Here is a 200,226-nt window from a genome sequence, read left to right as displayed (position 1 = left end):
TAAATAAGTTTATATTTTGTTCTGTCATCACTGAACTTTTCAACTAAATGTACTTCTTTCAAAACATAATCAATTTTACGAGCTTTTAAAATGTTATGAATTTTGCTGATTGCAAATTCATCTTTTTTGTTTCTATTTTTGGAATTATTTTTGTTAGCCATCTCATCTAAATTATAGCCAAAATATTTTGAATTAAATAAGAGATTTTGCACAAAACAAAATCTCTTATTTTTTATCTTTAAGAATACTTAAAATTTGTTTTAAAGTATCTTCTATACCATCAATTCTTTTATTAGTTTTCTCGTTGTTTTCATTGATTACTTTAAGAAGTCGAATTTCTGTTTTAGATAATTCTTGGCTAAATTCTTGTCTTAATTCGTTTAATCCTGTATCTAATTCTTTGTGAAATTCTTCTCTTAGTTCATCTCTAACTTTATTCATATATATTTTTCATTCAGGATCATTTGTTGGAATTGGTTTGATTTCTCCACCATCTCCTTTGTTTCCATCTCCACCTGATGGAGTATCGATGTTTTCTTCTCCTCCATCGATAATAATAACTGTTTCTTCTCTCTCTTTTAACTCACCGATTACCTCATAAATAAGTTTATATTTTGTTCTGTCATCACTGAACTTTTCAACTAAATGTACTTCTTTTAAAATGTAATCGATTTTGCGAGCTTTTAAAATATTATGAATTTTACTGATTGCAAATTCATCTTTTTTGCTTTTGCTTTTAGAATTATTTTTGCTAGCCATAATATTTAAATTATAAACAAAATATTTTGAATTTTTATCTAGAATTTCATAAATAGTAAAAAATATGTACCTTCTTTTTCTTGTAATCAGAAAAAGTGGTACATATTTGTAATTTTAAAATAACTATTTTTTAAGAATTTAACTAGTTAATTCTAGGCAGCATAATAAATAATTACACCGATAATAATACCTAAAATTGCTAATAAAATATTAATTACAAAAGTTGTGATTGAAGCATCTGAAGCAATTGCATTTTGCTCACTTTGATGAATTGGTCTAAGTCATCAGTTGTTAGCTTGCTTTTGTTTTTTTTGCTCAAGTTGTTCTTTTGTGTATTTATTTTTTAAGTTAAATGGTCTTATTAAATTTTGGTATAAGCCAGTTTTTATTGAAATAATCATTAATAAATTAACTGCTAAGGAAACACCAAAAAGTGCCATAGTTATATTTGCTGGGTTATTGTTTTGCCCTTGAACTAAAGAGGTAATTAAAATAATTAGAATCACTATTAAGTTTCAAATTATGATTGAAATTACTTTTCTATAAGTCCAGCTGGCGATAAATTTTCTTCAAAGTAAAGAAAATTTATTTAGCTGCTTTTGATTTTGCTTGTTCATTTTTTAAACTGCTCATCGTTAGCATAAAGGTTATGATCCTGATTAATAAAATGCATTTTTGGCTTATTAGGATAAGCCTGTTCCATTAGATATTGCAGTGAAAAATTACTTGCTTGGAAAGGAATATTTGCATTTGATAATTTAGGAATTGAATCAAATAAGTTGATTGTGTAAGGATGTAGTGGGTTATTGTAGATTTCTCTAGTTTCACCTTCTTCAACAATTTTACCTAGGTGCATAATATGAATCTTATCAGCGATATATTCAACCATTGATAAATCATGAGCGATAAAGATTAGAGCAATATTATTATTGCGACATAAATCTTTTAATAGGTTTACTACTTGTGCCTGAATTGAAATATCTAAAGAAGCAATTGGCTCATCAGCGATAATAACTTTGGGATTTGAAATTAAAGCTCTAGCAATTACTATTCTTTGACGCTGTCCTCCTGAGAATTCATGAGGATAGCGGTAAGCAAACTGGCGCAATAACCCTACTTTTTCTAATGCATTAAAAATTATTAATCTTAGTTCAATCTTTTTAACTAATCATTTTGATCAAGGTCTTTTGATCACGCCAAAAGTATGTTTTAGGTTTTGAAAATCTTTAGCTAATAATTTTTGTTCAATCACAAATGATTTAACATTGTCTTGGCGACTTTCAACTTTTGAACGATATGATTTAACTAAAGTTTTATAGTCAAAATCTTTTGTTTTTAATGGATTAGTTTTTAATCAAATAAAAAATTCTTTTAATTTTGCTTTAGCTTTATCTCTTAGAATTTTATCATCTAAGTTAGCCTTTTTAAGATCTTCTAAAATAACTGCTTGATTGTTTAAAACAATCGCTAGTTCTTTATCAAATTTTTCTTTAAAATTAGCAGTAATTTTGTCATAAATTTCTTGTGCTTTAGCTAAATTATTTTCTGCTTCACTTAATGGATAACGTTCTGCAGAATTACCACTCATTTGTTTAATTTTTTCACTTAGTTGATCCATTTTTGACTTATTTTCAGCAATTTTTTTGTTTGCATTTTCTAAACGCTTGTCGCTTAATTTAGTGTATTTACTTAGATCAATTTGGAACTTAGTTTTAATTTGATTTTCAATGTCTTTGCGATCAAAAATCTTATCATTTGAAGTAATAGTTTTTAATAAACCTGCGTTATATGAATTAACTAATTCAATTAAATTTTCAATTTCTTGAGCAGGTAAAAAACTAATTTTACCATAAACTGATTTTAACTTTTTAATAGCAAGTTGATTGATCAACTGCTTTTTATAATTGTAATTATAAATAGCAGGATCGATTGCTTTTAAGCGCCCAAATTTATAATATTTATAATCTTTTTGATATTCAATAATATAGTTTTTGAAAACGTTTTTTGCTCTTTGTTCATTTGATCTTTTAGTATGCAATAACTTTTTATGCTCAATTTTTAAGTCTTTTAATTCCCGAGTTGCATTATATTTTTCTAAAGTAATTTTTTGTAAGATCTTAGCAACTTTTAAAGATCTTCTGGCATCTTTAAGTTGCTTTTCATCATCTTCTAAATCACTTGTACGATATTCATGCTGGTGTCTTCTATATAAAGAATCTAGTTTTTCACTAACATCATAATAACGGTTAATTACTTGATTACCTAAAGCTTGTACATCTTCATAAAAAACTAATAAAGCATTAAAAGCATCTTCATAAGTTTGAAACTTACTAAAATCTAACTTCTCAAAATTAGCATATTTTTCTAATAAAGTGTTAGTTGTTTTTAAACGCATTTTCAAAATTGAATTTTCTGCTAAAGTAATTTCTTTTAAAAATGTATATTTAAAAGTTGACTTAACAAGATCTCAATCTTTAAAAAAGTCTGCATATTTTTCTTTTAAGATACCATTAACTACTAATGGTTCTTTTAAAATAGAAAAAACATTGTGTTGAGGATTTAATGAAGTATGAGGATCTTGGAAAATCATCTGCATATTCTTACGCATAAACTTATTAGTATTACGGTTAATTTTTTTACCTGAAATAACTTTACCATTTAACGTTACTAGTCCACTATAATCATCATAAAGTCTGATTAAACTGCGTCCTACTGTAGTTTTTCCTGACCCCGATTCACCTATTAGTCCTAAAATTTCTCCTTCTTTTAAAGAGAAAGAAACTTCATCAACTGCTCTAACAACGCCTGCTCCTGAAGTGAAATATTTTTTAAGATTAGTAACTTTTAAAACTTCGTTTGGATTGTTTTTCAAATTCATTATTGAAATACCTTTTTTAGAACTTCTAACCTTTCTTTTAATTTTTCAGGAATATCAACTTGAGGTGCATCTGGATGTAATAATCAAGTTGCTGCATAATGTTTGGAAGCAACTTTAAATAATGGTGCTTCTTTTTTAAAATCAATTGCCATTGCATAATCATTACGTGGAGCAAAAGGATCTCCTACATGTAAATTAGCCATGTCAGGTGGTGTACCTTTAATGTTATATAAAGATTTTTCTTTATCTTCAGGAATAGATTGTAATAGAGCTCATGTATAAGGGTGTCTTGGGTTTGTAAAAAGCACATTTTTAGGTGCTTTTTCCACAATACGCCCTGCATACATCACATAAATATAGTCACAGAACTTAGCAACAACTGAAATATTATGACTAATAAAAATAATTGAGATATTATAATCTTTTCTAATTTGTTCAAATAAAGCTAAAACTGAAGCTTGCACAGTTGGATCGAGTGCAGTAGTAGGCTCATCTGCAATAATTAATTTGGGTTTCATTGCCACAACCATTGCAATTACAATTCTTTGTTTTTGACCACCACTTAAGGCATGTGGATAAGAATAAAATCTTTTTTCAGCATCTCTAATACCAAAAGATTTTAAAAGATTAATTAAATAATCTATTTTTTCTTTTTTAGTTTTAAAACTTTTATCATGCTTAATCGCATCTAATAATTGTTTACCTATTTTACGAGTAGGATTTAAACTAGTTAAAGGATCTTGAGGTATGTAACCAATTTGATGTCCTCTGATTTTACTTCATTGGCTATCTCTTTTAGTTTTTAATAAAGGTAGCATATCTAGTTTTGCTAAAGACATTTTTTTAGCTGAAACAATCGCCCCTTCATTAATATTTAATAAAGATTTAGAACTAACTGATTTACCCGATCCTGATTCACCTACTAGTCCAACAATTTGTGCTTTATCAACTGAAATATCAACACCACGAATAATATTGATTAAACGGTTTCTTCCTTTTTTAAAACTAATTCATAAATCTTGTACATCTAGTAAAAGATTAGATTTAGTTGTTGCATCTTTTCAATTTAAGTTATCTTGTGGTTCACTAGTAACTACTTGCGGTGCTTCTGATTTTAGGTTTACTTGTGTAATTTTATTTAACTTTTGTTTTAATCCTGCTAATTTAGTTGTTTCTTTTTTTACTTTTGTTTGAGAAACTTGATCTTTATTTTGTTCTTGATTAAACATTATTTACTTCTTTCAAGACGTGGATCTAAAGCATCATGTAGACCGATAGCAACAAACTGAAGTGAAATAGTTACTGATAATAAGATTAACCCAGGAAAAACTAACACTCAAATATTATTACTATAATCGTTAATTGCTCGACTCAAAACATTTCCTAAATTTGGATCTGTAGGGTCATTTAAAAATCCTAAAAATGCTAGTGAAGAAATCAAGAAAATTGCTGATGGAATTCTAAGAACATATGAGTTAAATAATTTTCCTAAAATAGAAGGTAAGATATGGAAAATAATTAATCTCATTTTTGATGCACCTGCTGCTTGAGCAGCAACAACAAATTCTCTGTCTTTCATGATAATTGTTCAAAAACGAGCACCTGAAATAGGGTCAGCCCAGTTGATTAGTATTAATGATAAAGTTAACGACCAAATATTAGTACCCAACAATGAAACTAAAATAATGAAAAATACAATTTGAGGTAAAAGTTGAAAAATCTCAACAGTTCTTAAAAAGATTGTATCAATTCATTTACCTACGTGGAACCCTAAATAAATACCTACAAATACTCCTATCATTGTTGTAACTGTTGAAACTAAAAAAGCAACTCCTAAAGATTGACCTGCCGCAACTCATGTACGAGTTCATACGTCTAAACCATCTTTATTTGTGCCTAAAATTGAATTTAAATTATAAGCATTAACTGTTTGAAGTATGTTATTAAATTGTTCTGCATTAGGTGCAGTATTTGAATTTGCTAAAGTAAATGTTTCAACTGCATTAGATAAAAGTTGTAATCTTAAAACATCGTATGCATTATATGTTGCAAGTGTTTCACCTATAACATCTCCTGATCGAGATTCAGGCAAAGGGAAATTATAGTATTGATTATATAATTCATAAAGCCTATTTATACTTGCTAAATTTGTTGTAGATATTTGTCTGTCAACAATCATAGGATTTGATGCAGGGGGTAAACCGTTTGTGAAAAACTCAGAACTATTTGCAATAATTTTTTCTGTTGCTGAAAATGTCGAAACTAAAGGTGCAATAATAACAAACGCTAAAATTATTAATAAAAGAAAAAACATTGCAGAATAAAATGGGTTTTTAAAAAAACGTTTTAAAATTTCAATTGAATTTTTTTTAGGCTTACCTATTAATTCAGAAATTTTATTTTGTTCAATATCTATCTTCTGAAAATCAACAGCTGTTAGATTTCCTAACTTATATCTTCTATTAAATTCTTTATTGTCCATTAACAATTCCTTTCTCTTTTTTTGCATTATCTGATTCAAGTTTTATTCGTTTAAATCATCAGTAAATAACTTTGAAAATATCGATGTTTGCTTTATTTGCAATTTTGATTCGTGGATCTAAGAATGTTAAGGAAATGTCGATTAAAATTGACATCCCTAAAGTGATTGCTCCATAGAAGGAAATTGTCCACATAATTAGATCTAATTCTCCTGATGGAAATGCCTGTATAAATGTTGTAGATGTTCCTGGAATATTGAAGAATCTTTCGATGATGAAAGAACCACCTAATAATCCTGTAAATGATGGAACAACAATTGCAAAGATTGGAATTGAAATATTTCTAAAAACATATTTGAAGAAAATTGCACTTTTCTTCATACCTTTTGCTTTAGCGATTAAGATGTAATTTGACCCTAAAACATCTACTGTAATATTTCTGGAAGCACCTGCATAACCTGCCATTGAAATAATAGAAATTAAAAGAATTGGCATTAAAAGTGCAGAAACTGCCCTTGAATCGAAGGTTGCTCACCTTGGATCTAACCTTATTTGAAGACCTAATTTAAATGCTAGCAATAGGAAAAACGGCGCTAGTACAAAACTAGGCAATGATATAAAAATTTTGACAAATAAATTTATTAAAAAGTCAATAAATTTTCCTCTATGGTATGCAGCAATAATACCTAGAGAAGTCCCAAAAAATGCTGAGAAAATAAATGAAGGTAAAACAAACCTGATTGAATAAGGAAGTGGTTCAAAGAATAATTCCCTTACAGTTGTTGTTGATGAAGGGTTATACATTGACCCTAAATCTCCACTAAAAATATCTCCAAGTCAAATGAAGTACCTTTGAATTACAGGTTTATTAAAACCTGCTGCTTCGCGAAGATTTTTGATTTGCTCTTCAACACCTGCAGTTGATCCACGGTCTAACAAAGAAATAAAAGGGTCTCTACCATAGGTAGCAAGCAATAAATAAGATATAAATGTCAAAAGAAATAAAGAAAGCAGAGCTAACCCTGCTCTTTTTAAAAAGTAATTAATCATGGTTATTAAAAATTATAATTATTTTGTTTAATTTTTTTAAAAAAACACTTAATTAATTATCTAGGTTGACAACCATATCTCTGAAAGCCTGATGTCCATCAATTTGAATTGGTCTTCTTAAATATGCTTGTCTTAATCCGATTGTTGGTGTTGTTCCTTTTGATGCATATAAATGTCTTGTAACAACAGGACCAATTTGAGCTTGAAGGATAGTTAACTCACCTGCCAGTTTTATCAATTCATCAGTTGTTGCATCGTTTGCGTATCCTGCAACAAATTCAGCTAACTGTGCATGAAAATCTAATTTAGTTGAAATATCTTGAGTTTTATACCCTGATAAAACATCTTGTAATCTACCTCCATCATCACTAGGCATTGATGCTAATTGCTCAAAAGTTGTGTATTTTGCAGCAGTAAATGTTTGTCCTTCATCTGATGAAACGAAAGAAGGCAAAATGAATTTCTTATCAGTAATAGCTTTTTGTAATGCTTTACCAAATTTTGTAACTTCAGGAAACGGGTTTGGTTTTGTAGAATCAAGCAATGCATAATATGCAAGTGCAGGAACAAGTTCACTTTTATCAGAATGCATAAGACCAATTATACCACTTCCTATACCATCATAATCATAACCTCATCCTGTTAGTTCACTTTGTGATTTACCTTGAGTAACTGCAGGATAGAATTCTGCTGTATCTTTTGGTTCTAAATTTCAAGGTTCAAGTCTTGAATCTAGTGATTTTACCAATTCAATATATGCTTTGTTTGATGCAGTATCTTTAGCATCTGGATTTGTTCAAGGATATATAATTGCTCATTTAATTTTATCTGTACTTTGTAAGTTATTTGCTTGATAAAAATCATCCAACAATATTTTCATTTGTGCTTTAACAACATCATATGCATATGTTTTATATTGCTCATTCAATAGAGAACCTTGACTCGCTTTTGCTGTGTTTAATGTTGGTGTAATTGTATCAGATTGTTCACCACCTGAAGTAGATGTATTAAATTTGACAGAATTTAATTCCTTGTCAAATACTTTAGCAATATTTACTTGATCAGAGTGTTGTCTAATAGTATCTGTTGATTTTGCATTGATTAACCCATCAGGTGCAAATCTTGAAGTTCATGATGTATATTCATCACCTAACAATTCACCTACATTTTTCGCAAAGTTTCATGCTGCTTGAAATAGAGTTCTAAATCTTAATCCTGTGCCATGGTAAAAAGTTTCAGTAGTTGACTTTGTACCTTTTACAAGTAGTTCTTCAGCAGTTGCTCCTCACATTAATTTTGCAAAGTTATCATTATAATATTTATATTCACCATTTGAAACTAGTTTATCAAAAGCTGCTTTAGCTTTTGCTTCATCTGTATCCAATTTTGAAGGTTGAACAACAGGCAAGGTTCGCATCAATAATGAAGTTCTTTGTTGAGGAACATTGTATTGACGTCACTCGACTTTAGCTTCTGCTTTTTCAGATTCTTTTAATGTTGTATAATCTGTTGCAGCAACGTCGCCTGCTTTAAACAATAGAAAATTATCAGAAGCAAATGAATCTTTTTTCTCCACATATTTTTCTACATATTCATTAACAACATTTTTTGCATCAGCAAATGATTTAATTACAAAGTGTTTGTTTTTCTTGAAAATATTGATTTGTGTAATGCTATTTCTACTATTCATGTAATATGGTCCTGCGTATAAATATTGTTTATAAATATCTAATTGCGACTTTCCAGGAATAAGTCCATATGAATAAATAGCCATTTCAGATGCAAGACCTGTCGGGCTAATACCTAAATCAGCATTTCACTTACTATAATTTTCTTTTATATATTCTGAAGGAGCTGCAGCCATAACTGAATTATTAACAAATGTTTTTAGAAACATATTAGCAAAATCTGCAGTTTCTTTTAAGGGGTTAAAAGTTAAATATTCAATATTTTCAACTTTTTCTATAAATGTATCTCTTTTAACTAAATTCGAAGAATCTACACCAAATAGAGAAAATAAATATTCATTAGGATAAGAATCTTGATCTTTAAAGCGTGTTGTAACACCATAATTATCAACTAGGTTTTTATCGATTTCTTTAGAACCACCATTTGTTCTTCTAAAATCAGGGCTTAGTAATTTGGTTCTAACGAATGAATATCAAAAATCATCAATTTTAACTTCGTATTTTGTTGCATTACCTTGTCAGTCAACTCATTTAATTCCTGATTTAACTGAAATTTGTAATTTTCTTGCAGTGCTTAAATCTCTCAAAAAGTTTGGATGATTAATTGATTTTGTATCAGCACTTGAAGCCATTACAGATGAAAAGTTGCCATTTTTAGCACCATCGATTTCATGTTTGTCGTTATCATAAATTACTACAGATCCATCTGATTTAGTAACACGGATATCCTTAGCAATTGTAAGTTCTAAATGATTTTGTGTTACATTTGTAATTTCAAATTTACCTTCTGATAGATTTTTATAAGTTGCCTCACCTACACCTACTTGACTTATTAAATTAGCATTTAATAAGTTTTGTGTAGTTAGGTTTGAACCACCGTATGAAGCAGTATGCTCAGCAGTATATGGTATTGTTTCATATTTAGCCTGGCTATTAATTTCATACCTTGTTCTTGCATCGATTGTATCATCTTCATTTGAACAAGCAATTGCTGTTGAAACTAGAGCAGTAGTTACTGTTAATCCTGAAAATAAAAGTAAATTTCTTTTTAATTTTTTCATATTTTTCCTTTGTTTTGTATTTATTTGAAATTTATAAAATAAAACTAAAGTATTTGTTTAATACTTTAGTTAATTATAGTTTTATTATAAATCTAATCTATTTGGAAAATAGTTTAGATATTAGAGAATTATCTTAAAAAAATAACTGGATAAATCTTCTTAAATTATAACTAATTAAAGTAATTAACTTTGAAACATCTTGGCAGCTTCATAGTTGCTACTACGTTTAAATTTTGTTTCTAGGTTAAGTGCAAAATATTTATTGTTGTAGTCAACAATAAATTTGGTTTCAGTAATTTTTGATTCAAATCTTGAAATCATTTTGCTACTTCCTTTTAGTTAGATTTTTTATAAATTTCTGCAATAATTATATAGAAAAATTTTTAAATCATTCAAAAATTTTACGATTTTTAAATTTTTAAAAACTCGCTTTTTTATAACTATACATAAGCAAATTTAGTCCATAAAAAAATTAACCCTCTAAAAGAAGGTTAATTAAATCTTTACTTAAATTAGTAGTTTAATTTAAGCAAGCAATTTAGATTTTACTTGCAAAGTAAATTCTAAATTGATAAAACAATTGTTAATGAGAATTATTAATAATTGCTTTTAATAATAGCATTGTTGCTGATGCTACACCATTAATAAATGGTGATTTACCTTTATCACTTGTAAAGCGCACAGTTGCTGCACTATCAGGTGCAAAACCACGGGTATAACCTTCTGAACCATTTCTTCAATCATTTACTAAAGTAATAAATCATTGACTATCTTTATATCCAATAAAAGTACCTGATTTAGTTCCGTCAACCATGTTAAAGTGTCATGGTCTACCATTACCTACATTAGTATTTCCTGTATGGTTTTGTAATCCACCAATTACTAGTGTTTCACTATTAGCACCAATTCATGCAGTTGGTGCTTTTCCATTAGACAAAATAGTCATTAATTCAACTGGGTTTTCTGTTGAACCCTTAACGTCACTTAATTTAAATGGATAAATTAGGTTATAGAAGTTAATAGGTGTTGGTGAAGTTGACTTAATTTTTTCTCCCATAGCATTAGCAAAATTTAATAACTTGCGTTCATTATTAGCATTTGTTCTAGCAAAAGGTCTAATAAAGTTTGCTCAACTAGTAAATGTATTACCTGTTGATAATTCATTAAATACTAGTGAGACAAAGTGGTTATTAACATCTTTAGTATAAGCACCTTTAACTGTTAAAAATAGTGGTAAGAACCCTTCAAAATCAGTTTTAAAAGTAACTTCTTTAGTTTGATTATGATCTTCAGTTCTTCTTAAAGTTGCTTTAAATACTAAACTAGCAGATGTAGTGTTAATATCTCATGTTAGCATTTTGCTAGTATCTACAAATTCAACGCCAGTAGTTGCTGTTTTAATTTTAGTATCATCTGAAGCACTGTTATTTAATAAATTAAAAATATAAGTTGAATCAGATAATTGACCACTAGCTAGTTTTTGAAATTCTTTAGCTTCATCTAAAGTAACGTTTTCTTTTACTTTTCAAGCGTTAATTTCTTTAGCAAGATCTTCTAAACTATGTACTTGTTTAAAACCGCTTAAAGTTACATTTTTACCATCAACTTGATCAAGTACTTCAGTTGTAGTTCCATCTACTTTAAAGTACTGTGTTTTTTCATTATGTAAACGTGATAAGTAGAAGTTAACTACTAAAGTACCTGTTTCATCATTAACAGCAGTAGCTTCTTTAGCAACTCTTAGTTGTAAATCAAGTGCTTTAATTTTAGATACTTTAGTTTGTAAAACACTAAAGAAAGTTCTGACAGCTTCATCTAAATTAGTTGAAGCTTCTTTTGCACTTCTAGTTGAACTTACTTCAATGGTTGTTCCTTGAGAAGCATAAATTTCTTTAACAGCATCAGCAGTTGTTTGTAAACTAGTTACAGTTACTTCTTTAGATGCTTCTGTATCTTGTAAAACTCCTTCTAATGAGTATCATTTTTCAGCTTTTTTAAGACCTACTTTAACTTTTAAAGTACCTGCATCATTATCAACAGATTCTAAAGTTAAGACTACGGTTGCACCTTCAACATTTGTGGGTGCAACTCATAAACTACCTACTGTAGCTTCTAAGTTTTCTTGAGTAACACTAGCAGGTAAAATAGTTGTTTCATTTTCTAATGCTTTAGTTTCAGTGACAGTTTCAAATCATGCTTTAACTAAAGCAATTGTCGGATCAACTTGCACCTCTCCACCTTGCCCTGAACCAGCACCAGAACCTGGATTTGTTTCATCTGTTTTTACTTTAAAGCCACTTAAAATAATATCTTTACCAGCTGATTCTTTTTTATCAACTTCGCCACCTTCAACATTGAAGAATTTAGCGTCAGTTTCAGCTAAAACAACCTTAACAGTTAAAGTTCCTTCAATATCTTTAGCACCTTCAGCCACTAATAATAGTGAAACAGTTAACCCTTCAGGAGCAGCTGGTGCTTTATCAACAAAGCCATTAAGCACTTCTTGAGTTACTGAACTAGGTAAGGTTTGTGCAACTACAGAATCAGTTAATGCTAATGTTGCAGGTAGTGATTTATAGTAAGCAACTGCTTTTTCAGCATTAGTTTGAGCAGTATTTTTAAAGCCGCTAACTGTGACAACTTTAGCAACTACTGCTTGCTCATTAGCAGCAGTTGCTCCATCAGTGTTATATCAAGTTGTGCCTTTTGATAAGCTTACATTAATTTTTAAACTTCCATTAACATCTTCTGAAGATGAATCTACTAGTTTAAGATGACTAGTAAATCCAGTAGGTACTGCTGGCAAGGCAGTTTGTAAGTTTTCTGCTTTAAATCAGTTATAGCACTAGGAAGTTGATCTTTAACAGCATCTGCTGCAGTATTAGTAGCAGGCACTGAATCGTATCATTCTTTTGCTAATTCAGCCTCAGTTTTAGGTGTTTCTGTAGCTCCTGGAGCAACATAGTTAATTGTCACATTAACTTCGGCATTAGCTTCAGGTTGCATAAAAGAAATTTTTAGTTTTAAAACTGTTTTGTTATTTGCAGCATCAGGAGTTGCACCATTATTTAATTCAAATGTTGCCTGCCCGACAGCATTCTTAAATGCTTTTGCTGAAGCAGTATCTAAGATTTTTTCTAAATCAGCAAAACTTTTAACTCCTGCAACAGCAGTATTCATTTCAGTTAGTGTTGCATAAGTATTTTTAGCACTTAGACTTGCTTTTTGAATAGCTTCTGCTATTGAACCTACGGCAGCTTTTCTAGAGTTAAGTCGGTCATCTTGACCTGGTGTTTGTGAACACGCTATCGCTGTTGAAACAGCGATAGAACCAACAACTAGAGTTGTCATAAATAAAATAGACTTTTTATTTAATTTTTTCATTAAATCCCCTTAATTGAAATTACGTAAAAATAGATGACTTTTTAATACCTTTATTAATGAATTAATAAGGTCAACATTTATTTTTACGTGCAAAATATAGCACTTTGTCAAAAAATTCGGGAATAAAAACACTTTTTGCAAATTTTTTTAATTTCTGAATTATTTTTAATTATTATGTTGATTGATGAAATTAAAACTACTTTTTCAGAGCAAGTTTTAGCAAATAAGCAAATAAAATCCTACTACTAGGCATTTTTGAAATAATAATGAAACTGAACTATTTCACATTTAAATTATTAAAATTGTTTTCAAGTAATAAAAAAAATGAACTTTTTAAAAAAGTTCATTCAAAATAGATATCTTAAAAATAAAAGTCTCATTAACTACAGATAGTTATAACTTTTACTTTTTATCCTTCTTAATAAGTTCTAAAAGCATATCAAGTTTTTCATTTGTTTTCTTGTTTTGCTTTTCAACTTTTTCAAATCTTTGTTCAATTCTTTTTTCCATCTGCCGGTTTTCAGATCTTGCTTCATCAAATTTTTGATTCATTTCAGAACGAATTTCTTCTTTATCTTTTTTACTTTCGGAACTTGCTTCAGCAAATTTTTGATTCATTTCAGACCTAGACTCATCAAATTTTTGATTCATTTCAGATCTTGACTCATCAAATTTTTGATTCATTTCAGACCTTAATTCGCCCACATACAATTTTATTTGCTTCAATACTCATTCTTTGTTGAAATTTTCATTACCACCACCTGGTCCAGGTGGTGGTGGCACTATAGGTGGTAAGGGATCACCTTCTGCTTCATATTTAAATTTAACTCTGCCAGTATCAGGATTAATTTTGACTGAATGAACCGTCTCTTCCATATCATGTGTCTCAGTTAAATCTTTAACTGTTTTAGATGGCTTACCAATTACTATTTTTGAATCTTTCTTGCGCATAATAAATTAATTATAACTAAAGAAAATTAGTCTTGATAATTTTTTTATCATTTTCACATCATTATGAAAAATTTTGTTCATGAAATAGTAAAAACCTTTTCGACACAACATCAAAAGGTGGTCGAACTTTTGACAATTTTTTTAAAATATTAATTAACTCAAGATATTTTGTTTGTTTGTTTTTTTTTTTTTTTTGATAATCAAAACCCTATTTCAAATAATAAAAAAAGAAACTCTTTAAAAAAGTTTATTCAAAAAATCTAATTCTTAAGATTTTCAAAACTAAAGATTTATTAACTACAGATAGTTATAACTTTAACTTTTATCCTTTTCATATGTTCTAAAAGTATGTGAAGCTTTTCATTTGTATTTTTATTTTGCTTTTCAACTTTTTCAAATCTTTCATTCATTTCAGCACGAAGTTTATCATTAGTTTCCTTGTTTTGTTTTTCAGATTTTTCGAGGTCTTTTTTCATTCCAACCCGAATTTGTGCATTGTCAGTTTTAAATTCAGCACGTCATATTCCTATAGCATCTTTAATTTTGCTCTATTGTTTGCTTTTGTCATCATTGCATTTCTTCTTTGACCACCATTAGGTCTTGGAGGTGGATCAATTACAGGCGAAAACTGTTTTTTGGTACCTTACCTTCGGCACTATATTCAAAAAGTATTTTTCCATCTTGATCAACTTGAGTACTTGGTGTTTAACTTCCTGTAAGTCATAACCTTTATCTAGATGATCTATAGTCTTATTTGTTTTATACATAACTATTTTATTATTGCATAGAAAAAAGCAAGCAATGATGCTTGCTCTTGTATTTGTAACTCTTATTTTTTATCTTTTTTGAGTAATTCTAAAATTGCTTCAAGCTTTTCATTTGTGTCTTTGTTTTGCTTTTCAACTTTTTCAAATCTTTCATTCATTTCAGCACGAAGTTGTTCATTTGCTTCTTTATTTTGCTTTTCAATTTTTTCAAATCTTTCATTCATTTCAGCACGAATTTGAGCATTACCCTCCTTCATTTCAGCACTAATTTCAGCATTTTCAGTTTTAAATTCAGCACGTAATATTCCTATTGCATCTTTAATTTGCTCTATTGTTCATTTTTGCCATCATTGCAATTTTTGCCCTCCACCACCAGAACCTGGTGGTGGGTCAATTATAGGTAAAAAATGCTTTGGTGTGCCTTCAGCACTATATTCAAAAAGTATTTTGCCATCTTGATCAACTTCAGTTACTTGGTGTTTAGCTCCCTGTAAGTCATAGCCTTTATCTAGTTGATCTATAATCTTATTTTTCTTATCCATAACTATTTTATTATTGCATAGAAAAGAGCAGACAATAAAGTTTGCTCTTAAATTTGTAACTATTATTTTTTGTCTTTTTTAAGCAATTCTAAAATTGCTTCAAGTTTTTTATTTGTATCTTTATTTTGCTTTTCAACTTTTTCAAATCTTTCATTCATTTCTGCACGAAGTTTTTCATTTGCTTCTTTATTTTGTTTTTCAGCTTTTTCAAATCTTTCATTCATTTCAACACGAAGTTGTTCATTATCTGCTTTATTTTCAGAACGAATTTTCTCAAATCCTTCCTTCATTTCAGCACGAATTTCAGCATTTTCAGTTTTGAATTCAGCACGTAATATTCCTATAGCATTTTTAATTTGCTCTATTGTTCACTTTTGTCATCATTGCAATTCTTGTCCTCCTCCACCAGGTCCTGGTGGAGGGTCAATTATAGGTAAAAACTGCTTTGGTGTGCCTTCAGCACTATATTCAAAAAGTATTTTGCCATCTTGATCAACTTCAGTTACTTGGTGTTTAACTTCCTGTAAGTCATAACCTTTATCTAGTTGATCTATAGTCTTGCCACAATTACTTTTTATAAACTTTTTAGATTTTTCTTTTTTCATATTAATTTAATTATAACTAAAGAAAGCCAGTCTTAATAATTTTTTATCTTTTTTAGGTCGCTATAAAAAAAATTGGTTCGTAAAAATTGAACCAATTTATAGTTTTTATATATAAAACTGTTGCTTTGATGTTGTTATCTTTTTCATTTCACTCAAAATTTTTTCAATTTGAAACTTTGCAATTAGCATCAATGCAAGTTTTTTTCAAAAAACTTGCTTTTAATTTATTTTTTGGAAAATAAATATTTATATTAATTATTGATTATTAATAATTGCTTTTAGTAAAAGCATAGTTCCAGCAGCGATTCCATTTGTAAATGGTGATTTAACTGAATCATTTGGAAAGTATAATGTAGCAGCATTATCAAGTGCAAATCCCTTTTTATAATTTGCGCCTTTACCATCTCTTCAATCACCTATTTGAGTAATGCTAAAGCGTTTTGCTGAATTAATTCCAAATAATGAACTATTATATTCAATATAAGTACTTGAATTAGTTCCATCGGTTAAACTGACTTTTCAAGGCTTACCATTTCCAACTTTGACCTTAATATTTGAAGGTGTTGGAGTTGCGTTTTGCAATCCACCAATTACATAGGTTTGGCTATTTGCTCCCATTCATGTTAATCAATAATCACCACCTGATAAAGCAGTGTTTAAAACACCGTGAGAATGCAAGGCTGTTTTCATATCTGCAGGGCTAAAAGGATAAATTAAGTTGTATTCATTGATTGGTCTGCGAATGTTTGCTTTAATTTTTTCTGCTAAAGAATTAGCAAAATTCATTAGTTTTCTGTCGTCATTACGAGCATCTAAAGCAAACCTTCTAACAAAACTAGATCATTTGTTAAAAGTGTTACCTTCTGATAATTCGTTAAATGTCAATGTAATGAATTTATTGGTTTGATTTTCATTTACGCTACCTTTGATATTTAAAAATGCGGGTAAAAATCCTCTAAAATCTGATTGGAAAGTGACTGTTTTGGTGATGTCAGGATCTGCTTTTCTTCTAAGTGTTAGTTTAAAAACTAACATTGCTGAATAATCATTAATTGATCAAGTAAGTAGTTTTTTAGGATTAACTATTTCCATTCCTTCGGTTGAAGTTTTAATAGATGATTCTAAAGAAGCGAATTTTTTTAATAACTCAAAAACTTTGTCTGAAGTTTGTTCAGTGTCTGAAGTTAGTTCTACAAACTCTTTAACTTCTGAATAAATAATGTCATCTTTAACTTTTCAATGCATCAATTCATCTGATAATTGATCTAATTGATGAACTTGTTTAAAGCCTGTTAAAGTTACATCTTTGCCATCTACTTGAGTTAAAACTTCAGTAGTTGATCCATCTTGTTTAAAGTATTGTGTCTTGCCTTTTTGGTCTCTAGATAGGTAAAAATTAACCATTAACTTACCAGTTTCATCATCAATAGCATTTGATGATGTTGCGACTCTAAGTGTTAAATTAAGTAATTTAATCTTAGATACGCTTGTTTGTAAAACTGAGAAGAAACTTTTCACATTTTCTTCTAGATTTTTAGCAGTTTCACTAGCTGTTTTAGTTGAATCAACTGTGATTGTTGCACTTTGATTTTTATAGATTTCTTTAACTGCTTCTGCAGTAGTTTGTAAATCAGTTAGTACAACTTGTTTAGTTATTTCAGAATTTTCTAATGCACCATTTAATGGTGAATATCATTGATTTCCTGACTTTAAAGCAACCTTAATAGTTGCAATTCCTGCATCATTATCTGTTGAAACTAAAGTTAAAACTATCTTAGCATCTTTGACATTGGTAGGTGCTGTATATAAGGTACCTAAAGTTGTTTCTAAATTAGCTTGAGTTAAACTTGAAGGTAGTGTTGATTTATGATTTTCAACTTTTTTAGTTTCAGTAATAGTTTCAAATCATGCCTTAACTAAGTCAGCAGGTTTAGTAGGTTCAACAACAACTGGAGGTGTTTTACTATCTTGAATTTTAAAGCCACTAAATTCAATTACTTTTCCAGCATTTGCTAGTGTATTAACTATCCCACCTTCAGTATTAAAGAACTTATCAGCAGCTTCTGATAAAGTTACTTTTACTGATAATTTACCATCTTTATCATTTGCTCCTTTATCAACTAGTGATAAAGAAACAGTTAAACCTTCAGGTGCATCTGGCGCTAATCCTACTAGTGAATTTAAGATCTCTTGTGTCACTGCACTAGGTAAAGTTTGAGTAACTATTTGCTCAGTTAATGCTTTAGTTGTAGGCAAGGCTGAATAGTAAACAACTGCTTTTTGAGCATTAGTTTGAGCAGTATTTTTAAAGCCACTAACTGTCACAATTTTAGCAACTACTGCTGCTTCATTAGCAGCAGTAGTACCGTCACTACTGAATCAAGTATTACCTTTTGATAAAGAAACACTAACTTTTAAACTACCAGTTGCATCATCTGCTGAACTCGCAACTAATTTAACATGACTACTAAAGCCTGTAGGTGCAGTCGCTAAAGCAGTCTGTAGGTTTTGAGCATTAAAAGTAGTTACTGCACTAGGTAGTTTGTCTTTGATATTATCTGCCGCATTGTTAGTAAGTGCAACTGAATCATATCATTCTTTAGCTAATTGATTATCAGTTTTAACTTCTGGTGCAGTGCCTGGAGCAACATAGTTAATTTTTAGTTCAACAGTTTGAAAAACTGCAGGCTGTTCATAAGAAATTTTTATTTTTAAATTTACTCTTTTCTTATTTGCATCAACTAGTGAGCCGCTATTAGAAGCAAAGGTGGCCTTACCTAGTGCACTTTTAAATGTTTTAACTGAAGCAGCATCTAAAATTTTTTCTAAATCAGCAACACTTTTAACATTTGCAGTTGCTTTGTTTAATGCTTCAATGTTTGCATAAGTATTTTTGGCATTATATGTACCGTTTTTTACACTGTCTGCGATCCTATCAACAACTTTTTGGTCAGCGATTTGCTTGTCAGGTAGTGGCGTTGCTGGTGAACATGCTATTGCTGCTGAAACTGCGATGGTTCCTGCAACTAGTGATGTCATTAGTAAAATAGATTTTTTGTTTAATTTTTTCATTAAATCTCCTTAATTGAAATTGTGAAAAATAATTTGATTTTTTTATTTTGTTCATAAAAAAGTCAAGGTTTACTTTTACGGGAAAAATATAGCACTTTGTCAAAAAAAGCCGAATATAAAACAACTTTTTTGAAATTTCATTAAATTTATTAAAAACTTCTATTTTATGCTTATAAATGGAAATTCCAAATCAATTTTTGGAGCAAATTTTAGTAATTTTGGTTATTAACAAAAAATCCAAAACAATGTATAACTACCATTAAATTCTGATTTTATGAGTAAAATTGCCATTTTAAAGCAATAAAAAATGAACTTCTTACAAAAAGTTCATTGTATTTTTTTATTAAATTATTGTTTTTAAAACTTAATTCCAGACCTACTTACCAAATCTAAAATGGCAAATATCGCCATCTTGCATTAAATAATTTTTACCTTCAAGTCTTAATTTACCTTTTTCCTTAGCTTGTGCTTCGCCACCTGCTTCTACAAAATCATCATAAGAAATAACTTCTGCTTTGATAAATTTATTTTCAAAATCGCTATGAATAATTCCTGCACATTGAGGTGCTAACATACCATTTTTAAAAATTCAGGCTCTAACTTCAATTTTACCAACTGTAAAAAAAGTTGCTAAATTAAGAAGTTTAAAAGTTCTTGCAACTAGTAAATCTAAACCACTAAATTCTAGGTTAAACATCTGCATCATTTCTTGTTTTTCAGATTCATTTTCCATTAAAACAAGTTCTTTTTCTAAGTTAACACTTAAAGCAAGTAGTTGTGAATTTTCTTCAGCAGCCAGTTTTTCTAAATTTTGATAATGAAGATTTTGACTAGGATCATTAATTTCTTCAGAGTTTAAATTAGCAACATAAATTTGAGGTTTAATAGTAAGAAGTTGGAAACTTTTTACTAAAAAAAGTTCATTTTCATCTCATTCAATTAGGCGCAATGGCTTTTCATCCATCAGTGCTTTTTGCATTTTTAAAGCTAAAGCATATTCTGCTTTTGCTTTTTTATCACTTGAATTTAAGGCTTTTGATTTAACTCGATTTATAATATTTTCTATAGTTGTTAAATCAGCTAAAATTAATTCTAAATTAATAATTTTAGCATCACGCACACTATCGATTGAACCTTTTACATGTAAGATATCGTTATTTTCAAAACAGCGAATCACATGCACAATCGCATCCGTTTCACGGATGTTTGCTAAAAATTTATTGCCTAAACCTTCACCTTTAGAAGCACCTTCAACTAATCCTGCAATATCAACAAAATCAAAAGTTGCATAAACTGTTTTATTAGGTTGTGCCATTTGTGTTAACTTGATCATCCTTGGATCAATTAATTCAACACTTGCGACATTAGGTTCAATTGTTGTGAAAGCATAATTAGCTGATTCAGCTTCTTTTTTAGTTAATGCTGAAAATAAAGAACTTTTACCAACATTAGGTAAACCGACAATTCCTGCTTTTAAAGCCATAATTCTCCTTAATTAAATTACTTATTTAATCTTTAGATTATATAATAATAATTATCAATTAAAAAATAAGAGGTTATGAAATGAAAACAATTTTTGTCGCAGGTGGATGCTTTTGAGGTGTTCAAGAATGATTTAGAAGAGTTAAAGGAATTAATTCTTCTAAATCATATTATTTAAATGGTGGTTTTGAAAATGTTACTTATCAGCAAGTGTGCCGTGCTAGCGGTCATGTTGAAGCAGTTAAATTAGAATATGATGAAAGTTTAATTAGTTTAAAAGATATTTTTCTTTTAATGCTAGAAATAGTTAATCCTTTTTCACTAAATAAACAAGGTAATGATGTGGGTGTGCAATATCGCATTGGTTTTTATTTTTATGAAAAAGATCAAACTAGTAAACAAGTTATTAAAGATTTAATTAGTGAATTTGAAGTTAAACATGATAAAACAACTTTTGAAGTTGAAGATGTTAAAGATGAAACTTTAGCTGAAGAATATCACCAAGATTATCTAGTTAAAAATCCTTCAGGATATTGCCATATTAATTTAAATTTATTGCCAGATAAATATAAAAAGTAAATTTATATTTGCTCAACTTGTAGTCAAATAGTTTCAGTTTTTAGAAACTATTTTTTGATTATTTTCAATTTTATTAATCATCTTTTTTGTAAATAGTTCAAAATATAATAGTTATGAATTTACCGTGTGTAATTAAGGGGCGCAATTTTTAATGCTTTCAAGTTCAGAATGAATTTATTATATTCAAACATATCTACTTTGAATAGGTACTTTTGGATTTGTTTTCTATACTCAACCAATGATTTCAAAAAATCAAAAATATAGGATTATAGATTTAATGAAACAAAATCGTATTCCAGTTTTAACAACATTTGTAAAAACGAATGAAACTGTATTGAACAGTAAAGTGAAATTGTTGATAATGTCATTAAGTTTAATTTTATCAATGTTTGCACCTGCATTAACTTTTACATTTTTTCTCGTGATGGATATTTTGATATCTGATCCAATACCAGAAAAATTAGATAATTTAGAATTAATTGTTTTAATTGTTTCATGAGTTTCTCCACCACTGCCGATCATAATAAATATTTGGTGACTTAAAAGAATTTTAAAAGATCTGCAAAGTTTTCAAACTAGAGCTCTTGAAGAATTAAAAAAATATGACTTCAAAACATTTTATTTATATATCAAAGGAATATCATTTGACATCTTAAAATGAAAACCACTGACTTCTCATTATAGAGCCAATATGTGACTGCTAAAAAGAAAATTAGAAAAATACCCTTCTCTATCACTCTATGAAAAATATAATGTCTATTTAAAATATGCTTATTCATCAGTTTATTCAAGTAGAAACTGAACAAAAAAATTTGTAGGTGTATCTAAAGATATGTATGTAGTTGCTTGAGCAAAAAAAGTTTTTGAAACTATTTTTGAAAAAGAAATTAAAACTTGAGAAAGATAATTTAAATTATCTAAAATTTGATTAAAAAATCTCTTCCTTAATTTTGGAAAAGATTTTTGATAATTAAGTTATTTATTACTTATTTGAATCTATTCAGTTATTTCATCTGATCTAAAACCACTTACTTTAATCTTATATTTTTCAAAACTAAAATCTTTGATTTTGTTTTTTTCAACTGCTATAAAATATGACTTACTTCGTGGTGTTGCTGCAACATATATGTCCTCAGGTTTATATGGTTTAAAACCAAATTTAAATATTAAGGTATCATCTTCTAAAGCAAAACTTTTTAAATAGAAGTTATCATTTTTGTCATAAATATAAGATTCAATATTTTGTGTATCAATATTTTTTATGAATAAGTAATCATAATTTTTAAAATCTAAAAGTTGTTCAATTTTTGATGGATTAAAATTCTCAGTTCATTTAGCTCTCTCGTTTTTATTACTACTTCACTCATCTTTTTCATTTTTAGTTTCGCCTAAAACTTTTTCTAAATCAGTAACATCTTTTAAAAAAGATATTGCCTTTTGTTTTTCACTGCGAATAGTTTGGTTTTGGATTCAATCACCATAGGAATCATCGGAAAGTCCACGAATTCCGTATGCATATTCTCCCCTAAAAGATCAATTACTATCGCCTATTAAAATAATTTCATAACCTAAATCTGTCTTTTGTATTTCAGCTAAGTTTGTGATTCTGTTAAAAGAACAAGCAACAAAAGCAGTTGCTGATAAAGTTGATGCTAAAAATAAAGAAGATAGCAAGATTTTAGTTTTTAATTTCATGTTACTCTAATTATACATGAGTAAAATATTCAACTTGTAACTTAAAAATTTATATGTTATTTATACAGTAATTTAAAATCTTGTTTATATTTATTAAAAATTAAATCAAGAACTGTTTTTTCAAAATTCATTAATTCAAAGCAAAATATTTTAGATATAATTAAATAATGAAAACTAATATAGATCAAAAAATTAAAAAATTTACTCCCAAAAAATATAACGAAACTATTAGGACACGTAAAGTAGACTACAACCTTTGAGAAGGTGATGTTAAAGAAGAGTTTAGTTCTGATCGAAAAAAAATCCGTATTGTTTCTGAAGTCTTTGGTGAATTTAGAGAACCTGAAGAAAAACTGCCCATTGATGTTGATGGTGGAGGAAAAACTGGTGGAGGTGGAAATAAGCCGGGTAATGGTGATGAACCTGAATGAAAAAAATATGCCGATTTAATTGCCTCACAATTAAGAGATGAAATGGCTAGTCGTGATCAAAAATTTGATCAATACGGGAAAAGACTTGATGCCTTAGAAAATAAAGTTGATCAAATTCTGGAAATTCTAGAAATTCTTAAAAATAAAAAATAACCTTTCTTCTATTAACATAAAGATAATCTCTAATTTTGTTAGATATTTTTATTTTGCAAAAATAGCATATTATTTGCAAAATAGTTCAAAAAAGTGGCTTTTTCGCTAAAACAAAAAAAAAAAAAAAACGGGCGTAGAATTTAAATAGAAGAGAAAATCTCTATTTAAGGATTCATTTATGAAGCGAAGAAAATTAATAACTATTATGTCACTACCTATTGCAACTTTTGCTACTTTTGCAGCAATTGCTTGCAGTCAACAACCTACTCCAACTAATATCAATGCACAGACGATTATTGATAGTTTACCTAGTGAAGTTAAGACTAATATAGATAATCAAGAGTTAGATAAACTAAAAGAAAAACTGCAAAATTTAGGTACTGATTTACAAGCAACTTTTTTAAATTTATTAGATGAAACTAATAAACAAACTTTTACAAATGCTTTAAAAGATGGTTATAAAATTTCTAAAATTACTCTAGCAACTGCTGATAAATCTAATTCTGTTTTGCAAATTTATCTTAGTGTTAAAAAAGATGAAGATGTTAAAAATAAGACAATTAAAATTGTCGATTTAAAACAAACTAAGAGTCAAACTCCACCTAGTGCTAATCCAGGATTACCTAAAAATGGAAATCCTCCAGAGACTGATAAGCCTCCAGTTAATGGAAAACCTCCAAAAACTGATAAGCCACCTACTCAAGGCACACCACCTAAAACTGATAAACCTCCAGAAACTGGAAATCCTCCTGATAATCAAAAACCTCCTGAAAACACTAAGCCACCAGAAACTGGAAATCCGCCTGCAAGCACTAAGCCTCCAGCAGAAACTCCTGAGCCACCAACTACTGTTACTCCTCCTCCTCTTAACATAACACAACCACCTAGTGGTAATCCTGTTCAGTCTCCAAAACCTCCTGAACATTATGTTCAAAAATTTGAAACTGATCTTAAAAAGTTTCAAGGTTATGAGATTAAAACTGAAATTAGTTCAAGTTATCCCGAGGAAAATGATTATCTATTTGATTTAAGTGCAAAAAGTGATAGCAAAACCAGAAGCAGTGAGTGAAAAGCACAAAATGGTGGTATGGTTGGAAAACTTAAAGGTGAAGACTTTTTAAAACCAATTGCTAATTTAGATGCACCTGAATGAAATCCTAATAAAAACACTTTTAATAGTGCTAAAGAACAACGTGATGAACTACTTCAAAATAAATTTGAAATGAATCCTAGACAAGTGTTCAGCTCATCTTATAATTTTTGGTATAACCAAAAAATTATTGCAAATCGTAATTTTGCCGAAATAACTAGTGGTTCAACTAATTTAGATAATGTTGCTTCAGCGCCACAACCTTTGAAACCAAGTGAAGAAATTAAAAATAAAGCAGTTAATATGAATAGTAGTGATCTAAAACTAAATTTAGAATCACTAAAATATCTTGTTAATAATAATGAGATGGGACAAAATCCTAAAATGCTAGGATGAAAATTGATTACTTTAAGTGACGACATTAGACTTAATAAAAAGTCAGTTTTATCAGATCACATTTTTGAAAATGAGTTGACTGAGCAAGAAAAAAACTTGAAATTATTTCAAGGTAATGCAACTGATGTAAGCAATGTTAAATTCTATGCAGATGAAATTTCAAATAAAACTGGAACTATGACTTTATATGTTACTTATAAAAAAGGTACAGCAGATAAAGCATTTAAAATTGACCTAGATAAGACTAATGTCGATCTAAAAAATGATTATGATTATATAAAATTCTTAAACGATCGCTCAGTTTCTTTAAGTTGATCTTATGGCGGTTGATTTAGTGAAAGCGATGAATGAAATGATGAAGTTAACGACACTTGAAAAGGAGTGAAGTCTAGATTAGATAAAAATATAAAAACTTTTCATGAACTACCTCAAACTGTACAAAGTCAAAAAGTCGGTTCATACTTTGGGAGAAATCCTGGTGCACTAGGTTATTCTAATGAATTTTCTTCAGGAGGAACTGCCTGAGTGGTTGATAAAATCATTGATGAAACTCTTCCAAAAGGACAACATGCTTTTGTTGTAGCAACTAATAAGCACGTTCTAGACATTGGTCAAATTGCAGGAACTGAAAAAGCTTATGGCTTTTTAGGTTTTCAATTTACAGGAAACGTTTTTAAACAAGACCCTATTGAAAAGTGAGCAAAAAATCATCCTTATTATAAAGATTACGAAGGAATCAATGAGAAAAATTATGAAACAATGCTTGCTAACGACCCACAAAAAGATGTAAAAATCCAAACTTTTAAAGGTCGTTTGGAATTCATAAAAAGAACTGATGAAAATTCTAGAAAAGCAATGAATAAAACTAATAGTTGATTAAGAAATTCAGGATTTTATTCATTCACATGAACTAGATATGAAACTGATGATTATTCAAAAACTAACCACATTGCTTCATCAGATTTAGTTCCTAAAAACGGATATGACTCTGAGCCTTATTCTGAAGAAGCTGGTTATCCTTATAGAGATCAAATTGTTACTAATCACTGAAAATTCCCTGCACGCAATGTAGTTGGATTTTCAAACCCAATGTTTAAAGATGGTGACAAAAGAAAACAATTAAACGCTACTGATAATGATCCAACTTGAATAACTGATACTCGTAGAAAGTTTATCGATAGTATTATTTACCTGCCTCAATATACTTTGGGACATGTTTACCGAACTAGTGGTGAACAAGCAAATAGTGGTTTTGGTGGTGGTCTAAAACGAGAAGAAACTTATGGTGAATATACTCATTCACTGCTAGGTCCTGATTTAGTTCTTGTAAAAATGGTCTTTAATGACGAAGACTTGAGACAGGGTTGACCAGCACTTTATCAGACCTTACAAAAATCTGAAGAAGAGCAGAAAAAATGATTTAAAGCACTTGATCTTAACCCTAGAACAGATGATCGAACTAACTCATATATGGCAGGTTATCCAGCTACAAATATTGCTAATGGAATCAGAAGAATCTTCTCATATCGTGCTGCTGATAAATCAGCAACAAGTTCAATGCGTAGCACATTTGTAGTTAGTGGTACAGGTAACAATGCTCAAAAATTCTTTAGAGATTGAGATGCAGATATTTATAATAAATACTATGCACCTTTTGATGTAGGTGGTAAATATAATGAAAAAAACTTTGAAGACTATCCTACTAGCAAGCAAATTTCTAATGAAAAAAATGGTCTTTATACAATTACAGCACTTAGTGCAACTGAAACTTTATATTCAGGAGATCATGCAAACCCTGGTAATTCAGGGTCTATGGTAGTTGATGCTAACTTTAGAAACTATGGAATTTTATATGCCTTTATCCCTGGTATGGGTGGTGGACCTAGAACAGCTGTACACAATTTAGTACAACTAGATCCTTATGCACGTTCTAATGTTTTAGATAACCAACGACCTAATGTTAGGCTAGAATTGATTGAAATTCTGAAGAAAAAAGGTATAAAAACACTAAATTTAAACTCTAGTGATCCTAAATAACTATTAACAACACTTTTTATAAGTGTTGTTTTTTATGTCTTTTGGAAATTTAGATAAGCTAGATAAATTCTAGATGGTTGTTATTAATAGAACAACTTCTCAATTTACTAATTTAATTTAAAAAATTCATTTTTGCAAAAATAGCATATTTATGACAAAAATGTGCAAAATTCAGGCTTTTTCGCTAAAACAAAAAAAAAAAAAACGGGCATACAATTGAATTAGAAGAGAAAAATCTCACTAAGGACGCAATTTATGAAAAGAAGAAAATTATTAACAATTATGTCACTACCTGTTGCTTCATTTGCTGTTGTTGCAGCAATTGCTTGTACACAACAACCAACAAAACCAACTACAAATGCAGAAACAATTATCGAGAATTTACCTGCAGAAGTTAAGGCGAATGCAGAAAATAATGATCTAAATAAATTAAAAGAAAAACTACAAAGTTTAGAAAAAGATGTGCAAACATCTTTCTTAAATTTACTAGATCAACCTAACAAAAAAGCCTTTGAAGATGCTTTAAAAGATGGCTATAAAATTTCTAAAATTACTCTTTCAATTGCTGATAAAACTAATTCTACTTTAACAATTTTTTTAAGTGTAAGTAAGGCTGAAGATGTTAAAGATAAAACTATTAAAATTGTTGATTTAAAGCAAGTTTCAAGCCAAACTCCACCCGAAACGAAAGCCCCTGATCAGCCTGAAAAAGGTAAACCTACACCACCTGAAACTGGTGATCCCGGAAAATCCAATCCTCCTAAAACTGGAGGCTCAGGGGAAGTAAACCCTAACCCACCAGCTGATGGAACTCCACCCGAAACTAATAAACCTCCAAGTACTGTAAAACCACCTGATACTCAAAATCCTCCCTCAACTGTTGAACCACCTGCTAATGAAAATCCTCCAGATGATCAAAACCCTAGTGAACCAACACCACCTGATAATCCACCTACAGTAAATCCTAATCCACCAGATCAGACTACACCTCCACCTACAGTAAATCCTAATCCACCAGTCACTGTTGTTCCCCCAAAAACTGAGCCAGAAAAACCTGTAACTCCACCTGATAATACTCCTGTTCAACCTCCTAAAACTTCAGAACCTTATGTTCAAAAATTTGAAACTGATCTTAAAAAGTTTCAAGGTTATGAGATTAAAACTGAATTAAATTCAGGTTTGCCAACAGCAAACGATTATCTTTTTGATAGTTCTACTACTGTAGCTAGTGAAAGAAAAAGTAATGTCTGAACTACACAAAATGGAAGTATTAAAGGTAAAAATAATTGAAGAGATTTTCAAAGAACAATTCCTGAACTAGATAGTCCTGAATGGAATCCTAATAAAAATACTTTTAATAGTGCAAAAGAACAAAGAGATGAAATTCTTGCCAACAATTTTAAACTAAATCCTAATCAGTCATTTAATCAATCATACAACTTTTGATATAACCAAAAAATTATTGCTAATCGTAATTATCTAAGCATCGCAGGAAGTGGTACTAATTTAGATAATGTTGCAGAAGCACCTCAACCTCTTAAACCCGAACAAGCAGTTAAAGATCGAGCAGTTGAGATGAATCAAAATGATTTGAAATTTAATTTAGATTCACTAAAGCATTTAGTTAATAATAACGAAATGGGTCAAAATCCAAAGATGTTTGGGTGAAAGTTAATAACTTTAAGTGATGAAATTAGACTTAATAAAAAGTCGATTTTATCAGATCATATTTTTGAAAACGATCTAAAAGAACAAGATAAAAACTTGAAATTATTTCAAGAAATTGCTAGTGATATTAGTAATATAAAATTCTATTCAGATGCTATTTCTAATAAAACAGGAACAATGACTTTGTATGTAACTTATAAAAAAGGTACAGAAGATAAAGCATTTAAAATTGATCTAGATAAAACAAATGTTGATCTAAAAAATGACTATGATTATATTAAGTTTTTAAATGATCGTTCAGTTTCACTAACTTGAAGTTATGCAGGGTGATTCAGTGAAAATGATGATTATAAGGATGAAAAAAATGAAACTTGAAAAGGTGTTAAATCAAGATTAGATGGAAATATACAAAATTTCAAAAATCTTCCTGCTAAAGAAAAACCAAGTTATTTAAACAAATATTTTGGCCCTGATCCACAAGGATTGAATTTTTCTTCATCTAATCGTAGAAGCAATCCTACTGGAGTTTTTGCTTCAGGCGGTACAGCCTGAGTTGTAGACAAAATTGTTGATGATAGTCTTCCAGAAGGTCAACACGCTTTTGTAATGGCCACTAATAAGCATGTTCTAGATATTGGAAAATTAGCAGGAACTGAAGTTTGATATGGATATCATGGTTATCAATTTAGTTCTAACGCATCTAACCCAAAAGTAATTAACAAGCAAAGTAGTTGATTAAAAAATTCTGGTTTTTATTCATTCACCTGAACTAGATATGAAACAAACGATTATTCAAAAACTAGTCATATCCCTTCCACCGACTTAATACCTAAGAATGGTGGACAGCCAGAATCTGAAAAATGAAACTACGCTCATAAAGATCAACTTGTTTCAGGTAATTCTAAAAATAGTAACGACGTAGTTAATTTTACAAGTCCTATGTTTAAAGATGGTGATAAAAGAACCATATTAAACGCAACTGATGATGAGCCGACATGACTAACTGAAACACGCAAAAATTTCATTAATAGCATTATCTATATGCCTCAATATACAATCGGACATATAGCGAAAAATAGTGGAGCTCAAGTAGATAAAAATATTGGTGGTGGTATTAAAAGAGAAGAACAAAACGGCGATTACACTTATCAAATAATGGGACCAGATTTAGTTTTAGTTAAAATGGTATTCAAAGATAGTGACTTACAGAAAAACTGACCTGCACTTTATGAGATACTACAAAAACCTGAAGATGAGCAAAAATCATGATTTAAAGCACTTGATTTAAACCCTAGAACAGATGATCGAACAAATTCATATATGGCTGGTTACCCTGCAGCTAATATCAAAGATGGTACCAAAAGAATTTTCTCATGACGTGCTGCTGATAAGTCAGCAACAAGTTCAATGCGTGATTCCTTTGTAACTTTAGGCACAAGTAGCAGTGTTCAAAAATTCTTTAGAGATTGAGATGCAGATACATATGAAAAATATTATGCACCTTTTGATGTCAACGGTAGATATAACCCAGACAAGTCAGTTGACTTTCCAAACAGCACTTATATTTCTAATGAGAAAAATGGTTTATATACATCAACAGTTTTATCAGCGACTGAAAGTTTATATTCAGGAGATCATGCTAATCCCGGAAATTCAGGTTCAATGGTAGTTGATGCTAACTTTAATAACTATGGAATTTTATATGCCTTCATTCCTAATCTACCAGGTGGTTCAAGAACTTCTGTGCATCATTTAATTCAACATGATCCATATGCACGTTCAAATGTTTTAGAAAATCAGCGACCTAATGTTAGGTTAGAACTAATTGAAATTCTAAAGAAAAAAGGTATTAAAACTCTTAATTTAAATCCTAACCAAACCAAATAATTTACAAACAACACTTTATCAAAAAAGTGTTGTTTTTTACAACCTGTATATGGTTTCAGAATATTTTACTAGCTAAATTCGAAGTAAAAAAATCATCTAGTTTGAACTAGATGATTCACTTTTTATTTATAGAAATCTTCTCTTGTAAGATCTTTTGAATAACCGTATTTTAATCAGTTAATAATTACATCACGCATAGTTGCATAATTACGGTGGCGGTCAACTGAAAGATTTTTTGCTTCATGATTACGGATAGGGTCAACTACGTTAGTTAAACCTCAATTACTTTTATCAAGTTCATAATATAGATAAGCAATTAAACTTACACGATCATAATTTCAATATCTAACTCAATGACCTGTGTCACCAACGATAGTTGAAATTTGATTTCAATCTTGTGTATAAAGATTCATTCCTGTTGCTGTTAAGGCTGTTCTTTTTTCGTTAAAGGCTTTCATGAAACCACGATTACTTGATTCAGTGATGTAACGTGAAACTTCAATAGTTCCATTCAGCCCTGTTCAAAATAGTCCTTCAGGAATGATTTGTTTTGCTCATCATAAGATTAAAGCAACGAAACGATAGTTAGCATTAAAGTAAGGATTTAGTGTGTAATCGACAGTAGGATTAGCAATTTGTCAACTAGCTTGTGCTTGCGCAACACGATAAGTTATTGTTTCCATAAATGAATAAACAAAGTCAATTGCTTTTTGCACATTAGCAACTAAATCACCTACATCTAAACCTGGAATTGCAAGACCTGCACCTGAAGTATTATCAGGGGCACCAGGAGTGCTTGCACCGCCACCTTGAGAAGGATTAGCAGGTTGTTGATTAGTTGCGCTACCAATTTTTGCTCCTGGATGAACAAATCCTAATAAGATGTCATAGATTCCATTATTAGTTTTTGTTAAGTCACTTCTAGTAAATAATAAGTTGAAAAAGTCTGCAAAATATTTACCATGTTCTTCACTATTAAAGTAACCTAAAATATTATTTGCTAGGTTAATTAAACTAGAAATTTGTAGTCCTGATGAAGTTGAAATATGTTTTAATAAAGTATCAAAAATCTTGTTAGTAATATTTACTAATTGGAAATTACTTACTTTTGAATCAGTAATTTCATCAACTGTTTCTTCAATAATTTCAATGATTAATGGATTATCAATTAGCTGTTGTAACAAGGTTTTGAAAAACGGAATATATTGTTTTTCATCTCCTGGTAATAAATTAATACCTGCGTTTTTAAACATTGGATTAATAAAGACAGCCATTACATTTTCTAAGTTAGAATCAAAATTATTTTTGATTACATTTTGCATTAAAGCAACTAAATTTTTCTTAACGAAGGCACGTTCTCTATCAAAGATGAAAGCGTATAAACTATCTCAGTTAGTGAATTTTTCTGTTCAATTGTTTTTAGCAATATCTTCAAGTACTTCAAAAGCTTTTGTGTATAGTGCTTTGAATGAATCTTGAGCAAAAAGATTTGTCGCAAAACCACCTAGACTTTTAGCAAATAAACTATTATCATCTGGATCAAATGAAGTTGTGAATTTTTCTAAGAATTGAGTATTTTTAAATAATCTAGTTAATAGAACATATAGATTTTGCCCTAATTGACTTGCTCTTCCATTTGCAAAATGTTTTGAACTAAGTGCCAATTTAAAGGTATTTCAAAACATATTGTCTGCATCTAAAACAGTTAAAATAACTGAGTTAATTAAACTGTTATTTGCAAAAAATGATTCACCGTTATTTGTATTTTTCTCAGCTGCTTGAATAAATCTATCAAAGATAGAATTAATAAATTGTCCATCACTAAATAAAACAATAGCATCATCTAAAACAAGATAAATAGCATCCATTTCTTCATCAGAAAAAGGAGTTTCCATTTGCTCTCCAACCATTTTAACTAATGATTTAACAGCCTTTTCAAAAGTTACATTTCCCGAAACTTTTTCTAAAGTATTTTTAATGAAGTTAACAACTGTATTTTTATTAATTCTTAAAAATTGGATTACAAATTGATCTAGATTTTTAGCATCTTGATAACGATCTTTATTTGTAAAAATGCTTCTTAACATTTCTTTAATAAAAGTCGTTGTATCATCACTATTAATAATTAATTTAATTAAATCATTAACATTTTCTTGATCAGATTCTAATTTAAATAATGATGCTGAAAAGCCTTTTAAGATGTTGAAAACAAATTCACTTTTTAATAATGAATCAATTGTTAAATCAACTAATTCGGCATTTCTAGCAGCAGTTAGATCATCTTTTAATAATTCACTATTTGTGATTGCTTTGACTACTTGGAAGATAGTATCAGGACTTGATAATAGTTCAGAAATTAAACCTTCAAAAGATATAACTGATTCACCTGATGTTTTAATTTTTTGAATTAAAATTTTAGGAACTTCAGAATTCATAGTTGCTTTAACTACATTAATAATTAATTGAGCAATATTATTTTTCTGAGTTGTTGTTAATTCAGAACTTAATTGAGGTAAGAATAAGTCAGTTGAAAAATTAAATATTTTTAATAATGAATCTAAATTATTGGTTGAAATTTTTTCGAAAATATTTGCAATTAAAGGAAGCATTTTTTCTGATTTATTTTTTAAGAAATAAATGATTAATTGTTCGAAGTTTTGGGCTTTTTCGAATCATGAAAAGTCAACAAAAACAGCATCTAATAATTGGTCAACAATTTCTTTAAAACTGTCTTCATTGATTGCTGTATTAACAATATCTTTGAAGGCATTTTTTAAATCATTATTTTCAATATTTAGGTTTTTGAAAATTAATTCAAAAACAGATTCATTTTTCAGAGCAACAAAAATAATTGATTTTAAATTATTTTTGAAACTTGCATTTAAAGCATTATCTTTAAAGGCGTTTGAAGATAAAATTACTTTTAATAAATTTAATAAACTTTTATCATCTGCAAAATATGAATTAATTAAGTTGTTGAAAACATCTGAAACAGATAAAGTTTTATCTTTTAAAGATGTTTCTAATTGAGCAATTAAAGTTGTAATTAATCCTGATTCAGAAACTATTCTTGAAAAATCACCAATCAATTGGTAAATTATTTTTTCCTCATCATTACTAAAAGTAATGTTTAAAGATTTGGCAATTGAAAATAGTGGTTTTGAAAAAGTAATTTGGAAATTAATATCTTTAACTAGGTAATTTGTAATTACATGATTTATATAATTAATAAATGTATTTTTATTTTTACCTAAATATGTAAGCACGATTTCATTTAATGATGATAGTGATTTATATGAATCTATATCTAAAATTAGTGAATCAATAAATGCTGAAATAAATGATTCGGTTTCTTTATCATCAATTAATTTTGTAAAAGCCTTTTGAATAATTTCAACTGTTTTTTCATCAGTACTTGCTGAGAATAATTGTAAGAAAATTTTAGCTAAAGATTTTTTAAATGTAGGATTTGTTTTTAAAACAGTGAAAACACTTTTTAGTGTTTTTGCTACATCTTCACGATTAGCTTTTTCTTGTAAATATGATCCATTTGCAAAAGTTGTGATTAGATCATAAAGACCTTTTTCACTAAAAATGTAATTGCTCATTAACTGATCAAAAGTTTCAAAACTTGAATTTTGTTTAATTCTATCGATGTAATCATTTAAGAATTTATTGTCAAAAATAATTAATAAGAATTTTGAAATTGCATTATTAACTGCTGCTAGGTCATCTTTAGAAAATACAAGGTCATAAGAAGATCCTAAAGTATTTAAAACCATTCCTAAAGATGAATTTAATAATTCTGAATAGTCAGTAACTACTTTATTTAATAATTTTGAAAGTGAATTTGTAATTGATGAAACATCTTGCAATTTAACGATGTTAAAAATTAAATCACTTCAACTATTTGAAATTAAGAAATAGCGATTTGAATTTAATGCTATTTCTAAAATTTGATCCATAAATGCTTGGAATTCATCACTACCTAGTAATCTTCCTGCATCTTTTGAAATTGCATTATAAATATCTGAATTTGCAGGGATAAATCCTAGACTAGTTAATAAATCAGCAGAAGCTTTTGAATTAGAAACTAGAGCAGCAAAAATTTGCTTGATACCATATTTAATATCATTTTTAGTTTCTTGATTTTTTCATTCACTTGAATTAGCAATTGTTTTAACTAAGTTAAAGAAACCATTATCTAAATCCACAACGTTGAAAATTAATTCTTCAATTGTTTTAAATGAAAGTCATTTATTTTGTAGTGTTGCTTTTAATTTTTCTAAGACTGTTTTATAAATATCTGACGAAGCAATTACTTTACCAAATGATTGTAATAACTTTTTAAATTGAGTTAATGCTGCATCATCAATTGAGAAGTTATTTAGTTTTGCATATTTAATTAACTGTGCAAAAATAACTTGATTTAAAGCCCCATCTATTGAAGTTAGTTCCGCAGTGATTTCGCTTAAATATGAATTAACTACGGTATCGTTTTTACTTAAGAATAAAACGATAACATCTTCTAATCTTTCTTGATCTTTATATAGATCAAAATCAGTAAATAGACCGTTAATTATGTTTTTAATAAATGAAGCAGTTTTATCGTTTTCAACAATTGCTGAAACTAATATGTCGATGTTTTCAACATCGATAAAATCAATTTTTAATTGGCTTTTTAAGATGGTATCAATTTGAGCTGTAACAAACTTTTTAACACCTGTATTTCTTAATAATAAGTAAGTGATGAAATTTAGATTTTCTTGATATGTCGATTTATTTTCGGGGTTATTTCAAAACTCTGCTTTTAATAAAGTTTTGACTAATTTTCAAATTGATTCTGATGTAAAGAATAAATCATCAAATAACTGTGTCAATGATTTGAAACTTGTTTTTGAAGTCAGTAGACCTTTTTCAATAATGTCAAATGCCGCATCAGCAATTTCACTTTGTGCAACAATTGTCATACTTTGTTTAAAGAAAGCTGATAAACGAGAACGATTTTCTTCTGATAATTTTAATTCAAAAAGATGGTCAATTTGTTTTGTAAATAAATCAAAAACTAAACCTGATGCACTTGAATTAACAAGCATATTAATTAATGATTTTATTTTTTCGGCAAAAATTGTTCTATCTTTGATAACTGCTTTAAAGATAAATTGGTTTAGATTTTCAACTTCATCTAATCAAGCATTATCTTGAGAATTAGTTGCAGTATTTATTAATGATGTAATTAAAGTTTTAATATCTTCTAGTGAAAAAATAGTTGTTCAAGTTGTTCTTAAAATTAAATGTTCAGGAATTGATAAATGATTAACTATATCACCAACAATGAAATTCATGATATCTTCACTTTTAACTGTTTCTAAAATAAATGAGGTTAAAGCAGTTGTAAAGTCTTCTCTAGTTTTATTATCTAATCATGTTGTACTTCTTAAAACAGTTTTAATTAATGAATAAAAACCATTTTCTGTATCAAGCACATTTTCTAAAATTTCATTTAAATTAAATGCTTTATTTGATTCAATATTTCTTATGAATTTTGAGTAAACATCATTGATTAATGTGCTATGACTTACTGCTTGTAAAAGTGTTGAAAGTACTGTACTAAAATTTTTAGATTGTGCATCATTAAAACTTAGTTTTACTCCAGGTAATAACTCTTGTACTTTTGATAAAGCAACAACTGATAAACTTGAATTTAAGGTTGCTAATTTAGATACTAAATAATTTAAATAATCAACAACATTATTACGTTGTGATGTAAATAAGAAATTTAAAAATTTATTAAAAGTATCGAATGAATTATATCTTTGTAAATTTGAAAAAATTGAATTAACAAAATTATCTAAAAACAAAATAGTTTTTGGATCATCTAAAATTTCAGAAATTAAGATATTTGTATGGTAAGCAAGTTTTTCTTTTTCACTAGCATTTTCTGAAATTAATAAGCTAGAAATCATTGTTCTAACTGTTGTAGATTTTAGTAATGATTTAATAACTGCTTTAAAAGTTTCAGCAACTTTTAAATTGTTATTATTTACTTTTAAGTATTCACTTCTTAATAATGATTGAACAATTTTAAATAGTCCATCACCACTTGTTAAACTACCAATAACATGGTTGATTAATACGGTAAAATCAAGAGAATCGCTCGCTTTTAGTGATGTAATTACTTGTTCAAAAAGTAAATCAAAAAGATCTGAATTAACTGCAGTTAAAACTAAATCATTAACTAAAACTAGAATTTGTTTTAATTCGCTTGAATCTAATTTAATTCCACTTGATTGTAAAAAGCTTTGACCTATGTAACCAAATAATGCTGAAAATTCAACAGGTGCATCTTTACTTAAAGTTGTAAAAATTCCTTTAATTAAATTAATAAATGTTGCTTTATTTTTATTTAAATAAATAACGAATAATTCTTTAAAGTTTTTTGTTTTTGCATATTCATCTTGATTATCAAAAACATCACTAACTAATCCATTTAAAAATTCAACTAATAAATTACTATTAACAATTGCTTTTACAAGTGGAATTCCATTTTCTGTTAAAACAGATTTTGGTAAAAGACCTGCAATAAAATCAACACCTTTATTTAATAAATCTTTTTGATTAAATAAGGTTGTAATAATCTTTTTAATAATTGTTTGTAATTCAGTATTTAATTCTTTTTTTGCAAAGATATTTGAATTAAATAATGACACTAATAAACCATGGAAATTATCTAAATCAGAGATGGCATGAACAGCTGAATTAATAACATCTGTTGAGTCTAATTTATCTTTATTTTTTAAAATTTCATTTGATGTATTTTGAAAGTTATTTCATAAATTTGAAATGAAATTTGAATCATATAATTTTAAAATTACGTTATCTAAATCTTCACTATTTTTTGTAAAGAATTTAAATAATTCTTGTTCAGGATCAACTAATTTAATTGCATCTGAAGATAAAAGCATTAATGTAACTGACTTTAAAGTATTTTGAAAACCACTTCTTGTAATAATACGAGAAGGAAATTGTGAAGTATCAAATAGTGATTCATATTTGGTAATTAACTCATCATTTTTTCTAGTTAATTCATCATTATTAGCACCTAAAATAGTTTTAATAATTTCAAAATCTGTTTTAGAAAATTTAATTGTAAAACCATTTTGATCTTCATCTGTTTTAACATATTCTTCATCTCAACTAGGGTTAATTGAAGTTTGATTTGTATAAAGAGAACGATTAATACTTAATTTTAAAAGTATATCTTGAGCAATTTTTTTATACCCAATTTCAGTTGGGTGAATATATAAAATTTGACTAGTATATAATTTTGCATTATTGTCTCAATCATTTTCATCATAGACATTAATGTAATTAACTGAATCATCTAAGGTTGAACGGTCTTTAATTAAACCATTTAAAATACCTAGTAAATATTTACTTAAAGGTTTTCCTGGTTCAATTTCAACACCTTTTGTTAACTGATTAACTGTTTCTAATAATCTTAAAAAAGGCATTGGATAAGATATTAAATTAATTTTAATATCTTTGTTATAGGTTTTAATATGGTTAATTAATTCGGTATATGAATTTCTGATTTGAGTTCTTACTTCAGTTAAAATTGGCACCACAATTTCAATCAAGTTTTTCATATCAAAAGAACCACCTGCAAGTAGTTTTTGAAAATCAATTGTTCCAATTTGATTGAATAAGATATCCATGAAATCGTTTGCACCAAGTGAAACGGTTAATAAATTAGCTGAAGTTAAACGTGCTATAAAATCACTTCTAAATTCACTAAATCCCTCACCCATTCCCTGAGCAATTCTACCGTTTGTATCATTACTAAATAATTGATTTCAATCTTTTAAAGTTGAACCTGTAACACCAAAGTTTTTGTAAGCAGTTAACTTACCTGGTTCAATTTGATTAATAAATTTAGCAATAAAAGAAGGAAATGAAAGACCGTCAATTTGGCTTTCGCCATTGACAACTTTTAATTCCCCTGGATAATCAGTTGCTAGTTTTGCATTAAAACCAGCAGTAATTGAATCACCAAAAGCAACGTATTTAACTTCTGAAGAAAGTAACTTATTTTCATCAACTGTTGCTTCAACGCTAGCATTAATTGTAGCTGTTGCATTATTACGGCGCACTACTAGATTTGTATTAATTTCTTTAGCTAGTTTTGAACTTGATTCTGCTGGTGAAACAGGATTATCTTTAGCAGGTAAATCAGGATTTTTAAGTCCTGGATTTGCACTTTGGTTGTTGTTGCGTACACCAACAACAATTCCTGCAGCTGAAGCAGCAATTACTGCTGTTGTTGCTGCACCAATTAAAATAAGTTTACTTTTTCTATTTAAACTCATATTTATACCTCCAAATTCTTTTTCTAGAGTTTGCTTCTCTAGTTAATTAAAAAGAATTTATATTAACCTTAAATTTGTGCTTATATTTTAGCAAAAAAAGAAAATTTAGATTTTTTTATAAAAAAGCAGGCGATTTTTGTCAATTTTGCCCTTAAAGTGCTTATAAAAGAGTTATTAGATCTAATTTACTTTCCTTAGTAGCACATCATTCTAGCAGAATTTTAGCCTATTTTAATAACTATTTAGTTTGAAAAAAATCATTTTTTTAATTTAAAAAATAAAAATGCAATTAATATAAAATATACGGGATTAAAAATTAATGTAAAGGAAATATTAAAATTTATGAAAAAACTAACTATTGTAAAGAGCCTAGTAGTTGCAGGGGGAGTTGTTGCAGTTGGTGCAGCAATAGCCGTGATTGCTATTAAGGTAAGTGAAAGAAGTTTTGATTATGAAGCTTTCTTTAAAGAAATCGAAGCTGGTATTCGTAAAAAAACAGATACACAAAAAACTGGTAAAGGTAGTGATTTTTATACAAGCAGCGACACTAGCGATGGATTAAAAACTAAACTAGGGATTGTTGATTTAAAAGCTCCAAATCCTGATTATACTTTCACTATAAGTGTGGCAACTTCAAGTGATAACAGTGTATTTTTTATAGTTAATATAATAAATGATAATGTAGCAAAATTCACAAGAGATGTTATTATCTTATTTGATGGTGGAACAACAGCAACTACAACAAATACACCATAATTTGTAATCTTAATAAAAAACTGATTTACTTTAAAATATGAAGATTTCAAATGAAGAGGCATTAAGCATCTGATTTGATAATTACAAAAATCAGCCATATGCTTATGATCTAGACAATAACTTAATCTTAAGAAATAGTTTTAACAATGATTCAATTTACAGTTGAAGCATTGATTTTTTTAATTCTGAAGATTTAGAGCAAACTTATCTAGCTAGTTCAAAATTTATTAATGAAAGAAATCAACGAGATCAATTTCTTTCAAGTAGTGGCATTAACTACAAAGTTTCTAAAACTAAAGATGGCATTTACTCATGAATTTCCAAAGATAAAATTCTTGACCCTGATTCAATTGAAAATGTCGATTTTTATTTAAAAAATTTGGCTTTAAAAGATGAAATTTATACCAATCTTTTAACAGCAATTCAGTTCAAAGCATTTACTAAAGAAGTGCAGTCTAAATTTTTATTTTTTATTAAGAATTATTTAAGTTCTGATAACTTAATTTTTACAGATATTGAATATGCAAATGGCAATAACTTAATAAAGTTATTGTTCAATGTAAAAAATGAAAAAGAAAGTGAAACAATCGTTAATAAATTAATTAATTTGCAAACTTTGATTCCTTTATTTGTCAAGATTATGAAAAAATCAAACACTGAAATTTGAGAAGATAATGTCTTTTTAAAAGCAGGTTATTACTTCAACCTTTATGCAGTTGAATTTCCTAATAACGAAAATCTAGAAGTTATTAAAAAAATTAATATTTCCACCTATAGCACTGTTTCAAAAAATAGTTTATACCTAAATAACAAGCTTTTTGAGACCTTATTAACCTATGGTTATAAGAAAGAATTTTTCCTAAACGCTAACGAATTAACTATCGAACGCTTCTATATGTTGAACATGGCAAAACGTTCTTTTAGAGAGTACATGGAAAAATACGTAAGCAACGAATATGAAAAAAAACTGAAAAAGTAGAGCAATTTTCAGATTTTTTTGATATATTTAAACATAATGAAAAAAATAGTATATAAAGACATTGCCGATAAAGCAGGAGTTAGTATAAGTACTGTTTCTCGATACTTTACTAATGGGTATATTTCTGATAAAAATAAGAAACAAATCTCAAATACGCTAGATCAAACAGGTTATATTAAAAATTTATGAACTAAAAAAGATGTAGATGTTAAAAATATCTATTTCATTTCTAAATCTTTAAACGATAACGATTTAATTAAAATTATTAATTCTATTGATGATACAACTAGAATTAATCAAAATGAATTAATTATTACAGCAGCAACTAATGAAGCTGCTGAATATGTTAAAGAAATTAAAAAGATTTTATCTCGCTCACCAAAAGCAATTATTCTAATTAACCCACCCCGTGGTGAAGTGTTAACTAGATATTTGCAAAATATTAAAAATATTGTGCAAATTGTTGTTTTTGGTTTGCAAATTCCTAACATCAATTCTATTTACATAGACTATAAAAAACTAATCAGTGAATCTGCTAATAAGTTTATTGAAGAAACAGGAGATCGTAATTTAGCTTTAGTTACTGACTATCGCCAAACTCCTGCAACTATTAAGGAACAACTAATTGGTTTTACAAGTTTTTGTAAAAATTTAGAAGCAGCAACTTGTTCAATTAAATACTTTGATAACCGTGTTAACCAGTCTGTTAAAACTGTTGTTAATGATCTAAAATCTAAAAAAATCAGAAATGTTATTTGCACTACTCACGATGTTTTTCAAAATATGCTAGTTCATAATGTTGATGGTTATTTCCATTTAAGTGATATTGGTTATAACACTATTCACGATTACAATAATAGTTACTTTTTAAAACAATTTATTGATTATCGCTACATTTGGTTACAAATCGAAGACATTATTATTAAAAATATTACTAATACAAATGTCATTATTAAAGGTGAACTAATTAAACCTTCAACTAAAGAAGTTGTATGATAAAACTAGGCTCACACGTAGCTTTTTCAGCTCCTGGTTATTTAAGTAAAGCAATTGAAGTTAGCATTAATAATGGTGCTAATTGTGCCATGATTTATTTAGGTGCACCACAAAACACTAAACGTGTTGACGTAGTTAAATATAACTACGAAGAATATTTAGAAAAATATTCAAATATCATCAAAAATGAAGATATTGTCGTGCACGCTCCTTATATTGTTAATCCTGCTAACCCTGAAAAACAAGACTTTGCAGTTGAATTTTTAACTGCTGAAGTTTTAAGAATGCATGAAGTAAACCTAAAATATTTAGTTCTACACCCAGGTGCTTTTACTAGTTTTACTGCAGAAATCGCTTTAGAAACATTGTCAAGTTCATTAACTAAAATTCTTGAAAACACCTCTCATACTAAAGTTGAAATAATTTTAGAAACTATGGCAGGCAAAGGTAGTGAAATTGGTCGAACTTTTGAACAACTTTTAGAAGTTATTAAAAACCTAAATAACGAACGTTTAGGAATTTGCCTTGATACTTGTCACATGTGAGATGCAGGTTATAATTTAAAAAATTATGATCAATTCATGTCTGAATTAGAAAATAAAGATGTATTAAAACATGTTAAAGTAATTCACTTAAATGATTCAAAAAATCCACTTGGAGCTCAAAAAGATCGCCATGAAAATATCGATAAAGGTCATATTGGTTTAGAAACTTTAGCTAAATTTGTTCATGATAAGCGTTTTGATAATATTCCAATTATTTTAGAAACACCAATTCCTGAATCAGGTCCTATTTATGACCAAGAAATCAAAATGTTACTTGAGAAAAAGTAATTTTATCAAGTAAAAAGTTAAAATAAAAAAGCAAGTTTGATTACTTGCTTTCTTTTTTGTCCTTATCTTTATCTTTGTCATCAGGATTTTGAATCTTAACTAGGCTTCCACCTTCTCTTTTACCATCACCGATATCAGAAACTAAGAATGAACCTGAACCATTAATTGGTGATACTGAACCAGGATTATCAACTACAATTTCAACTGGTCCTTGAGTGTCAGGTGGTGTAACTTGCACACCATCTAGGTAACCTTTAGTGATTTCGTATACACGTTTTGCAACTGTGTCATTTGATGTGTATGAATATAAAACAGAAACTGCAGTAGCAGAAATCGCTGCTACCGTTACCACTGCTGAAAGTGAAACTATTCACTTTTTACTTAGTTTGCTTTTTAATTTCATTTATATCCTTATAAATATATTTTAATACTTTTTGGATTTTATTTAATAAAAATTCCAAAACTTCTTTAAACACCTTTTAGGAGTATAATGCCTTTACATATTTTTTCTTATTTCAAAAACCAAATAGAAAAAGTTATAAAAGTAATAAAAAAAGAAGCGAATGCCTCTTTTTTGAAAATTTAAGCTTATTACTTAGCGATTAGTTCCACAACTTTTTCGTTATGTGCAACTAAATATTTGTCACCTGGTTTAACTCCGTAAGGAATTAAGGCAGTGTTTGCTAGTGAATAATCATTCTTAACAATTGAATATAATTTTGGAGAATGTAATGAAATAAAGATTGAGCTTGTTACTCCATATGAACCAAGTAGTTCAACATCTTTAACTAGACCAATAATTGGTGCGTTAGGTCTTAACATTGCAACACGCTCTAGTAATTTACCTGTATCAGATAAAACAACTACGAATTTATATTCACCACTCATTGTTTTATTAACGATTTCTGCTGCGATTTTTGTACGGTGATCTTTAGGAGCAATTTCTAAAATTTCCTCAAGTTGGTGTTTGTAGTAAAGTTTGTCGTAGAAATCTCTTTCAGCTCTCATGTTGATTGTTGACATAACTTTAACTGCTTCAACTGGGTATTTTCCATTTGCTGATTCACCACTTAACATAGTTGAATCTGCTCCTAATTCTGTTGCAAAATAAACATCAGTTACTTCAGCTCTAGTTGGGTGTGGATTATTTTCCATTGAGTCCAACATTTGAGTTGCAACGATAACTGGTTTACCTTTTTCACGTGAAGCTCTAATCATTTTCTTTTCTCAATATGGTACTTCATAGTAAGGAATTTCAAGTCCTAAATCACCACGTGCAACCATAATTCCATCACTAGCTTCAACAATTTCAGTTAAATTGTTGCATCCTAATTGTGATTCGATTTTTGAGATAATTTTGATTTTTTCTCCACCTAGTGAATCTAATAAATCTCTTAATTCTTTAACATTTTCTTTTGAATTAACAAATGAAGCAGCGATGTAGTTTACTTTTTGCTCTACTCCGAATTTAATATCTGCTTTGTCTTTTTCACTTAAAAATGGTAATGAAAAAGCAACACCTGGCAAGTTAATTCTCTTATTTGATTTTACTTTATGTTGGTTAGCTGCTCTAACATAAACAACTCCTGGTTCAACTTTTTCAACAGTTGTAGTTAATTTACCATCATCGACTAAAACTTGGTCTCCAACTTTTAAGTCTTTGTCCATACGGTATTCAACTGTGAAAAATTCTGAAGTACCTTCTAAATTTTTATAATCTTCAGGCATTGTTAAAATTCTAACTAGTGAATCTCTTTCAATTGTTTGAATTCCATCTTTCATTTTTCCTACACGAATTTCAGGACCTTTTGTGTCAAGCATTAATGAAATAGGTACATTTAAATCTTTTGAAACTTCATTAGCAATTTTGAACTTGTTACCTTGTTCAGCATAATCTCCGTGGCTAAAGTTTGCTCTAATTGTTGTTGCTCCAGCGAGAACTAATTTTTTCAAAACATCATAGTTATCTGATGAAGGACCAATAGTTACAACTAACTTTGATCGTTTTTCTGTTAAGTACATTTTTTACTCCGATTCTTAAAATTTTTAATTATTTAAAATTTATTTAAATTATAACAAAAAAATATTTTTCTTAATTAGAATTATCAGAGAATATTCAAATTTTTTGTTTAAGAATGTAACCAAAAAATATTTGGCTAATTGTGAAAAATATCTTCAAAAAACATATACATGTTTAATATTTTTATGAAAAACATGTTTTGAAAAATAATTTACTCTTGCTTTTTATCAGTCAAACTAAATAAAGCAGGTGTTGTTAAATTATCTAAACTTCGGGAAACTATTAGATCAAAATTTCCTAATATTTCAGAATTATCCGGATGCTTCAGTGATATGCTCAATATCAAACTTTGCACATTTTCTGGATTAATTTTGATTTCTGTTATTTGAATAGTGGCTCTCACTTTTGAAGCATATGTACCTGAAATTGGAAAAACTGAAAAATTCTTAGTTGATTCCATTGCTTTTTCAATAAAAACTTCTTCAGAATTTACTTCTTTATCATCTTCAGTGTAATAAAAAAATGCACCATATTGCTTTACGCTATTTGCTTCATTATTTTGTGCCGAAATTTCTAATCTAGTTGCTTCTAGAATTGTTTCTTTAATTTCTTCACTTGAATTTTTCATAATTATTGCTAAAGGAATTGCTAATGAAATTACAAAAGTAATCGCTATTGAAGGATAAATTCAAAGCGAATGTTTACTTAAAAAGTACTTGATTTTTTTCAGCATTATTGTCTCTATTATCTTATAAAAAAACATTTCTAGCAAAAACTAGAAATGCATTTTATTGACTAAATTAAATTATTTCAATTTAATTCTGAAAGCTTTTTCACCTAAGAATTCTGATTCAGCATCTAGGTCATTTTCAATTGTTAATAAACGATTGTATTTTGCAATACGGTCTGTTCTTGATAATGAACCTGTTTTAATTTGTCCTGTGTTTAGAGCAACAGCTAGATCAGCAATTGTAGTATCTTCAGTTTCTCCTGAACGGTGTGAAACAACAGCAGTATAACCTGCTTTATGAGCCATTTCTATTGTGTCTAATGTTTCAGTTAATGAACCAATTTGGTTTAGTTTAATTAAAATTGAATTCATTGCTTTTTCTTCAATTGCTTTTGCAAGGATTTTTGAGTTTGTAACAGTTAAATCATCACCAACAATTTGTAATGTATCACCGTATAATTTAGTGAATTTTTTAAATCCTTCTCAATCGCTTTCAGCAAAACCATCTTCGATTGAAACAATTGGGTATTTTTTAACTAATGAACCTAAATAGTCACTTAATTCATCGCTAGAAAATTCTAATTTTGCTTTAATGTCTTGGAAATTAGGGTCTTTTGACTCAATTTTTGCTTTTAGTTTTTTGAAGGTATATGTTTTAGTTTCTTCATTATATAACTCACTTGAAGCACAGTCTAGAGCAATTGCAACTGCATCTTTACCACTTTTAGCTGGATTTAGACCCGAAACTTTAATAGCTTCAACAATTAAATCAAGCACTTCTTCATGGCTTTTTAAGTTAGGAGCAAATCCACCTTCATCACCAACTTGTGTCCCATGTCCTGCTTTTTTAAGTAATTTAGCTAGGTTATGGAAAACATGGTTTGCCATTTGAATTGCTTCTCTAAATGATTTTGCACCTACAGGCATAATCATAAATTCTTGGAAATCAATAGTGTTTGAAGCATGTTCTCCACCATTAATAACGTTTAGCATTGGTAAAGGTAAAACGTGTGCATTTGTACCACCAATATAATTATATAAAGGAATGTTTAATTCATCTGCTGCTGCTTTAGCAACTGCTAGTGAAACACCTAAAATAGCATTAGCACCTAATTTAGATTTATATTCTGTTCCATCTAAATTTAGCATTGCACGGTCAATTGCACGTTGTTCAAAAACGTCCATTCCGATAATTTCTTCATAAATGCATTCGTTAACATTTTCAACTGCTTTAGCAACACCTTTACCACCAAATCATGCTTTGCTGTCACCATCACGCAACTCTAATGCTTCACGAGAACCAGTAGATGCTCCTGAGGGAACCATTGCTTTTCCATAGCCCCCTTCTTCAGTATAAACCTCAACTTGAATAGTTGGGTTACCACGTGAATCTAAAATTTCGATTGCACGAATATCAATAATACTTGACATATTTTCTCCGATCAAAAAGATTGTTTTTAATTTGCTTTTATTGTACAAAAAAACTTAATGTTTTGTATCTTAAAATAACTATTTTTTTACTAGTCATTTGATAATTTGAAAATTGTGGATTAGTGCACAATTTTCAACTCAAAAACTTTTAAAAAACTATAGTCAAAGCCTGATTACTAACCAAAACACTAGACATAGGCTCTTTTTAATTATTTTGCAGTTTTTGTTTTATAAAATTATTCACTTCATAAAAGAAAATTTAACTATATAATTAATAACATGAGCCAAGAACTTTTAGATCCATGTTTAGATCTTGATACATTCAAAACAGATGCCTTAAAAACTGTTAAACCATTGTATAAATCTTTACTTACACAAAATCAGCAAAATAAGTATAAAAATATTAACCTAGCATCAGGTTGACTATTTTGAACTTTATTTTCAATGTCTTTAATTGTCTTTTTAGTTTTAGGAGCAATTATTGCTTATTTAATTTATACAGGCGAATCTTTTTCAGCAGCAGGAGTGATTGTTTTAATAATAGCAGCAGTTATTATGCTGCTGATTTCTGCATTTTTAATTTTTTATAGCACTTATAAAAAATTAAACGCCCATAAAAGAGAAACTAAAAAACGTTTTAGTAACTTACAAGTAATTAATGAAATTGTTAAATATCTTCCAGGTTTAGATGTGCAAGATATGAATGCTGAAGCAGAATTCGACTATAAAAATCGTGTCTTGAAACCACTGCATCATAGTTCAAAAATTTCTAAAAAAAGTCCTTTAGTAAGGTTATGAGTTGAAGGTAAACATCAATGATTAATGCAAACTTTTAATTTTTCATGAACAGATGTTAATGAGAAAAAAAGTCGCATTAAAAACTGAACCCAACTATTTGTCAGCGACATTAACTTAGATATTAACAACCGTTTAGCAACTTTTAACTACCAGTTTTTAAACCCTAATATTCCTATCGGAGTTGTGCCAGTTTTTTTAAATAAAAACTTGCACCAAAAAACTAATTTCTACGTCAACCGAACTGAATTTTTAAATAAATTCGCTAAAAGTTCAGAGAACTTATTATTAAGTTTAATTCCTAATGTTTTACCTCAAGATATTGAAATTGAAAAAATTAATAAGAAAATGTCATTAGTTTTACAACAACAAAAAACTTCTTGATTATTAGTTAATGGCAAAATTGGTCCTTATCAATATAATAAAATTGATGATCATTTAAACGCCCTTTTAGAAGATGCTTATCACATGTATAAAATGCTTTGTTTATTATTTTTACCACTAAGCATTTATCAAAATCGTGTTATGGCTAGCGAAAGCGAAGTTGTTGGAGAATTAACTCAAATTTTAAATGAGACTTTACAAGAGCGCACTCGCTCAAACGAAGTAAGAAGAAAAACTGCTGAATTATTTAATGATGCTAATTAATCTGCTGTAAGACTTTTTGCAAAAATTCAAATATAATTAATATAATGTTTTTATTATTTAGATAAAAACATTTTTATTTAAATGAAAAATTAAATAATTAAATTAAGGGGTTATAAATGTTACAAGTTTCAAATTTATCAAAACGTTTTAGTGATAAGAAATTATTTGAAAACGTTAATTTACAATTTTATGAAGGAAATACTTACGGTATCATTGGTGCAAATGGTGCTGGAAAAAGTACTTTTTTAAAAATTATTTCAGGTGAAATGGAAGCAAATAGTGGCAATATTATTTTGGCTAAAGATAAAAGAATTTCAATTCTTAGTCAGGATCATTTTGCTTATGATGAATATAATGTTACCGATGTAGTAATCATGGGTAATGAATTACTTTATAAAATTAATCAAGAAAAAGATGCTATTTATATGAATCCTGATGCCACTGAAAAAGATTATGAACGTGCAGGACATCTAGAAGAACAATATGGAATGATGGGCGGCTACACTGCCGAAAATGATGCTCAGCAGCTTTTATCATCTTTAAAAATTGACAAAGAAAAATGAAATATTCAGATGAAAGAATTAAAGGCTAATGAAAAAGTTAAAGTCTTATTAGCAAAAGCCTTATTTGGAAATCCTGATGTTTTAATCATGGATGAGCCGACTAACCATCTTGATTTAGCTTCAATTAGATGATTAGAAAGATTCTTAAGAGACTATCCAAATATCGTGATTGTAGTTTCTCATGATAGTGACTTTTTAGATGAAATCTGTACTCATATAGTTGATATAGATTTTGGCGAAGCCAGAATGTTTACAGGTAATTATTCTTTTTGAAAAGAATCTTCTGAATTAGCACTTGAACTGCAAAAACGTTCTAATATGAAAAAAGAAGAACAGATGGAAAAACTGAAAAGTTTTATTGCTCGTTTCTCAGCTAATGCTTCTAAATCAGCGCAAGCTACATCTAGAAAAAAAGAACTAGAAAAAATTACAATTGATGAATTGAAACCTTCAAACAGAAAATACCCTTTTATTCAATGAGATATTAACCGTGCACCTGGAAAACAAATCTTGCACGTTGAAGATTTATCTTTAAAAGCTGAAACAGGTGAATGATATTTTGAAAACGTTTCCTTCACATTAAACCCTTATGAAAAACTTGCTTTATTAGGTGATGATGACATTGCTAAAACAAGATTCTTAGAATGTTTATTAGGTCTAAGAAAACCAACTAGTGGAACTGTGCAATGAGGAAAAACTATTAAGACAACCTATTTTCCAACTGATAATAGTAATTATTTTACTGATAATAATGAAACTATTTTAGAATGGCTTTCTAAGTGACCTTTAAGTAATGAAGTTGCTGAAAATAAAGATAATTCTGATCATCGTATGCGCTCATTTTTAGGAAGAATGCTTTTTAGTGGAGATACAGTTTTTAAAAATGCTGCAGTCACTTCTGGGGGAGAAAAAGCCAGATTAATGTTTTCAAAAACAATGCTTGAAGAATCAAACTTTTTATTACTAGATCAGCCCCTAGATCACTTAGATACTGAATCAATTGATTCAGTAATTGAAGGCTTAAAAAGTTATAAATCAGGAGTTATTTTTACTACTTATAACAGTACCTTAGTTAAAAAAGTAGCTAATGTAATTTTAGAATTAAATGGCAGTGAATCATACTTATTTAGAGGTACTTTAGAAGAGTATGAACAAGTAAAAGGATTCTAATGAAAAACAGCAATTTGAATGTAAAAAGATATAAGATAATTTTTAATTCTTTATGAAGAATTAAAAACAATTTAGAAAAATTATTAATTAATATTAGAGGCGTTTATCAGAGTTTTTTAAGCAAAGAATTAACTGACAATTTAACTTCCTTAAATAAAATTATTTTTAATTTTTCAAACACTTATAAAAATAATAATCCAAGAGAAATTTTAAAAGTTGATCTTGATTATTCCTTGATTGAAGAACTGAATTTTAATGTTCTAGATTTTGATAATAACTATCTAGATTTACTAGAACAATTAATAGATGATTTTAAATTTTTTCATTCTTTATTAGAAAGAAATCAAGGTGTTTTTGAAGCCCAAAATTTAAAAAGTTTAAGATCATATTTAGCAATTTCAATTGAGCGAATTTCTGACTTAAATGAAAATATTTATACCACCAGTAATTACGATAAATTCAACCAAACAGACAACTATGTTTTAAAAGATTTAACTAATTTAAAACAGCGTCGAGTTGAACTAAAAACCCCTGAAAATTAGGAAAAAAGAGCAACTTTCGAGTTTGCTCTTTTTTAATATTTAATTTTATAAACTAAGAATATCTCTACCAAAACCTGGCACTGAATAAGGCACCACATTACCATCTTTATCATGCATAATAATATCAATTCCGATACCTGTATAAGTTAAGAATTTTGTACCTTTAGATGGGTATAAATAAATTCTTGAAACAGCTCGAGATTGAAGCACTTTGATGACTCCATCTTTTCCTAAATCTTTCATAGTTTGCTTGTCTTCAATATCTCAAACAAACTGATTAATATTACTTTGAGGCACATCAATTTCTGATGGTTTTCAACCCATAAAAATTTCGTGTCTAGTTGTAATATATAATCCAATTATACGTGAACGTAATCATCTATTTTTTGTAATTAATAAAAATTTATGGTGTACATCAACTGCTTCAAAATAACTTTTTACAGAAACATTTTTATAGTGAATTGGATTGGTGAATTTCAGAATAAAAACTGCTTCGCTTAATTTATTTGGATACTTAGGATCGTTATGAAAAATTGTAACTTTAACAGTGTCTACGCTCTTATCATCAACTGGTTGAATCTTGACATCTTTTCATTCTAGATTTCAATATTTACGACCTTCATCACTATTTTTTAAAATAGCTAAAAGTCCACGATTATTCATAATGTCAACTTTATTAATAACGTTAACTCTTCTTTCAACATCAATGAAATTATCGATTTCAACATTTGGATAATTAATAACATCAGGTTTAACATCTAAGACTTCACCATCACGATATGTGCTTCCACCCATTAATGCAAAGCTAAATTCTCCGTTTAAAAATATATCTTTAACATCAACTACGACATCAGGTTCACCTTTAAAAGTCGCTTTAAAAGAAATTGATAAAATTCTTCCTTCTTGAACAGTATTAATATCTCATGAACCACGATACACATAACTAAAATCACTAAATTCTGCTAAGTTTAATAAGTCAACGAATTCTTGATTTGTAATAACTTGTTTAACAATATCCATTTTCTGATCAACTTTTTCTTGCTCAGTTAAATGTTTTTTAGCGTCAATAAAATCTCATAAATGGCGCAAATGATTGTAACCTCAATCAGGATTAATTTTATCTAGTGAGACATTAAAAACATCGATTTTCAAGGCACTTTTGAATAGATCTGCATAGTATTGAGCAGAGATTTTAGGTCTATCTCCTGGATTTAGATTTGAAAATTCTTTAGCTGTTAAAAAGCCACCGATTTTAGCAGTTGTAATTTTTTCTAAACCATTAAAAGTAGCACTCGTAGTTACTAATAAATAGCCCTCTGAATCTTCATCTTTGGCATCAACTAGTGAAACTGTTGAATGGGGAATCACTCCAAAATAAGCAGGAATTGGATATAGTAAATTAGCAAATGCTTCTTTAGTTTCAGTACTATCACTATCTGAAATTTTAGCAATTTCATATAACTGATTTGCATAATCTAAATCTTTGATGTTATCAAAAAATGTTTTGGCAGTATGATTTGCTTTAACAGTGATTGGGTTTAATCTTAAATTTTCGTTAACTTGTCTTGAGTACATATCAAATTCTTCAACTTGATCTAAGAAGTCAACAATTCTAAAAGCAGCAACTCCTAGAGTAACTCCTTTTTTAAAAACTATTTCAACTATTAAAGTATCTGACATTTTAGAAGGCTGTGCAACTACTAAAGAAACGATCATATCTGATGTTAATTCTTTTGGAATATCTGCGTATTGTCTAAGTAAATCTAATTGTTTTTCAGTGCTATTACTAAATAAATATTCTGCATAAACAAGGTCTGTTCGAGCAGTTGTATCGTTAGAAATAAATACTTTATTATTTAAGGAAGATGTTAATTTACCAACAATTTGGCGATCGCTAAGGTTTTGTGAATCACTTAAAACAGGTTCATCTTTTACTTCTTCATGATCAGGATTTACTACGTTACTTTCATGAGTTGTTGAACCTGAATTATTAGTTACTGAACTGTTAATTGCTTCACCATTAGAAGCAATTTCATTTGAAAAATTAATTAAAGTTTTACGGCTAGCATCATTACGTTTTAAAGTTACTGTTGCACTAAGAGGTGTTGCTGCGTTTTTATAAACTTCAGTAATTTCAAATTCTACTTGTGGGTATTTATTAACAAAAGTATTAAATTCTGCTGAAATTCATTTTAAATAATTTAATTTTGCAACTGCACTAATTGACTGTGTAGAGGCAATTACTTCATCAAAATCAATTGTAGGAAATTTCTTTTTAAACTTTAAACTGATCATTGCAAAAGCAACTTCATCGACTTGCTCTTGGTCAGTTAATACCTTAGCAATTGGCTGATCTTCAGCATTTAAAACTAGTGATGCTAAACCATTTTCAAAATCTTTACTAATGGTTTTAACATTAGAATTAACTTCAATTTTATTAGTGTTTTTTGACACTAAAATACCTGCAGTTGCAGCTGCTGCAACTACTAGTGAAGTTGCGCCTATTGTTAATAATAAAACTTTTTTCTTCATCATGATATCTAGTAAAAGTCTATTTAATAATTTTATTAAATAGATACATATTACAATCTCCTTAATTTTTAAAGTGTTTTTGCTTAAAAAGTTATTTAAAAACATGTTTTTAAATCTTTAGCAAAATCACAGGTATATTTTATATAAATATCAAAAAAAGCCGAATAAAAAATTGCCTTTGTGGCAATTTTGCACAATTGCATTAACTACTTAACTTGCTTTTATTGCTTTTAACCGAAAAACTATGATTAAGTTATTTTTTTAAATGTTTTTCTGTGTTTTTAGTTTTTAAAATAATTTTAGAAACTAAAAATACTAGCCGTTTTTAGCTAGTATTTAAGGTTTAGTTAGTTAAAATTTTAATTATTTTTTAGAAAAATCAGGACCAACTGGTTTTGTACCATCGTCAAAAGGTAATGCGTTATTTGTTCTTACAGAAATAGTTTCTTCTGAACGTGCTAATTTATTTCCGTTTGCATCTACATAATTAATTCCTAAAATTACATACATGTCTGAACCACTAGTATCTTGTAGTTTAAAATCAGCAACATGTTTATCAGTGAATAAACTTCATGGGTTGTAAGTTTTTGGACTTTGGTAGTAGAAGTTTTCTGGTGTAGGGTTAAACATTTGTTTTACTGTACCAGTTGCTTTTCAGTGGAAGTAGTTTTTAAAACGATCATATGGGCCAAAAACTTTAGCTTCAGGTCAATCGATAAAAGCACTTCTTGCTCAACGTTTTAATGAATCAGTTTGGTTAATATTTTGAGCAAATTCTTTTAAGATTTGAATGTCAATAATATTTTGTAAAGGATATGCTCACGGTTTAATTTTGAAAGCCATTACAAAATTATAGTTTGTATTTAATCTTACTGTAATTAAGAAAGTATCTTTTGAATTAGCAGGATAAGTAATTGCAAAACGTGAATAACTTGTGTTTTTAATTCTAGTTAATAGTTCTGAAGGAACTACGTTTGAAAGTAAATTAACTAGTTCTTGTTTGTTGCGATCATTATCACGGCTAATTTGTCCTTTATCAGTTTTTGTGTAACGAGCAAAACTAATTAAGAAGTTATGTAGGTTGTTTGCATCTTCTTTATTTGTATCTGAAACATAGAATTTATCTGATAAGTCAAATGTCAATTTACCATTTAAATCGTTTAAATTGTTTCTTGCGTTTAATACTAAATTAAACGTTTTTGAAACTTTATCTTTGTCGCCTTGACTAAATTTGAAGCTTAGTGATAATGGATTATTTTTGTTAATGTCAAATTTAAATTTAACATCGCTAATTTGTCCATTTGCTAAAACTTTGGTTAATAATCCGTGTGAAGGGTTTCCTGTTCTTTCATTAAATGAAGATGCATATTGATCTAAAATTGTCAAGACTGCAGTACGACCATCTGCTTTGTTGAATTTTTCAAATAATTCAACTGCAGAAGTTTTATGGTCAATATTTAAACTTGATGCTGTAGATAATTTATCTAACAATGCTTTTTCTTCAGTAGTTAAATCAACTGTTTTTTGGCTATAAACTTCATTACTTAAAGGCAAGTTTACAATTGGAGTTTCATTAAATCCACTAACTACAACTGATAATTTGTAATCATTTCTTCTTTTGTTTTGTACAAAAGTAATAGTTAATTTTTTACCATCTTCTGATGGTGTTCAAACTACTGAAGTAAACTTATCAGTTTTAGGATCTAGTAAGTTTTTAACTGCTTTTTTATTAGCTTCTGACAACTTCACTAAACTTAATAAACTATCGATTTTTTCACCGTGAGTTTGCTCAACATGTCTAATAACACTGATTGAACTTAAATAATCTTTTGCTGAAGTTGTACTTCAAACACTCATTTTGGTATCTCCACCCATTAAGTGTAATAAATCTTGTTCTAGTTTAACAAAACGCTCATATGTTCTTACATCTGATCTATTTTTAGCAGGTAAAGATAGAGTTGAAACTCTTTCTTTTGTTTCTTCACTAAGAGTTACTTGTGGTGCTAAAGTTTCAACTTCGACTGAACGATCTTCTGATTTAAAAACTGATTTAGAAGTAGGGTTAGTTGAAACTGCAACTGATGAAGTTTGTACTTGAGCAGCAACTTCTGCAGATTTAGCTGTTTCAGTTTTTACTTCAGTTTCTTTAACTGTGGTTTCAGTTTTTACTTCAGTTTCTTTAGTTGGAACTTCATCTTTTACTTCAGTTTCTTTAACAGGTACATTAAATCCAGTAACTTTAAAATCTACGTTAAAACCTGTAACATCATATACATAGATTAATCTTAATACAGCTTGTGAAGGTTCATTATCTACTGGTAGTAGATTTTTCATAACTGGCTTATCAGCAATTTTTTTGCTTAATAAGTCTTTAACTTTAGTTTTTTGCTCAGTTGTTAAGGTTGTTGCTTCTAATAAACGTTCTAGTTGAACACTAAAAGCCAACTTATTAGTTTCTTCAATAAAATCTTTTGCAGTTTTTTTAAAGTTTTGTAGTGCAATAGTTTTTTCACTACCAAAAACTTCAGTTAAACCACTTAAAATTTCATTAAATTCTGTTGTTGCTTGCTTAGATTCTTCACTTCAATCATCTTCAGAATCAACATCATCACCTCATTTATGGTGGACAACTTTAGTTGTTTCTGTAGCAGCTTTATCTCCAGTTTGCTTGCTTACAGGTGTAGTTGTCTCAGTTTTATTAGTTTCTGTTGCAGGTGTTTCAACCTTAGTTTCTGTTGCCACAACATCAGTTTTAGTTACTGGTGCATCTTTTGTAACTGTTGTTTTAGCTGTAGTATTTTGATCAGCATCTTTATTTACACCAGTTTTAGAAGTAGTACCTGTTGTATTAGTTCCTGAAACAGGCAGACTAATAGGTAAAGCAGGACTATCAGTTTTAGTTGATTTTTGTGTGGTTGTTGTTGAACAAGCCACTGCAAAAGCAGTCACTGCCCCTAGTGCTGCAAGTGCAGAACTAACAGCAATAAATTTTTTTAATTTCATATTTCTCCTTAGATAAGCACTCAAATTGCGTAAAGGTGCTTTAATCGTGGATTAATTTTAATCTTTTTACAAAAAAAGCGTTGAAAATTAATTTTTATTTTATTTTTGAAAATAAAAATGTTTTTAAGGTTTTTTAGGCTCTGAAAAACACCAAAAAGTCGCTTATTAATTGAATAACTAGCTTAAAAATAAGTTTTTATTATTTTTATAAATTATCTTGTAATTATAAAAACAATGCCCAAAAAAGGCATTGTTTGAAAGTTTTTTGAGCCAGAAATTTTCTTACTTTTGGCATTTATATTCGTACATATACTAAACCTAAAATTATTTATTTTTTTATGTTTAAATGAAAATTTAGCTAAAAGTTTTGATTATCACTAACTTAAAATTATTGTAATTAAAAGTGAATTTACATCTCCAAAAATCTAAAGAATTCAGAGATTATAATCATTTAAATCGAATGTATCAATTTTACCTTTTTCAATTGGAACTAAAAATGAATTTAATCTAGGATCTTCGTTTCAAATATCAGCTGCTGGTAAACGATCGGGAACTTTTCTTGGTTTTTCATTACTTTTTTTAGGTGGTATATATAATCCAATTTTTATTTTCTTTTCCTTTGGATCAATTTTAAAATCACCCAATTCAATGCCGCCATCAAGTTCTCAAACACCACTATGCATCGTTTCAAAATAAACATTTGTATATAAAAATGATCAAAAATCTTTTAAGAAAATATAATCATATTTTTCAAAGTCTAACTTTGATTTAATTGTCTCAAGATTAAAACTATCTGAAAACGGTAAAAATTTTTTGTAATCAAAATTAGTTAATTTTTCAGAATCAGTTACTTTCTTATAATATCTCTCAAGATAGTTTTCATAAACTTTTTGATCATCTTCTTCTAGTCTCAATTCCTTTTTTAAATCACTTTCATTTTTAACTAAACTAATTGATTTTTGGTAACTTGGAAAACTTTTTTGAATCGAAAAATCTTCAATGAAAGCTTTGTCATATTTAACACCGTTTCTTGCATTATATGCTTTGTTACTTTCATATTCTCATTGATCTTTTTTAGCAACTTTGGCAACGAACTTACCAGACAATCCTGCTGAATAAAAGTATCTAATCACATCTTCTTCAGGAAAGGTTTTGCCTTCTTTTTCTCAAATATCTTTTATTTCGTAAAATTCGTTATGCTGATAAAAATTATTTCAATATGACCAATATCAATTACTAAAAGTAAAACGGTTATATCCAATTGTGGTTAACTTAATATATGGTTTATTATAAATAGTTCTTTTTTCAAAAATACCAGTTGCTTCTTTAATTCTTTTAGGTTCTGGTTCAACAGGAGTTGTTACATTTGGTGCACATGCAACTAATGCAGTAATAACTGTTACTGCTGAAATTGACATTAGTGAAAGCAATAATTTCTTCTTCATAATTTAATTATTTAGGTGTTTTTAAAAAACATCTATGTGCCCTTTCTTGAAAACGTAAACAAATATTTAATATTTTCAAAATATTAAAATTTTAAAGCATTTTAATTTTGTAATCATTTAGATCAAAATTTTTAATTTTTCCTTTTTCAACTGGTACTAAAAAAGATGTTAAACGATCACCTTTATCCATTTTTTCGTTAGAAAGATGACTGCCATGTATACCATCACCTAAACTTATTCAACTATCCACAAAATATAATCCTATTTGAATTTTTTTAGAATCAGGATTTATTTTTATATCCGCAATTTCAACTCCTGCATCAAGTATAGGTACACCTTTACCTTCAAATTGGTTATAGTTACGTTCCCATTTTAAACTTCAAAAATCTTTTAGAAAAAGATAGTCATAATTTTTGAAATCTAATTTTTTATTAATCTCTTCATAATTAAATGTATCTGATCAAGGCAAATATTTTTTATAATCAAAATCAACTGATTTGTTTTTATTATGAATTCTTTCAAAATACTCTTTGTATTTAAGTTGATCTTCATCATTTAATCTAAGGGCTTTTTTTAGATCATCTTCGTTTTTAAGTAAGCTTATTGTTTTTAAATAAGTTGGCAAAGTTTTTTGTGCATTAAAGTTTTCAAATAGTGAGTTGGCATAATCTTTTTCAAATTCACTCTTTCATTTATGTATTTTTGAATCATATTTTCACTGATCTTTTTTAGTAAAACTAGTAGTAAATGAACTTGATGCCTTAAAGTTAAAAAGATAGTCACGGGCTTTTGTTTGATCAAATACCTTGCCTTGTTCTTGTCAAAGTTTTTTTACCTTATCCATTTCCTTATAAAGACTCTTTTTATTATCATTATAAGTTCAATAACCATCACTAAAAGTGTAGTCATTGTAACCAACAGTAGTTAACTTAATGTAGGGTTTGTTGTAAAAAGTTGTTTTTTCATAAACACCTGCATCTTTTTTAACTCAATCATCATAATGCGATCAACCTGGATAAGGTGGCAGTGGGTCGCAAGAACAAATACCACCACCATCAAATGGGTATGTTTGACTGCAAGAAACTAATGCTGCAACTGCTGTCACTGACGTAATTGATGTTAATGAAAGTAACAATTTCTTTTTCATATTTTAATTATTTAAATGTTTTTAAAAAACATTTAGATTTCTCCTCTTATAGATATTTGAATTACAAATTTAAATTTATAAAATTTGAACTTGTAAACTTAAAGCATTTTGATCTTGTAATCATTTAGATCAAAATTTTGAATTTTACCTTTTTCAACTGGTACTAAAAAAGATGTTAAACGATCGCCTTTACTCATTTGTTCCGAATCAAGATAGCTACCATGTGAATCACCATCATATTGTTCCTCAAAATTATCGATGTGTAGACCTATTTCAATTCTCTTTTTATCAGGATTTATTTTTATGTCAGCTATTTCAACACCTGTTTCCATTTCGGGAACACCCTTACCTTCGCGATTTTGCTCAATACGTTCTCATCTTAAATCTAAAAAATCTTTTAAAAAAAGATAATCATATTTTTCAAAATCTAACTTTTTATTAATTTCTTCATAATTGAAAGTTGCAGATCATGGCATATACTTTTTATAATCAAAATTAGATAATTTATTTTCGTTATGAACTCTCTCAAAATACTCTTTATATTTAACTTGATCTTCATCAGTTAGTCTAAGTGCCTTTTTTAATTCATCTTGATTTTTAACTAGGCTTATTGTTTTTAAATTTGTTGGCAAGCTTTTTTGTGCATTAAAGTTTTTGAATAGAGAATCAACATAGCCTTTTTCAAATTTACTTCCTCATTTATGAATTTTCGCATCGTACTTTCACTGATTCTTTTTAGTAAAATTCGCAGTGAATAAACTTCTAGATTTATACTCTAAAAAATAGTTTTCTGCTCATTCTGAATAAAACCTGTTTCCTTGTTCACTTCAAAGTTTTTTTAACTTATCTAATTCTTTATAAACACTTTTTTTGTTATCCTTATAAGTTCAATAACCATCACTAAAAGTATAGTCATTGTAACCAACAGTAGTTAACTTAATGTAGGGTTGATTATAAAGAGTTGTTTTTTCATAAATAGCTGCACCCTTCTTAATTCAACCAGCATAACGATCATAAGGTCTTCTAGGTCTTTCACAATCACATGAATATCCACCATCATATGGTGGAGTTTGACTGCAAGAAACTAAAGCAGCAACTGCAGTAACTGCTGTGATTGATGTTAATGAAAGTAATAATTTCTTTTTCATATTTTGCAATTTAGATATTATTTAAATATCTAAATATTCCCTTCTTAATTTGTTTTAAACTAAGCAAATTCAGTTTTGAAAAAACTGATTTTCAAATAGTTTGCTACATTTTAAAATAATGTAAAAATAGTTGCTCAATTAAGCAAATGATTTGTGATAACAACTTAATTAAATATAAAAGTGGTATAATTTAATAAGTAATTTGCTCGCAATTTCTTCCAATTTTTAGAGTAAATATTTTTTAAAAATTTTCATATTTTAGCCATTTTTTTGTCTAAAAATTACATTAAAATCCTTAATCAAAAAACCTAAAATATTTTTGATACACTAAGACAAGTTGTTGTATAATGAAACAAGTTTTCTACCCTTAGTAAAAAAGGTTTAGAAAGCAATTTTAAAAAATTAAGATTTAATCTGAAAGGAAATAAATGGCAACAGTTAACCAATTGATTAAGCAAGCACGTAAGCCTAAAATTAAAAAACAAAATGCTCCTGCTCTTAGCCAAAGTTTTAACTCATTGGAGAAAAAATATAAAAAAATTGCTTCTCCATTTAAACGTGGTGTATGTACTCGTGTTTCGACTATGACACCTAAAAAACCTAACTCAGCGTTACGTAAATATGCTCGTGTTAAATTATCAAACGGGATGGAAGTAAATGCTTATATCCCTGGTGAAGGACACAACTTACAAGAACACAGTGTTGTACTGATTCGTGGTGGTCGTGTTAAAGATTTACCTGGTATGCGTTATACAATCGTTCGTGGTACACAAGATACATCAGGTGTAGCAAAACGTAAACAATCAAGATCACGCTATGGAGCTAAATCTCCTAAGTCTGATAATTAATCAACCTATTTAATTTAAGAAAGGAATAGAAGATGGCACGTAAAGCAAAAGCGCCTCAAAGAACAGTTTTAGCAGATCCAGTTTTTAACCAAGTTGTGATTACTAAATTAGTTAACACCATCATGCTTGATGGTAAAAAGTCAATTGCGCAAGCAATTCTATATAAAGCCTTTGACATTGTCAAAGAAAAAACTCAAAAAGATCCAATGGAAGTTTTTCAACTTGCATTGCATAATATTACTCCTCAAATCGAGATCAGAACTCGCCGTATTGGGGGAACTAACTATCAAGTTCCTATGGAAGTTTCAAAACGCCGTAAAGCGGCTCTTAGTTTAAGATGATTAGTTCATTATGCAAGACTAAGAAATGAAAAAACTATGGATTTACGTTTAGCAAATGAAATTATCGATGCTTCAAATAAAACAGGTGGAGCAGTTAAAAAACAAGAAGATACTCACAAAATGGCCGAAGCCAATAGAGCATTTGCTCACTTTAGATGATAATTATGGCAAGAAAATATCAACTAAAAGATTACCGCAATATCGGGATTATGGCCCATATTGATGCTGGTAAAACAACTACTACTGAACGTATTCTATTACATACAGGTAAAATCCATAAACTAGGTGAAACTCATGATGGTGGAAGCCAAATGGATTTCATGGAACAAGAAAAAGAACGTGGAATCACTATTACTTCAGCAGCTACAACTGCTTTTTGAAAAGATAAACGTATTAATATCATTGACACTCCAGGACACGTTGACTTTACAGTCGAAGTTGAACGTTCACTACGTGTTTTAGATGGTGCAGTCGCTGTTTTAGATGCACAATCAGGAGTTGAACCTCAAACTGAAACCGTTTGAAGACAAGCAACTAATTACAAAGTACCTCGTTTAGTTTTTGTTAATAAAATGGATAAAGCAGGTGCTTCATTTGCTAAAGCAGTTGAATCAGTTCACAAAATTCTAAGAGGAAATGCTGTACCAATTCAGTTAAATATTGGTAAAGAATCTGAATTTGAAGGTTTTGTTGACCTAGTGACCATGAAAGCTTATACTTTCGATGGTAACCCTGAAGAAATTTCTAAAGAAGTAGAAATTCCTGCTGAATTATTAGAAAGAGCAAAACGCTGAAGAGTTCGTTTAATCGATGCAGTTGCTTCTTATGATGATGAAATTTTTGAACTAGCACTAGAAGAAAAAGAAATTCCTGTTGATAAACTAAAAGCAGCAATTCGTAAAGCAACTTTAACTGCTTCATTTTATCCTGCTTTATGTGGAACTGCTTTTAAAAATAAGGGAATTAAAACTTTATTAGATGCAGTCGTTGATTATCTACCTTCACCAGTTGATGTACCCGCTATTAAAGGACACCTTGGTGAAAAAGAAGTGATCGTACAATCTTCTGATGATGTACCTTTTGCAGGATTAGCTTTTAAAATTGTTAACGACCCATTTGTTGGTTCTTTAACTTTCGTTAGAGCATATGGTGGTGTTTTAGAAAAAGGCTCTTATGTTGTTAATACAACAAAAGATAAAAAAGAACGTGTTGGTCGTTTACTACAAATGCATGCTAATAACCGTGAAGAAATCGATGCAATTTATGCAGGTGATATCGCTGCGTTTGTGGGTCTGAAAAACACAACAACAGGTGACACAATCGTGGCTGAAAAATCACCTGAACTAGTTTTAGAGAAAATGAATTTCCCTGAACCGGTTATTTCTCAAGCCTTAGAGCCTGAATCAAAAGCTGCAACAGAAAAACTTTCAATTGGACTACAACGCCTAGCTAATGAAGATCCTACTTTTAGAACTTACACAGACCGTGAAACAGGGCAAACAATTATTTCAGGAATGGGTGAATTACACCTAGATATTATTGTTGATCGTTTAAAACGTGAATTTGGCGTACAAGCTAAAGTTGGAGCACCTCAAGTTTCATACCGTGAAACTATTACTAAAGAAGGTGAAATCGAAGGTAAATACATCAAGCAATCTGGTGGTAAAGGTCAATATGGTCATGTTTGAATTAAATTTGAACCTAACCATGACAAAGGTTTTGAATTCGTTGATAAAATCGTTGGTGGAAAAATTCCTAAAGAATATATTAAAACAATTCAAAAAGGTCTTGAAGAAAAAATGGCAGCAGGTATTCTAGCGGGCTATCCAATGATTGATATTAAAGCTACTTTATTTGATGGATCTTACCATGAAGTCGATTCATCAGAAATGGCTTATAAAATTGCTGCATCAATGGCATTAACTAATGCTAAAGATAAAGTAGGAACTACTTTACTAGAACCTATTATGGATGTTTCTGTAGTTGTTCCTGAAGTTAATTTTGGTGATGTCATGGGTGATTTATCAAGAAGACGTGGTCAAATTCAACATAATGAAACAAGAAGCGATGGTGCAAGTATTATTAGAGCACATGCACCTTTAAGTGAAATGTTTGGTTATGCAACTGATCTTCGTTCTATGACTAGTGGTCGTGGTACTTATCAAATGAGTTTCCACCATTATGAAAAAGCACCTAAAAATATTGCTGATGAAATCATCAAAGCAAGAAATGTTAAATCTTAATTAAACACAAAATCATTAAACTATGCTTTTACGAGCATAGTTTTTTTATTTGCTTCTTTTGTTTTAAGTTATTAATTATGAAGAAGAATCTAGCTAAGATATTTTCTCTAATTGACCTCTCTTATGTAATAATTAAAGGTGCAAATTAAATTAAAATAGTTAATTTAAAAAGGTCGAAAATGAATAATAAAACTAGCAAAATAACTGATGAAAAAATACTTGAAAATAATTTCACATGAATGAAATTAGGTGATGTTGCATTAATTAAACAAGGCAAGGAGTTGACAAAAGATAAAATGAACAACTTTTTTGAATTCCCAGTTATGGGTGGTGGTGTCAAGCCCACAGGTTATTACAATGACCACAACTCAGCACCTGGAATTGTTATCGCTAAAGATGGTCAAGCTGGTCATGTATCTTGAATAAGTACCACTTTTTGATGTACAGGTCATTGTTACACAGTAGAATCAACAAATAATAAGGTATTAAATAAATATCTATTTTACATATTAAAGTTGAAGCAGCCTAGAATAATAAGTTTAAGAAATGGCACAACAACACCAGGAATAAATCAAGATAGTTTAACTGATCTCCTCATCCCCATCCCACCTTTAAATATCCAAGAAAAAATAGTTTCAGTTCTAGGAGCAATTGATTTACAAATAGAAACATCTAATAAATTAAAAAAGACTATCTTTAAGAAGATGCAACTAGATTATGAATATATTTTAAAACAAGATCATGATTCTAGAATCTTAAAACTTAAAGATGTAACTAAGAAAATTGGCTATGGAGTTGATGCTCCTGGAAATTTTGTATTGAATAAAGAAGGTGCTTCAATTCCCTATATAACAATAAAAAATATTAAAACTCATGAAATAAATTTTGATGCGTCTTTAATTGACCACGATGATTTAGAAATCATTAATAAAAAAGCCAATATCGAAGATCATGATATTTTATTTACTAGAGTTATTCCAATTGGTAGAACATACATGGTTAATAATTATCAAAATAATTTTGGCTTTAGCCAATCAGTTTATACAATTAAACCAGATAATCAGAAGTTAAATTTTGCTGCTTTATATTTATCATTGCAACAACCATACGTAAAAATACAAACAGCAAGACAAGCAATTGGATCTGTTCAAAAAATAATAACTTTAGGAAGTCTTATTGAGATCAAACTCCACATACCATCAGAAAAAGGAATTAAGTTATTTCTAGATAGAAATCAAAATCTTTTTGATTTATGATTATCAATTGAACATAAAGTTAAAAAACTTAATGAAACAAAAAACTATCTTTTACCTTTATTATTAAATCAACAAGTTATAGTTCAATAATTTACTTATTGAACTATTTTATTAAAATAAAAAATACACTGAAAGCATTTTTTAAGTTGCTCTAGTGTATTTTTAAATCTTTATCTTAATTAGTTTATAAATGGCATTTTTTTAGCCATTCAATTATTAAATGTTTTATCAACTTCTTTAAATTGTTTAATATATGAAGCATCATCAGAACCAACAACATTATTTATGGCAATAAAAATTTTTTCAAGTAAATTAATTTTACTTTCAGGATTTTGGTAAAGGTCTTTATTATTTACCAAGAGATCCCTCAGTTCATTATATGAAATTATATAATCTTGTTTCATTTTATCAAGTCATTCTTTATTAGTTGTTGCATAATTATTTTTCGGTATATTAAGTTCTTCTCTAAAGGCAACTACCAATTTAAGTAAGTTATTGCTTTTAATATAAAAACTATCTTGAAACGACTTTTCTGTAGGTGATAATTCTCTTCCTATACCATGCACTTTTTCAGGAGTGCAAGCTATTGCAATTGCAACAACACTAACTGTTAAAGGCAATAAGCTAAAAAGTAAGCTTTTTTTATTAATCTGAATCACCTTTTATAGTTAAGGGAATCGGATGACCTCAATTAAACTCATCATTAGGTGAAAGCAATTTATATTTATAAGGCTCTTCTTGAGTAGCAATAAATAAATCAGGGAAGGTAAATCAACCATCGGTTACTTTTCAAACAATACCGTGTTGAAAATTATCAGATCATTCTTTTTCAATTCACATCATGGTAGAATAATTATCTTTTATTTGTTTTTTAAAATCATTAAGCCCATGGTCATTTATATTTTCAAATGCAGTGTAGCCATTGGGTGTTGGTATGTGTAGTAATATCTGGTCTGAAACAGTTACCATCGCACGAAGAGCAAGTTCAAATGGATCCACATATTTTTGAAATGTATTAATAGAATTTGTAACATTAGTAAGAGAATCATTTTGATTTTCATTTTGTAAATAGCTATTAGTTGCATAATTGACTTGATTTACATATTGTAAAAACTCTGTCAATTTATTTCTATTAAAGCCTATTGCTTTTAGATATTGATCTTCATTCAGAACCTCATTAATTTTTGATGAAAGATCAGATAAAGAACTTTTCATCACTAGCAATTGACTTGAAACAGCAGATGAATAATTCATTCTTAACATTAATAAATTAACGTTAGATGTAAATGTTTTTATTTCGTTAAGATCAGATTGGATCTTCGCAACTTTTGCTTCATCTAGTGATTTCAAATAATCAGTTAATACTTCTTGATTAGTTAAAAATAGATATGAAACATCATCAGCGAAGGCATAATCATAAATTTCTCAATTATCTGATGATTTTCCACTTTCGTGAACTTTCTCACCATTTGAATCTTCAAAGTATAATTTTTCTTCATTTGTACTAGGGTATTCTATAAATGGATAAACTATTCCACCATAAGGCGATTCATATGCTCTAGAAATTCTAGATTCTGTACTAGTAACTTTAGTTTTAGTGTCAAGTTTTATAGATAGTTTGTAGGTTGAATAATTAGTTAGCAAATTTTGATACATAAATATTTTTTGTTCTTCAGTTATTGAATTAATTTTAAATAATTCTTCTTTTATTAAGTCGAAAGTTTTTTTATTAAAATCGACTTTTGAAATTCAGTTTAAGATATCTTTATTATCTTTAGAAATTTCACCTAAGTGTTTTATTTCTTGTTTTGAAAATTTCTTAGTTAAATCAAACGATTGTGAATCGTTTGTTTTATAACTTATTGTTGATGCTGTAATAGTTGCAATTGCAACTAGTGAAACAGTGATAGAAGTATAAGTTAATAACTTCTTTTTAAGTAATGAAAATTTTTTCATTATATTCCTTTTTATCTTTAAGCAGATTATTAAAGACTATTTACAACTTGTAATTGTAAATATTTTTTATACTTTCATTATGTGAACATAGTGGAGTAATCGACGTTTTAAGCATACTACTTATGCAATAAATACTTGTTTTATTTATTTTTATTTTAATTAATTTTTAAGCCAATAAATAGGTAAGAAAAACCTTAAAAATAAGTAATTTAACCAGAATAAAATTTAACTTTAAAACTTAAATTACAAATTTATTAAATAAGATCTTAAAGACAATTACAAAAATTAATAGTCATCATAATTTGGTTTTTAGTTAACATATTTATTTTATAAAACTTACAAGTTAGTTTAATTACCAAGAACTATTTTTTAATTTCAATGTGAAAAAGATGAAAAAATAATCAAGATGAGATTTCTTTAGTTATAATTAAATTAATATGAAAAAAGAAAAAGCTAAAAAGTTTATAAAAAGTAATTGTGGCAAGACTATAGATCAATTAGATAAAGGTTATGACTTACAGGAAATTAAACACAAAGTAACTCAAGTTGATCAAGATGGTAAAATACTTTTTGAATATAGCGCTGAAGGCACACCAAAGCAGTTTTTACCTATAATTGACCCACCACCAGGTCCTGGCGGTGGTGGTCAAGAATTGCAATGGTGACAAAAATGAACAATAGAGCAAATTAAAGATGCTATAGGAATATTACGGGCTGAATTTAAAACTGAAAATGCTCAAATTCGAGTTGAAATGAAGGAAGGATTTGAGAAAATTCGTGCTGAAAATAAGGCAGATAATGAACAACTTCGTGCTGAAAATAAGACAGATAATGAACAACTTCGTGCTGAAATGAATGAAAGATTTGAAAAAGCTGAAAAACAAAATAAAGAAGCAAATGAACAGCTCCGTGCTGAAATGAATGAAAGATTTGAAAAAGTTGAAAAGCAAAACAAAGACACAAATGAAAAGCTTGAAGCAATTTTAGAATTGCTTAAAAAAGACAAAAAATAATAGTTACAAATTTAAGAGCAAACTTTAGTGTTTGCTCTTTTTTTATGTAATGATAATGTAGTTACAACTGAAATTTATAAAAACAAATTCACAAAGAAATGTAGTCTTGAATTATATTTTGAAAAACCTAAGTAAGTATTAATACAAAAACCATAATGATCTTCTAGATTAAATTTATTTAAAAGAAAAAACGAAGTATGTTAAATTTTAAATTCAAGACAATAATTATGTAATTTGATAAAGTTAAATAACTCTAATTAATTGCAAACATTGAAATATAAATAAGCCTGAATCAATCATCTAAATAATTTATAACTAAAAATATGTTAAATTAAAAAAATACACTAAATGCAATTTTTAATTTGCACTAGTGTATTTTTTAAAATTTATTTTATGAGTTTTCAAAACTAAACAAATTCAATTGTGTCTTGAGCTCACGCATAATAAGATTCATGAAATGCTTTAAATTGTTCAAGATAAGAAGCATCATCAGGACCAATAATTTTGTTTAATGAGTTAAGAACTGTTTCTAATTTTTTAATATTATTCTCAGAATCTTTATAAAGATGCTTGTTTTTTACAAGTAATTCTTTCAACTCATTATAGGCTTTTGTTGAATCAACTTTCATTTTTTCAAGCCAATCCTTGTTTTTTGTTGAATAATCATTTTTAGGTGAGTAATACTCTGTGTTAAAATCAACTGCTAGTTGAAGTAAAGTTTCACGTTTAACACCTAATGATTTTTCAAATGCTTTTTGTTCTTCAGTTTTTGCAGGTTCTTTAGTATAAGGAGTTGTGTCAACAGAACAAGAAACTGCAACAGCAATTATTCCTATACTTAAAGGAACAGATGTGAATAATAAATACTTTTTATTAATCTCTTCAACCTTTCTTTACAAAAGGTATTCTGTGATCTCAATTAAATTCATCTCTTGGAGATGAATGTGAAGTATATGTTAATAACATAATTTTTATACCTTCTTTATTTCTCAAATATGTCGATTATAAATTTTTATAGCTCTTAATATTGCTATAAAAACCTTTACATGTATCATTTACAAGATGTTTAATAATCGACACCTAAAATAGTACTATTAATGCAAAAAATACTTGACTTTTTTTAATTTTTTTCATATTTGATATTTAACATATGAAAAAAACCTTTTTTACATATCTTTATGAATAATTAAATATTTTACCACAAAGTAGATAATATATTTATTTAGGTGGTATATGTCAAATTCTAGATTTTGTTAGTGTTTTAACATTCATTTTATAAACAACATAATTTTCCACTATTGATTTATAAATTGACACTAATTTTTTATTTGCATTGTTTTTTTACTAAGTTTTTATTTACTATAAAATTATTAGTAGAGAAACAAAAATGAACAAACATACTAGAGATATAAATTATTTTGGAAAACCAAGAAGTAATAGAGATCCTTATTCTCATATATCCGATTTATTTAATGTGGATTTACAATTAACAAAATACAGAAATTTTTCTTCCTTTAAGTCTGATTTAAATACAAAGAAGTATCTTTCTAAGGAAAGAAATTTTAATAAATTTATTTCTCTTTTAAAAGCAGATAAAAGTTTTTTATGAACAAGATATACCTTGTCATTTATTTTGCTTATTGTAGTAATTTTAACTTGGGTTATCGTTTCAACTATGAACTGGTTGAATGGTCTAGTCACTGAATTTCCAACCTTATCTGTAATTTCAGTAAGAATTTTTTATCCAATAGCAACTTTTGTCATTTTTTACGCTTTTAGTTCATCACCAATACCTTTTACAATTTTAAGACCTAATTATTTAAGACAATATTTTAACATGTCAGGTAAATATAAATTGTTTGATAGAAATTCAAAAATCTATAATCAAATGATTAGTGCCAAAAATTACACTGAATTTTTAGACATAGAAATTGATGACTTAACTTTCAGAAAAATTGAAATATTATTAACTATTTTTAGAGGTCTTCATTTTTCATATTTTTCTTGAATTAACTATCTTTTTAGAACCACTTTAATTTATTTAAAAAACAGTGCTTATACAAGATCTAAAGAAGGAGTTATTACACTTTATTTGCAAAGTTCTAACTATGATATTGAAAAATTTTTAAATAAATATTTGTCAATTGTAACAACTATTTTGAGTATTATATTATGTCTTCTAGCAGTTGTTTTAATGGTTTTACATGTTAAAACAATAATTTAAAATTTCTCTAATTAATAATATTAAAACTGAACGAAAAAGCCCTATTTCTCGGTAAAAGAAATTGGGCTTGATTTTATTTAAAATTATTTTTTTGAAACTTTTTTCAACTTATAAATTAATGAATTTAATAAAACTGAAATGGAACTTAAAGCCATTAATAAGGAACCAACAATTGGATTAACAAAACCAAAAATTGCTAGTGGTAAAAAAACTAAATTGTAAAAAAATGCTCATGAAAAATTGATCTTTACAAATAATCTAATTTGACTAATTATCTTAATAGATAATGCAACATTTTCAATATTAGGATTTACTAAAATTACATCAGCAATACTTTTTGCAGCGTCACTTCCTTCGTTCATAGCAATTTTAAAATTAGCAGTTTCAAGCGCTAATAAATCATTTATACCATCGCCTGTAAAAGCAACATTTTGATATTCACTTTGTAATTTAAAAATTATTTCTGCTTTATTATTAGGAGTAACATTTGCAAACACTCCATCAAAATTAAGCCGCTTATTTAATAGGTCTGCATTTTTTTGATTATCACCTGTAATCAAAAAAATCTTAATATTTTTTTTCTTCAAAGAAACTAAAGCTACTTCAACATCTTTTCTTAATTCATCTTCGAAAAAGTAAATTGAAATTACTTTTTTATTGATAGCAAAAACAATTTCTGAACCACTATTATTTGCTTTTATTTGCTCATATTTTTCAAGCATCTTTTGATCAAAATGATAGTTTAAATTAATAGCAGTTTTTCAAGATATAGCATCATAATTATTATTTTGATAAGTAGCAAATAAACCTTGATTTGCGACTTCTTTTATCTCATCAAAATTAATTAAATTTTGATTTTTATTTTGCTCTTTTTGACTTAAATAATTAACAACTGATTTAGCTAAAGGATGGAGTGAATTTACTTCTAAAGATAATAAAAACAATTCATCTTTTCCTTCATTGATGACTTCCTTAACTAGGTGTTTTCCAGTTGTTAAAGTTCCTGTTTTATCAAACGCAATTGCTTTGATAAGTCTCATTTTCTCGAATGATTCGATATTATTAATACTAATTCCATGGCGTGCAGCTTTAGAAGCACCAACTGCTAAAGCAAGAGGAATTGCCAGTCCTAAAGCACAAGGACAAGCAAGTACTAAAACTGAAATTAGCATCATAATTGACATTGAAATACGCATGCTTTCAGCATTAATATTATTAGGATTTCAAACTAATAAATAATTAACATTAAGCCCTTGATTATTATAAAGATTATATAAATCATCTCCTAAAAAGTAGATGATTAAAAAGGCAGCAATTGCAATTACAAAAACTAGTGGTGTAAATCATTTTGCGATCTTATCAGCCATCTTTTGAATTGGTAATTTTTCAGACTGAATAGTTTCTACTTTTTCAATAATTTTATTTAAATAAGAATCATCAGCACTTTTAGTTACTTTAATTTCAATTAAATTATTTAAATTAATTGAACCAGCAATTACAACATCATTAACTGCTTTTAAAACAGGTAAAGATTCACCTGTTAAAACAGCTTGTTCAAATAAAGATTCACCTTTAATAATGATTCCATCAAGTGGTACTTGTGCACCTTTAGGAACAACAATTGTTTCACCAACTTTAATTTCATCTAAATCAACTAAAGTTAGTTGATTATTAATAATTTTATAAGCCTGAGTAGCACGCAAAGATTCTAAAGCAGTTAAATCAGAAATAGATTTTTTTCTAATTACATTAGAAATCAAATCACCACTTAATAAGATCATAATGATCACAGCACCTGCTTCAAAAGCAACTTCCATAGTCATAATTTGAATATTATGTTCAGCATAAACAAATTTTAAAATCATTAAAATAAATGAATAAAATCAGGCAATCAAAGTGCTACTTGCTATAAGAGTATTCATTCCGAGATTTTTTCATTTAAAAATCTCATTATAAGAATTTACATAATAACTTCTACCTAGTCAAAACTGAATTCAAAATGAAGTAATTGCCATATAAACTAATAAGGCAGGATGTTCAACTTTCATCATTAAAGTCATATCATTAGTATCGTTATATTGCACTTTAGCAATGATCATTAAAATAAATAAGGCTAATAAAGAAAGAGCAATTACTCAAGCGAAAATAAATTCATATTTTTTGTTAATCACTTTGTAATATGCTCTAATAATTTTTTTAATCTTTTTCTTGAAAACAATTTTTTTACTAATTGCTTTTTGCATTTTATAACTCGTTATATTCTAGACCAGCTTGATCTAGCATATCTAAAATTTCTGCTTTAGAAATTTTAGTTTCGTCAAAATTAATTTTGACGCTTTTATTGGCAATGATTGAAGTGACTTTTAGAACTTTTTGATTCTCTAAGTCTTTAAAAAGTTGATCGATTGTTGCCACACAAGAACTGCAGTGTAGTTCTTCAATTGTTAGTTTTAATAGTTGCATATATTTCCTTTACTTTTTTTATATTAACAGATTAAAAAATAAAACTTTGTTTTTTAATTAATAATTAATGCAAAAAGTAGCTTTTTGCTTTTAGCATACTGAATTTATAAAAATAGATTAAATCTACTATATAATTGTTTTTGTAAGTTATATAAATAATATTGCAAGTTAAACCTCCACATTAGTGTTAAAATTATCGCACCAGTATTGCCCCGTTGCCGTGATAGAAGTTGCTAAATAATATAGGATCAGAGATAAGAACTATTTCAGTTGTGCTAACTGCTGTATTCTCAAGTTTGGAACGGGCTGACATGTTCGCATGCGTTCAGAAAAAAAGAGATTTTGGGCTCTTTTTAATTTACTAGAATTGCTAAATAACAAAAAAATGCGAGACTAAAATCTCGCATTTAATTTATTACTCATCAGCAGAACCAGAAGTTATTTGACTTTTGAAATAGTCACTGCGGTCTTGATCTTCTTTAGTTTTTGAAGAATCTTTGCGATCAAAAATAATTGAAAGAATTGTGTAAAGTAAGACTGTGGCAACCCCTGCAATAATAAAACTATCGGCAAAGTTAAATGTACCACGAGCTTCATAACCTGGTACAAACACCATGTCCCTTACAGCACCTCAAACAAAGCGATCAACTGCATTTCCTAAAATTCCAGCAGTTAAAACTCCTAAAAATAATAATCTAAAATAATGTCATCATTTTAGTGCTGGATAAAAATAAACTACCGTTGTAAAGATAATGATAGCGATCAAACTCAGTGCCTGAATAGCATCGACATTGATCTCAGCAGAACCTGCAATTGTAACACTATAATTAAAGACTGACCTAATCCCTATTCATGAATAGTTTATGGCTTGCGCTTCACCAGCTTCTCAACTACCTCGATAACGACCATTTGCTGAATTTGAACCAAATTCAAATAGTAATCCTTTTGTTACTAAGTCAATCATTAAAAAGATTGCGAAGAATAAAAAGACAACTGCGTATGAAATAAGAATTTGTTTTCAGTGTTCTTTAACATGATTTTTATTTCATTGCAGAAAACGTTTTCAAATGGCTTTACCACCACCTGAAAAGTTTGCTGCTCATTTTTTAAAATTAAACATTAAACTATTTTAATACATCTGCACAACGCTTGCATAAATTTTCATTATTTTTATTTAAATGATGATTTCAGCAGCGAGGACATTTATAAGACTCTTTTACTTCTAATTTAAATGAATCAGCGAAGGTAACTTGAGCAACTAAAAACAATTGATCTAAGTTGAGTTCTTGAATTCATTTTGAAGGTGTTTCAATTGTGATAAAGGCTTCGTTTGAACGTTTGATTTTTTTATCTTCAATTGCCAGTTCGATTTCTTTAAAGACTTTATCTTTTAAAGCAAAAAATTCTGCTCATTGTTCTTCATAGTTAGTTGTAATTTCAACTTCTTTGAAAAAATCTTCGAGATGAATGCTTTCTTTTTTATTTTCTTTTTTAAAGAAGCTATAAGCTTCTTCAGCAGTTGTAGGTAATATCGGAGCAATTGCAATTAAAACTGTGTCTAAGATATTAAATAAGTTGTATTGAATTTCTCTCCTAGTTTTTGAATTAGCTTTATCAGCGTACAAAATATCTTTTGCATAACTTAAATAATATGAAGATAAATCAACTAAGAAGTTATTAACTTGTTTTGAAATATTGACAAAAGAAAATTCTTCATAAGCGTGAATTACTTTATTTTTAAGCCCTTTTAAACGTTCATCAATTAATAAGTTAATCCCTGTTAGTTCAATTTTAGGATCATGTTCATAATCTTCTAAATTAGCTAGCATGAAGCGAATTGTGTTTCTGATTTTACGATATGATTCTGAAACTTGTTTTAGTAAGTTCATTGAAATACTTACATCTGAAGAGTATTCAACCGATGAAACTCATAGTCTTAAAATATCTGCTCCTAAAGTTGAAGTTACTTCTTCAGGAGTAATGACATTACCTTTTGATTTTGACATTTTCTGATTTTTACCATCAAGTACAAAACCGTGAGATAGTAAAAACTTGTAAGGCGCTGCTTTTCTTCAAATATATGAATTAATTATTGATGAATTAAATCAACCTCTGAATTGGTCAGTACCTTCTAGATATAAATCAAAAGGTTCTTGTCCTTCATGTTCAACTTTACCATCAACATCTACACCAATACTTGTTGAACCTGAATCAAATCAAACATCCATGATTGATTTTTCTCGTTTGTAACCTAAATTACGATATTTTTCAGGTAGTAATTCATCAGTTGTTTTTTCATATCAAATATCTGAACCGTGTTTTTCAACTAAGTCAATGACATAGTCAAAAATTTCTTCATTGTTAACTACGTTATCGTTTTGATCATAAAAAATAATAATTGGTACACCTCAAGAACGTTGTCTCGAAATTGTTCAAGGTCCACGTTTTGCAATCATTTCACTAAGTCTTTTAACAACTCAATAAGGATAACCTTTTACAAATTCTAAAACACCTAAAATACCTTGTTTGATTTTTTCAATATCAACAAATCATTGTGGTGTTCCACGATAAATAATTGGTTTATGTGTTCTTCAATCATGTGGGTATTGATGTTTAATAATTTCAAAATAAAGTAGTTGGTTTTTGTCTTTCAGTTTTTGCGAAATTACTTTATTTGCATCTTCATAAAATAGACCTTTAAATTCGTTTGCATATTCATTAAAAGTACCATCATCAGCAACGTGCATGATCTCAACTAATTTATTTTCTTTACCAATGATGAAGTCATCTTCTCCAAAAAATGGAGCCATGTGAACTAGTCCAGTTCCTGTTGTAGTTTCAACATGATGACCTGCAACAACCTTAGTTTTAATCTCTTCATTTAAAGGATGTTTATAAGTTAAACCTTTTAATTTAGTACCCTTAAATGGAGCAGAAATTTCGACATTTTCTCACTTAAAAATTTTTAAAATTTCGTCAACTAAAACAGATGCCACAACATAGTTTTTATTATCATAAGTTAACTTTACATAATCAACTTCACTATTAAAAGCAACACCTGCATTAGCAACTAAAGTTCAAGGAGTAGTTGTTCAAATTACTAAATAGTCTCCCTTATTTAATAATTCATTTTCACTATCTAGTTCAAAAGCAACATAAATAGAAGGTGATCTTTTTTCAGCATATTCAACTTCAGCATCTGCTAAAGCAGATAAAGATGAAGGTGATCAATAAACCGGTTTTAATCCTTTGTAAACTAGATTTTTTAAATACATCTTTTTAAAAAGTCTAAGTTGTTGTGCTTCAAATTTAGGATCTAAAGTTTTATAAACTTCTTCAAAATCACTAAGCAGTTGTAATTTTTGAAATTGCTCTTTTTGATTTAGTAATTGTCCTTCAGCATAAGCTGCTGCTTTTTTTCTTAAACTTACAACATCAATTTCAGTATGTTTAATATTCATTTCAGTTAGCATTTTATGTTCAATTGGTAAACCATGCATATCTCATCCAGGAATATAAGGAGAATAAAAACCTGACATGTTTTTATAACGGACAATAAAATCTTTTAAAATTTTATTTAAAGCATGACCTATATGTAAATCTCCATTTGCATAAGGAGGACCATCATGTAAGATGTAAGGTTTTTTAGATTTATTTTTTTCTAAGACCTTTTTATATAATTTAGTTTCTAACCATTTAGCCCTAAAATCGGCTTCTTTAGCACTTAAATTAGCACGCATTGAAAATTGCGTGTCAGGAATATTAAGCGTTTCTTTATAATCTTTTGACATATTTAATTATTTTCTTCTTTCTCTTTTTCTCTAATAATTGCTTTTAAAAATTCCATAAATAAGGAATGTCCTTTTAAAGGACGATTGGTAAATTCAGGATGATATTGAGTTCCTAAATAGAAAGGATGATTTTTTACTTCAGCAATTTCTGCTAAATTTGTTTCAGGATTTATACCACTAAAAACAAATTCATCATCTTGTAAGATTTCTTTAAATTCTTCAGTAATTTCGTAACGATGGCGATGTCTTTCAGTAATTAAATCTTTTTCATAAGCCTTATGAGCAAGTGATCCTTCAAGTAATTTAACATCGTAATTACCTAATCTTAAAGTACCACCTAGATTTTTTTCTTTGTCTTTACCTTCTAAAATATTTAAAACAAAAACTTCATCAGCACCACGAGTTGCAAATTCGGCACTAGTTGCATTCTTATAACCTTTTAATCTAGCTTGTGCAACTGACATTGCTTGCATCCCTAAACAAATTCCTAAAGTAGGCATTTTAATTTCTCTAGTATAAAGTGCAGTTGTCACTTTTCCTTCAAAACCGCGTCTACCAAAACCTGGTAAAATTACGACTCCATCATAAAAAGCTTTTAGTAATCGCTTGTTATCATCATTGATACGACTAGAGTCTTTTCATGTTAATTTTAGTTCCACATCAGTATGATATGAAGCAATTTTTAAGGCTTCAATAATTGATTTATAAGCATCATGAAATTCAACATATTTACCGATCATAACTAAATGAATTTGATGAGTTTTTTTAGCTTTAATTAAATCAATTAAATTTTCTCATTCACTAAAATCTGCTTTAATAGGTTCAATTTTAAAGTACTTTAAAATTACATCTGCAACACGAGTTCTTTCAAAATATTGGGGTGCAAAATAAATGTTTTCTAAATCAGGAATTGCAATAATTTCGTCTAGATGTAAATTAGTTTTGCTTGCAATTTTTAGCATGATATCGTGTGGCACTAATCTTTCATTTCTTAGTAAAACTAGGTTGGGACTTAAATTACGTGAACGTAAATTTAATAGTGAAACTTGGGTAGGTTTAGATTTAAATTCATTTGAAGAAGATAGGTATGGAATGTAAGTTACCATTGCTAGAAAAACATCTTCATAATGATTAAATTTCATTTTTGAAATTGCTTCAATAAAAGGATCGCTTTCAATATCACCGATTGTTCCACCTACTTCAATAATCATAAAATCAGGTTGATATTTATCGGCTGTTTCGTGAATGATTTTTGTAATTTCATCAGTTAAGTGGGGAATCACCTGCACGGTTTTACCTTTGTAATCACCGTTACGTTCTTTTTCAAATAAGCGCTTATAAATACGACCACTTGTTCAGTTACTATCTTTAGTTAGTTCAACATCTATGAAGCGTTCATAGTGACCTAAATCAAGGTCAGTTTCACCTCCATCTTTAGTAACGTAAACTTCACCATGTTCATAAGGTGACATTACTCCTGGATCGATATTTAAATAAGGGTCTAGTTTTAAAACAAAAATTGAAAAACCTCTAGCCTTTAAAATATTACCAATACTTGCAGCAGAAATTCCCTTACCTAGCCCAGAAATTACTCCACCTGTAACAAAAATATAACGTGTTTTTTTATCCATTGCTCCTCATTTTCTAATTGATCAAATTTAAAATATAAATTAATATTATATATTTAAATTTAAAAATATTGTTAGCAGTTATTAAAGAATTATTGACTTTTTTTCTAACTAATTTATTTACGAAAAAAGCCCTTTTTAGGGCATATTCATTCAAAAATAGATATTATTTATTTTTTAATTCTATCATTAAAATATTTTCATTGATTGCATTTGCTTTGCATTGTCAATGTCTTTTAAATTCTTTTGCAGAACCAGTTAATAATGGTTTCATAATTAAATGATTATTTAAATAAGTAAAATTCGCAAAAGAACTTTCAACTAAAACTGTTTGCTCATCATCTTTTAAAAACTCAGCTTTAGAAACATCTGAAGAAAAATCATAATTAATTCTTGCAAAATTTTCTTTTGTAAAAAACGCTTGATCTAGTTTTATTTCTTTAATATTTTCTTCAATTTCAATAATTGGATGAACAACTAAAAATTGCGTAAAACTACAATTCATATTAATTGATAATCTTAATTTATTCTTAATAACTTCAAATTTTAATTTAGCAATAATTAAATTATTAGTTTCTTCTTTTTTAAATTTAAAATCGACTTCACAAATATTTTTACTTCATCTAATTTGATAATCATTGATTTTTAAAATTTCACTCATGAAAAAATAATCTTGCATATATTCTAAAGTGTAATGTGCAGCAACTTTAGGATCTAAAGTAGCAAGCAGTTTTATATTAGAAAAAACTTTTTCATTATTAAAAAAGATACTTTCAATTTCACCATCTTGAAAATTGATTTTTCAATTTTCAAGACTAATTTCTTTATTTAAATCAGTTTGATTTTTTTCATAGTTTTTATTATTAATAAGTTTTTTAAATATTTCGAACAATTTTCTCACCTATCTTTTATTTTATTAACCAATCATATTTTAAATTAATATATAATTTTTAAAATATTTAATTTAATCAAAGAGGTAATTTATGACTGAACAATTAATCGTAGTTGACATTGGTGGTACAAAAACTAGAGTTGCAACAATTAAAAACAATGTTGTGGAGCAACATTGAATTTTTGCAACCGAAAAAAATGATGCTATTAAAACCTTAGATGAAGTGATTAAAATAGCAAATCTTTTAGATGCAAAATATGCTGCAGTTTGTATGCCAGGACCAAGTGATTTTGAAAAAGGTATTTCGCTTGATACACCTAATTTAAGAGGTACATGGTTAAACTTTAATGTCAAAGAACATTTATTAAAAAATACAAAACTGATTGACATCTTTTTTGAAAATGATGCAAATGTAATGGCTTTTGGAAATCATAAAGCATATGATTTAAATGAAAAAGATGTTACTCAATTTTTTACTATTTCAACTGGTTTAGGTGCTGGTTTAATTATTAATAATAAAATCTTTTTAGGGGCAAATCGTTATGCTCAAGAAGTTGCTAAAGCACCAACTGCTTTTGATAAAACCAATACTGATTTAGGTCCTGGTTCTTTAGAATATTATGTTTCAGGATCATGAATTGAAAAACAAGCTCAAAAACAAGGTTTAAATTTATCTACAAAAGAAATTTTTGAATCATATAAAAGCAATTCAGAAAGTAAAAAGTTAATTGATAAAGGAATTGAAACTTTAGCTTCTACTTTTGCAATTGCTATGGCTTTTATTAATCCTAATTATTTTATTGTTGGTGGATCAGTTGCTCATTATAATTGATGATATGTTGAAGCAGCTTTTGAAATGGCAAAATCAATGACAACAATTCAACAATATGAAAATGTAAAATTATTAATTGATAAATTTGCTGATGATTCGGCCCTTATTGGTTTAAATTATTGATTAAAAGATAAACTAGAAAAAAAATATTAAATTCAATTTTGAATTTTGAATTTAATATTTTATAAGTATTTACACCTTATTTATAAGGTGTTTTTTTTATTATTTTAGGTTTATCATTTATTCGCTATAAGGATTATAAAACACTACATTTAAATTAGTTTCAGCTAATCTAAAATCGCTAAATTCAGATTTTTTGATTGGAATAAATAAGGTTGCATCATAAGAATCATGAGGTTCAATAGGAATGTTATCTCAAATAGTTTTTCCTTTAGTAAAAATTCTTGGATTTGTTCGCACGAAGGGTAAATCAATACGACCTATTTTATAAAGAGTTATATTGAAATCATTATTTTCAATTATTGCATTGTAATCACTTGTGTATTCAGTGCCGCTTTCAAAATTAGTAATTCAGTCAATGATCGAAATTAAACTTAAAATATTTTCTTTAAAAAATTCATCATTAAATTCACTCATAACTTTATCAGAAACTTCATCTTTTAAAGAATTTGGATTTAAAATATTTTTTAATTCTCGGCTTGATTTTACTAAAATTGCAGCAAATTGATCATTAATAACTGGTCTATTTTTTCTATTTTGAGTAGAATCCAGTGAATATTTTCATTCTGATTTTCCTTCATCAGAATGCCCATGATTTGAAAAGTTAAGATATGAACCTGCGTTATATTTTCTTTCATAATTTCAAACTGCACGTGTAGTTGTTGTAGTTGTTTTTTTAACCTTATATTCAACATTATTTTCTAAATTAAATTCATCATTATTAATTTCATAAAGAACAGGATAATATTTAATTTTTCAATCATTGATGGAGTCTTTTTGATAATTGTGTTCATAAACAATTTCAATTGTGTTATTATTAACAAAAATATTTTTTAAATTATCGATGACATTTTTCTTTAGTGTTGTTGGTGAATTATCATTTATTATTTTTGCCCCAATATAACCACCAAAATCAACAATTAAAGTATTTTTACTAAACCATGTTTTGCTGTATTTGATTTCAATTCTCTTAATTAAATTATTAATTAAATTTCTCCAGTAGTCTAAATTAGAATCTGGTTTTGATGACTTGTTATTTAAAAATTTGTCTTTTCATTCTTTTAAAAAGTTAGACAATTTTTTCGAGCTATTTATTGATATCGGTTTAATTAAAATAGACTTAATATCATTTGAGTTTTTAATAGTATCAAAAGAATATTTATCAAGAGCAGTATATTTAATTGTTTTTTTGTTTATCATTATTTCATTTTGACCTAACTCGTCAGTAATGTTAGAACTACAGGCAACCGCTATTAATGAAGGAGTTACTATTAATCCTAATGATAAAATAATTAAGACTTTTTTTCTTGTTTTAATTAATAACATAAGTTACAGCACCCTTCACTTTTTCCTTATTTTTTTCTTTATTATCAGATTGAAGTCTATACACTCTAATTCTATAATACCCGTCTGATGGGACATTATATCTTACAAACTCTACATTACTTGTTGAAGAAGTGGATGAAGCAACCGTTTTTCAAACATTTGTTTCTTCAGTTGAATCATAAACATATTTTTCTAAAACAAGATCAATATCAATTGGTGTGTATCATCCAGATGAATATTTTTCTTTCAGTTTTTCGATAGATTCTCAGTCTGTTTCCGATGGAACATAAACTGATCTTGACATATCATTCATATTACTCTCAAAATTATGGTCATCAATATATTTATTACGTTCTTCTAAATAAGCTTTTTTAAGATTCTTAATAAGTTCAGCTTCATTTTTAAGATCCACAAATTTTTTAATTTGTCATGGCAAAAGAAATGGAAATGCTATTGATAATCCACTAATTATTGTCAAATCTGAATAAGTTTTTTTGCTATCAGGGTAATTAGGTTCTTTTGGTAAATGAGCTTTTTGCTCAAGAAAACCTGCGTTATATAATCAAGCAGTTGAGATATTTATTTGATTACCTTTTTTTAATTCAAATCACGGCAGAATCATACTTGAGCCGCTAGATAACTCCATAAATTTTAAATTATCTGCAGCTTTTTGCATTTTTTCGTAATTAATTAAGCCTGCGCCAACCTCAACATTTAAACCGTTATCTTTATTATTTACATACCCTTTAATTTCATTTGCACCTGCAGTTGTTATTGCTAAAAAAGCTTCAGGCTTTCTTGATAATTTTGGGTTATTTCTTATAAGGGTTGTAATCATACCTGAAACTAGTGGTGCAGAAAAACTTGTTCCAGAACCAGATCTTATTATTTGATTTGGATTTTTGTCGCTTTCAATAGATGAAAAGGGGTAATCTTCACCAGGCGCTACTACAAGTGGTTTTGTCAGAATTTTGTAATCAGCAGACTTAAATTCAGAATACTCACTTCTCTTTGTACCTTTTATGTCTGTTGAGCCAACAACGATTGAATTTTGAGATAATGAATATGAATTTATTGATTTAGCATAAGCATCATTAGCTGAGTTGCCCGAAGAAAAAACATTAATAACCCCATATTTTCTAGCAATATAATCTAAGTAATATGACAAAAAATTATATCCATACTCATCTATTTCATTCTCTGATATTTTTTTTAATTCAGTATCACTTCGGCTGTTATTGATAACCTCGACACCACTTTTCACCATTCAATCCATTTTAGACAAAAACCTTGTAAAAGCCGCATCTTTATATATACCTCTACTTCTTGTATAACTGTATTTTTCAAATGTTGTATAGACATCTTTAATATATTTATCAACACCGTTATTTCCAATGAAAACTGATGCAACATGGTCAGCATGATCAAATTTTCCACGAGACCTTAATAAAACAGTGTATGCATACGTATCACGATTTTCTTTATAATAATGAAAATTTTTATTTGAAAAATTAGGGTTGTCATCAGTAACAGTTGCTTCTGCTTCAAATATTCCTACCTTTAACTTTTTACCAGCTTCTTTTGAAGTAGTATCTCCAGAATTTCTTTCTTTTTCTATTTGTTTTAAAAGACCTACTGTTTGAAATATTTCATTATTTATTTCACTCACTGTTTTATTTGTAGATTCATATATATTTTCGAAACTCATTGGTTTACTTTCAAATTCAATTGGACTGTCAAAAGAAACAATTTTTTCAGTCTCTGAATTCATAGTAAGTTTTATCAAATTTTTTTCAAGGTTAGTTCTTGATTTAAATATAAAAGTTATAAATGGACTTATAGAACTGCTTGAATAAAATGGAGAATCATCCAGTTCATTTAAAAGTTTGTCTGCAAAAAGTTCATTTTGCTGATTATATTTCTTTTCAATTTCTTCAAAATTAAAACCATTATCATCCTTATTTACGATGACATTATCTTTTATTCTAACCAATACTTCTATTGGTTTATCAACGTTTGAATTTTCACTATCTTTATAATCCCCAACCCTTTCAATTTTTTGAAGTATTTCAGAATTATAATTTGGATTCTCTTTTTGAGATATTGGTGCAACTGTCTGAAATGGTATAGATGTAGTTGCAACATAATTAATAAGATTTAAAAGAGTTTTACTCATTTTTTTCAACTTTCAGGACAATTTAAATTTTTATAATTAATCTACACTTTTTTACCTAAAAATAACACATTTAGATTTTATTTTTAAATAAATATTACTCTTTTTTGTCCTAAAATTGCAACCTGCAAATTAATCTGCTTTAATTATATTCTTTTATTTTTTTTATTGGTTTAAACAACAAATAAATAAACTTTTTTGCAATTAAAAAATCACGCTATTTTTATAGCGTGATCTAATTTAAATTTTTAAATTATATTAAGCGAAATGTTTTCTGCTTTTGTACCAATTACTAATTCAACTTGTTCATCAATTCTGCGAAAAGCATGTTTAAGTTCTTTTTCAAAATTAGTAATATTTTTGAATTTAATTGTGACAAAGACATTGCAATTTCATAAGACTTTAGAAACCACTACATCAACTGTTTTAATTTCATAATTATCAAGTGGTAATGCAGATAATTTAATCGCTTGCTTAATAGCGTTAGGATTAATTTTAATCAGTGAGTTATTATTATTTTTATACTCTAAATATTGATTCATATCTTAGGCTTTACCAACGTATTTACCTGTGTCACTAGAAATGGTGATCTTATCACCATTTTTAATAAACATTGGTGCATCTAGTTCATAACCTGTTTCCACTTTAATACGTTTTTGTGGATTAGTTGTGGTGTTACCTTTATTAGCATCAGGTGCATCAATTACTAATAAGTCAACCTTAACAGGAATTTCAATATCAAGTAATTCATCTTGATACATTCTTAATTTAATAGTGTCACCTTCTTTGATGAAGTTTAGTTCATACTCAGCACGAGCATAAGGAATTTCACGTGCTTCAAAGGTTTCAACATCCATTAAATAAATGTAAGTACCATCATTATATGAATAAGTGTGTGGTCTTAATTCAATAAAAGCAGCGTTAACACGGTCACCACCTGTATAAGTTTTAACAGTTGTTGAACCACTTCTTAAGTTTTTAACTTTAGCTTTAACTGATGCTTGACCACGTCCTTGTTTTGAATGCTGGGCTTCAATTACTACAAAAATTTCGCCACCATCTTCAAAAGTAACACCTGGTTTAAATTTATTTACATCGACTACTTCAGCCATTATTTCTCCTGTGATAAGATTTTGTAACCTTTTTCAGTTACTAAAATATCGTTTTCAATTCTTACGCCACCAAGATCTTCAATATAAATTCCTGGTTCAACTGTAATAATATTACCTACTTCTAAAACTGCTTTAGAACTTGATGCAACATTAGGTAATTCATGCACATCAATTCCTAGTCCATGTCCTGTTGAGTGCGCAAAATATTTACCATAACCTTTTGATTCAATATAGTCACGGCAGATTTTATCAATTTCTGCAGTTGTTACACCTTTTTTAACAGCTTCAATTCCTAAACGAGCACTTTCAGCAACAATGTCATAGATTTCTAATAATTTTTTATTAGGTTTTTTATCAACTGTGTAAAAGAAAGTTCTAGTAATATCAGCTGCAAAACCTTTATATTGTGCTCCAAAATCAAACTTAACAATGTCACCATCTTTTAGTTTTTTATTAGTAGGATGATGATGTGGTTCTGCTGAATTAGGTCCAAAAGCCACGATTGGATCGAAACTTTCTTTATCAGCACCTAATAAGCGCATTTCATATAAAAATAAAGCAGCAATTTCTTTTTCACTAACTCCAACTTTTAAAGCAGCTTTTGCTTTTTCAAAAGCTTTAAAAGAAATATCAATTGCTTTTTCCACTAATTTAATTTCCTCTTTAGTTTTAACAGCACGTAGTTGTTGTCCTTCAATAAAAATTGAAGCAACATTTACACCTTCAGAATGATTTAATAAATGTCTTAATCAATCGTATTCTGAAATTTTTAAATAATCTTTTTCTAGTAAAACTTTTTTATAGTTTTTCTTAATGAAAAACTCTTTTAAAGATTTAGCATTTCATAGTTTAACGCTAACGTTTTTAGCGTTTTTTTGAGCATATTCAATGTAACGTGAATCTACAAATAAATAAGCTTTAGTTTTTTCAACAATCAATAATCCTGCAGTTGTATCAACTTCAGCAAATCAAAGTCTTGATTTGTCACTAAGTGAGATGTAAGCATCAGCACTTGTTCTTACTAATTCTTGATCTAATTTTCTTCTGTCCATATATTTCCTTTCAGAAGTGTCTATATTTAATAATCTTACTATAAACAGACACGTTTTTATATGATTATAAAACAAAAGGTAATTAAAAAACGCCAATTGGCGTTTTTTAACGATTTATTTTCGTTCTCGGTGCTTTGTACTCTTATTACATTTTGGACAATACTTGTTTAATTCAACTTTTTCGATTGTCTTTTTCTTATTCTTTTTCGAAATGTAATTATGCATTTTACATTCTGTACATTCTAAAGTAAAACCGTCACGTGGCATAAATCCTCCTTCAATCTTTCAGTGGTTATTATATTAACACAATTAATAATATAAATTTAAAAATATTTTGCTTTTCATAATTGTGAAAATTTATTTCAATCTAGTGAATAAATTCTCATTTTTTCTAAAAATATGTTTTTTAAATTTATCTCGTTTTGAAATTTTTTCAAATTCAAAACTTTTTAAATTTCAGTTTTTAGCTAAGGTAGCAATTTTTTCAGGTAAGAGAATTTGATACATTGCAGCCATTGCATAAATTCCATTAAAAATTAATAAAAGAATTTGTTCAAGCAATTCATTATCTGCTTTTAATTTTCAAAGTTCATATTTATCGATGATTAAATTTAACTCATTACCTAGTTTTAAAACTTCTTCATAAGCTAAATCAAAATTAAATTCATCGGCATGTTTTGAAAATTTAGTTTCAAGCGAATCAATTAATTCATAATATTTTTCTAGTTCATCAACCTTCTTATAAGCCAATGTACGTGTGAAATTATTTTCACTCATTTTTTCAGATCTACTGATTAAATTACCAAAAACGTTAACAAGTTCAGTATTTACCGCATTTGCTAATAACTCTTCACTAAAGATTGAATCCTTACGAATTGAGATTTTGGTAACTATAAAAAACTTAACTAATTCAGCTGAAAATTTATCAATTAAAACTACTGGGTCAACTACATTATTTTTAGATTTTGACATCTTTCCAGTAGGTGTAATAATTCATCCGTGTGTCACTATTTTAGTAGGTATTTTAACTCCTAAAGACTTTAAAAAGATTGGTCAATAAATGCAGTGAAAGCGAGTAATTTCTTTACCAACTACGTTGATTCTTTCGGTTGCATTTTCTCAATATTTTTTAAATAGTGAATCATCTTTTGAATAAAAACCTAGACTAGTTAAATAACTAAATAAAGCATCTAATCAAACGTAAATAATATGTTGTGAATCTTCCACAATTGGAATTCCTCAATCAATTTTAATACGTGTAACCGATAAGTCTTCTAATCCTTCGCTTAAGAAATTAGCCTTCATTTCCTTAATAATAGCTTCACTAGTTATATGATCTAAATTTAAAAATTCATCAATTAAAAAATCTTTTAATTTATCTAATTTAAAAAAGTAAGATTCATCAGAAATTTCTACTAATTCATGATCACTAATTGGGTGATAGAACTTACCATCTTTTTCAATTGCATTTGTTTTAGTAACAAATTCTTCATCACTAATTGAATAAAGACCTTTGTAAAAACCTTTGTAAATATAACCCTTATTAAACATATCTGTAAAGATTCTTTTAACTGCTTTAAAGTGGCGAAAGTCACTTGTTCTGACAAAAAAATCTGTATCAATTTTTGCTAGTTCTCAAAGCTTTTTAAAATTGTCTGCTTGTAGATCAACAAATTTTTGGGGAAGCATTTTATTAGCAATCGCAGTATTAAAAATCTTTTGACCATGTTCATCAGCTCCTGTTAGCATGACTGCATCAAAGCCTTTTAAACGCTTATAATTTCTAATTGCTCAAACTAAGGAAGTTGTAAATAAATGACCAATATGTAAACTACCATTTGGGTAATAAATTGGTGTTGTAATTAGAACTGTTTTTTTACTCATGTTCCACCTTTTTTGGAATATATAATTCCTTAATATTTTCTAAATAAGAATGATCATTTATATCTTCTGGATGAAGATATAAATTTTCTAAATAGTGTTGACCATAGCCACTATTATAGCGACTTTCAAGCATCACAAATTTTGCTTTCTCATGAATTCTTGGATAAATAAATTGAATTCTTTTTGGCTCAAATTTATATTTTCTTAGTAGTGTAACTAAGTCAACAAAACGTTCAACAGGAATGACAAAATTTAAATATCCTTTTTGCTCAATTATTTTTGAACTTCCTAAAATGATTTGTTCTAAATTTAATTTAACTTCATGAGTAGCAATCAATTTTGATTCAGATGAGTTAGGAATAATTGACGATTCCATCGGATAATAGGGGGGATTGACAAAAATCATTTGATATTTTTGTCTTACATTTTTTGCATGCTCTTTATAAAATAAATTAAAATCTTGATTAATTAAATTAATCTGATTTTTCATTTTATTAAATTCTAAATTTTTTTCTGCAATTAAAATTGCTCTTTTTTGAATCTCAACTGCATCTATTTTTAGCGCTTCATTTCTTGCCGCTAAAAAGATTGCAAGAGCTGCATTATTAGTTCCTATTTCTAAAGCATATTTTATTTTTTGATTTAAAAAAATAAAGTTTGCAAATAAAATTGTGTCTACTGAATAGTTAAACATTTGCTTGTCTTGATAGACTTTTAGTTTGCCATCAAAACCTAAATTATTTAAGACTAATTCATCTTCATTAATTATTTTATTATTAATGATTCCTCATTCATTTCAGATGATTTTTCAATACCTAAATAATCTAAAATAGTTGGCGCAATATTAGCTAATTTTCCAGGTTTTAATTTTAAAGATTTATCGCTTGTAATTAACATTACAGGACTATCTGTATGTTTAGTTGAAGGGTTACCATTTTTATCTTCAGTAATTTCTGCGTTACCATGATCTGCTGTAATAAAAACAGTAATATTATTTTCTAAAGCAAAATCTCACAGTCTTTTAATTTGACTATCTAAGAAAGTTACTGCCTCAATTGTTGCCTTTAAATCACCTGTATGTCCAACCATATCTGGGTTAGCATAATTTAAAATTGTTAGATCAAAATCTTTAGCATTTTTAATTACTTCATCAGTAATTCCTTTTGCTGACATATGTGGTACATCTGCAAAAAATTCAGCTTTAATTGAATCAACCATGATGCGTTTTGAGTTTTTATATGAGATGTCAATTCCACCATCCATGAAATAAGTTACGTGTGCATATTTTTGTGTTTCTGCTACACGTAATTGCTTTTTATTTGCTTGCTCCATTACATAACCAATTGGCTGTGTAATTTTCATTTCATCGAAAGCAATAATTGTATCCATGTTTTCATATTTCATCATGCTAACAAATTTTTCAATTTTAACTGGTGCACTATTTTTATAATCATAAATTTTACTTGGTCTAAAAAAGTGAGTTAATTGGCGAGCACGATCAGGTCTAAAATTGAAGAAAATAATGCTATCATGATCTTTAATCATGTTGGCACTTTTATCAAATGCAGGCTCAAAAAATTCATCAGTAATTTGCTTTTGATATTGGCTTTCAACATAGTCTAAAGCACTAGTAAAAGTGTTATTAGATTTACCTAATAAATTGTCGTATGCTTTTTGATTTCTCTCAAAAATCTGGTCACGATCCATTGCGTAAAAACGACCTGCAACTGAAGCAATTTTATAGCCATATTGATCACAAATTGCTTGTAATTTCACAATTGATTCCTTGATTGAAGCAGGTGCCACATCTCGCCCATCACCAAAAACATGGACTGAAACTTTTTTCAGTCCGTGTTCATATGCAGCCTTTAAAACACCAAATAAATGTGCTTCTAATGAATGCACACCACCAGGACTTAGTAGTCCCATTAAGTGTAAAGTTGCATCTTCTTCTTTAACAGAATTAAATGCTTCTAAAAAAGCTTCATTTTTTAAGAACAAATTATCTTGCAATGATTTATTAATTAAAGATAAACCTGTATAAACAATTTGTCCTGCTCCGATATTAAGATGACCTACTTCTGAATTACCCATTTGACCACTAGGTAATCCGACTGCTTCACCACTAGCATCGATTAAGACATTAGGATAGTCTTTAAAAAGATGATCAAAAGTAGGTGTGTTTGCTAGTTTAAAACCATTACCTTGAGATTCTGCTCTGATTCCTAAACCGTCAATTACTACTAATATAACTTTTTTGTTCATGATTACTTATTAAGTGTTAATAACTTAATGAAATCTCCTGCTACTAATGATGCTCCACCAACTAATGCGCCATCGATATCTTCTTGTGACATTAATTCAGCAACATTTTTTGGATTAACTGATCCACCGTATTGCACGATAACATCTTTGCTAGTAATGCGTTTAATAAAACTTGCCATATTTTGTGCTTCTTCAGCAGTAGCAGTTTTACCTGTTCCAATTGCTCAAACTGGTTCATAAGCAATAATAATTTTGCTTAAATCTAGATCTCTAAGTGATTGTTTAATTTGTTTTTCAACAACTTCTTTTGAAATCCCTGCTTGATATTCATCTAAGGTTTCACCAACACAAATAATTGGAGTTAACCCACTAGCAATTGCTAATTTAGCTTTTAAATTAACTTCTTCACTAGTTTCATGGTGATATTGTCTTCTTTCTGAATGACCTAAAACAACCATGTCAACATCATAACTTTTTAAGATGTTGGCTGATATTTCTCCAGTGTAAGCACCTTTTTCGTGTGCAGATGAATCTTGTGCAACAACTTTAAAATGCATGCTTCTTAATGAAGGCATGTGCAATTTTGAAAGTGAAACTGCAGGTGCTGCAATTCCAAAAGTTGTGTTTTCGCTAATATTGTGTTTATGGCTTTTGTAAAGTTCAATGAATTCAGCTGCAAAACTTTCAACTTCGCTTGCAGTTTTATTCATTTTTCAATTACCAATAATGTATAGTTTTTTCATAAATAACCTCTTTAAATAAAATATTAAAATATATTCTTATTATAGTGCTATTTACAAAGAAAATTACTCGAAACTTAAAGAGATTTTTAAAACTTGCTTATCTAAAATAACTTCAAAAAAATGAATATTTGCTCCAAAAAAAGTTTTTAGATTTTTATAACTATAAGGCTCTGGATCATAGTTTAATAAATCATTTAAAAGTTTTAAAAAGATATTTTGATTTAAATCAAAATATTTTTGCCCTCAATATTCATTAGTCATTTGTTTTGGAATATTAAAATTAAATCTGATTTGATAAGGGCTAAGATAAACTTTATTTGCTGCTCTTGGAGTTCAATTTGTAATTGAAAAAAGATGAATTAATAATCAAGTTAATTCTTTTAAAATTGCTTCGACTTCTGAATCATTTTTAATTTTTTCAAAATTCTTATTTACTAATTTAGTAGTTAAAAAAATATAAATGTTTTCATAAAGTTTTAAAAATGTTAAAAGTAGAGAACCACCAAAAGTTTCTTTTGTAGTATTTCTGCCAATACGGTTTGAAGTTGATAAACGAAAATTTACATCATTATAAGGTGATATAAGACTGGCTAATCTATTTTGATCTTCTATAGATAAATTTTCAAAATATGATTCAGATATTTTTAAATTAGGATTTAGATATTTCTGCAAAAAAGGTCTTTCATCAAAAAACCTTTTTATTTCTTCATCTATGTAATCTAGTTCATAATATTTTTTAATTTCATTTGTTGAAATATTTTGAACCTGATTTTTTCTTATTTTTTTGAAATCGTTCATGATTAATAATTTTGCTTTACACGATTTTGATTAACCAAATTCTTTTTAAAATATTCGGTTTCAATTTCTTGATCACTTATTCCAAGTAAGCTTGCTAAACCTAAATAAAGTTCATATGTTAATTTAATTATTTCTTTATCAGGTTTTTCAATCATGATTAAAATATTTTTATAAACTTCTAGAAATTGCTTATTAATATCTTTTGAAAAAATAATTGGATTAAATTCTTCTCCTGCTTCAAAATTAAAAACATAAGTATTTAAAAAATGAATTCCATCTGAATATTCTTCAAGAATTTTTTTACGATCTATGTTTTGATTTTTCTTTCAATATTTAAATGTTTGAACTTCGTTTGCAAGTTCTCCTAATTCAACTAAAAGGGCAAATCCAATTTTTTCTCTAACATCATGAAAGCTCGCAATTCCTGCGTTTTTCAGGATCATTTTGTCAAGTTTATCTTGTTCAGTAAGTAATTTTTTTACATTCATTTTAATTAGTTCTTTCTCATTTTTCAAATGTATATGTTTCAACTTTTATATTTGATAATTTTAATTTATTTAAAATTATTTCTTTTAAATTAAATATAAAGACTTCTTCAATTCTGTGCGAGACTTCAATTACATTTAATTTATTTTGATTATAAAAAATTCATTCATTTCATTTTATATCACTAGTAATTACTAAATCATCTTTTGATGCTAATTCAGATATTTCTGAGTAATCACCTGAGCCTGCAAAAATTATTAATTTTTTAAAAATAAAATTCTGATCTTTTAAATTTGAATTTAAAATTTCGAAGTTTTTAAGATGCAATTTATTTTCAATTTCAGTTATATCTTGGTTTAAATAAATTGAAGCAGAATATTTTGATTCAACTTTTATTTTAAAATTATTATCATCAAAAATTTGTTTTGCAATTTGAAAACTCGTTCCCTCTTTATCAACATCATAATTTGTATGAAGCGAATATAAAACTATTTTATTTTTAATTGCTTTCTTATAAATTTCCTCTTTATATGGATAAGATAAAAAATCTCTTTTTCGATATTTATTAAAAATAAAAGGATGGTGAGAAATAATTAAATTTAAATTATTTCTAATTGCATAATCAATTACTTCATTTGTAATATCAAGACATAACAAAATGCCTGATAAGGAATTATCAAGCATTTTTTTGTTTCTAAAAGCGAGCCCTGAAAAGTCTCATGGCTCTTGATTTTCTAAAGGATATTTAATTTCAATTTTTGAAATCAATTCTTCTATTTTCAAAATTAGTCCTTCAAATACTCTCTTAAAATTTTACGTTTTTTAGTTGATCTTAAACGACGCAAAATTTTATTTTCCATTTGTCTTACTTTTTCACGAGAAGTATTTAATTGTACAGATAATTCATTAAATGAATGAACACGATATGGTTTTCCAAATTCATCATTTCCAATTCCATAACGTTTTTGAATTACAACCTGTTCTTCTTCTGTAAGTTGTTCCTTAATTAAATCTAATAAGTGATTTTTTAAATCTTCATTATTTGCGTGATCAAATGGAGAAATAACTGAATCATCTTGAATGAAATCACTAAAAAATGAATCATCTTCTTTTCCAACTGTTTTATCTAATGAAATAGGGTCGATATTAATTTTTCTAATGTATCTGACTTTTTCAGCATTAAAGTCATTACCGTATGCTACAGCAATTTCTTCATCAGTTGGCATTTCACCTTTTTCTTGTTGCAATTCACGCTCAATTTTAATAATCTTATTGATTGTCTCAACCATGTGAACTGGAACACGGATGGTTCTAGCTTGGTCGGCAACTGCTCTAGTTATTGATTGGCGAATTCATCAAGTTGCGTATGTTGAAAATTTGAATCCACGAGATTCATCAAATTTTTCAACAGCTTTAATAATTCCTGAATTACCTTCAGAAATTAAATCGATAAATGGTAAACCACGATTTTTATATTTCTTAGCATTGTTAATTACTAAACGAAGATTTCTTTTGATCAAGGTATCACGTGCTCTTTTACCACGTAAGGTACCTTTATATTTTTTCATATTGATTGCTAATTGCTTTTCTTCTTCAGCACTTAAAAGGGTACCGTATTTACCAATTCAGCGCATGTATCATTTAACAATGTCATTGGTTTCAGTTAGCTTAGATTTAATTTTTTTCTTCTGAATTCTTTGAATTCTTTCTTCTTTAATATTTTCTTGGCTGATTGAAGAAAGATCGCCTTCACTATCTTCAAACAATGATTCTTCAAGATCTGCTAATTCATCTTCTTCAGAATCTTCATTTTCAGTTTGGTGTAATTTAGTTAAGTGAAAAGGATCATCTAATGATTCTTCAGAAATAATTTCATCTTCTTCGTGAAGATCATCAAAATCATCATCGTTTTCAACTTCTTCCTCAAGTTTTTTTATTTTCTTAATGTCAATATCATCTAAATCATCTAAATCTGGCTCAGGAATTTCATCAGTATCTGCTAATAAACTTTTACCATCTGCTGAAAAAAGTTCCTTCTCAATGTCATTTTGGTCAACATCATCTAGATCAGTAAAATCTGCTAAATCATCAATGATTTTAGCATCAATTAATTGTGTAAAAATATTATCAACGACATCATCATCCAAATCTAGTTTGTTTTTTGATAAGTATTCCATAACATCGTCTTGTGAAAGATAATCAGTCTTTTTAGAACTCTTTATTTTTTTCAGTTCCTTAATGATTTGGCTATCTGTTTCAAATTGATTTTTATCTTTTTTAGTAGGCATTCGACTCCTTAAGTTTAATTATAAATAATTAAATTGTTAAAAATTATATAATATAATCATTTATTTTTTATCTAAAAATTTATTATAATTTGCTCATTTTTTCATGCAAATATTGAACTCTTTTTCTTAGTTCTTTAAAGATATCTTGAGGGTGCTCTTCATCTTGTTTGATTTTATATTCTTCAGCTTTTAATTGAATTTTTTTCTTTGTAATTTCAATTTCAATATTTGCCTCTGATTTATAAATGTTGTCAAGATAATCAAAAAATTCTTCTTCATTTTTTCAGGAATTTTTCCTGTTTGAATCTTGATTAAAATTTAAATATCCAATTTGCTTATAAAGTTCAAAAGCATTTTTTGCGTGTTTTTCAAGCAAGTTTATAATTGCTTGTGAACCTGCAGCATGATATCCTTTTTCAATTATTTGATAAATAAATCTGACTAGTAAATTTAATTGTCTAGGAACAAATTCAAAGTAGTCAAAATTAATATCTTTTCTTTTTTTAATTTCTAAATACTCTTTAAATATTTGCAATAATTTTGTATTTGAAATTAACAATCAAATAATTCTTGAAAATAAACTGTTATCAACTCTTCTTTCTTGAATTAAAATTTTATTAGATATTATAGGTTGATTTTCAGTTGGTAAATAGGCGTTTTTAGTTTCATAATTGTTATTATTTTGAACGTTATTTCTTCGATATGAATTATTATTTATATCTATCGAAATACTGTGATTTGTCTGCAAAAAAGTTTTATAAAATTGAATTGTTTCTCTAGGTGCTAATCCGAGAAATTCTGAAAACTCTTTTTGGAAATTTAAAATATTATTTGAATTATTAAAATGATATTTTCTTCTTAAATGTTTATAAATAAAATCAATTCCAGAAATTCTTTTTTCAATCAAATTTTTGATTAAAAGTGCCCCGTTTTCCGTGTTTACAAGCGTATCTGCATCAATTTTGTCATATCTTAAATTATCATCTTCAACTGTAAAAATTGAGTCATATTTAACATTTGGATTTTGTAATTTATTTTTCCTAAAATAAAAAATAATGCTTACTTTTTTTGAATTTGATAATAAAGTTTTTATTACATTTATGGTTGCATTTACACCTGCTAAATCATTATCTAAAAATAAAATTATCTCTTCATCTTTTATTAATTTTATATGTTCAGATGTTAGGTTGGTTCCCATGATTGCAACAACATTTTTAACACCTATTTTTCATAGTGACAAAACATCCAAATAACCTTCAACAAAAATAACTGACTTTTCAGTTTTAATAAAATTTTTTGCTCTAAAAAAATTAAATAAAACTTGAGACTTTGAAAAAATTAAGTTATCACTACTATTAATATATTTTGGATTTTCATCAATAATTGTTCTTGCACCAAAACCGACTAAATTATTTATTTCATCATGAATTGGAATTACTAATCTTTCACGATATGAATCTAAATAAGTATTTTTAAAATTTTCTTTAATTAATCCAGTAATTAAAAAATATTCTAAATTCTTGGTTTTACTTAAAACATATTTATTTAAATTTCCATCTGCATAACCTAAAGAAAATTCAGTAACTAGATCCTTATCTATTTTTCTTTTTTCTAAAAACGATTTTAAAGCATCATTTTTTAAAATATTATTATGCATTTGTTTATAAAAATATGAAGCAGCAATATTGTTTGCTAATAAAGCACTTTCTTGTTCTTTGGTTAATACTTTTTTAATTTCTTCAGTATTGGAATAAGCATTACCAATATCAATATTAAATTCTTGTGCTAGCATTCTGACTGCTTCAGGAAATGAAACTTCATGCTTTAGCATCACGTAGTTAAAGATACCACCTTTTTTTCCACATGATCAACATGTGAAAATATTGTCAGATGCTTTGATACTAAATGAAGCGTTTTTGTCATCATGAAAAGGGCATAAACCAATATAGGAATTTCCTTTATGTGTTAGGTTTAGATCTTTAGAAATATAATCTGATAAAGATGTAGTTTCATAAATCTTATTTTCTAACTCTTTATAGTTCATTAAGATCTCCTCCTAAAAATATAAAATTACCAAAAAATTAGATGCTAATTTTTTTGATAATTTTTTCTAAAGTTAAACGTTCTTGCTCCATGCTGTCACGTTCTCTCAATGTATATGATAAATCATTTTCTGAATCATAATCAACAGTTAAGCAATATTTTACACCGAGAGCATCATAACGGCGATAGCGCTTACCAATTGAACCTGTTTCATCAAAAACAACTTTTATTTTTTGTTTTTGCAACTCTTTTTTAATTTTCAAAGCTAGTTCTGATTGCTTTTTAACAAGTGGTAAAACTGCTAAATGAATTGGACTTTGCTTAAAAGGGAGTTGAAAATTAATTCTTGTATCAGTTTCAGAAATTACTTCTTCATTAAATGCTTGACATCATAAAGCAAGTAATAAACGATCAAGACCGATTGAAGGTTCAATTACATGGGGGATAAATTTTTTATTGGCATGTGGATCAAGATATTCAAAACTTTCTTTTGAAGCTTCTTGATGTTTTGATAAATCAAAATCACCACGGTGGGCAACTCCCATTAATTCTCCTCAACCTCAAGGAAAATTAAATTCAATATCACTTGTTGCTTTTGAATAGTGAGCAAGCTCTTCATCTGCATGTTTTCTTATTTTTAGATTTTTTTGATCTAATCCTAATGAAATTAAAAAATCGTATGATTTTTTGATGTATTTATCAAAAACCTGCATCGAATTTTCTGGCGAAGTAAAAACTTCTAATTCCATTTGCTCAAATTCACGAGTTCTGAAAACAAAATTTCCAGGAGTTACTTCATTACGAAATGATTTTCCAATTTGACCAATTGCAAGTGGTAAATGTGAACGAGTTGAGCGTTGCACATTTTTAAAATTAATAAAAATACCTTGTGCAGTTTCAGGTCTAAGATAAATTTTATCCTTATTATTTTCAATTACTCCCTGATAAGTTTCAAACATTAAATTGAATTTTCTAATTTCACTTCATTCAACTTTTTTGTTTTCAATTGTCTGAATATTTTCCTTAATAATTTTTTCTAAATCAGTTTCAGTTAATTTAGCAATATTGATATTTGGTAAATATTCTTCAACAAGATGATCTGCACGATAACGTTTTTTACTGATTTTATCTTCGATTAAATAGTCACTAAAATTTGATAAATGACCAGATATTTTTCAAACAAGTGGGTTCATTAAAATTTTAGAATCAATTAAAAAGGCATTGTCATTTTGGTTAATAAAAAAATCTTTTCATGCGCTAGCAACATTATCTTTCATTAATGAACCATAAGGTCCATAATCTCAAGTGTTTGCTAGCCCTCCATAAATTTCACTACCTTGAAAAACAAAGCCAATTGCTTTCAAATGAGCAATTAGCTTTTTCATAAAATCTGGTGAATAAGTCTTCATCAAATACCTCTTTAATTTATTTTATTCTTAAATTTATTTTTTCTTTTTACTTTTAGTTCTTTCTTCAACAACTTCATCAGCTGCTAAAGCTTGGATTTTTGTTTTTTGAATTTCAGCCAATTTTACATCTAGATCACGATAGTCTTTGATGTAAAGGAAATCAGTTTCATTGATATCTAAATATTGTCCGTTAATAATTCTTTCAACAGTTTCTAAAGTTGCGTCTTTACTTACATAAACCCCTGGTCTTTTAGTAAAATTTTCAGCAACGTGAAAATCTTGTGTGAAAAATGCACTTAATTGTAATGCTTTTTTAACAATGATCTGATTAGATAATTCTAGTTCATTAATTCCTAAAATTAAAATCATATCTTCTAATTCACGATAACGTTGTAGCATTGATTTAACTTCAGTTAATAAATGAAAATGTCTTGTCCCAATTTTTTTCTGAGATGTATTGACTGAGTTTGAAGATAAAGCATCAATTGCTGGAAAGTAATTTTCTCCTGCAATACTTCTTGAAAGAACAAGCGTTGCATCTAGGTGAGCAATGATCGCTGCTGAAGCAGGATCGTTGATATCATCCATTGGTAAAAAGACAGTTTGAAAAGATGTAATTGAACCATTTTCATTAGCCTTAATTCTTTCTTCAACTGAAGAAATTTCACTGACTAAAGTTGCTTGATATCCAGCTTCTGAAGGCTTTCTACCTAATGAAAAAGATAACTCGCTTCCTGCTTGTACATATCGATAAATATTATCGATAAAACATAAAACATTTTTTCTTTCAACATCTCTTGCATACTCAATTGCACTTAGTGCAACTGGTACAATTCTTTGTCTAGCACCTGAAGGTTCATTCATTTGTGCAACAAACATGGTGGTCTTATCTAGCAAATTAGATTCTTCTAATTCGATGTATAATTCCTTACCTTCACGAGTTCTTTCACCAGTACCGATAAAGAAACTTTTTAGGTTTTGAGTCTTCTTAGAAATGTTAAAAATAAGTTCTTTTATTAAAACTGTTTTACCTACTCCAGCACCACCGAAAATCCCGATTTTACCGCCCTCAAAGATAGGTAAGAAGAAATCAATAATTTTAATTCCTGTTTCAATAAACTTATTTTCGATGTTAAAATTATCTTTACTTTTTGCCAAAGAATTAATTGAAATTTTTTGAAAATTATCTTCAAAAATTTCGTTTGCATAACTTGAAGCAAGCGAGTCTGCAGAAATTTTATTTTCCACATATTCTAAATCATCACCTAGTTCATCAAACATTTTCATGTGTGGATTTTCTTCTTCATCTTTTACATTAGTAAAAAATTCTTCAGTGTCCACTAATTTTTTTTCTAGGTCAAATTCTTTTGGTTCTTGGTCTAAATAAAATTCACCACTACCAAAAGTTTCATGTGGATTTAAAATATTTCAGTCAATAATTTTGTCACTTTTTTCAGGTTTTTTAGTTTCTACTTTTCTACGTTTTTTGACGTTTAAATTTTCACCAACAACGTTGAAAATATAACCATTAGTTCCAGGTCCTACTGGCACCATAAAACCTTTTTTAGTATTAATAATTACGTCACCAATAGCAACATTTTTATCAATTCAAACTAAAATAGTTCTAACTGTTGAATCATTTAAAATTTGCTCAACTATCATTGCTGTTTTTGAATAAGTTGATTTTAATAAAACACCAATTTCAGGTAAATGCTCAGGCGCAAACTTAACATCAATTACGTCAGATGAAACTGCTACTACTTGTCCGTTCATACAATGTCCTTAATTTTTTGATAATCTTCAGGAATGATAGGTAATGAATTAGCGTTAAAATTAACTTCATAATTATCATCTTTTAGTTTGTCAAATTCAATCATTAAATTGCTAATATAAGCCTTTAATAATTCTTCATCAATTTCTGTTTTGGCTGATGAAACACCTTCCATTAAAGCATTACCTGTGAAAGTATTATATAAAACATAACGGATAAAACGCACTCTTTGACTAGTGTCTGATAAATTTTCTAAAATTTGTCAGTCAATAATATAAGCTAAAATTAAAATAAAAGCTCTTGAATAAGTTACGTATTCTTCCTGTTTTAAAACACCAAATAAGGCTTTACCTTTGGAAATAATTTCTTTAATTGCATCAGAAAAATCATAGTTAGTTCCAGCAAAACGATTGTTATGTTGATAGTGAGTGTAAATTCTTAAAATCTTACTACTGATTTTTGCAAGTACTTTTGATTGCACTTTGCTTCCTGTACGAGAAACTGAACGATTAATATCAACTGCAGGCATAATTCCTGATGCTTGCATGTCACTATTTAAAACAATTTGTCCATCAACAATTGAAATTACATTTGTTGATAATAATGATGTGACATCATTATTTAAAATTTTGACAATCGGCAATGCCGTAATTGTCCCAGGAGTTTTAAATTTACCTGCCCTTTCTAATAAAGATGAGTGACTATAAAATAAGTCACCTGGAAAAGCTTCTTTTCCAACAGGTTTATTAATTAATAAAGCTGCTTCTCTTAAAAAATTAGCATGAGAAGTTAAATCATCAAAAATAATTAAAACATCTTTACCAGTTGCCCTAATATTTTCAGCATGTGTCATTGCTACATAAGGCAATAAATATTGCTCATAAGAATTATCGCTAGGTGCATATAAAATAATTACTTTGCGCATCATATTATTTTTTGCCAAAGTATTATAAATAGTTTTTAAATCGGTTAACTTAGTTCCAATTGCTACATAAATAACTCTGATGTCGTTATCTTTTTGATTCAAAATAGTTGTTAAAGCTAAAGATGTTTTGCCACTTTTAGCATCACCGATAATTACTTCACGCTGTCCTAATCCGATTGGAATTAAAACATCGATTGCAAAAATACCTGTTTCAAGAGGTTGATCAAGAGGTTCTCGTTCCATCATGTTGGAAGCAATATTAAAAATAGTTGATGAAGCAGGGTAAAAATATTTATCTCTTTCAGGATCACTGCGACGACTTGTGTAAATTGTTTTACCTCTAATATCGATAATTTTATGGTAAAAACCACGACTGGTTTTTACTTGAAATTCACTCAAGTGAAGTTCAACGCTGTCGCCTGCTTTAACTTTTTCAATACCGTTTTTATCAACTAGTAAAAAGGCTTCATCTTCATCAGCACGAATTAACATACCTTCAACTTTTTCTTCACCTAGGTGAAAAATTTGTCCATAACTGTATTTAAATTCACCACCGATTTTAACGATGTAGTCTTTAATAGATTTAATTTTTAATTTCATTTCTTACGTTCTCTTTCTATAAAATTCCTGCAATTAAAAGTGCTAGAATAACAATTCCTGCTGCAGAAAAAGTTGCAATTGCATAAGCAAAAGTACGAACTGTATTACGGTTTAATTTCATTTTTAAACCTTTTGTAATACGCCCTCTAAATGCCACAATTAAAGCCAAAGCAGAAATTGCGCCAAGCACACCAATTCCTACATAACGGCTCACTGAAACTGCATAGTCAGCGACTTTTTTAAAGTTACTTGTATTTATGTTTGCAATTGTTTCTAATAATTTTAAGGCTTGCTGTGCATCAATATCTCCGTTACTTCATAGAGCTGCAACAGGTAAAGCATTGTCAACAAATTCTTTTAATTTATTACCTTCTAAAGTTGAAGTTAAGGAGTCAATGACTTTAGCTTCTGATTCACTTAAATTTTCAAATAATGATGAAGCAGAAGAAGGATCAATTCCTGCTTCAACTAATTTTTCAACCATTTCTTTTTTAGCAAATTCAAAAGCATTTTTAGTTGATTCTTGAATTGCTGCTGCTGAATTATTTGCACTATAAAGTTGCATTAAATTTGAAATATATGTTGTTCTAAAATCTAGTAAAACTGAATTTTTATGTTCAGCTTTTATGTCATTAACTGTTGCAATATTTGACTTTGCAAAAGTTTGTGCAACACTAATTTTATAAGTTAACTCAATTTCACTTTTATGTTCACTTAATTGTTTTGCAAATAGCTCTCCATATGAAGATCTCATAGTGCTATGTGCTTCATTTTGAGTTGCTCTAAAGTAATTTAAATCTTCATCTTTTAAATTATTTATATCTAAAGTATTTTTCTCAACAACTGGATTTTCTAATTTAGGTTCACTTGGATCTTGAGGTGTATTTGAAGTTTGATGTTGGTCAAAAAAAGCTTTTTTTGAAAATGGTTCACTAGTGATTTGATAAGTTCTTTTATATGTTTCATCATCTGTTAAATTAACAGTTACAGAATGCACAAAATAAACTTTATCATCATCTTCTGTAGTACTTATTAAATCAACTTTTTCTAAAGTATAATCATATCTTTCATCAGTGTTTTTAATTTCAAAATACTTAGTTGCATTATCGCTGTTTAGCTCGGTAAAACCAGTAAATTTAGCATCTTCTTTAATGGTCGGTAATAACTCTGGAGCCTTTTTTAGTAAGACTGTTTTATAGTCTAAATTATTTAAATAAAAAGTAATTATTGAAGGATTAAAATTGTCTATATTAGTTAATTTTTCAAATTTAATTTGAACAGTATTTTTACTAATTTTATAGTCATTATTTTTTGCAAATTCTTCATCAGTATTTAATTTAATTTCTTTAATTGTAATTCCTAAATCAACTATTACTTGTTGCACATCTGGCATTAAAGTTATGTCAGATTCTTTAACCTGATCATAGGTCAAAGATGAACCTGAATTTGTTAATGTATAAAAAACATCTTCAGTTGAATTATCTTTTGTAAAAAAATTTTTAATGATATATTCAATTGTTTGCTGAGCTGTTAAAACTCTATTGCTAACATTACTTAAGGTTAATTTAAAATTTTCTTTAACATAGTTTCCTAATGTCAATTTATTGTACATTACAAGTAATAAATCTTCATTAGCACCTTCTTTTCTTAACTCAACTTTATAGTCAGTTGTTTCCAGTTTTAAATCATATTTATCATTAACTCGAACAGCTTGTTTTATAATTCCAAACATTAAATCTTTACTATAAAAATGTCAATCAAAAAAAGTTCTGACACCATCTTTAATTGTTGCATATTTAAGTTTTGGAAAATCATAACCAAAGTATTTATTTAAATTACTGTCTGAAGTTACTTCCTCAACTTTTGCTTTATCTTTTTGATATTGATCATTTAATAATTTAAGAATATTAGCGTAAATAGTTTTAAAATCTAAGAACTCAAAAGCTAAAGTATTTTCACTACTGATAGTTGTCATTTCTGTAATAACCTTGTCATAATCAGACTGAGTTAAAATTGCACTGTAACCTGTTTTATTACTTCATTGAAAATCTGATAAATCAGTTGTTGAATTTGCAAATGATTTAAAGTTTTTATATATCTCTGCATAATCAGGATTTTCAACTGATAATGGTGTAATTAATTTATCTTCTAAATTTTTAAAAACCACTAGAAATTGAGTTTCAATTTCTTCACTAGTCATTGTGTTTAAAACAGTTTCTAATTTAGTTGCTTCAGTTATTTGATAAAGTGTTTTATCAAAATTATCTGCTGCAATTAAGGTTGTTAAAGATGCCATTAATTTATCTTTAAAACTTTTATAGTGGGCTGAATCTTCTTGACTTAAATTATAAAGTAAATAAGTAAAGTTTCATTCTGCTGTTTGCTCTTTACTTGTTGGAAAACTTGATTTGATTGATTCATATCTAGTTTTTAAAGCAGCATTTAAATGAGATAAAAACTTGTTAACTTTTTGTTCTAATGATAGACCTGTATAATCTAAATCACGTTTAGAACTTTCGGTAGATGTATTTTCAGAAGAGTTGCCTTGACTTCCTTCTTGGTTTGAACCTGATGCATCACCTGTTGAATCATTTGGGTCATTTTGTTCTCCTGAACCAGTATTGCTTGAATCATTAGTATCAGTGCCATCACCTGCAGAAGTTGTACCATCATCAATTTTATCTGGACTTTCAGGTGCACCAGATTCAACTGGCTGACTAGGGGCTGTTTCTTCAGGTGGAGTTGTTTCTGAATCACCACCAGTTGTAGAACTAGAACCTGTATTTCCTTCTTCAGGCGTTGTATTTTCACCGTTTGAAGCACTAGAAGATGAATCTGAGTCTCCATTATTATTTTCACCAGTTCCTGAACCTTCGCCTTCACCACCTCCTTCTTTTGGATCGCTAGTATCGCCACCATCTTCTGAAACTTCTTGGAAATTTTTTGAAGTAGTTTGATTAAGATTTGCAGAAACAGCAACAACAGATACTGCTGAAACTAGAGTTGTTGCAGATAAAAACAATAATCCTATTTTTTTACTCTTTTTCATTTTTCTTCTCCATTGTTAGGTTGTGATTTTTCATTAGTGAATAATGAAGGCTATTACGGCGTGATTCAGCAGCTTCAATTATTTCTCTAGTCGTTAGACCTATTTCTTCTTGCGATGAATATGCAAGTTCAATTTTTTTGGTCTTTCGATAGATTTCATTTAAAACACTTTTTGAATAATAATTACCGTTTGAATTATTTGCAATCGGAAATAACCTAGTTGCTTTTCTAAAGAAATAAATTAAAAATTCATCATCATTATATTCAACAAAAACTTCATCGATAATTAAATATTTTAAGTTTTCTTCTCACGGTGTTTCACTAATTTTTAATAACATAGTTGGCGCAGTCAAAACACCCTTACCACCTGAAAAAGCTAATGACTGAACATTAAGACTTGTTTGTCATCATAAGTAATACGGTTTTGAAAAATCAATGTCTATATTTGCCTTATTTCATTGCTTAATATTTTTAAATTTGATCATCACTTTTTTGGGTAAAGTAATATGATTTTTTAAAAAAGGAAACCTACTCAATTTACGGCTAAATGAGTAACTTATTTTTGGAAAATTAATTTTCAAAAATTTCATAATTTCCTCTTTCTTAATTTAATAAAATTTTAATTATTGAGTGGTGATGATAATATCATCCGTTGCAACTTTTCGTTTTTCTTTTAAGATATCATTTGCCAGTTTTTCAATTTTCTTTTCAACCGATTCTATCAAAGATTTGATACGAGAAATTTTTTGTTTTAAGGAATAAAAACTAGCTTCTGTAATTGCTGCTGCGATTGTGTAATCTAAATAAATTAAATTTAAATTATCAATAAAACTTGAAAGGTTTGGATGGATTGAATAATTTTTAATATCAATAGTTTCGGGTGATTTTGCAACGCTTAATTTATTCTGCTCAACAGGCAAAATAATTAACCTATTATTTTCAATTTTATTAGATGGGAAAATCATTTCCACACGGTTAATTACTTTTGAAATATACAGTTCATAAATTAAAGTTTTAATTCTTGAAACATATGAAACATCAATTCTTTCATATTCATCATAAACTGGAATTTTTGCTTTTTTAGATCACTCACAAGCATAATCTCCCATTGTAATTAATAGGTCATTTTTTGTAATTGTACTTAAAATTAAATTGTCTGTATTATGAAAACCAATTGATGAATATTTTGCTTTTTCAGCAATATAAATAATTAATTTTTTTTGTTGCTCGGGTTTTTCATTTTTATTTAAGTTCTCAAAAAAAGATGACTTAATATTATATTCTCGATTAATTGATCAATAGATTTCTTTTAACCTAGCAGCTTCAGCAAGTTGGTTTTGAAGATTATCGCTAAGCACCTGATATTGCCCTAAAATCTGCAGAAAATTTAAATTAACAAGACTTCTGATGTTTTGATAATTTTTCATTCTTTTTGCTAATTGACTATATGTTTGCATGAATGAATTTTTCTCCAAATAAAGTAATTTTTTTATTGTCTGCTCTTTTTAAAATTACGAATTCATCATTAAAAAAGAATAGTGCATTTTTTTCATCTATTAATAAATTAATATAGTCACAAATAGTTTTAAAAACAAGAATTTCTTCTCTTGTTCCTTCATTAGATAAATTCAAAATGTATGTACTTGAATCGATATTTTCTAAATCAACAATTTCTGGTATATAAATTTCTTTACTCTCTTTTCAAGATAAAACTCAATCACCAAAAATAATTGGAACACGGTTTTCGATTGCTTTATCTATCTTTGCTTTTACACTATCAAAAGCAGGATCAGATAATTTAAAATGTGTCTTAAAATAAACAGGAATTTTTAAATTATTTATGGTAGTTAAAAAATTCATTTTATTAGAAATTACATCATTAAATTGTTCAATTTTTTTGCCATGTATTTGTGAAATTTCATTAACTATTTTTCTTCTTTTTCGATTTGAAAAACGACCCTTATTTTTTGAATTATAGTTGCCATCATTATCATCGCTAGCAGTAAAAAAATCAGAAATTTTTGTAAGTATTTTTTTAAACATTTTACACCTGTCCTTTAGCTAAAACTTTGTTTTTGTCTTTGCCATTAGTTTTAATTCTATTCTTCTTATTTTTGTTTTCATTTGCTAAAACATCTTGTTTTAATTTTTCAATATAATTTAAATTATTTGCGTAAACTTTGCTTTTCATTAAACCAATACTTACGAATAATTTAATCAAAATTATTAAGAAAGATATTGATGCAAAAACAGCTAATAAAATATAAATTAAGACTCAAATATTTAATGTATTAAAGATGAAATTTGCAATTACTCCAACAATTGTTGAAGCCGAAATATCTGATGTACTAATTGCCTGATCAATTGAAGCAAAAAACGGTAGAATAGCTAAAACAGAAGTAAATAAACCTAAGGTAAAATTGAACATAAAATAGAATCATCTATTTGCTCTACCTTGTCTTACAAGTTGTCTTTTGGCAAACAATGCAAATAGTAATAAAGGTAAAATAATTACTGATGACATGAAAATATTAATACCACTAAAAGCAGTTGCTCAACCATAAATACTATTAAAAATTAAGTTGATATTAGCAATCATAAAAACTATAAATGAGATAGTTATGAAAGTAAATAAAGATGAAAATCTGGTTCTACGATTTGAAAAAAAGAAGACTGTAAATAAAACTGAACAAGATAAGGAGATCCCTAAAAAGATATAGTTATTTGTATTTATATTTTCAGCAAATCCTGCTCTTTGATCAAATTTAATTGCAAAGTTAATTGTGGATGCAAAGAAATATAAAATTGTGTAAGCAAATCCTAAACTGGCACTTGCACTAGTTGTTTGGTGAATAGTTACTTTTTGAATTAAGGTATAAACTGCTGGAATTAATAAAATTACTAAGACAATTAATAAAAAGATAATTCTAATGATTGAAGTAGTAATTGCTGCTTGAGTAATTGTTCCAACAGGAATAAATCAAAGCACAAAGTTAGCAACTCTTCTGACAAATGTGGCAGTGTCACCAATAGTTGATAAAACAAAAATACCTAAATAAACTATTGCTAAAAAAGTAGAAACGATTTTACTTTTTCAATATTTTCTTTTTCCAGGATCAACTTCAAGTAGTTTCTTATAAGAATAAATTGTGTGAGCAAATTCGATTATAAATAAAAGCAATAAAGGATATTTAACTCAATGAATTGATAAGAACTTCAAAATTGTGATGGCAACATCACCTTCAATTTGCGTATTGTTATTGAACTGCACAGTTGTTGCTTGAACTTGACTAAGACCTGATTCATTTAATCAAGGAACGATTAAAGGAATAACATAAACTGCTGAACCAAAAAAGATGTAAACTAAAAACCAGAGAATATAACTTTCAAAACGGCGATGCTCTGAAAAAATTCTGCGATTTGCTGTATAAGTTGCATACATTAAAAAAGAAAAAGCTAAACTAGTGTTTAAAATTGCTGCAACGTTTGTTCAAATTGATTGCATTGCGCCTTCACTAGTTTCGCCACCAATATTTAGGTTTCCTAAGATGTTACTTACACCGTTACTGATGACAAAAAAACTGACAAATATAAAAATTGCCAAAAAGCCATAAGTTAGATAGCGAAAAATGTTCTGCCATTTATACAAATTTGCAGAATTAATTGCTTTAATGTCCACTTTTTGCAGAAAAATCGAGTTTTTGCCGTCTCGAATGTCGTCTCATCTTGCCATATATCTCTTATTTATAAACTATTAATAACGAAAATGGGTAAATTAAATAATTTATATATTAATTTTATCAAATTCATTAATGTCGTGTTAATTATCGTAGAAATGAGAATTTTTTATATAAACAAATTTTTCAGTAATATTAACGACATGATCAAGGATTCTTTCAATATTTTTAAAAGCAATAATGATGTTGTAGAAATTATCAAATTTTTTGTCATCAATGATTGAATGTAAAGTTTTCTTGATTACTAAATAATACTGCTTTTCAAAGTCTTTTTGCTTTAAAATTGCAAATTCATTTGCTTGCTTAGCGCTCTTATCTTTAAGAATTTGCAAAATTTCAATAAAATAAGATAAGGCTAATCTTTCAATTTCAAACAGCATTTTTAAATGCTGTTTATCAGGTTCAGATCTTTTAATTAAGTTAATAACGTTGATTGCATAATCGCAAATTCTTTCTAAATCAGAAGAAGAAGTAATAGTTGTAATTAAATATCTTAAATGATTAGCTTGGGGCTGGTCTTTTTGAATGATTCAAACAGTTTCTGACAAGATATCTGCTTCTAAAGTGTTTGAGCGCTTTTCCAGTTCAACAATTCTTGCATAAGAAAGATTGAACTCTTTTTGCTTATCTTGCACTAAATAATTAATGGCGTGTAAAAGCTCCTTATGAATATTTATTGCTAATTCATAATAACCATGAAATATTTTGCGTAGTTTTTTTTCTGAATCTACTAGACTTTCGTAATTCATCTTAACCTATCTTTCCGTTGATATAATCTTTTGTTTCTTTATGTTTTGGGTTTGTAAAAATATCTTTAGTGCTACCTTTTTCAATTAAGTGGCCTTGATAAAAGTAAAAAGTTTCATCGCTAATGCGTTGTGCTTGTGCCATTGAGTGAGTAACGATAATGATTGTAAAATCATTTTTTAACTTATTAATTAGTTGTTCAATTTTAGCAGTCGCAATCGGATCAAGCGCAGAAGTAGGCTCATCCATTAATAAAACCTCTGGTTTTAAAGCAATTGCCCTAGCAATTGATAAACGTTGTTGTTGTCCTCCACTTAATGAACTAGCTTTTTTATCCAAAGTCGTTTTAACCTCATCTCAAAGGGCTGCACTTTCTAGTGAAGTCTGCACAATTTTATCAAGTACTTTTTTATCTCTAATACCATGAATTTTTAGGGCAAAAGCAACATTTTCATAAATTGACAAGTTAAAAACTGTCGGCTTTTGAAAAACCATCCCCACTTTTGTCCTTAATTCAATGTTTGTTAGTGATTTACTACGAATGTTTTTACCATCAAAATAAATGTCCCCTTCAGAACGAGCATCTGGTGTAAAATCATTCATTAAGTTAAAAGCACGAATAAAAGTACTTTTTCCTGAACCTGAAGGACCAATAAAAGCAGTTACTTTATTTTTCTTGATATCGACATTTAAATCGTGAATTGCTTTTTTATTTCCATAATAAATACTGAAATCACGAACTTCAAAAACATGATTTTGTTTATCAAAATCTTGTTTTACATCGACTACTTTAACTGGTTTTTTACTTTTAATAATATTAGATAGTTGCTTGAGCATGGCTTACCTTCCTTTTTTGAAACAGTTTCTTAATTTTATCTTTATGTTGAAATGATAGGGGAATTATTAACTGAGAAATTAAGACAAAGACTAAAATTAATAAAATCGCCATAAATGATGCTTCATACATAATATCTTGAGCATTAGATGCAGGATTAAATAACTGAGCAAAAATTCTTGTTGTTAAACTTTGACCTGGCAGTAAAAAGTTAAAACGATTTGAACTAGTTAATCCTGCAGTTAAAAATAAAGGTGCTGTTTCTGACATAATACGGCTAATTGCTAAAATTATTGCCGTGATGATTCCTTGCAAGGCAAGTGGTAAGACAATTTTAAAAATTGTACTTACTTTTGAAACACCTAGAGCATAAGCGTTAATTCTAACATCATTGGGCACACTTGAAAGTGACTGCTCAATTGTTCTGATAAAGGTTGGAATGATAACAATTACAATTGTTAAAATTCCTGCAAGTAGTGAGTTAGAATTAGGTCCTCCTGCTGCTAGACCTAAAGTTTGTAAAAAGAAGGTAACTCCAAAGATTGCAAATAAAATTGATGGAGTTGAACCAAGGGCATCAACAAAAAACATGACAATGTTTCTAAATTTAGGACTTTTGGTATATTCAACTAAAAAAATTGCCGCAAATAAAGTGAATGGAAAAGCAATTAAAATTCCTATTACAACAATCACGATTGTGTTGACTATTGCCCTGCCTGTGCTATCTAAATCAAATGATGTAATCGTTTGGGTCGGCAATGAAATTGCTTGTCCACCTCTTACTAATATGAAAATCAAAATTCATCCTATGAACAAAATTACAAAAGAAAAAGCAATAAATTCAGTTGCTATTTTAGTTCACTTATTTATTAGAAAAAGTTTTTTTCGATTAAATCTTTGGTGAATAAATTTTGAAGGATTAGTGTCGTTTTCTAAAGTTAATTTTTCTGAGTTTTTAAAAAATACATACTCAAAAAACATAATTAAATGTTCAGGTATATAACTTAAAATTTTAATCACTTTAGTTTCAATTTTTCTTAGAAATTGATACTTACTTTTCATGTTTTTGTTTTGTATAAAAAATACAAATAAATTCAAGATGATGACAAATACTAATAATAAAATTCCAAATGCATTTAATAAACTTCGAGTTGCCATAGTTGCATTTTCACCAAAATAGTTAAATGAAATTACAGCTCCTAAAGTTTTTAAACTTGTAACAAAAATATTTTGACCAGAACTAAAAACAGCATTAAAATTTTGAGATACTAAAATAAAATTTAATGCCATTGTTTCACCAATTGATCTCCCCATCGCAATGATGACTGCAACAATTATTGCCTTACGAGATTCTTTTAAAACAATTTTATAGATGCTTTGATTTTTAGTCGAACCTAATGCAAAAGGATTTAAATATAATTCTTTTGGAACTGCATCTAAGGCGTTATAAACTAATAAAACGATGGTTGGTAAAACCATAAATGAAAGCATTATAATTGCATTTAAAACACTAAAAGTTAAAGATGTATTTAATAATAAAGTTAAAAATTCTCCAAGTGAAGAAGTAGCAAATAAACCAAATACAACCGAAGGAATTGCCGATAATAAATTTACTATAATTAGCAGTGGTTTTACATATCTTTTATTTAATCTAAATTTTAAAAAGATGGCTGATTTTATACCTAATGGAGTCGCTATTAATAAGGATCCAAAAGTCACTAAAATTGTAATAGATAAAGGTAATCAAATTGATGCTTGAGAAGTACTTGGTGTAGCACTTAAATTAAATGAATCTGAAAAAATAGTTGAACCATATTCTCTTCATCCATCAATTGATCTTATAAAAATAAATAGTACTAAAACTATAAAAATAAGAATGACTAAAAGAGTCAAAATCTGCGAGAAAATTGAAAATGATTTATCTTTAATTATTCTGTTTTTTGTCCTGTGATTTTGCATCTAAAACGCCCCAAAACTGCCGTTTTCAGCATCAATTTCATAATCTGCAGACTCTCAAAAAATTTGTCTGTATTGATCATATAATTGTTCAATTGTTAAACCTTCCAAATTAATATTTGATGAATTTTTAAACATCGTAATTTTTTCTTCTAAAGACAATTCAACAACTCCTAATTCATTAAAAACATTATTAACTAATTCTTTATTTTGAGAATTAAATACACCATTAAAAACTACATAATCAATAAAATTTTTAGTTCCTTCTGATGCATGTTTCAAACTTACCATTGTATTAAAAGGACGAACTCATTTATAAGTTCCTTTTTCAATATTTTCTAGCGTAGCAGAAACCGTATTATTATTAATTTCTGATTTAGAATTTTGGAAGTAATTTATTAAAGTAAATCCATCATTTTTTATTTGTTCTAAATTATTTAAAACATATCCTGCTGATAAATAAATAACACTTCCATCTGCATTTCCCTCAATTTTAAAACGGTTATATGCCTCAGCATTTGCTTCTGCAGTGATCTTAGTTTTTAATCCGTAATCACCACTAGTTAAAATAGTTTTAATTGATGAAGAAAGCGATTCCTTTGGTTTGATATTTGAATCTTTTAAAAATGCTTCAGCAGTTCCACTTGAATTTGCACCACCACTTCTAGCAAAAGGTATTAAATTAATATTGTTTAATAAGTCTAAATTTTGTTGATCATCTTTATTATAAAAGTTACTTAATTTAATATCTTCATTACCCGCAAAAGCAGTATATAAATTATTTATATTATCTTTATTAATTGAAAAATCATCAGCATTTAAATTGCTAGGTAGTTTCATTAATAAAACAATACCATCTTTCCCTAAGGTAATAGTTTTAATTCTATTTTCTTTTCAGTGACTTTCTAAAGATGTGCCTCTAACAGCTGAAGTAGGGCTTTTTGAAGCATTACCTAATGTTGTTCCATTTTCAGCAATTAATGCAATTCCTAAACCAGAACCACCTGCTTGAATATTGATTTCTGTTTCCTTATCATAATTTTGATAAGCACGTCTTAAAGCTGCCATGAATGGCAGAACAGAGGAAGAACCTTTAGCATCAATTACATTTTGAGGAATACATGAAACAGCTAAAATTGTTAATGAAAATAGTGCTACTGGAGTAAGCATAAAAAGTAATTTCAATTTGTTTTTTTTCATTTGCACCTTGAAACTTTATCAAACAAATGATATATTAAAAACAATTATTTTAATAATTTAATCTAAATATTTTAAACTCGTTTTTTATGCCAAATAAGTTCCCTTATAAATCATCAATTTTCAAAAATCGATATTGCAAGCCATCAGTTAAAAATAAAATCAGATAAATTTCAATAAAATAATTTATAATGAATAAATTATGTCAATGTTAAATTTTTTAGGTAATAGAATACAAAAAAGTATGTCAAAAATGGGTTCAAAAACAACCCTTAATGAATCAGATATCGCTGAAGTAACTAGAGATATTCGAGTTGCTTTATTAGAGGCCGATGTTAATTTAAAAGTTGTCAGAAACTTTGTCAATAATGTCAAGGAAAAAGTTTTACAAGAAGAAATTATTGGAAAATTAAACCCTTCACAAATGATGATTAAAATCGTGAAAGATGAATTAGTTAGAGTTTTAGGTTCAAAAGCAAGCGAAATTAAAATCGAAAGCAGACCTTTTAAAATCATGATGGTAGGTCTACAAGGTTCTGGAAAGACTACTTCTACTGCAAAATTAGCTTTTCATTTGCGTAAGAAAAAAGAAATTGAAAAACCTTTACTAATTGCAGCCGATATTTATCGACCAGCTGCTGTTGAGCAACTTAAAATCTTAGGAAAACAGATTCAAATCGATACTTTTGATAAAGGAGTCGATTTTAAACCTGAAGAAATTACTAAAGAAGCACTTGATGTTGCTTATGAAAATAAAAACGACCTATTAATTTTAGATACAGCAGGTCGTTTATCGATTAATGAAGAATTAATGGTCGAGTTAGAAAATTTGAAGAAAATTTTTAAACCTGATGAAATTTTATATGTGCTTGATTCACTTAGTGGGCAAGAAATCTTAAATGTTATTAGCACTTTTCATGAGCGTTTAAAATTAACAGGTGTAATTATTACTAAGTTAGATTCAGATGCACGTGGTGGAGCAGCTTTAAGTATTAAAGAAATGCTAAACATTCCTATTAAATATATTGGTACTGGTGAAAAAACATCAAATCTTGATGTTTTCCATCCTGATAGAATGGCTGATCGTATTTTAGGTATGGGTGATGTTTTAACCTTGATTGAAAAAGCTGAAGAAGTTATCGATGAAAAAGAAGCCAAAAAAATGGTTAATAAAATGTTTAGTGGTAACTTTACATTAGATGATTTGATGCAAAACCTTAACCAAGTTAAAAAACTAGGAAAAATGAGTAAGTTAATCAAAATGATTCCAGGTTTAGCAGGCAAAATCAGCGAAGAGCAAATTAGTGAAGCTGAAGAAAAAATTAAACTATTTGAAATCTTAATTTCTTCAATGACATTAGAAGAGCGTAAAAAACCTAGGCTTTTAAAAAATGCTTCTCGTAAGCAAAGAATCATGCAAGGTTCAGGTAAAAGTGCACAAGAATATAATCGCTTAATTATCGAGTTCGATCGCATGTCAAAACAGATGAAATTGATGGCTGATAAGGCACGAAACGGAAAAAACTTAATAAATTTTTAAAAACAACTTTTTACTACCCCTTTAGGGGTAGTATTTTTTTAAAAAATTTTTTCCTTTTGGGGTCAAAAATTTTATTGCTAGAGTGAAAGGAGGACGCATGATTGTAACACAAGCATTAGCCAGAGGTGACCTTAAGTTATTTGGCGATCATATTAAAACAACTGTTAACGCTGTTTTAGGTGCTTTTAGTGGTGCTATAGCAATTGCTTTGATTGTCTTGGTAATATTTTACTTTGTTAAATTAGCAGCCAATGCTAATAACGTTGAAAGACGTGCAAGATACATGAATAGCATTAAATGAGTTGGAATTAGCTTTGTCGCTGTTTTAATCATCTGAGGAGTTAGTTCAATTGCAATTAACTTAATGGAAGCTAAATTAACAACTACACCATCTACAAGTAGCTTTATTCAAACATTATATATTCCGAAACTGAGGTAAACAATGAGTATTTGAAACCTAGGCGAGACTTTACAATATATTTTATTTTTAGTCTTTTGACATCTTTTTATCACTGTGCCTTTAGCAGTTTTGTATGGCATTGAAAAACTGTTATCGTTTGTCAGCAGTATCTTTACAAAAAATATTGTTTTCAGTTCTAATTCAACTGCAAGCAATGTCCACCCATCAACATTTTTTCTGTTTTTCTTTTTTATTTCAATTTTAATGTTTGCAGTCATTTTCGTTGGTATTTATTTAAGAACAATGGTAAATCAAAGTCAGAGCAATTTCATTAGAATGAAATTTGCTCTAAAAAACACTTTTGTTTTCTATTTACTAATTATCGCAATCCCTTTTATCTTGTTTTTCGCATTTTATTTATTCTCTAGTCTTTTGGACACGATTAATGGGGATGTTTTTACAGGAGGAAATAAACTATTTTCTCACATGTTCTATGAATCACTTAAACCACCACAAACACCAATGCATGAATGACTAAAAGGATCAAATGATGGTGAATTCAGGGTCCCTGATTTTGATCTCTGAAAAGCAACCAAGTGAAGTAACTTGTCTATTGTTATGGTTGGAGTATTATCGTATGTAGTAAGCTTTTTCTTGATTAAGTTAGTAGTTTACATAATGAGACTACAACTTAAAATATCTTACTTTGCAATGACTAGCCCGATGATGATTGTCTGAGTGACTAATAATGAACCTTCCAAAATTAATTACTTTAAAGAAAGAATTATTTCGTACTCGATCAAATTATTTTTGATTTTAGTTCTTTTAAAATTTACATCTTTAATTAATTCAATTCTATTTGCTGAAGTTGATAAATGAACTTCCATGTTATCACAGCGAATTACTATTAAAGGTTTATTACTTGTTGCTTATCTGATGTCAATTACTAAATTTTCTGAATCGCTCGTTAAAAAATTCAAATACAGAAACATGTTTAAAACTAGTTCGTGAAACTTAAAAACTAAATACATCGAACACTATAAAAATTATTATGCAAAGGAAATTAGATAATGCTCGTACCTAAAGTATCCAAAAAAATAGATCTAAAGATACATAAAAATATTCATCTTTTTGATCTGCTTTATATGATTCTAACTTTGTTATTATCTTTCTTTATATTCTGATATATACCTGATTTAAATAACATTGTTAAAATTGCATTAACTCTAGTTTTAGCTTTACCACTTTGATCGTTAATAATCAGAAGTAAAAAACATAAATGTAAACTTTATGTTTTACTTTGAAGAATGTTTAACTTTCAAACTGCAATTAAAAAATACGACAAAGAAAAAGATAACCTTGAATTAGATAAAAAATATTCTATTGAAAAGGATACTGTCTATTTTAAACAATTCAAATTTTCAAAAAATTATATAAAAATTTTTGAAGTAAACGGATTTGAATTGGAAGGTTATTCTGAAAGTGAAAGGGATAAAAAATTAATTAGTTTTAAAAAAGTTATTGAAGAAAATTTTAAAACAGTAACAATTATTAAACTAAGAGAAAATGAAATTTTAGAAGAAAATAATTTATTTTTTAAAAAAATAATTGCTCCTCAAAATAAGCAATTATTAAGTTCTTATAAACAAGATTTTCAGGAATTATTAAAAGGTAAAAATAAGATTAATAAATATTATATTGTTATCTCAAATCCTGAATTAGCTGAACTAAATTTTGACATTAAAAAATTAGAAAGTAATTTTAATATTTTAAATTTTAAAAGTCGTTTATTAAATGTTTCAGAAACTTTAAACTTATTATTAAAAGTAAATTTAAATATTAATGAAGGTTTAAAAAATGATGATAGTGATGAAAAAAATATACTATCAAATTTCAATAAAATTGTTTCTAAATTAAAAGTCAAATATTCAAGTTCGCAAATAAATTTAAAGAACCAATTTATGAAGATTCAAAAAATTGAATCTCTTCCTTTTGAATTAAATCACGGCTGAGCAAAAAAGATTTTTTCTTTAGATTGTGATGTCGTTTGACATTTAAATAGATTAGGGGAAGAAGATTCAGCAACGCTAATTAATAGGTCGTTGAATAACACAAAAGTAAATTTAACAAACTCTAAAGTGCAAACAGAAATTGATTATGAAAAATATAAAATCGAAGTTTTGGAAAAGTTATCAAAACGCATAATTAGTTCAAATGAAAATTTATATTCATCTTCAATTTTCCTGATTAATAAGAATTTTAATCAGAATGATCTGAAACAAAAAAGCCGAGAAATACGGACAAAACTGCACACTTTAGGTATTGATGTTTGAGATGGAGACTTTCTCCAAAAAGAATTATTTTCATCAGTTTTCTTTCATTCTGTTTTAAATATAAAAACAAATAATTTATATTTACCTAGTTCTACAACAGCAGAATCATGACCATTTTATACAAGTAATTTTAATGATGGAAATCTTTTATATTTAGGTAAAAGTATGATTGGTGAAAATGTTGTATTTGATAAATTTAATTTATCAAATGGAAGAAAAAATAGTAACTCAATTATTTTTGGAACTAGTGGAAGTGGCAAAAGTACATTTGCTAAAAAAGTGATTTCTTATAACTTATCCATAAATAATAAAGTAATAATAATTGACCCAGAAAATGAATATAAGGAATTTACAAAGGCACATAACGGTTCAAGATTGAACTTATATGCAGATGAAAATATTTCATTTAATCCTTTAGAATTAAGAAATTTTTCTGATGATTATCAAAAAGATTTTGCTATTCATATTGACTGATTAAAAAAATGATTTATAACTTTGTATCCTTCAATTGATGACTATGAATTATTCTTTTTATTAAAGATTTTAAAGAAAATTTATTTAGATTATGAAGATAAAATTATTAGTGAAAGAGAGTTTCCTTTAATCGATAATTTAATCACATATATTGATGAAGAAGATGACAAATTATTAATCAGTAAAATGCTTAAAAATGATTTTCAAAATCATGGTAAGTATCAAAAACTTTATAATCAAAAATCATCTGTTACATTTGACAAAAATCTAACAACTATAAATGTAAAAAATATTTATGAAGCAAATGACAAAAACATTTTATTAAATAGTTTTTTTACTATTTTAAATTATGTGCAAAGTGAAATAAATAGTCAAAGAGATAAAAATAATAATTTAATTGTTTTTATTGATGAAGCACATTTATTAGTTGATGAATCCAATTTAATTGTTCTTGACTTTCTATTTAAGATGTCAAAGACAATTAGAAAATATAAGGGTTCATTAATGTTAGCAACACAAAATCCTTCAGATTTTATTTTATCAAATGAAGCTGCAAGAAAATCAAAAGCAATAATTTCTAATACACAATTTAGTTTCTTTTTTAATTTAAAAAGCATGGATATAGAAATTATTGATGACTTTTATAAATATAGTGGAGGTTTATCAGAAGATGAAAAACTATTTTTATTAAAAGCTGCAAAAGGTGAAATTATTTTTGGATTTAATCCACATGAAAGGAGAAAACTACTTGTAAATTATAATGAAACTGAAAAGAAATATTGTTTTTAGTATCCTAGGTTTAGTTAGTATTGGTTTAATATCAACAGTTTCAATTAGTGCAAAACCACCAACAATAAAAAAGGATCTGTTTGATCCATTTGCTGACTATATTCCTGCATCCACTCAATTCTATAACAAAACCCATCAATTTGTGGATACTAAGAAAATTGAAGAGGAATTTGTTGCAACACTTTATACAAAAGAGAAAAACTACACTGTAATAGTTTATTCTGACATAGGACCTGAATCGTATGAGATAGGTGAAATTAGAGATGACCAAACATCTATTGAAATTGAAGTCATACCAGCAAAAAGAACTATTAATAAAATTGAAATCTATAGAGGACGCCTTTATACAGCTGGAATATTTCTTACTAAACCTTTTGCATCAAATGATGAAGAATTAGCTCAAAAAAGGTTTAAAGAAGTTAAAAGAGACTACAAATACACTGTTGATGATGCTAGAATTGATTATATTAAGATAAAGATGGACATTCAAAAATATAGTTACCAAGATTATTGAACAACTTCTAAATTAACGATTTATCAAGATATCAAAATTTCCTTCAAACCTTTACTAAGTGAAAGTGTAAGAGATGCACTTGTGAATCTGATCGATACTTTTAGAAACAGAATCGCACTTGGAGTTGAACCTTCTGATGCAAGCATCTATTTAAAATCAAGGTCAGGAAACAAATATAAGAAATTACAAGAATATTTCCAAAAAATGCTATCTGGTTTGAAAGACAGAAGTAAATTTGCAATAAATTATGAAATAGTTCAAGAAAGTTCAAGCACATCTAAAGTAAATGTAAAAATAGGATTTACAGAAAACAAGATAAGTGACTATGTAACTATTCAAAATTTTTATGTAGATTGAAGTTACGGATTTTTAGAAAATAAATTAGAAATTGAAAAAAATCTAATTGTTCATTATAAAAAAAGTAACTGAGACTCAAAATTATATAAAAATGAGATTGCAGAAAAGATAAAAAACAAGGATGGTATAGAAGAATGGTACTCATATCAGTACCCTAAGATAACTTTTTCTTCGAATGAGAATAAACATGATGTTCTTTACATAGATGACCAAAAAATCAGCGTATTAAACAGCGTGTTTGAATATGACATTGAAGAAAATCTAGGTGACCATGAACAAGTTGACTTAAAGATCTCATCTGAAAAATTTCCTGATGCTCGGCAAATTATTTTCAAAAAATATCCCTCTACAGGATATTTCAGATATAAGTGATTCGGCTGAAATCCTTCAATTAATGAAGATCAAAATTTATTAATTACACCATATATTGGACCACAGCAAAATATTGTTAATAAAGCATATAATCCAAATATTAAACCAAATACAGGTTTAGAATCATCATTATATTGAATAACAGACGATATTTTTTCACATAACAGTAACATAATTGACCAAACCTATAAAAACTTAAAAAATGGCGGTTTTGTAGAAGTAGTTCATAGTCGTAAAGGTATAGTAATTAATTCAGATGTTAAATATAAATATTTGAAACATAAAATCTATGAAGAAAAAAATAACTGAACATTTATTGAACACGAAAAAATTAAAGGCGAAAACAATAACTACATATCATCAGAAAAAACACACCTTTTTAATTTAGGAGTCGATGATAAACAAGTTCAAAAATATACGATGATACATATTGGAAATGACAAATCCTTTGAAAAATTGATTCGTTCTAAAAAATTTATACCGATTGATTTTTCTATATACGGAAAAATTTTGAAAGATTATTTAGTTAATAAAAAGTCGTTGAAAATCGATTCACTTAATGAATTAAGTTATGAAGATTTAATGTCCTATTGAACAAAATATGTTACAGATTTTGATCCTAAAAATAATGTTTCTGTAATCAATGGCTCAAAAAGTAGCTCCACTTCAAAAAATATAAACCCAGACAAAGGTGGATTTCTACCAAATAATTATAAAGCACCTCTTAGCTTTAATGATTTACGAGAAATAGAAAACAAACTAAGAGAAAACTCAAGTAATCCAAATGATCCTACAAGAGGTATTGGACATACAGATGCAATTAATAGATTATTAGAAAAAAATCCAGGTGATACATCTGGTTATATTGATAGCGAATATGCAGAAGAAATAATTAGACAAGTTGAAAATGATTCTAAAGTTCTTAAGTTTTTAAAGAAAAAACTAGAAGAAAATAACTTAATAAGTACTGATGAAGCAATTAGAACAATTTGAGAAAAAATTAATCACATAAACTTTTATATAAGTGATACTTATGAACCTTTTGTTATTGAAAAGAAATTTCCATACAAAGAAATCTTTGATATGGATGAAGATGTTTTTTCTAACTATTTTAGAATAAAAGGAAACAACTTAAACTCAGCACCTTTTTCAATTGTATTTGAAAACGAATATGAAAAAGAAAGAAGAACAAATCAAAAATTTAAAAGTGATTTATTTGTCTCTGAACTATCAAATAAAATTAGAGCTAATAGTAAATTAGAAAAATTTGATGAATTCATTAGTGAAGAAAAATTAGAAATAAAATATTGATATTTTATTTCTAATAAAAAGATTTATGTTCTTGTATGACAAAAAAGTTTAACTAATTTTAAAGTAAAAAATGGTGAAGAATTCATTTTCTTAGAAAGAGATTATATTGATAATTTACCAGTTTCCATTGATAATACAACACTTTATAATATTCAAATACCCGATTTAAATTTAAATGGTATAAACACTATAGATGGTATTAAAGATGAGATTGATAAACATATAAAAGAAAATATTGAAAAAGATTTATGACAATATTTTGATTATAAAATTGATGGTGACATTAATGATATTGTAAATTTCGAATTGGAAAATGGAAATAATAAATATTTAAATGTTAAGGTCTTTTCAAAAGATAAACAGCAATACTTTTATGCAAGCTTTTATCTATACAATTTTGTATTCAAAAAAGTTAATTTAGAATACAAAGATCTTGAAAAATTAGATATTGAAAATATAGATACAAATGCTCTAAATAATGTTGAATTAAAAAATCAAATTTGAACCAAAATCACAGACAGGTTGTCAAATTTGAACATTATTTTAGGTACAGATATTGAAATAGAAAACTTTGAAAATTTAAAAACTAATGAAAATGTAGAAGGAGTTTTTGAGTTTAAAATCAAGCTAATTCCTAAGCAAAAATTTTTCATAAATAGTAAAGAAATTTTAGTTAAAAATACTATTTCAAAAGATCAAAACTATCAATTTGATTTATCATCTTTAGCTTTATCAGAGATAAAAATCAATGCAACAACTAGTCATGATGCTGTTAAGCAGATAGTTACAAATTTACAAACAGAACTTGATAAATATAAGCTTGTAAACGGAAAAGATGTTTATCTTGAAGATGTCAATAATTCAGAATATATTGGATTTCTTCTGGGTGTAAACACAACAGATACAAGCATATATTTAAAATTGGTTTCTAAGTCAAGAAACATTTTAAATGATAAATTTATCAAAATAACTAACGAAGCAGTTATTACATCAAGTTCAAATAAAACAGTCGAAATTGTTTCTAATGAAGAATTAAATGAAATGATTTCAAAAACAAAAGATGGTTCACTTGCTGAACCAAAAACTCAAGAAGATGCTACTTCAAAATTATATTGAATAATTCCGATAACAATTTTATCAATCATTTCAATAGTAATAATTTCAAAAGTAGTTCACAACAGATTAAAAAGAAAGGCAGTCTAACATGGCTCCATTATTAACCCCACTTAAAATTAAAAGTTACTTCAAATTCAAAGAAAATCAACAAACTGATCAAATCATTATTATTAGTGAAGATGAAAAAAGTTATTTCTTTAATGAATTATTTACAGATCAATCACTAGGAAATTATTCCTTAAAAACTCAGAAACAAAATTATTATATCGATAGATATATTAGTTATGAAATTGAAAAAATTCATCTAGATAATTTAATTCTAAATGAAATTGTCGAAGGTGATTTTTTCGAAGAAAGAATTAAAATAAAACTTCTTCATATGATTTATGAATCTCTAGAAAAAAATATGGATGATCATACAATTGTTTTTCTTAGACCCAGAAAAATAGTTGAAGAAGCAAAAACTGAGCAATTATAGTTTTTGCTCTTTAGGGCAATAATAAGAACTGCGACCATTAAGTGAAAATTTCTTAATGATTGTATGACATCTGCGACACTCTTTTTTATCTCTTAGATGTACTTGTAAAAAGTTTTGATAACTTCCTTCTTGTTTATTTAATGATGAATATGAATCAATTGTTGAACCCCCTAATTTTGTCGATTCATCCATAATTTGGGCAGCAAATTTTAAAATATCTTTAACGTTTTTTAAAGATATTTCACTAGCTAGTTTGCTAGGATGAATTTTGCAGGCTCAAAGCACTTCATTAGCATAAATATTTCCTAAACCAGCAATTTTGCTTTGGTCTAATAAAAAAGTTTTAATAGCTTTTGACGATTTTTTAGTCAATTTAAAAAAATCATTTGGTTCTATTTCTTGAGGCTCTTTAGCAATTATTGATAATGGTTTTGTGCTTAGTAAATTAAGTTTATTTCTAATATGAAAAGTTCCAAACGCTCGATAATCCTTGTATTGAAGTTGAGAACCATCACTAAAATATCAAATGATATGAATGTGTTGTTCTAGAAAATCAGGAGGTGTATTTCAAAATAAATATTGACCTGTCATTCTTAAATGACTTAGCATATAAGTATCATCTGTTAGTTCAAAAACTAAAAATTTAGAAACATTAGAAACACTTTTGATTCGCTTACCAATCAAACTACTTTTAAATTCTTCTTCATTGATTTCTTGAATCAGTTTTGGCTTTCAAACTTTGATGTCAACTATTGTTTTGTTTGTAACTGCTTCATTTAATTTGAAGGCGTTAACTCTTACTTCTGGCAATTCAGGCATTCTTAAATTTTAAAGTAATTTTGCTAAAATTTAAATTAATATGAAAATTGCTGTCATTGCTGAATATAACCCTTTTCATTATGGACATATCAGACAACTGAATTGATTAAAAACTAATTATCCTGATTCTGAGATAGTAATTTTTCTTAGTGACTATTTTACGCAAAGAGGAACAATCAATATTCTTGATTTTGAAATTAGAAAAAAATTTTCTCTGCAATATGGAGCAGATCAAATTATTAGGTTAACTGATGAAGAAGTAGTTCAGGGTGCACCTTTTTTTGCAAGCAAAATAATTTCTAGATTTAGAGAAAATAATATAACCCATATCAGTTTTGGTTCTGAATTAGGAAGTTATGAAGAATTAAAAAAACTTTCTGATATTTTAAAAGAACAAATTGATGAAGGTGATTATAAAAATTATTTTTCTTTGCTTAAGGAAAATAAAAATATTTCAATCAAGTCAAATGACATCTTAGCAATTTCTTATATTCAAGCAATTGAAAAATTAAATCTAAACATTTCTTATTTAATTTTAAAAAGAAATGTTGATTATAATTCTGAAGAAACTATCGATAATATTACTAGTGCAACGAATATTAGAAAAATGTTTTTAGAAAATAAAAACATCGAAAAATATACACCAGCTTTTAAGCATGTAAAAAATGAAACAGAACTAATGCAAAATTGATATTTTATCTTTCAATCTCTATTTCTGAATAATTTAAAATATAGTTATTTTTATATTAAAAAAATCAATTTAGAACTATATAATTTATTTAAAAAACATATTTATGCAAAATCTTACAATGAGTTTGTAAAGGCATGTACTTCAAAATATACGCCTGCATCTTTTGTCAGAAGAGCAATGGTAAATTTTTATTTAGAAATCAAAAAAGGGAAAGGTATTGATTATTAATCAAGAGTATGAGTAGTGTTAAAAAAGAAATAAAAAAACCTTCAAATAAAAAGACAAACAATCTTGAATCTTTACTAAAAGAAAATCAGAGTTTGAAAGCTGAAAATCAATTAATCAAAAATGGCTTAAACACTTTAAGACAAAAAGTTTTAAATCAAGAAAACAACCAAGCCAATTTAACTAATGACTTTAATTATATTTATAACAAATTTAGAATTTTTAGTAATGTCAATCAGGAAATTTTGGATGAATATGAACGCCTAATGAATCCTGATAAAGAACCAGTTAAAAAAGAACCTAGTCAACTAGAGATTTTAAAAACTGATCTTACTCCAGTTTTAAATGCAGGTAACAATGTTAAAATTAATAATTCCTTTTTTGATTTTAAAAATAAAATCATCAACACTGCAGAAATTAATTTAAATAATTTAATCGACCAAGATGATGAAGACCGTGATTATGCTTCAATTATTAGTATCACTCACTTCTTCGTAAAAGACCCTATTTTAGGCAAATATAAATGGGTTTCAAAATTCTTTGATCCTGAAATAGAATCAAATCATAATTTTAATAACATGAGTTTTCAAGAATATGAAGCTAATTTCTTTACACTTGAAAGACTAAATTTTATTAATAATGTTTCGGATGAAATTAATTCATATATTTCATATGACATTCTTTCTACAGCTGAATCTTTTAATAAGTTTGTTAAAAAAATGATTAAGATGGCTGGTATTTTAGAAAAGTTTTTCAGCACTGAATATTACAACAAAAAAGAAAATTCTTTAGTTGAACAAATTAAAGGTTATTTATATGTTTTGAAAATGTCTTTAAATAGTCAGATTTCAAAAGTAATTAAAAATGACTTATATTTTTCCCGTGTTTCAAGAGCTTCACAAATTATTGAAGGTTTAATTAGATCAACTGCTTTATTGATTCATGAAAATCATTCAAGCGAAGTAACTAAAATTAAAACACGTTCATTAAACGACTTATTAATAAGCCGTAAACCTGATATTTGATTAAGTATTTTTTCAGATGATATCAGATTAATACTTAAAAATTTCCTAGTTAAGAATCACTATCAATTCGATGATTCTCGTGCACTAAGAAATGAATTTGCTCATAACACAAGTTGAGCAAATGCACAAATTGCAACTAATCCTATGAAACCAATAATTCAAATTTTTGGAATTTTCTTATTCGTTTTTAATCACTTATTTATCAATAAAAAACTACTTAACTTTATTCATACTGAAAATACTAAAGAGCTAATTTTAAATGAAATAAAAAATAAAAAACAGTAAGTTTTTTATTCATTGTTTAGTTTGATTTTCTAGATATTTTTAAGTACTTAAATAAAGGTTTTAAATATAAATATCCTGATATATAAGACATAATTAGAGCAACAAAAGTTGGTATATTTATTAGTGCTACAAATGCCATAATAGTAATATTTGGGTCTATTAATAAATCATTACCATAAAAAGGAATTGCAATTGCAAATAAAATAATAATTGCAAGTGTTTGAAAAACTGTTTTTAATTTACCTCAAATTGATGCAGCTACTTCTACACCTTTAGAAGCCATTAAATTTCTTGCACCATCAACTACGATATCTCGCAAAATAAATAAAACTACAACTCATGCAAAAGTTAAATTTGTAATAGCTAAAAAGATCAATGTTGTATTGATCATTATTTTGTCAGCAATTGGATCAAAAAGTTTTCCAAAAGTGGATACGTTTTTGTATTTACGTGCTAAATACCCATCGAAAAAATCAGTGATCATTGCTATTATAAAAATTATAAAGTTGACTGACCAAATTGATTTTAAATCAATTATTAAACTGCCAGGATAATTAATTCGATAAGCAATTAAAGAAAATAAAATAATGTAAGGTATAACAATTAACAATCTGAAAATTGTTAAATAGTTAGGTAGATTTTTATTTGCTATCAGCATAAAGAAGCTTTGTTTTTTCACTATATTGTTCAACAAGATCTTTTAAATCAACTGTACCTAAAATACTTTCATTTTGATCTTTAAATCATTTAATAGTTTCAGGTATCTTTTTATTTCACATATTACTTTTGTAACCCATTAAAGTATTTAATTCGCTTACAAATCTGCGATATTTTTTATCAGGTAAAAAGAACATTTTAAAGATTTTTGTATCAGTTAAATTATCAAGATATTTGTCACTTCTTGTGACAATCATGCTCATTTTTAAATTAGTTTGATTTTTAAAAAATTTATCCATGATTACATCATTTTCATTAATTAATGAATTAATTTCAATAATGTATTGGAAGTATTTTTTATTAATTTCGTGTTCCAGTTCATTAGTTTTCTTTTTAATTTTGCGCTTACGTAATTCTTTTTTAATAAAGTTGTAAGCAACAAAAGCAAAAATTAAAAATAAAATAATCCCTACTAAGATATATAAGACGGCGTTATCCATATTCAACTCCTTTGTTTACTCGGTTTATATATTTTACACAAAAAAATTAAAAAAATAAAAAGCACCGAAGTGCTTTACATCTATAAGCCGCTTTCTGTTCAACCTTATAAAGGTTGCGTCAATTATTTATCTAACATGCAATTTTACAAATTGCATATTCCGATAACATATTCAGTTATATGTTTTCGATTCCCCTACCATAATTTGGGTTTCTAGCTCGTGGAGTTTACCGCGTTTCATATTTCTCGTCTCTGTGGCACTAGTCATCTAAGTCAGGGTTTATTAGACCCTGCACGAACACTACAAGCATCGCAGCTTGTGCTAGAGCGGACTTTCCTCTAGAATTACTAGCAATTGACCGATGCTTTAACATTATACATAAACTAATCAAGTGAAAGAAAATTATGAGAAAAATTTATAAGGCAATAATTGCCTCAATAATTTTGGTTGCAATTTCAGCAACCGTTGGTGTTTATTTTTTTAAAGACCAAATTTTTCCAGTTGTACAAAAAGAAACACCAGTTGAAAAAGATAAAGTTGTTGTAACTTTTATAGGTAACGTAGAAAAACCTGGAAAATATATTTTTGATAAATCAACTAGTTTAAGAAAAGCACTTAGCACTGTGAAAATTAAGGCTAATAGTGCCATGAAAGGCTTAGATTTAGACCAATTATTAACTGATGGTAAAAGTTATACCATCTTAAAAAATCTTAAAGAAAATAACCACTTTTCCGACATCACAGAAGTTTCATTAAAAAAACTAGGTCTAAGAAGTAACCAGATTACAGAGCTACTAAAATACAAAAATAGTAAAACTACATATACATGAGAAGAAGTTGAAAACCTTCCTGGCATTGGTGCAAAATCACTTGAAAAAATCAAGGAGATCTACGTAATTTAGTTTTTGTTTTCGTTGCTCTGATATTACCAATTTTATTTTCTTTATTTGAACTATTTTTAAAAATAGGTTTTCTAGTTATTGTAATTAATTTATTTTTTATCTTAATTACTTTTAGGAAAAAGCATCTTTTGTATGTTTTTATTTTTTCACTAATCATTTGTTTTCTAATTTTTATGATTTTAAAAATTATAATAGATAATGTTGAAAAAAATTTAAACAGTGAATTTAAGGTAGTTAGAAAATTTAAAAATTCCTACATTCTTCAAAAAGGAATTTATAAATATTTTTTAAAATCTAATCTTGATTTAGAAGAATATGATATTTTAAAAATTAGTGGCAATTTACAATTAATTAATATTGATGATTACAATTTTAGTAATTTTTTAAAATCAGAAAACGTATTTTACGAAATTAAAAACTTTGAGTTAAATAAGATTTCAGATTCATTTTCTTTTAAAAGTGAACTAAAAAAATACTTTGCGAATGGCTCTGATATATACCAAAAATATATGTCTCTTTTTTATCTGGGAAAAGTAAATAATTTAAATGAATTTGAATATCAGCAATTTCAAAATCTACAACTTTTGCATTTAGTTATAATTTCAGGATTTCATTTATCAATTGTAAAATTTGTCTATTTTAAGATTTTTAAATTGTTCAAGATGAAACAAAAATATATTGATTTATCTTTTATTTTTATAGTGATATTTTTATTAATATTTTTTGAATTTCATATTTCAATTTTTAGATATGCAACAGTTTATTTATTAAGCATAATTTTTAGATATTTATTTTCTAAAAAAATAAATCATTATTTTCTGATTTTAATTTCATTAAATTTATTTTTAATTTTAAATCCGTTTTATTTAATTAGAGATGCTTTAATTTTTAGCTATGGTTTGTCTTTTTATATTTCATTTTTAAATAAATTAAATTACAAAAATAAAATTATTAAGTTTTTAATAATGAGCATAACTACATATTTTATGGCTGTTCCTTTAATAGTTTTAATTACAAATAAATTTATTATCTTTGCTTACTTTTTCACTTTATTAGCAACACCTATAATTGGAGTGATTTATATTTTTTCAGCAATCTTTTTTTACTTAAAGGATTTTCTATCTTTTATATTTGAAATGTTTGATTGGCTAATAAATAGGTTTATTGAGATCAATTTCTACATTGAAATAAGTAATGTTTACAAGTGATTTTACTTGCCTTATTACATAATTTTCTCACTTTCAACAATTTTAATAATTAAAAACATCAAACCAAAAATTAAGCACGCAAAACTTGCTTAATTTTTTAATACTTTGGGCAACAAAATGATTTGAAAAATTTCCCTTTATGTATAATAAGAACATGATTATCTTTACGGGGGAAGATGAGTTTCTAGTTAATGAAAAAGTTAATAAGTTACTTACTGAAAAATATAACCAATATAACTTAACAGTTCATTCACTTGATATTGATCTTGATTATTTATTTAATGAAATAACACAGTCAGACTTGTTTTCTGAAAAAAAGATTTTTTGATTAAAGTCACCTACTTTTTTACAGTCTAAAATTATTAAAGATTCTGATTATTCAAAACTTTTAACAATCATAAAATACAAACAATACCCATTAATTATTTCTGCACCTTTTATAACATCAGAAAATAAGTTACATGCTTATTTAAAAAAGAATTTCAAGGTTGAAAACATTAAGAAACTAGAAGGCTTTGAATTAAATAAATATATTTATGATTATGCAAAAGCAAATGGTATAGATTTAGATCATAAAATGATTAATCATATAGTTACAGTTTTACCTAATGAAATGCAAATTATTGTTAATGAAATTTCTAAACTTAGATTCATAAATAAAAAAATTACTTATGAAATGGTTGATGACTTTTTTTCATCATATGCGAAAGACCCAGGTTTTAGCTTTGTAAATTCATTATCAACTAATGACAAAAAGGAAATTTTTTCTACTTTTAAAAAAGAACTAACTTACAATAGTGAAGCAGTTGAACTTGTAGGTAAAATTTCAAATATTTTAATAACTTCTATAGAATTAGATAATGCGATTTTAAGTGAGGGCAGTTTTTCTAAAGCTGTCGCTTCATTAAAATTAAATGAATATCGCGGAAAAAAAATCTATGAGTTTTTAAAATTCAGAGGTAGAAAAAAAATCGAATCTTTAATTAAAGAATTAGATAAAGTTGACTTCCAAATTAAAAACACAAAAATTGCTCCTGAGATAATTTTAGAAGCATTTGTATTAAAAATTTTTAAGGATGAACATGAGTAAAATTTGATATGAAATTAAGCAGAATGTTTTTGCTTCAGAAAGTAAAGATAAATCTGGATCTTATAAAGGTATAATTAAAATTGTAAAATATTTTGAATCACTACAAATTAAGAATTTAATACTAGAAAATCCTTTATTAAATTATTCAGATCCTAATTTATCTTTCATAAAAGATAATGAAGTTAAGCACGGAACAATTGGTGATTTAAAAGAACTGTTAACCATTTTAAGAACTAAAAAAATTAAACCATTAGTAAAAATTGATTTGCAAAGAATTAAAGAAATAAGCAACTATCTTGATAATTATAATAATTATTTAGAAATGAAAAGCAGAGCAATTCAGAGAAAAGAAAACTGAGTTGATTTTTTAAATAACATGCAAAAAGAAGAAAAAGAATATCAAACAGAATCTTTTTTTATTAAGACACAAACTATTGATTTTGAATCTTCTTGGTCTGCAAATGAGACAATTAAAAAGTTTAAAAAAATTGTAAACTTTTTCTATAATGCAGGTTTTAGGGGCATTATCATTCATAATTTTGAATATTTATATAGTCGTGAAAGAGATAAAATTCTTAATGACAAAACAACTAATCAATTAAAAGCAATCTATTCAAATATAAAAACTGAAATGAAAGATTTCACTGTTGTTTGAGAAAGTGAAATTTTAAATTGAAATTATTTAAACCTAAAAAAATTAAATCATGAAGAATTTTTTGACTATTTAATCGATACATCTTTTGCTTCTTTAAATAAAAATTACAAATATGGTTATCCAATTTATCATGAAATAAATTACAAAAAATTTGCTTCTTATTTTGGTGCTGCACTGAATTCAGAAAAAAATATTGTTGCTCTTCAATCTCCATGAGTAAGCAGAATAACTTCACTTTGAGGAAATGAAAATTCTTTTTTTAATGAGTCAGTTAGATCTTTATTAATTTTAAATTTAATTAATAATAGAGATAAGAAAATTTATTTTGGACAAGAAATTGGACTACTAAATATGAAGGAAGAATTCGTTAATAAAATTAACGATTTTGAACTAAATGAAATCAAACATAAATTATTAAATAATGGAATTGAACTTGATGAGTTTTTCAATTCATTTAATAAATTTTATACTGAAAATTTAAACTACGAAATGATTTGAAATAAGGATCAAAATAAAAATACTAATTTAAAAAACATTGAAAAGATAAATGTTAAATCACAATGAGAAGATGAAAATTCAAACTTGAATTTTTTCAAAAAATTAGTAAGTTTAAATGAAAATAAATCCTACCAAGATTTAATTCAAAATTCACAATATTCTTTTTCAATTAAAAGTAAAAATATTTTTTTAGTTAATATTTTAATTAAGACACCTTTTTTCAAATTAAGAATTATTTCTAATTTAGAACATTCATTTCAAAATGTTAAATTGAAAAAGACAAGCAAGATTTTAGTCTCTAGTTATACTAGAAAAAAATATCACGAGGTTCCTAAAAAATTAGAACCTTTTGAAACTCTAGTTTTAATTGAAAAAATCAACAATTCAGAAGCTGACTTTGTAAATACAATTTATAATACAGTTTTAAAATAGGAGAAGCATGAAGAAAGTAAATGAAAAAAATTTAGACCCTAAACACCCTTTATACTATGCAGCAAATTATTTTTTTAAAGCAGAAGGAATTATCAAACACGCTTTGCCTGATGCAATTACTACCTTGCAATTTTTTCAGCGTGGTGATGATGCAATGCTAGCAGGTATGGAAGAAGTTTTGGAACTGCTTGAAAAATATACTGATACAAGTAAGTACAAGATTAAGTATCTAGAAGATGGCACCATTATTAATTCAATGGACATCGTTTTAGAACTTGAAGGTAAGTATGAATATTTTGGAACTTATGAAGGTATTATCGATAGCATTTTAGCTCGTGCTACTTCTGTTGCAACTAATATTAGACACTGCATCAAAGCAGCTGGTAAAAAAGAAATTATTTTTATGTCTGATCGAAGCGACCATTATAGTAACCAAATTAGAGATGGTAAGGCTGCGATTTTAGCAGGTATTAAGGCTCATCCTACAACAGCAACTTCACAGAATCGACCTGAATTAGTTTTTGGTTCTATTCCCCATGTTTTAATCCAAGCATTTGAAGGTGATGTTGTCAAGGCAATGCTTTATTACAAAGAACTTTATCCTGAAGATGACTATTTGGTTGCTTTAGTTGATTTTAATAACGATGTCATTAGCGATTCTTTAAAGGTTTTAGAAGCTTTAAAAGGCGACTTAAAAGCAGTGCGTGTTGATACATCTAAGTCAGTGATGGATAAAATGTTTAACGAAAGCGACAAAGAATTTGGTGTGACAGTTAGGCAGATTAAAAACCTAAGAAAGTCATTAGATGCTAATGGTGGTGAGCACGTGAAAATCGTTGTTTCGAGTGGTTTTACACCTACTAGAATCGCTGAATTTGAAGCACAAAACGCACCAGTTGATTCATATGGAGTTGGTGAATATATTTTAGAGATTAAGAATCATTTCAGCGCTGATGCCGTTAAAATTAACGGCAAACACCTAGCTAAGGTTGGGCGTTTTTATCGAGATAGTTCAAAATTAAAGGTGTATGGTAAATAATATGAGTGATATTGGTTATTTAGTTATTTATAACTTAGTGGCGTTTTTACTAGGTTATCTTTGAGGTAGTTTAAATACTTCAATCTTGGTTTCTAAATTCATCTTTAAAGATGATATTAGAAAACATGGTTCTGGTAATGCTGGTTCTACCAACATTACCAGACGTTTTGGTGTAAAAGTTGGTGGAGCAATTTTTGCTTGAGATATTTTCAGGGTTTATTTATTCTCGTTATTTATTTATATTATTAATACTCATAGCGATCTTAGACTTAATCCAATGGTTAATATTTATCCTCAAATTGCTGCTTTTGGAATTGTCCTTGGTCATATCTTTACTGTCTTTTTTAAATTTAAAGGTGGTAAAGGAGCAGCCACAGTTGTTGGAATGTTTTTAACAGTTAATGTTTTATTGTTCTTAATCGGCGCTGCTTTATGAATTAGTTTAATGTTTTATAAAAAAATTGTTTCTTTAGCAACAATTTTAGCTAACTTCTTAGTAATACCTTTATTCTTTTTACCTTGAATGGCTTATAGTGGCATTGAAAGTTTGAGTTATTTAATACCCCATAATGCTTTCTTATATTTAGATTCAGGTTATCCTATAGCTGCTTTAGTTTCAGGTTTAACTTTCTTAGCAGCAGCTTCAATTATTATTGGAATGCACCATTCAAATATTAAAAGATTAATTAATAAAACTGAAAAGCCAATCAGTTTACGTAAGAAAAGTGCTTAATTAATAAGTTAATTTGCGAAAAAGTCTGCTTTAGCAGATTTTTTTATTTTTTGCTAATAAGCACAAAATAAATTTAGTTACAAAAAAATAGAGCAGTTTTACTCGCTCTATTTTTTTTCTTGTTCTTATTTTATTGTTTGCTTTGCTCTTTAGGGCGCAAAGTCTCAAGTGGGTTTGAAGTTACTCCTGCAAATAAATGATTAAAGATTTCATCATATTCTTTAACTGGTATGTAAGTTAATTCATTCTTAACTTCATCAGGTACTTCGATTAAATCTTTTTCATTATCATGGGGAATAAAGACAGTTTTAACACCAAATTTATGAGCAGCAATTGATTTTTCTTTCAGTCCACCAATTGCTAAAACTTTACCACGTAAAGTGATTTCACCAGTCATTCCAACTGTTTGACTAACCGCTCTTCTAGTTACGGCACTAATGATTGCAGTTGTAAAAGTTACACCAGCACTAGGACCATCTTTAGGGATTGCTCCTGCAGGTACGTGAATGTGAATGTCATAAGATTCTCAAGAAAAGTCTTTAGGAATATTGAACTTCTCAGCGTTTGATCTTACATAAGAAAGGGCTGTTTGTGCTGATTCTTGCATCACATCTTTTAAGCGACCTGTTAAGGAAATTTTACCTTTTCCAGGGTATAAATTAACTTCAATTTTTAAGGTGCTTCCACCATAAGAAGTATAAGCTAAACCGTTGATTGAACCGATTTGAGGTTCTTTGTCATTAACTTCATTACTGAAGCGATGTACTCCTAATAATTCAAAAGCAACATCTTCAGTAATTTCAAATTCATCTTCATCTTTGATTTCTGAATTCAATAACTTAACAACGATTTTACGAGCAACCTTATCAAGAATTCTTCTTAAATTACGTACACCAGCTTCTAAAGTATAGTGGTTGATAATGTATTTTAAAACATCGTCAGAGATTTTAAAATGACGCTCTTCCAAAGAAGCATCTGCTCTTACTTTATCAATTAAATAGTTACGAGCAATTTGAACTTTTTCTAAAATTGTGTAACTACTTAAATTAATGATTTCCACACGGTCTAATAAAGGTGCAGGAATGTCTTCATAGTAGTTAGCAGTTGCGATGAAAATAACTTTTGATAAGTCATATTCATGTTCTAGATAATGATCTTGAAATTTGTGGTTTTGTTCTGGATCTAAAACCTCTAGCATCGCTGCTGAAGCATCACCACGGTTAGCTTGTGCTTGTGAAGTCATCTTATCAATTTCATCTAATAAGATGATTGGGTTAGATACTTTTGCACGCTTAATAGCAGCAATAATTTTTCCTGGAAGAGCACCTACATAGGTTCTTCTGTGCCCTCTAATTTCTGATTCATCCTTAATTCCCCCTAGAGAAATTTTGACAAACTTTTTACCTAGAGCTTCAGCAACTGATTTAGCTAAAGATGTTTTTCCTGTACCTGGAGGCCCTACTAAGGTTAAAATAGGTACATTATTGAAGCTTTTTCTTTCATAATCATCTTCATTTTCTTCAAAAAGTTCTAAATCAACGTTATGAGTGTCATCAATTTTTAAGAATTTCTTGCTCTTATCGTGTTTTTTATTATTGTTGATAAGAATTGCAATATATTCTAAAACACGTTCTTTAACTTCTTTAAGACCGTAGTGACCTCTATCTAGAATCTCTTTAGTTTTAGCAATATCTAGATCATCAACTAAGACTTTTCTTCAAGGTAATTCTTTTAATAAGTCGATGTAGTTACGTGAAATATTAGCATCAGGACTTGAAGACATCATGCCTTTTAACTTAGATTTTTCGTTGGCAATTAACTTAATAATTGAACGTGGATAACGGTTTTTCTTAACGTTTTTATCATCGTTTTCAACGTTAGGTTCTTTGTCTTCGCTTTCTTCTTTATCTTCAGAATATTCTTCAAAAATACTATCTTCATCGCTATTTTCTTCGCCTAGTTCGTTGCGAATTGCTTTTAGTTTTTCTCTTAATAAGAATTCTCTTTGTTGTTTATTTAAAGTGTTTTTTAAACGCTTTTCAATGTCGTTTTCAACTTCACTTTCATGTACTTTTGAAGTCACTAATAAGATCAAGCGGTCAGCTTGTTCGACTCAGTCAAGATATGAATTATACTTTTTAACTCAATCATCATCTGGTTTTAAAACATCAACAAAATAACTAGAAACTAGAATTGGATTTAAAAAACTAGTGTAGTCTTCTAAGTCATTTGAATTTTCTAAAGGTTGAAATCAAACATCAATATTTTCAAAGTCAATTGCTTTTTTATCTTTAAAACGTTTTTGTAACTTTGAAAATTTAAGTCTTAAATTAGGATCAATTTTAACATCTTTATCTTCGGTTCAGTTAATCAAACTTTTTAAAATTGCTTTAGCTTTAGAAACATCTGAAACGTTAATGTTGAAATCTTGGATTTCAACCATTGTTTTATGTTTAGCATTAGATTCATCAACAAATAAGTTAACAATTGAAACACGTTTAAAAGGTAAAACTGTGACCTTGAAAATGCCTTCTTCTTCTTTACTTGAAATGATTTTGCTTAAGAATCCAACTTTGTGTAAATCACTCACTGTTTCGACAACATCGTTATCGCTTTGAACTTGTGAAGCAAGCACAATTTCGTTATTGTAATTATTTTGCGCAAGTCTTAGTGCACTAATACTTGCAGGTCTACCGACTTGAAATTCAAGTTCAACAAATTGTAAAAGTAATAAGCCTCTGGTGGCTATAACTGGTTTAATCATAAGTCTCCTTAATATGAAATTTCTTTATAATATAAATAATATTAGCACTTTCAAGGGCAGAGTGCTAATATTATTTAAATATTTTTTTAATTTCTAAATTAGTTAAATAAAATCACTAGTGATTTTATCTTATTATGACCTTTTTGTAACAATCTTTTTAAAAAGATCAGTCAAAAGAGTTAGAAACTGGGTCTGTTTTTTTGCTTAAAACAGCTAAAGGAAGTTGTTTTGGTTTTTTAGCAAGTTCTTTTGTTAAGTAAATACTTTGGTCTAAACCAAAGTATTTGTAAGATTTACTATAGAAAATAACAAATCCAACAGTAACAACACCAACAATTGAGAATTGAATTGTGTTAAACGCTGTATATAAAGCGTATGAACCGTTAATGTATTCAGGAATTCCAAAGAAGAATGTTGAAAATCCTTGAAGTGAATATAGATTTGCCATGTTTGAGTAAGTAGCAGGACCTTGAAGCATTCCAAATAATGAAAAATAAAGTGGGTTAAATAAGAATGTATTCAAGGTTGAAATTGCTACAGTTGTTAATGCTAAAGCAGCAATTATATAAGTTACTTGTCATTTTAATGGTACATGCACGATTCTTCTATTTGAATCGCTGATTTTAATCTTACGTGATAAAACTAAATGAAAATTAGCTAGTAAGTAGAAAATGGTAGTTGCAATTAAGAAGGTTATTAATAAAATAACATGACCTAAAATTCCAACATGGCTATAGCCAGCGCCTCCCGTAAATGCTGGAACAATTGCAAATTTTAAAATAATTAAGGTAAATGCATATGGATATCCTGCAACCATTAAGGTTGCTAGGATAAATACAAGTGAAACATCGACTTTTAAAAATCCAAAAATGCCACTTAAATGAGCAATTCATGAAAATAGTAAAACTAGCGCAAACATCATCCCTGTGATGGCGATTTTTTTAGTTAAAAGGATTCTGTTATATTCTTTAGTTGCTTTTCTTTCAGCGAAAAATCTTAAAAGCGCAGGGCTTTTTGATTTAGTTGTTGCTGAAACTGTTTGTAATTGTGTGCTTGAATCAAAGCGCACTCCATTAAGTTTTTGGTTATAAGGATTGTAGTTTAGTGTTGCTTCAATCTCTTCCTTAATGGTTGTAGTTTCTCTCTCTTTATTAAACATGTCTCTATTATTAATAAATATTAAAATAATTTGCTCAAAAATATTTTTTTAAATTTTTTTTGTCAAAATTATTTTTTTGTTGTAAAAGTCTTTTTGCGTTTTTACTTAATTAATGCAGCTAACTTTTAAAAGATTTTAAGCGACAATAACTAGTAAAGTTCGCTTTTAGTTATTTTAATAATAAGTAAAAGCAAGAAAAAAACTTCAAAAGAAAATAAAAATTATTTTTTTGAAGTTTTATTGTCTTGATTATTTTTTAAAACTGATAAGAAGGCTTCTTGAGGGATTTCCACTTTACCAATTGCTTTCATACGTTTTTTACCAGCTTTTTGTTTTTCTAGTAGTTTCATGCGCCGTGTCACATCACCACCATATAATTTAGCAGTAACATCTTTACGATAAGCTTTGATAGTTTCACGGGCAATAACTTTAGCACCGATCACTGCTTGTACGGGAATCTCAAAACTTTGTCTAGGAATTACTTCTTTTAGTTTTTCAACTAAAATCCTTGATTTTTCATAAGAAAATTCATGGTGTGAGATGAAAGAAAAAGCATCAACTTTTTCTTTATTTAATAAAATTTCGACTTTTTCTAGTTTATTTTCTAAATAGCCAATCATGTTGTAATCAAATGAAGCATAACCTTTTGTGACAGATTTTAGTCTGTCAAAAAAGTCTAAAATAATTTCAGCTAAAGGCATTTCATAAATTACAGTTACTCTTTTTTCATGGTATTCAATGTTGATATATTTACCTCTTTTTGAGTTACATAATTCCATAACTGAACCGATATATTCTTCAGTTACTAAAATTGAAGCCTGAATGTAAGGTTCTTCAATTTTAGAAATGTAATTTGCTTCAGGAAACTCTGCAGGGTTAGATAAATATTCAACTTCACCATTACTTCTAGTTAATTTATAAGTAACACTAGGGCTTGTAGCAATGATTGAAACGTTGAATTCTCGTTGCAGTCTTTCTTGTAAAACTTCCATGTGTAATAGACCTAGAAAACCAACTCGAAAACCAAAACCTAGAGCTTTTGAAGATTCTTGTTCTCATGTAATACTGCTATCACTAAGTGAAATTTTTTCTAAAGATTCTTTTAAAATCGGATAATCCTTACCATCAATAGGATAAAATCCTGTAAAAACCACTGCTTTCATCTTTTTATAACCTGGAAGCATTGTTTTTGTAGGATTTGCTTTTAAAGTGATCGTATCACCAACTGCAACCTCTTTAGCATCACGAATTGAAGCAGCAATTCAACCTACTTCACCTGCTTCAAGATATTCTTTTTTAACTTCAGTCGGTGTTTTTACCCCTAATTCAGTAACATGATATTCTTTATTATTAGACATAAAAATAAAGGTATCATTTAACTTAATTTTACCTTCAAAAATTCTCACTAATAAGACAACGCCACGATAAGGATCAAAATAAGAATCAAAAATTAAGGCTTTTAAAGCTAAATTATCATCAGCATTTTTAGGAGCAGGAATTTTTTCAATGACAGCTTCTAAAACAGCTTCAATATTAATATTATTTTTTGCAGAAATTAAAATTGCTTTTTCAGCACTAATGCCTATCACTGATTCAATATCTTGTTTAACTCTTTCTACATCAGCACTTGGTAGGTCAATTTTATTAATTACAGGAATAATTTCTAAGTTATTTTCAATTGCTAAATAAACATTAGCCAGGGTTTGCGCTTCAATCCCTTGACTGGCATCGACTATTAATAAGGCTCCTTCTGAAGCCGCTAAAGAACGTGATACTTCATAAGTAAAATCAACATGACCGGGCGTATCGATTAAATGAAAAGTATAATCTTTATATTTAATCTGTGCAGCATTTAACTTAATAGTAATACCACGTTCTCTTTCAATGTCCATGCTGTCTAGATGTTGTGCCTGCAATAATCTTTTTTCAACAGTTGAAGTGATTTCTAAAATCCTATCTGCTAAAGTGCTCTTGCCATGATCAATATGAGCAATGATTGAAAAGTTTCTAATTTTTGATTTATCCATAAGTTTTTTAATTATAAATTAAGAGAGCAAAAAAGCCTGAGTTTTGTTGTAAATATTCTGATGAAATTTTTTCAAGAAAATAGATAGTTTTAAAAGTAATAACTGGCTAGTTTAGGCTATTAAAAAAAGAGCCCTTTCAGACTCTTTTTCTCTGAACGCCTGCGCACATGTTCAGCCCGTTCCACACTTGAAAACATACTAGTTAGACAGTTTTTTTATAAAAACTCTTTCTCATATCTTATGCTCTTTAGCAATTTTTATCGCCGCAACGGGGCAATACTAAGCGATAACTTGTACACTAATGTGGGGGTTCAATTTGCATAGAATAAAATTTCATTACTATTAAAAAATTCTATGTTAAATAATTATACTTGATAATTTGCTTATTTAAATATTTGAGTGTAACTACTTTACTTATTAAACAGTTTTTATTTTGACTCAAAAAACCAACCACAATCTAACTCAACTTTCAACCGCTAACTACCTAAAAACTCGCTTCATAATATTTTAAAAAATATTATGATTTTATGGATTTAAAAGCATATAATTTCAAAGAAATGCAATTAATTAAATATATCAAAGATGTGAAAGACTTCCCCACGAAAGGGATAGTCTTTAAAGACATTTCACCATTATTAGCTAATGGTGAAGCACTAAACTATACAATTACTACAATGGCTGAACTAGCCAAAGAAGCAGATATTATCGTAGGTCCTGATGCACGTGGGTTTTTATTCGGTACACCAGTTGCTGCTTTTTTAAAAAAGCCTTTTATCATGGTTCGTAAAGCAGGTAAATTACCTGGAGAAGTGATTACTAGAAAATATGCTCTAGAATATGGAAAAAATATTCTAGAGATTCAAAAAGGTTATGTTCAAAAAGGACAAAAAGCAATTATTATCGATGATGTTTTAGCAACAGGTGGAACTTTAAATGCAATTGTTGATTTACTTGAATCACAAGGCGTAGAAGTGATTAAAATTATTGTCTTAATGGAACTAACTTTCTTAGATGGTAAAAGTAATTTAAAACCTGAAGTTGAAGCCTTAATCAAGGTTTAACTAAAAAATAAAAAAAAGTAAATTTAAAAGATAAAGGAATCAAAAAAAGGGCGTTTTGCCCTTTTTCTTTAATCATTTTCTGTGATTTGTTGAATTATTTTTTACCGAATAAACGTTTTCAGAATCCAACTTTTTTCACTGGTGCTTCTTCTTGAGTTGTTTCATTATCGATTTCAATGTCATCGAATAATGATTCTGTAGAATCACCTGTGTATTCTTGAGTGCTTGTTTCAATGAATTCTTGTAATTCAGATGAATCTTCAAGGCTTTCTTGTTCATCAAGAGAATCATTAAATAATTGATCAGTTTCATCAAGTACTTCTTCACGAAGTGGGTCATAACCGTGTTCTTCTTCATGTAAATGTTCATGCACATGACCTTCATGATCGTGATCATGTTCTTCATGGCTGTGTTCGTGATCGTGCTCATCGTGGTGATGTTCATGGTCATGATCGTGTTCTTCATGATGATGTGCATGTTCATCTGTATCAGCTAATAATTCATCAGTTGATTCAAGTACAGGCAACTCAGCTGTTGTAGGTTTTAATTCAGTTTCTTCTGTAACATCTTCAAAGAAGTGTTCAAAAGTTTCTGATTCAGTATCTGCTTCAAATAAGTTATCTTCACTTGTATTAAAGAACTCATCGATTGAATCTTCAGAAACTACAATGTTTTCTTCGGGATGATCTTCAATTACTAATTCTTCAATAACTTCTTCTTTAGGAGTTTCTTCACTCATTAAGTTTGTGATTTCTAGATCACGAAGTAATGATTCTTCTAATTCAGTTGTTGGAATATCTGATAAGTCTTTATTTGTTACAACTTCATTTGAAGGTTGAACTGGCAATGGTGCAGTTTCTTCAACAAATAATTCTTCTTCTTTAACAACTGGCTCAGGTTCTACTTCTGGTAAACTCATTGCTTCTAAATCAGCAAATAAGTTTTCATCAGTCATAGCGATTGTTGAATCACCTAGTTTTGAAGTGTATTCATCAATACTTGCTTCTTCACTGCTTTGTTCTTCTTCAAAAATTTGTTGCTCTTCAACAACGTGTTTTCTTGAGTAAGCATCTAGATCTTGAATTGCTTCAATTCCTACTAATGGTTTACCTTCAATAAATTCAATTGAAGCACCTCCACCTGTAGAAATGTGGCTAAAGTATTTTTCGGCGTCTAAACTTTCAATAGCAGCAACAGAATCTCCCCCACCTACTACTGAGAAAGTATTTTTTAGAGTAGAAATTGCATTAACAACTGTTTGAGTTCCAACTTTATAGTTTGAAAACTCAGTTACTCCCATAGGTCCATTTCAAAAGACTGTACGAGCAGCTTCAATTCCTAATTCTTGATCTCCATTTAGATATTTAGTAATTAATTTACCTGTTTCAGGTCCAATATCTAAAGCCATAAAAGTTGTTGGAATTTCAATTGGGTTATCAAAGTTATATTGAGGTTGTTTATCTTCAAAAGATTTTGCTAGTGCATGGTCAATTGGTAAAACAATTTTACCTTGATTATTTAATAAGAATTCACGAGCAAATTCAACCTGGTCTTCTTCAACCATTGAATTTCCAACACCAATATTTTGTGCCTTCATGAAGGTGTAAGCCATTGCTCCACCGATAATTAATTTATCAACGTTATCGATTAAACTTTTTAGAACTAGAATTTTATCACTAACTTTTGCACCACCAATAATTGCTACAAAAGGACGTTGTGGTTGCCCTAGAACTTCACTTAAGTTAACGATTTCTTTTTTAATTAAGAAACCAACCGCACTTTCAGGAATGTAAGTTGCAATCCCTACGTTTGAAGCGTGTGAACGGTGTGATGTACCGAAAGCATCATTGATGAAAACATCTCCTAATGATGCTCAGTATTTAGCTAATTCAGGATCGTTTTTACTTTCAGCTTTATCATTTAGATCTTCAAAACGAGTATTTTCCATCAAGATAATTTCTCCGTCTTTCAATCTTTCAATTGCTGATTCTAAACGTTTTCCTCTAGTTTTATCAATGAAACGAATATCTTTTTGCAGTAAGTCAGCAAGTGCTGTAGCAACTGGTAATAAAGATTTTGTTTCTCTATCTTCTTTAGTTTTTACTCTTCCTAGGTGAGACATTAAAATAGCACGACCACCATTTTCAACAACGTAATTAATTGTTGGAATAGCTTCTTTAATTCTTTTTAAAGAAGTAATCTTTCCTGTTTTCTTGTCAATAGGAACATTTAAATCTAAACGAACGATAACTTTTTTACCACTTAGACTTAAATCCGTAATAAATTTTTTCATAATTCCTCTCACAACTTTTGCCTTAAATAATTCTCCATTGAATGGCAAAAGTTTTGTTGTAATGTTTTCCATTATTATATAGAAAAATGAAAGTAAAAAAATTTAAAAAAATCAAAAAACAGATTTTTAGATAATTAAAAAGATGATTTTTATTTTTTGACTAAAAAGTTTCTTTTTCTGTAATTTTTTAAAGAAAAAATCACTTTTTGCTTTTAAAAATTAAAATAGAAAATTAAAAAGATGATTTTTAAAAAATTAAAATTTTGCAAAAAAAGCATTTTTTTCTCTCTATTGTGAGAAAAAAATTCATAATAATCCTTTAATTAAGTAACTTACTTAAAAAACAAAAACATCTTTTCATTTTTTTATTTACAGAATCAATAAAAAAATAGTTATTAAGACAATATTTAAAAAACCAGTTAATTAATTTATATAATAGAAACCATGGGGGTGTAATGGTTTCGACAACTATTTTAAACTTATTATTGCAGTAGTGTGGCAGACTATAATTGCTTCTAGGCGTTTCAGCAAACGGAAACGAAAAACAAGAAGACTTTGAATACAACGATCTAATGATCGCTCAATCAAGTCAATACCAATCAAACCTAGCTTTTGCTTAGTTATTAGCAACTAGTCAGTTATTTAAAAGATTCATTTAAATAATCTGTAGTCTTTGAATCTCGAATTAATAATTAAGTCGCTTATTAATTTTAAATTTAGGCTTCTTAAATAAATTACTTTTGTTATTGATAGTGTTTATTTGAGTATTAAATCAGTAACTAAACTGTAGACATAGTAAGACCTTAAAATGGTTGGACCGGGGTTCGACTCCCCGCATCTCCACCATAACTAAATTAGACCTAATCTCTTTTTTTAAAAGAGATTTTTTATTTTAGAAAATAAAAAATTAAGAAATAAACCTATTTCTTAATACACAAATTTTTTAATTCTTCAAGTTCATCTTTAGTCAAGTTACGAGATTTACCTAGGGCTAAATTTTCTAAAGTTAAATTGCCATAAGCCACTCGTTCTAGTTCTTTAACCTTTTTATTAACTGCTTCAAATAAGCGTTTAACATGATGATATTTACCTTGAGAAATTTCTACTTCATAAAGTTTAGGAGCAATTCTAAAAACTTTTTGTAAAGACTGTTGATGATCAATTTTTACCTGATTAGAATTTAAAAAAGTTAAGTCATCAACAGTTAATTCTTCTGAAAGTAAAGCGTGATAAACACGTTTTACTTCAAAAGAAGGGTGCATCATGCAATGTGCTAGATCACCATCATTAGTTAATAAAATTAAGCCACGAGCATCATAATCAAGTCTACCAACTGGATAAACTTTATATTTACTGTTAATTAAATGAGTTACACAGACACGATTACGATCATCTTTAACTGCAGAAATAACTTTAGGTGGTTTATTTAAAATTAAATAAACCTTACTCACTGTTTTAGTAACAACTAATTTGTTATTAACTTTAATATGATCTTGATCATCAACTAGCATACCGAGCTGCGCAACTTTACCATTGACCGTGATTAAACCTTCACTTATTCAGCGCTCAATTTCGCGGCGACTGGCATAGCCTAATGTTGCTAAATACTTATTAATTCTAATCTTCATTAAATAGCACTTTTAATTAACAATTTGAAGGCGTTATCGCCTGCAATTTGAATGTTACGGTTGATTTCAGCAATATCTTTATTACCTGATAGATCAACAATATCGGACACACTTTTAAAAGAACTGAAAGCAATTTTATTTTGAATTGCTGTATGAGCTAGTGCAGCAGTTTCCATGTCGTATAAATCAGTTGTTAAAACATTTTTAATATAAAATGCTTTTTCATATTCATAAATAAATGAATTTGCTGAAGCAATTTTACGTTTATCCATCTTGGCAACATTTTTAAAATTAGTAAATAATTTAAAAGATTGAGGTTCACCAGGAAGTTGTCCTGGAAGATATCAAGGGGTATCAACATCTGAATAGTAAGCATCACTAATGATGAAAGTTTTAAACAAATCATCCTTATTTAATGAACCTACTGCCCCAAAATTGTAAATAATTTTGGGCTTAAAAGTGTTAATCATGTCTTGCATTGTAATTGCTGCATTAACTAAACCAATTTTTGATCAACCTAAAATAATTTCTAAGTCCTTATTTTCTAATAAGTAATATTTCCTTAAGTTTGTATCAACTGTTTTAGTGTTTTTAAAGCCTGAATTAACAATAATATCTACTTCATTTTTATCAGCAACAATTAAGTGAATTCTTTTTTTAGCCATTTATCATCTCCATATAATTTTCTCTGACTTCGTCAGTTAAAGCACCTTTTTCTTTTAAAAATTCTAGATTTTTCTCTAAAAGTGCTTTAAAACCTAATTCTAAATTATCAAGAGCAAGTTTACGGACATTTTGAATCCCTTCTCACTTGCGCCCGTAAGCCAACTTATCAGCAACATAGATAATTTTATCTAAAACTGATAAAGGCTTGATTTCCATTGTTGTATGATTTGCTAAGGCTTGAAAAATCTCTTCATCATCATTTTTATAAACATGTTTAAATCATAAAGATGCACTATGTTGATGATATTGATATTTTTCAAAACGCTGATTAGGATAATACTTTTTAAGTAATCTTAAGTGCTGTTCATCTTTTCACTCTTTAGTGATATCGTGAATCAGACCTGCATAATAAGCCTTTTTAAAATCTATATTATTTAGTTTAGCATATTCTCCTGCTAATTCTGCAGTTGCAAAACAATGTTTTGAACGATGAATCGTTAAATTCTTTTTAATATTTGAATCTAGATATAAATAGTTAGCAGCATAATATTTTTTAACTTGCTCAGGCACTAAATCATAGCGACCGTACTTAACATCGGTTGAAGAAAATTCTAAAATCGGATTATCCATAATTAAAGCACGATATTTTTTAGCATTCAGTTTAGAAAAAGTCTTAGTACGTTTAGCTACTAAGATTTTGACATTAGTGCTAATTCAGTCAATGCCTTCTCATTTATGCAACTTGGATAATAAATCACTACCGATTAAAAAGTAGAGTTCATCATTAGGATATTTACTTTTAAAATAAGCAATTGTATCTTTAGTGTAACTAATAGTTTGTCTTTTAACTTCAAAATCAGAAATCTCATCTTCACTAGGAATTGCTAGTTCAAGCATCTTCACACGGTCTTTTGAAGATGAAATTTTAGTACCCTTTTTAAAAGGGTTAGTATTAGTAGGTACTCAAATGAAGCGATCGCTTGCAATAAATTTTTTTGCATAATCAGCAATTTTTAAGTGACCCTGATGGATTGGATCAAAACTTCCCCCATAAAGAATTATCTTACTCACATTCACCTGTTCCTAACTTAGTTTATTTTTTGAATCGATTGTTATAAAATGCTTTTATAATTTTATCATAAAATTATCTTTAAAGCCTTTATAATATTAAACAACAATGGCGAAAAGTAATAAAAGAAATTTAGCAGATGAACTAAGAGAAATCGAGCACAAGTTATCGATTATCAGAGATGAAAATTTTATCAGTCGTGAAGAGTGAGTCCGTAGTCCTGATTTTGAAGTTAACTATAAAACTCCTGAAAAAGCACGTATTAGTAACTGGGGTTCTAAAGAAGAATTTTACGAAACTTATAATCAAAGTGATCCCCGTGCTAAAGCACAACTATTCAGAATGACACAACGTATCCTTTCTCTTAATTCATCTAGTCAAGAAAAAAAACCTTATAAAAAAACCTTAAGTAAAAAGAATTTTTTACAGTATCTTTTTATTGTCTCTTTAGCATTTTTAGTATTAATTATTGCTGGAGTAACTTTTGTATTTGCTTCATCTAGACATACCTTAATTTCATCTACAAACAACAATGTACCTTTTATTTTAATTGCAACTGTTGTACTACTTTTTGGGATTGCTTTTAGCTTATATATCTTGCTAAGAACAAACAGAATTTTAGCTTATAAAAATGTCTGAATAAAAACTTATTTTGGTAAATGATGAAATCCTAAAAATGTTGCTTTTGCTTTTTCGAATCAAGAAGCAATTAATAAAATTACTAGCTTAAAATCTACTGAAGTTTTAGATGTTTTTCCAGACATTTTTTCTGAACAAGATTTTCTAAATTTCCGTGTTTTATTTTTTAGAGAATTTTATTTTTATGAAGCAATTAACCCTGCATATAAATTTAGAAGTAGATACAAAATTTATTCAAGAAACTTTTTAATTGCAACAGCCTTTTTAGCATTTTTCATTATTGGTGCAGTAGTTTTATTTGCACTTATTTAAGGAATTAAAAAATGAAATATACACGTGCAAAAGGTGTTCAAGATTTTTATGAAATTAAAGCAAAAAAACTTGAATTAATTCGTAGTAAATTTTTTGAAACAATGAACAAATATAATTTTAATTATATTGAAACACCTATATTCGAAACAAGCGATTTATTTAAAAGAGCAACTGGTGAATTAAGTGACATTGTAAAAAAAGAACTTTATGAATTTAAAGATAAAGCAAATCGTGAACTTGCATTAAGACCAGAAGGTACTGCAAGTGTCTTAAGAGCAATTGCTGAAAATAATTATGAAATACCTTTTCGTGGATTTTATTTTGGTCCTATGTTTCGTTACGAAAGACCCCAAAAAGGGCGTTTTCGGCAGTTTTTTCAAGGTGGAATAGAATGACTTACAAATGCAGATTCTAAGTATTTTGCAGAAGTTATTTTAATTGCTATTGACTTTTTAAATTCATTAAATATAACTAATTACAAAGTTCAAATTAATTGATTAGGTTCTTTTAATGAAAGACAAAATTATAATAATGAACTTAAAAGATATTTTCAAAATTATGTTAATGAACTAGAAGAAGTATCATTAGCTAGACTAGAGAAAAATGCATTAAGAATTCTAGATGACAAAATTGAAGCACAAAAAGACTTTGTTAAAAATGCTCCAATTTTGTTTGATTATTTAAGCAATGAATCAAAACAAAAACTAGAAGATATTTTAAATATTTTGAAAACAAATTTAGATCAAAATATTGAAATTGAAGTTAATCAAAAATTAGTTAGAGGTTTTGATTATTACCAAGATTTAGTTTTTGAATTTATAGATAAATCAGATCAATTAGGAGCACAAAAAGTTATTTTAGGTGGGGGCTCATATAACAATTTATTAAAAGAAATTGGTGGTCAAGATACACCTGGAGTTGGCTTTGCTTTTGGATTAGAAAGACTACTTGAAATTATTAATTTTGAAGAGTCTAAAAAATTAAAAATTGTTGCTTATGCAACAACTGAAAAAGAGTATTGAGATCTAATTATGATGCGTTCAAAATTAGCATTTAAAGATGTTGATTTTGAAATTATTGAAAAGATAATTGAGCATAAAAAAGCTTTCAAAAATAAGAAAATTAAGGAAGCATCTTATTTAATTTTTTATGAAGAAAAATTAAATGAATTTGTCTTAAAAAATACTCAATCAAAATTAATTTATGAAATTGAAAATCATAATTTAAATCAACAATTAGAAATATTATTAAAGGATCAAAATGAAGAAAATTAATAACGGAGAAATTAATGAATCGTTTCTCGAAAAAGAAATTGAAGTTTATGGATGAGTGCAACAACATCGTAATTTTGGAAAATTAACTTTCATTGATTTAAGAGATGAAAGTGGAATTATTCAAATCGTTGTTAATGATTTAGAACAAAAAATTTCTAACGAAAGTGTAATTAAAGTTACTGGTATTTTAAAAAATCGTAAAGATGTAAATGAAAAAATCAAGACTGGAAAATTTGAAATTATTGCTTCTGAATTAGAAGTTTTAAACTATGCACAAGAACTTCCTTTTGTTATCGATGACAATAATCATGTTAAAGAAGAACTATCAGGTAAGTATCGTTATTTAGAACTAAGAAAGCCTAAAAGTCACGACATTCTTGTTAAACGTTTTCATATGATCAAGGCAATGCGTAATAAATTAGAAGAAAAAGGCTTCATTGAAATTGAAACTCCAATTCTAGCTAAATCAACACCTGAAGGTGCTCGTGACTTTTTAGTTGCAACTAGAAAAGCAGGTCATTTTTATTCTTTGCCTCAAAGTCCACAGCTTTTTAAACAACTTTTAATGAGTTCTGGTTTTGAAAAATATTATCAAGTTGCTCGTGTTTTTAGAGATGAAGATGGGCGCAAAGATCGCCAACCTGAATTTAGTCAACTTGATATTGAAATGTCATTTCAAAGTCCTGAAATCTTACAAGCAATTGTTGAAGAAACTGTGCAGGCAGGTTTTAAAGCAGTTGGTATTGATATCAAAATCCCTTTTCAAAGAATGGATTATGATCATGCAATTAAATATTATGGTTCAGATAAACCTGACTTACGCTTTAAATATTTAATTGAAGATGCAAGTATGTTTTTTACTAATTCTGAATTCAACATCATTAGTAAAAAACAAAATATTAAATTAATTGCTAGTGATCATTTAATTACTAAAAAAGATCATAAGTTCTTAGAACAAGTAGTTAAGAAAAATGGAGCTAACATACTTTGATATTTTAATGTTGAAAATGGCGACTTAAAAGATACTAACTTTGCTAAAAAAGATCTTGAATCAGTTAATAAGATTATTAAGCATTATCAAGCAAGTACTAAATCTTTTTTAATAGTTGCTGAAGATAATTATGAGAAAACCCAACAAGCACTAGGTGCTGTTAGAAATGAACTTAATTTATTATTTAAATTAAGTTCAGATGATAAATATAAATTTACTTGAATAGTAAATTGACCTTTATTTGAATATGATGAAAAAACAGATACTTATGGACCTGCTCATCATGCTTTTACAATGTATGATAAAGATACATTAGTAAATGGTGAACTAGATTTTGTTAAAACTAGAGCCAGAGCCTATGATCTAGTTTTAAATGGTTTTGAAGCAGCAGGTGGTAGTGAACGTATTTATAGCTATGACATTCAAAGAAAAATCTTTGAAAAAATTGGTTTGACTGATGAACAGATAGAAAACCAATTTGGTTTCTTTATTAATTCATTTAAATATGGTTTACCACCACATTGTGGAATTGCTTTTGGTTTAGAAAGAATGATTATGATCGCAACTAAAAGTGAAAGTATTAGAGATGTAATTGCCTTTCCTAAAAATTCAAAAGCACAAGACTTACTTACAGGCTCACCTTCAGAAGTGACTAAAGAACAACTTGATGAAGTTTTCTTAGAAATTAAGAGTAAATAAAAATCAGCGTGAAAGCTGATTTTTTTGATTAACATATAAAATTTAAAATTTTTTTATTTTCTTTCCTTCTATGTTTGAGTTATATGCAACAAAACTGTTTATGACCATCATAAAGAGATAAAATATATGTAGTAGTAATAAACTATCTAGGGATGAAAATTCAATATTTCTACCATGCATTAGTCTATTTCTGAAATTATTTGTTATCTCCTTATCAGGATCATTTACAAGTTCATATCTTAAAATCTTAATAGTCTCTATTCCAATCACCTCTTCAAAGATATGATTTATATGATCACTTAATTTATTATTTTTTCCCAAAATTGCATTAAGAGTGAAATCTTAATGATCAACTATTTCTATGTTATCACTATTTTTAGTGGCAAGATGTCTTAATATTTTTTCAATTAAGGAAATGATGAACATTGACATAACATAGCAATCATATTTATCTTTATTATTGTAAGAATTCTTACTTTTTGAAACATTTTCGGAAAGTTTCTCAAAAAAGCCATTAAAAGATGGTCAAAGTTCGAGCTTCTCCTTATTTTCTTCCTTATCTAAAATTAATAAATTAATTTCGAAATAATTTCTGATTATTTTTTTATATTTTTGATTGCTTAATATTTTCCTTATTAATCCAGTCATTTTTATCATAACAGGATAAACCTTTTCATTTATTACTTTGTGATCATTACCAGAATCATTATCAAATAGTCCACTAAAAATATTTATAAAGACACGATTATTAAAGTCCATTGAATGTGTAAATCCCAATACAAGTAATTCTGGAATTTCAGTGTCAAAAAAATTGTCTAAATCAATTTCGTTAATTTCCATATAAGAAATAATAACAGAGAAACTTACACCAAATTGAAAACAAAAACATTTATATTAGACTATTTTTTTTAGGATATAAAAATTAAGAGAATTTATTAATGATAGGAATAAGAAAAAAATTCTCAATAAGTAAGAATTAAGGATAGTTGAAAATACTATGTTTTGGTTATGCATCAGGTTGTTTCTAATGTTCATACCAATTTTACTATCTTGTGTTCTTAAGAGATGGTATTCAAGTGCTTTTACTAAATTAATATCAATAACTTCAGTTAAAAGATTTTCATATTTTGAACCATCTTCATTAGATGTTTTAAGCATCCTTCCAAGAGTATAAGATCTCGAATGAGATTCAGGATAAATTTTTGTGAATACTAGCCTGATAATTCTTTCAATTAATGTAACAACAAACATCGAAAGAGTGTAGCACTCATATTTATGTGTATCTTCATATTCACCCCTGTATGACAAATATGAAACAAAATAACCGAAGAAACCATTAACTGAATCTAATAAATCGGAGTTTATATCATTAAAATATTTTCCTATATTGAAAATGCCTGCATTCAAAAAGTTCTCTAAATTATTAGAGCTATCTTCGCTGGTTATAATTTGTGAAATATAATTAGAAGTTCTATCAATATAATCTTTTATTTTATCCTTATAAGAAGGAGTAAAAAACAAATCATTTTCTAATCCTGCTCCTAAAACATCATATAAATTTGTATTACTTTCTTTATCAGAAACAAATTTGCTGATTCATTTGTTATTTTCTAGTTTGTGTGTAAAAAAAATAAATAAAAGATTAGACATCGAACCTTTTGATTGTTCTTTAACAAATGAGATTGATTCTTCTAATTCTTTTTTATCTATATCTATTGGAACTTTTATTAAATATTTTGCACCCACAGAAAAAGTTAGTTCATGAGATCTTCTTTTAAGGTAATCTATTTCTGAAATCGGAATTGAATTGAAATATTTATTTTTATTCATATTTAAAAAAGTAGACAAATTTTGTCAAACACTTGGGTAATTATCTTCCGTTACTTTCTCTATTTCAATAATTAAACTCGAATATACATCTTTTGCTTTTTCATTTAAGAATTCTCTAACAAATTTTTTCCTTGAATTTGACAGCATTGAAAATGTGTTGTATAGGTTCTCGTTCAAAAAATATTTTTTATAATTTCTACTTTTTAAAATTTTAGAAAATCGATTGTCATGCTTACTATAATAATTTTCACAATAAACAATATACTCAATTATAATTCATCCGAAATCATTCTCTATTTGTGAAATAATATTTTTATAAAGATTAAAATTTTTAAAAATCATCTTGATAGTCAATTTCTTTAATCTTTGATCATCGTATTTATTAGCAAAATAACTATTTGCAGTAAGTATTTCACGAAAATTCTTATTCAAAAAATTACTAGCAGACATTCTATCAGTTTTAATTTTTGAAAACATATTGGATAATGAAAATTCATCATTTTTGAAAGTTGTTTTTAAATATTTTATGCTCCATATGAACAAATAATCGATGAAATCATCCATATTTGTTATTGATGAGAGTGTCTTTTTACTAAAATAATCTTTTATTTGTTGTTTTTTTTGATTTATATTTTCAATATAAAAATTATTTGATGAATTTAAACTAGATTCATCATAAGACCACAATGGGATTTTTAGTTCATCAATAATATTCATTATAATTCCTTTGAAAGCATTTCTTAAAGATTATCTTAAATTTTATATGGGAATTTTGAGGCTATATTAAATTATTATTTTTTAATTAAAATCTTTAAATTTTTCAAAATATTTATTTAAAGCTAATAAAACTTCTTTTCTTCTTTTTGCTCCTATGGATTCACCTTTTTCATCTTTAACAAATCTAGGACTTGATTCGAAAATTTTGGAAAATGCTTGTCCATAATCCACTAATTGTTTTCTCTCAAAGCACATATCTATGAATTTAATAGTTTGTTTGTGTCTAAGTTTATATTCTTTAATTAACTTTTCAATCGCATCGCTTTTTTCTTTCTTAAGAAACTCGATTCAACTGTTATAAATAAATTCTTTTTTTTCTTGTCTATTAAGTTCCTTAAGTTCTCCATTAGCATTGATCAATCTTATAAAAGCAATTAATAAATCTTTTTTACTTCTAAGTCCTATTGAAGCATTTATAATTTGTTTAACAGTTTCTTCAACATCTTCATCATTTGGTGATTCAATATTTTCAATTAATAATTTACTTATATGATCAAAATCATATGAAACAGATTTCAATAAACTTATTTCAAAATCTAGATACTCATTAACAATAAAAACATCACTTTGTCTAGAACGTTCTTTTCATTCATGGTATTCCTCGTTATAAATACCTTGGTAATAATCTAATTCACCTCTAGTAAGCAAGTTATCATTTTTAAAATCTTCAGGAAATGTTCTTAAAATATTTCTCAGTTTTAAAATTTTATTAAAAGTGCTTATAAATGCTCTTTTTTGCTCGTTACTTTCAATTGAATGAATATTAGGAAATTTGCTTTTCAATTCACTTACCAATTCTTTATATCCATCAGCACCATAATAATATTCATCAAATGATTTTAGTAGTACAATACCTTTAGCATTTTCATCACCAAATAATTTTATGGCTTCATCTACATTTTCTTGAATATTTCTAAATGAAACTATATTTCCAAACTGCTTGCTTTCATTTAATATTCTATTAGTTCTAGAAAAAGCTTGAATTAAACTATGCATTTTAAGATTTTTGTCAAGTCATAAAGTATTCAATGCTGTTGCATCAAAACCAGTAAGAAACATATTTACAACAATTAACAAATCAATTTCTTTGTTTTTCATTCTTTCACTAACGTTTTTATAGTAGTTCTGAAAGTTTTCGCCACTAGTGTAATGAAAACCTTCATGTGGCTCATTATTAATTTCTTCACTACCGCTTTTCCCAAATAACTTGTAGTAATCATTTATTGCTTCTTCTAATGCGACTCGTTGATCCTTAGGAAGAGCACCTGCATCGTCATTATTTTCTTCAGCCATTTCGCCATCTTCTAGTTGCACATTAGGAGCAAAACTATATATCATTGCTACTTTCAGCCTTGTTGATTCTTCAAATTTTTCCTGTTGCAATTTAAATTGTTGATAATAAATAATTGCATCTTTAATTGATTCAACAGCTAAAATGGAATTAAAACCTTTTACAATTTTATTTCCTCTAATTAAAGGCTTCATTTGTTTCATTTTTTCACTATGTTCATGATTACGATACTTGTTAGATGAACTAACATATTCATCTACATTTTCTGTAACTTTTAATTCAAATTGAGCAGTATGTCTTAAAGTCATTGAGTTAAAGTACTCTAAAATAAATTCAGTTATCTTCTCAATTTTTTGACCTTTTTTGCCTTCATCTTGATATATCGCTCTAATGGCTTTTTCGCTTTCGCTAGCATTACCTTTTACTTTAGCAACAACTGTATTATGTAAATTGAAAGGCAGAACATTTTTGTCTTTTATTGCATTTACAATTGTGTAAGTGTGAAGAGGTTTACCAAAAAGTTGCTCAGTTGTCATTAGCTGAGCATTTTTAGCAAATATTGGTGTACCTGTGAAACCAAATAAGTAATATCTTTTAAATGAAGTAGTAATTGCTTTGTGCATTTCACCAAATTGTGAACGATGACACTCATCAAAGATTATAACTACATGTTCTTTATAAACAGGATGAGATTTATTACTATTAACAAAGTTACTTAATTTTTGTATTGTAGTAATAATAATTTTATCTTCATCATCTACAGAATCTAGTTTTTCTTTTAGTTGCCTTGTACTAGAAGTACTATTTGCAGCATTTTTTTGAAATTTATCATATTCCTTCATTGTTTGAAAATCTAAATCTTTTCTGTCAACTACAAAAAGAACTTTTTTGATATATTCTAAATCTTTCGCAAGAACTGCAGTTTTAAACGAAGTTAAAGTTTTTCCAGAACCAGTTGTATGTCATATATAGCCACCTGAATCTTTTGGACTATACTTATTATTTTTTGCTCACTCAATTTTTTTTATAATATTTTCAGTTGCTTCAATTTGATATGGTCTCATTACCAAAAGAGATTCTTCACTTGTGAAAATACAATATTTTGTTAATATGTTCAAAAGAGTATTTCGTGAAAAAAATGTTGATGTAAAATCACTTAATCCATAAATATTTATGTTTTCAGAATCAGCTCAAAAACTAGTAAATCCATATGAGTTACTAGTTTTTGTTCTATCATGTGTAGATCCCGATTCTGAAACCACTCTGTCTCTAACTGTATTAGAATAATATTTTGTTTTTGAACCATTTGAAATGACAAAAATTTGAACGTACTCAAATAATCTGCTATCTTCTCCAAAACTATCATTTTGATATCTATTTATCTGATTGAAGGCTTCTTTAATATTAACATTAGGTTTTTTAAGTTCAATATGAACAAGTGGTAAACCATTGACTAAAATCGTCACATCATATCTGTTTTTAATTGGTCCTTGAGCTTTGTACTGATTAATAACTTGTAGACTATTGGCACTAAGATTTTTTTTATTTATTATTTCAATACGTTGCCATTTTCCTGTTTTTTCCTCTTGAAAGGAATGGTAGTAGTCATCTTGAATTTTTTTTGCTTTTTCTTTAATAGAATCATTAACCTTGTTAAGGTAAGTGTTTAGAAAGTTTTCTCAGTCATTATCACTAAATGTATAATCATTTAATTTTTCAATTTGTTCTCTAAGATTTGAAAGTAATGACTTTTTTTCCTTTACAAAATCTAGGTGCACAATACCTTGATCACCCAATTGCTTGATAAAACTTTTTTCTAGTTCCAATTCAGATTTATATTCTGGAATGTAGTCTTTTTGAGGATATGATCCTGCCAGAGTTCAAATACCAGATCTAAAAATAGTCTTAAATTTATTATTTGTCATTACTTCCTGATTTCTGAAATTAAAATATTAGTTTTCAATTTCCTTAACAATTTGATCAATAGAATTTCTTAAATAATTAGTTTTATGAACAATACTGCTAATTTCAGTATTAAGTTCTTTAATATTAATTACCTCTCTTTTATCTTCTTTTTCAACATATGTATTAACAGATAAGTTATAACCTTTATCAACTATTTCATCATATGATACGTATTTAGAAAAATTCTTCTCTTCTTTTTTAAATCTAATTACATCAAGAATTTTGTTAATATTTTCACTATTTAACTTATTGCCTTTTCCAGCTTTAACAAACTCGTTACTTGCATCAACAAAAAGGATTTTGTTATCATTTGCTTTATTTTTTCTAAGTATCATAACTACAGTAGAGATTGTAGTACCAAAAAATAAATCTTTTGGTAGTTGGATAATAGAATCTATAAGATTCTCACGAACTAAATATTTTCTAATTGTTGCTTCAGCACCTTTACGATACAAAATACCTGGAAACTCAACAATCGCAGCTGTTCCACTTTGCGATAATAAATATAAAATATGCATTATAAAAGCATAATCTGCGTTTGATTTTGGGGCAAGTACTGTTGCGGGATTAAATCTTTTGTCACTTGCTAACAATGGATTTCTATCACCATCCCATTTTATTGAATATGGTGGATTAGAAACCACAGCATCTATTTTAATTTTTTCACTCTCTTTTAAAGTTAAAAGTTCTTTATCAGGAGATATCAATGTGTCTCCGTATGCAATATTGAATCTATCATAACTAATGTCATGCAAGAACATATTTATTCTAGCTAAGTTAAAAGTAGTTAAATTGATTTCTTGTCCATAAAAACCTTCAATATTGTCTTTACCGAGGAATTTTGCATATTTCAATAATAATGAACCAGAACCACATGCTGGATCATAAACATTTGCAACATTTGATTTATAAGGAACATCAGTGACATTGCCGTTTTCATCGACTTTCTTATTAGTAAAATCAATTAGAGTTAATCTAACTAATAATTCGCTAACCTCTTGAGGAGTAAAAAATTCTCCACCTAATTTACCACCATCTGCAGCATACATACCCATCAAATATTCATAAGCATCACCAAATGCATCAATTGTATTATCTGAATAATTACCAATTTTTCAGTTTTTAATTGAAACCATTATTTTCTTAAGTCTAGCATTTTTTTCTTTATCTGTTTTACCAAGTCTTGATGAATTAACATCAACATCTGCAAATAAACCTTTAATATTTTTCTCTGACGGTTTTCCATTAGCTGATGATTCAATGCTTTTAAAAATTTCTCCAAGAGTTATATTTAGTTTGTCTTCATCAGCATTTTTAATAACGTTTTCAAAAAGTTGACTAGGTAAAATAAAAAAACCTTTTTCATTAATTATGTCTTCTCTTACATCGTCTTTGTTAGCTTCTTCATCACTTAAATTAGCATAATTGAAATCAGTGTATCCAGAGTCGTGTTCATTTTTGTTTATTGAATTTGTAATATTTTCAGATATAAAACGATAGAACATCATTCCTAAAACATATTGTTTAAAATCTCAACCACTAACAGCACCTCTTAAATCATTTGCTATTTCTCAAATTGTTCTGTGTAATTCAGCACGTTCTTGTTCTTTTTTAGTGTCCATAAAAACCTCTTTAAATATGAATTATCTTTAATTAAAATTATAAACCATATTAACTTAAAATTAACGTTTAAATTTAGGTACAATTAATAGTGATGTTTAGCCTATTAAACTAAATAAGGATAATTATTAAAATAATATTTAAGGTAGGAATTATATGAATGAAAATATTTTGAAATTAATTAAAGAAGAGATTGAAAATAAGAAAGTTGAATCAGTAAAACTAGAAGATATCGCTTTAATCAAAGCAGGTGTTGAATTAACTAAAGATAAGATGAATGATGAATATCAATATCCTGTAATGGGTGGTGGCTTTAAAGCAACAGGAAGATATCATTCATTTAATTCTGAAAGCGGAATTGCTATCGCAAAAGATGGAGTATATGCAGGTTTTATAAACTGAATTGACACAAATTTTTGATGTACAGGTCATTGTTATACAATTAAAGCTTTAAACGAAAAAACAACAGACAAATATTTATATTACTTTTTGAAGTCTAAAGAGTATGAAATTAAAAAACAAAAACAGGGTTCAGCAATTCCTAGTATTTATAAAGAAACACTAAATAAACTGGTAGTTTTACTTCCATCTACAGAAATTCAAAATAAGATAGTAAATATCTTAGATGAATTCTCTAGGCTGGAAGCGGAGCTGGAAGCGGAGCTGGAAGCGGAGCTGGAAGCGGAGCTGGAAGCGGAGCTGGAAGCGGAGCTGGAAGCTAGAAACAAACAATACAATTACTACCTACATCATCTATTAAATTTTGAAGGTGAAAAAGCAGAAAATGTTGAATTTTCAAAATTGAGTGAAATTGCAAAAATAAATTCAGGTGTCGAACTTACTAAAGATAAGATGAATGAAGATAACCTTTATCCTGTAATGGGTGGTGGTTATAAACCAACTGGCAGATATCATGACTATAATTCTGAGAGTGGAATTGCTATCGCAAAAGATGGTGTTTACGCAGGTTTTGTTAATTGAATTGATACCAACTTTTGATGCACGGGTCATTGTTACACAGTTAAATCCTCAAGTGAAAAAACAACAAACAAATTCTTATTTTATTATCTAAAATCTAAAGAATATGAAATCAATGGGCAAAAAATAGGTTCTGCAATTCCTAGTATTTATAAAGATATATTAAACAAAATTTTAGTACCACTTCCTCCACTAACAGAACAAAGCCGCATTGTCAACATCTTAGATAAATTCAGCAAATTAACTTCAGATATAAAAGAAGGTTTACCTGCAGAAATCAAAATGAGAAGACAACAATATGAATATTACAGAGAAAAATTATTAACTTTTTCTCAATCATAAAACACTCTAATTGGTTCATTTTCACGAACCAATTTTTATTTCAAATGTGAAAAAACTGAAAATTTTTTAAAGGTGATATTCTTTAGTTATAATTAAACTACTATGAAAAGCAAGAAATTCAAAATTACTACTGATCAACCTACTAAAACACTTAAGGCTTTAAAAGAAACTCACGATATGGAAGAAACAATTCATAAAGTTGATATCAATCAAAAAACAGGGAGAGCAAAATTACATTTTGAAGCGGAAGGTGACCCTAAACCTATTATTATTACTCCACCTGGACCAATTTTTCCACCACCAGGTGGTGGGGATTGAGAAGAAGATGGCTTACCTTTTGATAAGAAATGAGTTATGGATAAGATTCAAAAATCTGCAGATGGAATTATTAAATCAATAGGAGCACAGATTAATGAAATAAGAGTGCAGAACATGGGAATCAATTCTAAAATGGAAGGTCTTGAAAAGCAAAACATTGGAATCAATTCTAAAGTAGATAACCTTGAAACAAAATTTGATAACCTAGAAAATAAAGTAGATAATCTTGAAGTACAGGTTAATGAGGTAAAGGAGCAAAATAAAGATCTTTATTCAAAGGTAGAAAATCTTGAAGTTCAAGTTAAAGAAGTAAAGGAGCAAAATAATAAGTTAAATTCTAAAGTAGAAAATCTTGAAGTTCAAGTTAAAGAAGTAAAGGAACAAAATAATAAGTTAAATTCTAAAGTAGAGAATCTTGAAGTTCAAGTTAAAGAAGTTAAAGAACAAAATAAAGACCTTTATTCAAAGGTAGAAAAACTAGAAGTTCAAAACGAAGGTTTAAAAAAACAAAACGAAGAAATTGTTGAACAGTTAAAAGAAATTTTAGAAATAATTAAGAAAAAGTAATGAAAGATACTCAAATCAAAATGATTTGAGTATTTTATTTCAAAAAAATAAAGATTAAAACTAAACAGTTTTTTTCCTGTTTAGTTTTAACCCTTAAAATAATTATTGATCATAATCTGGATAACGAAGTAGTCTTTTGAATTCGCTGAATGCTAGTAAACATTCTGAAAATTCTTATCCAACATCAGTAAACTCATCTAGATTTTTTAATGCTAAACAAGTTATTTTCTTCATACTATTTCAACAAGATTTTTACTTTACTTCATAAAGTAAAAACGCAAATTAATGTCTCATATAAGATATGATATAATAAATTTATTAGTATACGTTTTGAAGAAAACAATATTGTTTTCTTCAAAGTTATACACTGATAATGATTTTTTTTACTAGGAAAAGGTGGTTAAAATGAAAGAAAAATTTACGATTGCTTCATTTTTTGCTGGTGTAGGTGGAATTGATTTAGGTTTTGAAAAAACTGGTTTTTTCAAAACAGTATATGCTAATGAAATTGACCCTTATCCAGTTAAAACCTTTGAAAAAAACTTTTCTTTAAAAGTAGATGATCGTGACATTAAAAATGTTAAAGCAGAAGATATTCCTAATGTTGATATTATTACAGGTGGTTTTCCTTGTCAAGCTTTTTCAATTGCAGGTTATCAAAAAGGTTTTCTAGATGAAAAAGGCAGAGGACAAGTCTTTTTTGAGCTAATCAGAATCATTAATAGTAAAAAGCCACGAATTGTTTTTCTAGAAAATGTTAAGAATCTAGTTAGTCATGATAAAGGTAATACCTTCAGAATTGTGCTTGCTAAATTAGAAGAAGCAGGTTATCAATATCATTATCAAGTATTAAATGCCAAAGACTATGGAAACACTCCTCAAAACCGCGAAAGAATTTATATAGTTGCTTTTAAAAATAAAAAAGACTATGAAAAGTTCAATTTTCCTAAGCCAATTGCTTTAACTAAAACCTTAGAGGATGTGATTGATTTTTCTAATAAACTAGATGATAAATATTACTATACACCTAATAAATATAAAGGTGATATTCATAAAATACTAGAAGAAGCAATGGATGAGCAAAATGCTGTTTATCAGTGAAGAAGAAAATATGCTAGAAAAAATAAATCAGGTGTTGTGCCTACCTTAACAGCTAATATGGGTGAAGGCGGTCATAATGTTCCCTTAGTTAAAACTAAACATGGTATTAGAAAAATGACACCTAGTGAATGTTTTAACTCACAAGGTTTTCCAGCAGATTTTAAATTACCACAGCAAACTGATTCACGTTTGTATAAACAAGCAGGTAATTCAGTTTGTGTTAATGTAATCAATCAAATTGCTAATAATATTTTAGAAGTTTTAAAATAGGCTTGGTTAGTGCAAGCCTATTTTTATTAGTTGTTATTTTGAGATTTTATAAATAAGATTTACTTGAATAAAGTTCGTATGCCTTTTTAACTTTCTTTACTAATAGTTTTTTAATATTTTGATTTCTTTTTCAAAATGAATCAATAATAAATTTAGTATCTAAAAGAATTGCAAAAATTGTTCTGTGTTTTAGCTCTTTATTATTCAATTCTTCCTTATCTAAGTTTCAGTTTGATTTTGCATAACCAATAACTGAAATATCATCCACTTTTAAATGAAATGAATTATTTTCTTTATCAAATGGCATTAAAAAAGCATTAAAGATTTCACTTGTTTCATGATCCATTTTATATGCATAATCACCATATGTAATCTGCTTTTGAATAGAGTCAGTATGTGGCAAATCTTTTAAGTCATCGCTTACGCCAAATTTGTAATATTTAGCATCTAAAATATAAAGACTATTATTAAGTTTCATGATAGTATCTGGTCTAAGATGTGAGTCATTGTATTTTTCTCTATTTAAAATATATCAGCTAGCACTTGGATAAAAATTGCTTTCATTTTGGTTACTGAAATGGTATTTAATAAGAGACTCTCAAATAGTTTCGTATGAACTAACTCCATATTTAATAGTAGATGCCTTCGCATCAAGTTTTTCATAATATGATAAAAGAATTCTTTTTAAAGCGTTTAACAAAAGTAAATTTCTGTCTATAAAAGTTAAATTAATCTCTTTATTAATCAATGAAATGTAGTAAGCAAGATTACTTCTATTTATATTAATACTGCTTTTATTAGCATAAACACCTGGATATAAAAATCCAACAAATGACAAAGAAATATTAAGACAATGCATATGAATATCAGTCAATTGAGATTTATAATAATTATTCTTATTAACAAAAATTTTTTGGAAAAACAACTTTTTTCCAAAAAACATTGTTGTTGAATTTAAGGTTTTCTTTCAATTGATTTTACCTTTTGTGTTTATTCTTTCGCTAGTAGTTCTACTCATGTAAGAACCATTATTTAAATAATCAGAAATTAGTCAGAAAAAATCAGAAAATGGAATTACTTCCTGATTTTTATTATTTGTCAAAATAGTTTTATTGTTTACAAACATTTCCTGAGATAAAGAAAAAGTTGAAATTAATGAACGAATACTCTCCTTACAATCTTTTTCTGTTCTAGGTATTCTATAACCATAGGGAAAAACAATTTCTAGATCATTTTGTTCAAATTTTACACCTATAAATTGATCATCCTTAGTTCCTGAGAAATTACGACATGCTTCAACTAACGTTTTCATTTTTTATTTAAATATTCCCTCAACAAAAATATCTAAACCTTTTTCAGCAAATCCTTCTAATACCGAATCAAATGTTTTGTATTCAGATTCGAATCAAAATAGAGGTGAAAGTTTTGCAATGTCATTTCAAATGTAAAATAACACTTTCTCAGCAAATAACTTATTAGTTTTAACTCCATCATCTGATTCATCATTAGCTATGTTAGACAATTCGTTTTTGCTAACAAAATAAACACCAATAGTTTTATCTTCACCAAATATATTTAGTTTTTCAGGGTTATTTACTATGTAACTATTAATAGTTGTCACAAATTTTTTTCAAGTTGTGTCTGTGCTTGGAACAAATAAATTAGCTAAATGATTATTGTTACTAAAATCATTTTTTATTTTAATTAAATTTCATCTTCTTTTAAATGCTGTATCCAAAGGATACACATTCTGGTCGCTAGTATTCATTGTTGCAACTATCGATAAATTTGAAGGAATAAAAATCTTATCTATTTTATATGACCTTTCCTTATTTATATAAAAAACTAAATTTTCATTATTAATACTATAAATACTTCTACCATCAGAATTTCTATCCAGTAATTGAAATATATCTCCAAATATTGCTGCTGCATTTCCACGATTTATCTCTTCAATAATTAATATAACAGATCTATCAGGATTGTTTAATGCATTAATTAAGGCAATCGTAAATGTACCCGGGCTAAATTTATAAACAACTTCGTTATCGCTATCTAGTGTAGGTATTATTTGACCAACAAAATCTGAATTAGTATACTCAGGATGAAATGTTGTTCTGAAAAAAATGCTTTCATCCTTTTCGTAATGCTGTTTAACAAAATAACTTTTACCAGATCCTGGTGAATCATAATAAATTTCGTTTTTTCCACCCTTTAAAAAATCTATAGAACTGTTTACTTTTTTATCAATCATCGTTTGTACTAGTTCTTTATAAGACTGAATAGTTGTGATAATAATAATCTCGTTTTTTTCTTCTCATACTTCAATAGATATTTCAGAACCAACAATATTATGGTCATACAATTTAGGAAACCATTCGTACTCCTTTTTGTTAGTTTCTTTAAAGTAAGTTTTCATTAGTTGAAATTTTTCAGATCTGCTATGTCTATCTTTTGTTGATGCAAAAATTATTTGATTATCTAAATTTTTATATTCTTCACCAATTATTGAAAGTACACTTTCATCTATTTTAAATTTTCAATCAGGTGATAATGAGTATAAAAAATGATTTTCATTAAATGGTTTCATATCTGAAACAACTAGAGCATTGTGATCTTCAAGATAACTTTTTAGTTCTTTATCTAAATTATACGAACCTTGAACTTTGGTTTCTAAATTGGGAACAATTTCTAAAAAATAGTTTGCCTGTGAATTATGAATTTTTCTTTTAAATACTTTCATTATTTTCCCCCGAAACAATAGAAATCATCGCTTTTGCAATCCCTTGAGCTAGTCTAGGTGGAACTGCATTACCTACTTGTGTATATTGACTTGATTTGTTACCTGTAAAAATATATCTATCAGGAAAACTTTGAAGTCTTGCTGATTCTCGCGCAGTAGGTACTCTATTTTGTGAATAGTGAAAATAATTTCTGTGTCCACAATCAATTGTACTACTTGGTAAACTACTATTCATTCTTTTAAATGCTGATTTATAATTTCTAACAGAGTAATATTTTGGATCTAAACACATAATATTACCACCATCTGGAACCTGCTTGATAATATCAATAGTTTGCTTTGTATGATTAGTAACAACATTGTTAAAAATTTTTTTTGAGTTTTTGCGCATTTCTTTTTGAAATTGATTTTCAGGTTTTCTTGCATAAGTCGTATGATCTTCATTGTTATCTAGATCAGGTAGATCTGATAAAGCATCTTTCGTAGAAACCTCTTTCATTTTAATAATTTTATCAAAATCAAAAAATTTATCAGCAAAACTTGCTGATAATAATCCGATGAAAAATACCCTATCTCTCGATTGGGGTACTCCATAATTTGAAGCTTTTAGAATTTTATAATTTACATTGTAACCAAGTTTTGAGAATCTCTCAACTATGTCTTTTTTAAAAAAGCCCTTTGACATTGTTAATAAACCTTTGACATTTTCCAAAATAAAAAATTTAGGTTTAATTATTTCTACAAATCTAACAAACTGTAAATATAAAGTATTGCGCTCATCTTTTTCATCTCGAGTACCCACCATTGAAAACCCTTGGCAAGGTGGTCCACCTATAATTCCTACTACTTCACCCTTAGAATTTAAATTAAATATCTCTTCATTTGTAAAATCAAAAATATCTCTAGTTGTACCGACTTTTTTATTTCTATTAAAGTTATAAGTTTCTATTGCATCATTTCATTTATCAATTGCTAATATTGATTCAAATCCTGCATTTTCAAAACCTAGAGAAAAACCACCAGCACCACTAAATAAATCAATTATTTTGTAATCCGACATATTTTCTCCATTAATAGTTTTCTTAATTGGTTGGCTATTGCATAACTTAATAAAGGTGGCACAGCATTGCCAACTTGTTTATATTGTGAAACTTTAGAACCTAGAAATTCAAAACTATCAGGGAAACTTTGTAGTCTCGCTGATTCTCTAACAGTAGGAACTCTATCTTTTACAGGGTGAAAATAATTCATGTGACCTGTATCAATTGTAATTGAAGCTTCTTTAAAATTTAGTCTCTTGTATGCTGAAGAGTGTCTGTTATCTCTTTGTGTTTCTCAAAGGTTAACTGGTACATCTCTTCAGTTTCCGCCTTGTGGAACGTGTTTAATTCTTTCAACGACAGCTTTCGAGTGCTTAGATTCTTCATGATTTTTAATTTGTTTATAATCATCTAAATCTCTAACGTAATTTAGAAATTCGTTTTCCATTTCTAAATTTGAATCAAATAAATCACCGATTGCATCGAACACAGTAAATTTTGTTTTATATGGCTTTAATGAAGTTATGTCAAAGTCAAAATCTAGATCATTTCTAATCGCAACAAATACTGCTCTTCTTCTAACTTGAGGAACACCAAAATCAGAAGCATTTAAAACATTATAAGTAACCCGATAACCTAATTCTTCTGTTATTTCAAGAATACGATTTTTTGCAAAACCATTGTCTTTTGTCAAAATTCCTGCTACATTTTCAATAACGAAAGCTTTAGGTTGAATTATTTTAACAAAGCGCAAATACTCAAAAAACAATTTGTTTCTTGGGTCATCTTTTAAATGACCATATCTATTAGCGCTACTAAAACCTTGGCACGGAGGACCACCAATAATTACATCAACTTTATTTTTAATTTCATCTATTTTAGAATCGTTTATTTTTGAAATGTCACCACAATAATGAAACTCACTTTCAGGAAAATTATGCTTATGAGTTAATAATGAATCATTATTGATATCGATACCACCAAATATTTTAAAATTAGCAAGATGAAATCCATAACTTAAGCCACCAGCACCACAAAATAAATCAAGCACACTAAGTTTTTCTTTTTCGTAGTTAAATCTTTCAATAATCATTTTAAAAACCCCTTTATATATAGTGATATTAAAAATTTATTTAAGCCTATTAAAATTTTCTTATTTTAATACTGATCTTGACACAATTAGATTGTCTTATATCATATATGATATAATATATAATAAACTATAAGTGTTACATGTTCATTTAATATTAAATTAAAACTAAGATATTTAGATGCTTGTTTATGAGTAAATATATTTTTTTGTTAATAAAATTAATTTAAGTTAGAACTTATTTAATTCTCAAAAAATCTAAATTTTCATTTAAATCTAGAATGTATTTATTAAAATAAATTTTAATTATTAGTCAAGATTTTCTTCTATTCATTCTCTAATTTCCGCAAAATCTCTTTTCAAAACATTTGATAGGTCAGAAGTGTATTCAGCATTAGTCACACCATCAGGTTGTTTTCCCTCGAACTTTGGAACATCATGAACTCGGTAATAACCTATGTTTTCAAGTGAGTAGTTTTCATTAAATTTAATATCTTCCAAATCTTCATTAGTGATTTTTTGAAGTAACGAAGTTATTTTTATATGCAAACTAAAGTTTGAAGGGTTTTCATTTTTAATTTTTTCCGCTAATGTGTATAGAGATAATCCAGAATCATCTCTTCTAAGCAGTATGGATACAATTCAAGTGTCATATATGTCAGTCATTAGCTGTTCATGCTTAAAATTATGTTTTCGATCTTGTCTTGTTGTGGTTTTAATTTCAATTTTATGCTTATCAGAAAGTGAAAAATCAAAAGTCCTTTTATCCTTAAATTGTCAGTATTTAGTAATATCTATCCTATTTTCATTCAGAAAATGCATAAACAAAAGTTCTCCATATAATCCTTGAAGACTGTTATATGGTAATTTTGTTTTATCTGAAAATAAACTTTTCATTGCATCAAAAAAATTTTTAATTGGTGTATTAGATAACTTATTTTCTTCAATGTATACATTTATCATTTGCAAAAAAACTAGTCTAATATTTTCATCATGACTAAAGCAAATTACAATGTTAAAATATTTTTCAATTGCCTTATTATCCTTATACACTTTATATTTCTTATTAATCCCCAATAAAAGATGGTTGGTTTTCTGAGAAATAGAACGACCATTATGGCTTTCACTTTTAGATACAAAAACAAGTTCATTGTCTTTTGTTTTTCCAATAAATGATTCCTTAAACTCAATAACATTAAATCCTTCATCAATAGGTAATTCTAAATTTTTTAATTCATTGATTAGCTCAGCAACAGTATTCATTATTATTTCCTTACTGGGTCTTTTGTTACAAAAGCTTTTCATTTGTCAGTTATCCAAAAAGGAGTATAAATAGCTAAATATGGTATCTCATAATCTTTTAGTTTACCATTTTTTGGAATAACTACGTGTAGTTGAATCTGCATTCTATCTCTATTGATTTCAGGCAAGCTTCTGTCCCCCTTGTAAAAGTTATTTGATTTGATTTTATCACCAGGGTCTCTTCCTTGCAAGAGACCTGATAATATATTTCCTTCATCATCAATCTCTCTTCTATACTCTTTTTCTTTTTCATACCTTACCCACACTACATCACATTGTGGGTTAATTTCAAGTGTTTGAAATGTTTCACTCATTTTTTTTAAGAAACCACTATCAAAGTCAACATTATCGTCCAGATTTAAATTTTTTTGATATTTATACTTATCGAATATTTCTTGTTTCACATATTCAAAGGGCAGATCTGGGATTAGCAAATGCTTTTGATATTTTGAGTAAGTTACTAAACGGCTATTTTCCTTATTAATTTCTACTAAATTGCGAAATAATTTTAAATTTTCCTCAATTTCATTAATATTAGATGTTGATTTTTCTAAAGTTTTAAATCCGTCAAAATTAGAAAACAAACGCTTTGTTCTTGCAACATTTGGTCTTGTCATCTGCAAAAACAAACTATTATTTACAAATACTCTTTTTATTTCAGAAAAGCGAACACCATCTTTCTCTGCTCTTTCAATTGTATTTCATAAAGAATCCTCGTGTTCATTTATATTTCTAAAATCCTCTTTTATTCGTTCTGTGGTAAAGACTCTACAAATATCAAAATATTTACTTTTATAACCAAATCATCTTGCTCTTTGTTCCGTATTATCAATATTACTTTTTGATGTTCTTGCCCTTCTAGTAATATATGTTATTGCTAGTCCACTTATTGTTACTCCTCTTTCAATCATGTTACCACCAATAAAGATGCTTGTGTTATAGAACTTTGCTTGGCTACTATCGTCATTGTCACTATTACTTAATAAAACAGGTGAACACTCTTTGATTGAATCTATAATCTTTTCTTCTAAATCGTGAAACTCTGGAACTATAACACCATCACTCTTATAAGAATCATAAGCATTAATAAGATGAGGCTTTAAATACATGCCATATGAATAATCACCTTGATTTTTTAGATCTGCAAATTGTTTTCAGGAATCTATAAACTTTTCAAGAATATTTTTTGTAATTTCATGTTCCTGTTTTTTTTCAGAAGTATGAAAAAGTAAAGCATGTTCTCCATTATCACCTCGATGTTTTCGTATTGCATTTGAAACAAAAAAAGCACTAATTGCTCTAATCACTGCTTCTGGAACAGTATTAGAATTTCAATATTCACCATCTTCATCAATAACTTTTACATATTTTTCTTGGTCAATTCCATGGAATTCGTTTAACCCACAGTATCCCTTTCCTGGATTGATTAATACACCAAAATCTGGAGATAAAACATCTGTAGTATCAATTAAGATATTTGCTTGGGGAGTTGCAGTTATAGACAAGAAACAGTTTCTAGATTTCAGATTTGTATTAGTTACAGAGTTATAAATTGTACTTAATTCTTTTTTATATGTTTTTGTATTCAATGATGCTTGATCGCCTTCGTCATCAATAATAATGGTTGGAACATCTCTTAATTTCTGTTTATTAAAAAGTTGAGATATTTTGCCTATATGCACTTGATTTTTAAGTGAAATTATTATTACTTTTTTACCATTTTCAATAAACTGAAGAATTCTCTCGGGAGTAAGGGATGGTCTATCTTCTTTTGTATTTATTATGATTAACTTTCCATTACCTAAACTTTTAAAAGCAGATTTAATTCTTTCGGAATTTTGATCTAGCAGTTTGTTCTTACTTCCTGCATAAACAATAGCTAGATTATAATTGTTATCAAAAGCTAATGCAATTAAAGAAATAAAATTTGATGTCTTACCACTTTGAACTCTTCCAATAACTATTCCTGTTTTGGGGTCACAAAATTGGTTAGATGGACATGGGCATTGCGATAAAACATTTACTCCATTTTGTATAATTGCATCAAGCGATTCTTTTGTAAAATTTTCATTTAACATCGAATCAGAAACACGCTTTACAAACTCCCCATCTGTATTAATTGTTCAGTCACTTGTTTCATTTATAGGAATAATTCTAATATTTTTACTGTTCATCTATTACTCTTTCTTAATTTTTACTAAACTTTCCTCTAGCAAACTATTCATTTTATTTCTAATTTGTGAAGCAGGTATTCCACCACCATTTGTGCTTAATGATATACTTTCTAATTCAGCAATTACCATGCAAAGTGCTAGTTTTAGTACTACCCTTATAACTTCTTCGTTATCAATATTTTCAAAAAATTTATGTTTTAAATTTACGGTGACCTCAGGGGAATCTCCTTCAATATTTTTTACAAGAATTCAGTGGTTGATATTACTATTATAATTTGCTTGCAAATTATATTTTTTTCCATTTCTTTCTCACTGAAAATTGTATTGTTTCAAGTCATCATAAAAATCTTCGTAATTTTCTTGATGTATTAAAGAATCTCTAGAGTTTATTAATGACTCTTTATAATTTTGCACACTTTCATCACTAGAAGGTACAACCTTCCAATTCAGGATTGATCCACTTTTTTCAAATTCTGTAAAAATATCTGTAGTCACACTTGTGATATCGATCTTTTTATTTTCACTAAATTTTGCTTTTGCTGCTTTATCTATAAAATCTTTAATTAAAGGCTTAATTTTTTCGATAAATTTTTCCTCTAAATCATCGTTGTGTCAATCAAAATTATTTTTAGCTTGTGTAACTACTCATTTGTCCATATGTAGTTCTCCAAAAATTCTCTGGTATTCTTTTGAATTTGATAGTCCAAACAACTCAGTAGGTCGATAACCTTGATCACTTCCACCTATAATAACTCTATTTCTTCTTAGAAGTACTAGACCTGCATTAGCAATACTACCTTTTTGTCTGATGGCAACAAATCCTTTTACAGGCAGACTTTTACCTTGATGTTCAACTTCAAAATTGATATCTTTTTTTCAAATTTTTTGTTTACCATCCTCAATTGTAGTGTATATGTCTGCTTCTTCAAAAGATAATTCTTCACCGTTATAGAGTATAATAATCTCTTTGTTTCTTAAATCTTGTCGATATATGCTAGCTAGAAGTCCTTTTACTTTACCTGTGGTTCTTGGTCCTGTAATTTTTTTATTCAAATTAGTAATTGTTAATGTCGTGTAATGATTACTAAGATCTACTTCTTTAGTTGTATAATCGATGTAGTCATCATGAGTTTTACTCAATTTCTCGACATCAACGACTGCTGTATATTTTATTTTTTCGCCAAGCCTAGTTGATTCAAGGGTTCATTTTGAGCCAAATCAACAAGCTGCAGTTTTTAATCCCATCCCAAATTCATTTCTGCCACTTGTATTCAAAGGTGGTTTGTCAATTCTAATGGCTCTTTTAAAATCTCTAAGATCCATACCATAAGCATTATCGTGAATTGTTAAAATTTCCCCTTTGTCAGTTACATCATACTTAATATCAATTATTAATTTGCCAAACCCTGGCAAACTTCTTAATTCTGATCTATTATCGAAATAACTTTGTGTCGAATTATCAACGAATTCAGCTATTGCTGTTCATGGTTCATATGTTAAATGTTTATAGGTTGCATAAATACCGGTTGTTGGTCTTATATCAATTTTTTTATCTTCCATGTTTTTTATCTCTTTCTTAAAAAATTCTTTAATTGCACAAATTTCGCAATATTTGAATAAATACCTTTTATTCTAAAATGTTTATGTATTGTCTTAGTTCTTGAAACTTAAGTTTATAACAATTAATTAAACTAGTTTGTATGTTCCAATTACATATGCCTTTTAATCACAAAAGTATTAATTTCGACTATATATTGCCCAAATAACAACTTTTTATATTATGCTCGAAAGTAATACAATAAATAAAAAAATGTGGAGATTTTATTTCTCGATATTATTAAATTTAACTAATTCAGTAATATTTCAGTTTATCAATAAAACATATTACTTATTTCTATTTTCACAAGGATATCAAATATATATCTCATAAAAGTTTGTTACACTGTTACTACAATTTACAATGATAATTTTATTTTTGCACACTTGTGTGATATCGTTTTTTTTAGAGAGAAAAAAGAGATGTTTTTTGAATAGAAATATTCAAAAAATATTTATCTAAAGTGAGAGTGTCATGGGTTTGAAAAAAGCTAATTTTAGATTTATCGATTTATTTGCAGGCATTGGTGGTTTTCATGCTGCAATGTCAAATTTAGGTGGTGAATGTGTTTTTGCTTCTGAAATTGATAAATATGCAATTGAATCTTATTTAGAAAACTATGGCATTAACGCTGATAACGATGTTACTAAAGTTGATCCTAAAAAAATAGCACCTTATAATGTTTTGTGTGCAGGTTTTCCTTGTCAACCTTTTTCAAAAGCGGGTGCACAACTAGGTTTTTCTGATAAAATCAAAGGTACACTATTTTTTGAAATTGTTAGATTACTTCAAGAAAATCGCCCTGAGTATTTAATTTTAGAAAATGTTCGTAACTTAGTTGCGCATGATAATGGTAATACTTATCGAGTAATTATGAAAACCCTAGATGAAATTGGTTATACAGTTAATGATAAACCAATTATCATGAGCCCACATCAACTAGGAATTCCGCAACTTCGTGAAAGAGTCTATATCTTAGGTGTAAGAAAAGATCTAGGAGTTGAACATATTAATATTGAACTAGCAAAAGGTAAAAAACAGGATTTATCTATTTACTCAGCCAGCATCATTGAAGATCAAATGGTTGATCAAAAATACTATATTAGTGAATATGAAGAAAAAGTTTTAACTGCTTGAGATGAGTTTTATCAAGGAATTCATGAAAAAGTTATTGGCTTCCCTATTTTTAGTGCAGAGTTTAAAGAAACTTATGACTTAAGTTCATTACCTAAATGAAAACAAGATTTTTACCGAAAAAGCCGTCAACTTTATTCAAACAATCAAAAGTTCATTGATAAGTGATTAAAAAAATATGACAACTTACAAGATTTTACACCGACTGATCGCAAGTTCGAATGACAAGCGGGAACTGCGATTAATTCCTTATGAGAAGGAATTATTCAGTTTCGCCCTTCAGGTATAAGGGTTAAAAGACCTGATTCATTTCCTGCATTAGTAGCAATGGTACAAATTCCGATAATTGGTAAATTAAGAAGAAGATTAACACCTAGAGAAACTGCTAGATTACAAAGTTTCCCTGATAGTTTTAAACCTAATAGCAATGATAAACAAGCTTATAAACAATTTGGTAATGCAGTTAATGTTATTTGTGTTGAATATTTAGCAAGACAACTTTTTTCATTAGTTAAAGAAAAACAACTGATGGATAATAGTTCAGTTGAACAGCAATATTTAGGTTCTGAGTAGTTTTTTATTGAAGTATTTATTTACTTCAATATTTTTTATTACTTATTTACTAGTTCGGTTTTAATGAATTTTATATAAAATTCAATTAGTTTAAAGAAATTTAAAAATAGGAGTATTAATATATGATTGAAACAAAATCAAAAAAAATAAAAAGATTTTTAATTAGCATAGGTAAAAATCATTTCTTTGAGTTAATTAATTTATTTATTATTATTGTGGTTTTTATTTTTGACATTGTTTATCATAACCGAATTTACTTTATTCCTAAAATTGATGCATTTATGATTGCTACTTCTTTCCCAGTAGTAGGTTCTCTTTCGGCAAACTTTTCGTCATCAAAAGATGAATTAATTCTTGGAGTCAAAAAGTCGACATTTTTAAACTTAAAAAATGATGGGTTCTTAAGTTTTCCTAAAATGTTTTCAATCAGTTTTATTCTAATAGTTAGTTTTAGTATTTTTTCAACACTCAATCTAGTCCTTTTAACATGAGTAATAACAGTTCAGTCAGTTTTATATACAATTTTATTTATAATAAAATATTCAACAATATTTTGAAAAGATAATGATAACTTATTAAAAGTTGCTTTCAAGATTGTTATTAGAAATCTCGAGAAAAATATTAATAAGGAATTTACAAACAATAAAGATATTGAAATTCTAATTCAGAATATTTTAATGAAATGAGAAATAGAAAAGATAATGAATTACAATTTTTTTAAAAACAAAAATGAATATCAAAATTTTTTAATGAAACTTTTGCCTATCCAGAGTCAAAATATGAAATTATTAATAAATAAATTTGAAATTAATAAAATAAATAATTGCCCAATTGAATACAATTTTAATCTTGAATTTATATATAAAAATATTGCTTACAATATAAAAAATATTGAAGATTTATTTTCTAAAACCCAGGAAAAATATATTGATGAAATTGCTATTTCGATTTTATACTTACGTAGACTTTCAAGATTTGAGATTTTAAAGGATATAGTTGATGCTCAAACCAGCGAAATATTATCAGACATATTCATAAAATTAAAAACAACTGTTCATAGTACTGACAATTTAATAAGTATTTTAAATAATTTAGTTATTCATTCTTTAATTAATGAAGATTTTGAAATAGCAAACATACTTTGATCAATTTTAAAATCAGAAAATGTTGATTCACAATATAAATATCAATATATTATTTACACCTCTCTTTTCTTTATATCTGTATTAGATAACCAATCAAATAGCCTTAAATCTTTTAAGGAAAAAGTGAACAGTTTTGTTAAATCACAAAAAGACTTCCAAGATACAAATTGGAAAGAAGACTTTATTTTATGCAGTATTGGAGAATATTGGAGAAGCCCAGAATTACTTTTAAATGATTTAATAAAATTATATCGTATTGGCTTTTCAGACCTTTGCATTAACAATACAGATAAATTAAAATGCAACGATAAGATTAATTTTTACAAAAATATTTTTTCATATGAAAAAGTTATAAATTGATGGATAAATTATTTCTTCATAATAAGTCCTTTATATATTTCTCTCAACAGAAACGATTTTAAAATTAACCTTAAGTTCTTAAATGAACAAGAAAAGAAGATCCTTTATAAAGAGATAGATAAAAAGTGAAGTAATTATAATAATGCAGTAAAAAACCTAGAAAACAAAACAAATATACTTCAATATGATTGAACGAAAAATAATAATCAGCCCTACTTTATAGAACAAACAATTCAGAACTTGCTTTTCTTAAAAAATGGAATAATTGATAAAAAAGATTTATTTATAAATGAAATTACTTATAAGGAAAAACTCACTATTACTATAAATAAATCAATAACAAATCTTAAAACATCAGACAAAAGCATAGAATTGCACAATTCTGATATAGAAAATTATGAAATTAATTTTGATTATTTTTCCATGGAATCCAAGAATATTGATGAATACTTAAGTAATAAATATTTATATTTTGCAAATGATGAGTTATACAAAAAAGTAGAACTATATTTAAATAAAGAAAATATTTGTAAAGTTTTAAGTTGCTTTTCAGAAGAAGAATTAATTAAAATAATTAACTTTGAACCACAATATTTTGATGATATTTGACGATATGAAATTTGCGTGGAAAACCAAACAAATGTAGAACTTCTTCAAAAAATAAATTTAAATAAAAACGTGAAAAATATTTTTTCAATAAACGACAAAATAAAAATGTTTTTTCGAAATAATGGTATCAAAGCAAATTTTGAATTGATTGAAAATGAAATTATAATCAGAAAAATGAGAGCAGAAGAAATAAATAAAATTATAGATGAAAAATATAAATTACATCAAAGCGGGCATTATTATTTTCACCAAAAAATCAGTGGATATAAAGTACTTTTAAGTAGAGAAGAATTAGTTCAGATAATTTCAAATACTTCCTTACATATATCAATGCCTATAAAAAATAAATTAAAATTCAATAGAGATAACATCCTTTGTTTTCAATTAGACAAAAATAAAGCACATTAATTTTTCGATCAGGATGTTTTACATTAAACTAAAAAATCAGCAAATTCATTTTTGCTGATTTTCACTTACTTATTTATTTTCTGTATTAGTAGGTTTTACTTCTTCACCTAATAATCAAGAAGTTTTATCTTTATATTCTTCTTTTGCAAGTAACTTTTTAAGTTCTGAAGCATATGATCTAGTTTGTTTAGAACCACGACCATGGATTAAATCATATTCGTAGAAAACTACTTTGCCATCTTTATTTTTATATTCACTAGATACCAGAGGATCAATTAAACCTGATTGACTAGTGTCTTCACTACCTCAATTAACTCCGATCACATTATAATCACGATCAATTACAATTGATCCTGATGAACCGTGACCTAAATTGGAATTATCAATTCCAATTGTTAAACCAAAACGGGTGTAATAACGATCATATAATCACATATCTATAGGATATCTGACACTACGACCTGTATTGCCATAGTTCGATTTATCATCAGTTTGATAAATCGAACCACCATTGATATACATATTGTCATAGATACCTGGAATTTTTTGACCATAGTTATTATAGATCATATAGTCTCTGACTAAAACTGAATAACCTGAAGCAGTTTCACTTGAATCAATATTACTTCTGATATTAACTGTCGCTCCTGATGTACCTGCAGCAGGATAGCCATAGACATAGATGTTTTTTTCACTAGCTAGATCATCACCTGTTTTAGTTTCCAAAATTGATTGTTTATTAAACTTCAATTTTGGAGTAGCATATTTTTCATTATTTGCAAAATCTCTAGTTACTTTACGTGCTTCAGCTTCATCTTTGAATTCAACTTTAATAACTGCAAAATCTTTGGCATAGTTTTTCAGGTTTTTATAGTTGAATAAATCACCATAAGAATAAGAACCATGGGCTGCATTAAGTTCAATTCCTTCGTCATCAGCACCTAAAAAGTTTTGTGCTGAATAAAACATAGTTGGATAATTAGTTAATTTAACATTTTCTGTATCAGAAATTTGAATTAATACTGCTTCATGAGAAGCTAAGGCTGATTCACCTTTAATCGCATATTGATGATTTAAAGGGGAAGCCACATGTAAATTAGTTCCAAAATATCAAGTTAATGGATACTTACCATCTTTTTCTTTTAAGTAATCTAGTACTCAAATTGTTCCTCAAGTTTCAGCAGGAGCATCACCTTTGACATTCATTTGTCGTTCTTGAATTTTAATTCTGAAGGTGTAATCTTTAACTGTATCGTATTGCTCATTTTGAATTTCTTTATAATGATCACTACTATATTTAGTAAAAGGATTATTGTTACCTGATTCTTGAATCCCACGTCCATTATAACTTACTGAAGGGTATTTACTGATTGAAGTATCTAGAGCTTTTAGACCTGAATCAGGAAATCTTTTTTCAAGTTTTTGTTCTTGTAAAATCCCACTGATATCTACAATATCTAAAGGATCTGGTCCAAAATCAAAAAGTGGATTAGCTGAAACTTCTGAAGTTATTAATGTTTCATTGCCCTTATTAGTAGGATTATTATCAGCAGGTAAAGTGTTTTTATCATCCTTTTTAGGCTGCTCAGTTGCAGGTGGAGTAACAACTTTTTCTGGATCATCAGTCTGTGCATTTGAACAAGCAATTGCAAAAGTTGTTGCTGCTATTGCCGTTATTGATGTGGCTAAAAATAGCCAAGATTTTTTAAACTTGATTTTCATATAATTTCCTTAATTCAGTTTATCTAGTTGTTGCTGTAAAGTCAGTGCCTCTTGTATAAGTTTTGCCATTTAACTTAATAGTTCTGACATTAACTGGTCAATTGGTTGACTTAATTTTTGCTTCAGTCATATTACTTTTTACAAGTGTTCCATCAGTTAATTTAACATCGCTAAAGTCAATTTCATTTAAAAATTGTCATGAGCGCACCATGTGATTTGAAACAGTTCTTATATCTGCATCAATTCCACGACTTGAAGTTCCTGCACCAACAATTACTAAAGTATTAGTTGTTGGAGCATTTGGATCATCTAAAGGAGTAGTGTTGGCATAGAACATTCCAACATTAGGTCTGCCGACTTCATATTGCACTTTATCAGAGTTATCAATTTGGATATTTCTCATATCCATGATTGCTTTACCGTTGATTAGTGAACTAAAAGTAACTTTTGTAAAGGCTGTGAAATTAGGGATGTTTGGAATTTGTACGTTATTAAATTCGTACATATTTCCACCATCTCTAAAGTCTCACATTGTAGGATATCCTCCAATACCTCCCATTTCACCTTGGAATTCGCGGCGTGTTCTTGCAGTTACATAAACATAACGCATAATTTCACCAATTTCTCTTCTTGTAGTTGGTTTAGCAATTCCCATGGTTAAGAAAATGGTGTTAAATTTATAATCATAAGCAGTTGGATTAACACGCTGATATACTCTAGGATCGATTCTAGTTAAAGTTGTTGTTCTTTCAACTGCATTATTACGATCATCAATTCTAGTTGAAATATCTGTATAAACATTAAGTTCTACAAGTGTTTTATCACTTGTATTGAAGTTAGGATTATCTATTAAAGCATGGATTGCTTTAGGGTTATCACTATCATAGAATAAGGTTAATGACTTAATGAAGTTAGGCATATTTTTAACTGTTTCAGCTGCTTTTTCCATATTTGAAGTATTAATATTTCTAATTGCTAGACCAGAACCAAATTGATTTTTCATCAGTTTTTGGGCTTCTTTTACAAGGTCATTAACTGAACCTAATTTATCAACACGAGTTACTTCAATGATGTAACGTTTTTCATTATCATTACTATCACGTAGGTTTGTATATTCTAATAAGTGAGCAATTCCATCATAACCTGGGATAGCAATTGGGTTACTTTTATCATAACCAGAGTTAGTTCCTTCTCCTTTTCAAGCTTTAAAATCAAGACCCATAATTGAATCTCATGTACGCTCTCAATTAGATTCTATTTTTAAGAAACGACTCATATTTGCTCTAGTTGTATTGAATTGAACTTCGTTAACAAACTGAGCACGATTTTGGAAAGTTCCACCAAAAGAGCCATCTGGTCTTAATGAATCAGGTAGTTGACCAATTTCTAAAATCTTAATTTCATCTGCTGTAAAAGATGTTTTTGGTTTAACATCATCAAAAGATTTAATTGATGAATTATAAGTTCCAGGTCTATTTTTAATTACATTTTCAATACGTTCTTTAACTGAATCATAGACATTTTTCTCGTTAGCAGTTAAAGTTCCGTTTTTAGCTTTTTCTTTTAAAGACTGAATATCATTCATAGTTACACGAGCTTTATTAATATTATCTCCGACTGATATTCATAAAGTTTCGTTAAATTCTTCAAGTAATTTTTTCTTATCTTCTTCAGTTAAATTTAGGATTTTTTGACCAGTAAAACGTAAGGCATTTTCTCTTAATTTATTTAAAGTTTCTAGTGAAACTGGTTCAGTTAAAGTAGGTAAATTTTCAATTGTCACACCTGCACGAACTAGTGCTGCTAAAACTACAGCAGAATCTTGACTTCCTGCTGATAATGATTCATAATCAAATTTATCTGGTTGTGAAACGCCTGAATTTTTCCCTTCTCTTCTTCGGTTAGTCCCTACTCCACCTTGAGTAGTATAACCTTTTGCTAAAGCAGCTGATTCACCTTTATCAGTGATTAGCTCAATCAATTCTGCTTGAGTTAAAACCTTATTACTACTTGTTCCACTGATAGCTATTGGTGGTGTATTTTTAGGTTCTTCTACTTTTGGAGGAGTAGGTGTAGGTGTTGGTAAAGGTGGGACTTCTTTTTCAGGTTCAGGCTCAGAAGGAAGTTGCACTACCTCTGGTTCTTTAGTTTCTTTCTTTGGATCAGGTGCTGGTTCTGGTTCAGGCTCAGGAGTAGGAGTAGGTGTTGGAGGTGTAGGATCTTCTGGTTTATCAGGAGGTGTAACTTCTTTCATTCTAACTTCATCATCACTAAGTGCTTTATCATAATCAATTTTTTTAGCACTAGCTAAAGAGTTAAAATCAACACCTGTCTTACTATCTTCTTGACGATTTAAGCCAACAACTAAACCAGCAGTTGTTCCACCAACTGCTGCAATTGTTGCTAGTGAAAGAGCAATAATAATCTTACTTTTTAATTTCATAGTTTATCCTTACTTGAAGTGTTTTAAATTTTAAATTTGTAACTTTTCTTAATGATTATAAGCACTCTTTAAAGATTACAAATGATTAAAAAATTTTATGGTTTTTTTAATTAAAAAAAGCCTTTTTATGCTTATTAAAAATGACTAAAACAGCGTAAAAAACGCTGTTTTAGAAAATTTTGAAGTTGAAAAACTATTTAATTTTAGTTTTTCAAAGTTTTTGGTTTTTGTTGGTTAAAGTTAAGAAATTATAGTGGTTAAATTTTCATAGTAGTCAACTAGATCAACAGTTGATTTTAGATTTTCTAGATCAGTTATGGAACTTTTAGGTAGTTTGAAAAATAAGGTGTCTGATTTACTTTCTGATCTAGAGTAACCTTTTTTAATTCTTATATTCAAATCAGAAACTGAATAATTAACATAATCTTTTCGAATAGGATCATAGGCTCCTGGTAAATGTTTGTTTTCATGAGTATAAATAGTAAAATTAAGTTTATTATTCTCAAGTTTTACATCAAATGATTCTTCTATTTTATTACTAAATAGGTCATTGTTTTTAGTTCAATAATGTGCAGAAAGCAATACTAAAACATTATCTTTAAAATATTGTTGATCAAAATCTTTCTCAATTTTTTCTAGCACTTCATTAGGAAAATCTTTTTTAAATTGATTTTTATAATCGTGAGCATATTTTGTTAGTAAAGCATCTAATTCTGTTTTACTTTTAAAAATAGTGGTTGCAAAATCTGCTTCATCTATGTAATTTTTTGCATTTCATTTTGTGCTTTTGTTTTCATCATAAACTGAGATATCCTGATTTATTGATGAATATTCATTTAGCATTCTTTGAGAAATTGACCTTTCCTTGGTATAGTCTAGTTTTTGCTTTTCGATTGCGTAGTTATTGCCTTGAATATTAAAATTTTTTCTATTTAAAGAGTAAATTACTCCGTATGTTTGAGCATAATCTTTTTTATCTCATGAATATGATTTGTTTAAATCTTCATATGCATATTTTAGAATTATCTTGTTGTTTTTTGTACTAATATCATATAGATTATTAATTCTAATGTCCTTATCATCAGGTGACTTTAATAATGGTCCTAGTGGCTGAATTTTGTTTCCAAAATCAACAACCATAATATTTTCTTGAAAATACTGTTGATCATAATTTTTAAGTACCGTTTCTTCATAAGTGTTAAAAGCATCAACTAATTTTCGTTTTGAAATATGCAAGGAATTAGCAAATTTTTTGTCTTGATCATAACTTTTGAAAAGATGTTTTTTTCAATTATCCAAGAATTTTTTGAATTCAGAATTTGAAGGAATTAAAAGTGGTTTTAAATCATCATTTTTTTCTGAATATATGCTTGAAATAATTTCTGACTTGAATGGAAAAAATTTAAAACTATTCATGTTCAATCACTGAGTAAACATATTTGTATTTATAATGAATTCTGATTCATCGTCGTTTGTTAATGTACAACTAATAGCTAATGAAACTGAAGTGACAAGTGATAATGTTGCAAATGAATATATTATTTTTCTTCTAGTAAATTGCATAAGTATTTTCCTTATTAAGTGTTATTTTTTAGTAAATAAGCATTTATATTTACAACTACACCTACATAGTATTCTTTTTGCAAAAAAGACCTGAAAATTTGTAAAAATTAAATTTTTTTGGAAAACGTTTTTTTGTAAGCTTAACAGCAGAACAAATTAAAAAACAGTGCTTTCGCACTGCTTATTATTAACGCAATTTTCTAAAATAATTTTTAGGTGTGTTATCAACGATTTTAATTGTTGATTTTAATTTTTCAAAATCAGTAACTGAACTTTTAGCTAGTTTAAAAAACTGTGTATGAGATTCATGGCCATTTCCATCAATACTTTCTTTATATCTATCACTAACTCTTACATAATAAGTTTCATAAGGATAAACATAACTAGTAGGAACTGGTATAGGTGTATGATTTACAAAGATAGTAAAGTTTAAATTATTATTTTCAAGTTTTAAATCGTAAGAATTTTCAATGTACTTTGAAAAAAGATTTGTATCAGGTGCTCAATATTTTCCTGAAAGTAAAACTAAAACATTATCTTGAAAATATGATTCATCAAAATCTTGATTAATTGCATCTAAAGCTTCACTTGGAAATTCTCTTTTATATTTAATTTTATAAGCACTTATATGCTTATTTAATAAATTATCTAATTCAGACTTTGACTTAACAATAGTAGTTGCAAAAGATACTTCATCATCACCTCTTGCTCAAATACTATCTTTATCATTATCAAATAATGATAAATCCTGACTAATATATGAATAATAATTTAAGTATCTTTGTGATACATCTGTCTTCTTAATTTCCTTAACTTGTTTTAACTTATCAAGTGGTTTTTCTAACCTTTTTTCAATTTCATAATTGTTTTCAGTCAAATTAAAACCTGAGCGATTTAACGAATAAATAACTGAATAAGTTTGTGCATAATCAGGATCATAATTTAGTTTTTCTAAATCTAAATAAGTTAAGACAATTTTGTTGTCTTCTTTATTAATTCTTAATAAGTTATTGATCTTCATATTGCCGTTAAAAGGGAAATAACTTTCTCGACCTCGTGGTTGAATTTGTCCTCCAAAATCAACTACCATGATGTTATTTTTAAAATAATCATTATTATAATTTTCAAGCACAGTTTGTTTAAATAGGTTTAAATTTTCAACTAGTTTTGCTCTTGAAATATATAGTGTTTTAGCAAAATCTTGATCTTGATCAAAAACCTTAATTAATGAATCGTTTCAATCAGTTAAAAACTTATCAAGTTCTGAATTAGTTGCAATTAATTTAGGCTCAACTTCAAAAAGTGCTTTACCATAAACTTTTTCAACTGCTTCAGGCATAAAAGTTAAAAAGCCAATTTCTTGTTGACCTTCAATTGTTTGCTTTTGCATTAAAGTATTTAAAGGCATAACTTCTTTATTTTCAACACCATTTGTTGAACAACTGATTGCTAAAGCAACAGATGTTACAGTTGCAGCTGATGTTAGTGCATAAATAAATCTTTTTTTGTTTAAAAACATATAGTGCTCCTGTTCAAAATTAATTATCTATTTTAACTTCTTATAAGTTAGCATTATTATATCTTTTTTGCAAAAAAAGTTTTTGCTTTTAAAAATCTACAAAATTTTTAAAAGTAAATTAATTTAAAAAAAATATGAACCAATTCAAAGTTGGTTCATATTTAAAAGTTTAGTTAACTAGGTTATGAAGTTGTAATTTCATCACCTAATAATCATGATTTAGCATTTTTTTGTTTGTATTCAGTTTTATTAAGTAACTCAGTTAAAAGTGATTTATAAGATCGAGTTTGATCACTTCCACGACCATGAATTAAATCATAATCATAGAAAACTTTTGTACCATCAGGATTTTTTAATTCACTTGAGACAAGTGGATCAATTAATCCTGTTTGACTAGTTCCATCATAACCTCATTGCACACCAACTACTTTGTAGTCGTTGTCAATGATTAATGATCCAGAAGCTCCTGGAGGTAAATTGTTATTATCGATTCCAATTCCTAAACCAAAACGGTCGTAATCTATACTACCTATTTCAATTGAAAGTGGGAAGTGTGCTTTTTTACCTTGTCATTCAACTTCTCGTACTGTTTTGCCATCTTCAGCTAATTCAGTGTATTGACTAACGGAATTGCCTGCTCCATTTATATACATTGTGTCATAAACACCCGGAATTTTTTCACCATAATTATTGGTAATCATGTAACCACTGATTAGTGATGAATAACTTGAACCTGTATTAGGGTTTACATCATTATCACGTTTATTGATGGTTGGCTTACTTGAATCACCAGGGTATCCTAGAGCAAAAATTTTAGTTTCTTTAGCAATTTCATCACCAGTTTTTTCTAAGATACTTTTCTTGTCAAATTTAATTTTTGGTGTTGTGTATTTAGTTGCAAAATTTCTTGTAATTGCTTTTGCTTCAGCTTCATCTTTAAATTGAACTTTTACAATAGCAAAGTCTTTTGCATAATCTTTAAATGAACTATAGTTCATAAGATCTTTTCTTAAATAATCAGGTGCACCTGCTTGTTCATTAATTGAAATTCTGTCTCCTAGAAAGTTTTGACCACTGAAAAATAATTCAGGATAATTTGTTAAAGTTTTATATTCACCAAATTCTTTTCATTGTTCATCTTTAGGAATTAAAAAACTAAATGAATGACCAGGGGTTGAAGAATAAGTACCATCTGCTTTTGGTAATCTCATTTCTTTGAAAACGTGTAAATTACTTCCAAAGAATCAAGTCAGTGGATAACTTTCACCTTCTTTTTTAATAAAATCTAAAATTCAGGCAGAACCAAGAGCTGATGAAGGACCACCACTTTTTGTTTTTTTATCAGGATTAGTAATTGAAACTCTTAATGAATAATCTTCTAATGTTTCATAATGATCATTTTTAACGATATTATATGCATCACTTCCGTATCTGACAAATGGGTTATTGTTTGCTGTATTTTGAACACCATTACCATTGTAATTTGCATATCTTGTAACTGTGATATCAGTATCTAAAGCAGCTAAATTAGAAGTATGAGATAGTTGTCTTTTATACTTTGGATCATTTAAAATATTAGCAAGTCCCGGAAGATCATCAAATCCTGGTTCATGTTCAATTCTTTCTCTACCAGGATCTATAGCACCAAGTCCGCCACCTACTTCTCTACTTCCTGGCTTACTTGAACCTGGTTTTCCTGTTCCAGGATCAGTTGCAGGTGGTTGACCTGGGTCGCTTAATTTTGGAGGTGTTGGTGTTGGATTAGGTGTAGGACTTTCTTGTTGACTACAAGCAATTAAAGTTGCTGCTGAAATTGCAAATGTGGAAAGTGCAAGTGATCAGATTAGATTTTTCTTTTTAAATTTCATGGTTATTCCTTACTGTTGTGCTGACTTACTAAAGCCAGTTATTTCTTTTCCTTGTAACATAATTTTTCTAACGTTAAATGGTCAAGTAATTGATTTTATAATTTCTTCAGTCATTTCTGTTTTATGTAGTTCTCCGTTAACAGTTTCATCTCTAAAATCAATTGCATTTAAATACTGATATGAGCGTAGCATGTGATTTGAAATCGTATTTGCATCGGCTGAAGTACCTCGACCTGATGAACCAACTACTACTAAAGTATTAAATGTATTAGTTTTTAAACTAGTTAATGGTGTAGTGTTTGCGTAGTGCATTCCTGTGTTAGGATTTAAGAAGTTAAGTTCTACTTTTTCAGTATTATCAATTTTTAAATTGGTTAGATCGTAAATTGCTTTACCATTAATTAATGATGAGAAAGTAACTTTTGTAAAAGTTTTGAAGTTAGGGATGTTAGGAATTTCAATGTTATTCATTTCATACATATTTGCATCTCTAAAATCTCACATTACAGGATAGCCACCCTCACCACCGAAATATCCTTGGAATTCACGTCTATTTTTAGCAATTACATAAACATAACGCATCATTTGTCCAATTTCTCTTCTTGTAGTTGGTTTACCAACCGCTAGGGTTAAAAAGATTGCATTATATTTATAATCATAAGCACCTGGATTAACCCGTTGATAAACTCTAGGGTCAATTCTAGTTAAAGAAGTTGATCTTTCTACAGCTGTGTTTCGCATATCAATATTTCTTGAAACATCTGTATAAAGATTTAATTCAACAAGTGTTTTATCAGTTGTATTAAAGTTAAGGTTATCAATTAAAGCATGCACAACTACAGGGTCATTTCAGTCATAAAATAAGGTTAATGACTTAATAAAGTTAGGCATATTTTTAACTACTTCTTTAGCTTTTTCACCTGTTGAAGGGTTAATATTTCTAATTGCAATTCCTGCACCTTTTTGGTTTTTCATCAATTTTTTAGCAGCATTAACTAGTGAGTTTACACTTGATAAGTTTTGCACTGCAAAGATTTCGATAATATAGCGATTATTATCACTACTTGTGCTACTTAAGTTTTTATATTCTAATAAACGTGCTGAATTTTCAAAACCAGGAATTGTAATTGGCTCTGCTTTTTCATAACCTGAATTTGTTGCTTCACCTTTTCAGGCTCTAAATTCAAGATTCATGACATCGTTTTCAGTTCTTTCTCAATTACTTGTAAAACCAAAATATCGGTTCATATTTTGCTGAGTTGTTCTGAATAAAACATCATTAACAAAGGCTGCTCTTTTAGTTGCAGTTGAGCCAAATTGACCATTTACCTTAAATGAATTAGGAACTTGTCCCATTTCTAAGCGAGTAACTTCTTCAGAAGTAAATGATTTTTTAGGTTTAATATCTTTGAAAGATTTGATGCTTGGGAAAATGAAACTGGTATTAGGATCATTTGCATATTTTTCAATTCTTTCATTGACATAAAAAATATTTTTTTCTTCTTCAGTTAGTGATTTGTAATCACGTTTATATTTAGCTTTGATTTCTTCAACATCATATTTTTTATTTAGTCTTTCAACATCGTTGAAAGAAAATCTGATCCCGTTAATAAAATCACCTAGCTCAAGTTTTAGGTTTTCGTTATATTCTTTTAACAACTGATCAAGATCTTTTTGTTCTAATTTTAAGACTCTAGTTCCTTCAACATAACGCAAACTATTTTCACGTAGTGAATTAAGATCTTGAAGTGAAATTGGTTCTTTTAAAGTAGGTAAATTATCTAAAGTAACACCATCTCTAATTAAAGCACCAAGTACAATTGCTGAATCTTGACTCCCTGCTGATAAGGATTCATAATCAAATTTATCAGGTTTAGCAACTGTTGAATTTTTTCCACTTCTTCTTAAATTAGTACCAACACCACCAACTGTTTTAAAGTCTTTAACCCTTGCTGCTGATTCACCATGATCACGCAGTTGTTCGATTAATTCTTTAGTAGTTAATAATTTATAAGTACTAGTTCCTGATGTCGCAGCTGGCTGGTTTTCAGGTTTATCTTCACTGACACTTTTTTCAGGCACAACTTCTTTAGGTAAAGATGGAATTTCTTCTTTTTTAGGTTCAGGAGTCACTACAGGCTCTTCTTTTTTAGGTTCTTCTTTCTTTTCTATCGGAGTTGGTTCTGGTTCAGGTTTTTCTTCAGGCTTAGGCTTCGGCGCTGGTGGAGTTGGTTTAACTTCTTCAGGTTTTTCAGGTGGTTTAACTTCCTTCATTTTTACTTCAGGATCGCTAAGTGCTTTTTGATAATCGATTTTTTTAACACTAGCTAGTGAGTTAAAATCAACACCTGTTTTACTATCTTCTTGGCGGTTTAGTCCTATAACTAAACCTGCAGTTGTACCACCAACTGCTGCCACTGTTGCTATTGATAAAGCAATAATAATTTTTGATCTTAGATTCATATTTGATCTCCCTAATTAAGATAGAGTTAACTAATTTACCTTCTTAATATATGTATTTTACGCTTAAGTATTTATTAAAAAATTACTATTTAATAATTTAAGATTTTCTGCCAATAAAAACGTTTTTGTGCTTATCAGTTTTTTATGTTGTTTTATTAGTGTTTTTTATTTTTAACAAATAAAATAACTAATAATTGTGGCATAAAATTATTAGGTTTATTTTGTAGGTTTCAAAAGCAAAATATTTTGTGATTTAGAAAATAAAAAACCTGTTTTTTTAAAAACAAAAAACAGGGTCAAATAATTAAATTATTTAGTTTATTTTTTAGATGTTTTGCTTTCGCTTTCATCTTTTTTAGTTACGGCTCTTGCGCGGCTAATTAAACCTTGGTAACGGTTTTGATTAGGGTTTGAAGCTGAAGCAGCACTTAAGTTTTTTTCTTGAGTTTGTTGTACTTTGATTTCAGCAGTATTTGAAGTTGAACTAGATGTTGCAAATTCACCAGTTCTAGTAGTTGCCCGAGCAAATGCTAAATTGCTTTGAGTTTTATTACTCATTCTCTCAAGTGACATAGTTGAAGTTTTTCTAGCAGCAAATTCTCTTGGTTTTGCTAGTGAACCTCCACCATTACCATCTTTTTTAGTTAGCGAACCAATAAAAGTGAATAACTCAGGATTTTTGCCTACGTGTTTTCCTTGCAGAATTTCAATAACTGAATCAACTGTATCGTTTAGTGAAACAAAAACCCCTTTTTCCTTAGTATAAGTTTCAGCAACAAAAAATCTTTGAGTGAAAAAGTTTTGTAATTGCAAGGCTTTTTCAACGATGATTTGACTTTCTTCATCAAGTTCATCGACTCCAAGAATTAGAATTACATCTTCTAATTCTTTATATTTTTGCAAAATTGCTTTTGCTTCAATAATAGCGTTGAAATGTCTTTCACCAATGATCATTGGGTTAACGCTACTTGAATTTGAAGAAAGTGGATCAACTGCTGGATAGATGTTTTTAGCAACTTTATCACGAGATAAAACTAACGCAGCATCTAGGTGAGCAAAGATGGAAACAGCGGCTGGATCACTTAAATCATCCATAGGTAAAAAGACTGTTTGAAAAGAAGTAATTGATCCTTCTTTATTAGCATATAAACGATCTTCTACAAAAGATACGTCAGTATCTAGAGTTGATTGATAACCACCAATCGAAGGTTTTTTACCTAGTGAAGCAGAAACTTCATTAGCACCTTGGATAAAACGATAAATATTATCGATAAAAAGAAAAACATTTTCTTTTTGATAGTCTCTTAGATATTCTGCTGCAGTAATTCCAAAAGGAACGATGTTCATTCTTGAACCTGGAGCTTCGTTCATTTGTGAAATAAACATAGTTGTATTTTTCATCAAGTTTGATTGAATTAATTCTTCATATAATTCAAGTCCTTCACGAGAACGCTCTCCACTACCTATAAAAATAGGTGAGATATTGTTTTGATTATTGCTTGAATTGAAAATAATTTCTTTCATTAAAACAGTTTTTCCAACACCAGCTCCACCTAGAATTCCTAGTTTAGAACCACGTAGAATTGGCATGAAAAAGTCAATAACTTTAATACCTGTTTCTAAGATTCTGTTTTCAACTACTAAGTTTTTATTTTCCTTAATAATTGAATTCATTTCGATGTATTTCAATTCACCACGAGCAGGATTTTTTGTTAAATTAACACCTCGAATGTCAAAAACATTGTTTTTGGCACCATCACCAATTGGTACTAATAAACCACGTTGTGTGTTAACAACTTCTTCACCTAATTTGAAATTTTCTCGTGCTTCAATTACGATCGCTAGCACAGTATTTTTATCAATAATTCTCTTAATCTGTAAAAAAGACTGTTTGTTGTGTCCTGTTAAAATGTGATCAAGATGAAACTTGTGCTCATCAATGTTGTTGAACTTTACTTCAACAACATTAGTATAAATATTTGATATTTTTCCAATCATTAAAACCTTCTTATATTCTTAATGATTGCGTTTAATTCTGCATCATTAAATTTAATGTATTCAACTTCTAATGGGATGAAGTTATCTAATTTTAAGTACTTAATATATTGATTAATTGCTGATGCAAAATAATTACGAATTAGTTTGTCATCAAGGTTTGCTCCTGAAGCTAAATTTTTGAAAATGCTAATTGCATATTTATCTGTTTTGATCATTGATGAAATAAAATCTTTTGCAGCATCAGGGTTATCAACATGTTGTAAAATTCCTCATGAAGTCAGTTTAATCATGATTAAAAGTAGCTCATCACTATAAGAACCAAAACCTTTTTGAATTAGCATCTTTTCAATTTCTTTACCTTTAAAAATTAAATTTGCAGTTTCACGGTTTAGATCATAATCTAGATTTGCTAGTCTAATTTGCTTTTTATAAGCTAGGTAAATTTTTGAAATTTGCGATGCAATTTTTGAAATATGTTTTTCTTGAACTGCAGTTCCTGTACGAGAAACTGATAAATCAAAATTAACAGCAGGCATTTTTCCTTGAGCAAATAATTCTGAATCAAGCACGATTTGTCCATCAGTTATTGAAATAATATTTGATGAAATTAAGCTTGTTAAATCATTATTTAAAGTCTTAACTATTGGTAAACAAGTGATTGATTTTCTGTCAATAAAACGACCTGATTTTTCAAGTAATCTTGAGTGTAAAAAGAAAACATCTGCTGGAAAAGCTTCTTTACCAATTGGTTTATCAATCAGCAAGGAAATTTCTCGATAAACATTGGCATGTTGAGTTAAATCATCAAAAATGATTAACACATCTTCTGTATAAGATAAGTTTTCTGCATGTGCCATTGCAATATAAGGTGCTAGAAATTGCTGGTATGAACTAGTTGAAGGAGCATCAACAATGATTGTGTAATCTAGTGCTTTATGTGCTTTTAGAACCTGATAAACATATGAAACAGTTTCTCTTTTTTGACCAATGGCTACGTAAATACATTTAACACCACTTTTTGCTTGATTAATAATGGTATTTAAGACAACGTGAGTTTTTCCTGTTTTACGATCACCAACGATTAATTCACGTTGACCAAGACCAATTGGAGTAAATAAATCAATTCCTAAGATCCCTGTATAGAGTTGTTTATTAAGTTGTTGGCGCTTTACCATATTTTCAGGTGTACTGAAAATATCGGTAGCTGTTGGAATGTCAAAATTGACATTTTTAACTTCAGGTAGAACAATTTGTCCGTCAATATTAATAATATTTCCGAAAAATCTTCTTGAAGTTTTTACATAACGAAGTTCCTTAGTTTCTACTAATTCATCACCAATTACTAGTTTTTGATTAGCTCTATCAACTAGTAAATAGGCTTTGTTATGTTCTGCTGTAATTAAATAGGCTCTGGTGTTAGGTTTATTTTTTATAGTAAAAAATTGACCTTCTTGATAAGGGTAAATCCCTTCCACTTCTATTATAAAGTCAGCGATTGCTTTAATTTTTATCATCTTTATCCTTTTCTCTTGAAGAATTTAATTTTTAATAAGATACTGATTGCAATTAAGGCAACCACTCCTGCAGATACACCTGCAAAGGTGTAGACTGCATTATTATTTGTTTGTGAAATTTCAGTTTCTTTGCTTTTTAAATCAGTAATTGCTTTTTGTAATGTTTCAGGCGGTGTTTTTTTATAAACTGCTGCATCATAAAGAATTTGCAAGGGTGCTGAATAGTCATTGATATTGATTGATAATCTTAATAATTCATCTAATAAATAACTTGCATTAGCACTAGTATTTCAACCTAAGTTTTTAACTGCAACTGCTTGCTCTTTTAAGTAAGCAAATAACTGGTTAATGTCTGCTTCCTTAATATCTAAGGTAGCAAGTAATTCCTGAACTGAAGTAACATTCTTTTTGTATTCACTTTCTAAAATTGCAACTTTTGAAGCGACAATATCTGACATATAACTTATTAAACTTTTAGTATCTATTTTAGAATTTTTTAAATAGCTTAAGAAGTGGCTTTCTAAGCGATTTTTAAACTGTGCAAAGTTAAATGCAGTGTATTCTTTTTGTGCATATTCATTAACTAATGCTTCAGAAAAATTTGTGAATTTAACACTAAAATAGATTTTTGTTAAACCATAATAGGTAACAACAATTGCGCGGTTATTGTAAGTATCATAACCACTTACTGATCCAAAATTTAATTTTTCATCTAGGGTGAAAATGTTGCGAATTTTATCAAAAATATTTTTCATAAAATTAGTAGCAGCATATTCATAAATAGCAAGTGAATTATCTTTTAAATTTAAATATTTAACAGTTTCTCGATAATCACGTGCTGTATCTATACCAATTGTATCTTTTAAAGTAACTGATGCATTTGCTTGAGAATCTTTATCCATCACAATTGAATTAACTGCTAAGTTAAAGCGGTCTTGTAAGGGGTTATTAAAGAACAACATTTCTGCCTTTTGCTCTTGACTTGCTGAAGTATATTGATTAACAAAATCTTGTGGTGATAAGTTAGCAAATTCAGGGCGAGCAATTGGTCTTAAATTAGGAACATCAATAATTTCTAGATCAACTGGTACATCGATTGCGGTTTCTCCTGGAATAAAGATATTTACAGGTGGTATGACAATTACAGGTGGATTTTCTGGTGTATTTTGTTTTAAGTTTTGCTCTAAATCAAAATCAAAAAATCTTGTTTTAATTTTTGAAATGATATATTCATCTCATGTTGAAACACCTTCAACACCTTTAGGCTCATTTGGTACAATGACAGTTTTACCATCAATTGTGGTGGTTTCAAAAGTAAGTTCTTTACCAATTGTAGGGCGATCTTCATTATTTAATAAAAATGAGTTACTTCCTTTATCAAGTTCACCTTTATACTCAGTTCATAACTTTTGAAAATCTTCTAAATTTAGGGTATTTTCAAGTGCTAAATCAAACTTAATATCACTTGCAGGAATAATGCTTGAGTAGTTACTTGCAGGACCTTGACCTGTTGAAAATCCTTGTAAGGTTCGATTTCCATATGTTAGCGTGTTTGAATTAAGTCTTAAACCATCTGCAAAAACATTTGGATAAATTAACATGAAACCGTAGTTTTGAGGATTTGCTTTAATCTTGTCTAAATTATTATTTAAAAACTCTTTAACTTTTGAAATGTAAAATGAACGAGTAATTTTTTCAATTTCATCAATTTCAGTATCCGCTTTTAAAGTTGCAATTTCGCTATCAATTGCTTGAATTGCTCTTGTAACAATATCATCAATTGCTTTAGGAATTTCATTTCCGATAAATTGTTTGTTTTGGTTTAACTCACGTGCATTAATAGGTTTTTTCTCTACAGGTTTTCCTGTTGTTCCATCACCAGTGCCTGTGCCTGTACCAGTTCCAGAACCTCCTGTATTGCCTCCACCAACTGCCGAAGAAACAAATGGTAAAACAACAAAAGGAACTACACTAGCGAGAGCTAAATATTTTCATTTAGATTTTTTTCTCATTATAGATTCCTTTCTACGAGACAGTATTTTTTAATGTAAGAAAGTTTTTGCTTTTTAATTTTAAACTTTCTAATTTCTAACTTATCTTTAAGTTTGAAACCTTCATCTTGATAAGCAGAATATTGTAATAACTGATTTTCTAATTCTTTTAATTCAGTTAAAACTTTTGCATTTGAACAATAATTAGTATCTTGTTTTCAATAGATAACTTCTTCATTAAGTAAAACAGTGATGTTGTATTCTTCTTTCATGATTAAACTTTTTTCAAAAAATATATAAACATCATCATTATTCAATAAGGTTAATTTCAAGAATAAAAGATCTGATTTAGCAATTGTATTTTTTTTAATTACTAATCATTTTTGTTCAATTTCTGAATAATATTCAAGTCTTCTTAGTTTCAAAAATTTAGATTTATTACTATGAATTTTTAACTCAAGATTATAAACACTTGACTGACTTAAACTATTTTGCACGTTGGAATTCCTTTTTATTATTTTGAGTAATCATAACTATTTCTTCAATTTCTAATTCACGTTTTTCTTTGTTGATTTTGATTTTTGTTTTTAAGATTTCGTCATCAATTTTTTTAAGTTGTTTATTTTCTTCAATTAATTTATTTTTGTAATTAATAAAAGATGCTTCAGCAATTAATGCTTCTAATGTACTTTGAAAATAAAAATTTAAAATTGAATTAAAGAACTCATCTATGTTAGGAAGAATTTGGAATTTCTCAAAATTAATATTTTTTGAACGTAGTGAATCAATTTGTGATTTTGGATATTTAAAATAAAAATTATTAATTGGATAAAGTTGTGCTGTATAGTCTTTTAATTTATTTGAACTAACTATCATTTTGACTTCATCAAATTTTTCTTCTTCAATTTGAATACGAATTAATTCACTTAATTCAATTGAAAGATCTTTTGAATTAAAGTCATCATATGAAGCAATTAATTTGTAATTTAATGATTGAATTTTTTCTCTAGATTCAATTCCTAATGAAATATATGAATCATGAACATCATGATTTTTTTCAAGTACCTTATCTGTTCTTTCATAAAATGATTTAGTATATTTTTGAACGTTAGTTAAATAAATTCATAAAGTTTTTCTTGGTTTCTTGTTATTAAAAAGTAAGTCTTTATCTTCTGAAAAATAAATTGAATTTACATTTCTTAAATCATGTAATTTTTGAATAATAATTTTTGCAAAAACTGAATTACTTAATGAACTTCTAATTCTTTTTTGTAGTGAATTAATTTCAATTAAAGATAGGTTACGATTAAGCGATACAATTTTTTGTACTTGATCAAAATTCTTTAATCTTTGTACATGTTTTTTTAAATCCATTAGGCCTCCAAGTTAACAATATTTCTATCGAAAACAATTTTTAAACTTTTGGTGTCAGGAGATAAAAAGACAATTATTCCTTTTATCACTTCTATGTATCTTTCTTCGGTAAATAGGTACTTTTGGATTTGTAAATTAATAATTTTTAATAGTTTATCTAGGTTACTATTACTTGAAGATTTCATACTAAATGATTCTGAATTACTTGATTCTTTAGTATCTAAAGTAGGAAATAATTTATTAAAACTAAAGCGTAAATTTCTTGATCAAGAAATTACAAACTTTTCAAAAACGATGTCCTTGTTTTTAAAAATTGCTTCATTAATTTTTTCATTTAAATTTTTAACTATATCACTTTCATCAGAGATATTTGTGATCAATAATGATGTTCCTAATAATTGATTAAATGAGACAAAATTATCTAGGATAACTAGTTCATCATATTTAGTATTAATTTTAATTTCCTTAAAATTTACATCTTTGATTTTTTGGTTTCTGTTTTTTAAATTCATTTTCAATCCTTATTTAATTCTGCTTTTTGGAGCATTGATAATTTGTTTTTCACTTGCTTTATTTTTGCTTTTAAATCTAGTTTTATTTTTATTTAAAACTTTTTCTTCTTTAGCAATTTTACGGTCAATTCTAATTGCAATTTTTGAAGCTAATTGACTATAGTTAGCAAATAAAATTAAGATGATTACAGTTGATAAAACAGATAATGCAATTTCAAATTTAACAAGTAAGCTTATGAAATCACTGTCAGTATCAATGTAGTTATTTCGGTTTCTTAAGTAAATTCTATAACCCATAACTGAAGCAACTATGAATAATAAAATCATTTGTGAAGCAAGTGCAAAATAATTTCTTTTATCAACTATTTTTGCTTTTCTAAAATCAATAAAATTAATTAAAATAATTAATAAATTAGTTGTCATTCCTAATCAGAAAACTTTGTAATTTTCATCATCAAAATTTCTATTTAATGAAGTAATAATTAAGGCTACTGTTCAGATTATGAAGATCATAAACTGCATAAAAATGTTGCCGTAAATATTTCCTTCAAAAATTTTGATTCTTAATATTTTGACCATTACAAAAAATAATAAAATAATAAAATCGATTGCAAGGGCTAAATATAAAACAGAATATTCTTGCTCTATATTTGCAAAGATAGCGACAACTGTTGGAAAGTTTCCAAAGGCTAAAGTTGAGAATCAAATAAACATTGCTAGTGATGCAGTTGCTGAAAATACTAATAAGAATTTTCAATAATTATTTATTAAACTTGATTCTTTAAAATAAAAGATATTGTGTAAGTTAACTGCAATTAATAAAATAAATAATCCAGTTACTATTAATAAGACATAGATAACGTTATATCATTCGCTTATATAAATAAACAGTTCATCAAAGAATGTAATGATTGCATTATTTGAAAAAACATTTTCTCCTACGTTACTTCCTCAAATTAGTCGTGAAAATAAAACATAGAAAATAATTAAAGAAATTAGTTTAGCAGCATAACTTATATAAATCATGATTAATTTATTTTTGTTAACTGGACTAGCTTGTAAATACTTTCTTTCAACTATCATGAAGTGTAAAAAACTTCAAAATAAATTGACAAGCAAGAAAAAACTCAGTGAGAACGAAACATAGATAGAGATTTCTTTATAAAAGAAAAAAACGAACATAATTGCTATGGCAGCGATTAAATTGCTCATGCTTCAAAGTCAAACTTGGTAAAGTTTTTTATTGAACTTGTCAACGCTTTGATAGTTGGATAGAATTAGGGTTAAGAATGCGATTGTGAGAGTTGTTGATCTGACAATGTAAGAAATATTTTGGTATTGAACCACATCATTTGTACTTTTTAAAATATTTGTAATACCGATTGTCTCGGCATTGAAAAAAATATTTGAAAGTTCAAACAAGGTAACAAGTGTAAAAATGAAAAATAAGATTACTAAACTATATTTAATAAGTTTAGTACTCAGTTCAAACTTAGTTCGTGGAATCAGTCTGATTAATGAAGATTTAAAATCGAATTTTTCAAATTTGCTTGTTTTTTTTGATTTTGATTTCATTTATGCCTTTCGTGATTTAGATGGATAAGATTTTCAAAAATTTATTGGTTAGAGCAAATTTTGAGGTGTCTTAATTAAAATATTATGTTAAATGTGGCGATAAACGAACAATTTTTAAATATTAGTTTTTTTTATTTATTTTCAATTTAAAATGCTAAACTATTAAAATATTTTCAAAAAATAGTCATATTAAGAATAGATAAGTCAAAATACTTTCAAACTTTGTTCAAAAAATCAAGAACAAATCAACTGAATCTTTTTATTAATGAGTTTTCATTAATAAAAAATCCGTATATGCTTAGAATTATTTTGAATTATTAAGAAAATATATTCAAAAATTGAATTTATTTAAGGAGATTTTAGATATATGAAGAATATTTTTAAATATTTACGGGGTAACCGTTTATATTTTACACTTATTTCAATAGTGTTTTTAGGCATACAGGTCGCTTTAACCTTGTATCAAGCAGAATTGCTTAGGCAAATTATTGCAGGGACACAGACTGAAAGTGCTTCTCAATTAAGAATTGATACAAATGCAATCGGAATTTCTTTTGCAGTTTCGTTTGCAGGATTAATTTCATCAGTGATTGCTAATACTTTTGCAATTTTAGCTTCAACAGCTTTTGCTAAGTATTTAAGGGATCTTTATTTTAAGAAAACGCTTTCGCTTTCAAGTAACGATCTAGATTATTTTAGCGTGGCTTCTTTAACAGCCAGAGCAACAAATGATTTGAAAATTTTTCAAGATTCATTCTTGCAATCAGTTGTTTTTATTAGCCGTGGAACAATGTACATTATTGGTTCAGTTGTTGCTGGAGTTTTATTAAACCCAGAAATGACAATTATTCTAGCAATCTTTTTACCTATCTTTGCAGTTGTTTTTATTATTCCTGCATTAAAATCAAAAAAATATAATGCTAATCGATTAGCTAATTTAGATAAAGCACAATCAATCTTAAGAGAAAACATCTTAGGGGTTAGAGTTATTAAAAGTTACAATTTATACGATAAATTGGAGCACCGTTTTGATGCTCATAACATTGAAATTGCTTACAATGCCAAAAGAATGTCATGAATTTTTGCAATTATTCAGCCAATTGCTTTTGGTCTGATTAATTTAGCAGTTATTGTTATTTATATAGTTGGAGGTTTTACTTCAAATGTCGATGGTGCTACTGCAGCAACTAGATTAGATATTATTGCAACAATTATTCCCTTTACTTTAATTGTTTTTAGAGCTTCAATTGGGGTTTTCTTAATTATGAACACCATTAACTCAGTTATTCGGTCTGCAAAAAGTGTTGATAGAATTGCTGAAGTTTTACATTATAAATCTCAACAAGTTTGAAAAAATGATGGATATTTAATTAAACACGGCAGTGTTAAAATTTCAAATTTAAATTTCAAATATTTTGAAGATGCTGAATATGTTTTAAAAAATATTAATTTAGAAGTTAAAGAAAATGAAAGTGTCGGAATCATTGGTCCGACTGGTTCAGGTAAATCAACTTTAGCAAATATTTTAATTAGAGCATACGATGTTAAAGAAGGAAAAGTTGAAATCGATAACGTTGATATTGCCGATATCAAACGTGAATCTCTTAGTTCAAATGTTGCAATTGCTTTTCAAAAACCTGAAATTATTTCAGGAAAAATTAGAGACAATGTCAGTTTAATTTCACGTTTTGATCAAATCCGTGATGATAAGCGCAAGCAAAAAGAACTTGATAATGAAATTTGAAACGCTCTAGAAATTGCTCAAGCAAAAGAGTTTGTTGACAAGTTAGAAGATAAACTTGATTCAAGAGTTGAACAGCGTGGAACTAACTTTTCAGGTGGACAAAAACAACGACTAGCAATTTCTCGTGCTGTTGCACAAAAAGCCAAAATTACAATTTTTGATGATTCAACTTCTGCACTTGATAAGATCACTGAACAAAAAGTTCAAGATGCAATGAAGAAAAAACTAAATACAACTTTAATAGTTATTGCTCAAAGAATCAACAGTGTTGAAAACATGGACAAAATAGTTTTACTAAATAATGGTGAAATTTCAGCTGTAGGTACTCATAAACAGTTGTTAGTAAATAGTAGTCAATATCAAAACATTGCTCGCATTCAACTAGGTGATACCGAAGTTAATCGCCAGTTAAAATTGATTCAGGAAGGAGCATAAAATGACTAGTAAAAATATCAAAGCTGATGCAAAAAGATTTAAGAAAAATCGTAAATCTTTTTCAAAAGCAGGAATTAAATTTATTTGAAGATACTTTCGTGAATTTAAAAAATTAAGTATTTTAATTATCTTTTTTGCTCTTGCCACCGTTTTAGGAAATGCCGCCTTAATCATTGGTTTATTTTTCTTATCAAGTGAAATTACTAGAGTTATTAATGAAGCAATTATTGCTAATTCAGGTTATAACAGTGATTTTGGAACTTACTTAATTTATATGTTAGTTGTCTTTACTTTTGGTTATATAGCAGTTGCTATTATCAACTTAACAAGAAATATTTTAGCAGGTACTTTCTCATCAAAAATTGGTAAGAAAATGCGTGAGGATGTTTTTATGAAACTAAAAGTTATCAGAGTACTTTACTATGATCAAACTGCTAGTGGTGATTTAATTTCACGTGTTGCTAATGATACTGATAACGTAACTAACTTTATTGCAGATAATGCTGTGGGGATAGTTAATGACATGGCTCAGTTAGTAATTATGGCTATTGCCATGTTCATCTTTTCACCAATTATTAGTGCAATTACCATTTTAGGATTTTTACCAATTATCTTTGTGATCGTTTATTTTATTTTAAAGATTTCAAGAAAATCTTTTGTTGCTCGCCAACAATCAATTGGTAAATTAAATGCCTTTTTTGAAGAAGCATTTTCATCTTTAAAAAGTATTAAAGCAGTTAATGCGACTCAAAAAATTTATCAAGATTTTAGTGAAAATAATAATCGCCAAATTAAAGTTGATCGTAAAGCTGAAATTATTGGTTACTATGTTTTCAGTTGAAATTTATTTATTAACGATTTATTAAACTTAATTATTTTAGTTATCCCTGTTGTCTTCATGATTAATAATCGAGAATGAGGTGGAGTAATTTCTACCACAACAAATGGCGTTACTAATCCTGAATCATTTGCTGTTTTAGCAACCTATAATTTATTTTATAGAAATTATGCAGGTCCACAATTTCAGATCTTTAATAACCTTAATAACTTCCAAAATGCAGTCGCTGGTGCTGACCGTGTTAATGAAGTTCATATTCAAGAATCAGAACATAATGAAAAAGAAACAGTTGATTTAATTGATATCAAAGGAGATGTTTCAATTAGAAATTTAAACTTCTCATATTTACCTGATAAACCAATTTTAAAGAATGTTTCTTTTGATGTTAAAAGAGGTCAATCAGTTGGAATCGTAGGACCAACTGGTAGTGGTAAAACCACCATCATAAATTTATTAACTAAATTTTATGATGTTGAAAATGGTAACATTTTAATTGATAATATTCCAATTCAAAACATCACTAAAAAATCAATGCGTAATAACGTTTCAATTGTTTTACAAGATACCTTTTTATTTAATGAAACAATTATGGAAAACATTCGTTATGCTCGTCCCGAAGCAAGTGATGAAGAAGTAATTGAAGCAGCTAAAATTGCAAATGCTCATAACATGATTATGAAATTAGAAAAAGGTTATCAAACACCACTTGATGAAAATGTCATGAATTTATCTCAAGGTGAAAAACAATTATTAGCAATTGCTCGTGCTGTTTTAAAAGATTCTTCGATCTTAATTTTAGATGAAGCAACTTCAAGTATTGATACTGAAACTGAAGCAATTATTCAAAAAGCAATGTTGAAATTACAAGAAGGAAAAACAACTTTCATTATTGCTCACCGTTTAAGTACAATCAAACATGCTGACTTAATTATTGTTCTTAAAAATGGAGAAATTCTTGAAAAAGGTAACCATGAACAGTTACTTGCAGAAAAAGGATTTTACTACTCAATGTATTATTCAAATCAAAGAGACATGGACTCATTTGAATAATAAAAACACAAAAAATAATTATTTCCAAATATGCCTAAAAGCCGTGTTTTACGGGCTTTTCGTATTTTTTTTAATTAAAAATTTTTGGTTTCTTTTTTTAACTATTTCTAAACAAATTTAGTTTAATAAAATTAGGAATTTGGTTAAACTAAACCTATTTAATTAAGTGAATCAAATTAACACAATTAAAAAACTAGCAAAATATTTTGCTAGCTAATATTTTTAAACGAAATTAATTAACAACTATTTTTTTCTTTCTTATTTGCATCTTCTTCATTTGAATTTTCATCATCATTTTTATTTTCTTCATTTTCATCATCTTCCATTTTAGGTACACCTGAAGCACTAATATTGAAAGTGACTTTTCCAGTTCGAATATCTGTTTTTAAATACTCTCTTGCAAATGTAATTTCATAATCTTCAATTAATTCATCTAATCTAAGTACAACAACAGGAAAGTTTGTTTTTTCTCTTTTGTGTTTGTAAATAGGTATTGCTACAGCATTAATTACGTAAGTGATTTCACCAGTACTTGATTGAGTTGTAAGAATTTCTTCTACTTCTAAATGATGTTCTTTAACAAAATCTTGCAGTCTATTTTTAACGTATTTATGGTCGGTATTGTCTCATATTGATGTATTTTTTGGAACAAATTTCATAGTTGAATTATAACTTATTTAAGAATATTTTTTATTATGAAAATACACTAAAATTACTAATCTATTTTGAAATGCTTTTACATTTTTGCAAACAATTTTTTTATTAAAAATTAAATACAAATTAAAAAAGTAGCAAAAAAATTGCTACTTTAATTAGTTCAGAAAATACTATGAATCTTTAGGATCTTTTTTTGTTTTATCTGTTTGTCATGTGGCGTTAATTTTATATTCAACAGTATTTCATCTATAATTTCTTATGGTCGTTTCCACAAGTTTTACATCATGCGTTTCCATAATTTTTTCTAACTCTCTAACAGATGCCAGAGTTTTTTCTAGTTCTTCATCATTTTCGTTCATGGTGAAATTATAACCTAATTAAATTCAATTTATATTTTATTTATATGCATTTTAAGCTTCTTTAGACAATATATTCATACATTTGTTTACAATTATGTAGTTATTATTTTTTACTATTAAGTGTTTTTAACTAAACATAATTGCCGAATTAATCTAATTAATCATAATATTTTGTTTTTTAATTTGCAACATTAATTTGATTAGTGTTAAGAACTTCTCACAATAAATCTTTTGTTATATTGATATATAGTAGTAAAAATAGATCTAGTTTTAACCTATTTTGCAATAATTTTTAAAATAAAAAAATACTCAAATAATTTTGATTTGAGTATCCTTAATTATTTTTTCTTAATTAATTCTAAAATTTCTTTTAATTGTTCAACAATTTCTTCGTTTTGTTTTTTTAAACCTTCATTTTGAACTTCTAGATTTTCTACCTTTGAATAAAGGTCTTTGTTTTGTTCCTTTACTTCTTTAACTTGAACTTCAAGATTTTCTACCTTTGAATAAAGATCTTT

General features: G+C 27.8%; 143 protein-coding genes, 2 other RNA genes and 2 pseudogenes. 45 read left to right on the top strand and 102 right to left on the bottom strand.

What is annotated here, in order from left to right; all coding sequences use genetic code 4:
• Positions 1-225: 225 nt before the first annotated feature.
• The 16 genes from CJF60_RS00740 to ychF all read right to left on the bottom strand — a co-directional run bounded on the left by CJF60_RS00740 (position 226) and on the right by ychF (position 20,720).
• Positions 226-759 (bottom strand): hypothetical protein, encoded by a 534-nt coding sequence (locus tag CJF60_RS00740; RefSeq protein WP_084232815.1) that lies wholly within the window; start codon positions 757-759, stop codon positions 226-228.
• 152 nt (positions 760-911) lie between these two features.
• Positions 912-1,376 (bottom strand): hypothetical protein, encoded by a 465-nt coding sequence (locus CJF60_RS00735; protein WP_084232814.1) that lies wholly within the window; start codon positions 1,374-1,376, stop codon positions 912-914.
• Positions 1,349-3,637 (bottom strand): ATP-binding cassette domain-containing protein, encoded by a 2,289-nt coding sequence (locus tag CJF60_RS05415; RefSeq protein ID WP_084232813.1) that lies wholly within the window; start codon positions 3,635-3,637, stop codon positions 1,349-1,351. The genes CJF60_RS00735 and CJF60_RS05415 overlap by 28 nt, the downstream gene beginning before the upstream one ends.
• Positions 3,637-4,866 (bottom strand): ABC transporter ATP-binding protein, encoded by a 1,230-nt coding sequence (locus tag CJF60_RS00725; protein WP_084232812.1) that lies wholly within the window; start codon positions 4,864-4,866, stop codon positions 3,637-3,639. The genes CJF60_RS05415 and CJF60_RS00725 overlap by 1 nt, the downstream gene beginning before the upstream one ends.
• Positions 4,866-6,119, bottom strand: coding sequence for an ABC transporter permease (locus tag CJF60_RS00720; RefSeq protein WP_159444222.1), 1,254 nt, complete (start codon positions 6,117-6,119; stop codon positions 4,866-4,868). Before CJF60_RS00720 ends, CJF60_RS00725 begins: the two co-directional genes overlap by 1 nt.
• Positions 6,109-7,167 (bottom strand): ABC transporter permease, encoded by a 1,059-nt coding sequence (locus CJF60_RS00715; RefSeq protein WP_084232810.1) that lies wholly within the window; start codon positions 7,165-7,167, stop codon positions 6,109-6,111. The genes CJF60_RS00720 and CJF60_RS00715 overlap by 11 nt, the downstream gene beginning before the upstream one ends.
• A gap of 52 nt (positions 7,168-7,219) precedes the next feature.
• Positions 7,220-9,916: an OppA family ABC transporter substrate-binding lipoprotein gene (locus tag CJF60_RS00710; RefSeq protein ID WP_084232809.1), complete on the bottom strand. Its 2,697-nt coding sequence runs from the start codon at positions 9,914-9,916 to the stop codon at positions 7,220-7,222.
• Positions 9,917-10,099: 183 nt separating this feature from the next.
• The gene (locus CJF60_RS05195) at positions 10,100-10,237 is read right to left on the bottom strand and encodes a hypothetical protein (RefSeq protein ID WP_159444221.1); all 138 of its coding nucleotides are present in this window, start codon (positions 10,235-10,237) and stop codon (positions 10,100-10,102) included.
• A 262-nt stretch (positions 10,238-10,499) separates the two neighbouring features.
• Positions 10,500-12,722: a lipoprotein 17-related variable surface protein gene (locus tag CJF60_RS00705; protein WP_159444220.1), complete on the bottom strand. Its 2,223-nt coding sequence runs from the start codon at positions 12,720-12,722 to the stop codon at positions 10,500-10,502.
• Positions 12,680-13,300, bottom strand: coding sequence for a hypothetical protein (locus CJF60_RS00700; RefSeq protein WP_084232807.1), 621 nt, complete (start codon positions 13,298-13,300; stop codon positions 12,680-12,682). Before CJF60_RS00700 ends, CJF60_RS00705 begins: the two co-directional genes overlap by 43 nt.
• Before the next feature lie 402 nt (positions 13,301-13,702).
• Positions 13,703-14,251, bottom strand: a complete 549-nt coding sequence (locus CJF60_RS00695) for a hypothetical protein (protein ID WP_084232806.1) — start codon at positions 14,249-14,251, stop codon at positions 13,703-13,705.
• 293 nt (positions 14,252-14,544) lie between these two features.
• Positions 14,545-14,727, bottom strand: a complete 183-nt coding sequence (locus CJF60_RS00690; RefSeq protein WP_084232805.1) for a hypothetical protein — start codon at positions 14,725-14,727, stop codon at positions 14,545-14,547.
• Positions 14,728-15,080: 353 nt separating this feature from the next.
• On the bottom strand, positions 15,081-15,560 hold the full coding sequence (locus tag CJF60_RS00685) for a hypothetical protein (protein WP_084232804.1): 480 nt from the start codon (positions 15,558-15,560) through the stop codon (positions 15,081-15,083).
• 62 nt (positions 15,561-15,622) lie between these two features.
• The gene (locus CJF60_RS00680; RefSeq protein WP_084232803.1) at positions 15,623-16,165 is read right to left on the bottom strand and encodes a hypothetical protein; all 543 of its coding nucleotides are present in this window, start codon (positions 16,163-16,165) and stop codon (positions 15,623-15,625) included.
• Between the two features lie 255 nt (positions 16,166-16,420).
• A complete protein-coding gene (locus tag CJF60_RS00675) occupies positions 16,421-19,237 on the bottom strand; it encodes a lipoprotein 17-related variable surface protein (protein ID WP_084232802.1) in 2,817 nt (938 codons plus the stop codon).
• A 376-nt stretch (positions 19,238-19,613) separates the two neighbouring features.
• Positions 19,614-20,720: a redox-regulated ATPase YchF gene (gene ychF / locus CJF60_RS00670; protein WP_084232801.1), complete on the bottom strand. Its 1,107-nt coding sequence runs from the start codon at positions 20,718-20,720 to the stop codon at positions 19,614-19,616.
• 80 nt (positions 20,721-20,800) lie between these two features.
• Here ychF and msrA point away from each other — a divergent pair, with 80 nt between their 5' ends.
• Together msrA and CJF60_RS00660 are read left to right on the top strand one after the other, a co-directional pair.
• Positions 20,801-21,298, top strand: a complete 498-nt coding sequence (msrA, locus tag CJF60_RS00665) for a peptide-methionine (S)-S-oxide reductase MsrA (protein WP_084232800.1) — start codon at positions 20,801-20,803, stop codon at positions 21,296-21,298.
• Between the two features lie 151 nt (positions 21,299-21,449).
• Positions 21,450-22,205, top strand: coding sequence for a hypothetical protein (locus CJF60_RS00660; RefSeq protein ID WP_084232799.1), 756 nt, complete (start codon positions 21,450-21,452; stop codon positions 22,203-22,205).
• A gap of 89 nt (positions 22,206-22,294) precedes the next feature.
• Here the strand turns inward: CJF60_RS00660 and CJF60_RS00655 are convergent, their stop codons facing one another.
• Entirely contained in the window at positions 22,295-22,993 is a 699-nt protein-coding gene (locus tag CJF60_RS00655; RefSeq protein ID WP_084232798.1) for a hypothetical protein, read from the bottom strand.
• A gap of 167 nt (positions 22,994-23,160) precedes the next feature.
• Here CJF60_RS00655 and CJF60_RS00650 point away from each other — a divergent pair, with 167 nt between their 5' ends.
• The 3 genes from CJF60_RS00650 (at position 23,161) to CJF60_RS00640 (ending at position 30,655) form a co-directional block, all read left to right on the top strand.
• Positions 23,161-23,577, top strand: coding sequence for a hypothetical protein (locus tag CJF60_RS00650; RefSeq protein ID WP_084232797.1), 417 nt, complete (start codon positions 23,161-23,163; stop codon positions 23,575-23,577).
• Positions 23,578-23,755: 178 nt separating this feature from the next.
• Complete coding sequence (locus tag CJF60_RS00645) at positions 23,756-27,100, top strand: proline-rich domain-containing protein (protein ID WP_084232849.1); 3,345 nt, start codon at positions 23,756-23,758, stop codon at positions 27,098-27,100.
• Between the two features lie 255 nt (positions 27,101-27,355).
• Positions 27,356-30,655, top strand: coding sequence for a hypothetical protein (locus CJF60_RS00640; RefSeq protein WP_084232131.1), 3,300 nt, complete (start codon positions 27,356-27,358; stop codon positions 30,653-30,655).
• A 122-nt stretch (positions 30,656-30,777) separates the two neighbouring features.
• Here CJF60_RS00640 and CJF60_RS00635 read toward each other — a convergent pair whose 3' ends face one another.
• Positions 30,778-39,024: an SGNH/GDSL hydrolase family protein gene (locus tag CJF60_RS00635; RefSeq protein ID WP_095279110.1), complete on the bottom strand. Its 8,247-nt coding sequence runs from the start codon at positions 39,022-39,024 to the stop codon at positions 30,778-30,780.
• 342 nt (positions 39,025-39,366) lie between these two features.
• Between CJF60_RS00635 and CJF60_RS00630 the strand changes: the two genes are divergently transcribed.
• The 4 genes from CJF60_RS00630 to CJF60_RS00615 are packed head-to-tail and all read left to right on the top strand — an operon-like array spanning position 39,367 to position 42,588.
• Positions 39,367-39,780: a hypothetical protein gene (locus CJF60_RS00630; protein ID WP_084232129.1), complete on the top strand. Its 414-nt coding sequence runs from the start codon at positions 39,367-39,369 to the stop codon at positions 39,778-39,780.
• A 37-nt stretch (positions 39,781-39,817) separates the two neighbouring features.
• Positions 39,818-40,759, top strand: a complete 942-nt coding sequence (locus tag CJF60_RS00625; protein ID WP_084232128.1) for a hypothetical protein — start codon at positions 39,818-39,820, stop codon at positions 40,757-40,759.
• Positions 40,760-40,795: 36 nt separating this feature from the next.
• Complete coding sequence (locus CJF60_RS00620) at positions 40,796-41,758, top strand: LacI family DNA-binding transcriptional regulator (protein WP_084232127.1); 963 nt, start codon at positions 40,796-40,798, stop codon at positions 41,756-41,758.
• On the top strand, positions 41,752-42,588 hold the full coding sequence (locus CJF60_RS00615) for a deoxyribonuclease IV (RefSeq protein WP_084232126.1): 837 nt from the start codon (positions 41,752-41,754) through the stop codon (positions 42,586-42,588). Before CJF60_RS00620 ends, CJF60_RS00615 begins: the two co-directional genes overlap by 7 nt.
• A gap of 40 nt (positions 42,589-42,628) precedes the next feature.
• On the opposite strand, the gene CJF60_RS00610 is transcribed toward CJF60_RS00615, so the two are convergent.
• The 4 genes from CJF60_RS00610 to eno all read right to left on the bottom strand — a co-directional run bounded on the left by CJF60_RS00610 (position 42,629) and on the right by eno (position 46,769).
• Positions 42,629-42,991, bottom strand: coding sequence for a hypothetical protein (locus tag CJF60_RS00610; RefSeq protein ID WP_084232125.1), 363 nt, complete (start codon positions 42,989-42,991; stop codon positions 42,629-42,631).
• Positions 42,992-43,179: 188 nt separating this feature from the next.
• Complete coding sequence (pyk, locus tag CJF60_RS00605; protein ID WP_084232124.1) at positions 43,180-44,610, bottom strand: pyruvate kinase; 1,431 nt, start codon at positions 44,608-44,610, stop codon at positions 43,180-43,182.
• A 209-nt stretch (positions 44,611-44,819) separates the two neighbouring features.
• Positions 44,820-45,341, bottom strand: a complete 522-nt coding sequence (locus CJF60_RS00600) for a hypothetical protein (protein ID WP_084232123.1) — start codon at positions 45,339-45,341, stop codon at positions 44,820-44,822.
• A 72-nt stretch (positions 45,342-45,413) separates the two neighbouring features.
• Entirely contained in the window at positions 45,414-46,769 is a 1,356-nt protein-coding gene (gene eno / locus CJF60_RS00595) for a phosphopyruvate hydratase (RefSeq protein ID WP_095279109.1), read from the bottom strand.
• Positions 46,770-47,048: 279 nt separating this feature from the next.
• On the opposite strand from eno, the gene CJF60_RS00590 reads away from it, so the two are divergent.
• The 3 genes from CJF60_RS00590 to CJF60_RS00580 all read left to right on the top strand — a co-directional run bounded on the left by CJF60_RS00590 (position 47,049) and on the right by CJF60_RS00580 (position 50,487).
• A complete protein-coding gene (locus tag CJF60_RS00590; protein WP_084232121.1) occupies positions 47,049-48,212 on the top strand; it encodes a hypothetical protein in 1,164 nt (387 codons plus the stop codon).
• 116 nt (positions 48,213-48,328) lie between these two features.
• Complete coding sequence (locus CJF60_RS00585) at positions 48,329-49,945, top strand: ABC-F family ATP-binding cassette domain-containing protein (protein WP_084232120.1); 1,617 nt, start codon at positions 48,329-48,331, stop codon at positions 49,943-49,945.
• Positions 49,945-50,487, top strand: coding sequence for a hypothetical protein (locus CJF60_RS00580; protein ID WP_084232119.1), 543 nt, complete (start codon positions 49,945-49,947; stop codon positions 50,485-50,487). The genes CJF60_RS00585 and CJF60_RS00580 overlap by 1 nt, the downstream gene beginning before the upstream one ends.
• Positions 50,488-50,532: 45 nt before the next feature.
• Here CJF60_RS00580 and CJF60_RS00575 read toward each other — a convergent pair whose 3' ends face one another.
• From CJF60_RS00575 to CJF60_RS00555, 5 genes are all read right to left on the bottom strand, one after another.
• Positions 50,533-53,019 carry a hypothetical protein gene (locus CJF60_RS00575; protein ID WP_143823569.1) on the bottom strand — a complete coding sequence of 829 codons (2,487 nt, stop codon included), beginning with the start codon at positions 53,017-53,019 and terminating at the stop codon, positions 50,533-50,535.
• Between the two features lie 363 nt (positions 53,020-53,382).
• On the bottom strand, positions 53,383-56,022 hold the full coding sequence (locus tag CJF60_RS00570; protein ID WP_084232117.1) for a hypothetical protein: 2,640 nt from the start codon (positions 56,020-56,022) through the stop codon (positions 53,383-53,385).
• Between the two features lie 425 nt (positions 56,023-56,447).
• Positions 56,448-57,467, bottom strand: coding sequence for a hypothetical protein (locus CJF60_RS00565; protein ID WP_143823390.1), 1,020 nt, complete (start codon positions 57,465-57,467; stop codon positions 56,448-56,450).
• A 91-nt stretch (positions 57,468-57,558) separates the two neighbouring features.
• Positions 57,559-58,614 (bottom strand): hypothetical protein, encoded by a 1,056-nt coding sequence (locus CJF60_RS00560; RefSeq protein ID WP_143823389.1) that lies wholly within the window; start codon positions 58,612-58,614, stop codon positions 57,559-57,561.
• Positions 58,615-58,712: 98 nt separating this feature from the next.
• The gene (locus CJF60_RS00555; RefSeq protein WP_084232114.1) at positions 58,713-59,762 is read right to left on the bottom strand and encodes a hypothetical protein; all 1,050 of its coding nucleotides are present in this window, start codon (positions 59,760-59,762) and stop codon (positions 58,713-58,715) included.
• Positions 59,763-60,190: 428 nt separating this feature from the next.
• On the opposite strand from CJF60_RS00555, the gene rpsL reads away from it, so the two are divergent.
• The 4 genes from rpsL (at position 60,191) to CJF60_RS00535 (ending at position 64,540) form a co-directional block, all read left to right on the top strand.
• Positions 60,191-60,610, top strand: coding sequence for a 30S ribosomal protein S12 (gene rpsL / locus CJF60_RS00550; RefSeq protein WP_084232113.1), 420 nt, complete (start codon positions 60,191-60,193; stop codon positions 60,608-60,610).
• A gap of 32 nt (positions 60,611-60,642) precedes the next feature.
• The gene (gene rpsG / locus CJF60_RS00545; RefSeq protein ID WP_084232112.1) at positions 60,643-61,113 is read left to right on the top strand and encodes a 30S ribosomal protein S7; all 471 of its coding nucleotides are present in this window, start codon (positions 60,643-60,645) and stop codon (positions 61,111-61,113) included.
• 2 nt (positions 61,114-61,115) lie between these two features.
• Positions 61,116-63,194 (top strand): elongation factor G, encoded by a 2,079-nt coding sequence (fusA, locus tag CJF60_RS00540; protein ID WP_084232111.1) that lies wholly within the window; start codon positions 61,116-61,118, stop codon positions 63,192-63,194.
• Between the two features lie 179 nt (positions 63,195-63,373).
• A complete protein-coding gene (locus CJF60_RS00535) occupies positions 63,374-64,540 on the top strand; it encodes a restriction endonuclease subunit S (protein WP_084232110.1) in 1,167 nt (388 codons plus the stop codon).
• Between the two features lie 89 nt (positions 64,541-64,629).
• Here CJF60_RS00535 and CJF60_RS00530 read toward each other — a convergent pair whose 3' ends face one another.
• Complete coding sequence (locus CJF60_RS00530; RefSeq protein ID WP_143823388.1) at positions 64,630-65,070, bottom strand: hypothetical protein; 441 nt, start codon at positions 65,068-65,070, stop codon at positions 64,630-64,632.
• Between the two features lie 25 nt (positions 65,071-65,095).
• A complete protein-coding gene (locus CJF60_RS00525) occupies positions 65,096-66,406 on the bottom strand; it encodes a hypothetical protein (protein WP_084232108.1) in 1,311 nt (436 codons plus the stop codon).
• A 437-nt stretch (positions 66,407-66,843) separates the two neighbouring features.
• Here CJF60_RS00525 and CJF60_RS00520 point away from each other — a divergent pair, with 437 nt between their 5' ends.
• Positions 66,844-67,419 carry a hypothetical protein gene (locus CJF60_RS00520; protein ID WP_084232107.1) on the top strand — a complete coding sequence of 192 codons (576 nt, stop codon included), beginning with the start codon at positions 66,844-66,846 and terminating at the stop codon, positions 67,417-67,419.
• Between the two features lie 407 nt (positions 67,420-67,826).
• Here CJF60_RS00520 and CJF60_RS00515 read toward each other — a convergent pair whose 3' ends face one another.
• Complete coding sequence (locus CJF60_RS00515; protein ID WP_084232106.1) at positions 67,827-68,048, bottom strand: PH domain-containing protein; 222 nt, start codon at positions 68,046-68,048, stop codon at positions 67,827-67,829.
• Between the two features lie 758 nt (positions 68,049-68,806).
• On the opposite strand from CJF60_RS00515, the gene CJF60_RS00510 reads away from it, so the two are divergent.
• Positions 68,807-69,643, top strand: coding sequence for a hypothetical protein (locus tag CJF60_RS00510; RefSeq protein WP_084232105.1), 837 nt, complete (start codon positions 68,807-68,809; stop codon positions 69,641-69,643).
• An 83-nt stretch (positions 69,644-69,726) separates the two neighbouring features.
• On the opposite strand, the gene CJF60_RS00505 is transcribed toward CJF60_RS00510, so the two are convergent.
• The 6 genes from CJF60_RS00505 to CJF60_RS00480 form a co-directional block, all read right to left on the bottom strand.
• Positions 69,727-71,886 (bottom strand): heavy metal translocating P-type ATPase, encoded by a 2,160-nt coding sequence (locus CJF60_RS00505; RefSeq protein ID WP_084232104.1) that lies wholly within the window; start codon positions 71,884-71,886, stop codon positions 69,727-69,729.
• Between the two features lies 1 nt (position 71,887).
• The gene (locus CJF60_RS00500) at positions 71,888-72,106 is read right to left on the bottom strand and encodes a heavy-metal-associated domain-containing protein (RefSeq protein ID WP_084232103.1); all 219 of its coding nucleotides are present in this window, start codon (positions 72,104-72,106) and stop codon (positions 71,888-71,890) included.
• A gap of 415 nt (positions 72,107-72,521) precedes the next feature.
• Positions 72,522-73,226, bottom strand: a complete 705-nt coding sequence (locus tag CJF60_RS00495) for a signal peptidase II (RefSeq protein ID WP_084232102.1) — start codon at positions 73,224-73,226, stop codon at positions 72,522-72,524.
• A gap of 4 nt (positions 73,227-73,230) precedes the next feature.
• On the bottom strand, positions 73,231-75,897 hold the full coding sequence (gene ileS, locus CJF60_RS00490) for an isoleucine--tRNA ligase (RefSeq protein WP_084232101.1): 2,667 nt from the start codon (positions 75,895-75,897) through the stop codon (positions 73,231-73,233).
• Positions 75,898-75,899: 2 nt separating this feature from the next.
• The gene (locus tag CJF60_RS00485; protein WP_084232100.1) at positions 75,900-77,528 is read right to left on the bottom strand and encodes a CTP synthase; all 1,629 of its coding nucleotides are present in this window, start codon (positions 77,526-77,528) and stop codon (positions 75,900-75,902) included.
• Positions 77,529-77,691: 163 nt separating this feature from the next.
• The gene (locus tag CJF60_RS00480; protein ID WP_084232099.1) at positions 77,692-78,417 is read right to left on the bottom strand and encodes a hypothetical protein; all 726 of its coding nucleotides are present in this window, start codon (positions 78,415-78,417) and stop codon (positions 77,692-77,694) included.
• A 91-nt stretch (positions 78,418-78,508) separates the two neighbouring features.
• On the opposite strand from CJF60_RS00480, the gene CJF60_RS00475 reads away from it, so the two are divergent.
• On the top strand, positions 78,509-79,402 hold the full coding sequence (locus CJF60_RS00475) for an ROK family protein (protein ID WP_084232098.1): 894 nt from the start codon (positions 78,509-78,511) through the stop codon (positions 79,400-79,402).
• A gap of 87 nt (positions 79,403-79,489) precedes the next feature.
• Here the strand turns inward: CJF60_RS00475 and CJF60_RS00470 are convergent, their stop codons facing one another.
• The 27 genes from CJF60_RS00470 to CJF60_RS00340 form a co-directional block, all read right to left on the bottom strand.
• Entirely contained in the window at positions 79,490-80,755 is a 1,266-nt protein-coding gene (locus tag CJF60_RS00470) for a hypothetical protein (protein ID WP_084232097.1), read from the bottom strand.
• On the bottom strand, positions 80,742-82,931 hold the full coding sequence (locus tag CJF60_RS00465; RefSeq protein WP_084232096.1) for a S8 family serine peptidase: 2,190 nt from the start codon (positions 82,929-82,931) through the stop codon (positions 80,742-80,744). Before CJF60_RS00465 ends, CJF60_RS00470 begins: the two co-directional genes overlap by 14 nt.
• A gap of 245 nt (positions 82,932-83,176) precedes the next feature.
• Positions 83,177-83,470, bottom strand: coding sequence for an MMB_0454 family protein (locus CJF60_RS00460; RefSeq protein WP_084232095.1), 294 nt, complete (start codon positions 83,468-83,470; stop codon positions 83,177-83,179).
• Positions 83,471-83,473: 3 nt separating this feature from the next.
• Positions 83,474-84,040 carry an elongation factor P gene (locus CJF60_RS00455; protein ID WP_084232094.1) on the bottom strand — a complete coding sequence of 189 codons (567 nt, stop codon included), beginning with the start codon at positions 84,038-84,040 and terminating at the stop codon, positions 83,474-83,476.
• Positions 84,040-85,092: an aminopeptidase P family protein gene (locus CJF60_RS00450; protein ID WP_084232093.1), complete on the bottom strand. Its 1,053-nt coding sequence runs from the start codon at positions 85,090-85,092 to the stop codon at positions 84,040-84,042. The genes CJF60_RS00455 and CJF60_RS00450 overlap by 1 nt, the downstream gene beginning before the upstream one ends.
• Positions 85,093-85,206: 114 nt before the next feature.
• Positions 85,207-85,359: a 50S ribosomal protein L33 gene (rpmG, locus tag CJF60_RS00445; RefSeq protein WP_084232092.1), complete on the bottom strand. Its 153-nt coding sequence runs from the start codon at positions 85,357-85,359 to the stop codon at positions 85,207-85,209.
• 90 nt (positions 85,360-85,449) lie between these two features.
• Complete coding sequence (gene metG, locus CJF60_RS00440) at positions 85,450-86,976, bottom strand: methionine--tRNA ligase (protein ID WP_084232091.1); 1,527 nt, start codon at positions 86,974-86,976, stop codon at positions 85,450-85,452.
• Positions 86,969-87,670: a tRNA1(Val) (adenine(37)-N6)-methyltransferase gene (locus tag CJF60_RS00435; protein ID WP_084232090.1), complete on the bottom strand. Its 702-nt coding sequence runs from the start codon at positions 87,668-87,670 to the stop codon at positions 86,969-86,971. Before CJF60_RS00435 ends, metG begins: the two co-directional genes overlap by 8 nt.
• A 71-nt stretch (positions 87,671-87,741) precedes the next feature.
• A complete protein-coding gene (gene gpmI, locus CJF60_RS00430; protein ID WP_084232089.1) occupies positions 87,742-89,241 on the bottom strand; it encodes a 2,3-bisphosphoglycerate-independent phosphoglycerate mutase in 1,500 nt (499 codons plus the stop codon).
• A 2-nt stretch (positions 89,242-89,243) separates the two neighbouring features.
• Positions 89,244-89,984: a triose-phosphate isomerase gene (tpiA, locus tag CJF60_RS00425; RefSeq protein WP_084232088.1), complete on the bottom strand. Its 741-nt coding sequence runs from the start codon at positions 89,982-89,984 to the stop codon at positions 89,244-89,246.
• Between the two features lie 63 nt (positions 89,985-90,047).
• Complete coding sequence (locus tag CJF60_RS00420) at positions 90,048-90,782, bottom strand: hypothetical protein (protein ID WP_084232087.1); 735 nt, start codon at positions 90,780-90,782, stop codon at positions 90,048-90,050.
• Between the two features lie 2 nt (positions 90,783-90,784).
• Positions 90,785-91,270: a dUTP diphosphatase gene (locus CJF60_RS00415; protein ID WP_143823386.1), complete on the bottom strand. Its 486-nt coding sequence runs from the start codon at positions 91,268-91,270 to the stop codon at positions 90,785-90,787.
• A 1-nt stretch (position 91,271) separates the two neighbouring features.
• On the bottom strand, positions 91,272-92,051 hold the full coding sequence (locus CJF60_RS00410) for a Nif3-like dinuclear metal center hexameric protein (protein ID WP_084232085.1): 780 nt from the start codon (positions 92,049-92,051) through the stop codon (positions 91,272-91,274).
• Between the two features lie 2 nt (positions 92,052-92,053).
• Positions 92,054-93,556 (bottom strand): RNA polymerase sigma factor, encoded by a 1,503-nt coding sequence (locus tag CJF60_RS00405; protein WP_084232084.1) that lies wholly within the window; start codon positions 93,554-93,556, stop codon positions 92,054-92,056.
• An 82-nt stretch (positions 93,557-93,638) separates the two neighbouring features.
• A complete protein-coding gene (gene dnaG / locus CJF60_RS00400; protein WP_084232083.1) occupies positions 93,639-95,600 on the bottom strand; it encodes a DNA primase in 1,962 nt (653 codons plus the stop codon).
• 37 nt (positions 95,601-95,637) lie between these two features.
• Positions 95,638-96,984 carry a glycine--tRNA ligase gene (locus CJF60_RS00395; protein WP_084232135.1) on the bottom strand — a complete coding sequence of 449 codons (1,347 nt, stop codon included), beginning with the start codon at positions 96,982-96,984 and terminating at the stop codon, positions 95,638-95,640.
• Between the two features lie 57 nt (positions 96,985-97,041).
• Complete coding sequence (locus tag CJF60_RS00390; protein ID WP_084232082.1) at positions 97,042-98,781, bottom strand: ATP synthase beta subunit C-terminal domain-containing protein; 1,740 nt, start codon at positions 98,779-98,781, stop codon at positions 97,042-97,044.
• Positions 98,766-100,304 (bottom strand): MSC_0619 family F1-like ATPase alpha subunit, encoded by a 1,539-nt coding sequence (locus CJF60_RS00385; protein WP_084232081.1) that lies wholly within the window; start codon positions 100,302-100,304, stop codon positions 98,766-98,768. The genes CJF60_RS00390 and CJF60_RS00385 overlap by 16 nt, the downstream gene beginning before the upstream one ends.
• A gap of 16 nt (positions 100,305-100,320) precedes the next feature.
• Positions 100,321-103,353 carry a hypothetical protein gene (locus tag CJF60_RS00380; protein ID WP_084232080.1) on the bottom strand — a complete coding sequence of 1,011 codons (3,033 nt, stop codon included), beginning with the start codon at positions 103,351-103,353 and terminating at the stop codon, positions 100,321-100,323.
• A complete protein-coding gene (locus CJF60_RS00375; protein ID WP_159444197.1) occupies positions 103,340-103,837 on the bottom strand; it encodes a hypothetical protein in 498 nt (165 codons plus the stop codon). Before CJF60_RS00375 ends, CJF60_RS00380 begins: the two co-directional genes overlap by 14 nt.
• Positions 103,838-103,975: 138 nt before the next feature.
• Entirely contained in the window at positions 103,976-104,809 is an 834-nt protein-coding gene (locus CJF60_RS00370) for an MSC_0622 family F1-like ATPase gamma subunit (protein WP_084232078.1), read from the bottom strand.
• Positions 104,796-105,395, bottom strand: coding sequence for an MSC_0623 family F1-like ATPase-associated protein (locus CJF60_RS00365; RefSeq protein WP_084232077.1), 600 nt, complete (start codon positions 105,393-105,395; stop codon positions 104,796-104,798). The genes CJF60_RS00370 and CJF60_RS00365 overlap by 14 nt, the downstream gene beginning before the upstream one ends.
• Before the next feature lies 1 nt (position 105,396).
• Entirely contained in the window at positions 105,397-107,085 is a 1,689-nt protein-coding gene (locus CJF60_RS00360) for a hypothetical protein (RefSeq protein ID WP_084232076.1), read from the bottom strand.
• A gap of 87 nt (positions 107,086-107,172) precedes the next feature.
• Positions 107,173-107,838: a phosphate signaling complex protein PhoU gene (gene phoU / locus CJF60_RS00355; protein ID WP_084232075.1), complete on the bottom strand. Its 666-nt coding sequence runs from the start codon at positions 107,836-107,838 to the stop codon at positions 107,173-107,175.
• A 1-nt stretch (position 107,839) separates the two neighbouring features.
• Positions 107,840-108,673, bottom strand: coding sequence for a phosphate ABC transporter ATP-binding protein PstB (gene pstB / locus CJF60_RS00350; RefSeq protein ID WP_084232074.1), 834 nt, complete (start codon positions 108,671-108,673; stop codon positions 107,840-107,842).
• A complete protein-coding gene (gene pstA, locus CJF60_RS00345) occupies positions 108,654-110,630 on the bottom strand; it encodes a phosphate ABC transporter permease PstA (RefSeq protein WP_084232073.1) in 1,977 nt (658 codons plus the stop codon). Before pstA ends, pstB begins: the two co-directional genes overlap by 20 nt.
• Entirely contained in the window at positions 110,631-111,827 is a 1,197-nt protein-coding gene (locus CJF60_RS00340; RefSeq protein ID WP_084232072.1) for a substrate-binding domain-containing protein, read from the bottom strand.
• 205 nt (positions 111,828-112,032) lie between these two features.
• Here CJF60_RS00340 and ffh point away from each other — a divergent pair, with 205 nt between their 5' ends.
• The 6 genes from ffh to CJF60_RS00310 all read left to right on the top strand — a co-directional run bounded on the left by ffh (position 112,033) and on the right by CJF60_RS00310 (position 121,508).
• The gene (ffh, locus tag CJF60_RS00335; RefSeq protein WP_084232134.1) at positions 112,033-113,364 is read left to right on the top strand and encodes a signal recognition particle protein; all 1,332 of its coding nucleotides are present in this window, start codon (positions 112,033-112,035) and stop codon (positions 113,362-113,364) included.
• 97 nt (positions 113,365-113,461) lie between these two features.
• Positions 113,462-113,803 (top strand): Mbov_0395 family pilin-like conjugal transfer protein, encoded by a 342-nt coding sequence (locus tag CJF60_RS00330; protein ID WP_084232071.1) that lies wholly within the window; start codon positions 113,462-113,464, stop codon positions 113,801-113,803.
• Positions 113,804-113,806: 3 nt separating this feature from the next.
• Positions 113,807-114,835: an Mbov_0396 family ICE element transmembrane protein gene (locus tag CJF60_RS00325; protein ID WP_084232070.1), complete on the top strand. Its 1,029-nt coding sequence runs from the start codon at positions 113,807-113,809 to the stop codon at positions 114,833-114,835.
• Positions 114,835-117,360: an Mbov_0397 family ICE element conjugal transfer ATPase gene (locus CJF60_RS00320; RefSeq protein WP_084232069.1), complete on the top strand. Its 2,526-nt coding sequence runs from the start codon at positions 114,835-114,837 to the stop codon at positions 117,358-117,360. Before CJF60_RS00325 ends, CJF60_RS00320 begins: the two co-directional genes overlap by 1 nt.
• On the top strand, positions 117,332-121,117 hold the full coding sequence (locus CJF60_RS00315) for a hypothetical protein (RefSeq protein WP_084232068.1): 3,786 nt from the start codon (positions 117,332-117,334) through the stop codon (positions 121,115-121,117). Before CJF60_RS00320 ends, CJF60_RS00315 begins: the two co-directional genes overlap by 29 nt.
• Before the next feature lies 1 nt (position 121,118).
• Complete coding sequence (locus CJF60_RS00310; RefSeq protein ID WP_084232067.1) at positions 121,119-121,508, top strand: hypothetical protein; 390 nt, start codon at positions 121,119-121,121, stop codon at positions 121,506-121,508.
• Here CJF60_RS00310 and mutM read toward each other — a convergent pair.
• Positions 121,503-122,327: a DNA-formamidopyrimidine glycosylase gene (mutM, locus tag CJF60_RS00305; protein ID WP_084232066.1), complete on the bottom strand. Its 825-nt coding sequence runs from the start codon at positions 122,325-122,327 to the stop codon at positions 121,503-121,505. The genes CJF60_RS00310 and mutM overlap by 6 nt on opposite strands.
• A 40-nt stretch (positions 122,328-122,367) precedes the next feature.
• On the opposite strand from mutM, the gene CJF60_RS00300 reads away from it, so the two are divergent.
• Positions 122,368-123,246 carry a nucleotidyltransferase family protein gene (locus CJF60_RS00300; RefSeq protein ID WP_084232065.1) on the top strand — a complete coding sequence of 293 codons (879 nt, stop codon included), beginning with the start codon at positions 122,368-122,370 and terminating at the stop codon, positions 123,244-123,246.
• A gap of 8 nt (positions 123,247-123,254) precedes the next feature.
• Positions 123,255-124,553, top strand: a complete 1,299-nt coding sequence (locus tag CJF60_RS00295) for a hypothetical protein (protein ID WP_084232064.1) — start codon at positions 123,255-123,257, stop codon at positions 124,551-124,553.
• A 16-nt stretch (positions 124,554-124,569) separates the two neighbouring features.
• Here CJF60_RS00295 and pgsA read toward each other — a convergent pair whose 3' ends face one another.
• The 3 genes from pgsA to rnpB form a co-directional block, all read right to left on the bottom strand.
• A complete protein-coding gene (pgsA, locus tag CJF60_RS00290) occupies positions 124,570-125,211 on the bottom strand; it encodes a CDP-diacylglycerol--glycerol-3-phosphate 3-phosphatidyltransferase (RefSeq protein ID WP_084232063.1) in 642 nt (213 codons plus the stop codon).
• Positions 125,195-125,710, bottom strand: a complete 516-nt coding sequence (locus tag CJF60_RS00285) for an MHJ_0274 family protein (protein ID WP_084232062.1) — start codon at positions 125,708-125,710, stop codon at positions 125,195-125,197. The genes pgsA and CJF60_RS00285 overlap by 17 nt, the downstream gene beginning before the upstream one ends.
• A 78-nt stretch (positions 125,711-125,788) precedes the next feature.
• Positions 125,789-126,076: RNase P RNA component class B (rnpB, locus tag CJF60_RS00280), an RNA gene on the bottom strand.
• A gap of 38 nt (positions 126,077-126,114) precedes the next feature.
• Between rnpB and CJF60_RS00275 the strand changes: the two genes are divergently transcribed.
• From CJF60_RS00275 to plsY, 6 genes are read left to right on the top strand one after another with little or no spacing between them, the layout of a single operon-like run.
• Positions 126,115-126,612, top strand: coding sequence for an MAG0490 family ComEA-like DNA-binding protein (locus CJF60_RS00275; protein WP_084232061.1), 498 nt, complete (start codon positions 126,115-126,117; stop codon positions 126,610-126,612).
• A complete protein-coding gene (locus CJF60_RS05440) occupies positions 126,537-127,913 on the top strand; it encodes an MAG0480 family ComEC-like protein (RefSeq protein WP_084232060.1) in 1,377 nt (458 codons plus the stop codon). Before CJF60_RS00275 ends, CJF60_RS05440 begins: the two co-directional genes overlap by 76 nt.
• Positions 127,914-127,959: 46 nt before the next feature.
• Positions 127,960-128,910, top strand: coding sequence for a DNA polymerase III subunit delta (gene holA, locus CJF60_RS00265; RefSeq protein ID WP_084232059.1), 951 nt, complete (start codon positions 127,960-127,962; stop codon positions 128,908-128,910).
• Positions 128,903-130,495: a hypothetical protein gene (locus tag CJF60_RS00260; RefSeq protein ID WP_084232058.1), complete on the top strand. Its 1,593-nt coding sequence runs from the start codon at positions 128,903-128,905 to the stop codon at positions 130,493-130,495. The genes holA and CJF60_RS00260 overlap by 8 nt, the downstream gene beginning before the upstream one ends.
• Before the next feature lie 7 nt (positions 130,496-130,502).
• Positions 130,503-131,534 carry a nicotinate phosphoribosyltransferase gene (locus CJF60_RS00255; RefSeq protein WP_084232057.1) on the top strand — a complete coding sequence of 344 codons (1,032 nt, stop codon included), beginning with the start codon at positions 130,503-130,505 and terminating at the stop codon, positions 131,532-131,534.
• Positions 131,524-132,267 (top strand): glycerol-3-phosphate 1-O-acyltransferase PlsY, encoded by a 744-nt coding sequence (gene plsY, locus CJF60_RS00250; protein ID WP_084232056.1) that lies wholly within the window; start codon positions 131,524-131,526, stop codon positions 132,265-132,267. The genes CJF60_RS00255 and plsY overlap by 11 nt, the downstream gene beginning before the upstream one ends.
• Positions 132,268-132,397: 130 nt before the next feature.
• Here the strand turns inward: plsY and lon are convergent, their stop codons facing one another.
• The 3 genes from lon to lepA form a co-directional block, all read right to left on the bottom strand.
• Positions 132,398-135,031 carry an endopeptidase La gene (gene lon, locus CJF60_RS00245; protein ID WP_084232055.1) on the bottom strand — a complete coding sequence of 878 codons (2,634 nt, stop codon included), beginning with the start codon at positions 135,029-135,031 and terminating at the stop codon, positions 132,398-132,400.
• Between the two features lie 157 nt (positions 135,032-135,188).
• Entirely contained in the window at positions 135,189-136,190 is a 1,002-nt protein-coding gene (locus CJF60_RS00240; RefSeq protein WP_084232054.1) for an MPN527 family putative ECF transporter permease subunit, read from the bottom strand.
• Positions 136,191-136,411: 221 nt separating this feature from the next.
• Positions 136,412-138,217: a translation elongation factor 4 gene (gene lepA, locus CJF60_RS00235; RefSeq protein WP_084232053.1), complete on the bottom strand. Its 1,806-nt coding sequence runs from the start codon at positions 138,215-138,217 to the stop codon at positions 136,412-136,414.
• Positions 138,218-138,774: 557 nt separating this feature from the next.
• On the opposite strand from lepA, the gene CJF60_RS00230 reads away from it, so the two are divergent.
• On the top strand, positions 138,775-139,278 hold the full coding sequence (locus CJF60_RS00230; RefSeq protein WP_084232133.1) for an adenine phosphoribosyltransferase: 504 nt from the start codon (positions 138,775-138,777) through the stop codon (positions 139,276-139,278).
• Between the two features lie 1,075 nt (positions 139,279-140,353).
• On the opposite strand, the pseudogene CJF60_RS05430 reads toward CJF60_RS00230, so the two are convergent.
• Positions 140,354-141,571, bottom strand: a pseudogene (locus CJF60_RS05430) (phosphoglycerate kinase); the annotation flags it as partial.
• A 446-nt stretch (positions 141,572-142,017) separates the two neighbouring features.
• Here CJF60_RS05430 and ssrA point away from each other — a divergent pair.
• Positions 142,018-142,417, top strand: a transfer-messenger RNA (tmRNA) gene (gene ssrA / locus CJF60_RS00220).
• Between the two features lie 74 nt (positions 142,418-142,491).
• Here ssrA and CJF60_RS00215 read toward each other — a convergent pair.
• From CJF60_RS00215 to CJF60_RS00205, 3 genes are read right to left on the bottom strand one after another with little or no spacing between them, the layout of a single operon-like run.
• Complete coding sequence (locus CJF60_RS00215) at positions 142,492-143,199, bottom strand: pseudouridine synthase (RefSeq protein ID WP_084232816.1); 708 nt, start codon at positions 143,197-143,199, stop codon at positions 142,492-142,494.
• On the bottom strand, positions 143,199-143,864 hold the full coding sequence (locus CJF60_RS00210) for a phosphorylase family protein (RefSeq protein ID WP_084232817.1): 666 nt from the start codon (positions 143,862-143,864) through the stop codon (positions 143,199-143,201). The genes CJF60_RS00215 and CJF60_RS00210 overlap by 1 nt, the downstream gene beginning before the upstream one ends.
• Positions 143,857-144,936, bottom strand: a complete 1,080-nt coding sequence (locus CJF60_RS00205) for a nicotinate-nucleotide adenylyltransferase (protein ID WP_159444223.1) — start codon at positions 144,934-144,936, stop codon at positions 143,857-143,859. The genes CJF60_RS00210 and CJF60_RS00205 overlap by 8 nt, the downstream gene beginning before the upstream one ends.
• A gap of 106 nt (positions 144,937-145,042) precedes the next feature.
• Between CJF60_RS00205 and CJF60_RS00200 the strand changes: the two genes are divergently transcribed.
• The 3 genes from CJF60_RS00200 to aspS are packed head-to-tail and all read left to right on the top strand — an operon-like array spanning position 145,043 to position 148,849.
• The gene (locus CJF60_RS00200; protein ID WP_084232819.1) at positions 145,043-145,885 is read left to right on the top strand and encodes a hypothetical protein; all 843 of its coding nucleotides are present in this window, start codon (positions 145,043-145,045) and stop codon (positions 145,883-145,885) included.
• A gap of 11 nt (positions 145,886-145,896) precedes the next feature.
• Positions 145,897-147,159 carry a histidine--tRNA ligase gene (gene hisS / locus CJF60_RS00195; RefSeq protein WP_084232820.1) on the top strand — a complete coding sequence of 421 codons (1,263 nt, stop codon included), beginning with the start codon at positions 145,897-145,899 and terminating at the stop codon, positions 147,157-147,159.
• Complete coding sequence (gene aspS / locus CJF60_RS00190) at positions 147,146-148,849, top strand: aspartate--tRNA ligase (protein WP_234805293.1); 1,704 nt, start codon at positions 147,146-147,148, stop codon at positions 148,847-148,849. Before hisS ends, aspS begins: the two co-directional genes overlap by 14 nt.
• Positions 148,850-149,191: 342 nt before the next feature.
• On the opposite strand, the gene CJF60_RS00180 is transcribed toward aspS, so the two are convergent.
• From CJF60_RS00180 to CJF60_RS00165, 4 genes are all read right to left on the bottom strand, one after another.
• Positions 149,192-149,689: a hypothetical protein gene (locus CJF60_RS00180; RefSeq protein WP_084232823.1), complete on the bottom strand. Its 498-nt coding sequence runs from the start codon at positions 149,687-149,689 to the stop codon at positions 149,192-149,194.
• A gap of 54 nt (positions 149,690-149,743) precedes the next feature.
• Positions 149,744-151,396, bottom strand: coding sequence for a hypothetical protein (locus tag CJF60_RS00175; RefSeq protein ID WP_084232824.1), 1,653 nt, complete (start codon positions 151,394-151,396; stop codon positions 149,744-149,746).
• 81 nt (positions 151,397-151,477) lie between these two features.
• Complete coding sequence (locus tag CJF60_RS00170) at positions 151,478-154,672, bottom strand: type I restriction endonuclease subunit R (RefSeq protein WP_084232825.1); 3,195 nt, start codon at positions 154,670-154,672, stop codon at positions 151,478-151,480.
• Positions 154,673-154,699: 27 nt separating this feature from the next.
• Positions 154,700-156,334 (bottom strand): type I restriction-modification system subunit M, encoded by a 1,635-nt coding sequence (locus tag CJF60_RS00165; RefSeq protein WP_084232826.1) that lies wholly within the window; start codon positions 156,332-156,334, stop codon positions 154,700-154,702.
• A 154-nt stretch (positions 156,335-156,488) separates the two neighbouring features.
• Here CJF60_RS00165 and CJF60_RS00160 point away from each other — a divergent pair, with 154 nt between their 5' ends.
• The 3 genes from CJF60_RS00160 (at position 156,489) to dcm (ending at position 159,908) form a co-directional block, all read left to right on the top strand.
• Positions 156,489-157,652 (top strand): restriction endonuclease subunit S, encoded by a 1,164-nt coding sequence (locus tag CJF60_RS00160; RefSeq protein ID WP_095279105.1) that lies wholly within the window; start codon positions 156,489-156,491, stop codon positions 157,650-157,652.
• 102 nt (positions 157,653-157,754) lie between these two features.
• Positions 157,755-158,537 carry a hypothetical protein gene (locus tag CJF60_RS00155; RefSeq protein ID WP_084232712.1) on the top strand — a complete coding sequence of 261 codons (783 nt, stop codon included), beginning with the start codon at positions 157,755-157,757 and terminating at the stop codon, positions 158,535-158,537.
• A gap of 405 nt (positions 158,538-158,942) precedes the next feature.
• Positions 158,943-159,908 (top strand): DNA cytosine methyltransferase, encoded by a 966-nt coding sequence (dcm, locus tag CJF60_RS00145; protein WP_084232711.1) that lies wholly within the window; start codon positions 158,943-158,945, stop codon positions 159,906-159,908.
• A gap of 46 nt (positions 159,909-159,954) precedes the next feature.
• On the opposite strand, the gene CJF60_RS00140 is transcribed toward dcm, so the two are convergent.
• The 7 genes from CJF60_RS00140 to CJF60_RS00110 all read right to left on the bottom strand — a co-directional run bounded on the left by CJF60_RS00140 (position 159,955) and on the right by CJF60_RS00110 (position 169,817).
• On the bottom strand, positions 159,955-161,220 hold the full coding sequence (locus CJF60_RS00140) for an LlaJI family restriction endonuclease (protein ID WP_084232710.1): 1,266 nt from the start codon (positions 161,218-161,220) through the stop codon (positions 159,955-159,957).
• A 3-nt stretch (positions 161,221-161,223) separates the two neighbouring features.
• Positions 161,224-162,651 carry an AAA family ATPase gene (locus CJF60_RS00135; RefSeq protein WP_084232709.1) on the bottom strand — a complete coding sequence of 476 codons (1,428 nt, stop codon included), beginning with the start codon at positions 162,649-162,651 and terminating at the stop codon, positions 161,224-161,226.
• Complete coding sequence (locus tag CJF60_RS00130) at positions 162,638-163,711, bottom strand: DNA cytosine methyltransferase (RefSeq protein ID WP_084232708.1); 1,074 nt, start codon at positions 163,709-163,711, stop codon at positions 162,638-162,640. The genes CJF60_RS00135 and CJF60_RS00130 overlap by 14 nt, the downstream gene beginning before the upstream one ends.
• A complete protein-coding gene (locus CJF60_RS00125) occupies positions 163,693-164,784 on the bottom strand; it encodes a DNA cytosine methyltransferase (RefSeq protein ID WP_084232707.1) in 1,092 nt (363 codons plus the stop codon). Before CJF60_RS00125 ends, CJF60_RS00130 begins: the two co-directional genes overlap by 19 nt.
• Positions 164,785-165,090: 306 nt before the next feature.
• A complete protein-coding gene (locus CJF60_RS00120) occupies positions 165,091-166,044 on the bottom strand; it encodes a PD-(D/E)XK motif protein (RefSeq protein ID WP_084232706.1) in 954 nt (317 codons plus the stop codon).
• 2 nt (positions 166,045-166,046) lie between these two features.
• Positions 166,047-168,257: a Z1 domain-containing protein gene (locus CJF60_RS00115; protein ID WP_084232705.1), complete on the bottom strand. Its 2,211-nt coding sequence runs from the start codon at positions 168,255-168,257 to the stop codon at positions 166,047-166,049.
• 3 nt (positions 168,258-168,260) lie between these two features.
• Entirely contained in the window at positions 168,261-169,817 is a 1,557-nt protein-coding gene (locus CJF60_RS00110) for an ATP-binding protein (RefSeq protein ID WP_084232704.1), read from the bottom strand.
• Positions 169,818-170,328: 511 nt separating this feature from the next.
• Here CJF60_RS00110 and CJF60_RS00105 point away from each other — a divergent pair.
• A complete protein-coding gene (locus tag CJF60_RS00105) occupies positions 170,329-171,561 on the top strand; it encodes a DNA cytosine methyltransferase (RefSeq protein WP_084232703.1) in 1,233 nt (410 codons plus the stop codon).
• Positions 171,562-171,814: 253 nt separating this feature from the next.
• Here CJF60_RS00105 and CJF60_RS05145 read toward each other — a convergent pair whose 3' ends face one another.
• Positions 171,815-172,033 (bottom strand): hypothetical protein, encoded by a 219-nt coding sequence (locus CJF60_RS05145; RefSeq protein ID WP_143823568.1) that lies wholly within the window; start codon positions 172,031-172,033, stop codon positions 171,815-171,817.
• Positions 172,034-172,340: 307 nt separating this feature from the next.
• On the opposite strand from CJF60_RS05145, the gene CJF60_RS00100 reads away from it, so the two are divergent.
• Entirely contained in the window at positions 172,341-174,083 is a 1,743-nt protein-coding gene (locus tag CJF60_RS00100) for a hypothetical protein (protein WP_143823415.1), read from the top strand.
• A gap of 69 nt (positions 174,084-174,152) precedes the next feature.
• Here CJF60_RS00100 and CJF60_RS00095 read toward each other — a convergent pair whose 3' ends face one another.
• From CJF60_RS00095 to CJF60_RS00030, 13 genes and pseudogenes are all read right to left on the bottom strand, one after another.
• Positions 174,153-175,805 carry an MIP family Ig-specific serine endopeptidase gene (locus CJF60_RS00095; protein WP_084232701.1) on the bottom strand — a complete coding sequence of 551 codons (1,653 nt, stop codon included), beginning with the start codon at positions 175,803-175,805 and terminating at the stop codon, positions 174,153-174,155.
• A 19-nt stretch (positions 175,806-175,824) separates the two neighbouring features.
• Positions 175,825-178,248, bottom strand: a complete 2,424-nt coding sequence (locus CJF60_RS00090; protein ID WP_084232700.1) for a hypothetical protein — start codon at positions 178,246-178,248, stop codon at positions 175,825-175,827.
• A gap of 240 nt (positions 178,249-178,488) precedes the next feature.
• A complete protein-coding gene (locus tag CJF60_RS00085) occupies positions 178,489-179,811 on the bottom strand; it encodes a hypothetical protein (RefSeq protein ID WP_084232699.1) in 1,323 nt (440 codons plus the stop codon).
• A gap of 187 nt (positions 179,812-179,998) precedes the next feature.
• Positions 179,999-181,330 (bottom strand): hypothetical protein, encoded by a 1,332-nt coding sequence (locus tag CJF60_RS00080; protein WP_084232698.1) that lies wholly within the window; start codon positions 181,328-181,330, stop codon positions 179,999-180,001.
• Between the two features lie 182 nt (positions 181,331-181,512).
• Entirely contained in the window at positions 181,513-183,198 is a 1,686-nt protein-coding gene (locus tag CJF60_RS00075) for an MIP family Ig-specific serine endopeptidase (RefSeq protein WP_084232697.1), read from the bottom strand.
• Positions 183,199-183,207: 9 nt separating this feature from the next.
• Entirely contained in the window at positions 183,208-185,661 is a 2,454-nt protein-coding gene (locus tag CJF60_RS05190; protein ID WP_084232695.1) for a hypothetical protein, read from the bottom strand.
• Positions 185,662-186,309: 648 nt separating this feature from the next.
• A pseudogene (locus CJF60_RS00060) lies at positions 186,310-187,659 on the bottom strand (MSC_0618 family F1-like ATPase beta subunit); the annotation flags it as partial.
• Positions 187,659-189,173 carry an MSC_0619 family F1-like ATPase alpha subunit gene (locus CJF60_RS00055; protein ID WP_084232690.1) on the bottom strand — a complete coding sequence of 505 codons (1,515 nt, stop codon included), beginning with the start codon at positions 189,171-189,173 and terminating at the stop codon, positions 187,659-187,661. The gene CJF60_RS00055 and the pseudogene CJF60_RS00060, both read right to left, overlap by 1 nt.
• A gap of 2 nt (positions 189,174-189,175) precedes the next feature.
• Entirely contained in the window at positions 189,176-191,185 is a 2,010-nt protein-coding gene (locus CJF60_RS00050) for an MSC_0620 family F1-like ATPase-associated subunit (protein WP_084232688.1), read from the bottom strand.
• A complete protein-coding gene (locus tag CJF60_RS00045) occupies positions 191,185-191,661 on the bottom strand; it encodes an MSC_0621 family F1-like ATPase epsilon subunit (RefSeq protein ID WP_084232686.1) in 477 nt (158 codons plus the stop codon). Before CJF60_RS00045 ends, CJF60_RS00050 begins: the two co-directional genes overlap by 1 nt.
• Entirely contained in the window at positions 191,651-192,538 is an 888-nt protein-coding gene (locus tag CJF60_RS00040; protein ID WP_084232684.1) for an MSC_0622 family F1-like ATPase gamma subunit, read from the bottom strand. Before CJF60_RS00040 ends, CJF60_RS00045 begins: the two co-directional genes overlap by 11 nt.
• Positions 192,538-193,050 (bottom strand): MSC_0623 family F1-like ATPase-associated protein, encoded by a 513-nt coding sequence (locus CJF60_RS00035; RefSeq protein WP_084232682.1) that lies wholly within the window; start codon positions 193,048-193,050, stop codon positions 192,538-192,540. The genes CJF60_RS00040 and CJF60_RS00035 overlap by 1 nt, the downstream gene beginning before the upstream one ends.
• A gap of 9 nt (positions 193,051-193,059) precedes the next feature.
• On the bottom strand, positions 193,060-194,625 hold the full coding sequence (locus CJF60_RS00030) for an MSC_0624 family F1-like ATPase-associated membrane protein (protein WP_084232680.1): 1,566 nt from the start codon (positions 194,623-194,625) through the stop codon (positions 193,060-193,062).
• A gap of 367 nt (positions 194,626-194,992) precedes the next feature.
• Here CJF60_RS00030 and CJF60_RS00025 point away from each other — a divergent pair, with 367 nt between their 5' ends.
• Positions 194,993-196,804 carry an ABC transporter ATP-binding protein gene (locus CJF60_RS00025; protein WP_084232678.1) on the top strand — a complete coding sequence of 604 codons (1,812 nt, stop codon included), beginning with the start codon at positions 194,993-194,995 and terminating at the stop codon, positions 196,802-196,804.
• A 1-nt stretch (position 196,805) separates the two neighbouring features.
• Positions 196,806-198,692: an ABC transporter ATP-binding protein gene (locus tag CJF60_RS00020; RefSeq protein WP_084232676.1), complete on the top strand. Its 1,887-nt coding sequence runs from the start codon at positions 196,806-196,808 to the stop codon at positions 198,690-198,692.
• Between the two features lie 236 nt (positions 198,693-198,928).
• Here CJF60_RS00020 and CJF60_RS00015 read toward each other — a convergent pair whose 3' ends face one another.
• The 3 genes from CJF60_RS00015 to CJF60_RS05185 all read right to left on the bottom strand — a co-directional run.
• Positions 198,929-199,351, bottom strand: a complete 423-nt coding sequence (locus tag CJF60_RS00015) for a hypothetical protein (RefSeq protein WP_084232674.1) — start codon at positions 199,349-199,351, stop codon at positions 198,929-198,931.
• 168 nt (positions 199,352-199,519) lie between these two features.
• Positions 199,520-199,708 carry a hypothetical protein gene (locus CJF60_RS00010; RefSeq protein WP_084232672.1) on the bottom strand — a complete coding sequence of 63 codons (189 nt, stop codon included), beginning with the start codon at positions 199,706-199,708 and terminating at the stop codon, positions 199,520-199,522.
• 338 nt (positions 199,709-200,046) lie between these two features.
• Positions 200,047-200,226 (bottom strand): hypothetical protein (locus tag CJF60_RS05185; protein ID WP_084232670.1); only part of this gene is annotated, 180 nt, incomplete at its 5' end.

The sequence above is a fragment of the Mycoplasmopsis agassizii genome, assembly GCF_002272945.1.
Taxonomy (GTDB): Bacteria; Bacillota_I; Bacilli_A; order Mycoplasmatales; family Metamycoplasmataceae; genus Mycoplasmopsis_B; species Mycoplasmopsis_B agassizii.
This window is presented reverse-complemented; position numbering and strand designations above follow the sequence as displayed.